The organism is Paraburkholderia sp. A1RI-2L, assembly GCF_048957375.1.
GTDB lineage: Bacteria > Pseudomonadota > Gammaproteobacteria > Burkholderiales > Burkholderiaceae > Paraburkholderia.
In genome coordinates this window covers 346,030-574,027 of record NZ_JARBTA010000002.1, presented here as the reverse complement: position 1 = coordinate 574,027, position 227,998 = coordinate 346,030, and the positions used below count along the sequence as shown (strand labels likewise).

205 protein-coding genes, 1 tRNA gene and 6 pseudogenes (2 of these 212 running past the window's edge) are annotated in these 227,998 nt (G+C 65.2%); 115 read left to right on the top strand and 97 right to left on the bottom strand.

Features of this window, described 5'->3' with window-relative positions; all coding sequences use genetic code 11:
- On the top strand, positions 1-810 hold the 3' portion of the coding sequence (locus tag PWP93_RS17495) for a DUF4382 domain-containing protein (protein ID WP_421045300.1). Its footprint begins 357 nt before the window's first position; 810 of the gene's 1,167 nt are visible here — the last part of the coding sequence; its start codon lies beyond the left edge, outside the window; it ends in the stop codon at positions 808-810.
- A gap of 232 nt (positions 811-1,042) precedes the next feature.
- On the opposite strand, the gene PWP93_RS17490 is transcribed toward PWP93_RS17495, so the two are convergent.
- On the bottom strand, positions 1,043-1,516 hold the full coding sequence (locus PWP93_RS17490) for a carboxymuconolactone decarboxylase family protein (protein ID WP_421045299.1): 474 nt from the start codon (positions 1,514-1,516) through the stop codon (positions 1,043-1,045).
- Between the two features lie 66 nt (positions 1,517-1,582).
- On the opposite strand from PWP93_RS17490, the gene PWP93_RS17485 reads away from it, so the two are divergent.
- Positions 1,583-2,086 (top strand): MarR family winged helix-turn-helix transcriptional regulator, encoded by a 504-nt coding sequence (locus PWP93_RS17485; protein WP_421045298.1) that lies wholly within the window; start codon positions 1,583-1,585, stop codon positions 2,084-2,086.
- On the opposite strand, the gene PWP93_RS17480 is transcribed toward PWP93_RS17485, so the two are convergent.
- From PWP93_RS17480 to PWP93_RS17465, 4 genes are all read right to left on the bottom strand, one after another.
- On the bottom strand, positions 2,016-2,804 hold the full coding sequence (locus tag PWP93_RS17480) for a CDP-diacylglycerol diphosphatase (RefSeq protein ID WP_421045297.1): 789 nt from the start codon (positions 2,802-2,804) through the stop codon (positions 2,016-2,018). The two genes, PWP93_RS17485 and PWP93_RS17480, sit on opposite strands and share 71 nt — an antisense overlap.
- Before the next feature lie 178 nt (positions 2,805-2,982).
- Positions 2,983-3,294, bottom strand: a complete 312-nt coding sequence (locus PWP93_RS17475; RefSeq protein ID WP_421045296.1) for a DUF6587 family protein — start codon at positions 3,292-3,294, stop codon at positions 2,983-2,985.
- On the bottom strand, positions 3,291-5,150 hold the full coding sequence (feoB, locus tag PWP93_RS17470) for a ferrous iron transporter B (RefSeq protein WP_421045295.1): 1,860 nt from the start codon (positions 5,148-5,150) through the stop codon (positions 3,291-3,293). The genes PWP93_RS17475 and feoB overlap by 4 nt, the downstream gene beginning before the upstream one ends.
- Positions 5,147-5,428, bottom strand: a complete 282-nt coding sequence (locus PWP93_RS17465) for a FeoA family protein (RefSeq protein WP_421045294.1) — start codon at positions 5,426-5,428, stop codon at positions 5,147-5,149. Before PWP93_RS17465 ends, feoB begins: the two co-directional genes overlap by 4 nt.
- Positions 5,429-5,907: 479 nt before the next feature.
- Between PWP93_RS17465 and PWP93_RS17460 the strand changes: the two genes are divergently transcribed.
- The gene (locus tag PWP93_RS17460) at positions 5,908-6,348 is read left to right on the top strand and encodes a hypothetical protein (RefSeq protein ID WP_421045293.1); all 441 of its coding nucleotides are present in this window, start codon (positions 5,908-5,910) and stop codon (positions 6,346-6,348) included.
- Positions 6,349-6,414: 66 nt separating this feature from the next.
- Here PWP93_RS17460 and PWP93_RS17455 read toward each other — a convergent pair whose 3' ends face one another.
- The 7 genes from PWP93_RS17455 to PWP93_RS17425 form a co-directional block, all read right to left on the bottom strand.
- On the bottom strand, positions 6,415-7,218 hold the full coding sequence (locus PWP93_RS17455) for a transporter substrate-binding domain-containing protein (RefSeq protein ID WP_421026082.1): 804 nt from the start codon (positions 7,216-7,218) through the stop codon (positions 6,415-6,417).
- Between the two features lie 73 nt (positions 7,219-7,291).
- Positions 7,292-8,746 (bottom strand): indoleacetamide hydrolase, encoded by a 1,455-nt coding sequence (iaaH, locus tag PWP93_RS17450; protein ID WP_421045292.1) that lies wholly within the window; start codon positions 8,744-8,746, stop codon positions 7,292-7,294.
- Positions 8,747-8,787: 41 nt separating this feature from the next.
- On the bottom strand, positions 8,788-9,720 hold the full coding sequence (locus PWP93_RS17445; protein ID WP_421045291.1) for a ferritin-like domain-containing protein: 933 nt from the start codon (positions 9,718-9,720) through the stop codon (positions 8,788-8,790).
- Positions 9,721-9,784: 64 nt separating this feature from the next.
- A complete protein-coding gene (locus PWP93_RS17440; RefSeq protein WP_421045290.1) occupies positions 9,785-10,069 on the bottom strand; it encodes a transcriptional regulator in 285 nt (94 codons plus the stop codon).
- 353 nt (positions 10,070-10,422) lie between these two features.
- On the bottom strand, positions 10,423-11,109 hold the full coding sequence (locus PWP93_RS17435) for an NADPH-dependent FMN reductase (RefSeq protein ID WP_421045289.1): 687 nt from the start codon (positions 11,107-11,109) through the stop codon (positions 10,423-10,425).
- A 375-nt stretch (positions 11,110-11,484) separates the two neighbouring features.
- Positions 11,485-11,934: a hypothetical protein gene (locus PWP93_RS17430; protein ID WP_421045288.1), complete on the bottom strand. Its 450-nt coding sequence runs from the start codon at positions 11,932-11,934 to the stop codon at positions 11,485-11,487.
- 241 nt (positions 11,935-12,175) lie between these two features.
- Entirely contained in the window at positions 12,176-13,453 is a 1,278-nt protein-coding gene (locus PWP93_RS17425; RefSeq protein WP_421045287.1) for a cyanate transporter, read from the bottom strand.
- 182 nt (positions 13,454-13,635) lie between these two features.
- Between PWP93_RS17425 and PWP93_RS17420 the strand changes: the two genes are divergently transcribed.
- Positions 13,636-14,418, top strand: a complete 783-nt coding sequence (locus PWP93_RS17420; RefSeq protein ID WP_421045286.1) for a GntR family transcriptional regulator — start codon at positions 13,636-13,638, stop codon at positions 14,416-14,418.
- A gap of 42 nt (positions 14,419-14,460) precedes the next feature.
- Here the strand turns inward: PWP93_RS17420 and PWP93_RS17415 are convergent, their stop codons facing one another.
- Positions 14,461-15,093: a glutathione binding-like protein gene (locus PWP93_RS17415; RefSeq protein WP_421045285.1), complete on the bottom strand. Its 633-nt coding sequence runs from the start codon at positions 15,091-15,093 to the stop codon at positions 14,461-14,463.
- Positions 15,094-15,155: 62 nt separating this feature from the next.
- On the opposite strand from PWP93_RS17415, the gene PWP93_RS17410 reads away from it, so the two are divergent.
- From PWP93_RS17410 to PWP93_RS17395, 4 genes are all read left to right on the top strand, one after another.
- Entirely contained in the window at positions 15,156-15,824 is a 669-nt protein-coding gene (locus tag PWP93_RS17410; protein ID WP_421045284.1) for a TetR/AcrR family transcriptional regulator, read from the top strand.
- A gap of 43 nt (positions 15,825-15,867) precedes the next feature.
- Complete coding sequence (locus PWP93_RS17405; RefSeq protein WP_421045283.1) at positions 15,868-16,062, top strand: DUF1653 domain-containing protein; 195 nt, start codon at positions 15,868-15,870, stop codon at positions 16,060-16,062.
- 29 nt (positions 16,063-16,091) lie between these two features.
- Positions 16,092-16,286 (top strand): YqaE/Pmp3 family membrane protein, encoded by a 195-nt coding sequence (locus PWP93_RS17400; protein ID WP_035527789.1) that lies wholly within the window; start codon positions 16,092-16,094, stop codon positions 16,284-16,286.
- A 140-nt stretch (positions 16,287-16,426) separates the two neighbouring features.
- Positions 16,427-16,969, top strand: coding sequence for a hypothetical protein (locus tag PWP93_RS17395; protein ID WP_421045282.1), 543 nt, complete (start codon positions 16,427-16,429; stop codon positions 16,967-16,969).
- A 140-nt stretch (positions 16,970-17,109) separates the two neighbouring features.
- Here the strand turns inward: PWP93_RS17395 and PWP93_RS17390 are convergent, their stop codons facing one another.
- Positions 17,110-17,373: a DUF4148 domain-containing protein gene (locus PWP93_RS17390; protein ID WP_421046106.1), complete on the bottom strand. Its 264-nt coding sequence runs from the start codon at positions 17,371-17,373 to the stop codon at positions 17,110-17,112.
- A 355-nt stretch (positions 17,374-17,728) separates the two neighbouring features.
- Here PWP93_RS17390 and PWP93_RS17385 point away from each other — a divergent pair, with 355 nt between their 5' ends.
- On the top strand, positions 17,729-18,019 hold the full coding sequence (locus PWP93_RS17385) for a DUF4148 domain-containing protein (RefSeq protein ID WP_421045281.1): 291 nt from the start codon (positions 17,729-17,731) through the stop codon (positions 18,017-18,019).
- Between the two features lie 136 nt (positions 18,020-18,155).
- Here the strand turns inward: PWP93_RS17385 and PWP93_RS17380 are convergent, their stop codons facing one another.
- The 4 genes and pseudogenes from PWP93_RS17380 to PWP93_RS17365 all read right to left on the bottom strand — a co-directional run.
- Positions 18,156-18,470: a 2Fe-2S iron-sulfur cluster-binding protein gene (locus tag PWP93_RS17380; protein ID WP_421045280.1), complete on the bottom strand. Its 315-nt coding sequence runs from the start codon at positions 18,468-18,470 to the stop codon at positions 18,156-18,158.
- Positions 18,467-19,597, bottom strand: a complete 1,131-nt coding sequence (locus PWP93_RS17375; RefSeq protein ID WP_421045279.1) for a VIT1/CCC1 transporter family protein — start codon at positions 19,595-19,597, stop codon at positions 18,467-18,469. Before PWP93_RS17375 ends, PWP93_RS17380 begins: the two co-directional genes overlap by 4 nt.
- A gap of 93 nt (positions 19,598-19,690) precedes the next feature.
- Positions 19,691-19,927, bottom strand: a complete 237-nt coding sequence (locus PWP93_RS17370) for a helix-turn-helix domain-containing protein (RefSeq protein WP_421045278.1) — start codon at positions 19,925-19,927, stop codon at positions 19,691-19,693.
- A pseudogene (locus tag PWP93_RS17365) lies at positions 19,879-20,346 on the bottom strand (GAF domain-containing protein); the annotation flags it as partial. The gene PWP93_RS17370 and the pseudogene PWP93_RS17365, both read right to left, overlap by 49 nt.
- A 355-nt stretch (positions 20,347-20,701) precedes the next feature.
- Between PWP93_RS17365 and PWP93_RS17360 the strand changes: the two are divergent.
- Both PWP93_RS17360 and PWP93_RS17355 read left to right on the top strand, forming a co-directional pair.
- The gene (locus PWP93_RS17360) at positions 20,702-20,920 is read left to right on the top strand and encodes a DUF2964 family protein (RefSeq protein ID WP_421045277.1); all 219 of its coding nucleotides are present in this window, start codon (positions 20,702-20,704) and stop codon (positions 20,918-20,920) included.
- A gap of 300 nt (positions 20,921-21,220) precedes the next feature.
- Positions 21,221-21,514, top strand: a complete 294-nt coding sequence (locus PWP93_RS17355; RefSeq protein WP_421026066.1) for a DUF1488 domain-containing protein — start codon at positions 21,221-21,223, stop codon at positions 21,512-21,514.
- A gap of 94 nt (positions 21,515-21,608) precedes the next feature.
- On the opposite strand, the gene PWP93_RS17350 is transcribed toward PWP93_RS17355, so the two are convergent.
- From PWP93_RS17350 to PWP93_RS17335, 4 genes are all read right to left on the bottom strand, one after another.
- A complete protein-coding gene (locus PWP93_RS17350; protein WP_421026065.1) occupies positions 21,609-22,142 on the bottom strand; it encodes a cytochrome b in 534 nt (177 codons plus the stop codon).
- Between the two features lie 175 nt (positions 22,143-22,317).
- Positions 22,318-23,619, bottom strand: a complete 1,302-nt coding sequence (locus PWP93_RS17345; protein WP_421026064.1) for an NCS2 family permease — start codon at positions 23,617-23,619, stop codon at positions 22,318-22,320.
- Positions 23,620-23,933: 314 nt separating this feature from the next.
- On the bottom strand, positions 23,934-24,188 hold the full coding sequence (locus PWP93_RS17340) for a DUF4148 domain-containing protein (protein WP_421045276.1): 255 nt from the start codon (positions 24,186-24,188) through the stop codon (positions 23,934-23,936).
- A 112-nt stretch (positions 24,189-24,300) separates the two neighbouring features.
- Positions 24,301-25,329 carry an AraC family transcriptional regulator gene (locus tag PWP93_RS17335; protein ID WP_421045275.1) on the bottom strand — a complete coding sequence of 343 codons (1,029 nt, stop codon included), beginning with the start codon at positions 25,327-25,329 and terminating at the stop codon, positions 24,301-24,303.
- A gap of 217 nt (positions 25,330-25,546) precedes the next feature.
- Between PWP93_RS17335 and PWP93_RS17330 the strand changes: the two genes are divergently transcribed.
- The 4 genes from PWP93_RS17330 (at position 25,547) to PWP93_RS17315 (ending at position 30,458) form a co-directional block, all read left to right on the top strand.
- Positions 25,547-26,680 (top strand): acyl-CoA dehydrogenase family protein, encoded by a 1,134-nt coding sequence (locus PWP93_RS17330; RefSeq protein WP_421045274.1) that lies wholly within the window; start codon positions 25,547-25,549, stop codon positions 26,678-26,680.
- A gap of 72 nt (positions 26,681-26,752) precedes the next feature.
- Positions 26,753-28,468: an AMP-binding protein gene (locus PWP93_RS17325; protein ID WP_421045273.1), complete on the top strand. Its 1,716-nt coding sequence runs from the start codon at positions 26,753-26,755 to the stop codon at positions 28,466-28,468.
- Between the two features lie 19 nt (positions 28,469-28,487).
- Positions 28,488-29,273: an enoyl-CoA hydratase gene (locus PWP93_RS17320; RefSeq protein ID WP_421045272.1), complete on the top strand. Its 786-nt coding sequence runs from the start codon at positions 28,488-28,490 to the stop codon at positions 29,271-29,273.
- A gap of 3 nt (positions 29,274-29,276) precedes the next feature.
- The gene (locus tag PWP93_RS17315) at positions 29,277-30,458 is read left to right on the top strand and encodes an enoyl-CoA hydratase/isomerase family protein (protein ID WP_421045271.1); all 1,182 of its coding nucleotides are present in this window, start codon (positions 29,277-29,279) and stop codon (positions 30,456-30,458) included.
- Between the two features lie 140 nt (positions 30,459-30,598).
- Here the strand turns inward: PWP93_RS17315 and PWP93_RS17310 are convergent, their stop codons facing one another.
- Positions 30,599-30,919 carry a pyrimidine/purine nucleoside phosphorylase gene (locus tag PWP93_RS17310; protein ID WP_421026057.1) on the bottom strand — a complete coding sequence of 107 codons (321 nt, stop codon included), beginning with the start codon at positions 30,917-30,919 and terminating at the stop codon, positions 30,599-30,601.
- Positions 30,920-31,242: 323 nt separating this feature from the next.
- On the opposite strand from PWP93_RS17310, the pseudogene PWP93_RS17305 reads away from it, so the two are divergent.
- Positions 31,243-31,920, top strand: a pseudogene (locus PWP93_RS17305) (TonB-dependent receptor domain-containing protein); the annotation flags it as partial.
- Positions 31,921-32,025: 105 nt separating this feature from the next.
- Here the strand turns inward: PWP93_RS17305 and PWP93_RS17300 are convergent.
- Positions 32,026-32,826 (bottom strand): family 1 encapsulin nanocompartment shell protein, encoded by an 801-nt coding sequence (locus PWP93_RS17300; RefSeq protein WP_421045270.1) that lies wholly within the window; start codon positions 32,824-32,826, stop codon positions 32,026-32,028.
- Positions 32,819-33,898 carry a Dyp-type peroxidase gene (locus PWP93_RS17295; protein ID WP_421045269.1) on the bottom strand — a complete coding sequence of 360 codons (1,080 nt, stop codon included), beginning with the start codon at positions 33,896-33,898 and terminating at the stop codon, positions 32,819-32,821. Before PWP93_RS17295 ends, PWP93_RS17300 begins: the two co-directional genes overlap by 8 nt.
- Positions 33,899-34,102: 204 nt before the next feature.
- On the opposite strand from PWP93_RS17295, the gene PWP93_RS17290 reads away from it, so the two are divergent.
- Complete coding sequence (locus PWP93_RS17290; RefSeq protein ID WP_421026054.1) at positions 34,103-34,372, top strand: hypothetical protein; 270 nt, start codon at positions 34,103-34,105, stop codon at positions 34,370-34,372.
- Between the two features lie 43 nt (positions 34,373-34,415).
- Here PWP93_RS17290 and PWP93_RS17285 read toward each other — a convergent pair whose 3' ends face one another.
- From PWP93_RS17285 to PWP93_RS17255, 7 genes and pseudogenes are all read right to left on the bottom strand, one after another.
- Positions 34,416-36,470: a VTT domain-containing protein gene (locus PWP93_RS17285; RefSeq protein ID WP_421045268.1), complete on the bottom strand. Its 2,055-nt coding sequence runs from the start codon at positions 36,468-36,470 to the stop codon at positions 34,416-34,418.
- 251 nt (positions 36,471-36,721) lie between these two features.
- Positions 36,722-38,489: pseudogene (locus tag PWP93_RS17280) on the bottom strand (cation acetate symporter).
- Entirely contained in the window at positions 38,410-38,733 is a 324-nt protein-coding gene (locus PWP93_RS17275) for a DUF485 domain-containing protein (protein ID WP_421045267.1), read from the bottom strand. The pseudogene PWP93_RS17280 and the gene PWP93_RS17275 overlap by 80 nt, the downstream one beginning before the upstream one ends.
- A 43-nt stretch (positions 38,734-38,776) precedes the next feature.
- Complete coding sequence (locus PWP93_RS17270; protein WP_421045266.1) at positions 38,777-39,991, bottom strand: CaiB/BaiF CoA transferase family protein; 1,215 nt, start codon at positions 39,989-39,991, stop codon at positions 38,777-38,779.
- A gap of 85 nt (positions 39,992-40,076) precedes the next feature.
- Positions 40,077-41,213 carry an acyl-CoA dehydrogenase family protein gene (locus PWP93_RS17265; RefSeq protein WP_421045265.1) on the bottom strand — a complete coding sequence of 379 codons (1,137 nt, stop codon included), beginning with the start codon at positions 41,211-41,213 and terminating at the stop codon, positions 40,077-40,079.
- Positions 41,214-41,234: 21 nt separating this feature from the next.
- The gene (locus tag PWP93_RS17260) at positions 41,235-42,443 is read right to left on the bottom strand and encodes an acyl-CoA dehydrogenase family protein (protein WP_421045264.1); all 1,209 of its coding nucleotides are present in this window, start codon (positions 42,441-42,443) and stop codon (positions 41,235-41,237) included.
- Between the two features lie 41 nt (positions 42,444-42,484).
- Complete coding sequence (locus tag PWP93_RS17255; RefSeq protein ID WP_421045263.1) at positions 42,485-44,632, bottom strand: 3-hydroxyacyl-CoA dehydrogenase NAD-binding domain-containing protein; 2,148 nt, start codon at positions 44,630-44,632, stop codon at positions 42,485-42,487.
- 169 nt (positions 44,633-44,801) lie between these two features.
- Here PWP93_RS17255 and PWP93_RS17250 point away from each other — a divergent pair, with 169 nt between their 5' ends.
- Positions 44,802-45,725 carry a LysR family transcriptional regulator gene (locus PWP93_RS17250; RefSeq protein WP_421045262.1) on the top strand — a complete coding sequence of 308 codons (924 nt, stop codon included), beginning with the start codon at positions 44,802-44,804 and terminating at the stop codon, positions 45,723-45,725.
- Here the strand turns inward: PWP93_RS17250 and PWP93_RS17245 are convergent.
- From PWP93_RS17245 to PWP93_RS17195, 11 genes are all read right to left on the bottom strand, one after another.
- Positions 45,713-46,150: a Na+/H+ antiporter subunit G gene (locus PWP93_RS17245; protein ID WP_421045261.1), complete on the bottom strand. Its 438-nt coding sequence runs from the start codon at positions 46,148-46,150 to the stop codon at positions 45,713-45,715. The genes PWP93_RS17250 and PWP93_RS17245 overlap by 13 nt on opposite strands.
- A 24-nt stretch (positions 46,151-46,174) precedes the next feature.
- Positions 46,175-46,450 carry a K+/H+ antiporter subunit F gene (locus PWP93_RS17240; protein ID WP_175196984.1) on the bottom strand — a complete coding sequence of 92 codons (276 nt, stop codon included), beginning with the start codon at positions 46,448-46,450 and terminating at the stop codon, positions 46,175-46,177.
- The gene (locus tag PWP93_RS17235; RefSeq protein ID WP_421045260.1) at positions 46,444-46,938 is read right to left on the bottom strand and encodes a Na+/H+ antiporter subunit E; all 495 of its coding nucleotides are present in this window, start codon (positions 46,936-46,938) and stop codon (positions 46,444-46,446) included. The genes PWP93_RS17240 and PWP93_RS17235 overlap by 7 nt, the downstream gene beginning before the upstream one ends.
- 2 nt (positions 46,939-46,940) lie before the next feature.
- Positions 46,941-48,644, bottom strand: coding sequence for a monovalent cation/H+ antiporter subunit D (locus tag PWP93_RS17230; RefSeq protein WP_421045259.1), 1,704 nt, complete (start codon positions 48,642-48,644; stop codon positions 46,941-46,943).
- The gene (locus tag PWP93_RS17225) at positions 48,641-49,018 is read right to left on the bottom strand and encodes a Na+/H+ antiporter subunit C (RefSeq protein ID WP_421026041.1); all 378 of its coding nucleotides are present in this window, start codon (positions 49,016-49,018) and stop codon (positions 48,641-48,643) included. The genes PWP93_RS17230 and PWP93_RS17225 overlap by 4 nt, the downstream gene beginning before the upstream one ends.
- Positions 49,018-51,819 carry a monovalent cation/H+ antiporter subunit A gene (locus PWP93_RS17220; protein WP_421045258.1) on the bottom strand — a complete coding sequence of 934 codons (2,802 nt, stop codon included), beginning with the start codon at positions 51,817-51,819 and terminating at the stop codon, positions 49,018-49,020. Before PWP93_RS17220 ends, PWP93_RS17225 begins: the two co-directional genes overlap by 1 nt.
- 240 nt (positions 51,820-52,059) lie before the next feature.
- Positions 52,060-52,545 (bottom strand): carboxypeptidase regulatory-like domain-containing protein, encoded by a 486-nt coding sequence (locus PWP93_RS17215; protein ID WP_421045257.1) that lies wholly within the window; start codon positions 52,543-52,545, stop codon positions 52,060-52,062.
- A gap of 127 nt (positions 52,546-52,672) precedes the next feature.
- Positions 52,673-54,394 (bottom strand): lactate permease LctP family transporter, encoded by a 1,722-nt coding sequence (locus tag PWP93_RS17210; RefSeq protein ID WP_421045256.1) that lies wholly within the window; start codon positions 54,392-54,394, stop codon positions 52,673-52,675.
- Between the two features lie 78 nt (positions 54,395-54,472).
- Entirely contained in the window at positions 54,473-55,951 is a 1,479-nt protein-coding gene (locus PWP93_RS17205; RefSeq protein ID WP_421045255.1) for a LutB/LldF family L-lactate oxidation iron-sulfur protein, read from the bottom strand.
- Positions 55,948-56,748, bottom strand: a complete 801-nt coding sequence (locus PWP93_RS17200) for a LutC/YkgG family protein (protein ID WP_421045254.1) — start codon at positions 56,746-56,748, stop codon at positions 55,948-55,950. The genes PWP93_RS17205 and PWP93_RS17200 overlap by 4 nt, the downstream gene beginning before the upstream one ends.
- Positions 56,745-57,563 carry a (Fe-S)-binding protein gene (locus PWP93_RS17195; protein WP_421045253.1) on the bottom strand — a complete coding sequence of 273 codons (819 nt, stop codon included), beginning with the start codon at positions 57,561-57,563 and terminating at the stop codon, positions 56,745-56,747. Before PWP93_RS17195 ends, PWP93_RS17200 begins: the two co-directional genes overlap by 4 nt.
- Positions 57,564-57,757: 194 nt before the next feature.
- Here PWP93_RS17195 and PWP93_RS17190 point away from each other — a divergent pair, with 194 nt between their 5' ends.
- The 3 genes from PWP93_RS17190 to ppk2 (PWP93_RS17180) all read left to right on the top strand — a co-directional run bounded on the left by PWP93_RS17190 (position 57,758) and on the right by ppk2 (PWP93_RS17180) (position 60,014).
- On the top strand, positions 57,758-58,543 hold the full coding sequence (locus tag PWP93_RS17190) for a FadR/GntR family transcriptional regulator (RefSeq protein ID WP_421045252.1): 786 nt from the start codon (positions 57,758-57,760) through the stop codon (positions 58,541-58,543).
- Positions 58,544-58,619: 76 nt separating this feature from the next.
- Positions 58,620-59,006 (top strand): VOC family protein, encoded by a 387-nt coding sequence (locus tag PWP93_RS17185; RefSeq protein WP_421045251.1) that lies wholly within the window; start codon positions 58,620-58,622, stop codon positions 59,004-59,006.
- 87 nt (positions 59,007-59,093) lie between these two features.
- Positions 59,094-60,014, top strand: a complete 921-nt coding sequence (gene ppk2 / locus PWP93_RS17180) for a polyphosphate kinase 2 (protein WP_421045250.1) — start codon at positions 59,094-59,096, stop codon at positions 60,012-60,014.
- Between the two features lie 46 nt (positions 60,015-60,060).
- On the opposite strand, the gene PWP93_RS17175 is transcribed toward ppk2 (PWP93_RS17180), so the two are convergent.
- A complete protein-coding gene (locus PWP93_RS17175; protein ID WP_421045249.1) occupies positions 60,061-60,423 on the bottom strand; it encodes a hypothetical protein in 363 nt (120 codons plus the stop codon).
- A 195-nt stretch (positions 60,424-60,618) separates the two neighbouring features.
- Between PWP93_RS17175 and PWP93_RS17170 the strand changes: the two genes are divergently transcribed.
- Entirely contained in the window at positions 60,619-62,154 is a 1,536-nt protein-coding gene (locus PWP93_RS17170; protein WP_421045248.1) for a sensor domain-containing diguanylate cyclase, read from the top strand.
- Between the two features lie 23 nt (positions 62,155-62,177).
- Here the strand turns inward: PWP93_RS17170 and PWP93_RS17165 are convergent, their stop codons facing one another.
- Positions 62,178-62,582 (bottom strand): helix-turn-helix domain-containing protein, encoded by a 405-nt coding sequence (locus PWP93_RS17165; RefSeq protein ID WP_421026031.1) that lies wholly within the window; start codon positions 62,580-62,582, stop codon positions 62,178-62,180.
- Positions 62,583-63,167: 585 nt separating this feature from the next.
- Here PWP93_RS17165 and PWP93_RS17160 point away from each other — a divergent pair.
- The gene (locus PWP93_RS17160) at positions 63,168-63,557 is read left to right on the top strand and encodes a hypothetical protein (RefSeq protein WP_421045247.1); all 390 of its coding nucleotides are present in this window, start codon (positions 63,168-63,170) and stop codon (positions 63,555-63,557) included.
- Positions 63,558-63,567: 10 nt separating this feature from the next.
- Here the strand turns inward: PWP93_RS17160 and PWP93_RS17155 are convergent, their stop codons facing one another.
- From PWP93_RS17155 to PWP93_RS17130, 6 genes are all read right to left on the bottom strand, one after another.
- On the bottom strand, positions 63,568-63,807 hold the full coding sequence (locus PWP93_RS17155) for a DUF2964 family protein (RefSeq protein ID WP_052148373.1): 240 nt from the start codon (positions 63,805-63,807) through the stop codon (positions 63,568-63,570).
- A 161-nt stretch (positions 63,808-63,968) separates the two neighbouring features.
- Positions 63,969-64,151 (bottom strand): hypothetical protein, encoded by a 183-nt coding sequence (locus PWP93_RS17150; RefSeq protein ID WP_421045246.1) that lies wholly within the window; start codon positions 64,149-64,151, stop codon positions 63,969-63,971.
- Positions 64,148-64,741, bottom strand: coding sequence for an IMPACT family protein (locus tag PWP93_RS17145; RefSeq protein ID WP_421045245.1), 594 nt, complete (start codon positions 64,739-64,741; stop codon positions 64,148-64,150). Before PWP93_RS17145 ends, PWP93_RS17150 begins: the two co-directional genes overlap by 4 nt.
- Positions 64,742-65,265: 524 nt before the next feature.
- Positions 65,266-67,983, bottom strand: a complete 2,718-nt coding sequence (gene acnA, locus PWP93_RS17140; RefSeq protein WP_421026027.1) for an aconitate hydratase AcnA — start codon at positions 67,981-67,983, stop codon at positions 65,266-65,268.
- A 69-nt stretch (positions 67,984-68,052) separates the two neighbouring features.
- Complete coding sequence (locus PWP93_RS17135; protein WP_421045244.1) at positions 68,053-69,504, bottom strand: bifunctional 2-methylcitrate dehydratase/aconitate hydratase; 1,452 nt, start codon at positions 69,502-69,504, stop codon at positions 68,053-68,055.
- A gap of 24 nt (positions 69,505-69,528) precedes the next feature.
- Positions 69,529-70,029 carry a hypothetical protein gene (locus tag PWP93_RS17130; RefSeq protein WP_421026025.1) on the bottom strand — a complete coding sequence of 167 codons (501 nt, stop codon included), beginning with the start codon at positions 70,027-70,029 and terminating at the stop codon, positions 69,529-69,531.
- Here PWP93_RS17130 and PWP93_RS17125 point away from each other — a divergent pair.
- Positions 70,028-70,216 carry a hypothetical protein gene (locus PWP93_RS17125; protein WP_421026024.1) on the top strand — a complete coding sequence of 63 codons (189 nt, stop codon included), beginning with the start codon at positions 70,028-70,030 and terminating at the stop codon, positions 70,214-70,216. The two genes, PWP93_RS17130 and PWP93_RS17125, sit on opposite strands and share 2 nt — an antisense overlap.
- Here PWP93_RS17125 and PWP93_RS17120 read toward each other — a convergent pair.
- Together PWP93_RS17120 and PWP93_RS17115 are read right to left on the bottom strand one after the other, a co-directional pair.
- Positions 70,194-71,225 carry an HpcH/HpaI aldolase/citrate lyase family protein gene (locus PWP93_RS17120; RefSeq protein WP_421045243.1) on the bottom strand — a complete coding sequence of 344 codons (1,032 nt, stop codon included), beginning with the start codon at positions 71,223-71,225 and terminating at the stop codon, positions 70,194-70,196. The genes PWP93_RS17125 and PWP93_RS17120 overlap by 23 nt on opposite strands.
- A gap of 97 nt (positions 71,226-71,322) precedes the next feature.
- On the bottom strand, positions 71,323-72,309 hold the full coding sequence (locus PWP93_RS17115; protein WP_035531254.1) for a malate dehydrogenase: 987 nt from the start codon (positions 72,307-72,309) through the stop codon (positions 71,323-71,325).
- Between the two features lie 373 nt (positions 72,310-72,682).
- On the opposite strand from PWP93_RS17115, the gene PWP93_RS17110 reads away from it, so the two are divergent.
- The 7 genes from PWP93_RS17110 (at position 72,683) to gltA (ending at position 78,629) form a co-directional block, all read left to right on the top strand.
- Positions 72,683-73,495, top strand: a complete 813-nt coding sequence (locus PWP93_RS17110) for a GntR family transcriptional regulator (protein ID WP_421026022.1) — start codon at positions 72,683-72,685, stop codon at positions 73,493-73,495.
- 154 nt (positions 73,496-73,649) lie between these two features.
- Entirely contained in the window at positions 73,650-74,066 is a 417-nt protein-coding gene (sdhC, locus tag PWP93_RS17105) for a succinate dehydrogenase, cytochrome b556 subunit (RefSeq protein WP_421045242.1), read from the top strand.
- A 2-nt stretch (positions 74,067-74,068) separates the two neighbouring features.
- The gene (gene sdhD / locus PWP93_RS17100) at positions 74,069-74,437 is read left to right on the top strand and encodes a succinate dehydrogenase, hydrophobic membrane anchor protein (RefSeq protein ID WP_035531259.1); all 369 of its coding nucleotides are present in this window, start codon (positions 74,069-74,071) and stop codon (positions 74,435-74,437) included.
- A 4-nt stretch (positions 74,438-74,441) separates the two neighbouring features.
- Positions 74,442-76,217: a succinate dehydrogenase flavoprotein subunit gene (gene sdhA, locus PWP93_RS17095; RefSeq protein WP_421045241.1), complete on the top strand. Its 1,776-nt coding sequence runs from the start codon at positions 74,442-74,444 to the stop codon at positions 76,215-76,217.
- 29 nt (positions 76,218-76,246) lie between these two features.
- Positions 76,247-76,948 (top strand): succinate dehydrogenase iron-sulfur subunit, encoded by a 702-nt coding sequence (locus tag PWP93_RS17090; RefSeq protein WP_035531265.1) that lies wholly within the window; start codon positions 76,247-76,249, stop codon positions 76,946-76,948.
- Between the two features lie 24 nt (positions 76,949-76,972).
- Positions 76,973-77,239: a succinate dehydrogenase assembly factor 2 gene (locus PWP93_RS17085; protein ID WP_027797784.1), complete on the top strand. Its 267-nt coding sequence runs from the start codon at positions 76,973-76,975 to the stop codon at positions 77,237-77,239.
- An 88-nt stretch (positions 77,240-77,327) separates the two neighbouring features.
- A complete protein-coding gene (gene gltA, locus PWP93_RS17080) occupies positions 77,328-78,629 on the top strand; it encodes a citrate synthase (protein ID WP_421026020.1) in 1,302 nt (433 codons plus the stop codon).
- A 107-nt stretch (positions 78,630-78,736) separates the two neighbouring features.
- Here gltA and PWP93_RS17075 read toward each other — a convergent pair whose 3' ends face one another.
- A complete protein-coding gene (locus PWP93_RS17075) occupies positions 78,737-79,201 on the bottom strand; it encodes a VOC family protein (RefSeq protein WP_421045240.1) in 465 nt (154 codons plus the stop codon).
- 281 nt (positions 79,202-79,482) lie between these two features.
- On the opposite strand from PWP93_RS17075, the gene PWP93_RS17070 reads away from it, so the two are divergent.
- From PWP93_RS17070 to PWP93_RS17060, 3 genes are all read left to right on the top strand, one after another.
- A complete protein-coding gene (locus PWP93_RS17070) occupies positions 79,483-80,331 on the top strand; it encodes an alpha/beta fold hydrolase (protein WP_421045239.1) in 849 nt (282 codons plus the stop codon).
- A 105-nt stretch (positions 80,332-80,436) separates the two neighbouring features.
- On the top strand, positions 80,437-81,810 hold the full coding sequence (locus tag PWP93_RS17065; protein WP_421045238.1) for a sensor histidine kinase: 1,374 nt from the start codon (positions 80,437-80,439) through the stop codon (positions 81,808-81,810).
- A 3-nt stretch (positions 81,811-81,813) separates the two neighbouring features.
- Complete coding sequence (locus tag PWP93_RS17060) at positions 81,814-82,470, top strand: response regulator transcription factor (protein WP_421026016.1); 657 nt, start codon at positions 81,814-81,816, stop codon at positions 82,468-82,470.
- A 152-nt stretch (positions 82,471-82,622) separates the two neighbouring features.
- Here PWP93_RS17060 and PWP93_RS17055 read toward each other — a convergent pair whose 3' ends face one another.
- From PWP93_RS17055 to PWP93_RS17045, 3 genes are all read right to left on the bottom strand, one after another.
- Positions 82,623-83,033, bottom strand: a complete 411-nt coding sequence (locus tag PWP93_RS17055) for a TerB family tellurite resistance protein (RefSeq protein WP_421045237.1) — start codon at positions 83,031-83,033, stop codon at positions 82,623-82,625.
- 41 nt (positions 83,034-83,074) lie between these two features.
- Positions 83,075-83,374, bottom strand: a complete 300-nt coding sequence (locus tag PWP93_RS17050; RefSeq protein ID WP_421045236.1) for a zf-TFIIB domain-containing protein — start codon at positions 83,372-83,374, stop codon at positions 83,075-83,077.
- 139 nt (positions 83,375-83,513) lie between these two features.
- Positions 83,514-84,533 (bottom strand): TerC family protein, encoded by a 1,020-nt coding sequence (locus PWP93_RS17045; protein WP_421045235.1) that lies wholly within the window; start codon positions 84,531-84,533, stop codon positions 83,514-83,516.
- 245 nt (positions 84,534-84,778) lie between these two features.
- Here PWP93_RS17045 and PWP93_RS17040 point away from each other — a divergent pair, with 245 nt between their 5' ends.
- Positions 84,779-85,543 carry a M48 family metalloprotease gene (locus PWP93_RS17040; RefSeq protein ID WP_421045234.1) on the top strand — a complete coding sequence of 255 codons (765 nt, stop codon included), beginning with the start codon at positions 84,779-84,781 and terminating at the stop codon, positions 85,541-85,543.
- A 99-nt stretch (positions 85,544-85,642) separates the two neighbouring features.
- On the top strand, positions 85,643-85,999 hold the full coding sequence (locus PWP93_RS17035) for a hypothetical protein (RefSeq protein WP_421045233.1): 357 nt from the start codon (positions 85,643-85,645) through the stop codon (positions 85,997-85,999).
- A 9-nt stretch (positions 86,000-86,008) separates the two neighbouring features.
- Here PWP93_RS17035 and PWP93_RS17030 read toward each other — a convergent pair whose 3' ends face one another.
- On the bottom strand, positions 86,009-86,815 hold the full coding sequence (locus tag PWP93_RS17030) for a MipA/OmpV family protein (RefSeq protein ID WP_421045232.1): 807 nt from the start codon (positions 86,813-86,815) through the stop codon (positions 86,009-86,011).
- A 481-nt stretch (positions 86,816-87,296) separates the two neighbouring features.
- Here PWP93_RS17030 and leuC point away from each other — a divergent pair, with 481 nt between their 5' ends.
- From leuC to PWP93_RS16940, 18 genes are all read left to right on the top strand, one after another.
- Complete coding sequence (gene leuC / locus PWP93_RS17025; protein WP_421026009.1) at positions 87,297-88,706, top strand: 3-isopropylmalate dehydratase large subunit; 1,410 nt, start codon at positions 87,297-87,299, stop codon at positions 88,704-88,706.
- 29 nt (positions 88,707-88,735) lie between these two features.
- Positions 88,736-88,876: an entericidin gene (locus PWP93_RS17020; protein ID WP_421026008.1), complete on the top strand. Its 141-nt coding sequence runs from the start codon at positions 88,736-88,738 to the stop codon at positions 88,874-88,876.
- 80 nt (positions 88,877-88,956) lie between these two features.
- The gene (gene leuD, locus PWP93_RS17015) at positions 88,957-89,607 is read left to right on the top strand and encodes a 3-isopropylmalate dehydratase small subunit (protein WP_421045231.1); all 651 of its coding nucleotides are present in this window, start codon (positions 88,957-88,959) and stop codon (positions 89,605-89,607) included.
- A 35-nt stretch (positions 89,608-89,642) separates the two neighbouring features.
- The gene (gene leuB / locus PWP93_RS17010; RefSeq protein WP_421026006.1) at positions 89,643-90,710 is read left to right on the top strand and encodes a 3-isopropylmalate dehydrogenase; all 1,068 of its coding nucleotides are present in this window, start codon (positions 89,643-89,645) and stop codon (positions 90,708-90,710) included.
- Between the two features lie 104 nt (positions 90,711-90,814).
- Positions 90,815-90,988, top strand: coding sequence for a hypothetical protein (locus PWP93_RS17005; RefSeq protein ID WP_421045230.1), 174 nt, complete (start codon positions 90,815-90,817; stop codon positions 90,986-90,988).
- A gap of 82 nt (positions 90,989-91,070) precedes the next feature.
- On the top strand, positions 91,071-92,192 hold the full coding sequence (gene asd, locus PWP93_RS17000; protein WP_421045229.1) for an aspartate-semialdehyde dehydrogenase: 1,122 nt from the start codon (positions 91,071-91,073) through the stop codon (positions 92,190-92,192).
- Positions 92,193-92,431: 239 nt separating this feature from the next.
- Positions 92,432-94,486, top strand: coding sequence for a FimV/HubP family polar landmark protein (locus tag PWP93_RS16995; RefSeq protein WP_421045228.1), 2,055 nt, complete (start codon positions 92,432-92,434; stop codon positions 94,484-94,486).
- Between the two features lie 10 nt (positions 94,487-94,496).
- On the top strand, positions 94,497-95,306 hold the full coding sequence (gene truA, locus PWP93_RS16990) for a tRNA pseudouridine(38-40) synthase TruA (RefSeq protein ID WP_421026002.1): 810 nt from the start codon (positions 94,497-94,499) through the stop codon (positions 95,304-95,306).
- 46 nt (positions 95,307-95,352) lie between these two features.
- Entirely contained in the window at positions 95,353-96,039 is a 687-nt protein-coding gene (locus PWP93_RS16985; RefSeq protein WP_421045227.1) for a phosphoribosylanthranilate isomerase, read from the top strand.
- Positions 96,040-96,100: 61 nt separating this feature from the next.
- On the top strand, positions 96,101-97,294 hold the full coding sequence (gene trpB / locus PWP93_RS16980; RefSeq protein ID WP_421045226.1) for a tryptophan synthase subunit beta: 1,194 nt from the start codon (positions 96,101-96,103) through the stop codon (positions 97,292-97,294).
- Between the two features lie 21 nt (positions 97,295-97,315).
- On the top strand, positions 97,316-98,242 hold the full coding sequence (locus PWP93_RS16975) for a DNA-methyltransferase (RefSeq protein ID WP_421045225.1): 927 nt from the start codon (positions 97,316-97,318) through the stop codon (positions 98,240-98,242).
- Positions 98,243-98,301: 59 nt separating this feature from the next.
- Positions 98,302-99,117 carry a tryptophan synthase subunit alpha gene (trpA, locus tag PWP93_RS16970; RefSeq protein ID WP_421025998.1) on the top strand — a complete coding sequence of 272 codons (816 nt, stop codon included), beginning with the start codon at positions 98,302-98,304 and terminating at the stop codon, positions 99,115-99,117.
- A gap of 115 nt (positions 99,118-99,232) precedes the next feature.
- Positions 99,233-100,105: an acetyl-CoA carboxylase, carboxyltransferase subunit beta gene (accD, locus tag PWP93_RS16965; protein WP_421025997.1), complete on the top strand. Its 873-nt coding sequence runs from the start codon at positions 99,233-99,235 to the stop codon at positions 100,103-100,105.
- 188 nt (positions 100,106-100,293) lie between these two features.
- Positions 100,294-101,604, top strand: a complete 1,311-nt coding sequence (gene folC / locus PWP93_RS16960) for a bifunctional tetrahydrofolate synthase/dihydrofolate synthase (RefSeq protein ID WP_421045224.1) — start codon at positions 100,294-100,296, stop codon at positions 101,602-101,604.
- Between the two features lie 48 nt (positions 101,605-101,652).
- Positions 101,653-102,570 carry an SPOR domain-containing protein gene (locus PWP93_RS16955; RefSeq protein ID WP_421045223.1) on the top strand — a complete coding sequence of 306 codons (918 nt, stop codon included), beginning with the start codon at positions 101,653-101,655 and terminating at the stop codon, positions 102,568-102,570.
- A 6-nt stretch (positions 102,571-102,576) separates the two neighbouring features.
- A complete protein-coding gene (locus tag PWP93_RS16950) occupies positions 102,577-103,071 on the top strand; it encodes a CvpA family protein (RefSeq protein ID WP_421025994.1) in 495 nt (164 codons plus the stop codon).
- Positions 103,072-103,143: 72 nt separating this feature from the next.
- The gene (gene purF / locus PWP93_RS16945) at positions 103,144-104,688 is read left to right on the top strand and encodes an amidophosphoribosyltransferase (protein ID WP_421025993.1); all 1,545 of its coding nucleotides are present in this window, start codon (positions 103,144-103,146) and stop codon (positions 104,686-104,688) included.
- Positions 104,689-104,887: 199 nt separating this feature from the next.
- Positions 104,888-105,748: an MOSC domain-containing protein gene (locus PWP93_RS16940; RefSeq protein ID WP_421045222.1), complete on the top strand. Its 861-nt coding sequence runs from the start codon at positions 104,888-104,890 to the stop codon at positions 105,746-105,748.
- A gap of 49 nt (positions 105,749-105,797) precedes the next feature.
- Here PWP93_RS16940 and PWP93_RS16935 read toward each other — a convergent pair whose 3' ends face one another.
- Both PWP93_RS16935 and PWP93_RS16930 read right to left on the bottom strand, forming a co-directional pair.
- Positions 105,798-106,595 carry a helix-turn-helix domain-containing protein gene (locus PWP93_RS16935; RefSeq protein ID WP_421045221.1) on the bottom strand — a complete coding sequence of 266 codons (798 nt, stop codon included), beginning with the start codon at positions 106,593-106,595 and terminating at the stop codon, positions 105,798-105,800.
- 26 nt (positions 106,596-106,621) lie between these two features.
- Positions 106,622-106,963, bottom strand: a complete 342-nt coding sequence (locus PWP93_RS16930) for an FKBP-type peptidyl-prolyl cis-trans isomerase (RefSeq protein ID WP_035531324.1) — start codon at positions 106,961-106,963, stop codon at positions 106,622-106,624.
- Positions 106,964-107,216: 253 nt separating this feature from the next.
- On the opposite strand from PWP93_RS16930, the gene PWP93_RS16925 reads away from it, so the two are divergent.
- Both PWP93_RS16925 and PWP93_RS16920 read left to right on the top strand, forming a co-directional pair.
- Positions 107,217-107,978, top strand: a complete 762-nt coding sequence (locus tag PWP93_RS16925; protein ID WP_421045220.1) for a sensor histidine kinase — start codon at positions 107,217-107,219, stop codon at positions 107,976-107,978.
- A 268-nt stretch (positions 107,979-108,246) separates the two neighbouring features.
- The gene (locus PWP93_RS16920) at positions 108,247-109,686 is read left to right on the top strand and encodes a hemolysin family protein (protein WP_421045219.1); all 1,440 of its coding nucleotides are present in this window, start codon (positions 108,247-108,249) and stop codon (positions 109,684-109,686) included.
- A gap of 18 nt (positions 109,687-109,704) precedes the next feature.
- Here the strand turns inward: PWP93_RS16920 and treY are convergent, their stop codons facing one another.
- The 7 genes from treY to PWP93_RS16885 all read right to left on the bottom strand — a co-directional run bounded on the left by treY (position 109,705) and on the right by PWP93_RS16885 (position 128,279).
- A complete protein-coding gene (gene treY, locus PWP93_RS16915) occupies positions 109,705-112,581 on the bottom strand; it encodes a malto-oligosyltrehalose synthase (protein WP_421045218.1) in 2,877 nt (958 codons plus the stop codon).
- Positions 112,578-114,818: a 4-alpha-glucanotransferase gene (gene malQ, locus PWP93_RS16910; RefSeq protein ID WP_421045217.1), complete on the bottom strand. Its 2,241-nt coding sequence runs from the start codon at positions 114,816-114,818 to the stop codon at positions 112,578-112,580. The genes treY and malQ overlap by 4 nt, the downstream gene beginning before the upstream one ends.
- Complete coding sequence (treZ, locus tag PWP93_RS16905) at positions 114,815-116,713, bottom strand: malto-oligosyltrehalose trehalohydrolase (protein ID WP_421045216.1); 1,899 nt, start codon at positions 116,711-116,713, stop codon at positions 114,815-114,817. The genes malQ and treZ overlap by 4 nt, the downstream gene beginning before the upstream one ends.
- A gap of 13 nt (positions 116,714-116,726) precedes the next feature.
- A complete protein-coding gene (gene glgX / locus PWP93_RS16900) occupies positions 116,727-118,985 on the bottom strand; it encodes a glycogen debranching protein GlgX (RefSeq protein WP_421045215.1) in 2,259 nt (752 codons plus the stop codon).
- Between the two features lie 78 nt (positions 118,986-119,063).
- Positions 119,064-121,286 (bottom strand): 1,4-alpha-glucan branching protein GlgB, encoded by a 2,223-nt coding sequence (glgB, locus tag PWP93_RS16895; protein ID WP_421045214.1) that lies wholly within the window; start codon positions 121,284-121,286, stop codon positions 119,064-119,066.
- Positions 121,279-124,755, bottom strand: a complete 3,477-nt coding sequence (treS, locus tag PWP93_RS16890) for a maltose alpha-D-glucosyltransferase (protein WP_421045213.1) — start codon at positions 124,753-124,755, stop codon at positions 121,279-121,281. Before treS ends, glgB begins: the two co-directional genes overlap by 8 nt.
- Positions 124,752-128,279, bottom strand: a complete 3,528-nt coding sequence (locus tag PWP93_RS16885; protein WP_421045212.1) for a maltotransferase domain-containing protein — start codon at positions 128,277-128,279, stop codon at positions 124,752-124,754. Before PWP93_RS16885 ends, treS begins: the two co-directional genes overlap by 4 nt.
- A 482-nt stretch (positions 128,280-128,761) precedes the next feature.
- Between PWP93_RS16885 and PWP93_RS16880 the strand changes: the two genes are divergently transcribed.
- The 4 genes from PWP93_RS16880 to PWP93_RS16865 all read left to right on the top strand — a co-directional run bounded on the left by PWP93_RS16880 (position 128,762) and on the right by PWP93_RS16865 (position 133,319).
- The gene (locus PWP93_RS16880) at positions 128,762-129,433 is read left to right on the top strand and encodes a sugar dehydrogenase complex small subunit (protein ID WP_421045211.1); all 672 of its coding nucleotides are present in this window, start codon (positions 128,762-128,764) and stop codon (positions 129,431-129,433) included.
- A gap of 16 nt (positions 129,434-129,449) precedes the next feature.
- Positions 129,450-131,054: a GMC family oxidoreductase gene (locus PWP93_RS16875; RefSeq protein WP_421045210.1), complete on the top strand. Its 1,605-nt coding sequence runs from the start codon at positions 129,450-129,452 to the stop codon at positions 131,052-131,054.
- Between the two features lie 17 nt (positions 131,055-131,071).
- Positions 131,072-132,493, top strand: coding sequence for a c-type cytochrome (locus tag PWP93_RS16870; protein WP_421045209.1), 1,422 nt, complete (start codon positions 131,072-131,074; stop codon positions 132,491-132,493).
- An 82-nt stretch (positions 132,494-132,575) separates the two neighbouring features.
- Entirely contained in the window at positions 132,576-133,319 is a 744-nt protein-coding gene (locus PWP93_RS16865) for a metallophosphoesterase (RefSeq protein WP_421025979.1), read from the top strand.
- 667 nt (positions 133,320-133,986) lie between these two features.
- Here the strand turns inward: PWP93_RS16865 and PWP93_RS16860 are convergent.
- Positions 133,987-134,850: a LysR substrate-binding domain-containing protein gene (locus tag PWP93_RS16860; RefSeq protein WP_421045208.1), complete on the bottom strand. Its 864-nt coding sequence runs from the start codon at positions 134,848-134,850 to the stop codon at positions 133,987-133,989.
- Between the two features lie 117 nt (positions 134,851-134,967).
- Between PWP93_RS16860 and PWP93_RS16855 the strand changes: the two genes are divergently transcribed.
- Entirely contained in the window at positions 134,968-135,351 is a 384-nt protein-coding gene (locus PWP93_RS16855; protein WP_421045207.1) for a tautomerase family protein, read from the top strand.
- 4 nt (positions 135,352-135,355) lie between these two features.
- On the opposite strand, the gene ppk2 (PWP93_RS16850) is transcribed toward PWP93_RS16855, so the two are convergent.
- Both ppk2 (PWP93_RS16850) and PWP93_RS16845 read right to left on the bottom strand, forming a co-directional pair.
- On the bottom strand, positions 135,356-136,483 hold the full coding sequence (gene ppk2 / locus PWP93_RS16850) for a polyphosphate kinase 2 (RefSeq protein ID WP_421045206.1): 1,128 nt from the start codon (positions 136,481-136,483) through the stop codon (positions 135,356-135,358).
- Positions 136,484-136,596: 113 nt separating this feature from the next.
- Positions 136,597-136,815 carry a YdcH family protein gene (locus PWP93_RS16845; RefSeq protein WP_175194480.1) on the bottom strand — a complete coding sequence of 73 codons (219 nt, stop codon included), beginning with the start codon at positions 136,813-136,815 and terminating at the stop codon, positions 136,597-136,599.
- 288 nt (positions 136,816-137,103) lie between these two features.
- On the opposite strand from PWP93_RS16845, the gene PWP93_RS16840 reads away from it, so the two are divergent.
- Entirely contained in the window at positions 137,104-138,705 is a 1,602-nt protein-coding gene (locus tag PWP93_RS16840) for a CHAD domain-containing protein (RefSeq protein ID WP_421045205.1), read from the top strand.
- Positions 138,706-138,788: 83 nt separating this feature from the next.
- Positions 138,789-139,733 (top strand): TOBE domain-containing protein, encoded by a 945-nt coding sequence (locus PWP93_RS16835; protein WP_421045204.1) that lies wholly within the window; start codon positions 138,789-138,791, stop codon positions 139,731-139,733.
- Positions 139,734-139,795: 62 nt separating this feature from the next.
- Here the strand turns inward: PWP93_RS16835 and PWP93_RS16830 are convergent, their stop codons facing one another.
- Positions 139,796-140,506 carry a phosphatase PAP2 family protein gene (locus tag PWP93_RS16830; RefSeq protein WP_421045203.1) on the bottom strand — a complete coding sequence of 237 codons (711 nt, stop codon included), beginning with the start codon at positions 140,504-140,506 and terminating at the stop codon, positions 139,796-139,798.
- A gap of 275 nt (positions 140,507-140,781) precedes the next feature.
- Here PWP93_RS16830 and PWP93_RS16825 point away from each other — a divergent pair, with 275 nt between their 5' ends.
- Both PWP93_RS16825 and PWP93_RS16820 read left to right on the top strand, forming a co-directional pair.
- Positions 140,782-141,996 carry an alpha/beta hydrolase family esterase gene (locus PWP93_RS16825; RefSeq protein ID WP_421045202.1) on the top strand — a complete coding sequence of 405 codons (1,215 nt, stop codon included), beginning with the start codon at positions 140,782-140,784 and terminating at the stop codon, positions 141,994-141,996.
- A gap of 104 nt (positions 141,997-142,100) precedes the next feature.
- Positions 142,101-142,280, top strand: a complete 180-nt coding sequence (locus tag PWP93_RS16820; protein WP_035531350.1) for a DUF3563 family protein — start codon at positions 142,101-142,103, stop codon at positions 142,278-142,280.
- A 104-nt stretch (positions 142,281-142,384) separates the two neighbouring features.
- Here PWP93_RS16820 and PWP93_RS16815 read toward each other — a convergent pair whose 3' ends face one another.
- The 3 genes from PWP93_RS16815 to PWP93_RS16805 form a co-directional block, all read right to left on the bottom strand.
- Entirely contained in the window at positions 142,385-143,188 is an 804-nt protein-coding gene (locus PWP93_RS16815) for a BPSS1780 family membrane protein (RefSeq protein WP_421045201.1), read from the bottom strand.
- Complete coding sequence (locus PWP93_RS16810; RefSeq protein WP_421045200.1) at positions 143,179-144,201, bottom strand: homoserine kinase; 1,023 nt, start codon at positions 144,199-144,201, stop codon at positions 143,179-143,181. The genes PWP93_RS16815 and PWP93_RS16810 overlap by 10 nt, the downstream gene beginning before the upstream one ends.
- A 147-nt stretch (positions 144,202-144,348) precedes the next feature.
- The gene (locus PWP93_RS16805; RefSeq protein WP_421025968.1) at positions 144,349-144,756 is read right to left on the bottom strand and encodes a hypothetical protein; all 408 of its coding nucleotides are present in this window, start codon (positions 144,754-144,756) and stop codon (positions 144,349-144,351) included.
- A 182-nt stretch (positions 144,757-144,938) separates the two neighbouring features.
- Between PWP93_RS16805 and PWP93_RS16800 the strand changes: the two genes are divergently transcribed.
- Positions 144,939-146,465 (top strand): AMP nucleosidase, encoded by a 1,527-nt coding sequence (locus tag PWP93_RS16800; protein ID WP_421045199.1) that lies wholly within the window; start codon positions 144,939-144,941, stop codon positions 146,463-146,465.
- Between the two features lie 39 nt (positions 146,466-146,504).
- Here PWP93_RS16800 and PWP93_RS16795 read toward each other — a convergent pair whose 3' ends face one another.
- Both PWP93_RS16795 and PWP93_RS16790 read right to left on the bottom strand, forming a co-directional pair.
- Entirely contained in the window at positions 146,505-147,032 is a 528-nt protein-coding gene (locus tag PWP93_RS16795) for a chromate transporter (RefSeq protein ID WP_421045198.1), read from the bottom strand.
- A complete protein-coding gene (locus PWP93_RS16790) occupies positions 147,029-147,640 on the bottom strand; it encodes a chromate transporter (protein ID WP_421025965.1) in 612 nt (203 codons plus the stop codon). Before PWP93_RS16790 ends, PWP93_RS16795 begins: the two co-directional genes overlap by 4 nt.
- Before the next feature lie 95 nt (positions 147,641-147,735).
- On the opposite strand from PWP93_RS16790, the gene PWP93_RS16785 reads away from it, so the two are divergent.
- A complete protein-coding gene (locus PWP93_RS16785; RefSeq protein ID WP_421045197.1) occupies positions 147,736-148,668 on the top strand; it encodes a transcriptional regulator GcvA in 933 nt (310 codons plus the stop codon).
- On the opposite strand, the gene PWP93_RS16780 is transcribed toward PWP93_RS16785, so the two are convergent.
- The gene (locus tag PWP93_RS16780; protein WP_421045196.1) at positions 148,659-149,414 is read right to left on the bottom strand and encodes a TIGR00730 family Rossman fold protein; all 756 of its coding nucleotides are present in this window, start codon (positions 149,412-149,414) and stop codon (positions 148,659-148,661) included. The genes PWP93_RS16785 and PWP93_RS16780 overlap by 10 nt on opposite strands.
- 1 nt (position 149,415) lies before the next feature.
- On the opposite strand from PWP93_RS16780, the gene polA reads away from it, so the two are divergent.
- The 3 genes from polA to PWP93_RS16765 all read left to right on the top strand — a co-directional run bounded on the left by polA (position 149,416) and on the right by PWP93_RS16765 (position 154,770).
- Entirely contained in the window at positions 149,416-152,208 is a 2,793-nt protein-coding gene (gene polA / locus PWP93_RS16775; protein WP_421045195.1) for a DNA polymerase I, read from the top strand.
- 267 nt (positions 152,209-152,475) lie between these two features.
- A complete protein-coding gene (locus PWP93_RS16770) occupies positions 152,476-153,822 on the top strand; it encodes an NAD(P)/FAD-dependent oxidoreductase (RefSeq protein ID WP_421045194.1) in 1,347 nt (448 codons plus the stop codon).
- Positions 153,823-153,897: 75 nt separating this feature from the next.
- Entirely contained in the window at positions 153,898-154,770 is an 873-nt protein-coding gene (locus PWP93_RS16765; protein ID WP_421025961.1) for a dienelactone hydrolase family protein, read from the top strand.
- A gap of 24 nt (positions 154,771-154,794) precedes the next feature.
- On the opposite strand, the gene PWP93_RS16760 is transcribed toward PWP93_RS16765, so the two are convergent.
- A complete protein-coding gene (locus PWP93_RS16760) occupies positions 154,795-155,664 on the bottom strand; it encodes a sulfurtransferase (RefSeq protein WP_421025960.1) in 870 nt (289 codons plus the stop codon).
- 171 nt (positions 155,665-155,835) lie between these two features.
- Positions 155,836-156,942, bottom strand: coding sequence for an aromatic ring-hydroxylating oxygenase subunit alpha (locus tag PWP93_RS16755; protein ID WP_421045193.1), 1,107 nt, complete (start codon positions 156,940-156,942; stop codon positions 155,836-155,838).
- Positions 156,943-157,251: 309 nt separating this feature from the next.
- Here PWP93_RS16755 and PWP93_RS16750 point away from each other — a divergent pair, with 309 nt between their 5' ends.
- The 5 genes from PWP93_RS16750 (at position 157,252) to PWP93_RS16730 (ending at position 162,865) form a co-directional block, all read left to right on the top strand.
- Positions 157,252-157,590, top strand: coding sequence for an exodeoxyribonuclease VII small subunit (locus PWP93_RS16750; protein WP_421025958.1), 339 nt, complete (start codon positions 157,252-157,254; stop codon positions 157,588-157,590).
- Entirely contained in the window at positions 157,587-158,468 is an 882-nt protein-coding gene (locus tag PWP93_RS16745) for a polyprenyl synthetase family protein (RefSeq protein WP_421045192.1), read from the top strand. The genes PWP93_RS16750 and PWP93_RS16745 overlap by 4 nt, the downstream gene beginning before the upstream one ends.
- Before the next feature lie 86 nt (positions 158,469-158,554).
- Positions 158,555-160,462, top strand: coding sequence for a 1-deoxy-D-xylulose-5-phosphate synthase (gene dxs / locus PWP93_RS16740; protein ID WP_421045191.1), 1,908 nt, complete (start codon positions 158,555-158,557; stop codon positions 160,460-160,462).
- 187 nt (positions 160,463-160,649) lie between these two features.
- Positions 160,650-161,450, top strand: a complete 801-nt coding sequence (gene folE2, locus PWP93_RS16735) for a GTP cyclohydrolase FolE2 (RefSeq protein ID WP_421025955.1) — start codon at positions 160,650-160,652, stop codon at positions 161,448-161,450.
- A 299-nt stretch (positions 161,451-161,749) separates the two neighbouring features.
- Complete coding sequence (locus PWP93_RS16730) at positions 161,750-162,865, top strand: porin (protein WP_421045190.1); 1,116 nt, start codon at positions 161,750-161,752, stop codon at positions 162,863-162,865.
- 15 nt (positions 162,866-162,880) lie between these two features.
- Here the strand turns inward: PWP93_RS16730 and tsaD are convergent, their stop codons facing one another.
- Positions 162,881-163,909, bottom strand: coding sequence for a tRNA (adenosine(37)-N6)-threonylcarbamoyltransferase complex transferase subunit TsaD (gene tsaD, locus PWP93_RS16725; RefSeq protein WP_421045189.1), 1,029 nt, complete (start codon positions 163,907-163,909; stop codon positions 162,881-162,883).
- 202 nt (positions 163,910-164,111) lie between these two features.
- Between tsaD and PWP93_RS16720 the strand changes: the two genes are divergently transcribed.
- The 5 genes from PWP93_RS16720 (at position 164,112) to dnaG (ending at position 169,627) form a co-directional block, all read left to right on the top strand.
- Complete coding sequence (locus PWP93_RS16720) at positions 164,112-165,338, top strand: NAD(P)/FAD-dependent oxidoreductase (protein ID WP_421045188.1); 1,227 nt, start codon at positions 164,112-164,114, stop codon at positions 165,336-165,338.
- Between the two features lie 136 nt (positions 165,339-165,474).
- Positions 165,475-166,458 carry a universal stress protein gene (locus tag PWP93_RS16715; protein ID WP_421045187.1) on the top strand — a complete coding sequence of 328 codons (984 nt, stop codon included), beginning with the start codon at positions 165,475-165,477 and terminating at the stop codon, positions 166,456-166,458.
- A gap of 216 nt (positions 166,459-166,674) precedes the next feature.
- Positions 166,675-166,887 carry a 30S ribosomal protein S21 gene (gene rpsU, locus PWP93_RS16710; RefSeq protein WP_035531398.1) on the top strand — a complete coding sequence of 71 codons (213 nt, stop codon included), beginning with the start codon at positions 166,675-166,677 and terminating at the stop codon, positions 166,885-166,887.
- A 285-nt stretch (positions 166,888-167,172) separates the two neighbouring features.
- Complete coding sequence (locus tag PWP93_RS16705; protein ID WP_413188047.1) at positions 167,173-167,619, top strand: GatB/YqeY domain-containing protein; 447 nt, start codon at positions 167,173-167,175, stop codon at positions 167,617-167,619.
- A gap of 109 nt (positions 167,620-167,728) precedes the next feature.
- Positions 167,729-169,627, top strand: a complete 1,899-nt coding sequence (gene dnaG / locus PWP93_RS16700) for a DNA primase (RefSeq protein WP_421045186.1) — start codon at positions 167,729-167,731, stop codon at positions 169,625-169,627.
- Positions 169,628-169,663: 36 nt separating this feature from the next.
- Here the strand turns inward: dnaG and PWP93_RS16695 are convergent, their stop codons facing one another.
- A complete protein-coding gene (locus PWP93_RS16695; RefSeq protein WP_421025949.1) occupies positions 169,664-169,852 on the bottom strand; it encodes a hypothetical protein in 189 nt (62 codons plus the stop codon).
- Positions 169,853-169,898: 46 nt separating this feature from the next.
- Between PWP93_RS16695 and rpoD the strand changes: the two genes are divergently transcribed.
- From rpoD to PWP93_RS16680, 3 genes are all read left to right on the top strand, one after another.
- On the top strand, positions 169,899-172,157 hold the full coding sequence (gene rpoD, locus PWP93_RS16690; RefSeq protein WP_421025948.1) for an RNA polymerase sigma factor RpoD: 2,259 nt from the start codon (positions 169,899-169,901) through the stop codon (positions 172,155-172,157).
- Positions 172,158-172,283: 126 nt separating this feature from the next.
- Positions 172,284-172,371: transfer RNA gene (locus PWP93_RS16685), tRNA-Ile, on the top strand.
- A 173-nt stretch (positions 172,372-172,544) separates the two neighbouring features.
- Positions 172,545-173,765, top strand: a complete 1,221-nt coding sequence (locus PWP93_RS16680) for a tyrosine-type recombinase/integrase (protein ID WP_421045185.1) — start codon at positions 172,545-172,547, stop codon at positions 173,763-173,765.
- A 103-nt stretch (positions 173,766-173,868) separates the two neighbouring features.
- On the opposite strand, the gene PWP93_RS16675 is transcribed toward PWP93_RS16680, so the two are convergent.
- The gene (locus PWP93_RS16675; RefSeq protein ID WP_421045184.1) at positions 173,869-174,384 is read right to left on the bottom strand and encodes a hypothetical protein; all 516 of its coding nucleotides are present in this window, start codon (positions 174,382-174,384) and stop codon (positions 173,869-173,871) included.
- A 240-nt stretch (positions 174,385-174,624) separates the two neighbouring features.
- Between PWP93_RS16675 and PWP93_RS16670 the strand changes: the two genes are divergently transcribed.
- From PWP93_RS16670 to PWP93_RS16660, 3 genes and pseudogenes are all read left to right on the top strand, one after another.
- Positions 174,625-174,795: a hypothetical protein gene (locus PWP93_RS16670; protein ID WP_421045183.1), complete on the top strand. Its 171-nt coding sequence runs from the start codon at positions 174,625-174,627 to the stop codon at positions 174,793-174,795.
- A 74-nt stretch (positions 174,796-174,869) separates the two neighbouring features.
- Positions 174,870-175,334, top strand: coding sequence for a hypothetical protein (locus PWP93_RS16665; RefSeq protein ID WP_421045182.1), 465 nt, complete (start codon positions 174,870-174,872; stop codon positions 175,332-175,334).
- 8 nt (positions 175,335-175,342) lie between these two features.
- Positions 175,343-175,666: pseudogene (locus tag PWP93_RS16660) on the top strand (P-loop NTPase); the annotation flags it as partial.
- On the opposite strand, the pseudogene PWP93_RS16655 reads toward PWP93_RS16660, so the two are convergent.
- Positions 175,659-176,000 (bottom strand): annotated as a pseudogene (locus PWP93_RS16655) (DUF932 domain-containing protein); the annotation flags it as partial. The pseudogenes PWP93_RS16660 and PWP93_RS16655 sit on opposite strands and share 8 nt — an antisense overlap.
- Before the next feature lie 845 nt (positions 176,001-176,845).
- Here PWP93_RS16655 and PWP93_RS16650 point away from each other — a divergent pair.
- Both PWP93_RS16650 and PWP93_RS16645 read left to right on the top strand, forming a co-directional pair.
- A complete protein-coding gene (locus PWP93_RS16650; protein ID WP_421045181.1) occupies positions 176,846-178,288 on the top strand; it encodes an aldehyde dehydrogenase family protein in 1,443 nt (480 codons plus the stop codon).
- 52 nt (positions 178,289-178,340) lie between these two features.
- The gene (locus tag PWP93_RS16645) at positions 178,341-178,820 is read left to right on the top strand and encodes a hypothetical protein (RefSeq protein ID WP_395068973.1); all 480 of its coding nucleotides are present in this window, start codon (positions 178,341-178,343) and stop codon (positions 178,818-178,820) included.
- 131 nt (positions 178,821-178,951) lie between these two features.
- On the opposite strand, the gene PWP93_RS16640 is transcribed toward PWP93_RS16645, so the two are convergent.
- Entirely contained in the window at positions 178,952-180,442 is a 1,491-nt protein-coding gene (locus tag PWP93_RS16640; RefSeq protein ID WP_421045180.1) for an ISNCY family transposase, read from the bottom strand.
- Between the two features lie 127 nt (positions 180,443-180,569).
- Here PWP93_RS16640 and PWP93_RS16635 point away from each other — a divergent pair, with 127 nt between their 5' ends.
- The gene (locus tag PWP93_RS16635) at positions 180,570-181,931 is read left to right on the top strand and encodes an NAD(P)/FAD-dependent oxidoreductase (protein ID WP_421045179.1); all 1,362 of its coding nucleotides are present in this window, start codon (positions 180,570-180,572) and stop codon (positions 181,929-181,931) included.
- Between the two features lie 104 nt (positions 181,932-182,035).
- Here PWP93_RS16635 and PWP93_RS16630 read toward each other — a convergent pair whose 3' ends face one another.
- Positions 182,036-182,740: a TetR/AcrR family transcriptional regulator gene (locus tag PWP93_RS16630; protein ID WP_421045178.1), complete on the bottom strand. Its 705-nt coding sequence runs from the start codon at positions 182,738-182,740 to the stop codon at positions 182,036-182,038.
- A gap of 581 nt (positions 182,741-183,321) precedes the next feature.
- On the opposite strand from PWP93_RS16630, the gene PWP93_RS16625 reads away from it, so the two are divergent.
- The 11 genes from PWP93_RS16625 to PWP93_RS16575 all read left to right on the top strand — a co-directional run bounded on the left by PWP93_RS16625 (position 183,322) and on the right by PWP93_RS16575 (position 194,848).
- Positions 183,322-184,686 carry a DUF1329 domain-containing protein gene (locus PWP93_RS16625; protein ID WP_421046105.1) on the top strand — a complete coding sequence of 455 codons (1,365 nt, stop codon included), beginning with the start codon at positions 183,322-183,324 and terminating at the stop codon, positions 184,684-184,686.
- Between the two features lie 80 nt (positions 184,687-184,766).
- Complete coding sequence (locus tag PWP93_RS16620; RefSeq protein WP_421045177.1) at positions 184,767-186,599, top strand: DUF1302 domain-containing protein; 1,833 nt, start codon at positions 184,767-184,769, stop codon at positions 186,597-186,599.
- A gap of 34 nt (positions 186,600-186,633) precedes the next feature.
- Positions 186,634-188,994, top strand: coding sequence for an efflux RND transporter permease subunit (locus PWP93_RS16615; protein WP_421045176.1), 2,361 nt, complete (start codon positions 186,634-186,636; stop codon positions 188,992-188,994).
- 17 nt (positions 188,995-189,011) lie between these two features.
- Positions 189,012-189,977: a YCF48-related protein gene (locus tag PWP93_RS16610; protein ID WP_421045175.1), complete on the top strand. Its 966-nt coding sequence runs from the start codon at positions 189,012-189,014 to the stop codon at positions 189,975-189,977.
- 108 nt (positions 189,978-190,085) lie between these two features.
- Positions 190,086-190,838, top strand: a complete 753-nt coding sequence (locus PWP93_RS16605; protein WP_421045174.1) for an NAD(P)H-dependent oxidoreductase — start codon at positions 190,086-190,088, stop codon at positions 190,836-190,838.
- Positions 190,839-190,868: 30 nt separating this feature from the next.
- Complete coding sequence (locus PWP93_RS16600; RefSeq protein WP_421045173.1) at positions 190,869-192,026, top strand: amine dehydrogenase large subunit; 1,158 nt, start codon at positions 190,869-190,871, stop codon at positions 192,024-192,026.
- 7 nt (positions 192,027-192,033) lie between these two features.
- On the top strand, positions 192,034-192,588 hold the full coding sequence (locus PWP93_RS16595; protein WP_421045172.1) for a MauE/DoxX family redox-associated membrane protein: 555 nt from the start codon (positions 192,034-192,036) through the stop codon (positions 192,586-192,588).
- Complete coding sequence (gene mauD, locus PWP93_RS16590) at positions 192,585-193,211, top strand: methylamine dehydrogenase accessory protein MauD (RefSeq protein WP_421045171.1); 627 nt, start codon at positions 192,585-192,587, stop codon at positions 193,209-193,211. Before PWP93_RS16595 ends, mauD begins: the two co-directional genes overlap by 4 nt.
- A gap of 38 nt (positions 193,212-193,249) precedes the next feature.
- Positions 193,250-193,798, top strand: coding sequence for a methylamine dehydrogenase light chain (locus PWP93_RS16585; protein WP_421045170.1), 549 nt, complete (start codon positions 193,250-193,252; stop codon positions 193,796-193,798).
- Entirely contained in the window at positions 193,795-194,295 is a 501-nt protein-coding gene (locus PWP93_RS16580) for a c-type cytochrome (protein ID WP_421045169.1), read from the top strand. Before PWP93_RS16585 ends, PWP93_RS16580 begins: the two co-directional genes overlap by 4 nt.
- Positions 194,296-194,362: 67 nt before the next feature.
- Positions 194,363-194,848: a c-type cytochrome gene (locus PWP93_RS16575; protein ID WP_421045168.1), complete on the top strand. Its 486-nt coding sequence runs from the start codon at positions 194,363-194,365 to the stop codon at positions 194,846-194,848.
- A 191-nt stretch (positions 194,849-195,039) separates the two neighbouring features.
- Here the strand turns inward: PWP93_RS16575 and PWP93_RS16570 are convergent, their stop codons facing one another.
- Together PWP93_RS16570 and PWP93_RS16565 are read right to left on the bottom strand one after the other, a co-directional pair.
- Positions 195,040-196,026, bottom strand: a complete 987-nt coding sequence (locus PWP93_RS16570; protein WP_421045167.1) for a YhdH/YhfP family quinone oxidoreductase — start codon at positions 196,024-196,026, stop codon at positions 195,040-195,042.
- Positions 196,023-196,535, bottom strand: a pseudogene (locus PWP93_RS16565) (acyl-CoA dehydrogenase family protein); the annotation flags it as partial. The gene PWP93_RS16570 and the pseudogene PWP93_RS16565, both read right to left, overlap by 4 nt.
- Before the next feature lie 25 nt (positions 196,536-196,560).
- Here PWP93_RS16565 and PWP93_RS16560 point away from each other — a divergent pair.
- Together PWP93_RS16560 and PWP93_RS16555 are read left to right on the top strand one after the other, a co-directional pair.
- Positions 196,561-197,200 (top strand): IS6 family transposase gene (locus PWP93_RS16560; RefSeq protein ID WP_421046104.1). Its coding sequence is split into 2 segments (ribosomal slippage): positions 196,561-196,710 and positions 196,712-197,200, totalling 639 coding nucleotides; the frame shifts between segments, so codons are not numbered across the junction.
- A gap of 60 nt (positions 197,201-197,260) precedes the next feature.
- A complete protein-coding gene (locus tag PWP93_RS16555; RefSeq protein ID WP_421046103.1) occupies positions 197,261-197,818 on the top strand; it encodes a methyl-accepting chemotaxis protein in 558 nt (185 codons plus the stop codon).
- Between the two features lie 792 nt (positions 197,819-198,610).
- On the opposite strand, the gene PWP93_RS16550 is transcribed toward PWP93_RS16555, so the two are convergent.
- On the bottom strand, positions 198,611-199,501 hold the full coding sequence (locus PWP93_RS16550; RefSeq protein WP_421045166.1) for a LysR family transcriptional regulator: 891 nt from the start codon (positions 199,499-199,501) through the stop codon (positions 198,611-198,613).
- 253 nt (positions 199,502-199,754) lie between these two features.
- Here PWP93_RS16550 and PWP93_RS16545 point away from each other — a divergent pair, with 253 nt between their 5' ends.
- From PWP93_RS16545 to PWP93_RS16520, 6 genes are all read left to right on the top strand, one after another.
- Positions 199,755-201,689, top strand: coding sequence for an alkyl/aryl-sulfatase (locus PWP93_RS16545; RefSeq protein WP_421045165.1), 1,935 nt, complete (start codon positions 199,755-199,757; stop codon positions 201,687-201,689).
- Between the two features lie 58 nt (positions 201,690-201,747).
- Positions 201,748-205,596: a LuxR C-terminal-related transcriptional regulator gene (locus tag PWP93_RS16540; RefSeq protein WP_421045164.1), complete on the top strand. Its 3,849-nt coding sequence runs from the start codon at positions 201,748-201,750 to the stop codon at positions 205,594-205,596.
- Positions 205,597-205,737: 141 nt separating this feature from the next.
- Positions 205,738-207,447, top strand: coding sequence for a long-chain-fatty-acid--CoA ligase (locus tag PWP93_RS16535; RefSeq protein WP_421045163.1), 1,710 nt, complete (start codon positions 205,738-205,740; stop codon positions 207,445-207,447).
- A 59-nt stretch (positions 207,448-207,506) separates the two neighbouring features.
- Positions 207,507-208,934, top strand: a complete 1,428-nt coding sequence (locus PWP93_RS16530) for an aldehyde dehydrogenase family protein (protein WP_421045162.1) — start codon at positions 207,507-207,509, stop codon at positions 208,932-208,934.
- Positions 208,935-208,986: 52 nt separating this feature from the next.
- On the top strand, positions 208,987-210,672 hold the full coding sequence (locus PWP93_RS16525; protein ID WP_421045161.1) for a GMC family oxidoreductase: 1,686 nt from the start codon (positions 208,987-208,989) through the stop codon (positions 210,670-210,672).
- A 91-nt stretch (positions 210,673-210,763) separates the two neighbouring features.
- Positions 210,764-212,086, top strand: coding sequence for an MFS transporter (locus PWP93_RS16520; RefSeq protein ID WP_421045160.1), 1,323 nt, complete (start codon positions 210,764-210,766; stop codon positions 212,084-212,086).
- Positions 212,087-212,248: 162 nt separating this feature from the next.
- Here PWP93_RS16520 and PWP93_RS16515 read toward each other — a convergent pair whose 3' ends face one another.
- Positions 212,249-213,379 (bottom strand): porin, encoded by a 1,131-nt coding sequence (locus PWP93_RS16515; protein ID WP_035532814.1) that lies wholly within the window; start codon positions 213,377-213,379, stop codon positions 212,249-212,251.
- A gap of 356 nt (positions 213,380-213,735) precedes the next feature.
- Between PWP93_RS16515 and PWP93_RS16510 the strand changes: the two genes are divergently transcribed.
- From PWP93_RS16510 to PWP93_RS16495, 4 genes are all read left to right on the top strand, one after another.
- A complete protein-coding gene (locus PWP93_RS16510) occupies positions 213,736-214,938 on the top strand; it encodes an acyl-CoA dehydrogenase (protein ID WP_421045159.1) in 1,203 nt (400 codons plus the stop codon).
- Positions 214,939-214,952: 14 nt separating this feature from the next.
- On the top strand, positions 214,953-216,119 hold the full coding sequence (locus PWP93_RS16505) for an acyl-CoA dehydrogenase family protein (RefSeq protein WP_421045158.1): 1,167 nt from the start codon (positions 214,953-214,955) through the stop codon (positions 216,117-216,119).
- Positions 216,120-216,195: 76 nt separating this feature from the next.
- Entirely contained in the window at positions 216,196-216,945 is a 750-nt protein-coding gene (locus PWP93_RS16500; RefSeq protein WP_421045157.1) for an electron transfer flavoprotein subunit beta/FixA family protein, read from the top strand.
- A 10-nt stretch (positions 216,946-216,955) separates the two neighbouring features.
- Positions 216,956-217,900 (top strand): electron transfer flavoprotein subunit alpha/FixB family protein, encoded by a 945-nt coding sequence (locus PWP93_RS16495; RefSeq protein WP_421045156.1) that lies wholly within the window; start codon positions 216,956-216,958, stop codon positions 217,898-217,900.
- 203 nt (positions 217,901-218,103) lie between these two features.
- On the opposite strand, the gene PWP93_RS16490 is transcribed toward PWP93_RS16495, so the two are convergent.
- The gene (locus tag PWP93_RS16490) at positions 218,104-219,345 is read right to left on the bottom strand and encodes a CaiB/BaiF CoA transferase family protein (protein ID WP_421045155.1); all 1,242 of its coding nucleotides are present in this window, start codon (positions 219,343-219,345) and stop codon (positions 218,104-218,106) included.
- Positions 219,346-219,380: 35 nt separating this feature from the next.
- On the bottom strand, positions 219,381-220,547 hold the full coding sequence (locus PWP93_RS16485; protein WP_421045154.1) for an acyl-CoA dehydrogenase family protein: 1,167 nt from the start codon (positions 220,545-220,547) through the stop codon (positions 219,381-219,383).
- 252 nt (positions 220,548-220,799) lie between these two features.
- Between PWP93_RS16485 and PWP93_RS16480 the strand changes: the two genes are divergently transcribed.
- The 3 genes from PWP93_RS16480 to PWP93_RS16470 all read left to right on the top strand — a co-directional run bounded on the left by PWP93_RS16480 (position 220,800) and on the right by PWP93_RS16470 (position 223,780).
- Positions 220,800-221,873, top strand: coding sequence for a MaoC family dehydratase (locus PWP93_RS16480; protein WP_421045153.1), 1,074 nt, complete (start codon positions 220,800-220,802; stop codon positions 221,871-221,873).
- Positions 221,873-222,868: an HpcH/HpaI aldolase/citrate lyase family protein gene (locus PWP93_RS16475; protein WP_421046102.1), complete on the top strand. Its 996-nt coding sequence runs from the start codon at positions 221,873-221,875 to the stop codon at positions 222,866-222,868. The genes PWP93_RS16480 and PWP93_RS16475 overlap by 1 nt, the downstream gene beginning before the upstream one ends.
- 135 nt (positions 222,869-223,003) lie before the next feature.
- Complete coding sequence (locus PWP93_RS16470; RefSeq protein WP_421045152.1) at positions 223,004-223,780, top strand: GntR family transcriptional regulator; 777 nt, start codon at positions 223,004-223,006, stop codon at positions 223,778-223,780.
- A gap of 16 nt (positions 223,781-223,796) precedes the next feature.
- Here PWP93_RS16470 and PWP93_RS16465 read toward each other — a convergent pair whose 3' ends face one another.
- From PWP93_RS16465 to PWP93_RS16440, 6 genes are all read right to left on the bottom strand, one after another.
- Positions 223,797-224,369 (bottom strand): DUF2889 domain-containing protein, encoded by a 573-nt coding sequence (locus PWP93_RS16465; RefSeq protein ID WP_421045151.1) that lies wholly within the window; start codon positions 224,367-224,369, stop codon positions 223,797-223,799.
- Between the two features lie 73 nt (positions 224,370-224,442).
- On the bottom strand, positions 224,443-225,213 hold the full coding sequence (locus PWP93_RS16460) for a citryl-CoA lyase (RefSeq protein WP_421045150.1): 771 nt from the start codon (positions 225,211-225,213) through the stop codon (positions 224,443-224,445).
- Between the two features lie 16 nt (positions 225,214-225,229).
- Positions 225,230-225,727, bottom strand: a complete 498-nt coding sequence (locus tag PWP93_RS16455) for a MaoC family dehydratase (RefSeq protein ID WP_035532790.1) — start codon at positions 225,725-225,727, stop codon at positions 225,230-225,232.
- Between the two features lie 11 nt (positions 225,728-225,738).
- Positions 225,739-226,902 (bottom strand): acyl-CoA dehydrogenase family protein, encoded by a 1,164-nt coding sequence (locus PWP93_RS16450; RefSeq protein ID WP_421045149.1) that lies wholly within the window; start codon positions 226,900-226,902, stop codon positions 225,739-225,741.
- Entirely contained in the window at positions 226,895-227,644 is a 750-nt protein-coding gene (locus PWP93_RS16445) for an SDR family NAD(P)-dependent oxidoreductase (protein WP_421045148.1), read from the bottom strand. Before PWP93_RS16445 ends, PWP93_RS16450 begins: the two co-directional genes overlap by 8 nt.
- 66 nt (positions 227,645-227,710) lie before the next feature.
- A protein-coding gene (locus PWP93_RS16440; protein WP_421045147.1) for a MaoC family dehydratase crosses the window boundary here: on the bottom strand, positions 227,711-227,998 show its 3' portion. 168 nt of this gene lie beyond the right edge of the window; only the last 288 of its 456 coding nucleotides appear in the window; its start codon lies off the right edge, out of view — the gene reads right to left on this strand; its stop codon occupies positions 227,711-227,713.

Below are 227,998 nucleotides of genomic sequence, written 5' to 3'. Positions count from 1 at the left end.
ACAGGCAATACGCTATCGAACTCGGTCGTGCCCACGGGCGGCGCCGAACAGCCGCTCGCGACGCCGAGCGCGACCCAAAGCGGCTACAAGATCATCACGCCGTTCACGGTGCAGCCGAACACACTCGTCGATCTCATCCTCGACTTCAACGCGTGCAAGTCGATCGTGCAGAAGGGCAATGGCGGCTATCAGATGAAGCCGGTCGTGACCGCGACGCCCACCGTCGTGAGCGGTTCGATCTCGGGCTACGTCGCGCAAGCCGAGGCGGGCGCAACCGTGTATGCGGAGCAGAACGGCAAGGTCGTCAAGGGGACGATTGCCGACAGCACCGGCAAGTTCGTGCTGTCGCCGCTCGTCCAGAGCTCGACGCAGGGCAACTACGACGTCGTGATCGTGGAGAACGATTTTGCGTCGGGTATCGTCCGCTCGGTGCCCGTGGTGGTGAACGCGGACACGCCGGTGTCGACCTCGGCCGCGCCCATCACGCTGCCGGCATCGCCGATGGGCAGCGTGAGCGGCAACGCGACGTCCTCCGCGCAGGCACTCGTGCGCGCCCTGCAGGTGATCGGCGGGAGTCCGTATGAGATCTCGGCTATCAATGCGAATGCGGATACCGGCAACTACGCGCTGTCGCTGCCGACGGGCGCGCCGTTCGCCGGGACCTACTCGAATGCACTGCCGATCTCGCTCACGGCGGCGTCGACCGTTGCGGGGCAATACACGATCGAGGCCGATGCAGAGTCTGGCGCGGTGCAGTCGGCGAACGTGAACGCGGCGACCAACCCGACGGGTGTCAACTTCGCGTTTTGAATGATGATTCAGGCAGTATGATTGGAAAGGGTCGCTTGCGGCCCTTTCCTTTTGTTGCGGAGAACGAGATGAAAAAAATCGCGATTGGGCTTCTGGCTGCGGCAGGGCTGGGATTGAGCGGGTGCGCGGTATACGTGCCGCCGCCGGCGGGCGTCGTGGTCGCGCCCCAAGGCGGTCCGGGCAATGGCTTCTGCCCGCCTGGTCAGGCGAAAAAAGGCAACTGCTAGGACCTTTACGTCCCCTCATTCACCGGTGGCGCAAACCGCAGCGCCACCGCAATCCGGTTCCACGCATTGATATTGGCGATGGCGGCCGTCAAGAACGCCAACTGCTCCCCGGGAAACTGCTCCGCCACCTTCCGGTACAGCGCATCGCTCACTCCTTCGTGCACCTTCGAGGTGAGCGCTTCCGTATAGGCCAGCGCGGCTTGCTCGCGCTCGCTATAAAGCGTGGGCGCCTCATGCCACGCAGCCACCAGATCGAGCTTCGCGCGCGCCACGTTCTTTTCGCGCGCGATATTCAAATGAAATTGAATGCAGAACGCGCAGCCATTGATTTGCGACGCGCGGATCTTCAGCAACTCGGTGAGGTTTTTTTCCAGGCCTGAATCGTCGACGGCCTTGCTCATGGTCGAAAGCGCGCTGGCCACCTGGGCGGCTTCGCGCCGGAAGTCTTCGTAGCTGATGCGGGAGGATGGGCTGGACATGACTGGACCTCGCGTCGGTTGCCGGATAACATCAGAGCACGAACATCATATTCGAACTCTGACATCATGCGCAAGACCGCGAAATCCGCGACAAAAACCCAGGGCGAGCGCAGCGCGCCCATTCCCGCCCCCGGCGAAGGCAAGCGTGGCGAGTCCGGCCACATGGGCTATCTGCTACGCCAGGCGGGCGCGGCGCAGCGCTTGCGCATGGAGCGCGCGCTGGCCGATCTCGGCATCACGCCGCCGCAATTCGTGGTGCTGACGATGCTCGCCGCCTATCCCGGCGTGTCCGGCGCCGATCTTGCGCGGCTCGCGGTGCTGACCCCGCAGACGGTTAGCGTGATCGTCGCGAATCTCGAACGCAGCGGCGCGATCGAGCGCCGGCCGCATCCGGTGCACGGCCGCATTCAGCAGATCGAGGTGACGAGTGGGGGCGAGATCTTGCTCAAGCAGTGCCGCGCGCGCGTGAAGAAACTCGAGGCACAGATGACCGAAGGCTTCACCCAGAACGAAGAGCAGGTGATACGCCGCTGGCTCGCGCGTCTGGCGCGCGAAGACGAAGCGGTGTGAGCGTCGTGCCCGGCGCGCGAGCGAGTGCGCACGAATGATCGAGCAGCCCTTCGGCGGTGCCGGTGCCGCCTTCCACGTCCAGCCCGCTATTGACGACGAGCCAGCCGTCGCGCGCGGTGTCGGGGCCGGCGCCGGTCACGAGAATCGTCTGCACGGCCATGCTTTGCTTCGGCCCCAGACCGCGCTCGACGATGCGGAACGGATTGCTCTGATCGGAGAGGCTCATCACGCGCGTGACGCGATAGCGCTTGCCGTCCAGCCTCGTCCAGCGCCACGTGCCGGGCGCGTCGTGGCGATATGGCGCGAGTGCGTCGGCAATATCGTTGCGCATGCAATCGACATGGATGTGCAACTGGTTTTGCGAGCGCCGCTGTGAAGCATTGATTTCGAGGCCGAGTTGTGTGGGCGCGAGTGTCATCTTTAGTTTTGCGTCCACGTAACGGCCCGCGGCCCACGCACCAACCCAGTATTCGGGCGATCCGCCATAGAGAATCTCGGGGCTTTCGATGCCGGGCACGCGGTCGGTCGGGATCAGCAGATATTGCGCGCGCCCGTTGATGTCCTTGAGCACCGCATAGCGCTTCTGGAAATCGACGCTCGTGCAAGGGCCGGGATCGCCTTTGTCGCGCGCGTTCGGCACGCATTGTTCGCCAACGACCTTCCAGAGCCCGTTTGAGTCGAGCGCGGAAAGACGCACGCAACTGGTGGTGAGCAACACGGTGGCCAACGCTGCAGCGAACGAAGCGAAACGCGCGGCACGGAGGGAGGATGCAGCAAAGGAAACTTGAGGCATCGGCGCTATACGGACGTATGAGGCAATTCGGAAATGGGCCGCGCGATGCGCTCGCGCGGGCTCGCCTTGCTGCCGCGAGTGTAGCCGATGCAGTGTGGCGGGTTTATTTACGGCGCGGGTGAAACGTGACGGGTTGTTCGCGCGATGCTGCGCCGGCGTGCGAAGTTGGGTCGGCGGGCCCGCACGTTCCGCAGGTGTCGCAGCCGTCGCCGCAATGGCCGGTGGCGCCTTTGGGCTGCACGAAGCGCCCCATGCGCTGCGCGAATGCACCGCGTTGAGGGCGCAGCAGCGCCGCCGCGGCGGCGGCTTGCCAGCGCGTGGTCGTCTTCGGCGCGAGCTTGCGCAGCGCGGTCCAGAGACTCGCTGCCACCAGCAGCGCGATAACCGCATATTGAAGAACGAGACTCGTGCTCACAGGAAACGGCTCGCGATCTGGTAGGTGATGAACGAGGCTATATAAGCCACCACGAACATATAGCTGAACGAGATCGCCACCGCGCGCCACGAACGCGTTTCGCGGCGGATCACGGCGAGCGTCGACATGCACTGCGGCGCGAACGCGAACCACACCATCAGCGAAAGCGCGCTGGCCACCGAAAAGTTTTGCGCGAGCGTATGGCCGAGCGCGGCAATGTCGCCGTCGCCGCTCGCCACTGAATAGACTGTCGCGAGGGCGGCCACCGCCGTTTCGCGTGCGGCGAACGCGGGAATGAGCGCGAGGCTCATCTGCCAGTTGAAGCCGAGCGGTGCGAACGGCCATTGCAGCGCGTGGCCCAGATAGCCGGCGATCGTGTAGTCGATGGCGGGCAGCGTCGCGCCTTCGGGCGGCGAGGGGAACGTGGAAATGAACCACATCAGCACGGTCAGCGCGAGGATGATGCCGGTCAGCCGCTTCAGAAAGATCGCACCGCGTTCCCACAAGCCGATGGCGATGTCGCGTGCGCGCGGCAGGCGGTACGAAGGCAACTCCATCAGCAGCGCGTGCTCGCCATGGTCGCGGCGCAGCTTCTTCATGACCCAGCCCACCGCCATCGCGCCCACGATGCCGGCCGCGTACAGCGCGAACAGCACGAGCCCCTGCAGGTTGAATACGCCGAGTATCAGCCGGTGCGGAATGAACGCGCCGATAAGCAGCGCGTAGACGGGCAGCCGCGCCGAGCATGTCATGAGCGGCGCGACGAGTATTGTGGCGAACCGGTCGCGGGGATCGGAGATGCTGCGCGTGCCCATCACGCCAGGAATCGCGCACGCGAAGCTCGATAGCAAGGGAATGAACGAGCGGCCCGTCAAGCCCACGCAGACCATCAGGCGATCGAGCAGGAAGGCCGCGCGCGGCAGGTAGCCCGATTCCTCCAGCACGAGGATGAAGAAGAACAGCACCAGAATTTCGGGCAAAAAGCCGAGCACGGTGCCCACTCCGCCGAACAGCGCATCGGTGACGAGGCTGCGCAGCGGGCCGTCGGGCAGCGCCGCGCCTGCGGCGGCGCCCAGCCAGCCGAAGCCGTCGCCGATGGCGTCGGTGAGCGGCTTGCCCAGCGAATACACGGCCTGAAACACGAGGAACATCACCACCGCGAGAATCAGCGGGCCCAGCACGGGATGCAGGGCGAAGCGGTCGATGGCGTCGTCGCGCGCATCGGTGGCGCGCGGCATGGTCACGGTCGCGGCGAGAATGCGCCGGACCGTGGTGTGCACATCGGCGCGCGCATCGACGTTGTCGTTCGTGCTGTGTTCGGGTGAAGCGGGCGTCGCATCGTTGCCCACGCGTTCGATCAGCTCGATGAGCCCGTGCGCCCCGCCGCGCCGCACGGCCACGGTTTCGACCACGGGCATGCCGAGTTCGCGCGAGAGCGCGGCGACATCGACTACCACGCCACGGCGTCGCGCAGCGTCCATCATGTTGAGCGCCAGCACGACCGGACGGTCCATGCGTTTGACTTCGAGCACGAAGCGCAAATGCAGGCGCAGGTTGGTGGCGTCGGCCACGCAGACGATCAGGTCGGGCGCGGCCTCGCCCGGATAGCGGCCGAGCAGCACGTCGCGGGTGACGCGCTCGTCGGGGCTGGTCGATTCGAAACTATAGGCGCCGGGCAAGTCGAGCACCTGGATATGGCGGCCGCCCGGCGTGGCAAAGCGGCCTTCCTTGCGCTCGACGGTCACGCCCGCGTAGTTCGCCACCTTCTGGCGCGCGCCCGTGAGCAGATTGAAAAGCGCGGTCTTGCCGCAATTGGGATTGCCGACGAGGGCGATGCGCAACGGTGCCTGGCTCATGCGGCGGCTCCGTGAGCGCCGTCAGCGGCTGCTCCCGCGCTGGCGTTCAGGTTCACGCTCACGCGTTGCGCCTCCGCACGGCGCAGTGCGAAGCGCGTCGAGCCGATCTGCACGAGTAACGGGTCGGCGCCCCACGGCGCGCGCGCCACCACGCGCACGGGCTCGCCGGCCACGAAGCCGAGGTCGCGCAGGCGCTGGGCGATCGGGTCGCGTGCCGAGACATCCTCGACGCACTCGACGCATGCAGCGGCGTTCTTGGGCAGGTCGGTCAACCGCATGGAGAATTCTGTCGTATTGAAATGAGAACGGTTCTCATTGTAACGGCGATGCGGCTGCTTGGGGGCGCAGCCGGGCAGGCTGCTATCGGCGCGAAAGCCGCGCGGAGCGGGGGACCCGGCGCCGGGGCGGGAGCCGGGCGGTTTAGTGTGCCGATTTGCCGCATCGAAGCCCCCCAGCCCTCGGTGCGTCTTCAGTGCCTCTTTAGCGCGTTCAGAGTTTCGAGCCGGTCATCCGGTCCATGCGGACCTTGGGCCTACTGTTGGGCGGATTCAAGTGCAGTGCCGGTGATTTCCTTGTCGCCGACGAACGCGTCGTGGAACTGCGCGCCGTTCGGGACTTGCAACGCCAGCATCCTGAACCCGCAGCGTCCGGCACATTCGGGTGAGTCGACGTAATGCCTGAAATTGGCGAGAATGCTGCGCGGGAATATTCATGAGTGGCTCCATCGCTGGCGCCGCTGCTCGATCTGGAAAGCACAATGAAACGACTGTTACTCGCCGCGCTCGCGGCCGCTCTCGCCACCGCCTCGCTCGTCACTGGCGCGCACGCGCAAAGCACTGCGTCCGGGCCATTCGCCACACCGTCGGGCGAGCTGCAATTCGTGCGCGACGATCGCGATTTCGTGTCGATGCTCAACAGGGAAAAATTCGATCGCTTCGACGCGAAGACGCTTACGCACTTCGACGAGGTCGGTGCGAACGGCACGATCACGCGCACGCTCGTGCAGACGGCTTACGGCCCGGTGGTGTACGACCTGCGCCGCAATCCGCCGCTCGTGCAGCGCGCGAACGTGCGCATGACGGTCAAGCGCGTGTTCTGGCAGCCCGACGAAGCGGTGATGCAGAGCCCGGAAGGCTGGTTCCGGCTCAAGAATGGCACGCTGACGAAGCTGCAAGCGACGAAGACGACCTACCACTGATCACGCGCGCGCCGCCATCGTTGTCTTTCGGTTTGGTTGCGGCGCGCGCAACCGCCGCTCAGGCGATTACTGTGCGACCGGCACGGTGACATCGGAACCGAACCAGTGCTCCGAGATCTTCTTGAGCGTGCCGTCCTGCTTCAGCGAAGTGAGCGCATCGTTGAGCGCTTTCTCGAACTTGGGATTGCCCTTGCGGAACGGGATGCCCATCTCCTGATTGGCGCCCTTGAGCACTGCGCCCGGACGTAGCGGCAACTGCGAAGTCTTGATGATGTACGGCAGCATCAAGCGATCGTCGATGGTGGCGTCGATGCGCTTGGCGGCCAGATCGCGGAGCTTTTCCGGCGCGCCCGGATAGGTTTGCACATTGATGCCCTGCACGGCGCGCGCCATCTGGTCATAGTTCGTGCCGAGCGTGACGCCGAGTTTCTTGTCGCCCTTGAACTCGTCGAGCGACTTGAATTCGCGCTTGTCGTCGGCGCGCTGGATCAACTGGGCCGCGGAATAGGTATAGGGCTGGCTGAAATCGAGCGCCTGCTGGCGCTGCGGCGTGATGGTCACCTGATTGACGATCACGTCGAATTTTCCGGCTTGCAGCGCCGCGATAATGCCGCTCCATTCGGTCGGAATGAATTCCGGCTTCACGCCGAGCTTGGCCGCCACCGCCTTCGCGACGTCGACGTCGAAGCCCACCAGCTCGCCCTTGCTGTCGCGCGAGTCGAACGGGGGATACGTGCCTTCGAGGCCGATCTTGAGCACGCCGGCTTGTTTCACGCTGTCCAGCAGGTCTTCCGCATGAGCGGCAACGGCGGTGAGGCCGAGAGCCGATGCAGCAAGCACGCTGGTAAGAAGGAGCTTCGATAGCTTCATGGCACGTCTCCTGTTTTTTCGAATTGAGGACTGCAGTGGAGTGCGCGATGCCGCGCGAAGGCATATTACCGCGTCAAATTTCCGGTGCCGGCAGCGTCCCCAAAATCTCTTCGAAGGCGAGCCCGATCGCGAGCAGCCGGCGGTCGCTGCCGGTTGGGCCGTCGAGCTCGAGGCCGACTGGCAGGCGCGCATCGGTGAGCCCCGCAGGCAGCGCCAGACCGGGAATGCCCGCGTTGCTCGCGGGATCGGTATTGCGCAGATATGCCTCCAGTTCGTCGATGGGCGCGCCGCCGTCGATCGACACGCTCGACGATCCGTTCATCTCGTCGATCTGCACGGCCGCGAGCCGCGTCGTTGGAAACAGCAGCGCATCGAGGCCGCTGGCGGCGAAGGTCTGCGCATAGAGCTGCTGCAGCCGCGGACGCCAGAGCGTCATCGCCGTGGGGTAGTCGCTGCCGCGCGTGTCGGCGAGGATGGCGTCGTAGGCCGCGCGCACGTCCGGGCTCGCGATGCGCGCCGCTACGTCCGCGACGGTCCGCGCGCCCGGGTGGTTTGCGTCGAGCCACGCTTGCAGGTCTTCAATCGGTTCATGCAGCGCGATGGCCATGCTCACGCGGTCGTTGAGCGCGAAAATTTCGCTCATTTCCACGGGCACGAGCGTTACGCCAGCCGCTTCGAGTTTCGCGAGCGCCGCGCGCGCGACGCGCTCGGTCGCGGCTTCCAGGCCCGACCAGAACGGCGCGGGCAAGCCCACGCGCAGGTTCGTCACGGCGGCTCGGGCGAGCGGGCCGTGCCCGGTGATCACGCCGTCGATGAGCGCGACGTCGGCGACGGTGCGCGCCATCGGCCCGACCGTGTCACGCGTGCGGCTGATCGGCACGACGGCATGCGGGTCGTGGTAGCGGCGCTGCGTGCCGCCGTCGCCCACGCTCGGACGCAAGCCGACGATGCCGCACAGCGCGGCGGGGATGCGCGTGGAGCCGCCGGTGTCGGTGCCGAGCCCGGCCGGCACGATGCGCGCCGCGATGGCGGCGGCCGTGCCGCCCGACGAGCCGCCGGGGATTCGTTCGGGATCCCAGGGATTGCGCACGGGGCCCGCATGCGGTGCGAGATTGGTGCTGGTGATGCCGAACGCGAGCTCGTGCATGTTGGCCTTGCCGAGCACGATCGCGCCCGCATCCACGAGCCGCTGCACCGAGGGCGCGTGGCGCGCGGGCAGGAAGCCTTCGAGCGCGGGCGTGCCCGCGGAGGTTTGCAGGCCGCGCGTATTGATGTTGTCCTTCACGACCACGGGCAGCCCGGCCAGCGGCAGGTGCGCGCGTTCATTCGGGCCGAGCCCGTCGATGCGCTGCGCGGCGGCGAGCGCGCCTTCCACGTCGAGCGTCGTGAGCGCGTTGAGGTTTTCCAGCGCCTGTGCGCGCGCGAGCAAGGTTGCGGCGTAGTCGGTCGCTTTGATCCGCCCTTCGCGAATGGCCGCGACGGCTTGCGTCGCGCTCAGTTCCAGTTGCTGGTCGACAGTCCAGGTCATGCGGTTTCCTCCGCGTGCGGCCGTGCAGGTGGCGGCGCCCGCTATGGCTTCATGAAGCGCAGCGCGAGGCGGGCGAGCGCGGGAACGAGCGTCGGGCGCAAGAGGCGCGAATCGTAGCCGCTCATGCGCTGCTGGTCTTCACGCAGACACAGTTCGATCATCTCGCGCGGCTTGAGCGAGTCGCCCAGCACCTCGCGGTTGGCGGGCAGGAAGTTCGAGTCGTGCGCAACGCCTTCGGCATCGATGCCCCGCGCAATCGCCACACGATCCCATACCAGTTTGACCCAGATTGCCCCGACTTTCAGCGAGTGCCAGGGCCGGCGCCACCATGGCAAATTCTTGCGATACCACGTCACCCAGTTCACGAAAAAAAGAATATGGCGCGCTTCTTCCTGGATCACGGGCTCGAAGGTTTCGACTAGCGCAGCAGGGAAAAATCCCGAGCGCTGCGCGGAGCGGAACAGGCCGAACGCGAAGAAGCTGTCGATGCATTCGCTGTAGCCCGTGAACATCCACGCCCACTCGGGGTCTTGCGGCGGCGGATAGCCCGGTTCGGGCGCGAGGGCGATGCCATAGGCCTCGACGAGATGCGAGAGCACGACTTTGTGGCGCGCTTCCTCGTCGCCGTCCATCTCGATGGCCGCGCGCAGGAGCGGATCGCTCACGGTGGCCGCATAGGTTTTCACGCGGATCGACGCGCGTCCTTCGGTCTGCACCGCAATGTCCCAGATCGGCAGCGAAGTCAGGCGCCGCAGCGCGTCAGGCTCGAGCGTCGGCCAGTCGAGCACGGCCGGGCGATAGGAATCGTGCGTGTCCAGCAGCATCCGGCAGAACATCGTCCGGTGCTCATCCGATCCGATCCGGATCGGCCCTGGCGCGGCATGAGTCCAGTGCCGCAGCGCGGCGTCCTGGACGGCGAGGGCGCTGTCTTCGTCGCTAGCGCCTTCGGCTGCATGCGTCAGGGTGTCGGACATTGAGCGTAATGGATGGCGGTGATTTGGCTCCTATTCTGTCATATCTGTAAGGGATGGGGAGACCTCACGCGCAGCGTCGCTGCTCGTCGATCCACATGCGTGCCCAGCGGCATGCGTAGGCGAGTGCGTGGCGTTCGTCGAAAAAGTAGTCGAGCGCGTCGAACGAAACGAGTGCGCTGCGCAGCGTTTCCGATGGACTTGCCTCGGTGCCGGATGCCGTCGCGGTGTGCGATGGCGTTTGGGTGGCTGCAAGCGGGCCGATCGTGAGATTGGCGGCGTACAGGCCGTTGGGAAGCCGCTGGGCGCTCGGCGCGACTTCGTAGCCCTTGTAACGGATAGGTGCGTTCATGGCTTCTGGATCCTGCGGGTACTCCTGCCTGGGTGCGTGTTACGCATGGGCGCCTCGTTGCTCGTATGCCGGTACGGGGGAAGCGTAGGGGCTACGGTGCGCACCTGGAACCACTCATTCGTCGCAAGCTAATCACGGGTGGCCGGGAACGGTCAGCAGGTTGATCCGGATGAGGCGAGATTACGGGATGCATTCAATGTGGCCCGTGCAGCGCGGGGCGTCTGTGGTCTGGATGACGCAACGCGCATGCCTGTGTGCGCTAGCGCGCAAAGCGCGCAGCGTGGTGAAACACGGGGGGGATCGGGACGCGTGCGGAAGGCGCGGCGGCGCGCGCATGGCACGCCGGAAACGCATCAAACGGCGACGCTCAGGCGGTCTTCATTGCGCGCCGCGCCGGCACCCGCTGCGATCGCGCGTGTGGCGCCGGCCTGCGAGGCCGCGCGCTGCGTGTCGGACGCAATCCCGAATGCGAGCGCGAACTGTGCGGCTTGCTGGCCGACCATGAAAAGCTGATCGACGACTTTCTCGTCTGAGCATTGATGGGCGCTGTCGAAGCGCGTCTCCAGCGTGTTGATGCCGGCGCCGAATGGCGTCGGCCAGCCGCGCAGCGCATGCACGATCGAGCGCAGCGAGGTGAGCACCGAGCCCGCGGCTTGCCAGCCATAGGCGGTCACGATGCAGCCCACGGCGCGGCCGTCGAGATAGGGGCGGGCGTCGGCGCGCAGCTCCTCGAGCGTGTCGAGCGCGTTCTTCACGAGGCCCGAAACGCCGCCGTGATAGCCGGGCGTGCCGATGATGACGGCGTCCGCCGCGCGCACGGCGTCGATCAGTTCGCGCTGGGCGTCGGTGAGCGTGGCGTTTTCGGGGGCGTAATGAGGCAGGCTATGCAAGAAGGTGCCGCCGAACAGCCGCGTGCGCACGCCGGCCTGCTCCGCGCCGCGCAGCGCGAAGGCGAGCGCGCGCTCGGTCGACGACGCTTCGCGCGTCGTGCCGCCAATGCCAACGACGAGCGGGCGGTGTCTGGAATCGGGGATGCTCAAGGGGTGCTCCTGGGATTCATGGCCGGGGTCGATGCCCAAAGCGCCATCTTAGTGAGCACGCCGCGTGGCGCGAAACGACTTTTTTTTCTAAGGATATGCCCACGAGGCGGGTTGGCTGTGCATGCCACTCGCGATATGCATAGCTGAAAGCATTGGTTGGTGCGCTTCAGGAGAACTGCGAGGATAGAACGGTCTCCTGTCGATGGAACTTGGCGCTTTGGCACTTACTCTGGTCCCATGCAAAGCGCTGGTCCCATCCCATGCGGAGCACATGAGCATCTCCTTGACATGGGATTCGGCCCCGCACCGCAAGGTGACGGGGCTCTTTTTTTATCTGCGGATTTACCCGGCGAGCAGGCTCTGGGACGGCGGCGCTCAGCGCGCGCCAGCGGCGGACGGCGCGGCGGACGGAGCGATGGACAAGGGCGCGAGCGGGCTTTGTGCACGGCGCGCGGGGGCGGCATAGCTCACTTGCAGAACGTTGCCGTCGGGACCGATCTGGGGTGGGATGAAGGGCACGCGGTCGCGGTTCGACTTCGAGCCGTTGGGCGCAGCGTTGTTGGGCAGCATCGGCACGGTAGCCGCCGAAGCGCGCACTGAGGGCTCGGCGATCTTGCGCGTATCGAGCCTGCCGGTGCTGGCGAGCTTGTGCTTCGTGCCGTGGTGCGCGTGCGCCTTCTTGTCGGGCGTGGACGGATGCGTGCCGGGCAGGCGTGCCTCGGGCTGACGCGCCTCGGGCGGATTCCAGACCTCGGTGTAATGTTCCCCAGCGAGCGCGGTGGATGCGAGGACGCACAGCAAGGTCCCCGTCAAGATGAATCGCACGTCGTGATCTCCGTATCGGTGAGCCGGCCCGCCTTGCCACATCGGCCTCGCGTGATGCGAGACTGGAGCGCCCGCCCGAGGGGAGGCCGCGGCGCGGAAGGTCGGCTGCACGCACTGTACATTCGTACAGAGGTGAATGCAAACGTTTGACGGAGCATCCCACACCAATGTTGCGTGGATGTTGCGTCGGGATTGCGTCCGGGTGGCGTCGATGCGGTAACCGATGTGCGAGCGTCTCGGCTCAGGCCTCGGGCGTGGCGCGGCCAGGCCGGCCGAGCCAATGGCCATAGCTGCGCGGCGAGAAAGCGAGCGTGAGCACGATCATCGCGGAGATGGAAATCGCGAGCATGATCCATGCGCCCGTGAAGCCGCCGGTGAGGTCGCGCACGCGGCCGGCCACGACTGGCGCGATCGCCGCGATCACGAAGCCGAGCCCCTGCACGAACGCGACGAGGCTGGCGGCGATGCGGTGGTCGCCCGAGTGGTCGAGCGCGGTCACGAGCGAGACCGAGAAGGTGCCCCCGAGCCCCGCACCCGCGAATGCGACCCACAGGACCGGTGCGGCCTCGGGCCAGGCCGTGAGGCCGATGATGCCGATCAATTGCGCGGCGAGCCCGGCGATGAGCCAGGGGCGGCGGTCCGCGAAGCGGGCTGCCGCAAGCGGCAGCAGCAGCGCGCAGACGGCCTGGAAGACGGTCATGGCGGCGAGCAGCGAGCCGCTGGCCGCCACGCTCGCACCGTGTTGCTGGTAGTAGGCGGGCAGCCAGGCCACGAGGCTCGTATAGCCGCCGTTCACGAGGCCGAAGTGCAGGCCGAGCGTCCACGCGCGGCGCTTGCGCCAGACCGGCACGTGGGCGCTGGCGGCGGCCGCGCTTGTGCCGGGATGGGCTGCCTGCCTGGTGCGGGTTTGCGCGCCGCGGTTGAGCCCGACCCACAGCGCGAGCGCGGCGAGCGCGGGCAGCGCCCAGATGGCGAGCCCCGCGTGCCACGAGCCGCCAAGGTGCATGGCCAGCGGGCTCAGACTCGCGCCAAGGCCGCCGCCGCCCATGATCGATGCCGAAAAGAGCCCCATCGCGAGCGGCACGCGGTGTGCGAAGCGCTGCTTCATCACGGCGGGCAGCAGCGCCTGAATGGCCGCGACACCTGCGCCGGCCGCAGTGGCCGTGAGCATGAGCGTGCCGCCCGTCGAGGCGAACGCGCGCGCGGCACAGGCCGCCGCGATTGCGACGAGGCCGAGCGCCACGCCGCGGGTCTCGCCCAGGCGCCGCGCGAGCATGCCGGTGCCGAATGCGCCCAGTCCCATCGCGACTACGGGCAGGCTCGTGAGCAGCGAGGCGCCGTAGAACGACAGGCCGGTGGCTTCGCGGATGGTCGCCATGAGCGGACTGATCGACGTGAGCAGCGGCCGCAGGTTCAACCCGATGGCGACGATGGCGGCGTACCAGACGAGCGCGCTCGTGCGCGCCGACACGGCCGTGGCGCGCTGGCAAGAGTCAAAAGGGTCTGAAGTCGTGCTCATCGGGTCAACCTTAATTGCAACTTTTGGTTGACCATTATACAGAATGATTGTCAACAATTACGCCGGCTGCTGCTATGCCGGGTATAGCGCGAGAATTCGTGGCGGCGCGCGCACTGCGTATTTCATCGGTGGATGCGCGTCGCTACAATGCCGCCTGATTCCGTTCGCATGCGCGATTTCACATGGCTTCTACAACACAGTCTGCACGATCCATCCGCGCGGGCGAGCCGCCTCACGCTGCTCACCTCGACGAAGCGGCCGGCAAACCTGCCGAGCCCGCTCCAGGCGAAAGTGCCGACGACGTCGAAGCACTCGTCTACGCCTCCATCAACTCGGCGCTGCTGCAAGGCAAGCTCGCGCCGGGCCAGCAGCTCGTGGAGCGCGAGCTCGCGGCGGCGTTCGGCTGCACGCGCGGCGCGCTGCGCAAGGTGCTTGCGCGCCTCGGTTTCGAAGGCAAGCTCGTGCTCGAACCCAATCGCGGCGCATTCGTGCCGTCGCCGTCCGAGGAAGATATCCGCGCCACCTACCGCGCGCGCCAGGTGGTGGAGGCGGGCGTGGCCGTGACGCTGTGCGGCGCGCTCGACGCGGGCATGCGCCGCAAGCTCGCCGCGCACGTGCGCAGCGAGAAGAAGGCGCTGCGCGAGGGCCGCGTGGACGAAGCGGTGCGCCTCGCAGGCCAGTTCCATCTTATCCTGACCGAGCTTGCGGGCGGCGCGTCGCTGGTGGCGGTGCTCGCGCAACTCGTCGCGCGCACGGAGCTCTACAAGGCGCTTTTCGATCCGTCGAAGGCCACCTCATGCGCGCCCGACGAGCACGGGCAGATCATCGCAGCGCTGGAGGCCGGCGACCAGGCGGCGGCGCTCACGACCCTGCGCGAGCACCTTGCCGAAATCGAGGAGCGCGTGGTGCGCCAGGCGCGGGCGCGCCGCGATCTGAAAGCCGTGTTCGCCGATTTCGCAACTTGAGCGCCGGCGCGCACCGGCGAACGCCTTGCCCCTGCTTGCCGGCTACTTCTGCTTTTCGCGTTCGCGCCGGAAAAATTCGAGTTCTTCGGCCATGGCGCGCGCGACCGCCGGGCGCTCGCGCATGCGCCGCGCGTAATCGGCAACGGCGGGCCAGTGCGCGAGATCGATGCCGGCATACGGCGCCCAGTTGAGCACGGTAACGAGATAGGCGTCGGCGACGCTGAACGCATCGAGCAAATACGCGCGCCCCGCCAGATGCGCTTCGAGCCGCGCGAAGCGCCGCTCCACCTTGTCGCGCGCATAGCGCTTCACCGGCTCTTCCACACCTTGCCCCAGCAGCGGCACGAACACGGCCTTGTGCAGCTCCGTACCGATAAAGCCGAGCCATTCCTGCATGCGCGCACGCTCGCGCGTGCCGGCGGGCGGCGCGAGCTGAGCCTGCGGAAAGCGGTCGGCGACCCACGGCAGCACGGCGGTGTTCTCGGTCAGCGTCCAGCCGTCGTCCTCGCGCAGCACCGGCACCTGGCCGAGCGCGGTGACGGCGTAAAAGTCGCCGCCCTCCGCCATGCGTTTGGACTGCGTATCGACTTGGATGAAGCGGGCGGTTGCGTTCGCTTCATAGAGCGCGATGCGCGTGGCGAGCGAGCACGCGAGCGGGGAAAAGTACAGTTCCATCGTCATCCTCCGTGGTAGATTTTTGTACTATAGTGAACAAAAATACCCGTTCCAATATTTCTATGCAATCCAGTACAAAAAAGGATAGCCGCCCGCGCGGGCGGCCTCGTGCCTACGATCCCGAGGAGGCGCTCGCGCATGCGCGCGACACTTTCTGGCATAGCGGCTACGCGGGCACCTCGCTGGACGACCTGAGCGCAGCGACCGGCATGAACCGGCCCAGCCTTTACGCTGCGTTCGGCGACAAGCATGCACTCTACCTGCTGACCGTCGAGCGCTACATCGAAGCGGGCCGCGCGGCGATGGAAGCGGCGCTCGACGACACGCTGCCGCTGGCCGAGGCGCTGCTGCGCGTCTTCGATGGCGCGCTCACGTGGTATTTGCCGCCGCGCGCGGCGCAGCGCGGGTGTTTACTGATCGGCACGGCGGCGGTCGAAGCGGTGGCCGACGAGGCGGTGCGCGAGCGCCTCGCGGCGGGGTTGCGCGCGTTCGACTTCGCTTTCGAGCGGCGTTTGCGTTACGCCGTGCAGCAAGGCGAGCTGCCGGCGGATGCCGACCCGGCGGCGCTCGCGCGTGTGGCGTCGGCGCTGTTGCACAGCACCGCGTTGCGCGCGCGTGCCGGCGAGCCGCATGCAGCGTTGCGCGCGACGGCGGTGGCCGGCGTGGCGCTGATCTGCGGCACGCCGGCGCAAGCCAGCGCGCCCTCGGGGAGCCGTCCGATCCGTTGTTAAACTACGCGTTTGCGCGATCGGCGCGATCGACGAGGAAAAGAAAATGGTGCGTTATCGGCACTACAAGGGTGGCATCTACGAACTGGTTTGCGAGGCGACGCTCGAATCCGATCCTTCGGTCACGATGATCGTGTACCAGGCGGCGAACGGCACGATCTGGACACGGCCCGCCTCCGTTTTCTTCGAACAGGTCGAATTCGAAGGCGCGCTCGTGCCGCGATTCGCCCCTGTCAACTAACGCTTTTTACTTACGAGGCTCGTCTCGCAATGCGTCTATTGATTGCACTCGTTTTGCCCTGGTTGCTGTTCTTCACGATTGGCCGGCCGATCGCCGGCATCATCTGCCTGATCCTGCAATGCACGTTGATCGGCTGGATTCCCGCCGCCATCTGGGCCGTGTACTCGCTCAGCCAATTCAAGACCGATCAGAAGATCGACGCTGCGCTGGGTCGCCGCAATTAAATACAAATCATGAAGTGGATGGATGGTGGATTAGGGGAATGCGGCCGGCCGTGCGGTTACATTCTTAACTCATGCTCACAATTCGGCGAGAACCTAAGACGAGCGCAACTTTCTTACAGACGGAAAGGAGGAGCTTCGTCATGTTCAAGTATGCGCTGATGGCTGGCGCTGTCGCCCTGCTCGCAGGGTGTGTGGCGCCGGGTTACGACTACGGTTACGGTCAACCCGGTTATGACAATTACGGCTACGCGCCGGGCTATGGCCAGCCGGTTTACGGCGGCATGAATGTCGGCATCTGGGGCGGCGGGGATAGTTATCGCGATCGCGATTACGATCGTCGTGGCTGGAACGACAGCGGTCGTGGCGGATGGTGGGGCCGGCCCAGCGGCGATTCGCGCAGCTGGCATGGCGGCGATCGCGGTGGCGATTCGAACGGCTGGCGCGGCGGCGGCAACCGTGGCGGCGATTCGAATGGCTGGCACGGCGGTGGCCGAGGTGGCGATTCGAACGGCTGGTCCGGCAGCGGTCGCGGTGGCGACTCGGGCGGCTGGCGAGGCGGCGGTGGCCGCGGCGGCGACGCGAATAGCTCGCGTGGCGGTGGCGGAGGCCGCGGCGGGTCGTGGAGCAGTGGCCGCACTGGCAACGGTAACGGCGATGGAGAAATCCACGAAAGCCGTCACTGACCGTCACGGCTGATCTGGCAGGAGCATCACGCCGATACGGCAATGGTGAAAACGATCAGGCCCGCCGCTCTCACGAGCGGCGGGCCTGATTCATTTCGGCGCTGCCTGGCGGGGGAAAACGCAGGGCAACCGTGTGGGAATTACTGACCCGATTGCGAAGTGCCGGTCGTCGACGGACCGTAAGCCGTATTGGACTTCTCGGCGGCAATGCGCGCTTCTGCTGCCTGAATGTTTTGCGGATAGTGCATCCAGTCGCTCGGATCGTAGCCTGCTGCGCGCAGCTGGGCGAGTTCGGCGCGGACTTCTGCACGCGTGACGGGTTGCTGTTGCTGCGCTTGAGCGAACGAAAGTGCCGGAACAGCGGCGATGGCGGCAAACACTGCAGCCTTGATAAACGAATTCATAACAATGACCTCCAAGTTCTTTTTTAGTGGCTCGCACGATGGCGTGACCCATGGCAGCACTGTAGGGCTTCTTGGACTAAGGGTAAATACTAATAAAGCGAATTCAGTGTTCTTCCAGATGAAATAATCCGCGCCACGCTTCGTCTGATTATTTCGATCGCGAAGCCGGTCAGAAACTGTCTTTGGAGGCGTATTCAAGCCGCCTTGCGTCCGGATTATTGCGGAATTTGCAACTGGAATTCGCCGTAATCACGCTATATCCCGCACTGGAGCTTGCCTAGAATCCAGTCAACGCCTGCGCTGCACGACACGATCCCGCACCCAGGCGATTCATACAATTTCGGAGGTAATCGTCATGAAGTCGCTCATTCAAGCCGTTGTCATCGCCACTGCCTGCGCTGCGCCGCTGGCCGCTTTCGCCCAGTCCAGCCAGGGTCTCACGCGCGATCAGGTGCGCGCCCAACTCGTCGAGTTCCAGCAGACCCAGCGCAATCAGAATGTGGTTACGGCAGCCGCAGCCACGCCCGTTGCCAAGGGCGACAGCGCGTACGGCGGCGTGAGCAACTCCACGTCGATGGCCGGCGCGCGCTACGTTTCCGAGGCGGCTCGCAAGGGTTCGCAATCGGTGTATTTCGGCGGCCAGTAACGCCGTCCGCCAGGGCGCTATCCACCGGGGCACCCGCCGCCGGGGTGCCGTCCGCCGGCTTCCGCATAAGGCAACCGGCCCGCGATGTAACGTCGCGGGCCGGTTTTGCTTTTTGGGCGGGCGCGGCCTGCAAAAACTACAAAAGTTCGGCGTCGGGCACGTCGAGCACGAGATCCGTGCGCGCCACGGCTACGCAGGTCAGCACGTAGCCCTCGGCTTTTTCTTCGCGTGACAGCCCCGGCCATTCGATCGTGAAGCTCGCCTCGCCGCTCGCGACGCGGCACAGGCAGGTGCGGCACGTGCCATTGCGGCACAGGCGCGGCAGGCGGATGCCGGCGAAGGCGGCGGCCTCGAGCAGCGTCAGTTCGGGCGGCGCCTCGAACGTGCAGCCCAGCGGCTCCACACGCACGAGCGGCACCGCTGGCGTTGCGGGCAAGTCGTGGGCGCTCATGAGACCGATACCCCCAGCAAGTGGCCCGCGCCCGCCGTGAACGCGGCAGCGGCGAGGCCGATGGCGATTTGCCGGAACGCCGAGAATGCCGCGCTGCGTCCATTGAACAGCGACGTGAACACGCCGACGGCAGCGAGGCCGAGCGTGCTCAGCGCGACGCACTGGACGATGGCTGCCGTGCCGTGCGCCCAGAGGAACGCTGCTGTCGGAAACGCCGCGCCCAGCGCGAACAGGCAGAACGACACGGCTGCGGCCGTCCACGGATTGCCGCCCAGCTCTTTCGGATCGATGCCCAGTTCCTCGCGCGCGAGCGTGTCGAGTGCCTCGTCCTTGTCGCGCATGATCTGCGCGGCTACGCGGCGGGCTTCGTCGGCGTCGACGCCCTTGGCCTGATAGATGAGCGCGAGTTCATGGCGCTCGGCGTCGGGGGAGTGCTCGAGCTCGTCGGCTTCCTTGGCGAGCTGGGTGCGCGCGAGTTCGCGCGCGTTGGTCACCGAAAGCCATTCGCCGAGCGCCATCGAGCACGCGCCCGCGACCAGCCCGGCGAGGCCCGTCAGCAGGATCGCCCGGTTGGCGCTGCCCGCGCCGGCCACGCCCATGATCAGGCAGAAGTTCGAAACGAGTCCGTCGTTCGCGCCGAGCACGGCGGCGCGCAGGTCGTTGCCCGAGGTCGCGCCTTTGTGCCACGACTCGGCGCCCGCGATCTGTGCGCCCTTCGACTGGCCGTGCGTGCGCTTGCTCGCGACGATCGACTGGACGATCGCGGCGTGCTGATGTTCCTGTGCCGAGAGCGTTTCCGCGCCGGGCTCGCGCGCGTAGCGGTCGCGGTCGGCGTATTCGGCGGCTGCCACGGTGGGCAGCACGAGCGAGGGGCCGAAGATGCGTGTAAGCGTTTGCAAGAGATGTGTCTTCGCGCTGCGCCGGTGCGAGCGCACGCGTACCCCGTTGGCGGCGAGCTTGTCGTGCCAGACCTGGGCATGCTCGCGTTCCGACGCCGCGAGCTCGGCAAAGATCTGGCGGCGGCCGGCGTCTTTTTCGACGGCGCTGAGCGTGTCGTAGACAGCGGCGCTGTCGAGTTCGTCGGCGAGATTGCGCCGGTAGCGGTGGAGTTCCTGGGGGGAGGCCATGATGCGCGTGGGAAATGCGTTCCAGCGAAGCTTAACCTGGCTCGTTTCGCCGCGCGTGGCACTTGCGTGCTTCCGGCGGACCGCGCGCGTCCCTCAGCGCCGCCGCGGATGCCGATAAGCCGTATTGCGCGCGAGCCCCAAGTCGCGCGCTGCCGCCGAGACGTTGCCGTGGTGGCGCGAGAGCGCATCGTCGATCAGTGCGCCTGCCAGTCCGCGAGGCGCGCGGGCCGCGAGGCATCGACGCTTTCCTTTGGAGCGCAGGCGGCGAAAGGCGCAGGCGCGCCGTGCGATTCCCCGCTCACGTCGAGCGCGCCCAGCGTGCGGCCCCACGGATCGGCGATGGGCGGGCACGAGCAAGTGAGGATGTGATTCGAGTGCAGGAAGTGCTCGCCCGCGTGAATCGTGGTGGGCTGGCCGTCGACGAGCACCGTGCCGATCGCATTGGTGCCGCGGTCGCGCTCGGCCCACGAGACGCCCGGGCTCAACGCCACGCGCCGCGCCTTTTCGACAAAGCCAGTGTCGCCGAGGCTGTGCAGGATCACGCCGTTGCGGTCGGTGAGCAGCACCATGCTTTCGGTATCGACGATCTGCGCGTGCAGCGCATCCATCACGGGCCGCGCCTGGGCGTAGAGCGTGCGCTTCGCGTCGATCAGCTCGCGCAGATCGGTACGGCCGAGCGGCCGGAAATCCGGCGTTTCGGCGACGCGCAGACCGATGGCGCGCGAGCGCGCGTGCGCTTGCGCGATCATGTCCGCGCGGGCCTCTTGGAGGCTGGACGGTGACGGAGGGGTGTCGGGTCACGCGTGTCTCCAAATTTGATTTGACGCTGCACCGGGCATTGCGCCGCAGCATCGCGATGCGCTTCCGCATCGGTCGGGTCATGGCACTGGAAGGCGGGCGTGCGCCCAGGCGATTGCGGGCCAATTCGGCCGCCCGCGGCCAGGTGCGGAGCGGGCGTCGCAACCTCGGCATCACGTGCGGCTTGCCTTTGCGCACACGAGTGCCAGGATGAAGACAAGGGCGTGCGCATGCGCGTCCCGGCGGCGGCGCAGCGGGTATGACGGGGTCTTTGGCGCGGCCGCGGCGCCTTGCGGAGGGGCTGTCATGGTCCAAGGCGAATTGAGGATCCTGGTGGCGGCGCTCGCCGTCTTCGTCGCGCTCGCGGGTCTCGCGGTCGCGATTCACGGCTTGCTCTTCGACGAGCCTCGGGTCGTGCTGTACGGCATGACGATCGTGTCATGCGGCATCGTCGCATTCGTGGCGATGCTCACCGTGCACCCGAAGGACATCGAGATCGAGCATCGACGGCATCGCGAGTCGTGAGCGCGTGTGATGTTGCAGTGCGCCATGCCGCGTGCGGCGGGGAACGTGCTTGCGCGCGCAACGGCCGGTTCGCAAAACGCTGAAGAAACGCCGGAAAAACCCGGCCGCGCGAATCTTTTCGCGCGTGCGACAAAGTCGCCCTTGCGGGTCGCGCGAAGTATCCTAAAGTGAATCCAGACGGCCGCCGCAATCGTGTCGAACGTAGCGACACTTGCGGCGGTCGGCATTTGATCCGCGCGTATGCCGAGGAGGTGCATCGTACAAGCGCGGCCCGCTGACCCTCAACCTAAGGCCATTCCCATGCAGATCCAGTTTCCGAATGAGGCGCCCGAGTACTCGGGACCCGATTTGACCTTGGCGTTTCCGGCAATGATCGATGGAGAGCGGGTGGAATGTACGATCACGGCGGCGGCGCTGGAGGACCACTTCGGCGCGGCGTCCCCGCGCGCGGAAGACATGCTTGACGCTTTCGATCACCATCGCGAGCGCATCGAGGCGGTCGCGCGCCGCCTGCTTTCCGAAACGCGCGCACAATGCCTTACGCTGCGCAGCGGCTACGTGCGCTTCGTGCAGGCGCACGGCGCGGCGTCCTGAATTTTCTGTTGCTGGTGTTTCGAGATTCCCCCGCGACCTGACAGAGGCCGCGGGGCGTTTGCGTTTATTTTCTGCGCGGGCTCGCGCGTGCGCGTCAGATCATGCGACGCAGCGTGTTGTCGCGGAACATCACGTGGTGCGCGATGGCCGCGAGCGCGTGAATGCCGATGATCCAGTAGAACGCGTTGCCGATGAATTCGTGCGCGGCCTTGACGGCCTTGCGCGCGACCGGGTCCGCGCTCACCAGCATGATCTGCAGGTCGATGCCGGCGAGCGTGACGGGCTTGCCGGCCAGATTGATCGTCAGGATGCCGAGCACAGGCTGCACGAAGATGAACACATAAAGCGCCACGTGCACGAGCCGCGAAAGGAACGTGAGCAGGCGGTTCGAATCGATGTCCTGCGGCGCGCCTTCCCACATGCGCCAAAACAGGCGCAGCACGGCGAGCGCGAGCACGAGCGTGCCCGCCCAGTAGTGAACATTGCTCCAGAACACCCGGCTGTCCGAGCCTTTGGGGCCGCGCACTTCGATGGCGAGATAGGCCAGCGCGACGAGCAGGAAGACAGCCCAGTGAAAGAAGATTGCGGGCTTCGAGTAGCGTTCTGCGGAGGCGGGGTAGGTGGCCACGGGGCGGCTCCTTTTGGATGGATCGTTATCGTCGGGATGGTCGAGTATCCGTATGATAAGGATGCCGCCGTGCACCGTGCGGCTGCGTGGCCGGAATCCTTGATATGGCTCCGCCGGATCCGCATCACGGGCGCACGCCGCCGGGGCGTGCGCGAACACCAGAGATCTGAAGGACTTACGCCGAGCCCAGGTAGAAATAGCGGAACAGGAAGACCGCCGCGATGATCCAGACGATCGGGCGCACCTGGCGCATGCGGCCCGTCAGCAGTTTCAGGCCTGCATACGAGATGAAGCCGAAGGCCACGCCGTTCGCGATCGAATACGTGAACGGCATCGCGAGCGCCGTGAGCGCGGCGGGCACGACTTCGGTGGCGTCGTCCCAGGGCAGCTCGGCGAGCTCGCGCAGCATCAGGCACGACACATAGAGCAGCGCCGGCGCCGTGGCGTAGGCGGGCACCACGCCCGCGAGCGGCGCGACGAACAGGCTCGCGAGAAACAGCACGGCCACGGTGAGCGCCGTCACGCCTGTACGCCCGCCCGCCTGCACGCCCGAAGCGCTTTCGATATAGGCCGTGGTCGACGAGGTGCCGAGCACCGAGCCCGCGAGAATCGCGGTGCTGTCCGCGAGCAGCGCGCGGTTCAGACGGTGCATCTTGCCGTGCACGAGCAGGCCGGCGCGGTTGGCCACGCCCATCAGCGTGCCGGTTGCGTCGAACAGCTCCACGAGGAAGAACACGAGCACCACGTTCAGGATGCCGGTCGAGAGCGCGGCCTTGATGTCGAGATGCGCGAAGGTGGGCGCGATCGAGGGCGGCGCCGAAAAGATGCCGTGGAACTGATTGCCGCCGAAGAAGAACGAGAGGATCGTCACGCCCACGATGCCGATCAGGATCGCGCCGCGCACCTTGAGCACGTCGAGCGTGACGATGGCGAAAAAGCCGACGATCGCGAGCAGGGTGTGCGGGTCGTGCAGGTTGCCGAGCTCGACGAGCGTGGCCGGGCTCGCGACGATCACGCCGGACGTCTTGAGCGAGATGATCGCGAGAAAGAGTCCGATGCCGGCCGTGATCGACACGCGGATCGAATGCGGAATCCCGTTGATGATGGCCTCGCGCACGCGCAGCAGCGTGACCACGAAGAACAGGCACCCGGAGATGAACACCGCGCCGAGCGCCGCCTCCCACGTGAAGCCCATGCCCTTGACAACGGCGTACGCGAAGTACGCGTTCAGGCCCATGCCGGGCGCGAGCGCGATCGGGTAGTTCGCATAGAGCCCCATGATGATCGAGGCGAGCGCCGAGACGAGGCAGGTGGCGACGAACACGGCGTCTTTCGGCATGCCGGCATCGCCGAGAATCGCGGGGTTCACGAAAATGATGTACGCCATCGTGAGGAAGGTGGTGAAGCCGGCTAGCACTTCGGTGCGCAGGTTCGTGCCTGCTTCTTCGAATCCGAAATAGCGTTTGATGGCGTCCATGGAGGTTGGGCCTCGAGAGTCGTGCGGGTTGTTCGTTTTGGCGTTCGGCGTGGGCGAGAGACGATGGGACGTCGCCCGCGGGGCCGGCTAACGCGTTGATGGGCGCGATTGTAAACAATTGTTCCGCGAGCGCAGAAAAGCTTGGACGAGCGTGGAAGGGCCGCAACAGTTTGCCGTGCGTCAAGTGAGTCGGCTGTGGGAAGCGGCGCGTGCGGGCTTGTTCAGCCGGCAAAAAAGCGCAAAACGGGAGCATCGGTCCGCGCTTGCTGGCGGATCGGTGCTCCCGCAAAAGGGAGGCCTTCAGCGTGATGCGCTTACTGCGGCGATTGCGGCATCATTCCCGAAGCGCGGCGTTGCGCGACGATTGCCGCGGCGCGCTGGGCGTTTTCGGGGTAGTGAATCCAGTCGAGCGGATCGTAGCCCGCCGCGCGCCAATCAGCGAGGTCTGCGCGTACCTGGGCGCGCGTCATTGGGCCCGACGAATTGTACGGTTGGCTCAGCGCGCTTGCCGACACAACGCAACAAGCCGTTGCCAGCACGCCAAGCGTCACACGCGAAAGAGTGTTCATGGTCATGCCTTTCGTATTAGGGATAACCCTAAAATTATAGGTCTTATCTCGCTAATAGAAAGGTTTGCAATTAGATCGACGCCCTCGCTGCGCGCCCATCCGAGCGTCGTGTTCAGCGCGCCTTCGGCTCCGCCAGTATGTGCAGCTTCCGATATTCGGCAGGGCGTCGCCCGGTCCACTTGCGGAACGCGCGATGGAATGCGCTCGGCTCGGCGAAGCCCACAGCGGCCGCGACGTCGGCGACCGAGCGCGCGGGGTCGCGCAATGCCTCGAGCGCGAGGTCGCGGCGCAGTTCGTCCTTGATCGACTGGCAACTGTGGCCTTCCTGGTGCAGGCGCCGGCGCAAGGTCGCGGGCGCGACGTTCAGGCGCTGTGCGAGGGTGTCGGCGTCGGGCCACGCGTGAGCCGGCAGGGCGCGTAGCGCACGCCGCACACGCGCCGCGAACGAGGCCGGATTGCGGTACTTCACGACGAAATTGCCGGGCGCGTTGCGCAGGAAAGCGCGCGCCGAGGCAGCGCTCTGAATCACGGGCAGGTCGAGGAACGCGGGTGCGAGGTCGAACCACGAATCGGGCTGGCCGAAGGCCATGTCCTCGCAGATCATCAGTTGGTACTCGCGCGCGTCGGGCGGCGCAGCGCAGCGAAAGCGCGCCGCAAGCACCGGAATGCGCCGCCCCACGAGCCAGCACAGCAAGCCGTAGACGAGGATGAACCAGGTGGCGTAGGCGAACATCGCCGGCACGGGCGTGCCCGCGCGCTGGCGGAATGCGATGCGCACGCGCGTGGCGTCGATATCGACTTCGCCGGTCAGGTCGTCGAGCACGAGGCGCATGAAGTGCACGCTGCGCTGCAGCGCCTGGCGGCCCGTCTGCGCGCCCAGCGCCGCGTGCGTCATGGCGATGAAGCTGCCGCTCTTCATGGCGTGCGAGTCCTGGCCGAGGAATTCGTCGTCGAGCGTGCGCGCGATGCCGGACCATAGCGCGCCGTACTGCGCGGCGCTCACGCGCACGTGCGGCGCATCGAGCGCGCTCGCCGCGATGCCTGCCGCCTCGACGACGGGCGCTACGTCGAACCCGCGCACGCGCGCGCGCGCCACCGTCTCACGCACGAGGCTCATCGCGATCGTGCCTTTTTCGCTCATTTTGCTGGTTTGCCCTGGCTGCAAGGATTGGCCTCCGGTGCGGTTATCGGAGACATTATGGCAAATTCGCTCATTGACTTTGATCGTGGCGGGCATCGAATGGGGGCGCGCGGATGCCTAAACTTTTCGTGGGCCTTGCGGCGGCGGCTGCACGGCGCGACAGTGGATGCACCCAACGCGCGTCTCGCGGCGCGAGCGCGCAGCGAAGGAGACAGAGATGGACGAGTTCTATACCGACGACCAGCGCATGATTCGCGACGCCGCGCGCGACTTCGCGAGCGAGCGCCTCGCGCCCAACGCGGCGCAATGGGACCGCGACGGCAAGCTGCCCGACGAGGTCGTCAAGCAACTGGGCGAACTGGGCTTTCTCGGCATGATCGTGCCGCAGGAACAGGGCGGCTCTTATACCGACTACGTGGCTTACGCGCTCGCGATGGAGGAGATTGCCGCGGGCTGTGCGTCGTGCGCGACGCTCGTGAGCGTGCACAACTCGGTGGGCTGCGGGCCGATCCTTCAGTACGGCAATGCGGAGCAGAAGGACCGCTGGCTCACGAAGCTCGCGAGCGGCGAGTTGATCGGCGCGTTCTGCCTGACCGAGCCGCAGGCCGGCTCCGAGGCCAACAATCTGCGCACGCGCGCCGAGCTGCGCGACGGCAAGTGGGTGCTCAACGGCAACAAGCAGTTCGTGACGAACGGTTCGCGCGCGAAGCTGGCGATCGTGTTCGCGGTGACCGATCCCGATGCGGGCAAGCGCGGCATCTCGGCCTTCGTCGTGCCGACCGATACGCCGGGCTTCAACGTGGGGCCGCACGAGAAAAAGATGGGCATTCGCGCCTCGGACACCTGCCCGATTTCGCTCGTCGATTGCGCGGTTCCCGAGGCGAACCTGCTTGGCCAGCGCGGCGAGGGCCTCAAGATCGCGCTGTCGAATCTCGAAGGCGGGCGCATCGGCATTGCGGCGCAGGCGCTCGGCATCGCGCGCGCAGCCTTCGACGCGGCGCGCGCCTATGCGCACGAGCGCGTGCAATTCGGCGAGCCGCTGATCCGGCATCAGAGCGTGGCGAACATGCTCGCCGACATGCAAACGCGCATCAACGCCGCGCGCCATCTCGTGCATCATGCGGCGAAGCTGCGCACGCTCGGCAAGCCCTGTCTTTCCGAGGCCTCGCAGGCCAAGCTCTATGCGTCGGAAATGGCCGAGGAAGTGTGCTCGCACGCGATCCAGATTCACGGCGGGTATGGCTTTCTGAACGATTACCCGGTGGAGCGCCACTACCGCGACGCGCGCATCACGCAGATCTACGAAGGCACGAGCGAGGTGCAGCGCATGGTGATCGCGCGTCAGCTATAAGAAAGGATGGCGAAGTAATTGATGCACCGATAAAAAAGCGCACATGCGCCGCGATTCAATCAGGAGACGACGATGACCGGGTTCACCCCTTCCGCGCAGGCCTTCATCGATGCACGCGAGCTGCTGCTGCGTCACCGCACCGACTACGCGCGTGCGTATGAAGTGTTCGCGTGGCCGCAGCTCGACACCTTCAACTGGGCGCTCGACTACTTCGACGTGATGGCGCGCGGCAACGACAACCCGGCGCTCTGGATCGTCGACGATCTCGCGAAAGGCGGCACGCGCTATTCGTTCGCGCAGATGTCCGAGCGCTCCTCGCGCATGGCGAATTTCCTGCGCGAAAACGGCGTGGGCCGCGGCGATCGACTCCTCTTGATGTTGCCCAACCGTGTCGAGTTGTGGGACGTGATGCTGGCGGCGATGAAGCTGGGCGCGGTAGTGCTGCCCGCCACCACGCAGCTTGCCGCCGACGACGTGCGCGAGCGCGTGGAGGCCGGCGGCGCGCGCTTCGTGGTGGTCGATGCAGCCGAGCTCGCGAAATTCGATGCGCTCGACGCGAGCGTGAAGCGCATCGCGGTGGGCGGGGCGCGAGACGGCTGGATCGATCTCTCGCGCGCCTGTGAAGCGAGCGCCGCGTTCGAGCCCGATGGCCCGACGCGCGCACGCGACCCGATGCTGCTCTATTTCACCTCGGGCACCACCTCGAAGCCGAAACTCGTCGAGCACACGCATCAGAGCTATCCCGTTGGGCACCTCTCCACGATGTACTGGATCGGCCTCATGCCCGGCGACTTGCACTGGAACATCAGCTCGCCAGGTTGGGCCAAGCACGCGTGGAGCTGCTTCTTCGCGCCGTGGAATGCGCAGGCCTGCGTGTTCGTCTACAACTACGCGCGCTTCGTGCCGAAAGACGTACTCGGTGTGCTCGTGCAATGCGGCGTGACCACGCTGTGCGCGCCCCCCACGGTGTGGCGCATGCTCGTGCAGGAACCGCTCGCGAGCTACGCAGTGAAGCTGCGCGAGATCGTGGGTGCGGGCGAGCCGCTCAATCCCGAGATCATCGAGCGCGTGCGCCACGCGTGGGGCATCACGATCCGCGACGGCTATGGCCAGACCGAGACCACCTGCCAGATCGGCAACTCGCCGGGCCAGCCCGTGGTGGCGGGCTCGATGGGCAGGCCGCTGCCGGGCTACCGTGTCGAGCTCGTCGATCCCGACGATCAGCCCGTGAGCGAAGGCGAAATTGCCTTGACGCTCGGGGCCGATCCGGCTCAACGCCCGCTCGGCCTGATGACCGGCTACGCGAACAACGCGAAGGCCACCGAGCAGGCGATGCGCAACGGCTACTACCACACGTCCGACGTGGCGATGCGCCGCGACGACGGCTACTTCGTCTACGTGGGCCGCGCCGACGACGTGTTCAAGTCATCCGATTACCGCCTGAGCCCGTTCGAACTGGAGAGCGTGCTGATCGAGCACGAGGCGATTGCCGAGGCGGCCGTGGTGCCGAGCCCCGACCCGTTGCGGCTTTCGGTGCCCAAGGCGTTCGTGATCGTGCGCCAGGGCTACGAGGCGGGACCCGATCTCGCGCGCGAGGTGTTCCGCTTCTCGCGCGAAAAGCTCGCGCCGTACAAGCGCATTCGCCGGCTTCAGTTCAGCGACTTGCCGAAGACGATCTCGGGCAAGATCCGTCGCGTCGAGCTGCGCCGCCGCGAAATGGAGCGCACGGATGAACCCGCGCGCCAGCCCGATGAATACTGGGAAGAGGATTTCCCCGAGTTGCGATGAAAACAGAGTGGAATCCGAAATGATCGAATTTGAGTACATGTGTGACGACACGGTGGCGCTCATCACGCTGGTGCGAGCGCCCGCGAACGCCTTTACCGTCGATGGCCTGTGCCAGCTTCAAGAGGTGATCGAGGCGTTCAACCGCGAGGCGAAAGTTCGCGCCATCGTCATCACCGGCAACGGCACGAAGTTCTTCAGCGCGGGCGCGGACCTGAACGCGTTCGCCACGGGCGATCGCGAAGTCGCGCGCACGGCGGCCTCGGCATTCGGCGCCGCATTCGAGGCGCTGCAGAACGCACGGCCCGTGGTGATTGCCGCGATCAACGGCTACGCGATGGGCGGGGGGCTCGAATGCGCGCTCGCTTGCGATATCCGCATCGCCGAGGAGCACGCGCAACTCGCGCTGCCCGAACCCGCCGTGGGCCTGCTACCGTGCGGTTGCGGTACGCAGACGCTGCCCTGGCTCGTGGGCGAGGGCTGGGCCAAGCGCATCGTCCTGACCGGCGAGCGCGTGGATGCCGCCACGGCGCTGCGCATCGGCCTCGTGGAGGAAGTGGTGCCGCAGGGCGGTGCGCGCGACGTCGCGCTCGCCATGGCCGCGCGCGTGGCGTCGCTGAGCCCGCAGGCCGTGTCGTTCAGCAAGTCGCTCATTCACCAGGCGCGCAACGGCGTGCCGCGTGGCGCGGCGCTCGCCGTGGAGCGGGAGCGCTTCATCGACCTGTTCGATTCGCCCAACCAGCGCGAAGGTGTTAACGCCTTCCTCGAGAAGCGCAAGCCGCAATGGCAAATTGACACGGAGAATTAAGCAATGAATGCAACACCCGCTTCCGCTCAAACAGCATCGGAGGACGGACCGGACGTGCTGTTCCGCGTGGTCAACCGCGTCGCGATTATCACGCTGAATCGTCCCGCCGCGCTCAACGCGCTCTCGCATGCGATGGTGCGCGAGATTGCGGTGCTGCTCGAACGCGTGCGCCATGACAACTCGATCGTCGCGCTCGTGCTCGAAGGTGCGGGCCCGAAGGGCTTTTGCGCGGGCGGCGACGTGCGCGCGATCGATAGTCTCGCGCGCGCGGGCAAGCGGCTCGGCGACGATGGCTGGCAGCAGTTCTTCGTCGACGAATATCGGCTCGATTTCGCGCTGCATACGTTCGACAAGCCGCTCGTCGCGCTGCTCGACGGCGTGACGATGGGCGGCGGCATGGGCCTCGGCCAGGCGGCGGCACTGCGCGTGGCCACCACGCGCACGAAGATCGCGATGCCGGAAACACGCATCGGCATGTTGCCCGACGTGGGCGCCACGCATTTTCTCGCGAAGATGCCAGTGGAGACCGAGCTGTATGTGGGGCTGACCGGCGTGCTGCTCACGGGCGCCGACGCGCTCCATTGCCACCTCGCCGATATTTGCGTGCCGGGCGAATGGCTCGACGGTTACGAGGCGCGCCTCGCGCAAGCGAGCATGGATGGGGACGTGCTCGCGGCGCTGCGCGCGGTGTTCGACATGCCGTCCGATGCGCCGGGTGCATCAGGGGTATCAAGTGAATCAAGCGCACCGGCAAGCGCATTGGCTGCGCGCGCACCGCTGATCGCGCGGCACTTCGTGCGCCGTGCGCGCGTCGAGCAGATCGTCGATACGTTGCGCGCCGATCTCGAGCACGAGCAGCCCGAGGACGTGCGGGCATGGCTTGCGGCCACGCTCGAAGCGCTCACGCATTACTCGCCGACCATGCTCGAAGTCACGCGCGAGGCGCTGCTGCGCGGCCGCCAGATGACGCTGGCGGAGAGCTTTCGCATGGAGCTCGGGATCGTTGTGCGCGCAATCGAAGAGGGCGACGTCTGCGAAGGCGTGCGCGCGCATCTCGTCGACAAGGACCGCAAGCCGCGCTGGGCGCCCGCGACGCTCGCCGAACTGCGCGACGAGCGAGTGCAGCATTTCCTGTCCTCGCCGTGGCGCGAGGAGACGCATCCGCTCGCCACTCTGGGTGCCTGATGCGCGCCGCGCGATGGATCTGCGCGGCGTCTCCATCGGCCCCATAAGCCCCCCATAGACCCGCACGAAGAAATAAAAATGCCCGCCGTGCGCGAAGCAGGGCGGGCACGGGCTTGCAACTGCAAGCGCGCCGGTGCGCTTTACAGATAGCTGCAGCAGTAGTCGAGCGTCTCGATCACGTCGATGTCGAAGCGGCTCTTGCCCGGCACCGAGAACGACTCGCCTGCGCCGTAGGTCTTCCACTCGTCGCTGCCGTCGAGACGGATGCGGCACTTGCCGCCTTGCACTTCCATGAGTTCGGGGGCGTCGGTGCCGAAGTTCAGCTGGCCCGGCAGGATCACGCCGAGCGTCTTGCGCGTGCCGTCGGCGAACAGCACGGTGTGCGAGACGCACTTGCCGTCGAAATAGACGTTGGCCTTGCGGACCACGGAAACCTGGTCGAATTGTGTTGCAGCCGTCATGGCGGTCTTCCTCTGAGTCTTCGTGAAATGGATGCGTTGGCGCGTGGCGGGCGCGGTTCTGCGCGCACGCAGCGGGACCGATATCATACCGGCACTCGCCGCGCGCATTCAGTGAAATCCCGTGAAATCCCCCGTGAAATGCGCCGCGTGTGTTTCCACCACGTTGACGATTTATTACAATCGATTTGGCAAATGAAAATCATACGCATTCGCAAGTAAGACTCAACACAGGATTCCTTTGACGCGGGCGGCCCGTGACGCCCGGCTCAAGACGTCTCCGCCTTCGATCCACGGGCGGCACGCCGGTGCCCACCGATCGTGGCCAGTTCAGCCACGAGCAGGACCGCTACGAGGGCTATCTCGTGACCGATTTGAAGGGCAACAACATCCGCTCGGGCGGGCCGTGCTCGGTGGCCTGCAACTGCAAGTGCCGCTCGCGTACTGGAACCCGAACAACCCGTGGACCGGCAGCGTGCTGCTCGACGGCGACAAAAGTTTCCCGGGGCCGACCACGAACACGCAGACCAACATCGCTTTGGCCTACCTGTTCGATAGCGTGCGGCTTTCGGAGCGCTGGATCTTCAACGCGGGCCTGCGCTTCGACCGCTATGACGTCACGGCGCAGCAGGCGGGTGTGCCCGATCTGTCGAACACCTCGAATCTCTTCAGCTACCAGTTCGGCCTCGCTCAAGCCGGTGCGCACGGTGAGCCTGTACGCGTCGTACGGCACGTCGGCGAATCCGCCGGGCGCGAATTTGGGCCTCGGCGGCGGCACCGGTTAGATCACGGCGACCAACCAGGACCTCGCGCCCGAGCGCGCGCAATATCGAATTGGGCGCGAAGTGGGATGTGCTCCACGAACGTCTGTGACGAAGTCGGTGGACTTGCAGCTGAACCTGAACAATCTCTTCGACAAGAACTATTACCAGAGCGCGTATCCGATCTACGCAACCTGGGCGCCGGGCCGCTCGGCGATGGTCACGCTGAATTTTTATCAGTGAGGCTTTGAGCCGGGGATGTAAACGAGGCAGGGGGCGCCTGAAGTACAACGGGCGCCCCCTGCGTTTTCTTGCACGCGCGCCATGCAGGCGCGCCCCGATGTTCGCTTACTCTCCCGCAACCGTGACCGAAGCCTCGGACGTGAGCATCATGAACGTGAAACTCTCCTGCAGATAGAGGCGCACGGTGTTCTCGTCGTGCGACGCATAGCCGATCGAAACGTCCTGGCCCAGGTGCAGCGCGAAGTCGCCGCCGCGCGTCGTGAGGATGCTGCCGCCTTCGAGCGCCGGCGCCCAGATGATCTCGCCTTTCACGAGGCGGCGGATGTGCTCGAGAATCGGGTAGCCCGAATCGCTCGCCTCGCTCACGGCCGTGTAGGCGTCGGAGCCGAGCAGCACCGCGTACGGGCCGTCCACGCCTTGCAGGCGCAGCTGCTCGAGCGCTCTCGCGATCACGACCGGATAATCGGCCACGTCGGCCGGCATCTGCAAGATCGGGTTCGAGGTGCCTTCGCGGATGCCCGTGATCTGCGCCGCCTTGTAGCCGTCGAAAATCGCGCGATCTTCGGCGAACGCGAGACGCGTGGCCGCGTCCTTGGCCGGCTGCCAGTCAGAGTCCTGCGCGCCGCGCTCGACATCGTCGATGGCTTCGCGCGACAGTTCGAACGGCACGCGCAGCTCGACCAGAGCCTTCACCTCGCGCTGGCGCGCGCGGATGCCTTCGAGCGGCGATTCGATGCCGCTCTGGTGACCGGTGCCGACGCCAGCGAGATCCACGCCGCCGGGGCCGTTCACGTCGACGACGCGGCGGCCCGCGAGCGAGCGCTTGAAGGTGCGCGCGACTTCTTCTTCGATTTGCGACCATGCGGCCGAGGAAATGGGCGCCAGCTCGCGATGGAGATTATTCATGCCGGGGTGCTCCTTTGAGAGATCCAATGGCGAGCGAGCCTTCCGCGCAGGCCGCGGCGGCGGGCTCGAATGAGGGTTGGTCTTCCAGGCTCGTGCTCACTGCGCCGGCCAGGCTCGGCTCGCGCTCGGCGAGCGCTTCGAGCAGCGGCTGCGAAGGCACGAAGAACAGGCTGCCCGTGACCGCGCGGCTGAAATCGAGCAGACGGTCGTAATTGCCGGGCGGCTTGCCGACGAACATGTTTTCCAGCATCTGCTCGATGGGCGAGGGCGAGCGCGCATAGCCGATGAAGTAGGTGCCGAATTCGCCCGAACCCGGCCGGCCGAACGGCATGTTGTCGCGCACGATCTTGACTTCGTCGCCGTTGGCGTCGGTGAGCGTGGTGAGCGAGCTATGCGAGCAACTCGGCTTCACGTCTGCGTCGAGCTCGATGTCCTGGAGCTTGGTGCGCCCGATGATGCGCTCCTGCGCCTCCACGGTCAGCGCATTCCAGCCTTTCATGTCGTGCAGGTACTTCTGCACCAGCACGTAGCTGCCGCCCGCGAACTCGGCGTCTTCATCCGCGCCGATCACCGTGAAGTGCCCGGCTTCGTTGCCGGTGGGGTTCTCGGTGCCGTCGACGAAGCCGATCATCGCGCGCATGTCGAAATTGCGGAAGCCGTGTACTTCGTCCACCGTCGTGACCGCGCCTTCGAGGCGGTTCATCAGTTGCGTGGCCAGCTCGAAGCACAGGTCGGTCTGGTCCGCGCGGATGTGCAGCAGCAGGTCGCCGGGCGTGGCCGCGGCCACGCGCTCGCCCGAGCCGAATTCGCGGAATGGATGGAGCTCGGCCGGGCGCGGGTTGCCGAACAGGCGATCCCATGCATCAGACGAAAAGCCCACCACGCACGAGAGATTGCCGCCCGGCACGCGCTTGCCGACTGCGCGCGCGAGGTTGGCGACGTCGGCGCACCAGGCGCGCACGGTAGCGCGGCTCGCGGCGTCTTCGTGGACGGTCGCGACGATGAAGATCGCGTTGCGGGTGACGGTGGTGGAGACAGGCTGGGGATCGGGCGTTGAATTGGGCTGCGTCATGGTGTGGGCGGGTCGCTGGACTGGGTTCTGCGTCGGGGGCGGCTTGTGGTTGGTTGGTTGGCTTGCGGCGATTCCGGGCACGGGCGTGGCGCAGGCGCGCCGGCTGCCCGCATAGTGTAGCCAAACTCGCGGAAACGGGCGGTTTGCAGGCGAGTGCCCTGACGTGCGACGATAGGCATCGTCACAGCGTTCGAGAGACAGACCATGTGGGATCACACCGAGCATGAAGGTTTCGAGATCTGGGTGCTGCCGATTCCGGCATTTGGGCCGCGCTCGCCCGAGCCGCTGTTTCACTACAGCGGCTACATCTGCCGCCATGGCGCGGACGCGCATGTGGAAGGGCGCAGCGTCCGCTTCCACGATCTGATGCGCAACCATGTCGGCGCCGACGCCGCGCTCGATGCGGCGTATGCCGATGCGCGTGAGCGCATCGACCGCTTTCACGCGACGGGAAGCTGGGGCGAAAGCCATTAGCCAGGGCGGCTAACGCACGAGCATCGGCGGAGTCAGGACGGGTTCAATGCCCGCCTGAAACGATCAGCATCACGGAGCGGCCCTCGCAGCCCTCGCTGCCGGGCATGGTGATCGCGCGCCAGTTTGTCGGCTGGCCGGGTGCGGCCAGCTCAGGGCCGGCGCTGTCGTGGCTGCCGGCATAAGTCACCAGCATGTTGAACGGCCAGGACGCGCGCCGCAAGCGCTCGTGCACGAGCGAGCCCACCCAGATCGGCGTGGGCGCGGCGCCGTCCGCGGCTTGCGCCGGAGCCAGCGCATAGCCCGTGGGCCAGAAGCGCAGCACGTCGCGGCGGCTGCCGGGACGTGCGGGGTCATTGGGCAGATGCGCGCGCTCGAACACCAGCGGCGAGGGCATGCCGTTGTTCAGCTTCGGCAGCAGCGGCAGCGCAAGCGCGTCCACGTTCGGCGCGACCAGCGAGAGCACGCTCCTCAGCGAGAATTGCGCGCCCTCGCTCCAGCCGGCTTCGTGCAGCGCCAAGCGCAGGTCGGCGGCGCTGGCGGCCCACTGGATCGTCATCGGTTCCCGACGCTCGCCTTTCATGTCGATGCGGTAGCATGCGAAGGTCCTCCAGAGCGAATCGGTCCACACGAGCTGCGTGATGGTTTGCGGCGGCGCTTCGGTACGCGAGGCGTGCGCCTCCGCGCGCTCCGCCGCGCCGCGCTGCAGTGCGAAAGCCAGCGCGAGCACGGCGAACACGACCGATGGCATGAAGTTGCGATTCGCTGGCCGCTGCGGATAGCGCCACAGCGAGAGCAGCACGACCATCCACACCCAGATCGAGGCGAAGGTCGCGCCGCCGATGGCATCGGAGAACAGGAAGCGGTCGAAATAGAGCCCCGCGAACGTCACCGCCACTACGAGCGCATTGCCGAACATCGCGACCATGGCCGCCTGCACCACGTTCACGCGCCGCACGAGCAGGAACATCGCGAAGCCGTAGACGATCACCATCGAGGCCACGCGGTCGCTCGGGAACACATAGGCGCCCACATGCGCGGCGCCGGCCACGTCGTGGTGGATCGCCACGCGCAGCGCGACGATGAGCGCCTGCGAGACGCCCGCGGCGAGCGCCCAGTAGCCGATGGTGCGCCAGCGCCGCTCGAATGCGAGCCAGAGCGTGATGGTGGCCACGAGCGCCGCGAGCGTGTAGTTGCTGCCGAGCGTCTCGACGTGAATGAGGACATCGTCGGCCCAGGTGGTGTGGATCGACTGGAGAAACTGGCGCACTGACTGGTCGATCTGCACGAGCGGGTCGCCGTTCAGCAGATCGCTGAGCACGTAAGAGAACACCGTCGCGCACAGTGGCACCAGCGCCGTGACGGCGATTAACGCGCCGAGCGCCGGCTCCCGTGGATCGAGCACCCGCGCAAGACGGCGCCCGGCCTGGCCCCGGTGGCCCGCCGCCCAGCGCGCCACGGCACGGCGCGACGCGCTGGCCCAGGCGTCCAGATGGCCGAGCGTTATCCGCGTGATGCTCCACACCAGCCAGCCCGCGAATACGATGATCGCGAGCGCGACCACGAGCCGGAACGACACGGCGCCCGCGAGTTGCAGCGATGCGCCGAACACCACGCCCGGCAAGATGTGCGCGGGCGCCCAGACGAGCGCCGAGATCACGTTCATCACGAAGAAGCGCATCGGCGACATCTCCGCCATGCCCGCGACGACCGGCACCACGGCGCGCATCGGCGCGACAAAGCGCGCGAGAATCACGCTGCGCGTGCCGTGGCTCTGGAAGTAGACCTGCGCTTTCTCGAGGATCACGGGGTAGCGGCTGAACGGCCAGACTTGGGCGATCGAGCCGCGATAGCGGCGGCCGAGCCAGAAGCTCAGCGCGTCGCCGGCTACGGCGCCCGCGATGGCCCAGGCGAACAGCCAGCCCAGATTGAGCGCGCCGGTGCCGGCGAAGGCGCCCGCGATGAACATGGCCGTGCTGCCCGGGAAAAACGTGCCGACCAGCGCGAGCGATTCGGCGAAGGCCGCGAAGGCCACGAACGCGAGCGTCCAGCCCGGATAGGCGGCAAGCAGGTGCAGCAACTGGACGTAGGCGTGCTCCATTGGAAAGGCGACTGGGTGCTGGCGGGGCGGCGGTTGATCGGCAACGGGCAAGGGGCAGGGGCTGCACGCGGCGCCCCATGCGCAATATAACCGGCTGCGCAAATGCGCGCGTGGAGCGGGGGCGGCCGGGTGCCGGTTGCCTCGCCAAAAGCACTGCGCCCCGCAGCGTGCTTGACGCTGCGGGGCGCGATGGATGGTATGCAAAGCGGCGCTGATGCTCCGTCGCGGCTTCTCAGTCGCTTCTCAGTGCCTCAATGCTCCACGGCCTCCATCGGCAGAAGCCCGGTCTGCCCATAGAACTCCTGCGCGGCGAACGCCTCGCGCTCCTTGCGCGCGCGTGCGCTGGTGTCGAGCCGGGATACCGCCCAGATGCCGACGAACGCGAGCGGCACGGAGACCAGCGCCGGATTGTCGAGAAACACGGGGGCATGCGCATGATGGAGCACGTCCACCCAGACCGACTTCGAGAACACCGTGAGCAGCACCGAGGAAACGAGCCCGAGCACCCCGCCGGCCACCGCGCCGCGCGTGGTCATGCCGCTCCAGAAGATCGACATCACGAGCACCGGGAAATTGGCGCTGGCCGCCACGGCTGCGACGAGCCCCACGAGAAATGCCACGTTGGCATGCTCGAACAGGATGCCGAGGCCGATCGCCACCGCGCTGAGCACGAGCGTCGCCACGCGCGAGATGCGCATCTCGCGCTGCTCGTTCTTGCGCCCGCGCGCAAGCCAGCTTGCGTAGAGATCGTGCGAGACCGTGGTGGCGCCCGAGAGCGTGAGGCCAGCGACAACGGCGAGGATTGTCGCGAACGTGACCGCCGCGATGAAGCCGTAGAAGAGATTGCCGCCCACCGCCTGGGCGAGCTTCACGGCCACCATGTTCGAACCGCCGAGCAGATCGGTCGTGAGATTGAAGTGGCCTGCCGCGTCGACGCGGAAGAACTCCGGATGCTGCGCGAGCAGCGCGATCGCCGAGAAGCCGATCACGAAGGTGAGCAGATAGAAGTAGCCGATGAACCCCGTCGCGTAGAACACCGACTTGCGCGCTTCCTTGGCGTTGGGCACCGTGAAGAAGCGCATCAGGATGTGCGGAAAGCCGGCCGTGCCGAACATCAGCGCGATGCCGAGCGAGAGGGCGTTGAGCGGGTCGCGGATCAGCTTGCCCGGTGCCATGATGGAGAGCGCGCCCGGGTGCACGTTGACGGCCTCGCGGAACATCTCGTTCGGGCTGAAGCCGAAGTGCGCGAGCGCGAGCACGGCCATGAAGGTCGCGCCGCACAGCAGCAGCCCCGCTTTGATGAGCTGCACCCACGTGGTGGCCTTCATGCCGCCGAAGAACACGTAGATCACCATCAGCGCGCCCACGACGATCTCGGCAATCCAGTACGGCAGGCCGAACAGCAATTCGATCAGCTTGCCCGCGCCCACCATCTGCACAACCAGGTAAAAGATCACGACCATCAGCGCATTGGCCGAGGTCATCAGGCGGATCGGGCCTTGCTCGAAGCGATACGCAATGACATCGGCGAACGTGAACTTGCCGAGGTTGCGCAGCGGCTCGGCGATCAGGAACATCACGAACGGCCAGCCGACCAGAAATCCGATCGAGTAGATGAGGCCGTCGAAGCCGAACATGAACACCATGCCCGAGAGACCGAGGAACGAGGCCGCCGACATGTAGTCGCCCGCAATCGCGAGACCGTTCTGCAAGCCGCTGATGCCGCCGCCGCCCGTGTAGAAGTCGCGCGCGGTGCGCGTGCGGCGCGCGGCCCATTGGGTGATGCCTAGCGTCACGAGCACGAACAGCAGAAACATGCCGATGGCGACGGGGTTGTGCTGCGGCTTGGGCATGGGCGCGGCCGCGCCGCCCGGCATATTGGCAAGAGCGAGGCTGCTGGCGGTGGCGAGTGCGAATGCGCAGAGAAGGCGAAGGGACTTCATGCCTGCACCTCGCCCTGGAACTTCGCGACGAGCGCGCGCATGGCGGGATCGAAGCGGCGGTTGGCGCGCAGCACATAGAGGCCGGTGAGCGTGATGGCGCCGGCGATGATAGCCACGCCCACGACAATGCCGACGCTGATGGTGGCGCCCGCATAGAGCGGCTGCGCGAGCCGGTGCGGCGCGAGCGCGACGATCAGGATGAAGCCGTAGTAGAGGGCGATCATGAGCGCGGTGAGCGTGAAGCTGAAGCGCCGGCGCACGGCAACGAGCTGCCGGTATTCTGGGTGTGCCTTGATCGTGTCGATTGCTGGGGTCGTCATGGTGTCTCCTGTGTCTCTTGTGTTTTTATGTCGAGTGTCTCGATCAAATCACGCCTTTGCTTTTCAGCTCGGCGATTCTTTCCGCTGAATATCCAAGCGTCTCATCCAGCACGTCGCGCGTGCCTTCGCCGAGTTGCGGCGGTGCGCGGCGCACGGGCATGCGTTCGCCGTCGAAGAGCCACGGCGGCGCGAGCACCGGCGTCGTGCCGCTTGCCGTGTGCGGATGCGGCTGCTGCGTGACGAGCCCGCCCTGCATGGCGCGTGGCGAGAGCAGCGCTTCGCGCAGGCCCGCCACCTCGCCGCATGGAATGCCGGCGTTCGCGAGACGCTCGAGCAACAGCTTGCGCGGGCGGCTGCCCAGCTCGCGCGTGAGTTCGGGCACGAGCGTCTCGCGGTTCTGCCCGCGCAGGATGTTGGTCTTGTAGCGCGCGTCGTCGGCGAGGTCGTCGCGCTCGATCACCTCGCGGCAGAAGCGCTCGAACTGCGCGTTGTTGCCCACGGTGATGACGAGCGGACCATCGGCGGCGTCGAACACGCCATAAGGCACGATGGACGGATGCGCGTTACCGTAGCGCGGCGGGTCTTCGCCCAGCAGCAGCGCTTCGAGCCCGTAGTAAGCGGTGATCATGAGGCCGCAGTCGAACAGCGCCATTTCGATGTGGCGCCCGCGCCCGGTGCGCTCGCGCTCGTACAGTGCGGCGAGCATCGCCTGCGCCGAGTACATGCCCGTGAACAGATCGACGGCGGCCACGCCGAACTTGAGCGGCGGCTGATGCGCTTCGCCATTCAGCGCCATCAGGCCCGCTTCGCCCTGCACGACGAGGTCGTAGCCGGGACGCTTCGCCTCGGGCCCGGTGCTGTCGTAGCCGGTGATCGAGCAATAGATGAGGCGCGGGTTCTCCGCGCTCAGCGCCTCATAGCCGAGGCCCAGCTTCGCCGCGCCGCCCGACTTGAAATTCTGGATGAAGATGTCGCTGGTCTTCGCGAGCTCGCGCGCGATCTGCTGGCCCTCCGGCGTTTGCAGATCGAGCGTGATCGAACGCTTGTTGCGGTTCACGCTATTGAAGTAGGCCGTCTCGGTCTTGCCGACGCGCACGCCCCAGTCGCGCGTGTCGTCGCCGCGGTCGGGATGCTCGACCTTGATGACCTCGGCCCCCAGGTCGCCGAGCACCATCGCGCTCCACGGTCCGGCCAGCACGCGCGAAAGATCGAGGACGCGTACGCCTGCGAGCGGCAGGCTTCTGTTGTCGGTCTGCATCAGCAGGCACTCCAGGTTCGTTGTGAATGAAAGGCCGCGCCGCGCATGTCCGCCATGGGAAGGCGGCCGTCGGCCCTCGCAACGGTCATGCCGCGGTGGATTCCAGCGCGATGTAGCGCGCGATATGATGATCCTCGTCGCCGAGCTGATGGTCGATCATCACGAGGCGCTTGGCGTAGTGCGCGAGCGGCAGCTCCCACGTCATGCCGATGCCGCCGTGCAGTTGAATGGCTTCTTCGGCTACGCGCGCGCCAATGCGCCCGATCGAGTACTTCGCCGCCGAAAGCGCGCGCTCGCGCGGCACGCGCGGTGCGTCGATGGCGGCCGCCGCGTTGATCACGGCAGAGCGCGCCTGCTCGATTTCGAGCAGCACGTCGGCCATGCGGTGCTGCAGCGCCTGGAAGCTGCCGATGGGCACGCCGAACTGCTTGCGCGTGCGCAGGTATTCGAGCGTGTGATCGCGCGCGACGTCCATCGCGCCCACGGCTTCCGAAGCGAGCGCGAGCAGGCCGTAGCCGCGCGCGTGCTCGAGCGTCGCGAAGCCCGCGTCTTGCGCGCCCACGAGCGCGTCGGCGCCGAGTGTCACATGATCGAGCGTGACTTCCGCCGCGCGTCCGCCGTCGATCTTGCCATAGCCGCGCACGCTCACGCCCTTCGCGTCGCGCGGCACGAGGAAGAGCGCAATGCCGGCTTCGTCGAATTCGCTTCCTGCGACGCGAGCGGAAACGAGCAGCACGTGCGCATGTTCAGCATGCTGCACGACGCCTTTCGCGCCTTGCAGCACCCAGCCGTCGGCGTGCTTTTCGGCGCGCGTGACGACGCGCGAAGCTTCGTAATGCGAGCCCGGTTCGTCGTGCGCAAGCGCTGCGATCTGCGAGCCGTCGATGAACGACGCGATGCGCGCGCGTTGCGCCTCGCTGCCCGCGTGCGCGAGCGCGCGGCCCACGATCAGCGTATCGAGAAACGGCTCGACCACGAGGCCGCGCCCGAGCGATTCGAACACGACGGCCACATCGAAGCCCTGGCCGCCGAATCCGCCAACGGCTTCGTCGAACAGTGCGCCGATCACGCCGAGCTCGGCGAAGCGCTGCCACATGTCGGGGCTGAAGCCCTCGCTGGAGCGCGCAATCTTGTCGCGCGCGTCGAAACCATATTGCTCCGCGATGAAGCGATTGAGCGTGTCCGCAAGCATGCGGCGGTCTTCGGTGTGCTGGAAGTTCATGACCGGGTCTCTCTTACTTTCTTAAAGACCGAGAATCATCTTGGAGATGATGTTCTTCTGGATCTCGTTGGAGCCGCCGAAGATCGACAGCTTGCGGTTGTTGAAGTAAAGCGCGGCGGCGCTGGCGGCTTCGTCGGGGCCGATGGTCTCGCCTTCGTAGCCTTCCTGCAGCGCTTCTTCAACGAAGGGCGCTGCGTACGGGCCCATCGCGCGGCGCAGCAGCGACGAGATCTCCTGGCGGATCTCGGTGCCGCGAATCTTCAGCATCGAGCTCTCCGCGCCCGGCACGCCGCCGCCCGCCACGGCTGCGATCACGCGCAGGTTCGTGGTCTTCATGTTTTCCAGGTCGATCTCGACCTTGGCCATGCGTGCCGCGAACTGCGGGTCCTGCGCGAGCGGCTTGCCGTTGCGCGTGACCTGTTGCGCGGCGCGCTTCAGGCGCGCGAGCGCGGCCACCGAAAAGCCCACGCCCGCGATGTTGGTGCGCTCGTAGGTCAGCAGGTATTTTGCGTAGGTCCAGCCCTTGTTCTCTTCGCCCACGAGGTTTTCCGCCGGCACGCGCACGTCGGTGAAGAACACTTCGTTTACCTCATGTTCGCCGTCGAGCGTGATGATCGGGCGAACCTCGATGCCGGGAGTGTTCATGTCGATCAGCAGGAAGCTGATGCCTTCCTGCTTGCGCACGTCCGTGGCGGTGCGCACGAGGCAGAAAATCATGTTCGCGTAATGGCCGAGCGTGGTCCACGTCTTCTGGCCGTTCACCACGTAGTAGTCGCCGCTCGCGTCGGTCTTGCGCACGGCGCTCGTGCGCACCGAGGCGAGATCCGAGCCCGCGCCCGGCTCCGAATAGCCCTGGCACCACCAGTCCGAGCCGTCGAGAATACGCGGCAGCCAGTGGCGTTTTTGCGCCTCGTTGCCGTACTTGATGAGCACGGGGCCTAGCATGTTCACGCCGAACGGCACGATGCGCGGTGCACCCGCAATCGCGCATTCGTTCTCGAAGATGAACTTCTGCACGGCGCTCCAGCCCGGGCCGCCATACTCCTTCGGCCAGTGATTCGCGAGCCAGCCCTTTTCGTTGAGCGTGGCGTGCCACGCGGCCATGTCATCGCGCGTGAGGTGCTTGCCGCTGCGCACTTTTTCGGCCACCCGCTGCGGCAGGCGCTCGCGCAGGAAGTCGAGCACTTCGCTGCGGAAGGCTTCTTCTTCGGCGGTGAATTTCAGATCCATGAGTCTTGCTCCTTGCTGCCCCGCATGAGCGCAGGCCGTGTTCAGTCGATGTGATTGAGGCTCGCGAAGTCCGCGCCGCGCTCGACCAGTTCGACGAGCAGCGGCGAAGGACGCCAGAACAGCGGGTCTTCCTTCGCGAATTCGCGGATGTCGGCGAGCACGTTCGCGAGGCCCACGGTGTCGGCATATTTCATCGGGCCGCCGCGATAGCGCGGAAAACCATAGCCGTACAGCAGCGTCACGTCCACGTCGAGCGGGCGCAGCGCGATCTTTTCGTGCACCACGTTCGCGCCTTCGTTGATCATCGCGGCCATGTAGCGGCGCATGATGTCCTCGTTGCTGAACGTGCGCGGCTTGATGCCGGCGCGCTCGCGCTCGGCGGCGATGATGGCTTCCACTTCCGGATCGGGCGTGCCCGCGCGTGCCCCTTCGGGGTACAGGTAGAAGCCACGGCCCGTTTTCTGGCCGAACCAGCCGCGCTCGCACAGGCGGTCGGCGATCTGCACGTAGCGCGCGTTCGGGTCGCGCGTGGCCGCGCGGCGCTTGCGCGTGGCCCAGCCGATGTCGCCGCCCGCGAGATCGACCACCTGGTACGGGCCCATCGGGAAGCCGAATTCGCGCACGGCCCGGTCGATCTGGTACGGCGAGGCGCCGTCTTCCATCAGATGATCGGCGGCCGTGCGGTACACGGCGAGGATGCGGTTGCCGATGAAGCCGTCGCACACGCCCGCGCGCACCGGCACCTTGCGCAGCTTCTTCGCGAGCTCGAACGCGGTGGCCACCACATCGGGGCTGACGGCCTTCGGCACCACGACTTCGAGCAGCTTCATGATGTTCGCGGGCGAGAAGAAGTGCAGGCCCACCACGTCTTGCGGACGCCCGATGCTGGCCGCGATGGCGTCGATGTCGAGATACGAGGTGTTGGTCGCGAGCACCGCGCCCGGCTTGCAGACGCGGTCGAGCCCGGCGAACACGGCCTGCTTCACGGCGATGTCTTCGAACACGGCCTCGATCACGAGGTCGGCATTCGCGAGTGCATCGTACGCGGTGCTGCCGTTCAAACGCGCGAGGATCTGCGCCTTCGCTTCGGGCTTCATGCGGCCCTTGGCGATCAGGCCGTCGTAGACCTTCTCCACATGCGCGCGGCCGCGGGCGAGCGCGGCGTCGTCGCGCTCGATCATCGTCACGGGCAGGCCCGCGTCGAGCACGGCCACGGCGATGCCCGCGCCCATCGTGCCGCCGCCGATCACGCCGACGGTGTCGATCGCGCGCGGCGCGGCGCGCTTCGTTTCAGGCGCTTTCTGTACTTCGCGCTCGGCGAAGAACGCATGGATGAGGCCCGCGCGCTGCGGGCTTTCGAGGCAGGCGAGGAACTGCTTGCGCTCGAAGCGCAGACCTTCCTCGAACGATTCGTCGAGCGCGGCCTGCACGCAATCGACGATCTTCATTGGCGAGAACAGGCCGCGCGACTTCTTCTCGGTGTCGGCGCGCGCGGCGACGATGGCGGCTTGCGCGGCGGCGCGGTCGGCGAGCCCTTGTGCGTCGCGCGTGCGGCGCACAAGGGCATGCGAGTTTGCGTGATTCGCCAGCAGTTCCTGCGCATAGGCGAGGCCTTCGGCGAGGATGTCGTCGCTCGCGCCCACACGGTCGACCAGACCGAGCTTGAGCGCTTCCTGCGCGCCCACGTGGCGGCCGCTCAGCATCAGCGAAAGCGCGGCTTCCGCACCGATCAGGCGTGGCGCGCGCTGCGTGCCGCCCGCGCCGGGCAGGAGGCCGAGCTGGACTTCGGGCAGGCCGAGCTTCGCGCCCGCCACCGCGAGCCGGTAGTGCGCGGCGAGCGCGACTTCGAGTCCGCCGCCGAGCGCCGCGCCGTGAATCGCCACGATCACCGGCTTGTGGCAGCCCTCGATGCGGTTGACCACGTCGGGCAGCGCGGGCGCTTGCGGCGGCTTGCCGAATTCGCGGATGTCCGCGCCGGCGATGAAGTTGCGCCCCGCGCCGACGATCAGCACGGCCTGCACGGCCGCATTCGCCTCGGCGTGCTCGATGGCGGCGGCAAGACCGCGCCGCACGTCCACGCCCAGCGCATTCACGGGCGGATTGTCGACGGTGACGAGCAGCACCTTGCCGCGCAGTTCGTGACTAACCGGGGAAAAAGCGGAGGAGGGAGCTGCCGTGTCGATTGCCATGAGGGATGTCTCCAGAAGAATAGGGTGCCTGATCGGTGGCCGGCCGGCGGCTGGCCGGCCAGGATCGCGGTTCTCCAATGTGGGCTTCATTCTGTGGATGCCAGCGCCAATTGACAATCCCATGGTTGATTGACATGCTGTCAAAGATTATTTGACAATGAGGTCGATCGTGGACGTCAATTCATTGACCTTGCTGGTGGAGATCCTCGACGCCGGCAACCTGAGCGAGGCCGCGCGGCGTCTCAAGATGAGCCGCGCGAATGTGAGCTACCACCTCAACCACCTCGAAAAATCCATCGGCCTGCAACTCGTGCGGCGCACCACGCGCCGCGTGGAGCCCACCGAGATCGGCCTGAAGCTCTACGAACACGGACGCGCGATCCAGAACGCGCTGCTCGCGGCGCACGAGTCGGTTTCCACGCTCGGGCAAAGCCTCCAGGGGCGCGTGCGCTTATCGGTGCCGAGCGGCTATGGGCAGCTCGTGATGTCCGAGTGGCTGATTCGCTTCAAGCGCCTGTATCCGGGCATCGTGCTCGACGTGATGTTCGAGAACCGCGTGGAAGACCTGCTGCGCGACGAAGTGGACATCGCGGTGCGCGTGATGCACGAGCCGCCGCAGAATCTCGTGGCGCGCGACATGGGCGCGGTGCGATATGTCGCGTGCGCGTCGGCGCCTTGGGCCGCGGAGCACGGCATGCCAGAAACGCTGGAAGACCTCGCGCGCGCGCCAGTCATTACCGCGACGGTGGTGGGGCGGCAACTGCGCCTCGCGGGCTACCTCGGCGAGGAACGGCACGAGGTGCTGCTCGAACCGTCGATCATTTCGGAAAATTTTCTGTTTCTGCGCCAGTCGATTCTGGAGGGGCTGGGTGTGGGCATCGTGCCCGACTACGTGGTCCACGACGACCTGCGCAACGGCCTGGTCGTGACCTCGCTCGACGCGTGGCGGCTGAGCATCTTCGGCACGCATATGTACCTGCTCTACATGCCCAACCGCCACCATACGCGCGCGGCTTCGACCTTCATCGACTACGTGTTGACCGAGGCGCGCAAGAGCGGGCGCGGCGCTGTCGTTGGCGATCAGATGTCCTGAGCGGGTTTGCCTGGCGCGCGCGAGGGTTGCGCGGCTTCATCGTCATCGCTCGCTTCGTGCGTCTCGCGCGTGTCGCCACGTTGCGCGCACGCGCCGGTCGTGGGCGGGCGCCCGCGCGTGGCCGCCGTGACTCGCACGCGCTGCTGGATGCCGGCCTTCGCGAGCATGTGCGCGCTGATGGGCGCGGTGAGGAACAGGAACGCGGGAATCAGCAACTCGTGCAGGCTCGCGAAATTGTTGTGCGTGCTGAAATAGATCACGGAGGCGAGCACGATTCCGCCCACGCCTAGCGTGGTCGACTTCGTCGGCCCGTGCAGGCGCATGAAAAAATCGGGCAGGCGCGCGAGCCCGATCGCGCCGATCAGCGTGAACAGGCTGCCGATCAGCAGCAGCGCGCTCACGATTGCTTCGACAACGGTTTGCATCGGCTGGCCTTTTCGTCAGTTCAGTCAGTTCAGTTCGATGATGTCGCCGCGCTGCAGATACTTCGTGAGCGCGACAGTGCCCACAAACCCCATCAGCGCGATGAGCAGCGCGGCTTCGAAGAACACCGTCGAGCGCAGGCTGATGCCGTACACGACGATCAGCGCGATCGCGTTCACATTGAGTGTGTCGAGCGCGACGATGCGGTCGGGCAGCGAGGGGCCGCGCACGAGGCGCACGAGCGTGAGCAGGAAGGCGATGCCGAGGATCGCGAACGAGACCGGGATCACGATGGCTAGCATGCGAAGATCTCCATCAACGGGGCTTCATAACGGGACTTGATGAGCGCGACCAGCGCCGCTTCGTCGTCGAGGTCTAGCACGTGGACGATGAGGCGCGTGCGGTCGTCGCTGAGTTCGGCGCACAGCGTGCCCGGGCTCAGCGACACGATGCTGATGAGCATGGTGAGCGCGATTTCGTGCGTGCTGTCGAGCGGCACGTCGATGAACGCGGGCCGCAGGCGCCTGGTGGGGCCGAGCACCAGCAGCGCGACTTCCACGTTGGCCACGACGATGTCGATCAGCACGTGCACGAACAGGCGCACGAGCAGCCACGGCTTGCCGAAGCGCACCGGCTGCAGCCACAACCCCCTGGCCACGCAGAACGAGATCACGGTGCCGAGCACCGCGCCCAGCAGCAGATTGCCGGGCGAGACATCGTTCATGAGCAGCACCCAGCAGACGAGCAGCACGACGGTGAGCCACGGGTGCGGAAAGAGCTTTTTTAGCATCGTCAGCTCCCGTTGGTCTGGGTGGGCGCCGGCGCACGTGCGGGCGTGCTCAGGATCGCGCGCACGTAGGCGTCGCGGTCGAACAGTTGTGCGGCGGTGGCGTCGAGATACTTCCGCAGCGGCCCCGCGCCGAGCGTGGCCGCCGCCACGCAGGCGAGCAGCAGCGCGCAGGCCGCGAGCTTGGCCGCGCTGCCCTGGCAGGCGCAAGCGGGCGCGAAGGCGGCGGCGCGCGCGGCGGGCTCGGCCCACAGCAGGCGCGTGCCGGTGCGGCTCAGCGCGACGATCAGCAGCAGGCTCGAGGCCAGCACGGCGGGCCATAGCACGGCCGCCTCGTGCGTGGGCGTGGCCGCGAGCACCATGGCCTTGCCGAGGAAGCCGGAGAGCGGCGGCAGGCCCGCTGCGCCCACTGCAGCGGCGAGATAGAGCAGGGCGGCGGCGTTCGAAGGCCACGGAGCGCGCGCCTGTTCGATGCGTTGCGGCGCGCTCGCCTTTGCCGTAGCGGGTGCTTCGCGGTGCGTCTCGGGCGAGATGGCTGCTGCTGCCGCGTCGTCGAGCGCTTCGAGCGAGCCAGGTTCGACGCTGTTCGTGCCTTCTGTGGCGTTCGCTGCGTGCGCCGGGTGGGACGCCATGGCGGCCTCGGGCTCCAGCGTATCGGCGAGCAGGAACAGCGCGCCCGTGCACAGCGTCGTGCTGATCAGGTAGTAGAGCAGCGCACTCCACGCCAGCGGCGTTTGCTGCGTGACGGCTGCAATCAGGAGTCCGACCGAAACCAGCACGAGATAGCCCGTGGTGGTTTTCAGGCTCGACACGGCGAGCGCGCCCAGCGCGCCGAACGCGATGGTCGCAATGGCGAGCCACCATACCCAGTCGTGCATGAACGCATCGAGCACGCCACCGTTGCCGCTGCCGCCGCCGAACACCAGTACGTCGCAGCGCAGCATCGCGTAGATGCCCACCTTGGTCATGATCGCGAACAGCGCCGCCACCGGGCCAATCGCGCTGCGGTACGCCTGGGGCAGCCAGAACGACATCGGAAACACCGCGGCCTTCAGGCCGAACACGAGCATGAGCGTCGCGCCGGCGAACTGCGCGAGCGGCAGCGATCCGGCGTTCAGGTGCGCGAGGCGCTCGCCCATGTCGGCCATGTTGAGCGTGCCGGTGATGCCGTACAGCACGCCCAGCGCGATCAGGAAGAACGACGAGCCCACGAGGTTCATGATCAGGTAGTGCAGCCCGTTGCGCACGCGCCGCGTGCCGCCGCCATGCAGGAGCAGCGCATACGAGGCGATCAGCAGCAGCTCGAAGAACACGAACAGGTTGAACATGTCGCCCGCGAGGAACGCGCCGTTCAGGCCCATCAGCTCGAACTGGAACAGTGCGCGGAAATAGCGGCCGCGCCGTGCGTCGGCGCTCGACGTGCCCAGCAGGCAGCAGCACGCCAGCACGGCGGTCAGGAGCAGCATGAGCGCGGCAAGGCGGTCGAGCTGCAGCACGATGCCGAATGGCGCGGGCCATGCGCCGAGCGCATAGCTCGCGATCCCGCCTTGCGCCGCGCGCGCGGCCAGCACGCCTGCGACGGGCAGCAGCGCCACGGTTGCGGCCGCATTGAGCGCGCGCTGCAAGCGCTTGGCGCGAAGCGGCAGCGCGACGATGGCGCCCGCCGCGAACAGCGGGATCAGGATAGGGAGCAGAAGGGCGTGGTTCATGCGCCGCGCGTCTCCCCGTCGTTGCCCTGCGGATTGGCCTCGCCACCTTCCCCGTCCACGTGATCGCTGCCGGTGAGCGCCAGCGAGCGCAGCGCGAGCACCACGGTAAACGCCGTCATGGCGAAGCCGATCACGATGGCCGTGAGCACGAGCGCTTGCGGCACCGGGTCCGCGTAGCGGGCCGCGCTATCCGCCGCGCCGGCGATCACGGGCGGCTGGCCCGTGGCGAGCCGCCCCATGCCGAGCAGGAACAGGTTGATCGCATACGAGAACAGCGTGATGCCGAGGATCACGGGCAGCACGCGCGCGCACAGCAACAGGTAGATGCCGCACGCGCAGAGCACGCCGATTGCGGCAGCGAAGGCGGCTTCCATCAGCTTTTCTCCACGGACTGCAGGTCCTTGTCGCGCACGCCCAGGTGCGAAACGATCGTGAGCGTCGTGCCCACCACCGCGCCCAGTACGCCGAGATCGAACAGCATGGCCGTGCTCAGCTCGATTTCGCCGACGAGCGGTAGATGCAGATGTCCAAACGCGCTGGTGAGGAATGGATAGCCGAAGACGAGGCTGCCCAGACCCGTTGCGGCCGCAACGAGAATGCCGAGACCCGCGAGCGCGCGGTAGTTGATGCGGATGCGCGATTCGGTCCATAGCACGCCGCTCGCTACGTATTGGAGCAGCAGTGCGACCGAAAGAATGAGCGAAGCGATGAAGCCGCCGCCGGGCAGATTGTGGCCGCGCAGGAACACGAACACGGCCACCAGCGCGGTGAGCGGCAGCATGAGGCGCGCGAGAATCGCGAGCAGCAGCGGATGCGACTGCGACGACCACGGCAGACCGCCCGGCCCGGTGTCGGGCGCCTTCAGGCGCAGGCCGCGCAAGAGCGCCTTCACGGCGAGGCCGGCGACCACGAGCACGCTGACCTCGACCATGGTGTCGAAGCCGCGGAAGTCCACGAGGATCACGTTCACGACGTTGTGGCCGCCGCTGCCGGGCAGCGCGTTGGCGAGGAAGTACGGCGCGATGCCTTGCGCGGGCGGACGCGTCATGACCTGGTACGCGACGCTGCCTAGCAGCGCGCCGCCCGCGAGTGCGAGCGCACCGTTGCGCATGCGCGCGGGAATCGGCTCGATGGCGGTTTGCAGGTTGGGCAGGAAGTAGATGGCCAGTACCAGCAGCAGCACCGTCACCACCTCCACGGAGACCTGCGTGAGCGCGAGATCGGGCGCGGAAAAGCGCGCGAACGCGAGCGTCACCAGCAGCCCGCAGGTGCTCAGCATCACGAGCGCGTAGAGCGTGTGCGTGCGCACCATCACGACGCCCACGGCGAGCAGCGCCATCAGCACGAGGCCGCACAGCGTGATCGTGTCGACGGGCAGGCGCACGAAGTCGCCGCCCCACGCGCCCAGCGCGACGAACGCGGTGCCGGGCACGATGATCATCGCCGCGATCATCCACGCGAGATAGTCGGGCAGCGAGCGCGTCTCGAACACGCGCACCACCACGCCCGCGCCTTTTTCCAGGCGCTGGATGAGGCGGTCGAAGCCTTCGCTCGCGTTCATGTCCGAGAGCATCGATCGATGATGACGGAACGCGTCGCGGCGCAGCACGAACAGCAGCGCGCCCGCCGCGAACGACACCACGCTCATGACCAACGGCGTATTCACGCCGTGCCACAGGCTCAGGCTGTACGCGGGCAGCTTGCCGCCGAGCGTGAACCACGCCGCCGATTCCAGCATCCTGCCGATGATCCGCTGCGGAAACAGGCCGATCAGCAAACAGACCACCACGAGAATCTCGACCGGTAGCTTCATGAAGCGCGGCGGCTCGTGCGGCGGGTAATGCGGCAGGTCGCGCGGCGCCGCGTGGTCGAAGAACACGCCCCAAACGAAGCGCAGCGAGTATGCCACCGAGAGCGCGGCGGCCACGATCGCGATCACGGGAATCGCCCAGTTGAATGGCCCGAACATGCCTTGCGCGAGCGTCTCGCCGAAGAACATTTCCTTCGAGAGAAAGCCGTTCAGGAGCGGCACGCCCGCCATCGCGAGCGAGGCCACGCCCGCGAGCACGGCGGTGTGCGGCATGTACTTCGCGAGCCCGCGCAGGCGGCCCAGATCGCGCGTGCCGGTTTCATGGTCGATGATGCCGGCGGCCATGAAAAGCGAGGCCTTGAATACCGCATGGTTGACGGTGTGAAAGAGCGCGGCCACGGTGGAAAGCTGCGTATCGAGGCCGAACAGCAGCACGATCAGGCCGAGATGGCTGATGGTCGAGTAGGCGAGCAGCCCCTTGATGTCGCGCTGGAACAGCGCCATCGACGCGCCGCCCACCAGCGTGACGAGCCCGGCGAGCGTGGCCGAATAGGCCCACCAGGCGGTGCCCTCGAACACCGGGTAGAGGCGCGCGAGCAGGAAGATGCCGGCCTTCACCATCGTCGCCGAGTGCAGATACGCGGAGACCGGCGTGGGCGCCGACATCGCGTGCGGTAGCCAGAACTGGAATGGGAACTGCGCGGATTTCGTGAACGCCGCGAACAGCGTGAGCACCAAAATGGCCGGAAAGAGCGGGTCGTGCTGGATCGTGTCTTTTTGCGCGAGCACGTCGTTGAGGTCGAAACTACCGCATACGTGGCCGAGCAGGAGCACCGCCGCGAGCAGCGCGAGCCCGCCCGCGCCCGTGATGGTGAGCGCCATGCGCGCGCCGCGCCGTGCATCGGGCCGCGATGGCCAGAAGCCGATCAGCAGGAACGAGACGAGGCTCGTGAGCTCCCAGAAGATCACGAGCATCAGCAAATTGTTCGAGAGGACCACGCCGAGCATCGCGCCCATGAAGAGCAGGAGCAGCAGGTAGAGGCGCGGGAGCGTGTCGCTGCCGGCCAGGTAATAGCGTGCGTAGATGAACACGAGCAGGCCGATCGCGAGCACCAGCAGCGCGAACATGAACGAGAGGCCGTCGAGGCGCAGCGAAAGCGCGAGGCCGATCTCGGGCACCCACTCGCGGCGCCACTGCAGGACGCCGTAAGTGGGCATGCCCACGCGCTCGCTGAGGACCAGTCCGAGGCCGAGCAGCGCGGTCGCGAACGCGATCCACGTGGCGAGCGCGCGGGCGTGCCGGGCCGCGAATGCGACGAGCGCCGCCCCAACGAACGGAAGTACGACGAGCCACTCCAATGCCATCCGGCTTCCTCCGGGAAATTCGCTGCGTGCGGGTTGAGGACGTGGACTGCCCGCGTGGCGCGGGTGAGGCTGGGCAGGCGTGCGCGAGGCGCGCCTGTGGGCCGCAGATCACGATCATAGCCGCAAACGGGGCCGGAGTTGATGTGGATGGCATCGATGTACGCGGCGCGTCACAGTCACATCATGACAGGGAAGCGTGCGCTGCTGGACCGTGCGCCAGTGGCGCACGATCGTGCCGGATTACATCGGCCAGACGAAGGCTTCGTGCGCGTGCGAGGTCTTGCCGATATCCACGGGACGCTGGACCGTCTTGCCGTTGTGGCTTGCCGTGATCACGTAGTGGCCGTTGGGCAGCGTCACGAGCATGAACGGGCCGTTGGTGCGGGTGGAGACGAGCGGCTGGCCGTGCGAGTCGGCGATCTTTACGGGCACGTTAGCGAGGTACTCGTTGCCGTTCGCCGACTGGCGCGCGAATTCGAGCGAGAGCGGGTAGCGCGACATCGCGGCCTTGAACGCCGCCGACTGGTCGCTGCCGATGCCGCCGGACAGGTACGAGACGTTGCCGGCATGATGCGCCGGCGGCAGGGCGCTGGCAGCGGCCGGGGCGGCCGGGGTGTTCGTGGCGCTCGCGGTCGCGGCGAAAGCGCCTTGTGTGCCGAACGCTAGCGCGAGTGCGGCCGCGAGCGAGATGGCCGCGCCGTTCCACGGAGTCGAGCGTGCTTTCATTTGTACCTCCTATGTCGGATACGCCGGCGCGTGTGACGCGCCGGACGAATCCAGCCTAGGCAGCGCGGCTTAAAAGTCCCTTAAAACACAGGGCGAGCGCGTTTTCGGCGGTTGCCGGCGCGCTTGCTCACCGCACGATCATGCCGGTGAGCACATAAGCCTGGATCAGCGTCATGACGCCGACTACCGCCGCGAAAAAGAGGCTATGACGCACCGTGAAGCGGAACAGCGCCGCTTCCTTGCCGACGAGGCCCGTGGCCGCGCAGGCCACCGCGATCGATTGCGGCGAGATCATCTTGCCGCTCACGCCGCCCGAGGTATTGGCGGCGACGAGCAACGTGTCCGACACGCCGATCTGGTGCGCCGTGGTGTGCTGCAGCGAGCAGAAGAGGGCATTCGACGAGGTGTCCGAGCCGGTCAGGAACACGCCGAGCCAGCCGAGGAACGGCGAGAAAAACGGGAACGCGGCGCCGGTGCCGGCCAGCGCGAGCGCCAGCGTCGACGACATGCCCGAGTAGTTCGCGACGAACGCGAAGGCCAGCACGAGGCCGATCGAGAGCACCGGGCGGCGCAATTCGCCGAGGGTTTCGAAAAATGCTGCAACGGCGGCGCGCGGCTTCATCTTCAGCACGATCGTGGAGACGATGGCGGTGAGCATGATCGCGGTGCCCACGGCGGAGAGCCAGTCGATTTTCAGCACGGCTTCATAGGGCTTGGCCGAAGCCACGATGGGCGCGGTGCGCACCACCAGCTGATCGAGTCCCGGCACATGAAAGCTCAGCACGGTGCCGGCGAGCGCGCCCTTCGCGGCGAACAGCGCCTTGAACGGCTTGATGCTCCACACCGTGACGATGGCGGTCAGCAGGAAGAACGGCGACCAGGCGCGCACGGTCTGGCCGATGCTGTAAGGCGATGCCTGGCGGCTCGACAATGTGTTAGCCGCCGCGTTGCCGAAGCCGCCATCGAAGCCGCCCAGCGCCGCCGCGCCGCCGCTCACGCGCAGGCTCGCGGCCGGCGCTGCCTGCGCCGCGCGACGCGGCTGCCACACCTTGAGGAAGGCGGCGAGCGAGACGAGGCTCACGAGCGCCGAAGTGATGTCCGGCAGCTCGGGCCCGATGTGATTCGAGGTGAAGTATTGCGTCACGGCAAAGCTGGCGCCGGCCACGAGCGCCGCGGGCCAGGTCTCCTTGATGCCGCGCTTGCCGTCCATGATGAAGACGAGCCAGAACGGTACGAACAGCGAGAGCAGCGGCAACTGGCGGCCCGCCATCGCGCCGATCAGGAACGGGTCGATGCCGGTCACCTGGCCTGCGACGATGATGGGAATGCCCATCGCGCCGAACGCCACGGGCGCGGTGTTGGCGATGAGGCACAGGCCCGCCGCATAGAGCGGCTCGAAGCCGAGGCCAACCAGCAGCGCCGAGGTGATCGCGACCGGCGCGCCGAAGCCCGCCGCGCCTTCGAGGAACGCGCCGAACGAAAAACCGATCAGCAGCACTTGCAGGCGCTGATCGTCGGTGATCGAGAGCACGGAGGCGCGAATGATCTCGAACTGCCCGGTCTTCACGACGATCTTGTAGAGGAACACTGCGGTCACGATGATCCACGCGATCGGCCACAAGCCATAGGCGAAGCCGAAGCCCGCCGAAACGAGCGCCTGGCGCACCGGCATGCCGTATTCGAAGATGGCCACGGCCAGCGCTAGCGCGAGCGTGATGGCCGCGGCGACGTGGCCTTTGAGCCGCAGGCCAGCGAGCGCGACGAAGAAGAACACGATGGGCACGACGGCCACGAGCGCGGATAGCCAGAGGCTGCCGAGCGGGGTATAGATCTGATGCCAGGGTTGCATTACGGTCTCCTCCGTGGATGCGGGTCGAATTTGCGATTTAATTTCGCATGCCTGATGAAATATGTTCTGGTATTCGGCCTACTGCGGTTGATCGCGCTCGCGAAGCAAATCGTGCAGGCTGCGCGGCGCGGGCTTGAGCGGCGTGCGATGCTGCGTCCAGCCCATCTGCTGCGAAGGCGCGAGCGCGCGCAGGCGCGTCGCGGCCCAGCGCAGCGCGCGATAGGCGCGCGGATGTGCGAAAGCGCCGCTCCAGAAGCGCCAGACGAACTGCTCGCTCCTGCTGTGATTCGCGCCCTGGCCGCGCAGCGGATGCGCGACGGCCTCGTCGGGCGAGCGGTTCGCCTCGGTGCGCAGACGCACCAGCAAGTCCGGAATCGGGATGCGCACCGGGCAGACTTCGCCGCACGCGCCGCACAGGCTCGATGCGGTCGGCAGGTCGGCGGTTGCGTCGAGCCCGAGCAGATGCGGCGAGATGATCTTGCCGATCGGGCCGGGGTAGGTCGTGCCATAAGCGTGCCCGCCGATGCGCGCATACACCGGACAGTGATTCATGCACGCGCCGCAGCGGATGCATTGCAGCGTGGCGCGCAACTGCGCGTCGGCGTAGGCCTGGGTCCGGCCGTTGTCGAGCAGCACGAGATGCACCTCGCGCGGCCCGTCCATTTCGCCTGCGCGGCGCGGGCTGCTGACCAGATTGAAATATGTGGTGATCGGCTGGCCCGTGGCCGAGCGCGTGAGCAGGCTCGAAAGCGGCACGATATGCGCGAGCTTCGCGACCACCTTTTCCATGCCCATGATCGCGATATGCACGTCGGGCACCGTGGTCGAGAGGCGGCCGTTGCCCTCGTTCTCGACGAGCCACAGCGTGCCCGTGTCGGCCGCGGCGAAGTTCACGCCCGATAGACCGATCTGCGCATCCACGAATGCGCGGCGCAGCGCGCGGCGGCCCGTCTGGATGAGCGTGTCGACGTCCTCCGTGTAGGGCGTATCGGGAAGGTGTGCTTCGAACAAATGCCCGATATCGCCCTTCGTTTTGTGGATCGCCGGCATCACGATATGCGAGGGCTTTTCGCCCGCGAGCTGCACGATGTACTCGCCCATGTCCGACTCGATGCAGTCGATGCCGCGCCCTGCGAGGTAATGGTTCAGCTCGATCTCCTCGCTCGCCATCGACTTGCCCTTGATGACGCGCGTGGCCTCGTGCCGCTGCGCAATGCCGTGGACGATGCGGTTGGCGTCGTCCGCGGTCTCGGCCCAGTGCACGTGGATGCCGTTTTCCTTCAGCTTCGCTTCGAGTTGCTCCAGTAACTCGGGCAGACGCGCGAGCGCGTGCTGGCGCACCGCTTCGCCGAGGTCGCGTAGTTGCTCGAGTTCGTCGACATCGGGGAATTGCGCGGTGCGCTTGCCTTGCAGAAAATCCATCGCGCCGCGGAAGCTCTTGCGCAACTTCGGGTCGTGGAGCGCCGCGCGGGCGCGCTCGCGGAACTCGGCCGTGGGCACGAAATGCAGTGGGTTTTCGTGGTGCGCGGCTTGCGCCGGGCTGGCGGTCTTGCTCATTGCGCGGCTCCGTGCTGGGGAAAATTCGCGGGCGAGCCGGTCTCGTCGGCGGGTTCGTCGGCATTGTCATCGGTGACGACGATTACCCACAGCGCGCGCGGCCCGTGCGCGCCGTAAGCCGTGGTCTGCTGGATGTCCGAGGTCTTGGAGGGGCCCGAGATCATCACGAGGTTGGTGGGCATGCCGTCGCGCCAGCGCTCGGCGGCAACGGCCGCATGCAGGTCCGCGTGCAGCGTGCGCGCGTGGATCAGCGCGACGTGCAGCGGCGGCACCAGCGAGACGGTGCGCGGCGCGTGGGCGTCGGGTACGACCACGAGCGTGCCGGTGGCCGCGAGGCCCGAGCGCGCAACGGTGAAGCCCGCGTCGATGCGGTCGAACAGTTCGGACTTCCAGGCTTCGATCGGCTCTGTGTAGCCGTGTGCTTCGATGCCCGTTGCGGTGGACTGCAGTGCATTGGCGAGTGCCGCGCCTTCCGCGCTCGACGTGTCGAGCAGCAGCCGCTTCACGCCCGCGGCCGCGAGGCGCTGCGCGAGGTCGGCGGGCCACGCCTCTACGCTCGTGCGGATCACCTGGGCATGCGCGGCCTCCAGCATGCGTTGGAATTGCGCGACGCGGGCCGACCGGGTGGCGAGCGCGCCGGCGGCTTGCGCGCGTTGCGCCGCGTAGTGCGCGTCGATGCGCTGGTCGAGCGCGTCCACTGGCATCGGCGCGGCGCCTTCATTCGCGTTCCCGCTGGCGCGCAGCCGGCCGAGCATGCGCGCGCGGGCGCCCAGGGTGTCGATCATGGCGGCGCTCATGCGGCCTCCCCGCCGGTGCGGCGCCAGAGGAACGAAGCGAGGTGCTCGACGGCGAGCGGCGCGCCCTTGTGCTCGGCGGCATGGCCGATATTGAGCAGGCACCCGCAGTCGGCGGACACCAGCCGGTTGCAGCCGGTCGCGCACGCGGAGGCGATCTTGTCGGCGACCATCGCGCCCGAGATGTCGGGGTGCTTCAGCGAGAACGTGCCGCCGAAGCCGCAGCATTCCGATTCGCGCTCGTGGTCGATGCGCGTGACGCCGGGCAAAGCGTCGACGGCTTCCACGCCGTGCACGCGCGTGCCCATCTCGCGGCGCGCGCCACACGAGGTATGGAGCACGACGCGTTCGGCGGGCTGCTTCAGCGCGGCGTCGCCATAGGCGCCGGCGATGCCGAGGTCTACTTTCAGCACGCGCACGAGGAATTCGGTGAGTTCGTAGATGCGTCCCGAGAGCGCCCGAGCCCGTGCCGCATCCGCCGCGTCGGTTTCATCGCCCGTATCGCTTTCGAAGAGGGCGGGCCAGTGGTGCCGCATCATGCCCGCGCACGAGCCGGAGGGCACGATCACGGGCCACGGTTGATCGAACAGGCCGAGCTGCGCACGGGCCACCTCGCGCGCTTCGCGCGGGTTGCCGCTGCTGTAGGCGGGCTGCCCGCAGCAGCTCTGGGTGCGCGGGAAGTGGACCGTGAGCCCTTCGCGTTCCAGCAGCTTGACCGCGTCGAGCCCGGCCTGCGGCACGAACAGGTCGACGAGGCAGGTCGCGAACAGGTAGACGTCGGTCGGGCGTGGACCGGTGGGGTATTGCCGTGGCTTCATGTCTCGCTCGTATTGCTCTCGGTATGGTTCGGTGCCTGATTCGGTGCCGAATGGCGCGCCTCGCCGCGATGGCGACAGCAGGTGTGTGAGCGCATAATCCCCGCTTCGGGTGGCGTACTCAAACTGGTTGGACCAGTAACTGAACAGCGGACAGGCGCGCCACCGCCGAAGCACACGAGGGGCGGGGGCGATCAATGAGGGACAGGGCCGGCGCGCGTGGACGCGTGGAAACGGTGATGCGGCAAATGGAGACGTCGTTGCTCGATGGCTCGTGGCGCGCGGGGACCAAGCTGCCCTCCGAGCGCGTGCTCGCGCAGGAGTACGGCGTGGCGCGCAACACGGTGCGCGAGGCGATCCAGCGGCTCGCCGCGCGCGGGCTGGTGGCGAGTCGCGCGGGCGCGGGTGTGTTCGTGACCGACCAGTTGCGGACCGGCGTTGCCTCGCCGTGGGGGCAGCTGGTGGCCGATCATCCGGCGCTGCGCGACGACATCCTCGAATTTCGCCGTGTGCTGGAGGGCGCGACCGCGTATTTCGCGGCGATGCGCGCGAGCGACGACGAGCTCGCGCGCATTCGCGCGCTGGTGCAGGAACTGGAGCGCACGCGCGCCTGCGACGACAAGATCGCCGAAGCGGCCGTCGACGCGAAGCTGCACGAGGTCATCGCACAGGCTTCGCACAACGCGATGTTCCTGCATCTGCACACGAGCGTGCTGGGCATGCTGCGCGAGCACATCACGATCAACGGCACGGGCTTGCGCGAGCAGAACGCGGATGCCTCGGATCATCTGCTGTTGCAGCACCGCACGCTGTGCGAAGCGATTCTCGCGCGGCGTCCGGAAGAGGCGCGCACGGCGATGCAAACCCATATCGACTTCGTGCGCACGCGCGTGAGCGAGGAGCACGGGGCGCCCGCAACTGGCCCAACCAGTGCGAAGAAACGCCGGGCACGCAAGAAGCTTGCCGCGCCTGAAGACTGCTAAAGTTGGCGCTCGGGTTGGCGCAGCGCGTGGACGTTCGCGCGGCGCCCGCAGGAACTCGATGAGAAGGAGCCAAGCCATGAACCCGCCCGTCGCGCGTCTCGAGTCCCTTAGCGCCATCACGTTCACCGTGAGCGATATCGTGCGTTCCGTGCGCTTTTACGAGGCGCTCGGCTTCGTGCACCGGCCCGGTGGAGCGATTGCCGGGTTCGCGTCGTTCGTGCTCGGCGGTGGAGGCGGGGGCGGCGCGTGCTATCTGAATCTGCTCGAAGGGCCGCATGACCGGGTCGAAGGTTGGGGCCGCGCGATCTTCCACGTCTCGGACGTGGACGCCTTTTACGCGCAGGTGCTGGCCGCGGGCCTCACGCCCGCCTTCGCGCCGCAGGACGCGCCGTGGGGCGAGCGCTATTTTCATCTCGTCGATCCGGATGGCCATGAGTTGAGCTTCGCGAAGCCGCTGGCCTGAGGCGCGTCGATGCATTTGAAATACGCATGACACCCGTAGCGCCGATAGTGGCGCGGGTTGCCATCCACTGCATGAGGAGCAGTCGCCATGAACGAACGGGAGCGTGAAGCGAGCGCGGAGCGGCAACGCCGCCGACGTCTGGACGAAGAACTGATCGACGCTTACGACGAAGAGCTCGAAATGGAAGTCGACGATCGCCTCCAGGAAATCGGCCTCGAGATCAGCGACGAGGCGCGCGCGCTGCGCCGCGTGTATTTCCGCGAGCTGATCCGGCTGCAGGGCGAACTCGTCAAGATGCAGGACTGGGTCGTGAGCACGGGCCACCGGCTCGTGGTGATCTTCGAAGGCCGCGACGCGGCGGGCAAGGGCGGGGTCATCAAGCGCATCACGCAGCGCCTGAATCCGCGCATGTGCCGCGTGGCCGCGCTGCCCGCGCCGAACAATCGCGAGCGCACGCAATGGTATTTTCAGCGCTATGTGCAGCATCTGCCGGCGGGCGGCGAGATGGTGCTGTTCGATCGCAGCTGGTACAACCGTGCGGGCGTCGAGCGAGTCATGAACTTTTGCACCGACGAGGAATACGAAGAGTTTTTCCGCTCGGTGCCGGAGTTCGAAAAAATGCTCGTGAGGAGCGGCATCCAGATCATCAAGTACTGGTTCTCGATCACGGACGACGAACAGGAAGTGCGCTTCCGGAGCCGCATCGACGATCCGCTCAAGCAGTGGAAGCTCTCGCCGATGGACCTCGAGAGCCGCCGCCGCTGGGAGCAGTACACGCATGCGAAGGAAGTCATGCTGCAGCGCTCGCATATTCCCGAGGCGCCGTGGTGGGTCGTGCAGGGCGTCGACAAGAAGCGCGCGCGCCTGAACTGCATCCATCATCTGCTCGCCCAGGTGCCGTATCAGGAGATCGAGCACGCGAGCGTGACGCTGCCCGCGCGCGTGCATCACCCCGATTACATTCGCCAGCCGGTACCCGAGAACATGATCGTGCCGGACGTCTATTGACGGTGTTGGCCGGGCATGCCGCGCTGCGTGCCCGCAACCCGGAAATTCAGAGTCTCAGAAGGTATGGCGGAACACCCAATAGAGGATGCCCGCCGGTATCGTTTAAGCCGTTCACGAATTCGAAGCCCAGCGCGATGAAAAGCGCGATCACGAGCAGGATCCACGGCAGCGCGGAGTGCTCGCGCACGGTCGAGAGGTCGTCGGCGAGATGCATGCCCACATAGACGGCGCCCGCGGCAACGATGGGCAGAAACACCAGCAGGCTCGTGCTGCGCCCGCGCGTGGAGGCGGCGCCGGACTGCGGTACAAGGAAAGATCCGGCATGACGAGCGGGCTCCTCAAACGGGGCACGGAGCGTCGCGCAGGCAGGGAGGCGCAAGGCGACGGCGAAGGCAACGCCTTCGATCATGCAAAGCGCCCATGACGCATTGATGACGTTTTTGCGCAAGGCATGCAGCAGCGCCGCGAGGGGCGAGTGCTGCGCGGTCCTCGCGCGAATCGATTCACGGAGATTGCGCACGTGCCGGACCACGTTCGGAAATCTGCAGGAGAGCCATCCGCCAGGTCTGCACCCGCACCCGCGCAGGCCGTATTTGTTCCGCAGTTGCGACTACGCGCGCGCATCTGGATCTTCGCGCGCGGCAAGTGGGCCACGCGGCTGATCGGCCGCAATCCGTTCTTCGGAGGTCTGTCGGGCACGCTGGTCGCCACGGTGATGGCGGCCTTGACCTACATGGCGCTTTACTCCGGGCGCGCCGAAGAGCTGCGCCACGCGGTCGAGAACTCGAACAACATCGTGCGTCTCGCGAGCAGCGACATCGCGCGCAATGTCGAGCTCTACGATCTCTCGTTGCACGCCGTGGTGGCGGGCGCGCAGCAGCCCGAGACATGGACGCTGCCGCCGGCGCTGCGCCAGCGCGTGCTGTTCGATCGTGCGACGGCGGCATCGTTTCTGGGCGGCGCCTATGTGCTGGATGCGCAAGGGCGCGTGAAGGCTGCGCAGAGGGCCGACGATACGCTGGGCGTATCGCTCGCGGATCGCGACTATTTTCGCGGCCAGCAGCGCAATCCCGATGTGGGCCTCTTCATCTCGAAGCCCTTTGCGTCACGCCTGCGTCACGGCGTGCTCTCGGTTGCGCTGTCGCGGCGCATTAATGCGCCCGATGGCGAGTTCGCGGGCGTCGCGCTGATCGTCGTGAGGCTCGAATACTTTCAGCGGCTCGTCGACCGCGTCGATATCGGGCGTGATGGCGGCGTCTTCATCATGATGCAGGACGGCACGCTCGTTGCGAGCAAGCCGCCCATGCCGCTCGGTGTGGGCGCGGATTATTCATTCTGGCGCAACTACAAAATCATTTCGCGGCACGACGCGGGCACCTTCACGGCGCACGCGGAAGCGGACGGCGTGGAGCGTCTCTATACCTACGCGCACGTGGGCAGCACGCCCATTATCGTGGGCGTTGCGCCCGCCATCGACGACATTCTCGCGGGCTGGCGAAGCCGCGCTTATCTGGCCGTTGCGATGACGACGGTCTTCGGCGCGGCCTGGGTGGTGGTGTCCTGGGTGCTCGCGTTCGCGCTGCGCGACAAGGTGATCGCCGAAGCCGAATTGCAGCGCCTCGCGGTGACCGACCCGCTCACGGGTCTCGCGAATCGCCGCGCGCTCGATCAGCGGCTCCAGGCCGAATGGAACCGCGCGTCGCGCGAACGGACGCCGCTATCGGTGCTGTTCTTCGACGTCGATCACTTCAAGCTGTTCAACGACGCTTACGGCCATGCGGCCGGAGACGAAGTGCTCAAACTCGTGGCCGAGCGTATCGCCTCGGGCACGCAGCGCACCTCGGACATGGCGGCACGCTTCGGCGGCGAGGAGTTCGCGGTATTGTTGCCTGGCACGGCGCTCGAGGGCGCGCGCAAGATCGCGGACAAGATCCGGCGGCGCATCGAGACGGCCAACCTCGCGCATCGCGGCTCGCACTACGGCCGTGTCACCGTGAGCGTGGGCTGCGCGAGCTGCGAGCCGCCCGCAGGCGAAAGCGGCGCGAAGCTGCTCGCCGCCGCTGACGCCCTGCTCTACGAAGCCAAGGCCGCGGGCCGCAACCAGGTCTGCGCGAAGCAGTGGAGCGGCGCGGCGGCGTAGCGTGATGGTCGTGTGCCGGCTGCTCAGCGCGCCGATTTCGACAGGCGATGGCCGAGGCCGAGATTCGAGACGATCTGCCAGGTGTAGACGCGCGAATAGTGCACGCCGAACTGGCGGCCGATCAACTCGCGCACGCGGCTGTTGGTCCACGCATCGCTCGGAAAGCCATGCTCGCGCGCGGAGCCGTGTAGCGCGCTCGCGATCCAGCCCATTGCGGCCTTGTCGAGCACGGAGGGCCGGCCGCCCACGCTCATCTGCTGAAGCGCGGCGAGGCCGCCGTCTTCGACAATCGACTTGTAGCGGCGCACCGTCTGGGCGGAGAGGTGCAAGGAGTCGGCTACGGCGTGCACGGTCGCGCCTTCCACCAACATCTGGCCGGCGGCCATCCTGCGCGCGACGCTCGGCAAATTCTCGGTTCGGGTAAGCATGTGATCACTCGTCAACGAAAGATTCCGGACATGCGGCTTGCGGATGCCGCTCCTGTCAACCCTTTCAGTGCGTGCGGGTCTTCTCGCTTGCCACGGCCTCGCATGGCTCTTGCTCTATGCCGGGCCGTCGCGGACGGCGAAACAATGCGCCTCTCAGGGCGCGTGCGGACCGCATTGGCGTTCCGCAGGAGATATTAATAATTGTTTTTGTAGGGAATGTGTATAGCTAGCGGAAAAATAGTCTGCTTGACTTACGGATTGTCCTGGACTATCGGAAAAAATGAACCTATCCAAATCGCTTAACTATGCTGTGAATGTTGTTCATTCATGACATGATGCACCGCCATCCGGGCAATTGAAATGTTTGTAATCATTGTTTTTAGCCCCTTGCCACGGCACCTGGCGAGAGCGAATCGGTAATTTTGGGCAGAATGCGCTTTTAGGATTTGCATGAATTTTTATGGGAATTCGATTCGATTCAGACCGAATGAGCCTTCTGGTTTTGCTTCACCGTGTGTTTCGAAGCGAACGGGTTCATGGGCACTTGAAGATCCAATTGACGATTCGCTTGATGATCTAAAAGGCATGAGCAAAGAACTGGACGAAAAGGTTGAACGTCTGCTGCTGCGCGCGGCGAGCCGACGTGGCCTCGTATCCTATGGCACATTTCATGCACTATTCGCGCCGAGCGTGCCGCTGCACGAGCGTTACGAAAAACTGGAAGCTGCGGCGGCGGCCTTGTGCGAGCCGCGCGTGGCCGACTACGCGTCGCTGCTCGCGACGGCTTCGGGCCTGCCGGGACCGGACTTCTATCAGCGCTTCCGGCGCCTGCACGCGGAGCGCTATTACGCGCCGCTCGGCGCCGACCGCAATCGCATGCTCAAGCTGGTGGAGAAGCGTCAGTTCGCGAGCGAGGAGCGCGAGCGCGTCTACGATCACTATCGCAGCAACGCCCACGTTGCGCTACCCGCGTAACGGCGTGAATTTAGTCGACGCGATTGCGATCGCGCACGAGGATCGTGACGTACACCGCCGTGCAGACGAGGATCACGGCAACGCCGGCGACCACCTTGGTGTGATTGAACTGCACGAGCCCGGTTACGGCGATGGCAATGCCGGTGGCGGAGCCGAGTGTGCCGAGCGCGGCAACGAAGATGCGCAGCTTGCTCCAGATGCGATGGCGCCGTTCGGGGCCTGCGCCTTCCCTCAAGCGTTCGAAAGTCATGCCGGTATTCCCCGTTGATGGCGGGCGGATTGCACGATGCAATACGGCCTTCGCCCAGATGAAACGATTATAGCGATCGGGCGATTTCGCGCTTGCGGCGCGCCTCCGTTATGTCGCGCGGCGCAAGTTTCACGCGCTGGGGTGCGCACTTTGTGGGGCGTTTAAGTTTGCCTTAATGTTGTCTCGCCATCATGAACACGTCGGGTCGATTCGATAGTCGATTCGCGGTTGTTCTTCACGTTTCCTTGTTTTTCACGTCCCCTGTTAACCGCCGATGCCATACGGCGGTTTTTTTTGCCCATCGCTTTTTCCCATTTGCCCATTTGCACGCCGGGCAGGCTCACTCGTGTTCGGGAAAGCCCGCGCGTCCTTGCGTGAGATCGCGCAGCGCCTCGCGTGCGGCATCGAGGGCGGTGGCGGGAAGCTGGATCGTGAGCCGCACGGTCATCGTGTAGCGGCTGTCGACGAGCGTGTGCTGCTCCTGCTCGATCCAGTGCCGCACGCGCGTTTCGTCGGCGTAGCTCACCTCCACGATCAGACGCGCCTGGGCGATGCGCTCCACTCGCTGCGCGTTTTGCAGCGCGCTTGCGATGGCGTCGGTATAGGCGCGCACGAGCCCGCCCGCGCCGAGCTTCACGCCGCCGTAATAGCGCACCACTGCGGCGAGCACACCATCGAGATCGTGATGGCGCAGCACTTCGAGAATGGGGCGGCCCGCGGTGCCAGAGGGCTCGCCATCGTCGGACATGCCGGATTGGCCGCCCGCGAGCAGCGCCCAGCAGACATGCGTGGCAGTGGGGTGTTCGTCGCGCAGGCGGCGCAGCTCGGCCATGGCCGCTTCGCGGCCATCGACCGGAATCGCGAGGCCGATGAAGCGGCTTTTGCGGATCTCGAGTTCCGCGCTGACGGTTGAGGCAAGGGTATAAGTGGGCAAAGCGGGCAGTGCGGCGTAAGCAAAAACGTGATGTTAGCGGATGCGGGCAGCCATTCGGCTGCGCGGCCGGAATGGGGCGCATGCGTTTGCGCGGGGTTCGCCGCCTTGGGCACGCGCCTTGGATATGATTCGTCCCGCAATCTTTCAGATTACGTAAGGGTTTCTTGCGCCTGAGCTAATGACGTATCGGTCACCAGGGCCGATAATACGCTGCATGACGGATCTAGCTCTGGCTGGAGCGACGCCGAACTCCTCATTCGGTGATCCGTCATATTTCGAATTCGTCGCGGCGCCGCAGGTCTTGCGCCGCGTTTCTCCCAAGATCACGCACAGAAAAAACCCCGGTCGGGACAGTGTCCATCGGCCGGGGTCGTAAGGCTCGCCTGTTCTCAAGAGGCGATGTCACGTTACGCCTGTCAAAAATCCACGGCAATAAAAAAAAGCCCGGCTTGCACCGGGCTTCCAAGTGTGACCGCATCCGTTGCCGGATGCGGCACCTGCAAAACTGCCTGCGCTGTTGACGCTTACGCCGCGAGCAGCGAACGCAGCACGAACGGCAGGATGCCGCCGTGCTTGTAGTAGTCGACCTCGATCGGCGTGTCGATGCGCAGCAGCACCTGGACGCGCTCGTCCTTGCCGTCCTTGCGGTGGATCACGAGCGTCAGGTCCTGTTGCGGCTTGAAGTTGTCGGTCAGGCCTTCGATGTCGAAAGTTTCATCGCCGGTCAGGCCGAGCGACTGCACGCTGTCCGAACCCTTGAACTGCAGCGGCAGCACGCCCATGCCCACGAGGTTCGAGCGGTGGATGCGCTCGAAGCTGCGCGCCACCACGGCCTTCACGCCCAGCAGCTGCGTGCCCTTGGCCGCCCAGTCGCGCGACGAACCCGTGCCGTACTCTTCGCCCGCGAACACCATGGTGGGCGTGCCGGCGTCGATGTACTTCATCGCGGCGTCGTAAATCGACAACTGCTCGCCGCTCGGCTGATGGATCGTCAGGCCGCCTTCGACGCGCGTGCCGTCGGCCTTCGCCGGGATCATCAGGTTCTTGATGCGCACGTTCGCGAACGTGCCGCGCATCATGACGTCGTGGTTGCCGCGGCGCGAGCCGTAGCTGTTGAAGTCGGCCTTCTGCACGCCGTTCTCCTTGAGCCACTTGCCCGCGGGCGAGTCTTCCTTGATCGAGCCGGCCGGGCTGATGTGGTCGGTCGTGACCGAGTCGCCGAAGATGCCCAGTGCCCGCGCGCCCTTGACCTCGGCCACCGACGACGACGGCGTCATCGAGAAGTCGTTGCCGAAAAACGGCGGTTCGGCGATGTAGGTCGACTTCGGCCAGTCGTAGACCTGGCCTTCCTCGCCCTCGATCTTGCTCCACAGGTCGCCCTTCTTCGTGAGCTGGCTGTAGTTCTTCTGGTAGACGTCGGCATCCATCGCGAACTTGAGCAGCGCGTTGATTTCCTCGCTGGTCGGCCAGATGTCGCCGATGTAGATGTCGCGGCCGCCACGGCCCTTGCCGACCGGCTCGGTCATCAGGTCGCGCGTGATGTTGCCCGCGATCGCGTAAGCGACCACCAGCGGCGGCGAAGCGAGGAAGTTCGCGCGGATGTTCGGGTGGATGCGCGCCTCGAAGTTGCGGTTGCCCGAGAGCACCGCCGCCGCGACCACGTCGTTCTTCGTGATGGATTCGTTCAGCTCGGGCGTGAGGTCGCCCGCGTTGCCGATACAGGTTGTGCAGCCGTATGCCGCCAGTTCGAAGCCGAGCTTCGAGAGATAGGGCAAGAGGCCCGTCTTCGTCAGGTATTCCGTGACGATGCGCGATCCCGGCGCGAGCGAGGTCTTGATGTGTGGCGCGACCGTGAGGCCGGCTTCCACGGCCTTCTTCGCCAGCAGGCCAGCGGCCAGCAGCACGCTCGGGTTCGAGGTGTTCGTGCACGAGGTGATCGCGGCGATCAGCACGTCGCCGTTATGCAGCTTGACCTTGTCGCCCGCCGCGTATTCGGCCGTGAGGTCGGCGGCCTTCTTGGCGAAGCCGTTTTCCGCGACCGGCTTCGAGAACAGGTCGATGAAGGTCGACTTCACGTGGCCGATTTCGATGCGGTCTTGCGGGCGCTTCGGACCGGCCAGCGACGGCGCAACGGTGCCGAGGTCGAGCGTGAGCGTCTTCGTGTAGTCGATGTCGCCGGCCTTCGGAATGCCGTAGAGCTCCTGCGCCTTGAAGTAGTTCTCGAATGCCGAGATCTCTGCTTGCGTGCGGCCCGTGCCCTTGAAGTAATCGATGGTCTTGTCGTCGACCGGGAAGAAGCCCATGGTGGCGCCATACTCGGGCGCCATGTTGCCGATGGTCGCGCGGTCCGGCAGCGAGAGCGAGGCCGTGCCTTCGCCGAAGAACTCGACGAACTTGCCGACCACTTTCTCCTTGCGCAGCATTTCCGTGATCGTGAGCACGAGGTCGGTGGCCGTGCAGCCTTCGCGCAGCTTGCCCTTGAGCTCCACGCCCACCACGTCCGGCGTGAGGAAGTACACCGGCTGGCCGAGCATGCCGGCTTCGGCTTCGATGCCGCCCACGCCCCAGCCCACCACGCCGATGCCGTTGATCATCGTGGTGTGCGAGTCGGTGCCGACCAGCGTGTCCGGGTAGTACACCGTATCCGCACCCTCGGTCTTCTTGTGCACGCCGCGCGCGAGGTACTCGAGGTTCACCTGGTGGACGATGCCGATGCCCGGCGGCACGACCTTGAACGTGTCGAAGGCCTGCATGCCCCATTTCATGAACTGGTAGCGCTCGTTGTTGCGCTGGAATTCCAGCTTCATGTTCAGGTCGAGCGCGTCCTTCTGGCGGAAGTAGTCGATCTGCACCGAGTGGTCGACCACGAGGTCCACCGGCACGAGCGGCTCGATGACCTTCGGGTCCTTGCCAACCTGCTTCGCGACGCCACGCATGGCCGCGATGTCGGCGAGCAGCGGCACGCCGGTGAAGTCTTGCAGCACGACGCGCGAGACGACGAACGGGATTTCATCGACGCGGGCAGCGGTGGGCTTCCAGTTCGCGAGCTGCTCGATGTGCTCTTCCGCGATCTTCTTGCCGTCGTAGTTGCGCAGCACGGACTCGAGCACGATACGGATCGAGACCGGCAGGCGATTGATCTTCACGCCGAGCTGCTTGCCGAGTTGCGGCAGCGAGTAGAACTTGCCTTTGCCGGAACCGCTGTCGAATTCCTTTAGCGTTTTGTGGAGGTTGTGGGCCATGGTGTTTTCCTTCGTTTAATCGCGGAAATAACGCTTTGCTACACGTTTGCTGCCAGTCTGCCTGCTTGCTCAGATTACGTACAAGTCGACGTATTCGTTCACCGGCATGGCTTCGAGCCGTGCCGCATCGAGCGAAACATCGAGTATCGCCTGCTGCTGCTTCGCGGGGAAGCGGCGCGCGAGGTGGGTCCTGAATTTATCGATCAACAGCGGGATGCCTTCGTCGCGGCGCCGCCTGTGACCGATCGGGTACTCCACCACGACCTCTTCGAGCGTTGTGCCGTCGTTGAGTTCGACGGTGAGCGCATTCGCGATCGAACGCTTGACCGGGTCGTGATAGTCCTTCGTGAACTGGGGATCTTCGACGCAGACCGTCTTCGCGCGCAAGGCGTCGATGCGCGGGTCCTGCGCGACGTCGTCTTCGTAATCGGCGGCGGTGAGACGCCCGAATATGAGCGGCACGGCCACCATGTACTGGATGCAATGGTCGCGGTCGGCCGGATTCGCGAGCGGCCCGCTCTTGTCGATGATGCGGATCGCCGCTTCGTGCGAGCGAATGGTGATCCGCTTGATGTCCTGGGCGCTCTTGCCTTGCTGCGCGAGCACGCCGTGCAGCGTCATCGCCGCTTCGGCGGCAGTCTGCGCGTGGAATTCAGCGGGAAACGCAATCTTGAACAGCACGTTCTCCATCACGTACGAGCCGTACGGACGCTGGAACCGGAACGGCTGGCCCTTGAACGAGACGTCGTAGAAGCCCCACGTCTTTGCCGTGAGCGCGGACGGATAGCCCATCTCGCCGGTCTTCGCGATCAGCGCGAGGCGCACCGCGCGCGAGGTGGCGTCGCCGGCGGCCCACGACTTGCGCGAGCCGGTATTGGGCGCGTGGCGGTAGGTGCGCAGCGCCTGGCCGTCGACCATCGCGAGCGAAACGGCGTTGATCAGTTCGTCGCGCGTGAGCCCGAGCATCTGCCCGACTACCGCGGTCGAGGCGAGCTTCACCAGCAGCACGTGGTCGAGACCGACCTTGTTGAACGAGTTTTCCAGCGCGATGCAGCCCTGGATCTCGTGCGCCTTCACCATGGCTTCGAGCACATGCCGCATGGTGAGCGGCGGTTTGCCCTGAGCGATGGCCGTGCGCGAGAGCCAGTCGGCGGTCGCGAGGATGCCGCCCAGGTTGTCCGACGGATGGCCCCATTCGGCGGCCAGCCAGGTGTCGTTGAAGTCGAGCCAGCGGATCATCGCGCCGATGTTGAACGCGGCCTGAACCGGGTCGAGCTGGAACGAGGTGCCCGGCACCTTCGCGCCGTGCGGGACGATCGTGCCTGGCACGATGGGCCCCAGCAGCTTGGTGCAGGCAGGGTAGGAGAGCGCCTCGAGTCCGCAGCCGAGCGTGTCCAGCAGGCAGTAGCGGGCGGTCGACAGGGCGAGTGCGCTGTCGATCTCGAAATCGAGCACGTAGTCGACGATGTCGACCAGTACCCGATCCGGCTGCGGCCTGACGTTGGAGACGTGTGCGGACATCGAGGCGTTCCCGATGTGCCGTGCTTACTGGCTGGCGCCCGCTGCCGGCGCGCGCAGCGCGTTGGCCTGGGTCGGCGCCATCGCGCCTTGCTGCATTGCAACGGTCTTGCACTCGTCGGCCAGACGCGAGCTGTCCTTGTCGGAGAACAGCATGGCCTTGGTCGGGATCACGACCAGGTCGAGGCCGGTGGCGGCGTCGTGGAAGCGGTCGGCGCCCGTCGTCGTGGTCTGGCGCGGCAGGTTGTAGTTCTTGTTCGCCCAGTGAACGGTGACGATCTGGTCACGCGCCATGTCGCCCTTCAGGTCGAAGGCCAGGCCTTCGTTGCACGACCAGTGTTCCGAGCCTGCCGGAATCGGATCGACCTTCGCTTCCTTGGCCGGGTTGGCCTTGCGCTTGATGATCTTGTGCTTCGGTGCCGGCTTCTTGGGGGTGGCCGTCGTGGGTTGCGCGGCGGCTTCGGTGGCCGCCAGCATCATCGTGGTGGACAGCGCGCCGATAACGGTGGCGATCAGCAGTTTTTTCATGGAGTCGGACCTTTATCTCTTTAAATCGGTTGATCAGGCGAGGCTGCGTGGCGCAGCCGCCGGTTGCATTGCGCGCGCGCCGAAAGCGCGCAGCGGACGCTATTTTCACCTATTTGCCGATATGAGCCAGGACTTTTGCGATTTGAAAAAATTTAGCCCGTCCTTCATGAATCCGCTTCGTGTATAGCAGGGCCCGGCGTAGCGTCGCACCGATCGAACAGCGGCGCAGCTTCGGCTGGCACGGCGCGCCCCGTTGTGCGCGCGCGGCGCAGCACGGACCAGTAGTAGCGGTAGCTCGCGCGGTCGTGCAGCGTGTCGCCATGGCGAATCGGACCCCATTTTGCAGCTTGCGCGGCCAGCAGGATTTCGGCGGCGGTAGCGATTTCCTCGTCGCGCGGCGCAAAGGCGGCGATGATTACCGGAATCTGCGCCGGATGGATGCTCCACATGCGCGTGTAGCCGAATTCGTTGCGGGCGCGGCGTGCATCGTTCGCCACGACGTCCATGGCGCGCACTTCGGTGCTGACATTGTGTGACGGAACCTTGCCGAACGCGTGGCAGGCCGCCGCGATCTCCAGCTTGGCGCGGCGCACGAGCGGGTGGTCGAACTGGCCCGGCGAGCGCATGGCGGTGTCGGGAATCGCGCCGTCGTGCGCGGAGACGAAGTCCATCAGTCCAAAACTGAGCGCTTGCACGCCGCGCAGTGCGGCGAGGTCCAGCACGCGCGCGAGCGCGCCGTGGGTTTCGACGAGCAGCTGAACGGGAATCGGCTTGTCGATGCCCATTTCGGTGCGCGTGGCTTCGACGAACGCTGTCATTTCCGCGGCGTCGGCCACGGTGCGGATCTTCGGCAGCGTGATGTAGGCGGGCGCACGCTTTGCGGCGCGCAGAATCAGGCGCACGTCGTCGCGCCAGTGCGGATGATGAAAGTCGTGGATGCGCACACCCACGCGCCCGAAGCGGTCGTGTTCGCCGCCGATCAGCGACGCGACGAGTTCCGCGTGCTCGGCTTCGCGGCCGACCTGGGCGCCATCTTCGCAATCGAGCGTGATGTCGAATACCGGGCCAAGCTCCTGTTGCAGCGCGAGCGATTTCAGCATCAGCTTCTCGCTGCCGGCGTAGTGGTCGCACACGGGCAGGAGGACAGGCGGCGCTTCGCCGTCAAACAGCACTTCGGCGGGGGAGAGGGCGCGCATCTTAAGCGTCAGGAGACGAGTGTTGGGTCAGGAGCCTGAACGAAAAAAAACCGGAACCCGCTGTGCCGCCGCGGACTCCGGTTTTGCTTGCAACGGCTTACTTGCCGAGCAGGTGAGCGACGCCTTCGCGCTCTTCAAGCAGCTCGTTGAGCGTGCCGTTCATTTTCTCGCGCGAAAATGCATCAATTTCGAGGCCTTCGACGCGCTTGTACTCGCCGTTTTCGCAGGTCACCGGCACGCCGTAGATGATGTCTTCGGGGATCTCGTACGAGCCGTCCGACGGAATGCCCATCGTGACCCACTTGCCGTTCGTGCCGAGCACCCAGTCACGCACGTGGTCGATCGCTGCATTGGCCGCCGAAGCCGCCGACGACAGGCCGCGCGCTTCGATGATCGCCGCGCCGCGCTTGCCGACCGTTGGGATGAAGGTGTTGCGGTTCCATTCGTCGTCGTTGATCAGCGCGTTGAGCGACTGGCCGTCGACCGTGGCGAAACGGTAGTCGGGGTACATCGTGGGCGAGTGGTTGCCCCACACGGCGAGCTTCTCGATCGATGCGACCGGCTTGCCCGACTTGGCGGCCAGTTGCGAGAGCGCGCGATTGTGGTCCAGACGCAGCATGGCGGTGAAGTTCTTCTTCGGCAGATCCGGAGCCGACTTCATGGCGATGTAGGCGTTCGTGTTGGCCGGGTTGCCGACCACCAGCACCTTCACGTCGCGGCTGGCGACGTCGTTGAGCGCCTTGCCCTGAACCGTGAAGATTTCGGCGTTGGCCGACAGCAGGTCCTTGCGCTCCATGCCCTTCGAGCGGGGGCGTGCGCCCACCAGCAGGGCGACGTCGGCGTCCTTGAACGCGACCTTGGGGTCGTCGGTGATGACCACGCCTTGGAGCAGCGGGAATGCGCAGTCGTCCAGTTCCATGACGACGCCCTTGACGGCAGCTTGCGCTTGCGGCAGGTCGAGCAGTTGCAGGATGACGGGCTGATCCTTGCCGAGCAGGTCGCCGTTCGCGATGCGGAACAGCAGGGAGTAAGCGATCTGACCTGCGGCGCCGGTGACGGCAACGCGCTTTGCGGACTTAGCCATTGAAAATCTCCAGGAAGATGCGTTAGACGCCAGGGTAAAACGCCATTCTATATGCGCGCTACACCAGGCGTTCATGAATCCGGCGAACCTCCTTCCGGGCGGCGTGCGAGGCTTTCGCGCATCGCGCCGCGGCCCGGAGGCGGGCTGCCATATAACCCGTGAGCACGGAGGAACAGCGTGTGCGGGGCGATCCTGCGACGCATTTCGCTACGAGGTATATGCTGCCTGCCAGCCCTCGCGGAGTCGCCCGCAAACCCTTGCTCGACCGGCAGTTTAGGAGCCGGGATGGGTAAAGTCAACAGTATCTTATGTCTTATATAAGACATATCTATTGCGTCCAAAAGGGTAGATTTCCGGGGGGCTTTATGTTGAAATGCGCGCCATGAGTGCGAACCCGGTCAGCAACGCGAATTCATCCGCTCCCGAGAGTGGCGCCAACGCGTCTGCGTCCGCTTCAGCAGCGGCAACGTCTCCCACCTTCAGTCCGCTCTATCAGCAGATCAAGGGGCTCATTACACAGAGCCTCGTGTCCGGCGAATGGAAGCCCGGCGAGATCATCCCCAGCGAAGTCGAACTGGCCGCCCGTTACAAGGTGAGCCAGGGGACCGTGCGCAAGGCGATTGATGAACTCGCGGCCGATAACCTGCTGGTGCGCCGTCAGGGCAAGGGCACGTTTGTTGCAACGCACAATGAAGAGCGCGCGCAGTTTCGCTTCCTGCGATTGCTGGCCGACGACGGCGCGGAGCACCCGCACGTGAGCAAGCTGCTCGAGTGCCGGCGCATGCGCGCGTCCTCCGACATCGCGCGTCAACTGGAACTCAAGCCCGCCGATCCGGTAGTGCTGATCCGACGCCTGCTGGAATTCGACGGCGAGAGCACCGTGCTCGATGAAATCTGGTTGCCCGGCGGCGTGTTCCGCGGCCTGACGGCCGAGCGTCTCGCCGAATACAAAGGACCGCTCTACGCCATGTTCGAAGCGGATTTCGGCACGCGCATGATTCGTGCGAGCGAGAAGATTCGCGCCGTGGCCGCCGAGCCCATGGTTGCAGACCTGCTCAACATTCCGGCCGGTTTTCCTTTGCTATCTGTCGAGCGGGTGTCCTATACCTATGGAGATCGTCCGGTCGAGGTCCGCCGCGGTTGGTATGTCACAACTGGGTACTACTATCAGAATGACTTGAGTTGATGAGGGAAGCGCCCGCGCAGGAAGGGGCGGACGCACCTCATGCGCTGACATCTCGCACGCGCACGCGCGGTTCCAGAGTGGGGATTTCGCTGCAGCGCGATATGAAAAGGCGCTAAAATTGCGTATTAGTGTTAACACATAGTAGGGGTCTAGCATGGCTGAAGCCACAAAAAAACCGAGGCCGGAATTCCGGAACATCGGGCTTGGGCAAATATTGTTCGCATACCGCCTGCCACTCGCGGGGCGCGTGTCGATCGGCCACCGCGTGAGCGGTGCGCTGCTGTTCCTGTTCTTGCCTTTCCTGCTGTTCCTGTTTGACCAGAGCCTCACTTCGGAGCTCAGCTTCGAGGTCTTCAAGGGCTTCCTCTCCAACATCGTCGTCAAGCTCATCGTGCTGCTCCTCGGATGGGCGTTCCTGTTTCACTTCTGCGCCGGCGTACGCCATCTGTCCATGGACTTCAGCCATGACCTCGTGAGCAAGGAAAAGGGCAAGTCGACCTCGCTCGTGGTCGTTGTCATCTCCACGGTTCTCACGATCGCCTTCGCGGCCAAACTCTTCGGAGCGTTCTAATAATGTCGGCTAAAAACGGTATCGGTCCGAAGCGTCTCGTCGTGGGCGCTCACTACGGCCTGCGCGACTGGATTGCCCAGCGCGCCACCGCCGTGATCATGGCGATCTACACGGTCGTGCTGCTCGCGCTGTTCTTCGGTGCACACGATTTTTCGTACGACGGCTGGGCCTCGATCTTCTCCGCGCAGTGGATGAAGCTCGCCACGTTCGTCACGCTGCTCGCACTGTTCTATCACGCCTGGGTTGGCGTGCGCGACATCTGGATGGACTACATCAAGCCGGTCGGCCTGCGCATCACGCTGGACGTCCTCACGATCGCATGGCTGCTGGGCAGCCTCGGCTACGCCGCTCAGATTCTCTGGAGAGTGTAAAAGAATGGCTGCAATCAAGAATTCTCTGCCGCGTCGCAAATTCGACGTGGTCATCGTCGGCGCGGGCGGTTCGGGGATGCGCGCTTCGCTGCAACTGGCGCGTGCTGGCCTCTCGGTCTGCGTGCTCTCGAAGGTGTTCCCGACGCGTTCGCACACGGTTGCGGCGCAAGGCGGCATCGGCGCTTCGCTCGGCAACATGAGCGAAGACAACTGGCACTATCACTTCTACGACACGATCAAGGGTTCCGACTGGCTCGGCGACCAGGACGCGATCGAGTTCATGTGCCGTGAAGCACCGAACGCCGTCTACGAACTCGAACACATGGGCATGCCGTTCGACCGCAATGCGGACGGCACGATCTACCAGCGCCCGTTCGGCGGCCACACGGCCAACTACGGAGAGAAGCCGGTGCAACGCGCTTGCGCGGCGGCTGACCGTACCGGTCACGCGCTGCTGCACACGCTGTACCAGCAGAACGTTGCAGCGAAGACCACGTTCTTCGTCGAATGGATGGCGCTGGATCTGATCCGCGACGCCGAAGGCGACGTGCTCGGCGTGACCGCGCTCGAAATGGAAACGGGCGACGTCTACATCCTCGAAGGCAAGACCACGCTGTTCGCCACGGGCGGTGCGGGCCGTATCTTCGCGGCGTCCACCAACGCGTTCATCAATACCGGTGACGGCCTCGGCATGGCGGCTCGTGCGGGCATCGCGCTGCAGGACATGGAGTTCTGGCAGTTCCACCCGACCGGCGTGGCCGGCGCGGGCGTGCTGATCACCGAGGGCGTGCGCGGCGAAGGCGGCATTCTGCGCAACTCGAACGGCGAGCGCTTCATGGAGCGCTATGCGCCCACGCTCAAGGACCTCGCGCCGCGTGATTTCGTCTCGCGCTCGATGGACCAGGAAATCAAGGAAGGCCGCGGTGTCGGCGCGCACAAGGACCACGTGCTGCTCGACCTCTCGCACATCGGCGCCGAGACGATCATGAAGCGTCTGCCGTCGATCCGCGAAATCGCGCTCAAGTTCGCGAACGTGGACTGCATCAAGGAACCGATCCCGGTCGTTCCGACGATTCACTACCAGATGGGCGGCATCCCGACCAACATCAATGGTCAGGTCGTCGGCACGCCGAAGGGCCACGAAGAAGTCGTCAACGGCTTCTACGCCGTGGGCGAATGCTCGTGCGTCTCGGTGCACGGTGCAAACCGTCTGGGCACGAACTCGCTGCTCGACCTCGTGGTGTTCGGCCGCGCTGCCGGCAACCACATCGTCAAGCACGTGAAGGAGCTCAAGGAGCACAAGCCGCTGCCGGCAGATGCCGCCGACTTCTCGCTCGCGCGCCTCGCGAAGCTCGACAACTCGACCTCGGGCGAGTACGCGCAGTCCGTCGCGAACCAGATCCGCGGCTCGATGCAGAAGCACGCTGGCGTGTTCCGTACCTCGGCGCTGCTTGCGGAAGGTGTCAAGGACATCGCGCAGGTTACCGAGCAGGCGAAGCATATCCACCTGAAGGACAAGTCGAAGGTGTTCAACACCGCGCGCGTCGAAGCGCTCGAAGTGGCGAACCTCGTAGAAGTTGCGCAAGCAACGATGGTGTCGGCGGAAGCCCGCAAGGAAAGCCGCGGCGCGCATGCACAAAGCGACTACGAACACCGCGACGACGAAAACTGGCTGCGCCATACGCTGTGGTTCAGCGAAGGCAACCGTCTTGAATACAAGCCGGTTCACATGAAGCCGCTGACCGTCGAGTCCGTGCCGCCGAAGGCGCGTACGTTCTAAGGCACACGCCAGTCAAAAGGAATTTGGAAATGGCCAAACGTATTTTTGAAGTCTACCGCTACGACCCGGACAAGGACGCGGCGCCGCGCATGCAGTCGTACGAGCTGGAAATCACGCACGAGCGCATGCTGCTCGACGCGCTGGTCAAGCTCAAGGAACTGGACGAGACGCTGTCGTTCCGCCGCTCGTGCCGCGAAGGCGTGTGCGGTTCGGACGCCATGAACATCAACGGCAAGAACGGTCTGGCGTGCCTCACGAACCTGAACGAACTGCCGCAGAAGATCGTGCTGCGTCCGCTGCCGGGCCTGCCCGTCGTGCGCGACCTGATCGTCGACATGACGCACTTCTTCAACCAGTACCACTCGATCAAGCCGTACCTGATCAACGACACGCCGCCGCCCGAGAAGGAGCGTCTGCAGTCGCCCGAACAGCGCGACGAGCTCGACGGCGTGTACGAGTGTATTCTGTGTGCGAGCTGCTCGACGTCGTGCCCCAGCTTCTGGTGGAATCCGGACAAGTTCGTCGGCCCGGCAGGTCTGCTGCAGGCTTACCGCTTCATCGCGGACAGCCGCGACGAAGCCACTGGCGAGCGTCTCGACAACCTCGAAGACCCGTACCGCCTGTTCCGTTGCCACACGATCATGAACTGCGTCGACGTTTGCCCGAAGGGGCTGAACCCGACGAAGGCGATCGGCAAGATCAAGGAACTGATGGTTCGCCGCGCGGTTTGACGCTGCGTACCTGAAATAAGCGAAATGGAATCGCATCAGTCTGACCCCCATCGCCGCGCGCGCCTTCGCTGGCGCGCACGGCGCGGTCTGCTCGAAAACGATCTGATTTTCGAGCGTTTTTTCGACCGCTACGAGCATGACCTCAGCGACGCCGACGTGGGTGCTCTCACACGCCTGCTCGAGCTGAGCGATAACGACCTGATGGACTTGCTGCTTGCGCGCAAGGAACCAGAAGGCGACCTTGCCGACCCGGACGTGAAGCGGGTGCTGGAGCTGCTTCGCAACGTTTGAGATGCTGCGGCGTTTGCAGGCGTGCCTGCGAGCGCCGCGCCGAACGACACTATCGAATCCCGTGTTTACCTTCGATTGAGGATGTGCTATGACCCCGTCTGATGTAAAAGCCACGCTATCGTTCAGCGATAATTCGCCGAGCGTCGAACTGCCGATCTACAAGGGCTCGATGGGCCCGGACGTGATCGACATCCGCAAACTGTACGGTCAGACCGGCAAGTTCACGTATGACCCGGGCTTCATGTCGACGGCGGCGTGCAACTCGGCCATCACGTACATCGACGGCGACAAGGGCGAGCTGCTTTATCGCGGCTACCCGATCGACAACCTCGCGCAGAACGCCGATTTCCTCGAAACCTGCTACCTGCTCCTGAAGGGCGAGCTGCCGAACCTCGCGCAAAAGACCGAGTTCGTGAAGACCGTCACGCAGCACACGATGGTGCACGAGCAGATGCATTTCTTCTTCCGTGGCTTCCGCCGCGACGCACACCCGATGGCGATTCTGGTCGCTGCGGTGGGCGCGCTTTCGGCGTTCTACCACGACTCGCTCGACATCAATAACCCGCGTCACCGCGACATCTCGGCCATCCGCATGATCGCCAAGCTGCCGACGCTGGTGGCGATGGCGTACAAGTACTCGATCGGCCAGCCGTTCGTGTACCCGCGCAACGAACTTTCGTACAGCGCGAACTTCATGCACATGATGTTCTCGAACCCGTGCGAAGAGTACAAGATCAATGACGTGCTCGTGCGCGCGCTCGACCGCATCCTGATCCTGCACGCCGACCACGAGCAGAACGCTTCGACTTCGACGGTGCGTCTGTCGGGTTCGTCGGGCGCGAATCCGTTCGCGTGTATCGCTGCCGGTATCGCGTGTCTGTGGGGCCCGGCGCACGGCGGTGCGAACGAAGCCGCGCTGAACATGCTCGAAGAGATCGGCTCGGTCGACAACATCCCCGAGTTCATCAAGCAGGTCAAGGACAAGAACTCGGGCGTGAAGCTGATGGGCTTCGGTCACCGCGTCTACAAGAACTACGATCCGCGCGCGAAGCTCATGCGCGAAACGTGCCACGAAGTGCTCAACGAGCTCGGCCTGCACGACGATCCGCTGTTCAAGCTCGCCATGGCGCTCGAAAAGATCGCTCTGGAAGACGAATACTTCGTGTCGCGCAAGCTGTACCCGAACGTCGACTTCTACTCGGGTATCGTGCAGCGCGCACTGGGCATCCCCACGTCGATGTTCACCTGCATCTTCGCGATGGCGCGCACGGTGGGCTGGATCGCGCAGTGGAACGAAATGATCGCCGACCCCGAGCAGAAGATCGGCCGTCCGCGTCAGCTCTTCATCGGCAGTACGCCGCGCGAAGCGAAGCCGATCGCGCAACGGTAAGCCGAGTGGTGTTCACGCGGCGCGCTGTGTGAGACCAAGCTGAGCGAAACGAAAATGCCCCGACCGGGTTTGCCTGGTCGGGGCGTTTCTCTTTCAACGTTTCTCTTTCAAATCCACCCATCGATCTTCAGCCCACTCGCTTTCTCGGCCTCTTCGCGCGAGACTTCGCGCACGGTCTGGCCGAAGCTCCACACATGGCCTTCCGGGTCGCACGCCACGTAGACGCGGTCGCCGTAGAACTGGTCGTCGGGCTCGCGCAAGATCTTCGCGCCCGCCGTGCGTGCACGTTCGCAGTGCGTATCGATTTCGCTCTTCAGCTGCACGTGCACCGACTGCGTGTTCTTGCCCTCGAGCGCGGCGGGGCTCGTGGCAGGCATGCCGGGCCACTCGCCGCAAATCATCACGTAGCCGTCTTCGAAGCGCATCTCCGAGTGGCAGAGCTTGCCGTCAGGCGAGGTCACGACGAACTGGCGTGTGAAGCCGAACGCCTTTTCGAGCCAGTCGAGCGCTGCGAACGGATCGCGGTAGTAGAGGGCTGCTCCGAAAGCCGGACGTTTAGAGGTGCTGTTCATGATCGTCTCCTTGAGTTGTGACCGGACCTGACGCTTGAGTGCCGGGTCCGGTCCCATGCAAAGCGGTGGGCGAGGACCGCGTGGGTACACGAGCCGCGAATCCGGCAGCAGCGCAATTTGTGTGCGTGGTAGCCTCGTTCTGCCGCTGTGCTGCGGATATCCGAGCATCCGTGGAGCGCGCACCCGTCATTACCTGCGGGGTAATCGCCGGCGCTCGTGCGCTCGTCGACTATGAGGTCATCTGCCACGCAGCAATCTCATCAACGAAAGGAGCGACGACCATGAACCACGATGCGCGTCTTGCGACCCTGCCTGGCTTTATCCGCGTGAACGACCATACTGCGCTGCACTATCGCGACTGGGGCACGGGCGCGCCGCTCGTTTTCCTTTCGGGCTGGACGCTCAACGCCGACATGTGGCAGTACCAGAGCGTGCCGCTCGCGAAAGACGGTTTTCGCTGCGTGGCGTACGACCGTCGCGGGCACGGACGTTCGAACGATCCCGGGCAAGGCTACGACTACGATACGCTCGCCGACGATCTGGAGGGCGTGCTCGACGCGCTCGATCTCTCGGGCGTGACGCTCGTGGGACACTCGTTCGCGAGCGGCGAAATCGTGCGCTATTTGAGCCGTCACGGCGCGCGGCGCGTGGCGGGCATCGTGCTGCTCGCGCCGGCCTCGACGCCTTATCTGCTCAAGACCGCCGACAACCCCAACGGCCTCGACGCAAGCCTGTTCGCGGCCTCGCTCGACGAGATCCTGACTTCGTTTCCCGACTGGATCGAGCGGCGCGCGCTGGAGTATTTCGCGCCAGGCACATCGCGCGCCGCGATCCAGTGGACCGCCGACATGATGCTGCGCGCCTCGCTCCACGCGGCGGTGCAGTTGAACCGGATTCAGACCTCGACGGACTTTCGCCGCGAGCTTGCGCGCATCGACGTGCCCGCGCTCGTGCTGCACGGCGATAGCGATGCATCGGCGCCGCTCGAGTTGACCGGCAGGCCCACTGCGGCGCTGCTCGTGCGTGCCGCGCTCAAGGTCTACGAAGGCGGCACGCACGGCATGTACCTGAACCAGGCTGCGCGTGTGAACGCGGATATCGCTGCCTTCGCGCGCCTTTGCGCGGCGTGAATTGTCGATGCCGGGCGAGCGGCCGCCGGGTTGGCCGCCGTTCGTCCACAGCCGCCCACGGCGAATCCTTTATGATGGAGCGCGCCCCAATTCCTGAGCCGCTCCATGTTTTTTGCCGCGAACTCCCTGCACCGCCGCCTGAGCATCGCCATCGGTACGCTGGCGATTTTCGTCGGCCTGCTGGGCTCGCTCGGCACTTTCCTGGTGGTGCGCAGCCTCGCGAGCGAATTCAGCGCGAGCCTGCGCGATGCCGCCGCGCACGTGCAGTCCGGCGTGCCGCACCGTCATGCCGGGCCGAGCAGCGAGCCGAACGGCGTGCGTCTTCCCTCCGACGACCTCGTCGTGCAGATCTGGTCCGCCCACGACACTACCGCGCCCAGCCGCACCAGCGACCCCGACATCGCGCTGCCGCGCGCGCCGAAGGGCTACTCCTCGCTCCAATACGATGGCGAGGCCTGGGACGTCTTCGCGCTCGCCACCGGCGACGAGCAGATCCAGGTCGCGGAGTCGCGCAGCATGCGCAACCGCAATGCGCTACGCGTGGCGTTCTGGAGCCTGCTGCCGGTGCTCGCGCTGCTGCCGCTGCTCGCGTTGACGATCGCCGTGACTGTGCGGCTTTCGCTGCGGCCGCTGGAGCGCGTCGGGAGGCGCGCGGCGAAAGTCGATCTGCACGAGCTCAAGCCGCTCGATGCGCGGAAGGCGCCTGTGGAACTGCGACCCTTCGTCGAGTCGATCAACCGCATGATCGAGCGCCTTTCGGTGCTCCTGAACGCCGAGCGCAAGTTCATCGCCGATGCTGCGCACGAACTGCGTTCGCCCATTTCGGCGATGCAGTTGCAGATCGACAACCTGCGCGCCGCGCCGCCCGATCAGTACCACGAACGCTTCGAAGAACTGCGGCGCGGCGTGGCGCGCACGGGTTCGCTGGTGTCGCAATTGCTCGGCCTTGCGCGCGCCGAGATCGGCGGCGCGCAGCGCGCGGTCGCCGACATCGCATTGCCGCAACTCGTGACCGACGTGCTGGCCGATCTGCTGCCGCTCGCCGATGCGCGCAGCGTGGATCTGGGCGTCGAGCGTCTGGACGACGCGAGCGTGCGGGCGACCGAGGCGGATATGCGCATGCTGGTGCGCAATCTGGTCGACAACGCGGTTCGTTACGGGCGCGAGGGCGGGCGCGTCGACGTGACGGTGCGCCGCGATGCGCAAACGGCCACGATCGAAGTGACCGACGACGGCCCCGGCATTGCCGTGGAAGACCTGCCGCATGTGTTCGACCGCTTCTTTCGCGCGCGCGGCAACGACGCCGAAGGCAGCGGCCTTGGGCTCGCGATCGCGCAGGCGCTGGCGCAGCGTTACGGCGCTCGCGTGACGCTGGAAAATCGCAGTGACGGGCAGTCCGGCATCGTCGCGCGCATCGAGCTGCCGCTGACCGGAGGCGAACCACACTCACCGACGCAACCAGATACTGAGGAAAACTGAGCAATGCGGATTCTCCTGATCGAAGACGATCTGCTGATCGGGCCGGCGCTGTTGCGGGCATTGAAGGACGCCACATATAGCGTCGACTGGGTGCGCACGGGCGAGAGCGGCCGCGCGGCCATCCGCGACGGCTCGTACACGACCGTGCTGCTCGACCTGGGCCTGGGCGACATGAACGGCCTCGACGTGCTGCGCGGCCTGCGCGAAGCCAACGACGCCACGCCGGTCATCATCATCACCGCGCGCGACGATGTGGATACGCGCGTCGAAGGCCTCGACCTCGGCGCCGACGACTACCTCGTCAAGCCGTTCGAGAGCAAGGAGCTGCTCGCGCGCATTCGCGCGGTGGTGCGGCGCAAGTCGGGCTTCGCTTCGTCGACGATGGGCAGTGCGCGCGTGACGCTCGACATGAATGCGCGGTGTCTCGCCTTCGACGGTCGGACCGACGATCTTTCGGCGCGCGAGTACGCGCTCATGCTCGCGCTGCTGGAGCGGCCCGGGGCGATTCTCTCGCGCCAGCAACTCGAAGAGCGACTCTACGGCTGGGGCGAGGAGGTGGAGAGCAACGCCGTCGACGCCGTGATCTACAGCGTGCGGCGCAAGTTCGGTCACGCGGTTATTCGCAATGTGCGCGGGCTGGGCTGGGCCGTGTGCGTTTGATCGTCGACGTTTGACGTCCGCCGTAAAGAGAAAAAACGGCGAGCGTGGTGCTCGCCGAATGGCATGCGAAGCGGGGGAGGCGCCTGGGCGCACGCCGAAACCGGAGGCTATGAAGGTGAAGTGCGGGCGGCGCTATCGTAGCGATGAGGCGCTCATGAGGCCAGCAGCCGCTGCCACGGATGCGCGCGCCACGCGGTCGCGAGCGCGCCGACCCAGTCGGCTTCGTTCTGCGCGAGATGGCGGTCCGCATGGATCGCGACGAGGCACAGGCTCAGCACCTCGGCGCGCAGCGCCGGATCTTCGAGTTCGCGCATGACTTGCTGCATCACGCCGGAGTCGAGCTTGCAGGCGTCGCTCCAGTTCAGGTGCGCGTTCGTGAGCAGATCTTCGCAAAGGTCTTGCAGGATCGTGCCGAATTCACCGGGCGCGAGGCCGAGCCGGTCCGCGATGCGCGCGTGATGCACGGCCGCGAGTTCGTCGGCGCTGAGATGGCCATTGGCAAGCAGGGCGATGGCGACGATCCGGCCCGCAGCCTGCGGGCTGTTGCTGGTGTAGGTTCGCATGGTCGGGTGTCCCGGAGGTGGAAGCATCGAGGCGCGGCCGTTCAGTCGAACAGGTCGCCGAACCACGATTTGCGGCGGCGTCCATGGCCGCCTTGACGTTCGTGCGCGCGGCGCTGCCCGTGATCGTCGAGGCGTTTGCCGTGATGCGAGCCTTGCTGCGCACTGTAGCCGTCGTCGAGATATTGCTGCGAGACGGCGCGCGATGCCGCTGCGCGGTCAATCAGCTTGTCGAGCTTGCCGCGATCGAGCCAGACGCCGCGGCATTGCGGGCAGTAGTCGAGTTCGACGCCTTGACGTTCCGAGATCGCGAGCGTGGTGTCAGGGCAGTTCGGGCATTTCATGATGCGCTCCAAAGAGATTGACAGTCGCAGCCGGTGGACCCGGCGCTGCGGGCCGGCGCGGCTGCGATGGAATTCATCCTCGCAGAGAAAAATGAGCGAAAAATGAGGACGGCGCCTTTGCCTTCGATCCGCGATCCGCTTACCGTGCTTCCAGACTGCCGCCCTCGTGGTCATGCGGCCGGGTCTTGATGAGCGACACCACCACGCCGCCCGCGAGCAGCGCCGCCGTCACGCCGAGGCTCAGCAGCGCGGGAATCTTGCCCACGATGCCCACCAGAAAGATCTTCGCGCCGATGAAAACCAGCACGAGCGCGAGCGCATGCTTGAGGTAGTAAAAGCGGTGCGCCATGGCCGCGAGCGCGAAGAACAGCGCGCGCAGGCCGAGCACGGCGAAGATGTTGCTCGTGTAGACGATGAACGGATCGGTGGTGATCGAAAAGATCGCCGGGATCGAATCGACGGCGAAGATCAGATCGGCGAACTCGACCATCAGCAGCGCCACCAGCAGCGGCGTGGCGAAACGCTTGAGCTTGCCGGTCGACGGATGCGCGCGCCGCACGATGAACGCGCCGCCTTCGAGCTGCGGCGTGACGGGCAGTACGCGGCGGATCAGGCGCAGGATCTTGCTGTCTTCCACGCCGGTTTTTTCGCTGGCCTTCCCGCTTGCCTCTTCCTTCGAGCCGAGCAGCATCTTCACGCCGGTCACGGCGAGAAAGAGGCCGAACACGAACAGCATCCACTCGAACCGCGCGACCAGCGCCGCGCCGAGCCCGACCATGATCGCACGCAGCACCAGCACGCCGACGATGCCCCAGAACAGCACGCGATGCTGATACACGCGCGGCACCGCGAGCGCGCCGAAGATCGACGCGATCACGAACACGTTGTCGAGCGAGAGCGATTTTTCGATGAGGTAGCCGGTGAGGTACTCGGTGGCCGGCGCGGCGCCAAGCTGCCACCAGATGAAGCCGCCGAACAGCACGCCCACTGCGATATAGCCGAGCGAGAGCCACAGGCTTTCGCGGATGCCGATCTCGCGGTCGTCGCGATGGAGCACGCCCAGATCGAGCGCCAGCAACACGATCACCACCGCGAGGAAGGCGGCCCAGAGCCAGGCAGGCTGTCCGAGGAAGCTGGCAGTGAAAAGCGGCGGGAGCATGGGGCGGTCCTTATCGTGACGTTGTGATGCCGTGCTGCATGGGGCGCGTTCGGGCCTCGGCCCAAACGTCAGCGTAACGACGAAGAATGAGGCGTGAATGAGGGAGGCGAATGCGAGCGCTTTGGCATAGGAGGCTCGATGTTTGACATGGATCCAGCGAAGAGACTTATGTTTCGCGCTTCGCTTATCCCCGAAAAATGCGGTGCTAAATTTGTCGGCTTTGAAAACAACGAGGAATGACAAGAATGACGCCAATCAGAGCGGGCATGGTCTGCGGTCTTGCGGTGGCATTGAGTGCCTGCGCCGGTCTTCAGAATATCGACCCCAATGCCGCGGTTTCGGCCGGATCGACGCTGCTCAAAGCCGCGACCCTTTCGGATAACGACGTGATAACCGTCTCGGTCGAGGCGTGCCAGGCGAGCGATGCTAAGTCTCCGGTCGCGGCGCCCGGCAGCGCCTATGCGAAGCGGCTCGCGAGCGTGATGAGCGGCTTCGGCGACATGGCCTTGAACGGGCAGAAGATCGACTACAAGGTCTACATGCAGAAGGATGTCAACGCATGGGCCATGGCGAACGGCTGCGTGCGTGTCTATAGCGGCCTGATGGAGATGATGAGCGACGACGAACTGCGCGGCGTAATCGGGCACGAGATGGGGCACGTCGCGCTGGGCCATTCGAAGAAGGCGATGCAGACGGCCTGGGCCGTGAGCGCGGCCAGAACAGCCGTGGGCGCCACCGGCATCTCGGGCGCGGCGGCGTTGAGCTCGTCACAGCTCGGCGACCTGACCGAGAAGTTCATCAACGCGCAGTTCTCGCAGTCCCAGGAGCGCGCGGCGGACGACTATTCCTTCGATCTGCTGAAGAAGAAGGGCATGAATGAGCGCGGACTGGTCACGGCGTTCCAGAAGCTGGCGACGCTCGACGGCGGCCAGAATTCGATGATGAGTTCGCATCCGTCCTCGCCAAGCCGTGCCGAGCACATTCAGAACCGGATCAATAAGGAAGGGTGATGGGGGCAGACATGCATCGAACGGAGTTTGATGCGTGTCAGGTGTGCGTCCGGACTTCATCGCTACGATGCCTGCTTTCACTTTGCTCCGGCGCCACACATGATTGCCCGCTTTCTCTTCGTCCCGCTGTGGGTTGCCGCATTGACGGGCAGTGTTCATGCTCAGGCCGGTGGGCCCCCGATTCCGCTCGATACGCCAGTCCGGCAATACGGCGGCCCACTCCAGCAGAACCTCAACACTGCGATCGCACCGGCTGCAACGAACCCGTCGAGGTTCGACAAGCGCTGCCGGGATCTTGCCGATTCCTATAGCGAGTCGTTCAGGTCGCCGGGTCCGGCCCAGTCAAACGCGGTTGTTCCGAACTACGGCGAGAGCGGCGAGCAGGTCAATACCATGCAGGCATACCACCAGCGACAGGATGCCGAGAAGGCGTTTCGCGACGCCGGTTGCCGATAAAAGCCGGCCTCAGAACTGATAGTTAATCGAAATATCGCAGACCCCATCGGTTTTGCTCTGGATGATCGGGCTGTCTGCGGCGCTGCCTAGCAGGCGCCGCAGGGCGCCATCGGCGCTGACGAACCAGTGCTTGTTCACGAAATACACCATCGTGATGCCGAAACCCGCTGACTTCAGGCCCGCGCTGGCACTGTACTGCCGGTAGCCGGAAGCGGCAGCTTGCTGCGGCGTCACGCCGAACCAGCTTTGCATGTAGTTCGAGTCGGCGAAGGTCACTGAGGGGCCGGCGAACCAGTAAAACGTCTCGTTGCTGCCAGGCAGCGGCATATAGGCGCCCAGGTCGGCGGTCCAGCCGTTCGAGCCGCCGAAGCTGCGCGTGAACGCCGCGCGAAATACCAGCGGAAATTCCTTCGACACGACATATTCCGCAGCCAGTTTCACTTCGGGCGCCGGGTTGATGTTGCCGAGACCGTTCAGGTGCTCGGGGTCGTCGTGGCCGCGCCGCCCGAGATCGTAGGCGGCGGCCACGCTCATGCGCCAGTTTTGGCCCTGCAGAACGTTTACGCCGAAGCCTTCGCCGGTGGAGCCGAACAGGAGGTCCTTGTAGCGGATGTCGATGCTCGGCCCGACGAGCATGTGATAGCGCTCCGAGCCGTCGTAGCGCGGCTGGAAGGTTGCGCCGACGCCAAGGCGCGCTTCCAGGGGCGGCCGGTCGGGCTCGAACAGCTTTTCCAGCGGGATGCCGGCGGAATACTGCCACTCGCCGAGCGGCGAAGGCGTTTGTGCCATGACGTGCGGCGCGAAGGCAGCGAGCATGCAGGCCGCGGCGGCGAGCGGCGCCCTCTGCAGAGCGCAAGGGGACTTCCTTCGGGGCATGCGAGGTGCGAAAAGCATTGGGCCTCCGTGATTGCCTGATGGGACCTGTTCCTGGAGTGAGCAGACCACAGGCGCGCGGTGTCTGTTCATTCAGTGTGATGGAACCATATTCTCGCCGTCCGTGCGGCGTCGCGCGTCACGCAATCGGCGTGCCGGCTCGCACAGCCTTCGGAAAAACAACCGGAAAAACAAGGGTTTCCCGGCGCGCGTGCGCAACGGCGCAGCCGTGAACGGCTGGCGCCGCTCGCCGGGTAACATCGATACAGGTATCGTCACTACCACCCAACTCACTGTTTTTTATCGCTTTTTTTCGCCCGAGGCGATGCGGGCGGCGCGTTTCGCGTGGCATAATCGGTTCACAACATCGATTCATAACGCACCATCCCCGCGGTCACTCGCAGTCATTCAATCCCCGCATATCATGGCAAAGACGCTCTACGACAAGTTGTGGGACTCCCATGTGGTCCACACGGAAGACGACGGCACGACGCTCCTCTATATCGACCGTCAGCTGCTGCACGAAGTCACCAGTCCGCAGGCATTCGAAGGACTGAAGATGCACGAGCGCCCGGTGTGGCGCATCAGCGCGAACCTGGCCGTTTCCGACCATAACGTGCCCACCACGGACCGCAGCCACGGCATCGCCGACCCGGTCTCGAAGCTCCAGGTCGACACGCTCGACGCGAACTGCGACGCCTTCGGCATCACGCAGTTCAAGATGAACGACCAGCGCCAGGGCATCGTCCACATCGTCGGTCCGGAGCAGGGCGCGACGCTGCCGGGCATGACCATCGTTTGCGGCGACTCGCATACTTCCACGCACGGCGCGTTCGGCGCGCTTGCACATGGCATCGGCACTTCGGAAGTCGAGCACGTGCTGGCCACGCAAACGCTCCTGCAGAAGAAGAGCAAGAACCTGCTCGTGAAGGTCGAGGGCCAGCTGCCGCGCGGCTGCACCGCGAAGGACATCGTGCTCGCCATCATCGGCAAGATCGGCACGGCGGGCGGCACGGGCTACGCCATGGAGTTCGGCGGCTCGATGATCCGCGGTCTCTCCATGGAAGGCCGCATGACCGTGTGCAACATGGCGATCGAAGCCGGCGCGCGCGCGGGCATGGTCGCCGTGGACGACACCACGATCGACTACCTGAAGGGCCGCCCGTTCTCGCCGCAAGGCGTGGAGTGGGATCAGGCCGTCGAGTACTGGAAAACCTTCAGTAGCGACGACGGCGCGCAGTTCGACCGCGTGGTCGAGCTCACTGCCGCCGACATCGTGCCGCAGGTTACCTGGGGCACGTCGCCGGAGATGGTCACCTCGATTGACGGCCGCGTGCCCGATCCCGAGCGCGAAAAGGACCCGGTCAAGCGCGACGCGATGGAACGCGCGCTCCAGTACATGGCGCTCGAGCCGAACACGCCGATCGAGTCGATCAAGCCCGACAAGATCTTCATCGGCTCGTGCACCAACGCGCGCATCGAAGACCTGCGCTCGGCCGCTTACGTCGTGAAGAAGCTCGGCCGCCGCGTGGCGTCGAACATTCGTCTCGCGATGGTCGTGCCGGGCTCGGGCCTCGTGAAGGCGCAGGCCGAGCGCGAAGGCCTCGACAAGGTGTTCACGGAAGCGGGCTTCGAATGGCGCGAGCCGGGCTGCTCGATGTGCCTCGCGATGAACGCCGACCGCCTGGAGCCGGGCGAGCGTTGCGCGTCCACCTCGAACCGCAACTTCGAGGGCCGTCAGGGCGCGGGCGGGCGCACGCATCTCGTGAGCCCGGCCATGGCCGCCGCAGCGGCAATCGAAGGGCATTTCGTCGACATTCGCAAGCTGGCTTGAGCACTGAACCAGGAACAAGGAAAAGAGCGATGAAGGTCTCTGCACTCGCGCGTCGCGCGGCGTTATTCGCCATGGCGGGGTGGCTCCTCGCGCTGGCCGGCTGCAACACCGTGGCCGGCGTGGGCGAGGACATCAGCGGCGCGTCGCGCGCAGTGCAGAAAAAGCTCTAACCCGCCTGGCTTGCTGCCGGCGCTTTCGGCTTCGTCCTGAAAGCGCCTGGCGCGATCAGCATCCATCAGGATCACGGATCATGGAAAAATTCATCGTACACACCGGCGTCGTGGCGCCGCTCGATCGCGAAAACGTGGACACCGACGCGATCATCCCGAAGCAGTTCCTCAAGTCGATCAAGCGCACCGGCTTCGGCCCGAATGCCTTCGATGAATGGCGTTACCTCGACCACGGCGAGCCGGGTCAGGACAACTCGAAGCGCCCGCTCAACCCGGACTTCGTGCTGAACCAGCCGCGCTATCAGGGCGCATCCATTCTGCTCACGCGCAAGAACTTCGGCTGCGGCAGCTCGCGCGAGCACGCACCGTGGGCGCTCGATCAGTACGGTTTCCGCGCGATCATCGCGCCGAGCTTCGCCGACATTTTCTATAACAACTGCTTCAAGAACGGCCTGCTGCCGATCGTGCTCTCCGAGTCGGACGTCGATCATCTGTTCAACGAAACGAATGCGTTCAACGGCTTCCAGCTCACCGTCGATCTGGACAGGCAGGTCGTGCGCACGGTGGACGGCGCGAAGGAATACCCGTTCGAAGTGGCCGCGTTCCGCCGCTACTGCCTCCTGAACGGCTTCGACGACATCGGCCTCACGCTGCGCCACGCCGACAAGATCCGCCAGTTCGAAGCCGAGCGCCTCGCGCGCCAGCCGTGGCTGAAGAACCGCGTCATCTGATCAACGCAGAACGACATACAACGAGGAATCACAGGATGAAGATTGCAGTGTTGCCGGGCGACGGCATTGGTCCCGAGATCGTCAAGGAAGCCGTCAAGGTGCTGGGCGCTCTGGGCGAGAAGTTCGAGCTCGAAGAAGCGCCCGTTGGCGGCGCGGGCTACGAGGCGAGCGGCCATCCGCTGCCCGAGGCTACGCTCGCGCTGGCGAAGGCCGCCGACGCGATCCTGTTCGGTGCCGTGGGCGACTGGAAGTACGACAAGCTCGAGCGCGCGCTGCGTCCCGAGCAGGCCATTCTGGGCCTGCGCAAGCATCTGGAGCTGTTCGCAAACTTCCGTCCGGCGATCTGCTATCCGCAATTGACGGGCGCTTCGTCGCTCAAGCCGGAAATCGTTTCGGGCCTCGACATCCTGATCGTGCGCGAACTGAATGGCGACATCTACTTCGGCCAGCCGCGCGGCACGCGCGAAGCGCCGGACGGCAATTTCAAGGGTGCGCGCGAAGGCTTCGACACGATGCGCTACGCCGAGCCCGAAGTACGCCGCATCGCGCACGTGGCCTTCCAGGCCGCGCAAAAGCGCCAGAAGAAGCTCACCTCGGTCGACAAGGCCAACGTGCTCGAGACCTCGCAGTTCTGGAAGGACATCATGATCGATGTCTCGAAGGAATACCCGGACGTCGAGCTCTCGCACATGTACGTCGATAACGCCGCCATGCAGCTCGTGAAGGCGCCCAAGGCGTTCGATGTGGTGGTCACCGGCAACATGTTCGGCGACATCCTCTCGGATGAAGCCGCGATGCTCACGGGCTCGATCGGCATGCTGCCCTCGGCCTCGCTCGACAAGAACAACAAGGGCCTGTACGAGCCTTCGCACGGCTCGGCGCCGGACATCGCGGGCAAGGGCATTGCCAATCCGCTCGCGACCATTCTGTCGGCCGCGATGATGCTGCGCTACTCGCTGGGCCGCGCCGAACAGGCGGACCGCATCGAGAACGCGGTGAAGAAGGTGCTCGAGCAGGGCTATCGCACCGCCGATATCGTCACGCCGGACTGCAAGCAGGTCGGCACGGCCGCAATGGGAGACGCGGTGGTCGCGGCGCTGTAAAGCCATCGCGAAAGGGCATGCCTCGGTTGAATCAGGCGTGCCCTTTTTTCGAGGCGCGGGTTTAAAACGGCAGCGCCGATAAGGCGTATCGAAAATAGTGGAAAATGCGGGTAGCCCCGCGCGAAATTGCGGTTTTCGTGTATATTGCTCCGATGGCGACGATCTCCCAGATCACCTTTGTTTCGAAAATCCACGGCACGGCCCGTGCGATTTCGCTCGCTATCGCCACGCAAAACACCACGAAAACGATTATTACCAAAACGATCATCACTCGTTGATCGCTCGTCGTGCCCGCTTAATTCCCCGCGCGGCCACGCCGGGCGAGCGAAGCGGGGAAGTTGTCCATTTCAAGGGTTAATCATGAACGTAGGTCTCGTAGGTTGGCGCGGCATGGTCGGGAGCGTGCTGATGCAGCGCATGCAGGAAGAACGCGATTTCGACCTGATCGAACCGGTGTTTTTCAGCACCAGCAACGCAGGCGGCGCAGCGCCGTCGTTCGCCAAAAACGAGACGAAGCTCAAGGACGCGAACAGCGTCGATGAGCTCAAGAAGTGCGACATCATCATCACGTGCCAGGGCGGCGACTACACCAACGAGGTCTATCCGAAGCTGCGCGCAGCGGGCTGGAACGGCTACTGGATCGACGCGGCTTCCTCGCTGCGCATGAAGGATGACGCGGTCATCGTGCTCGACCCGGTCAACCTCGACGTTATCAAAGACGCACTCGTCAAGGGCCAGAAGGATTTCATCGGCGGCAACTGCACGGTCAGCCTGATGCTGATGGCACTGGGCGGCCTGTTCCGCGAAAACCTCGTCGACTGGATGACGGCCATGACGTACCAGGCTGCTTCGGGCGCAGGCGCGCAGAACATGCGCGAACTGCTCTCGCAGATGGGCGCGCTCAACGCCGCCGTGGCCAGCGACCTCGCGAATCCGTCGTCGGCGATTCTCGACATCGACCGCAAGGTGCTCGCCACCATGAACAGCGACGCCATGCCCACGGCGAACTTCGGCGTGCCGCTCGCGGGCTCGCTGATCCCCTGGATCGACAAGGACCTCGGCAACGGCATGTCGAAGGAAGAGTGGAAGGGCGGCGCCGAAACCAACAAGATCCTCGGCAAGCCTGCCATGGGCGAGCCGGGCTCGATTCCGGTCGACGGTCTGTGCGTGCGCATCGGCGCGATGCGCTGCCACTCGCAGGCGCTCACCATCAAGCTCAAGAAGGACGTGCCGCTCGACGAGATCGACGGCATCCTCGCTTCGGCCAACGACTGGGTCAAGGTCGTGCCGAACCAGCGCGAAGCTTCGATGCGCGATCTGTCGCCGGCAGTCGTCACGGGCACGCTTTCGGTGCCGGTCGGCCGTCTGCGCAAGCTCGCGATGGGCGGCGAGTATCTGTCCGCCTTCACGGTCGGCGACCAGCTCCTGTGGGGCGCCGCCGAGCCGCTGCGCCGTATGCTGCGCATTCTGCTCGACAAGTGAATGAATTAAACTACGCGCCTAATGACGCGTAGACAGGGTGATAAAAGCGCCGCGCCAGTCGCGGCGCTTTTTTATTTCCGGAAGGTTTCCGTGCGCCGGGCTTTCGTGCGCCGGGCACAACTGGCCGGTTCACCCACAACAAACCCCGTTTCATCGACTGCCGCGCGAGCGGTGTGCCAGGGCATCTGATGATCGTTCGATTTGAAGCCGTTTCCGATTCAGTCAATCCAGCCATGAAAATGCGGCGGACTGCCGTTGCGGTGTCCGCGGCGCTGCTGGTCGCCATGGCCGGCGCTTCCGGTATGGTTCATGCGCAAAGCGGCGCGGCGGCTGCCGCTGCCACATCGGGTGCTGCGGGGGCATCCGCTCCTGCGGCGGCGCTGCCCATAGTGGGGCAATACACCATCCACCCGGGGCAGTCGCTGCACGATGTGGCGGTCGACGTCACGCAGTCGCACGACAAAGCGGTGATCGCGCGCGCGAGCCAGGCGCTGTTCGACGCGAACCCTTCGGCGTTCATGAAACGCGACCCGAGCCGCCTCAAGGTGGGCGCCGTGCTGAACGTGCCGGGAACGCCCGATATGGCGAGCGCAGCAGCCGGTGCTTCGGCGCCTGCGGTTGCCGGCGCGGCAAGTGCACCCGGTGCTTCGGCTGCCATTGTTGCGGGCGCGAGTTCAGCGGCCGAGGCGGCGGCTCCGGCTTCGACTACGACTGCCGTTGCTACAGGCGCGAGCGCGAGCACCAATGCCGGTGCGATGGCAACGAGTGGCGCGGCTGGCGCATCGGCGCCAGCGGCCAGCGCAAGCGTTGCGAGTGCGCCGGCTGTGTCCGCTGCTTCCGCCGAAGCGAGCGCGAGTGCAGTCCCCGCGCCGGCCAGCGACCCTCATTCGTGGAGCGGCGCAGTCCAGGCGGCACCGCCCGCCGCGGCGGCGTCCGCTATACCGGGTTCGGCGGCGTCGACACCTAAGGTGTCGAGCCTGCAACAACTGCTTGCTCTCAAGAATCGTGTGCTAATGGCCTTGCAACAGCACGGCATCGGCAAGCCCGTGCCGGTGGCTGGCGCACCGGCCGGTACGCAAGGGAACGCCGCTGCCGGAGGTGCGGCGCCGGGCGCGAACGGCGCGCAGCCCGAGGTCTCTCCGATCACGCTTGGCGGCGTGGCCGCGGTAATGCTGGCATTCGTCGCGCTGGTCGTGCGTGTGCTCATGCGCAAACGTCGCAAGCCTGTGCCGGAGGCCCGAGAAAGCGCGGTTGAGCCGCCCGCTGCTACGCGCCCGACCGGGCGCGAGGATGCGCCGGCGGAACCCGCAGCGCCGGTAGCGCCCGCTGCGCCAGCAGCGCCGCTGGCGACCGGCGCAGCCCCTGCTGTCGTGAAGGCGAAAGCCGAAGAGTCGGCGGAAGAGTCGGCGGAAGAGCCGCCGCGCGACGCCGCGCAAGAACACGGCGAGCACGCCGAACCCGGCGACGAGGCGCCGTCGCCGCAAGAGCTGGCAGAGTTGCCCACGCTGGGCGAAACGATTGAGCCGGCCCATCAACCCGAAACGCCGCATCACGCCGAAGCCGACATCGACGAAACGAGCGCCGCCGCGCCCGAGGCAAGCCGTGCCGAGCCGCGTCCGATCGAGCTGACGATGCCGGGCGCGCATCCCGAACCGCATGCGCACACGGCAGAGGCCCAGGCCCCGGCCGCGCCCGCCGAATCCGCCGCGCCGCCTCTGCATGAACTCGCGATGCCGGGCGATCACTCCACACCCGCTGTCCCATCAGAACAACAAGCAGAAGTCGCAATGCCACACGTGGAAGTCCCGCAAGAGTTTCCGAAGTCCGCCGTCGATGCTTTGGGCGGTCTCGACATGCCGCTGCCGCCGCGCGTCGAAACGCCCGAGCCCATGCCGGGCGTCCCGCTCTCGACGGAGCCAGTCGCCACCCCCGAGACGACCGCGCGCCAGGCGCTGCCGTTCGGCCAGCCGCCTGTGCCGCCTGCCGGCGAGGCCATCGAAGTGGGCATTGCGGGCGCGGGCTCGATCGCCGGGCTGGGCGCGCCGCGCTTCGGCCCGCTCACGCTCGATTTCGACCTGAATCTGCCGGCCGATTCCGCCGAGCCGCTGCCGGTCTTCACGCCGGAGCAACTCTCGCGCATCGCCCGCAACAAGCTCGACCTCGCGCACGAATACATCGCGCTCGGCGACCTGGCCGGCGCTCGCTCGCTGATCAACGAGGTGATCGAGTCGAACGACCACGCCACGCGCGCCGATGCGCAGGCGTTGCTGTCGACGCTCTCGCCGCTTTCCTGACGCCCGCCATATGCGTATCGCGCTAGGAATCCAGTACGACGGGGCCGCCTACTGCGGCTGGCAATCGCAGCCGCACGGCAAGACGGTGCAGGACGCGCTCGAGCGCGCGCTGCGCGAGTTCGCCACCGTGCCGCTGCCCACCGTGGTCGCGGGCCGCACCGACACGGGCGTGCACGGCCTCGGCCAGGTCGTGCACTTCGACACCGACCTCGACCGCGCGCCGTTCTCGTGGGTGCGCGGCACCAACGCGTTTCTGCCGCCGACGGTGGCCGTGCAATGGGCGCAGCCGATGCCCGAGGCGTTCCACGCGCGCTTTTCGGCGTTCGAGCGCACGTATTACTACGCGCTCTACGTGAACCCGGTGCGCTCGCCCATGCTGGCGGGGCGGGCCGGCTGGATCCACACGCCGCTCGACGTGGACGCCATGCGCGAAGCGGCCGCCTGCCTGATCGGCGAGCATGATTTTTCGGCGTTCCGCTCGTCGGAGTGTCAATCGAAGACGCCCGTGAAGCACCTGTATCAGATCGATATCCGGCCGCTGGGCGATTTCATCCACTTCCGTTTTCGCGCGAACGCGTTTCTCCACCACATGGTGCGCAACCTGATGGGCTGCCTCGTGGCCGTGGGGCGCGGCCGCTACCCGGCCGCATGGATGGCCGAGGTGCTGGCCGGGCTCGATCGCACCAAGGCTGCGCCGACCTTCATGCCCGATGGCCTGTATCTTGCGCAAGTAGGCTATCCTGAAGAGTTCGCCGTCCCCGCCGCGCATACGGCCAGCGTGCCGTGGAGCACCGTCTGGGCCGACGCCAGCCCGACGTGAGCCCGCAAAACGCGAAACACCCCAACCCGCCATCGAGTCTCGATTCATGACGACAGCAGAACACCCCGCCATCGCTGCCATGCACCGCACGCGCATCAAGCTGTGCGGGCTTTCGACACCCGAGGCGGTCGCGCACGCCATCGACCTGGGCGCCGACGCCATCGGCCTCGTGTTTTATCCGCCGAGCGCGCGCTCGGTGAGCGTGGCGCAGGCGGTCGAGCTCACCCACGACATTCCGCCGTTCGTCTCGGTGGTGGGCCTGTTCGTGAATGCCACGCCGCAATGGGTCGGCGAGGTCGCGAGCAACGTCTCGCTCACGCTGCTGCAGTTTCACGGCGACGAAACCCCCGACCAATGCGAATCGCTGGCCTCGGTTGCCGGTTTGCCCTGGTTGCGCGCATTGCGGGTGGCGGCCGATACTCGCAAAGCCGATTTGATAGAATCGGCAAATCGTTATTCATCAGCCAGCGGCCTGCTGTTCGACACCCATGTCGAAGGTTACGGCGGCGGCGGGAAGGTCTTCGATTGGTCACTTATCCCCGCAGGGCTCGCGCGTCGGGCCGTTTTAAGTGGTGGCTTGAACGCGCAAAACGTCAGTGATGCGATTCGCCAGGTGCGTCCGTTCGCCGTCGATGTCTCCAGTGGCATCGAGGTCCCGGGCGCGAAGGGCGTGAAAGATCACGCCCGTATGGCGGCGTTCGTGCGCGCAGTGCGCGAAGCGGACGCGGGATAATTTCTTGGACCAGCCAGCCCTTGCGCAATGCGGGGCCCCCGGTTGGTCGAGCGAGTGACTTATGTACAATTTGCCCGATGAACGTGGCCATTTCGGCCCTTATGGCGGCGTATTCGCTGCCGAAACCCTGATGCAGGCGATCGACGAGCTGCGCGACGCCTACGCGAAATTCAAGGACGATCCCGACTTCGTCGCCGAATATCAGCGCGAGTTGAAGCATTTTGTCGGCCGTCCGTCGCCGATTTATCATGCGCAGCGCTGGAGCGAGCTGCTGGGCGGCGCGCAGGTATATTTCAAGCGCGAAGACCTGAACCACACCGGCGCGCACAAGGTGAACAACGTGATCGGCCAGGCGCTGCTCGCGAGACGCATGGGCAAGCCGCGCGTGATCGCGGAAACCGGCGCGGGCCAGCACGGCGTGGCGACGGCCACGATCGCGGCGCGCTTCGGCATGGAATGCGTGGTCTACATGGGCGCGGAAGACGTGCGCCGCCAGGCTGCCAACGTCTATCGCATGAAGCTGCTGGGCGCGACCGTGGTGCCGGTGGAATCGGGCTCGCGCACGCTCAAGGACGCGCTCAACGAAGCCATGCGCGACTGGGTCACCAACGTCGAAAACACCTTCTACATCATCGGCACGGTGGCGGGCCCGCACCCGTATCCGATGATGGTGCGCGACTTCCAGCGCGTGATCGGCGACGAATGCCGTGTGCAGATGCCGGAAATGACGGGCCGCCAGCCCGACGCCGTGATCGCGTGCGTGGGCGGCGGATCGAACGCGATGGGCATCTTTTATCCATATATCGATGACACTTCGGTGCAGTTGATCGGCGTCGAGCCCGCCGGCGACGGCATGGAGACGGGCCGCCACGCGGCCTCGCTCGCGGCCGGCACGCCGGGCGTGCTGCACGGCAACCGCACCTACCTGCTGCAGGACGAAAACGGCCAGATCATCGAAACGCATTCGGTTTCGGCGGGTCTCGACTACCCCGGCGTCGGTCCCGAGCACGCCTGGCTCAAGGACAGCGGCCGTGCACAGTACGTGACCATCGACGACGAGGAAGCGCTCAGGGCATTCCACGACTGCTGCCGCATCGAGGGCATCATTCCCGCGCTCGAATCGAGTCACGCGCTTGCGTACGCGGCGAAGCTCGCGCCGACGCTGCCCAAAGACAAGGTTCTGCTGGTGAACCTGTCGGGCCGCGGCGATAAGGACATGCATACGGTCGCCGAGCGATCGGGCATCCAGTTCTGAGCGCCCGGAGCGATACCAGCGATGCGTGACGAGTTCGACGAGCCGCAACTGCCGGTGCCTGAAGGCGAGGCCGGCGCCGAGACGGCTGCTCCCGTGGCAGCCGCCGAAGCGCCCGCCGCCTTGCCCTCGGTGCCCGCAGTGCCCGACAGCATCCGGCTCCTGAACCGCGACTTCCTGACCGATGCAGCGAACCTGCCCGACGCCTCGATCGATCTGATCGTCGCCGATCCGCCTTATGGGCTCGGCAAGGACTACGGCAACGACTCCGACATGCGCTCGGGCGAGGATTTCCTCGCCTGGACGTATGCGTGGCTCGACCTGGCGATTCCCAAGCTCAAAGCCAGCGGTTCGCTTTATGTGTTCTGCACCTGGCAGTACGCGCCCGAGATCTTCGTTTATCTGAAGTCGAAAATGACGATGATTAACGAGATTGTCTGGGATCGTCGCGTGCCCAGCATGGGCGGCACGACCCGCCGCTTCACCTCGGTGCACGACAACATCGGTTTCTTCGCGGTATCGAAAGATTACTACTTCGATCTCGATCCCGTCCGCATCCCCTACGATGCCGTCACGAAAAAGGCGCGTTCACGCAAGTTGTTCGAAGGCAGCAAGTGGCTGGAGCTCGGCTACAACCCCAAGGACGTCTGGTCCGTTTCGCGGCTGCACCGTCAGCACGCGGAGCGCGTGGATCATCCCACCCAGAAGCCTCTTGAGATCGTCGAGCGCATGGTGCTCGCGAGCTGCCCGCCGGGCGGCCGCGTGCTGGACCCGTTCATGGGCAGCGGCACTACGGCAGTCGCCTGCGCGCGTCATCAGCGCGAATTCGTCGGCTATGAAATTAATGAAAGTTACTGCGCGATCGCGCACGAACGCGTCGGCCTGGCTGCAATTGCCGCTTGCGCACGTGCGTCCGCCGCGGTGTCCGCGGCTGTTGCGGCCGGCGCATGATGCGCTTGCGCCGCCGCTGGCTCGCGCCGCGCGGTAACGACCGAATCTGAGGACCTGCTATGTCCCGCATCAAAACCACGTTCGCGGCGCTTGCCGCCGCCAACAAGAAAGGCCTGATCCCGTTCATGACCGCCGGCGACCCCGATCCGGCGCGCACGGTCGAATTCATGCATGCGCTCGTTACTGGCGGCGCGGACGTGATCGAACTCGGCGTGCCGTTCTCGGACCCGATGGCCGACGGCCCGGTGATTCAGCAGTCGTCGGAGCGCGCGCTTGCGAAGGGCGTGACGCTCAAGAGCGTGCTCGCCGACGTCAAGCGCTTCCGCGAATCCGATACGCAAACTCCCGTCGTGCTGATGGGCTACGCGAACCCGATCGAGCGCATGGGCGCCGATGCGTTCGCCGCCGCTGCGAAGGATGCCGGCGTGGACGGCGTGCTGGTAGTCGACTATCCGCCCGAGGAGTCGGTGGTGTTCGCCTCGATGATGAAGGCTGCGGGCATCGACCCGATCTTCCTGCTCGCGCCCACCTCCACCGACGAGCGCATCGCCGCAGTGGGGCGCGCGGCGAGCGGCTATGTTTATTACGTCTCGCTCAAGGGCGTGACGGGTGCGGGGCACCTCGACGTCGGGAGCATCGCGAGCAAGATCCCGGCGATCAAGGCACGCGTGCCGCTGCCGGTCGGCGTGGGCTTCGGCATTCGCGACGCGCAAACGGCCGCCGCCGTGGCGCAAGTCTCCGACGCCGTGGTGATCGGCAGCCGCATCGTGCAGCTGCTCGAGAAGGCGCCGGCCGACACCGCCGCCGAGGCGCTGACGCAATTCGTGTCCGATATTCGGGCAGCGCTGGATGCGGTTGCGGACAACGCAAAATAAGACTGCTGTAAAATCGCTTTTTCGCCATGCGCGGTCGGGGTCGGAACCCGGTCATTGAGACCGGTCGACATCACGCCGTCCGCGCCCGCGCATCACGATCAAGGAAAGAACATCAATGAGCTGGCTCGACAAACTGCTGCCGCCCAAGATCAAGCAAACCGATCCGAAAAGCCGCAAGAGCATTCCGGAAGGTTTGTGGATCAAGTGCCCGTCGTGCGAGGCGGTCCTGTACCGCAACGACGTGGAAGCGAATCTGCACGTCTGCCCGAAGTGCGATCACCACATGCGGATCAACGCGCGCGAGCGCCTCGACGGGCTACTCGATCCGGAAGGCCGCTATGAAATCGGCCAGGAAATCGTTCCGGTCGACGCGCTGAAGTTCAAGGACAGCCGCAAGTACCCCGACCGCATCAAGGAGGCCATGGACGACACCGGCGAAACCGACGCCATGGTCGTCATGGGCGGCGCGATCCACACGCTGCCGTGCGTGGTCGCCTGCTTCGAGTTTGCGTTTATGGGCGGCTCGATGGGCTCGGTGGTGGGCGAGCGCTTCGCGCGCGGCGCGCAGAACGCGCTCGAGCAGCAAGTGCCGTTCATCTGCTTCACGGCCTCCGGCGGCGCGCGCATGCAGGAAAGCCTGCTCTCGCTGATGCAGATGGCCAAGACCACGGCCATGCTCACGAAGCTCTCGGAAGCCAAACTGCCGTTCATCTCGGTGCTGACCGACCCCACCATGGGCGGCGTGTCGGCGAGCTTCGCGTTCCTCGGCGACGTCGTGATCGCGGAGCCGAAGGCGCTGATCGGCTTCGCCGGTCCGCGCGTGATCGAGCAGACGGTGCGCGAGAAGCTGCCCGAAGGCTTCCAGCGCGCGGAGTTCCTGATGCAAAAGGGCGCGATCGACATGATCGTCGACCGCCGCAAGATGCGCGAGGAAATCGCCCAGTTGATGGCGCTGCTGCAGCGCCAGCCCGCCGACGCGGTGGCCTGAGCGCACCGGACCTTGCACGCGCGCGGAACTTGCGGGTTTCGCGCCTTGTCAGACGCGCCGCAAGCGAGAGCAAGCGGCGCGTTGTCATTTCCGCGATAATGCCGTTTTTTTGCAGCGGCTCATGCGCGCCAGATCGACGTCTCGATGCTTGGCCGCCCGCTGTGCATGGAATTCCCTGAATCGTCCCGATGAGTACTTTTCCCTCCCTCGACGCGTGGCTCACGCATCTCGAAACTGCGCATCCGGTCGGCATCGACATGGGCCTCGAGCGCATCCGCAAGGTCAAGGACGCGCTGAACCTGAAGTTCGATTGCCCGATGTTCACGGTCGGCGGCACGAACGGGAAGGGTTCTACCTGCGCGATTCTCGAAACCATCCTGCTCAAGGCCGGCTACCACGTCGGCTGCCACACGTCGCCGCATCTGCTGTCGTTCAACGAGCGCGCGCGCATCGACGGCGTCGAGGCCAGCGACGCTGACCTGCTGCCGCACTTCGAGGCCGTGGAGGCCGCGCGCAACACCTTCGCCACGCCGGTCTCGCTCACGTACTTCGAGTTCACGACGCTTGCGATCATGCATCTGTTCGCGTCGCGCGGGCTCGACGCCGTGATCTTCGAGGTGGGCCTCGGGGGGCGTCTCGATGCCGTGAATGTGCTCGACACCGATTGTGCGATCGTCACGAGCATCGACCTCGACCACACCGAATACCTCGGCGACACGCGCGAAAAGATTGGCTTCGAAAAGGCCGGCATCTTCCGCGCCGGCGCGCCCGCGATCTGCGCGGACCCGCTGCCGCCGCAGTCGCTCATCGACCATGCGCAGGCGATCGGCGCCGATCTGTGGCTGTTCGGCCGCGATTTCCGCTATGAAGGCCAGGCCGGCAGCGAGCGTCAGCAATGGAACTACGCGGGCCGCTCGCTGCGCCGTTCGGCGCTGGCCTATCCGGCGCTGCGCGGCGCGAATCAGCTGATCAATACGTCGGCGGCGCTGGCCGCGCTCGAAGCGCTGCGCGACCGGCTGCCGGTGTCGGCGCAGGACATTCGCCTCGGCCTCGCCAACGTGGAACTGCCGGGTCGCTTCCAGGTGTTGCCGGGCAAGCCGTCGATCATCCTCGACGTGGGCCACAATCCGCACGCCGCAGCGGTCCTCGGGCAAAATTTATCTGGCATGGGGTACTTTCCGTACACCTACGCGGTGTTCGGCGCGATGCGCGACAAGGACCTCGCCGGCGTGATCGCGCACCTGAAGGGCGAGATCGACCACTGGTGCGTGACCGATTTGCCGTTGCCGCGCGCGGCTTCGGCGCTACAGCTTGAAGAAGTGCTGCGCGAGGCCGGAGTGGAAGACGGCCCTGACAGCAGCATTACGCGCTACGAAACGCCCGCCGCGGCGTTTCAAGATGCGCTAAAACGAGCGTCCGAAAATGATAGAATTCTCGTTTTCGGAAGTTTTTTGACGGTTGCCGGCGTCATGGCCTGGCGAAAGTCGCAGCAGCACTGATCGCGCGGTTCATCACAGCCGCTACGCACAGGCCAACAGCAGCCATACATGGGAATTTTCTCGTTCGGCAAGAAAGACGACGCGCCCAGCCGACGCGACTCTGAGGCTGGCTCCCGCCGCCGGAGCAGTCAGAACACGCGCGTGGAGCGGCGCAGCCGCCGGCCGGCCCGCTCCGGCGACGCCGAGGCGATGCTGCTCGATCCCACCCTGCCGGAAAAGCAGCGCGCGCGCCGGCGCCTCGTCGGCGCGATTGCGCTGGTGCTGGCCGCCATCGTGATCCTGCCGATGGTGCTCGACTCGCACCCCAAGCCGGTCACCGACGACATCTCCATCGATATTCCTGGCCGCCCGGCCTCGAAGGCTGAAGCGCGCCACGAGGACCCCCAGGCGGGCGTCGCTCCGGACAATCCCGCTGCGGCGGAAGCCGGGCTGGGCGTAGCGACGCCCGGCGCTTCGGGGCTCTCGGCAGCCTCGGGCGCAGCGCCGACACAGACCGCGCAAGCGAAGCCCGCTGCGCCAGCCAGGTCCGCGCCGGCGGCTCAAGCCCAAACCCAGGCTCAAGCTCAAGCGAATCAATCGGCCGAAGCCGCGCAGGCGCCGCGCACCGCCGCGAAGCCGGCTGCGCCGTCTTCGGGTACGGCTGTCGCGTCGCGCGGCAAGACGGGCAACTCGGCAGCGGCTAATGCCAACGCAGCCGAAGGCGACGGCGCGCCCCCCGCGCCTTTGGGTGCGCGCTTCGCGGTGCAGCTGGGCGCGTTCAGCAGCGAGGCCACCGCGAATAAATGGGTTACGAAGTTGAAAGCCGCAGGCGTGCCTGCATATACCGAGCAACGCAACGAAGCCGACGGCACGACGCGCACGCTGCTGCGCGCGGGCCCGTTCCCCGACCGCGCCTCGGCCACCGAGGCGATCGCGAAGGTGCGCGGCGCGGGCCTGATGACGGGCTCGAACGGCTCTGCACAATAACGCCCGATGTTCACGGCATTCGACTACGCTGTAATGGCGGTGATCGGTTTGTCCGCACTGCGCGGGGCGTGGCGTGGGCTCATCGGCGAAATTTTCGGGCTGATTGGCTGGATCGCGGCGCTCATCGTGGCGTGCCGCTACGTGGATCGCGTGGTGCCCTTCATTCCGGCGAACTGGCCGGGCGGGGCGCTGACCCAGTGGCTGATCGCCTTCGCGCTGATCGTGATCGGCGTGGTGCTCGTGGCCGGCGTGGCGAATGCGCTGCTCGGCCGGCTGGTCCAGGTGAGCGGATTGTCCGGTGTGGACCGCTCGCTTGGCATGATGTTCGGCCTCGTGCGAGGCGTCGTGCTGGTGCTGATTCTTGTCGTCCTCGCGGGACTGACGGAGCTGCCCCAGCAAGACTTCTGGCGCAAGGCGCTGCTGCGGCCCTATGCCGTGCAGGGCGTGCTCGAACTCAAACCGTTTTTGCCCGAGACGCTCGCGGCCTACGTTCACGTCTGACCAGAAACTGGTCGGCTGTCGTTACCGCGCCGTCAATGTCACTGCTGATTTCGCTTTTTTGAAGGACCTGCCATGTGCGGCATCGTAGGCGTAGTTTCCCGCTCCCCCGTCAATCAGCTCCTCTATGACGCGCTGCTGCTTCTGCAGCACCGTGGTCAGGACGCGGCCGGCATTGCCACCGCGAACGGCAACACGTTCCACATGCACAAGGCCAACGGCATGGTGCGTGACGTGTTCCGCACGCGCAACATGCGCAGCCTGCCCGGCACCAGCGGCATCGGCCAGGTGCGCTACCCGACGGCCGGTTCGGCGTCGAGCGAAGAGGAGGCCCAGCCGTTCTACGTGAACGCGCCGTTCGGTATGATCCTCGCGCACAACGGCAATCTCACCAACTGGCAGCAGCTCAAGGAAGAGATGTTCCGCGTGGACCGCCGCCACGTGAACACCAATTCCGATACCGAAGTGCTGCTCAACGTGCTCGCGCACGAAGTGCAGCTCGCGAGTTCGGGCCTCGAACTCGATCCGGCCGCGCTCTTCAAGGCCGTCTCGGGCGTGCACCGCCGCGTGCGCGGTTCGTACGCGATCGTCTCGCTGATCGCCGGCTACGGCCTGCTCGCGTTCCGTGACCCGTTCGGCATTCGTCCGCTGTGCATCGGCAAGATCGAGACGCCGGAAGGCACCGAGTGGATGGTCGCTTCGGAGTCGGTCGCGCTCGAAGGCATCGGCTTCGAGTTCGTGCGCGACGTGCAGCCGGGCGAGGCGGTGTTCATCGACTTCGACGGCAAACTGCACGCGCAGCAATGCGCGGCGGCGCCCAAGCTGAACCCCTGCATTTTCGAGCTCGTGTACCTCGCGCGTCCGGACTCGGTGATCGACGGCGTGCCGGTCTACAACGCGCGCCTGCGCATGGGCGACTACCTCGCCGAGAAGATCAAGCGCGAGCTGCCCGACGTAAAGATCGACGTGGTCATGCCGATTCCCGACTCGTCGCGCCCGGCGGCCATGCAGGTCGCGAACAAGCTCGGCGTGGAATACCGCGAGGGCTTCTTCAAGAACCGCTACGTGGGCCGCACCTTCATCATGCCGGGGCAGGCCATGCGCAAGAAGTCGGTGCGCCAGAAGCTCAACGCCATGGGCATTGAGTTCAAGGGCAAGAACGTGCTGATCATCGACGATTCCATCGTGCGCGGCACCACCTCGCAGGAAATCGTGCAGATGGCGCGCGACGCCGGCGCGACCAAGGTGATCTTCGCCTCGGCGGCGCCGCCCGTGAAGTACCCGAACGTCTACGGCATCGACATGCCCACGCGCGGCGAGCTCGTCGCGCATGGCCGCACCGACGAAGAAGTGGCACGCATCATCGGCGCGGATCATCTCGTGTATCAGGACGTGGAGGCGCTCAAGCAGGCCGTGCGCGACATCAATCCCGAGCTCACGGAGTTCGAAGCTTCGTGCTTCGACGGCGATTACATCACCGGCGACATCACGAGCGCGTATCTGGACAAGATCGAGCTGGCGCGTCTGGCGCCCCAGGCGCAGTCCGACCGCGACGCCGCGAGCGACGCGATGGACGGCGGCACGCGCTCGCAGCTGCATCTGCAGCTCTCGGTGGAGTAAGCGAAGCGAACGGGGCGCGCGTGCATGGCGCGCTCTTGACGTGCTGAATTCCGCGCATGTCGAGAGAGCCCGCTTCTGCCTACGCAGAAGCGGGCTTTTTTGCGCCAGTGCTCCTTGTGTACGGATGAAATGGATACGCGATACGCTGCAGCATTAAGCTTCGCATTCCAACTACGCTTTTCTTGTTCGTGAGTTCGTCATGGCCGTCATTCGTGCGTTGTTCGTTTATCCGGTGAAATCCTGCGGCGCGATCGCGCTCGATCACGCGCAACTCGACGCAAAGGGGCTGCCGTGGGACCGTCACTGGATGGTGGTGGACGAGAACGGCCGCTTCGTCTCGCAGCGCGAAATCGCGGCGATGGCGCGCATCGTGCCCGCGTTCGTCGAGGGCGGCGTGCGTCTCACGATGACGGACCTGGACACGCCGCTGGACCTGCCTTTCACGCCGCACGGCAACGAAGCGCGCGTGCAGGTGACGGTCTGGAAGGACACGTTCGAAGCGCTCGACGAAGGCGATGAAGCCGCGCAGTGGTTTTTGCAGGCGCTGGGCGTGGCGGTGCGCCTCGTGCGTTTCGCGCCGGACGTCACGCGCCTCGCGAGCAAGCAGTGGACGAACGACGAGGACGTGCCCACACAGTTCGCCGATGGCTTTCCGCTGCTCGTCACGAGCGAAGCGTCGCTGGCGGGCCTGAACGCGCGGCTGGCGGCGAAGGGCGCAACGCCGGTGCCGATGAGCCGTTTCCGCCCGAACATCGTCGTGGATGACGTCGATGCGTTCGACGAAGACTTTATCGACACGCTGTCGATCGAGGGCGGCGGCATTGTGCTGCGCTTCGCCAAGCCGTGTGCGCGCTGCCCGATCACGACGATCGATCAGCGCACGGGCGAGCGCGATGGAGCGTGGCCCGCCGAGCCGCTCGACACGCTCGCGGCGTTCCGCGCCGATCCGCGCGTGGACGGCGGGCTCACGTTCGGTCAAAACGCGACGGTGATCGCGGGCGCGGGCGAGCGTCTCGTGGTGGGCGCGCGGGCGCAGTGGGAATACCGCTTCGAGGAGTGATGGCGCAGCGGCGCGCGTGGGTTGATGTCGAGCCGCGTCGAGCCGGCGCTCAGTGCGAAGGCAGCGCGCGCCACTGCCCTGGCGCGAACCCGAAACGCCGCGTGAACGCGTGCGTGAATGCGCTCTGGTCGCCGAAGCCCACTTCCAGCGCAATGTGCGTGAGCGAGAGGCGGGGATCCGCGAGCAGCATGAGCGAGGTGTCCAGACGCAGGCGCTGCAAATAGCGATGCGGCGTCTCGCCGAATGCTTCGATAAAGAGCTGATGAAAGCGCCGCATGCCGAAGCCGCAATGCGCGGCCAGATCGGCGATGCGCAACGGTTCCGCGAGATGCGCGCGCAGCCAGCGGTCGACGCGCGCGAAGTCGAGGCTCGCCGCGGTTTCGAAGGCGTCGCTGCTGGCGATGCCCGTTTGCGCGAGCACGGCCGCGCACAATTGCGCCGAGGCGTCCCAATGAAAGCGGCGGGTACGCGTGCCGGTTACCGGCGTAGCGCTACGTTGTGCTTGCGAGGCGATCTCGCGCACGAGCTGCGTGAGCGCGGGGTCGATGCGCACGGCGCGCGCCGTATCGAAGAGCCGCTCGGGCACCGCCAGTGCGGCGGCGGGCAAGTCCAGCACGAGCTGGCGGTTCTCGCCGATGCCCGCGTAGTCGTGCCGCGCGCCGGCCGGAATCAGCCAGGCCGAGCGCGGGTCGATGCGCTCGCCGACACCGTCCACCGTCATCTCCATCTCGCCGTCGAGCCCCAGCACGATCTGATGGAAATCGTGCACGTCGGTTTCCTCGATTGCGCCGTAGCAGCGCAAGGCGATGCCGGGCGCGGCGGCCGATGAGGCGTGATGCGGATTCATGACGAACGATGCGTGGAGCGCAATGCTCAGACGGCGAGCAGTTCCACTTCGAACACGAGCGTGGCGTTCGGCGGAATCACGCCGCCCGCGCCGCGCACGCCGTAGCCGAGTTGCGGCGGGATCGTGAGCTTGCGCACGCCGCCGACCTTCATGCCCTGCACGCCTTCGTCCCAGCCCTTGATGACCATGCCGCCGCCCAGCACGAAGGCGAACGGGTCGTTGCGGTCCTTGCTCGAATCGAACTTCTGGCCGTCCGTGAGCCAGCCGGTGTAGTGCACGCTGACGGTCTGGCCGGCCTTCGCCTCGGCGCCGCTGCCTTCGGTCAGGTCTTCGTACTTGAGGCCGGATGCGGTGGTCACGATGGACATGGAACACTCCTGAATCGGAAAAAGGGAAAAGCGTTATTGTAGGCGCTTTGCAGGGCGCGCGAGACGCGCCCCCCGCGCGTGCTTCGTCTGCGCGTGCTTCGTCTGCGCGTGCATTTGCAGGCACGTCATGTGCGGCGCGTGGGCGTCCCGGCGGTGCGAGCCGCATGAGACGAAGGCGCAGCGAAGCCAGAGTGTCGCCGCTGCCTATAATTGGGGCCGGCCCGCCCCCGGCGAGCGAAAGAAAAGGAATCCGATGGCGTCCACCACTCACACCCCGAGCGAGCGCACGGCACGTCTGTGCGCCGAAGCCGCGCTGTTCATGCGCGATCACGTGCTCTCGCGCGTGTCGCACGACTTGCGCAGTCCGCTGAACGCAATCCATAGCTGGGCCTATGTGCTCGAGCGCAAGATCGACGGCGCCGATGCCGCCGCGCAGCGCGCGCTCGTGGGCATCCGCACGGGCGTCGAGCAACAGGTGCATCTGCTCGAAACGCTCGTCGATACGACGCGCGCTGAAACGCGCAAGCTGCATATCGAGCGCGCGCCGTTCGTGCTCGACGCGCTGATCGGCGAGACCGTGGACGAGGCGCGCCGCGCGCTCGCCGACGCGCGCGGCGTGAGCCTTGCCGTGCGGGGCGTGCCCACCGGCGCGACGCTCGACGCCGCGTGCGAGCGCATCGGGCAGGCGCTCTGGCTCATGCTGGCCTTCGCGACGGAGGCAAGCACGCCGGGCGCGGCGGTCACGCTGGACGTGAGCATGACGGCCACGGCCGCTCAATTCGAGGCGCATTGGCAGGCGAGCGGCGCGGCGCTCGCCGACGAGGCGCTGCCCCATCTGTTCGAAGCATTCGCCCGTGCTCAGGCGCGCGAGCCGCAGGAGGCGGGCCGCTCTCCGTGGTTGCTAGCGCTGTGCCAGCGCGTGGCTGAGGCGCATGGCGGGCGCTTCGAGGCGCGGCCGCTGGTGGAGGGCGAGGCGGCTTCGCTCATGCTGAACGTGCCGATCGGTGGCGCGTAAAAGCGCGTAAAGGCGCGTAAAAGGGGGGCGGCCTTCGGTGCGCGTTCCCGCGCGGGCGTAAAAACGAACCCGCGCGAACCCGCGCGATTCGTGAGTTCCGTGCGCGGCGTCAGCCCGCATGGGCATCGGCCTCGCGACGCAGGCGGGCGGCAAGCGTGTCGCGCCGGGGGCACAGGCCGTGCCGTGCGAGCCATCCGGCCAGCCGTTCAGGTCTTACAGGGTTCTTTCACCCTTATACTGAGCGATTCGTTTTCCGGAGCCCTTTCTCTTGAGTCAGCTTATCGCTCTCGCCGGCGCGCTGTTGCTTGTTGCCCTCAACGGTTTCTTTGTCGCGGCGGAGTTCGGTCTCGTCAAGCTGCGCGCGACGCGCGTGCAAAGCCTGGCGACCCAGCACGGCCTGCGCGGGCGGCTGCTCGCCAAGGTCCACGGCCAGCTCGACGCTTATCTTTCCGCGTGCCAGCTCGGCATCACGCTCGCTTCGCTCGGCCTTGGCTGGATCGGCGAGCCGGCCTTCGCGCAGTTGCTCGAACCGGTGTTCGATCTCGTGGGCGTGCGCTCGCCGGAACTGATCCACGCCATTTCGCTCGCGTTCGCCTTTACGGTGATTTCGTTCCTTCACATTGTGGTGGGGGAACTCGCACCCAAGTCGCTCGCGATTCGCGAAGCCGAGAAGATCTCGCTATGGGCCGCCGCGCCGCTGTACGGCTTCTACTGGACGATGTATCCGGCCATCTGGGTGCTCAATTCGAGCGCGAATGCAGTGCTGAAACTGGTGGGCCTCTCGGCGGAGCACGGCACCGAGACCCATTACTCGACCGACGAACTCAAGCTGATCCTGCGCAGCCGCCGCTCGGCGGCAGAGGCGCAGGCCGAGGAGCGCGCGCAAGCCGATGCGAGCGCGCGGGTGGACGGCTGCGCCAGCGGTATCGCTCAACGTGCGAGGCGTGCCGGGAACGCGGCAGGCGCAGCGCATACCGCCGACACTTACAGCGCCGACGAATGGAACGCGCTCGCGCATTCGCTGGATTTTTCGCGCCTGACCGTCTCGGACCTCATGCGCCCCGCGCACGAGATGGTCGGCCTGCGCCGCGACCTCTCGCTCGCTGAGAACATGCAGATCGTCGCGCGCCATCGCTTCAGCCGCTATCCGCTCTTCGAGGACGCCTCGGGCGAGCGCGTGGCGGGCCTCATTCACCTGAAGGATCTGCTGCTCGCGCGCGAGGCGGGCCACGCGCTCGATGACCTCGGCAAGTTCGTGCGTCCCGTGCAGTACGTGAAGCCCGAGACGCCCGCGCTCGCGCTGTTCCGGCGCTTTCGCAAGGGCGCGCCGCACTTCGCGCTGGTCGGGCGCAAGGGCATGCGGCCGGGCGGTTTTCTCACGCTCGACAATATGCTGGGCGCGCTGGTGGGCCAGATCCACGACGAATTTCATCAGGCCGACACCGACTGGACCCGCATGGACGACGGCACGCTGATGGGGCGCGGCAGCTTGCCGGTGGTATCGCTGGAGCAGGCGCTCGGCATCGATATCGACGAAGGGCGTGCGGAATCGGTGGGCGGCCTCGTGATTCATGCGCTCAACGATCTGCCCACGGAGGGGCAGCGGGTCGAGTTCGACCGCTTCGACATCGTCGTCAAGAAGATGAAAGGGCCGCGCATCGTGCTCGTGCGCGTGTATCCGAAGGATCTGGAGGACGAGGGCGGCTGAGCTCGCCTTTTCTTGGGCTCAGGCTGGCGCGAGGGTCGACAGCACCGCGACCGGCAGCGCGCTCAACACGTCGCGCAGATACAGCACGTTGTCCTGATCGTGTCGCGTCGCGGCGCGGGTCGCGTCGCTCAGCCAGTCGTGCAGGGCCGTTGCCGGGCACGCCGTGGGTGCTTTAGGCAGCACGACCGCCGTATCGTCCCAGCGCGCGGGTTCGACGAGCGGCAGGTCGCCTTCGAGCAGCGCCGCTGCATGCAGCGTGCCGATCACCACGGCCCACGTCTCGCCGTGCCTGCGCGCGAAGGCAATCGCGTGCGCGGCCTGCGCGCCGCGCACTTCGAGCGGCCAGTACTCGCCCTCGCTCAGCAATGCCGGCGCGCGCTCGCGCAGCGCGAGCAGACGCGCAATGATGGCCTGTTTCACGTGCGCATCGCGCCAGTGCGCCAATTTTGCGGCGGGCGCGCGGCTATCCAGCGCCGCCGCGCGCAACGCAAAATCCACGGGCCGGCGGTTGTCCGGATCGACGAGGCTGAAATCCCATAGCTCGGTGCCCTGATAGAGATCGGGCACGCCGGGCGAACTCAGGCGCAGCACGGTTTGCAGCAGCGTATTGATGGCGCCGGCCGGCGCGATGCGCGCCACGAAGGTGGCGAGTGCATGCAGGAAGCCGTCGCGCCGCTGGGGCGCGAGAATGTCGAAGAGAAATGCTTGGCAGTCCGATTCGTAGGCCTCGTCAGGAACGAGCCAGTTGGTGCGCTGCTTCGCCTCGCGTAGCGCCTTCGTTTGCCATTGCGCGACGCGCTCGGCCAGTTCGCGCACGCGCACTTCGTTGCCGGCGTCGAGATCGGGCGGCCAGCAGCCCACCAGGGTTTGATAGAGCATGGCTTCGGCCGCCGGGCCCGGCGCCCATTCTCCCTCCGTGCCCGACGATGACGATGAAGGCAACGCGTCGCTGCGCCGCTGCGGCTGGTTCAGCGTGGACCACGCGCGCAGCGTCGTGCTCCATTCGGGGGCGATTTCGCTGAGCACCGCGAGCCGCGCGCGCACGTCTTCGCCGCGCTTGTGATCGTGCGTGGCGGTGGCGAGCAAGGCGAACGGGAAGCGGCGCTGGCGCAGCGCATTGGCTGCGTGGAAGTCATCGAGGCTGCGTGAGAAGTCGTCCGGGTCCGCGCCGACTTCGTTGCGCGAGAGCAGTCTGCCGTAGCGGTAGAGCGCGGTGTCCTCGGTTGCTTTCGCCGCGAGCGGCGCGGTGAGTTGGGAGAACAGCGTCAGCGCGGTGCGCTGTGCGATGAGCGCATGACTCAGCGGCGCTGGGCTCTGTGCGGTGTGTCTGGCCGCACCAGCGCCGTTGCTGTTGCCATTCGTCGCAGCCGTAGGCGGCGCATGCGCGCCAAGCCACGCGTCGACCTGATCGAGCGCGGCGAGGCTCGCGCGCGGCAGCGCCTTGCGGGCCGCTTGCAGCGCGAGATCGAAATAGCGGTTGTCCGCGGGGCCGCGCAGGCCATTCACCGGGTAGATGCGATAGACCGGAAAGTGCATCGCCAGCTGCGCGACCACGCGGTGCACGCTCGCGTAAGTGAAGTCGCGCGTGGCGGGCTGCTCGCGTGCGATGCGGTGCAGTGCGCGCGCCGCGTGATCGAGCTCCGCCGCGAGATACGCGGCCAGCACTTCGCGGCGCGCATCGAGCGCGACGCGCGCGAAGGGGACGTCCTGCCCCGAGATCGCGGCCCAGCTTGCGGCGAGCGGCGCAGCGCCCGCCGGGTCGTGGAGCAGCGCGCCCACGTCGTTCATGAAGTCGTAGCCGGTCGTGCCTTGAACGGCCCAGTCTTCGCGCAACGGTTCGCCATGCGCGAGAATCTTCTCGACCACGATATAAGGCGGTTGCGCGCGCAACGAAGAGAGCCGCTGCTGCAGTCGATCGCAATACTCGCGCGGGTCAGCGAGGCCGTCGATATGATCGATGCGCAGGCCGTCGATCACGCCATCGGCGTAAAGGCGCAATACGAGCTTGTGCACGGACTCGAACACGTCGTGGCGCTCCACGCGCACGCCCGCGAGCGCGCTCACGTCGAAGAAGCGCCGCCAGTTCACTTCGTCCGTGGCGGTGCGCCACCACGCCAGCCGGAAGTGCTGGCGCTCCAGCAGCCGGTGCAGGCGCTCGCGCGTGGCGGGGTGGTTGCCCGCGTGCGCCTGCAGCGCAGCGTCGATGGCGGCGCTGCCTTCGCGCTCGACGAAGTCGCGCAGCGCCGCGCGCGCGGTGGCGGCGCGCGCCTGGTCGTCGGGCTGCGTGGTGAGGCCCTGGAACGGCGCGGCGAGCGTCTGCAGCGGATCCGTGTCGCTGGCGGCATGCAGCAGCGTCGCGTAATCGGCGGGGCAGATCGGGCAGACGTGCGGGCCGTATTGCACATAGAAGCGCGCGAGCGCCGCGTCGAACTTCAGCGCGATGCGGCCTGCTGCGAGTTCGTCGCCGTATTGCGCGCCGAGGAACGGCATCAGCACCTTGCCGCGCAGCACCGGGTCGGGCGAATGCCAGTCGACGTCGAAGTAGCGCGCAAAGGCACTGTGGCGTCCCCATTCGAGGATGTCGAGCCACCACGCGTTGTGCGCGCCGCCCACGCCCATGTGGTTGGGCACGAGATCCACAATGAGACCCATGCCGCGCGCGTGCAGCGCATCGGCGAGTCGCCGCAGCGCTGCTTCGCCGCCGCGTTCCTCGCTCACCGTGCCGTAGTCGACCGTGTCGTAGCCGTGCAGCGAGCCGGGCTGCGCGGTCGTGACGGGCGAAAGATAGAGATGGCTCACGCCGAGCGCGGCGAAATAGTCGAGCTGCGCGAGCGCGTCGTCGAACGTGAAGCCCTGATGGAGCTGCATGCGCAGCGTGGCGCGCGGGCGTGTCATGGCACGGAACGCATCGAGGGCGCGGCCGGCGCATTGTCCCGGCTCGCGGAGGTGTCGCCTGCTGCTGCTTCGCTTTCCATGCCTGCGGCCAGCGCACGCGCACGCACGACGGTCCGCACGCGCGCAGCGAACGCGGGATCGTCGAACAGGGCGTCGACGGGCAGCGGCAGACGGCGGCGCCAGTTGGGATGCTCGTCGATCGAGCCCGGCAGGTTCGGTTGATCGGCGAGGCCGAGCAGGTCTTCGAGCGGACAGGTCACGAGGGGGCTCGCGCTCACCGCCACGTAGCCGAGCGCGCCCTCCACGGGCGCATTCTCAGGCGATGCCTCGGGCTCGGCGGCATCGTGCGGCGCAAAGCCGGTGTCCTGCAACGCGCGCCACAGCGCCGCGCGGTCGGCGGCGCGCTGGGTGTGTTCGAGCGCGACGGGGTCGCGCCCGTCCGCGCGCGCGAGTGTCTGGCCGATGCGGTTGCGCCAGTCGATGTCGCTGCCGCTCCACCAGCCCGCGATGGTCGGCAAATCGTGCGTGGTGGGGGTGGCCACGCAGTTCGTGGCGTAGCGTCCTGGCGCGAGAAATGCGCTGCCCTCGCGCTCGAACCACAGCACGCGGATACCGTAGAGCCCATGCGCGGCGAGCCGCTCGCGCAAGCCCGGCGGCACGGTGCCGAGGTCCTCGCCGATCACGATGGCGCGGTGCCGCCACGACTCGAGCGCGATGAGCCGCACGAGGTCGTCGAACGGATAGCGCAGATACGCGCCATGTTGCGCGCTTTCGCCTTCGGGCACGAGCCACAGGCGCCGCAGCCCCAGGATGTGGTCGATGCGCACGCCGCCCGCGTGCGCGAACGCGGCGCGCAGCATGGCGATGAACGCGCGAAAGCCGGTGTTGTGCATCGCGCGCGGCGAAAACGTGGTGAGACCCCAGCTTTGCCCGGCCTGGTTGAAAAGGTCCGGGGGCGCGCCCACGGAAACGCGCTGCAGCATGTCGTCGGGCTGCGCCCATGCCTGCGAGCCCGCGCCATCGCAGCCCACCGCGAGATCCGCGACCAGCCCGACTGCCATGCCGGCTTCGCGCGCCTCGCGTTGCGCGCGCGCGAGGCCTTCTGCCGCGAGCCATTGCAGGAAGCGGTGAAAGTCCACTTCGCGCCGGTGCGCCGCGGCGAAGCGGGCGACGTCTTCACTGCGCGGGTCGCGCAAGGGCGCGGGCCAGTCGCGCCAGTGACGGGCGCCAGCAGGCTCCTTGAGCATCGCGGCATGGAGCGCTTCGAAGCGCGCGTGGTCTTCGAGCGCTTCGCCGCCGCGCGCGCAGAACGCCTCGAATGCCTTGGCGCGCGATGAATCGCTGGCGCGTTCCGTATCGTCGAATCGATCGAAGAGCACGCGCAGCACCGCGAGCTTGAGCGGCAGCGCGCGGGTCCAGTCGATGAGCGGCAGCGCTTCGAATTCGCGCCCTGTGTCGCTGGATTGCGTGGCTTTGCGCATGGCTTCATGCGCGGCCTGCGCGCCGAACACGGTGGCCGGATCGATATGCGCGACATTGAGCCAGAGCCGCGAGGAGGGCGAGTACGGACTGAAGTGGCCCGGCTCGGCGCTGAACATCGCATGCGTGGGGCTGACCGCGAGCGCATGCGCGCCGTGCCGCGCGCTCTGCGTGGCGAGCGTGGCCAGCGCGCTGTAATCACCGATGCCGCCATCGCCATTGCGTCGGAGTCCATATAATTGCACCGCGACACCCCAGAGCGGAGGCACGCGCGCCGTGTCGCCGTGCCGCGCGCGCCAGGCGTCGTCGAGGGTGTGGCAGCGCGGCGGCGCGACGGCGATCGTCAGGCGGTGATCATGGACCGAGAGCGTGTGATAGCCGGGCTCGGAAAGCGGCGCGAGCAACGCGGGCGCGTCGCGCGGCGCGGTGAAGCGGCCTTCGATATGCTCGCCGTTTTCCAGATCGATGCGATAGTAGCTGCCCGTGCGCACCGCCGAAGCGGGCAATTCGATCGCGCTCTCGAATTCGGCGGTGATCAGCGGCGGCAGGCGCCGCGACGACTGCTCCGCGTTCAGCGCGGAAGCGCTGTGACGCATCTGCGTGGCGTTCGCGCAGGGCAGGCCCGCGCATTCGAGCAGCGCGGCGAGCGTGCTGTCGGGCACGCGCTGCGCGATGCCGCGCGCGTCGGTCCACTCGACCGCAAAGCCCGCGCGTTGCGCGAGTTGGGCGAGCGTCTCGCTGCGGCGCGCGGTGCTCATGTGAGCGGTTCCTCGAGCCGCACCACGCGCGGGTCGTGATGGAGCGCGTACTCGGGCACGGCGCCGGTGAGCCATGCCACGCACGAGCTCTCAGGCAGCACGCCACGGTCGGTGATATCGCGCGCGCGCTCAGGCGTCTCGAAGACGACCATGCCGTCGGGCTGTGCGCCGAGCGGCGCGCCTTGCGCGCCGAGGTTCAGCGCGATCGTCCAGGTCTCGCCGTCGGCGAGACGCCAGCGCGCGACGAGCGCATTCAGCGCGTGGCCGGCGTGGTCGGCGAGCACGGTCGCGCCGAGCGGCCGCGCATCGTGCAGACGCGGTATCAGAAGACGCGCGCGCACGGCGAGCGCGGACTTGTAGAAGTGCATCCACGCGCGCCGTTCGTCGTCGAGCGGCGCGTCCGCCGGCGGCGACGAATTCACGAACGTTTGCGGATCGTTCGGATCGGGAATCTGTGCGCGCTGCGCCGCGTCGCTGAATGCGCTGAACGCCGCGAATTCCTTGCGGCGGCCTTCGCGCACCGCTTTGGCGAGCTCGCCTTCGAAGGCGGTGAAGAACTGAAACGGCTGCGTCGAGCCGTATTCCTCCTCCATGAACAGCAGCGGAATCTGCGGCGAGAGCAGCAGCAGCGCCGTGGCCGCGCGCAGCGCGCCGTCGTCGCTGAGCGCGCGCAGGCGTTCGCCCAGCGCGCGGTTGCCGATCTGGTCGTGATTCTGCAGGAACATCACGAACGCGGTGGGCGGCAGGTGCGCGCTAGGCTCGCCGCGCGGCGCGCCGGCATGTATCGGCGACGGGTCGCCCTGGTAGGCAAAGCCTTCGCCGAGCACGCGCGCGAGGTGGCGGATCGGGTGGTCGGCGAAAGCGCGGTAATAGCCCTCCGATTCACCGGTCAGCATTACGTGCAGCGCGTGATGGGCGTCGTCGTTCCACTGCGCGTCGAAATGCGCTTCGAGCAGATTGGCTTCGTTGTGCTCGTTTTCCAGCACGAGATGCACATGGCGGTCGGGCTCCACGCGCGCATGCACATGGTCGGCGAGCTCGCGCAGCCACTCGGGGTCGTCGATGGCGTGCGCGGCATCGATGCGCAGGCCGTCAAAGCGATATTCGGTGAGCCAGTAGAGCGCGTTGTCGCTGTAGAAGTCGCGCACCTCGGGGCGCGCGAAATCGAGCGCGTCGCCCCAGGGCGTGCGCTTGCCCGCCTTGAAGAACGGCTTCGCGTAGTGGCCGAGCCAGTTGCCGTCCGGGCCGAAGTGGTTGTAGACCACGTCGAGGAACACCTGGAGGCCCAGACCGTGCGCCGCGTCCACGAGCGCCTTGAGTTCGTCTGGCGTGCCGTAGGCCGCGTGCGGCGCATAGGGCAGCACCACGTCGTAGCCCCAGCCGCGCTCGCCGGGGTAGTCGTTCAGGGGCATCAGCTCGATGGCGGTGATGCCGATGTCGGCGAGCGCGGGCAGGCGTTTCATGACGCCGCGATAGCCGCCCAGCGCGCCCACGTGCAACTCGTATAGCACCGAGTCTTCCCAGGGGCGTCCGCGCCAGTGCGCGTGCTGCCAGGCGTAGCCGCGCGCGTCGAGCACTTCGCTCGGTCCATGCACGCCCTGGGGCTGGAAGCGCGAAGCGGGGTCGGGTACGAGTTGGCCCTCGCCGATGCGGTAGCGGTACAGCGTGCCGGAGCCGCACGGCGCCTGCGCTTCGTACCAGCCGTTGCCGCTGGGCGTCATGTCGATCGGCGCGCAGGCCCCGTCTTCGAACACCACCTGCACCTTGTCGCACGAGGGCGCCCAGAAGCGAAAGCGCGTGTGCGGTTGCGCGTGCGCGGCGCCCGTCAACTGCGCACCGAACGGCAGGCAGTGCATGTAATGGCGGACGTGCGGATCATGCGATAGCGTGGCCATGGCTGATTCCTGTTCAGCGGTCGTCGTCTGGGCCTGCTTCTGCGTCTTCGTCGGCAGGCGCTGCGCCTGGCTGGCGCGGGTCGGGCGGCGGTGTCCCGCTGCCTTGCGCCGCGCTTCTTTCCTGGCCGTTCGCCTGCGCCTCGATGTCTTGCGCCGCGCCGGGTTCGCCATGACGCGCAGGCCGTGCGCCCAACACCACGAGCGTGTGCGCGGCGACTTCCACGCTCGTGCCTGGCAAGGCGTGCGGCGGTTCCGCGGGGCGCGCGCTGTCGAGCAGCACGGACCATGCGAAAGGCGGCGCGGCGGCCGTGAACGTCACCGCCTGCGCGGAGGCGTTCAGCATCATTAACAATACTTCTATTTCGCCGTCGAGTCCTGGCCCTGCGCGCCGCATCGCGAACGCGCGCGCCTCGGGGTCCTGCCACGCCTCGGGCGAGAGCGGCGCGCCGTGCTCGTCGAACCAGTCCACGTCGTGCACGTCCGGCAGCACGTCGCGGTCGCCGAACAGGAAATGCGTCTGCCGCAGCACTGGATGGTCGCCCCGCAGCGCGATCGCGCGCGCGACGAACGCGCTCATCGCTTCGCCTTGCGGCGTTGCGGCAAGCGTCCAGTCGAGCCAGGACAGCTCGTTGTCCTGGCAGTAGGCATTGTTGTTGCCGAGCTGCGTGCGGCCCGCCTCGTCGCCGGCGAGCAGCATGGGCGTGCCGAGCGCGACGAACAGCGTCGCGAGCATCGAGCGTGCGACGCGTGCGCGCGTGTCGAGAATCGCCGGATCGTCGGTTGGGCCTTCCGCGCCCCAGTTCGCGCTCCAGTTCTCGTTGTGGCCGTCGCGGTTGTCTTCGCCGTTTGCTTCGTTGTGCTTGTGTTCATGTGCGACGAGATCGGCGAGCGTGAAGCCGTCGTGCGAGGTCACGAAATTGAGCGACGCCCAAGGGCGGCGTGTGCGCTTGTCGAAGAGATCGGCGGAACCGGTGAGGCGTGCGGCGAGATCGGCGCGCTGGCCGGGGTCGCCGCGCCAGTAACGCCGAACGCTGTCGCGAAAGCGGTCGTTCCATTCGGCGAAGCCCGGCGGATGATGGCCGAGCTGATAGCCGCCCGGCCCCACGTCCCACGGCTCGGAGATCAGTTTGACGCGCGAGAGCACGGGGTCCTGGCGCAACACGTCGAAAAAACCGCTGGCGGGATCGAAGCCGTGCGCTTCGCGCCCGAGCGTGACGCCGAGGTCGAAGCGAAAGCCATCGATGCCGTACGAGGTGACCCAGTAGCGCAACGAATCGGACACCATCTGCAGCACGCGCGGATGCGTGAGGTTGAGCGTGTTGCCGCAGCCTGTGTCGTTGATGAGATGCCGCTCGTCGCCCGGCACGCAGCGGTAGTAGCTTGCATTGTCGAGGCCGCGCCACGAGACCGTCGGCCCGCCTTCGCTGCCTTCGCAGGTGTGGTTGTAGACCACGTCGAGGATCACTTCGATGCCGGCCGCGTGAAGCTGGCGCACGGCGATGCGCATTTCGTCGGGATCGTGGCCCGAGAGATAAGAGGGCTCGGGCGCGAAGTACGCGGCCGGGTTGTAGCCCCAGTAGTTGCGCAGGCCGCGCTCGAACAGAAAACGCTCGGTGAGCAGGGCCTGCATCGGCAGCAGCTCCACGGCGGTGATGCCCAGCTTGTGCAGGTGCTCGATGAAGCGCGGCGAGGCGAGTCCCGCGAAGGTGCCGCGCGTGTGCGAGCGCAGCTCGTGACGCAGCATCGAGATGCCGCGCAAATGCGTCTCGTAGATCACGGTTTTGCCCCACGGCGTGTTTGGCCGGACGTCGCGCGACCAGTCGAACGCGTCGTGGCTGACCACGGCCTTGGGCATGGCGGGCGCCGAGTCGCGGCGATCGAACGAGAGGTCGGCGCGGTTCGAATGCACGCGGTAGCCAAACAGCGTGTCCGACCAGCGGAACTGGCCGATCAGCCGCTTCGCGTAGGGGTCGAGCAGCAGCTTGTACGGATTGAAGCGGTGGCCCAGATGCGGCTGATAGGGGCCGTGTGCGCGCAATCCATACACCGTGCCGGGATGGGCGCCCGGCAAATAGCCGTGCCAGACTTCGTCGGTGCATTCGGGCAGCGTGTAGCGCGTGCGCTCCTTGCGCCCGGTCGGGTCGAACAGGCATAGCTCGATGCGCCACGCGTGCGCCGAGAACACCGCGAAGTTCGTGCCGAGCCCGTCCCATGTCGCGCCGAGCGGGTAGGGCGCGCCGGGCAGCAGTGGCTCGGGCAGGCCATTAGCCATGTCGATGCTCCTTCTCGTGTTTCTTGTATTGCATCGGATTCCTGATGGTCTTGTGGCGGGCGCGGCGCGTGCAAAGGATTAGCGGCGCAAGCGCAGTATCAGCGTGCCGAGCGGCGGCAGCACGAGGGCCGCCGATTGCGGCTTGCCGTGACTTTGCACGGGCTCCGTGCATACGAGGCCCCCGTTGCCCATGTTCGAGCCGCCGTAGATGCCGGCGTCGGTGTTGAGCGCTTCCTCCCATTCGCCGGGCTGCGGCATGCCGATCCGGTAGCCGTGGCGCGGTACCGGCGTGAAGTTGCAGACCACCACGATCTCGCGGCCCGAGCCGTCCACGCGCCGCCACGCGAGCACGCTGTTTTCGGTGTCGTCGGAGACGAGCCATTCGAAGCCGCCCGGTTCCGCGTCGAGCATGTGGAGCGCAGGCTCGTCTGCGTAGAGCCGGTTGAGGTCGCGCACCAGCGTTTGCACGCCGCGGTGCAGCGGGTCGTCGAGCAGGTCCCAGTGCGGCGTGCCGTCGTGATCGAACTCCGCCATCTGCCCGAACTCGCCGCCCATGAACAGCAGCTTCTTGCCCGGGTGCGCCCACATGAAGCCGAAGTACGCGCGCAGGTTCGCAAAGCGCTGCCAGCGGTCGCCGGGCATCTTGCCGAGCAGCGACCCCTTGCCGTGCACGACTTCGTCGTGCGAGAGCGGCAGCACGAAGCGCTCGGACCATGCATAGACCATCGCAAAGGTCATTTCGTGATGGCGATAGCGCCGATACACCGGATCTTCGTGCATGTAATGGAGCGTGTCGTGCATCCAGCCCATGTTCCACTTGAACTGGAAGCCGAGGCCGCCGTCCTCGGGGCGCGCTGTCACGCCGGGCCAGGCCGTCGATTCCTCTGCGATGGTGATCACGCCGGGGCGCTGCGGCACGTACTGCGTTTCGTGATTGAGGCGCTTGAGGAAGGCGATCGATTCGAGATTCTCGCGGCCGCCATGGATGTTCGGCACCCATTCGCCGGGCGCGCGCGAATAGTCGCGGTAGAGCATCGAAGCGACGGCATCGACGCGCAGGCCGTCGACGTGATAGCGCATCAGCCACGCGAGTCCCGAAGCGATCAGGAACGCGCTCACCTCGCGACGGCCGAGGTTGTAGATCATCGTGTTCCAGTCGGGGTGATAGCCCTCGCGCGGGTCCGCGTGCTCGTAGAGCGCGGTGCCGTCGAAGTCGATCAGGCCGTGCGCATCGTTCGGGAAATGTGCGGGCACCCAGTCGAGGATCACGCCTAGCCCGGCCTCGTGCGCGCGATCCACGAAGGCCGCGAAGTCGAGCGGCGAGCCGAGGCGAGCGGTGGGCGCGAATTGCGACAGCGGCTGATAGCCCCACGAGCCGCCGAACGGGTGCTCGGCGATGGGCAGCAGCTCGAGATGCGTGAAGCCCATGCCTTGCGCGTAGGGAATCAGGCGCTCCGCGAGCGCCTGCCAGTCGGGCGAAAGGGTGGGCGCATCTGCGCCATGCGTGGGGAGCCACGAGGGCGCATGCACTTCATAGATCGACATGGCCGCGCGCGCGCTTTGTTTTTGCGCGCGTGTTTGCAGCCATTCGCCGTCGCGCCACGCGAAACCGTCGAGCGCGTCCACTGGCGCGACCACCGAAGCCGTGGCAGGCGGCGCTTCGGTCTGGAACGCGCACGGATCGGCCTTCAATGGCAGCACCTCGCCGCGCGCGCCGAGGATCTCGTACTTGTAGCGCGCGCCGGCGGCCAAGCGCGGAATGAACAGTTCCCATACGCCGGCCTCGTGGCGCAGCCGCATCGGATGGCGGCGTCCGTCCCACGCGTCGAAGTCGCCCACCACGGAAACGCGCTGTGCATTCGGCGCCCATACCGCGAAGCGCACGCCGGGCACGTCCTCGCAGGTCAGCGGTCGTGCGCCGAGGCATTCGAGCACCGCGTAGGGATCGCCGTCGGCAAGCCGGTGCAGCGCGTCTTGCGCAAGCTGCGGGCCGAATGAGTAGGGATCCTCTGTTTCATGCGTGACGCCGTGCCAGTCGATTTCAAGCCGGTACGGCACAGCCTGCGTGAGCGGCCCGGCGAAGAGTCCTGCGGGATGCACGAGCGCGAGTTCTGCAAGCGTCTGCGCGCGGTCGCGCGCGAGCACGCGTACCTGCGCCGCGTTCGGCAGCCATGCACGCACGTACGGCGCGTCATCGACCCAGTGCAGCCCGAGCAGCGCGAACGGATCGGCGTGGCGGCCCGAGAGGAGCGCGTCGATGTCGTGCTGATACAGGCCGGCGTCGGGTTTGCGTTCAGCCATGTCCGCTTCCTCCCGCGTGCGGGTGCGTGTGGGTTGGCGCTTGCGCGGGCGCGAGGCCGAGCACGCGGTTCGCGATCGCGGCAAGCCCGCGGATCGGCAGCGCGAGCCAGCTGGGCCGGTTGGCCGCCTCATAGCGGATTTCATAGGCGGCCTTCTCGATCAGGAACAGGTCGAGCAGCGCCTGCTCGTGGGTGGCGCTCACGAGCGCGAGCGGGGCTTGCGAGACGGCCGCGCGATATTGGCTCAGGAACGTCTCGGCCGCATGGTTGCGAAAACGTTCGAACAGCGCGTGCTTGCGCTCGGCAATCTGCTGCGGGGCGCTTTCGGTGGTCGACTGGGCCGCCGCGCCCGCATACGAGAGCGAGCGCAGCAGGCCCGCGACGTCGCGCAGCGCGCACTGCTTCGCACGGCGGTATTCGAGCGAGCGCGCGGGCTCGCCTTCGAAGTCGATCAAATAGGCGTCCCCTTGCGAGATCAGCACCTGGCCGAGATGGAAATCGCCGTGAATGCGGATGCGCAGTGTCGACGCGTCGAGCGGCACGAGCTCGTCGATTTTCGCCATCAGTTGCTCGCGGTGTTCGACCAGACTGCGTGCGAGCTCGCGCGCGTCGTCGTCGAGCGTGTGAACTTTCTCGCCAGTATGCTGCGCGACGATGTCGAGCGCCTCGGCCAGCATCTTTTTCGTATCGGCGATCCACTGGCCCACGTCCTCGCGCGTCGCGGCTTCGGGCGTGAACGCCGGGTCGTCATTCGGCGTGGCGAGTATGGCGTGCAGCTCGCCCAGACGCTTGCCGATCGCACCGATCACCGACGCATAGTTCTGCATCACTTCTTCTTCATGCGCCTGGTCGCCGGTGTCGCCGTCGTCGGCGGCGAGCGCGAGGTCGTCGACGGTGCGGCGCAGATAATCGAGCGCCCAGTCCCACGCATTGCCCTGGTTGTCGATATAGCCTTGCAGGATCGCGAGCGTATGCGGCACGCCCTGCGGATCCACGCGCACCACTTCGCCGTAGAGCGGCGCGGTGTTCGCGTAGCCGTGCTGCGTGAGGTAACGGCTCATTTCCGCTTCGGGATGCACGCCGGCGATCAGGCGGCGCACGAGCTTGAGCACGATGGTTTCGGCCACGATCAGCGAGCTGTTGCTCTGCTCGGCGGCGAGCCAGCGGACTTCGGGCGCTTCGCCCAAATCGATCTCGTCGAGCCGGTCGGTGGGCTCGAAGCGGATCGTGCTGCCCTGCACCGTGGGCACGGCTGCGTGCTCGCGCAGCTTGCGCAGCACGCCATGGGCGAACCATGGCAGCGAGAACGCGTCGGTGAGGTAGCCGATCGTGCGCCCGCGCCGCACGCGCGAGAGCGCGAGCTGGATATGCAGCGGCGTGGTGGTGTCCGCGCCCCAGGTGATGGCGATGGGCAGCACGTAGCGCTCGCTCGTGCCGTCGGCGAGTTCGGCCTCGATCTCGGTGAAGGCGAAGCCCGCGCCGTGAATGGTCGTGAGCGCGGCGAGCCGCACGGCGCGCAGCGCCTTGTCCTTCGAGGCGAACCAGCGCCGCCGCGACAGCCATGAGGGCAGCACCTCGGATTCGAGCAGGCGCACGTTCTCGGGCGTGGCCCCGGTCTGGCCTTCGCGAATCACGACGGTCACGAATTCAGGCAACTGCTCGGAAGTCGGCTGGCTCCACGAGGGCCGCTGATCGCCCGGGCACAGCAGGAACCACAGGAAGCCGTAGGGCGGGAACGTGAGCAGATAGGGCAGCTGGCCGACGGGCGGGAACACCGAATCGGCGGTCATCTCCACGGGCGCCGCGCCCGCGAACTCGGAGAGATCGAGCTCGACCGCCTGCGGCGCGCGCGAGAGATTCGCCACGCACAGGATCGCAGGCTCGCCCGGCATCTCGCGCAGGTACGCGAGGATCTTGCGATTGGCGGGGCGCAGGAAGCGGATCGAGCCGCGCCCGAACGCCTGGTTCGCGCGGCGCGTGGCGAGCATGCGGCGCGTCCAGTTGAGCAGCGAATGCGGATCGCGCGTTTGCGCCTCCACGTTGATGGCGTCGTAGCCGTAGAGCGAGCCCATCAGCGGCGGCAGCACCAGTTGCTCGGGGTCGGCGCGCGAGAAGCCGCCGTTGCGGTCGGACGACCACTGCATCGGCGTGCGCACGCCGTCGCGGTCGCCGAGGTGAATGTTGTCGCCCATGCCGAGCTCATCGCCGTAATAGATCACGGGCGTGCCCGGCATCGAGAGGAGCAGCGAGTTGATGAGCTCGATGCGGCGGCGGTCGCGCTCCATGAGCGGCGCGAGGCGCCGCCGGATGCCCAAGTTCAGGCGCGCGCGCCGGTCGCTCGCATAGGTGTTCCAGAGATAGTCCCGTTCGGAGTCCGTAACCATTTCGAGCGTGAGCTCGTCGTGGTTGCGCAGGAACACGGCCCACTGGCAGCTCGGCAGCAGATCCGGGGTCTGCTTCATGATGTCGATGATCGGGAAGCGGTCTTCGCTCGCAATCGCCATATACAGGCGCGGCATCAGCGGGAAGTGGAACGCCATGTGGCATTCGTCTTCCTGGCCGAAGTACTCCTGCACGTCCTCGGGCCACTGGTTCGCCTCGGCCAGCAGCATGCGGTTCGGGTAATGCTCGTCGATGGTCGCGCGAATCTGCTTGAGGACCGAGTGCGTCTCGGGCAGGTTCTCGTTGTTGGTGCCTTCGCGCTCGACGAGGTAGGGCACCGCATCGAGGCGCAGCCCGTCGATGCCCATGTCGAGCCAGAAGCGCATCACGTGCAGCACTTCGCGCAGCACGGCCGGGTTGTCGAAATTGAGGTCGGGCTGGTGGGAGTAGAAGCGGTGCCAGTAGTAGGCGCCCGCGACGGGGTCGTGGGTCCAGTTCGACGGCTCGGTGTCGATGAAGATGATGCGGGTTCCCTGGTACTTCTGATCGGTGTCCGACCACACGTAGTAGTTGCGGTGGTTCGAGCCGGGCTTCGCGCGCCGCGCGCGCTGGAACCACGGGTGCTGGTCCGAGGTGTGATTGATGACGAGCTCGGTAATCACGCGGATGCCGCGCGCGTGCGCTTCCTGAATGAAGCGGCGCACGTCGGCGAGCTGGCCGTAGTCGGGGTGCACGTTGCGGTAGTCGGCGATGTCGTAGCCATCGTCGCGGCGCGGCGAAGGATAGAACGGCAGCAGCCAGATCGCCGTCACGCCCAGGCCAGCGATGTAGTCGAGCTTTGCGAGCAAGCCCGGGAAGTCGCCTACGCCGTCGTTGTTCGAGTCGTAGAACGACTTCACATGCACCTGGTAGATGATCGCGTCCTTGTACCAGAGCGGATCGTCGGAAAGCTGCGAGGGTTTGCCGCGCTTTTGCGTGCCATGGTGCTCGTGCTCCGCATGAGCCTCGGACTCGGTGGAGGTTGGGTCATGCGTGAGCGGCGCTTCTGCGTGCGGCGGCGTCTCGTGGGAGGCGGGATCGCGTTTCATGTCGCTCCTCCGGGCGGGAAGTCCTGGTCCAGTTCGGGGTGACCTTCGATATGCGGCTCGTCTGCCGTCTCCAGGGTTGGGGTTTCGCGCGGCAGTCCGTCGATGGGCGCGATGCGCCAGATCGCGAACGGCCGCGCGTGCGGATCGAGCCGCACATGCTGCCAGCGGCCTTGCCATTCGAAGCGCTCGCCCGTGATTTCGTCGACCACGGCAAGGCGCGCCCGATCGTCGATCTGCCAGTGCTGGAAGGTCGACCACGAAAGCTCGAAGTCGGCGCCTTGCTCGGCGTGGGGGTCGAGGTTGATCGCCACCACGACTACGTTATCGCGCGCGGGCGTGGCTTTCTCGAAGCACAGCATGGCTTCGTTGTGCGCGGGCAGGAACGTGATGCCCAGATGCGTCTGCAGCGCGGGATTTGCGCGGCGGATGCGGTTGAGCGCGGTGATCTCCGGCACGATGTTGCCGGGCCGGTCCCAGTCCCAGGCGCGCAGCTGGTACTTTTCGGAGTCCAGATATTCTTCGCTGTTGGGCAATGCGCGCGCCTCGCAGAGTTCGAAGCCGCTATAGACGCCCCACAGGCCCGAGAGCAGCGAGGCCAGCGCCGCGCGGATCAGATGGCTCGAACGCGCGCCGCTTTGCAGATAGCGCGGATTGATGTCGGGCGTGTTGACGAAGAAGTTGGGCCGGTAGAAGTCGCGCACCGCCGTCTGTGTGAGCTCGGTGAGGTAGTCGATGAAATCGCGCCTGGACTCGCGCCACGTGAAGTACGTGTACGACTGCGAAAAGCCGATCTTGGCGAGCCGGTACATCAGGCGCGGGCGCGTGAAGGCTTCGGAGAGAAAGATCACGTCGGGATGCCGCGCGCGCACGTCGGCGATCATCCATTCCCAGAACGGCAGCGGCTTGGTATGCGGATTGTCCACGCGGAAGATGCGCACGCCGTGGTTCACCCAGAACAGGATCGCATCGCGCAGCGCGAGCCAGAGGTCGGGCTTCGCATCGTGCGCGTAGAACTCGGGGTTCACGATGTCCTGGTACTTCTTCGGCGGATTTTCCGCGTAGCGCAGCGTGCCGTCGGGCCGCCACGCGAACCAGCCCGGATGCGCCTTGAGCCACGGATGATCGGGCGAGCACTGGATCGCGAAATCGAGCGCGATTTCGAGGCCGTTCCGATGCGCGGCGCTTACCATGCGGCGGAAGTCGTCGAGCGTGCCGAGCTGCGGATGCACGGCGGTGTGGCCGCCTTCGGCCGCGCCGATCGCGTAGGGGCTGCCCACGTCGCCGGGCTGCGCGGTGAGCGCGTTGTTGCGGCCCTTGCGGTTCGCGAGCCCGATCGGATGAATGGGCGGGAAGTACAGCACGTCGAAACCCATCTCGCGGATGCGCGGCATCTTGGCGATCACGTCGTCGAAGGTGCCGTGGCGCGTTTCGTCGTCGCTCATCGAGCGCGGAAAGATCTCGTACCAGCTTGCGTAGCGCGCGGCGCCGCGTTCGGCGTCCACGCGTTGCACCTGGGCGTCGCGCGCGAGGAACGGGCGATGACGGGCCGCGCGCACAGCGGCGGCCGTGGCGGGCGCGGCGAGCATCGCGCAACGCGTATCCGTGTCGGCGCTGATAAAGCGCTTCACGAGCGCATCGAGCGCATGCGCGAGGCCGCCTGGTTCGTTCTCGCCCGAGGTTCGCGCCGTCGCGAGCACGAGTGCGAGCAGGCGGCTCGATTCTTCGAGCTCGAGATCCACGGGCTGATGGGCCGCACGCTTTTTCTGCAGATGATCGGCGAGCGAGGCGAAATCGTCGCGCCACGCGATCACGACGAATTCGTAGCGCCCCACGCGTTCGAGCGGAAAGTGGCCGCTCCATAGATCGGTGCCGGCGGGCGGCAGCGGCGTCATTGGGGCTTCGTGCCACGCGGTTTCGTCGGCGGCGCGCCAGAGGACGGCGGCGTCGATGCGGTCGTGGCCTTCGGCGAAGATCGCCGCGCGCACTTCGCAGCGCTCGCCCACCACGCGCTTCGCGACGAAGCGGCCATGATCGACCGAGGGCTGCACGCTCTCGATTGCGATGCGCGGCGCGGCGATCGCTTCGATCACGCTCTTGTGGCCGCTCGTGGGCGACTTCGCGAGATCCTCGGGCGGCGCGAGCGTGACCATCGGGCTCGCGAGCGCGCCGAACATCCAGCAAGCGCCCGCGGGCAGTGCGAAGGTTTCGGGCACGGCGCTCGCGTCGTGAGGCGCGCTCGTGCGCGCGCCGCGCAGCGTCTGCGCGTCGAGCGGCGTGAAACGCGTGAAGTTGCCGGGCACGCCGTCGAGCAGATGCGCCATGTTCACGCGCACGGGCGCATCAAGCGAAGGATTGACGAGCGTGAGCAGCGCTTCGCCGGACTCGCGCAGATCGGCGTGGTCGCCGCGCAGCAGCGCGGCCACGGGCGCGCCGGGGCCGTTGAGCGCACGCAGTTCGCCGTTGGTCTGGAGCGTCCAGGTTTCGCGCTGCATTGCGTTGGCATGCGCGATATCGGCGCTGAGGTCGAACGGCGCGCGCTTTTTCGCGGCTTCCCATGCGTGCGCGTCCAGCGTTTGCGTGTCGTGGCGGATCGCATCGTCGATGCCGTATTCGAAGCCCATCGGCACGAGCCAGCCCGTGCCGAGCGAGGCCGCCGCGCGCAGCATGCGGCTGCAGGCGCGCTCGACGGTGCGCATGTCCAACGCCGCGCCGCCTTCCCGGTCGCGCAGTTCATGAATGAGGCGCGGGCCATACGGCGCCTCGGGAAACGCGATGGGCGAACCCACGCGCCGCATGACCGCGTGCTCCTCGGCGAGCCAGCTCGACGAGAAATCCCACCAGCGCAGCGACGTGAACGCGGCGTCGAAGCCGGCATGCTCGAGTTGCGCGAGTTCGTCGCGCGCGAGGCCTGGCGTGGCCGCGAGCCAGTGTGTTTGCGGATGGCTCGCGCGCACCGCGTCGAAGATCGCGCGCAGCACGTTGGCCGGCACCCGATGCGGCGAATCGATGCGAAAACCGCCGATGCCTGCATCGGCGAGACGGCTCGCGAGTTGCGCCCACCACACCGCGAGCGGCGCACCCGCGCGCGCGAAGTCGGCATAGGCGACGTTGGCGTCGCGATGGCCGTGGCGCGGATCGAGCCGCGCGTCTTCGGGCTCGAAGGGATGGAACCATTCGGGATGCGCGGTGTGGAGCGCGCCATGGGCAGCGGTGCGGTCGAGCGTGAGGTCCGCGAGCAGCGTGATGCCGCGCGAGCGCGCGGTGGACGCGAGCAGGCGCAGCGTCTCGTCCATGCGCTCGTGCGTGCCGAAGGCGGGATGCAAGCGGGTGTGATCGGCGACGATGCGGTCATCGCCCGTGGCGCCCGACGTTGCGACGCCCGGCGCGAACAAGGCGCCGATCAGGACATGGTCGAAGCCTAGCGAGGCGGCGTGCGCGAATTGCGCGGGCCACGCGTCGAGCGCTCCGACCAGGACGGAATGAACGAAATAGATCCGCGGCGCATAGGCGTGGGGAGCTTCCATCGGTCTTATCCAGATTCGTCGGGCGACGTGGATGCAAAGCCGATGTAACACCGGATGCGATCACGTTGCCCGTGGGCTGCCGGAGCGAACCGCACAAGCCATGCGAGCGGCACGCCCTGTTCAGAGTAGTGCAAGAGCCGGCCGGAACCAAACAGGAGCCAGACAGAAATCCGCCGGAACCAGGCACGGGGGAGATCCAGCAAGGCATATGCCCGAGGCCGCCGCTCGACCGGTTGGCCGCCACCACGCAGGCTCGTCGGCCGCGTGTTATGCCGGGCATCGCAACGCACGGTTTGTCGAAACGGGTCAGGAAACGCTATATTGCAGGCGCAGCGCGTCATCCGTACCTTTCATGCATGGATCGGTCCGGTACGCGCATGTTTGGACAAGATTGCAAACTTTTCCCGTATGCATCGTCGCCGGCATTGGCGGCAAGTGTGTAGCCCCGCTCGCGCGGGATAGACCCTTCGTCTGGAGTATCCATGACCGATGTGACGCAGAACGGGACCGTTCATTTGCCCCATGCTCGTGCATCGCGCGATCGGCGCATCGCACGCCCTGGCCGGCGCCGGTTCGTGACCGGCGCGTGCGCTGCCGCCGCGACGCTCGCTTTCGCGCTGGCCGGCCGGCGTGGCGCGCAGTATGCCTTCGGTATTGCCGATGCAGCGGCGGCCGGTTCAGCCAGCGCGCCCGCTGCCGGTACGCCCGCGGACAGTGGCTACCAGGCCTTCATCGCACTCTCCCAGTCCCTTACCGGCCGCATGCGCTTCGACGCCGTGCTCGGCCAGCGCATCCACGCCGCACTTGCGCGCGCGAGCAGCACGTTCGAGCAGAACGTCGGCGCGCTCAACACGTGGATCAAGGGGCACGGCGGCGTGCCCTCGGACACCGTCACGGCCGCGCTCAGGATCGATCGGCCAGAGCTTGCGGCGACCGTCGGCGACATCGTGCGCGCGTGGTATCTCGGGCTCGTGGGCGACATGCCGAAGGTGCAGGTGGTGGCCTACGAGAAAGCCTTGATGTTCGATCCGGTCAGCGACGTGCTGACGATCCCGTCGTATTGCCGCGACGTGCCGTTCTACTGGACAACGAAACCCGCTGACATGCCGGCCGCCACGGTGGCAGCGCTGTCCTCCGCATCGGCCAGGCCGTAGGCAACGAGGGACGACAATGGCGATCAAGCATTCTGCCGACGTGGTCGTGGTCGGCTCCGGTGTGGCGGGCAGTCTGGTTGCGTACCAGATGGCGCAAGCGGGCGCATCGGTAATCCTGCTCGAAGCGGGGCCGCGTCTAGCGCGCTGGCAGATCGTCGAGAACTTCCGCAACTCGCCGGCCAAAGCCGACTTCGCGACGCCGTATCCTTCGATGCCTTATGCGCCGCATCCGCAGTACTCGCCGCCCAACGACTACCTCGTGCAGAAGGGCGACCATCCCTACAACTCGCAATACTTGCGGCTCGTGGGCGGCACCACGTGGCACTGGGCGGCGGCGGCCTGGCGTCTCTTGCCCGCCGATTTCCGCCTGAAGACGCAGTACGGCGTGGGCCGCGACTGGCCGTATCCGTACGAGACGCTCGAGCCCTGGTATCTGGCCGCCGAAATCGAGTTGGGCGTCTCGGGCCCGGACCCGGCGCGGCACGACCTCGGCTCGCCGCGCGCGAAGCCCTATCCGATGGACATGCTGCCGCTCTCGTACATGGATCAGCGCTTCAGCGACGTGCTCAATGCGAACGGCTTTCACGTGGTGCCCGAGCCGGTGGCGCGCAACAGCCGTCCTTACGATGCGCGCCCGACTTGCTGCGGCAACAACAATTGCATGCCGATCTGCCCGATTGCGGCGATGTACGGCGGCATCGTCCACGCCGACAAGGCCGAGCGCGCGGGCGCCCAGCTCATCGCCGAGGCGGTGGTGTATCGCATCGAGGCCGACAACAAAGGCCTCGTCACGGCCGTGCACTACAAGGACCCGCACGGCAACAGCACGCGCGTGACGGGCAAGCTTTTCGTGCTGGCCGCCAACGGCATCGAGACGCCCAAGCTCATGCTGATGTCCACGAGCGACGCGTTCGCGCACGGCATCGGCAATCGCTCGGACCAGGTGGGCCGCAACCTCATGGATCATCCGGGCACAGGCGTCACGTTCCTCGCCAACGAGCCGCTGTGGCCGGGGCGCGGGCCAATGGAGATGACCTCGGTGGTGAACTTCCGCGACGGCGCATTCCGTTCCGAGTACGCCGCCAAGAAGCTGCATCTCTCGAACGGCGTGGCCACGCCGGCCGTGACTGCCGCGCTCATCAAGAACGGCTTGACGGGCGCGGAGCTCGATCGTGAGATCCGTGACCGCGCCGCGCGCACGCTGACCATCAACAGCTTCCACGAGCATTTGCCCGAGCCGCAAAACCGCGTGCTGCCATCGAGTGAGCACAAGGATGCGCTTGGCATCCCGCAGCCCGAGATCCATTACTCGATCAACGACTACGTGAAGAAGAGCGCCGCCAACACGCACGATCTCTACGCGAAGATCGCCGAGCTTTTCGGTGGCACGGAGATCGCCTTCGACGACACTTTCGCGCCCAACAATCACATCATGGGCACGACGATCATGGGCACGAACCCGGCCGATTCGGTGGTCGATGCCGACTGCCGCACGCACGACCATTCGAACCTGTTCGTCGCCGGCAGTGCGGTGATGCCGACGGCTGCCTCGGTGAACTGCACGCTGACCATTGCCGCGCTGGCGCTCAAGCTGGCCGACAAGCTGCGCCGCGAGCTGTGAGGCGACAGAGACCGACGATGAACGCAAGCAAGCCTCCCGCCGATCGCCCCCATCACACTCCGCGCGCCGATCGTGCTCATCGCGCCCAACGTGCGCGCGCCACGCTGGCGGCAATGCTGTTCTGCGGGTTTGCGCTTTACATGGCGTGGCACGCCGCGCATGACGGCGAGACACGCGGCGTCGACGAAATGCTGCTGCCGGCCGCGCGCGGCGAAGGCCCGGCGGCCCCCGACGACGCCGCGGCGCGCCCGGAGCTCGTCAAGCGCGGCGAGTACCTCGCGCGTATGGGCGACTGTGCCGCGTGCCACACCGCCGACGCGAGCCGGCCCTTCGCGGGCGGCCGCGCGATCAGCACGCCGTTCGGCAAGCTCTACACGCCCAACATCACGCCCGATCCCGATACCGGCATCGGCCAATGGACCGACTCCGATTTCATGCGCGCGATGCACGAGGGCGTGGGCAAGGCCGGTGAGCGCCTCTATCCCGCGTTTCCCTACGTGGAGTTCACGCGCCTGACGGAGCAGGATGTGCTCGCGATCCGCGCGTACCTGAACACGCTCGCGCCGATCCGTTACAAGCCGCCCGCCAACGAGCTGGGGTTCCCGTTCAACCAGCGCTGGCTGCTGGTGTTCTGGAATCTGTTCAATTTCGACGAAGGCCGCTTCGTGCCCGATCCGAAAAAGAGCGCCGAATACAACCGGGGCGCTTATCTGGTCGAAGGGCTCGCGCATTGCGAGGAGTGCCACACGCCGCGCAATTTCATGCAGGGCCTGAAAACGGGCGAGCGCTTCTCGGGCGCGACGCAGGCGGGCTGGCAGGCGTACAACATCACGCCGGACCGCGCGGCCGGCATCGGCGGCTGGAGCGACGAGGCGCTCGTGAGCTATCTCGTCACCGGCGTGGCCGCCGGCCACGCGAACGCCGCCGGGCCGATGGCCGAGGTCGTGCAGAACTCCACGCAGTACCTGAGCGCCGAGGACCAGCGCTCGATCACCGCTTATATGCGCGGGCAACGGCCGGTAGCGGGCGGCGTGACGCGCTCGCGCGATTCGTTCGGCAAGCCCGCCAACGACGACGTCACCGCACTGCGTGGCGCCACCATCACGAGCGTGAACGGGGCGCAGCTATTCGTGGCGAACTGTGCGAGCTGCCACAACTGGACCGGCTCGGGCGTGGGCGCGAGCGCGCCGCTCGCCTATCCATCGCTCATCCACAACAGCGTGACGGGCGCGCCGAGCCCGAGCAACCTGACGATGACGATCCTGCACGGCGTGCGACGCCAGACCCGGGGCGCCGACGTGCTGATGCCGGCATTCGGCGACGCGCTGAGCAACGACCAGGTGGTGGCGATTGCGAACTACGTGACGGGGCAGTTCGGCGACCCTCGGGCGAGCATCACGCCGGACGAGGTGGCGGCGCTGCGCGCGCAACCGCAATGACGCGCGGCGGCTGTGCGAAAACCGCTCGCGAAACGATCATTGGCCCGCATACGCTGCGGGCACGCAGCGCTATGATGAAGCGATGACCCCCACTCTTGCTCCTGTCGTCCAGCATCACGCTGCCAATGCGGCCGGTCGCGATTTCGTGATCGGCGACCTGCACGGCTGCGTGGATGCCTTGCGTTATCTGCTCCACCAAGTCGGATTCGACGGCACGCGCGACCGCCTGTTTTCGGTGGGCGATCTCGTCGATCGCGGCGATCAGTGCGAGGAAGCGCTCTCGCTGCTCGACAAGCCCTGGTTCCACGCCGTGCTCGGCAATCACGAAGACATGTTGTGCGCGGTCGCGCAAGGACGGCTCGCGCGGTTCCGCTGGTACGGCATCGGCGGGGGCTGGGCGCAGGGGCTGCCCGACCACGTGCTGGCCGCGCACGCGCGGCGGTTGCGCGAGCTGCCGCTCGTGCGCGTGGTGGGCGAGGGCGCGACGCGCTTTAACGTGCTGCACGCGGAATTCTTCGGCGACGACGCCGCACTCGACGCCGGCCAGTTCGATGCCGAAGTGCGCGAGCGCATGCTGTGGGGGCGCGAGCTGGCGCTGAATACGGCCATGCATCCACCACCCGCGCATGCCGCGCTTTCGCTGACCTATTGCGGGCACACGCCCATGCGCGAGCTGCGCCAGATTGGCTCGCAGATGTTCATCGACACCGGGGCGTTCATTCCCGAGGGGCGTCTCACGATGGTCGAGGCGCTCACGTCCAGGCGCTGGTCGATCTCCGTGCAGGCGGCGCGCGCGATGGGCGCGGCCGCGATGGCGCTGCCTTGAGGGCTGTCCGCTGCCCGGCTTTCCGATCGCGCTTTCCGTTCTCGCTTTCCGTTCTCTTTTCGTGCCGGATTTTTACCAATTTTGGTTCGATATAATCGCGAGCCGATCCAGCGGGACCGGAACGGTTATTCGAGAGAGGGGGCGGCGTGCGGGCAGTGGCGGTGATGGTCGCGGCATGGTGGATATCGACGTCGATGGCATGGGCCGTCGCGCCGGCGGTGACGCAGCACGGCAGACCGGGCGGCGGCACTACGGCGCGCGGGCAGGCCGCGAAGGCGGGGAAGCAGGCCGAGACCGGGGCGCAGCATGGCGCGAAGCACGCGAAGGGTGCCGCAAGTGCATCACACGCGGCACGATCCGGGAATTCCAGGAAGCCAACGAAGACCGCGAAGGCAGCCCATGCCCAGCGTCACGGCAAAACCCCGACTAAGTCGGCGGCGCACCGTGCGTCGGGGGCCTCGCAACAGGCGAATAGCGCTCGCGCGCATCCGTCCAGATCGGCCACACCGGCCAAGCCTGCCGTGGCGCATCCGGCGTCGAATCACAAGCTGATGGTCGATATGCACTCAGCTCAGTCGCGGCGCGCGATTCCGCAGCCGCACGAACTTCCGCCGATCTTGAGCTGATTCACGCAGCCATCCCGGCTTTCATTCCCCCGCAGCACCCTTCAAGCAGCGCCAAGGCTCGAGGCAAGCAACTGCAGCGTTGCTGCCGACCGCGGCTCGCGCACGCGCGAATGCAGCGTCACCCGCGAGGCCGGCAATGGCGGCAGCGCGTGCCTCGCGCCAACGTCGACGAGCCCTCGCGGCGCTACGCGCCGTGCGAGCGCGGATACGGCAAGCCCTGCCTCCAGCGCGGCGCCCACTGCTGCCACGCCGCCGCCCACGAACACCTCCTGCCATGCGATGCCAGCCGCATCGAGTGCGCCGATCGCTGCCGCACGGACCGCGCACGGTCCCGTGAGCAGGGCGAGCGGCAGCGGCGTGCCCGGCTCCCAGCGCCATTCGGGCGCGGCGAGCCAGACCAGCGGCTCGTCGAAGAGCGGGCGTGCGTTGCCGCGCGACGCCGCGTCGGCTTCATAGCCGGCTTCCTGGCGCACGATCACGGCGTCGAGCCGGCGCTCGTCGAACTGCGCGAGCAACTGCGCTGAAAGCCCGAGATGCAGCGCGATCACGAGACCCGGATCGTGATCGCGCAGGAGCGCGAGCTGGCGGGGGAGCTGCGCGTCGGCGACATGCTCGCTCAACCCCAGCGAGAGACGTCGCGAGTCGCCCGCGAGCGTGCCGAGCGCGCGCTCATGCGCGCCGAGCAACTCGCGCGCCGCACCGAGAAATGCGCGTCCTTCCGGCGAGAGCCGCACGACGCGCGGCGTGCGCTCGAGCAATTGCCGGCCGAGATGGGCTTCGAGCCGCTTGAGCTTGAGGCTCACGGCGGATTGGGTGGTGTCGAGCGCATCGGCGGCGCGCGTGAAGCTGTGCAGTTCGGCGACCAGGACGAACGCGCGCACGGCATCGAGATCGAGGGTTTTCATTTCAAATGAAAATGAATGAAATATTCAGAGATATGTTTTCATTATGATACGAGCGGCCTAAGCTGTTGTCATGGCCCATCAATCACGGGTCATCCAACTACGCTGGAGGAGCTCGACATGCCGTTCACCCGAATCGCCGTACGCGCGGGCAAGCCCGCGGCCTATCGAAAGGCGCTCATGCAGGGCGTGCACCTCGCGCTCATGGAAGTGTTCAAGGCGCCGGAGGACGATCAGTTCATGATCGTCACTGAACACGATGCCGACAATTTCGTCTTTGGACGGCACTACCTGGGCATCGAACGCAGCGACGATCTCGTGATCATCCAGATCGCCGTGAGCAATACGCGCGGGCAGGATCAGAAGAAGGCGCTATTCGCGCAGATCGCCGAAAACCTCGCGCGCGACCCGGGCGTGCGGCGCGAGGATGTGTTCGTCAATCTCGTGGATGTCGCGCGCGAGAACTGGTCGTTCGGCAATGGGATCGCCCAGTACGCGACTTGAACGCTCAAAGCGCGCGGCTCACCAGCAGCGGGTCGATCGGACCGATCGCGGCCGTATCGCGGCGCGCATAAGGCAGCTTGTGCAGAACGTAGCGCATGGCGTTCAGTCGTGCGCGCTTCTTGCAATCGGAGCGCACCACGGTCCAGGGGGCGTCGGCGGTGTCGGTCTGGGAAAACATTGCCTCTTTGGCCTGCGTGTATTCGTCCCATTTGTCGAGCGAGGCGAGGTCGACAGGGATCAGCTTCCACTGTTTGAGTGGATGCGCGCTGCGCTCCTTGAAGCGCCGGCGCTGCTCGACGCAGCTCACCGAGAACCAGAATTTGATGAGGTGGATGCCGCTGCGGATCAAGTGGCGCTCGAACTCCGGTGCCTGCTGCATGAATTCCGCGTACTCCTCGGGCGAGCAAAAGCCCATGACGCGCTCGACGCCTGCGCGGTTGTACCAGGAGCGATCGAACAGCACGATCTCGCCCGCCGAAGGCAAGTGCTGCACATAACGCTGGAAGTACCACTGGCCGCGCTCGACCTCGGTGGGCTTCTCCAGCGCCACGACGCGCGCGCCGCGCGGGTTCATGTGCTCCATGAAGCGCTTGATCGTGCCGCCCTTGCCCGCGGCGTCGCGCCCCTCGAAGACGATGACCACCCGCTGCCCGGTCTCGCGCACCCACGCCTGAAGCTTCAGCAACTCGACCTGCAGCCGGTACTTCTGCCGCTCGTACGCACGCCGCGACATCAGGTTGCGGTAGGGATACTCGCCGTCGCGCCAGCCCGGCGCGAGCTCTTCGTCGGGATGGCGTGGGCGCGTCTTGCGCCAGTCCGACGGATTGCCTTCGAGGATGAGGCTGCGCAATTGCGCGGCTTCATCGGGTGACAGGCCTTTCATGAGCGCGGCGACCGAATCGAACAGCGAAGCGGGTGATTCGCCCGGCGCCGCGCCGCTGGCGGCGACGAGGTCATGCATCGCCTCCGCAATGACTTCGGAGGCTGCTTCGACAGCGTCGTTGACGGCGTGCAACTCGGCGCTGCGCGCGGTGAGCTCGGTCTGATAGGCGGACGTGTCGTGCTCGCGAGGCGGGGTTTGAGTGTCGTGCGAGGGACTCGGGGAGGCAGGGGGAGTGACCATCTTGGGCATGGGAGTGGTTTTCGCTACTTTTTTGCTACGGCGGCTGTGCCGTGGCTGAGGGGTGCCACGGCGCCGCATCGCGCGCAGCGCCATGCGGCACGTTCCGGCGTTGGCGCCGATGCTTAGACGCTTTCGGCCTTGCGCAGGATCTGGTAGAGCGAATCCTTGAGCTGCAACTTCTCTTTCTTGAGTTGCTCGATGGCCATGCCGTTCGCGGGGACGATGCCCGCTTCCATGTTCTTGATTTGCTGATCCAGTTCGTTGTGGCGATGGAAAAGCCGTGCGAAATGATCGTCGTCCGTTTTGAGGCGCGAGATCAGGTCTCTGAATTCTGGGAACACTCAACACTCCTTACAGAAGTACGACACACCGGGCCGATGTGTAAGCGTTCATTTTTCCACTTCCGCCAGGCTACGGTTTTGATCGTGGTCATTCGGACCAAGTGGGTGCGGGCAGGCCCATGTCGGGCTGGCTCATATCGGGCTGCTCCCGAGAGCGCCGGTGCGATCGGGCGTGTACTATCGAGCGCAGCGAACCCATTATTGCCAGCGCTGTTTCAGATTGATCTCACCCCAACTCTTTGCCGTTTTCACCGCTTTGTGCCGCCCCACCGACCCCTCGGAGCGTTCATGAGCCGCGTACTGGAAATCGTGCTGGATGTCGTGAGCGTCACGCCGCAAGCCTCGACCGAGGCCGTTGTCCCGCCCGGGCAGACTCCATCCGATTTCGCGGCGGCCATGCGTGCGGTTTTGCCGCAACTCGTGCCGCAGCTCGTGCCTCAAACCGAGGCTGGCGAGCCGGTTGCGACCGTCATGTTCGACGGGGCCGGCGCGCTTGCGCGGGCGGGCTGGCGCGTCGGCGTCGAGACGTGCGGCGGCGCGCATTGTGTCGTCGTTTCCAGCCGGCGCTCCTGGACGCCGGGCATCGTCGTTGTCGAACCGATATTCACGGCGTGCCTCGACACCAACGGTCTTGATGCCGATCTCTTCGATGCCGCGCCCGAGCCATTTCGCGAGGTGCTCGCGGCAGCCGGGCCGCTCCAACCGTCGGCGTCGCTGTCGGCGCTGCGCAGCCGCTGGCACTGGCCGCGCGATGGCGTCGATGTGGAGATCGTGCTCGATGCCGATGCTGGCGCGCCGCAGGATGCGCTCGCAGGCCTGCACGAACTGCGCGTGAGCGTGCCGTGGACCGGGGACGAAGACGCCGCGCCGCTCGTCGATGCGTTGTTCGCCTGCGCGTACGAACTGGCCGGGGCGCTCCCCGCGTTTGTGCGCCTGAGCGATGCGCTCGAACGCGCGGCGGCCGGCAGTATGGCCGGCACCGCTTGTGCGGTGCGCGCGGAGCCGGTCGATCTGGGCGGCGCGTGCACCGCCGGTGAGGCGCTGGTGGCAATCGGCGCCAACATCAGCGCGCACTGGTTCGGCAACGACTGGGGCGTGCGCGATTCGACGAGCAGGGCCAATGCAGTGAGCACCGAGTTCATTCATCAGATGCGGGTGGCGCAGCGGCGCCTGCGCACCGCGATGCGGATCTTTTCGCATTGTCAGGATGAGATGTGGTGTGAGCGCATCAAGCCCGAGCTCGACTGGCTTGGCGGGCTGCTTGGCGAGGCGCGCGACCGCGATGTGTTCGTCGAAGCCACGCTGCCCGCGCTTGCCGCCGCCGACGACGAGCCCGCGCGCTGGCGCGCCGTGCTCGACGAGGCAGAGGCGCAGCGGCTCGTGGCGCGTGCGCGGTTGCGCGAGGCCCTGGCGGCGCCGCGCTATGCGCACGTCGCGCTCGCATGGCTGCAGTGGCTGGAGGCGCTCGCACGCAGGTCGCGCGCCGACGCCGCCGACGCTCGCGCCTTGCATCGGCATGCTAACAAACGTGTGCGCCGCTACTATCAGCAGCTCGCGCACGCGCAAAAGCTCACCGCCATCGACGATGCGGGCCGCCATCGTGTGCGGATCAACGCGAAGCACCTGCGTTACACGCTCGAGTTTTTCACCTCTATCGCCTCGCGCCGCACGCGCGAGGACACGGTGCGCACGCTCACGCGCCTTCAGGGCGTGCTGGGCGACGGCAACGATGCCGCCGTGGCATTGCGCTATCTCGAGCGCATGGATGCAGAACCCTATCAGCTCGGTTTCGCACGCGGATGGTGCGAGGCGATGAAGCGTTATACGGCGAAAGAGGGCGAACGGCTCCTGCGCGAATTGCATCCGCCGAAGATCACGCGCGCCGTTTGAATCGAACTCGAACGCGGCGTATTTCGCGCGTCCCCGTCTCTATAATCGTCGTCATCGTTTGCAATCGATCCAGGCACTGCCCAATGACGACTCTTCCCTCGACTTCTTCCCCGCGCGGCGTGGCCGTTGCCGATCAAAGCGCCGGCGCGGAAGCGGCCGCACTGGGCGTGGGCGGCTCGGTCTGGTTTCAGGCCGGCCCGCAGGTGCTGGGCGGCGCGGCCCGCATTGCACTGTTGGCGGCGATTCGCGAAACCGGCTCGATCACCGGCGCCGCCAAGGCGGTCGGCATGAGCTACAAGGGCGCATGGGATGCCATCGACGCCATGAACAATCTAGCTGGCGAACCGCTCGTGGTGCGCGCGACGGGCGGCAAGGGCGGCGGCGGGACCACGCTCACGCCGCGCGCGCAACGCCTCATCGCCACGTTCGGCGCGATCGAGCGCGAGCATCGGCATTTTCTCGAGCGCGCCGCCCTGGCGGTACGCGCCCTTGGCGGCGAAGCGCACGGGGAAGCCGACGCGAACACGGCGGGCAGCCTCGGCAACGATCTCGCCGTGCTCGGACGCTTTGCGCTGCGCACGAGCGCGCGCAATCAGCTCTATGGCACCATCACGGCGCTGGAGCGCGGGGCCGTCAACGACGAAGTCTCGATCGCGCTGCCGGGCGGACAGCAGCTTGTCGCAGTCGTCACGCGCGAAAGCGCCGAGGCGCTGGGGCTCGCGGTGGGCGGGGCGGTGGTGGCGCTCGTCAAGGCCTCGTCGGTCGTGCTGGTGGCGGGCGGGGCGCTGGCGTCGGAACATTCATCCGATTGCGCGGCGCGGCTTTCGGCGCGCAACCGCTTGAGCGGCGTGGTGAGCAGCGTGCGCCGCGGCGAGGTCAACGCGGAGGTCGTGCTGGAGTTGCCCGGCGGCACGGTGATTGCGGCCGTGGTGACGGATGCGAGCGTCGATGCGCTCGGCCTCGAAGCGGGCGCGAGCACGACGGCGGTGTTCAAGGCGTCGAGCGTGCTGCTTGGGGTAGGCGGCTGACCAACATGTTCAGCCCCGCGGGCGGCCGCAAGCGGCATCGCTGCGCCCGGAACGCGCGGTGTTCAAGCGTGCTGGCGGCGCGTGGGCGCGAGTGTGTTGCGGGTTTGCGAAACCGGCGCGGTGATCGTGCCCGGCTTGCGCACCGGCCGGTTGGCCTTCCACTTGGCGCGGATATAGGGTTGATCGTGCCCCGAAACAGTGAGCGCGAGATTCGTTACCCAACGGTGGGTGGGCACGCGCACGTCGTGCAAGCCAAAAGTGAGCGCCGCGAGGCTGAGTGCGACCACGGCCGCCGAGAGCCGGCCCGATTGCGCTTCCCACCAGTAGCGCACGAACACGAGCGCCGTGAGTGCGCCCACGATGCAGCCCGTGACGGCTTCCGACGGCGAATGTGCCTCGAGCACGACGCGCGAGCATCCGACTGCGATGCCGATGGCCAGCCCGATGACGACGCCTGCGGCGCGGGCTGCAGGCCGCACGCCTTGCAGCATCAGGAAAAACGCCGCCGGATAGACGGCCGTGGACAGCATGGCATGTCCGCTCAGACCCGTGAAATCGTAAGACCGCACGCCGACGCCCCAGCCGAGAAAGGCGATTTTGGTGAGCGTGACGAGACAAATTGCCGCGCCAAGCAGCAGCAGCCAGCTTGCTGCCATGCGCCAGGAATAGCCCGTCACGAGCCATAACGCGATGGCGAGCGCGAGTGGCAGTGTGAGGCCCGCGCTGCCGAGGTTGGTGATCGAATACCAGAGGTGGAGCGGTAAATCAGGCATGACTTGGCGCCGCTGGGGCACGTTCCAAAAGCATCGTTTGATTGGCGCCCGGGCGCCCCGATGGGGCGGCAGGAGCATCGTCGCATCTTCCAGTATAGCGGTGTTCGGGGCCGATTAATGCGATGCGCCATACGCGGCCGGCCCGGTTGAAATTCGTTACAGGAACCGGATCTCGTAACAGCAGCGCTCGATGATTGATGTTATTGTGCGTCGCACAATGAACAGCGCCGTGGCCCGTGTCCCGGTGTATTCGACCCCCTTTCACGAGGCCCCTGATGACGAAAAATCTGACGAAGCTATGGGCGGGTGGCATGCAGCGTCTGCTCTCCATCCAGAATCGCGTTACTCATCTGGCCCTGCGCGAGGCCGGCCGCCGCCCTCCCGAAGCGCAGGCCCAGTGGCGGAACGCCAAGACCGCCGTTGCGCAGGCTGCCGCGGCCACTGCAGCCGCGCCTGCCGCTAGCGAAGTGCATGAGGCGCAAGATGTGCGGACGCCCGCCGCGCGCAGCGGTCCCCCAGTGCGCGAGTCGCGTGTGGGGCCGCGCGCCGCCGCCTGGGCGGCAGGCGAATGGCAGCGCGCCGAGCATCTGGTGCCGGGCGCATCGCGCGCCCTCGCCTATGGGCTCTACATGCCGCCAGGCTGGTCTACTACCGACATGCCGCTGGTCGTGATGCTGCATGGCTGCAAGCAAACGATGGATTCGTTCGCCGAAGGCACCCGCATGAACCTGCTCGCGGACAAGCACGGCTTTGCGGTGGCCTACCCGGAGCAATCGACGCAGGCGCATCCGCACCAGTGCTGGCACTGGTACGACGCCCGCCGGCCAGCGGGCGGCGGTGAGGCTGCGGCGATCGTTTCGCTCGTCGACACGCTCGTGCAGGAGCACGGTTTCGACCGGTCGCGCATTTATCTTGCCGGACTTTCGGCGGGCGCGGGCTTGGCCTCGATGCTGGCGGTGCATGCGCCGGGCCGCTTCGCGGCGGTTGCGCTTCATTCGGGGCCGGCATTTGGCGAGGCACACTCGGGGGTTGCGGCGCTCGACGTCATGCGGCGCGGTCTGCATCATGACGCGGTGGCGCTTGTCGAGCGCGCATTGGCGGGCCGCGCGCATCCCGGCATGCCGGCGCTCATCATGCAGGGCGACGCCGATGCAGTGGTCGCGCCGGTCAACGCGGAGCAGCTCGAGACGCAGTTTCTGCGGCTGAACGGCCTCGCCGATGCTCAGGGCGTGCGCCGGGGCGTGGTTTCGCACGAGCACGACAGCGACGGCTATGCGGTTCGGAATTACGCGCGTGACGGCAGGAGCGTGGTGCGCCTGTGCCGCGTGAGCGCGCTGGACCATGCATGGAGCGGCGGCGACGATGCCGTGCCGTTCCACTCCGCGACTGGGCCGGACGCCAGCGCGATGATTTGGGAATTCTTCGAAAATCAGCAGCGCGAAGCGGTCGACGACGCTTTGGGCGGCGAACTGGCTGTGGGCGCGGGCTGAGCGCGCCTCGGCGGAGCGTGGCTAGGGGTTTACCTTAATAAGGGTTTACCCTATAATGGTTTTATTCATTCCGAGGGCACGCGCCCGCTTACCGGAGTCAGACCATGTACCTGCTCAGCCGACTTTTCCTGTTCCTCACGAAATCGTACGAAACCGCTCAAAAGGAGCGCGAGGAAGCTTATCTGGCCGAATCGGCCGACATCTATGACCTCGAATTCCGCATGCGCAAGCTCGATCGCGAGAAGGCGGGCCGCAACCCGTCGTGGATGAATCACTACAGCTAAGCAGCTGAAGGTTCACGCAGTCTAGACAGACAACGGGGCGCACAGAAGCGCCCGTTGGTGTTTGTGGATATTCGTACGATTTGCTCGCGGGAAATACTGGCGGGTCAGCGCCCCGAGCCCGGCGTGTCGGCGTCGGTCTTTTCCTGCACGCCGTAGCAGCCGCGATACGTCGCGTAGAACGAGCAATAGAGCATCGTCGTCACGAGAATCAGCGCCGGCATCAGGATCGCCAGGGCATACTCGCCCGCACCCATCGCGCGCAACAGGGTCGAAAGTCCCAGCGATACGCCGATCGACACCGCAAACCACAGCGCGCCATACACCACGAACGCGCCCTTGTTGCGCCAGCAGCTCACGATGCTGAAGAACATCGCCTTGACCGGCGGCACCTCGTGCCAGGCGGTCAGCACCGGCGCGAACCAGAACATCATCGAAACCGGCACGTAGCACGCGAGCGACGCGAGCACGGCGAGCGGCACGTTGCCGTCCGCAACGGCCTCCGTATCGAGCGTGCCGCCCAGCGTCATCAGACGCAACAGCGTGCCGCCGTCCACCAGCGCCGACGCCGCGAGCACTATCGTCATCGCCACCACGTAAATCCCGCCCAGCACGAACAGATGCTTCGTGACCGTTTGCCCGTATGAGCGGAAACCGTCGACGAGAATGGTGGGGAATACCGGCTTGCCCGCCACCGTGTCGCGGCACGCGGCCATGAAGCCCACCGCCACGCCGGGCACGAAGATGAGCGGCAGCACGCCGCCGATCACCGGCACGGCGGAGACCAGCGTCATGGCGAGCAGGTACGAGAAAAACAGCGTGAGAAACGCGAGCGGGTTGCGCCGGAACAGCCAGATGCCCTGGCGGAACCAGACGTAGCCCTGCTTCGCGGGAACTTCGATCAGTTGCATGGGCGGTGCAGGTCGGAGAGTGCGTGGAAGGCGCCCGGCGTGCCGGCCGCGCTGCCCGCGCGGCGCGCGCGCAGAATGCGCTCGAAATGGCCGGGGTCGTGCGGTTTGAGCAACTCGGCCGAGCGCGGCAAATAAAAATCGTACAGGCGCGATACCCAGAAGCGGTACGCGCCGGCGCGCAGCATGTCGACCCAGTGCCGGCTCTCGGCGGGGGTGAACGGCCGCACGGTCTGGTAGGCGCGCAACAGCGCCTCGACGCGCGGCGCGTCGAGCTTGCCCGTCGCAAGGTCGACGCACCAGTCGTTGACCGTCACCGCCACGTCGAATACCCACTTGTCGCAGCCGGCGAAATAGAAATCGAAGAAGCCGCCCAGGCGCACCGTATGGCCCGTTTCCGGCCTGACGTGCGCGAACAGCGCGTTGTCGCGGAAGAGGTCGCAGTGGCACGGGCCGCCGGGCAGCGCCGCGTAGTCGTCGCTGGCGAAGAAAGCCTGCTGGTGCGCGAGTTCGGTCGTGAGCAGCTCGCGCTGGGTGTCGACCAGGAACGGCAGCACGGTGGGCACGGTTTCTTCCCACCACGGCAGGCTGCGCAGATTCGGCTGGCCGAGCGTGAAGTCGCGGCCCGCCAGGTGCATGCGCGCGAGCATCTGCCCCACTTCCGTGCAGTGCTCCACGCCCGGAGCGAGTTCCGGCGCGCCGTCGAGCTTCGTGACGACGGCCGCCGGCTTGCCATGCAGCAAGCCGAACAGGGCGCCGTCGGCGCGCGGCATCGGGTCGGGCACCGGCACGCGGTGCGATGCCAGATGGCGCATCAGCTCGAGATAGAACGGCAACTGTTCTGCCGTGAGCTTTTCGAAGATCGTCAGAACGTATTCGCCGCGCGTCGTCGTCAGGAAGAAGTTGCTATTTTCAATGCCCGACTGAATGCCGCGAAAATCGACTACGTCGCCAAGATCGTAGTCGCGCATCCATTGAACGAGATGGGGTTCGGTGACAGCGGTGAAGACGGCCATGCCAGAGAGGTCGTGGGGTTATCGTAATCGGGAGCCTCGCTCGCAGGCGAGGCCGCTTGCGGGAAAGCCGCTTCGGCGCGGCTTCTCACGCTCGTGCAGGAGGCGGCGCGGGACAGCGCACGCCGCCCGCGCGCGAAAAGGGGTGAATCAGTAATGCAGGTTGATCGAAGGCAGGCGCGTGCTGGCCTGGCCGTTCGGGCGCACTTGCGGCGAGGTGTCGGGATTCGAGCTCATCGAGTAGCGCGTGCCGAAGTTCGAATGCACGTTGATCTCGACGGGCTTGCCCTTGTCGCGGTATTCGGTGACTTCGGTGCCGTTCGGGCTCACTTCGTGGAAGCTCGGCGTGCGCGGCACGTCGTTGATATTGACCTTCGAGGTGACGCGCGCAGCAGGCTTGTTGTTGATCGCAGCCAGATCGGGCAAGCCCGCCCGCTCGTTGGCGGACTGGGCCGACTGGGCTTCAACGGCGGTCTTCGCGTCGTCGGCTGGCGTGGCCATGGCGAACCCGCTGAACGCGAGCATTGCGGCGAAGGCGGCTAGAAGGTGCGACTTCATGGTGATTCTCCAATTCGATTGCCTGATTCTAGCAAATCCGCGTCCCGCTCCCCGCAGCGGCGGGAGGTGGCGGGGGCGCGCCGCGGCTGGCGCCGGCCGAATCTCCCGGGCGTGTGAAGGGCGTTGTCAGAATGTCGTTCTTCCGTGCTAATGTGGTTCCAAATGAACCGAGGCGAACGAACATGAACAACGAGATTCACCGGCGCAGCTTCATGATGCCCCCGCACGATTTTCCCGCCGAAGCCTTCGAGGACGCCGCCGACGCCGTCGCGCGCCTTTCCGCCATCTACGAGGCGAACACGGCCTTCCTGCGCGATGCGTTCGCACGCTACCGGCGCGGCGAGGCGTTCGACCACCGCGTGCGCGCCTGTTATCCGTTCGTGCGCGTACACACGGAAGTCAATACGCACATCGATTCGCGGCGTTCGTATGGTTTCGTCGCCGGCCCCGGCGTGTTCGAGACCACCATCACGCGCCCGGACCTGTTCGGCAACTACTATCGCGAGCAATTGCGGCTGCTTGCGAAGAACCATCATGTGTCGATCGAAGTCGGGGTCTCGGAGCAGCCCATTCCGATTCATTTCGCATTCGCCGAGGGCATCCACCTCGAAGGCGACCTGGACCGCGAGCGGCTTTTCGCCATGCGCGACATATTCGATACACCCGACCTGGCCGAACTCGACGATCGCATCGTGAACGGCACGTACGAGCCGGCGCCGGGCGAGCCGCAGCCGCTCGCGCTTTTCACGGCGCCGCGCGTGGACTTCTCGTTGCATCGTCTGAAGCACTACACGGCGACCTCGCCCACGCACGTCCAGAATTACGTGCTCTACACGAACTATCAGTTTTATATCGACGAATTCGTGAAGCTCGGCCGTGCCATGATGGCGCGCACCGACGACGCCGACCTGCGCAATTACCGCAGCGAATACACGTCGTTCGTGGAGCCGGGCGACGTGGTCACCTACAACGCGAATCTCGGCGAGCAGGACGACGAGGGCACGCCGCCCGCGCGCCTGCCGCAGATGCCCGCGTATCACCTCAAGCGCGCGGACGGCAGCGGCATCACGATGGTCAATATCGGCGTGGGGCCGTCCAACGCGAAGACCATCACGGACCACATCGCGGTGCTGCGCCCGCACGCGTGGATCATGCTCGGCCATTGCGCGGGGTTGCGCAACACGCAGCGTCTCGGCGACTATGTGCTGGCGCACGGCTATGTGCGCGAGGATCACGTGCTCGACGCCGACCTGCCGCTGTGGGTGCCGATCCCTGCGCTGGCCGAAGTGCAGGTGGCGCTCGAGCGTGCGGTCGCGCAGATCACGCAGCTCGACGGTGTGGAGCTCAAGCGCGTGATGCGCACGGGCACGGTGGCAAGCGTCGACAATCGCAACTGGGAATTGCGCGAGCATCGCGAGCCGGTGCAGCGTCTTTCGCAGAGCCGTGCGGTTGCGCTCGATATGGAGAGCGCGACGATTGCGGCGAACGGCTTTCGCTTTCGCGTGCCGTACGGCACCTTGCTATGCGTCTCCGACAAGCCGTTGCATGGCGAACTCAAGCTGCCCGGCATGGCCGATTCGTTTTATCGCGCGCAGGTGGATCAGCACTTGCAGATTGGCGTGAAGGCGATGGAAATCTTGCGTACCAACGGCCTGCACAAGCTTCATAGCCGGAAGTTGCGCAGCTTTGCCGAAGTGGCGTTTCAGTGAGGTAAATTTTGTAATCCGAACGAATGGGGCACGGCATGACTACTGCCCCAACCCCGTCAAGCCGATCAGGCTGCCCGCCGCGAGCAGCCACAGCGGATGGATTTTCGTGCGCAACGCGAGTACTGCGCACACGCCCGTGATGGCCCACGCGATCCACGTGTGATCGGACGCCCTCGATATCACCATCGCGCTCGCGGCCAGGAGTCCTGCCGTCACCGGCACGAGCCCGCGCTGCGCGCTGCGTCGCCACGGCCGGTCCTTGAAGCGGTCCCACGCGTGAAGCGCGGCCACCGTCACGAGCGAGGACGGCCCGAACTTCGCCACCGACGTCACCAGCATGCCGGCCCAGCCGGCCACATGCCAGCCCACCAGCGTCACGATCATCATGTTCGGTCCAGGCGCGGCCTGCGCGAGTGCGAAGAGCGAACTGAACTCGCTCGCGGTCATCCAGTGGTGCACGTCCACGACCTGGCGCTGCATCTCCGGCAGGATCGTGTTGCCCCCGCCGAACGCGAGCAGCGAAAGCTGGCTGAAGATTGTGGCGAGCGCAAGCAGGGTGGAGCTCATTGCGCGTCTCCCGAGCGGCGGGCGGCGCGGATCGCAACCGCGATGCCGATCGGCGTGAGCACGAGCATGGTGGGCAGCAGCGGCAGGCGCAGCAGGGCAATGGCGATGAAGCCAAGCAGCGCGATTGCGGCGGCGGCCGGGTCGCGGCGCAATGGCAGGATGATCTTCGCGGCCATGGCGATCAGCATTCCCGCCGCAGCGGCGGCGAGGCCGACGAACAGATGCCGGACGTGCGGGTCGTTTTGCGTGCGCTCGTAGAGCACGCCCAACCCGATCACGACGAGCGACGGCCCCGCGATCAGCCCGAGCAGTCCGGCCAGCGCACCGCGCCAGCCGTGAAAGCGCATGCCGAGCGCCACCGAAAGATTGATGACGTTGCCGCCGGGCAGGAATTGGCACAGTCCGAGCAGGTCGGTGAATTCCGCAGCCGAAAGCCAGCGGCGCTGCTCGACGATGGCGCGGCGCGCAAGCGGCAGTGCGCCGCCGAAGGAGGTGAGGCCAAGGCCGAGAAAACCGAGGAACAGATCGCGCACGCTGGGTGCGCCGGATGCTTCGTGGTCGGGTACGAGGTTCGCTTCGGACGGGGAAGAGGCGGGATTTCGTTTCATGCGAAGACCTGGCTGGCAAGGTCAAAGCGTAGCGCCGAACCCCTCCCGCACCAAACGATTTCTCGGCCGGGTTCTTGTGATCTAGAATCACAAGCATGGCTCGCTTCCTTCCTCCCTTCCCCGCGCTGCGTGCGTTCGAAGCCGCGGCGCGGCACAACAGTTTCACTGCCGCGGCGGCGGAGCTCCATGTGACTCATGGTGCAATCAGTCGCCAGGTGGCGGCGCTGGAGGCATGGGTGGGGGTGCAGGTGTTTCATCGGCACGGCAAGCGGGTTGCCTTGACCGAGGACGGGCGGCGCTATCTCGGGGCCGTGCAGGGCGCGTTCGAGAGCATTGCGCGCGCCACGGCGGAGCTGCGCGACACAGGCGTCGTTCACGTGCTGCGCGTGAATGCGCTGCCCACGTTTGCCATGAAGTGGCTGCTGCCGCGTCTTTCTCAGTTCCAGCGTCTGGCGCCTAACGTCGAGTTGCGCCTCGCCACATCGAACGTGCCTGTCGAGACGCTCGATGCGTTCGACGTTGCGGTGCGGCGCGGGCCGGCGAATTGGCCCGATTGCGCGAGCGGCTATTTTCTCGATGAAACGGAGTTGCCGGTGTGCAGTCCGGCGCTATTGAAGCGCTCGCCGATTCATTGCGCCGACGATCTCGCGCGCCATGTGCTGCTGCACTCGGATACGCGTCCCGATGCGTGGCGCACGTGGCTGGCCGCTGCGGGCGTGAAGGCCAAGTGCAGGAAGAAGCAGTCGTTCGACCATTTTTATCTGGCCTTGCAGGCCGCCGAGGACGGGCTTGGCGTGGCGCTCGGGCCGCTGCCACTGCTCGACGACGAGCTGGCTTCGGGGCGCCTAGTCGCGCCGCTCGCCGGCCCGCACCTCGATGCGCGCGGCTACTGGTGGGTCGCGCGGCGCGAGGTGGCGGACGTGCCCGTCGTCGCGCAGTTTTGCCGCTGGCTAGAGGAACAGGCGGAACAGGCGGAACAGGCCGAGCAGGCCAGCGTGCCGACGGGCTACATCGAACCTCAAAGGTAGAACATGCGGTCGTCGTCGGATTCCGGGCGGGCCGGATGTTCCTGCTCGGGTTCTTCGCCGCTGTCCTCGTAGAACTTCAGCACCGCTTCGAGCACCTGGTCCGGATCGTCGATCACCTGCATCAGGTCCATGTCTTCCGGATTGATGAGGCCCATCGGCACGAGCGCGGCACGGAACCACTCGAGCAGACCCTTCCAGAACTCCGCGCCCACCAGAACGATGGGCACGTGACGCGACTTCTTGGTCTGGATGAGCGTGAGCACCTCGGCCAGTTCGTCGAGTGTGCCGAAGCCGCCCGGCATTACGATCACGGCGTCCGAGTTCTTGACGAAGGTGACCTTGCGCGTGAAGAAATGGCGAAAGCGCAGCGAGATGTCCTGCCACTGGTTTCCCGATTGCTCGTGCGGCAACTCGATGTTCAGGCCCACCGAAGGCGACTTGCCGGCGTGCGCGCCCTGGTTGGCGGCTTCCATGATGCCGGGGCCGCCGCCGGAGATCACGGCGAAGCCCGCGTCCGATACTTTGCGCGCGATGGTTTTGGCGAGCTGGTAGTACGGCGAGTCCGGTTTGAGGCGGGCAGAACCGTAGATGCTGACCGCTGGCCGGATCTCGGACAGGTATTCGGTCGCCTCGATAAACTCTGCCATAATCGTGAACATTTGCCACGATGCGCGCGCCTTCTTGGCCGTTGCGCGCTCTTGATCTGCGAGTGAACGCAGACTCGGAATCACTTTTCTCTTGTCCATAATGCCTGAAGAACTTCGCGTGGAAACCAAGCTACAAACTGAGCTGGAAGGAAAGACCTTGCTGCTGGTCGATGGTTCTAGCTATCTCTATCGTGCCTTCCATGCGATGCCTGATTTGCGCGGCCCCGACGGCGAACCGACGGGCGCGCTATACGGCATCATCAACATGCTGCGTCGCATGCGCAAGGACGTTACGGCAGAGTATAGCGCGTGCGTGTTCGATGCAAAGGGCAAGACGTTTCGTGACGACTGGTATCCCGAGTACAAGGCCAACCGGCCGTCGATGCCCGAGCCGCTCGCGGCGCAAGTCGAGCCCATTCACGAAGCCGTGCGCGCGCTGGGCTGGCCGCTCCTGATGATCGAAGGCGTGGAGGCCGACGACGTGATCGGCACGCTCGCACGCGAGGCGGAACAACACGGCATGAAGGTGATTGTGTCCACCGGCGACAAGGACCTCGCGCAGCTCGTGACCGATCACGTCACGCTCATCAATACGATGACCAACGAGATGCTCGATCGCGAAGGCGTGATCGCGAAGTTTGGTGTGCCGCCGGAGCGCATCGTCGACTATCTCTCGCTGATCGGCGACACCGTGGACAATGTGCCGGGCGTGAACAAGTGCGGCCCGAAGACGGCAGTAAAGTGGCTCACGCAATATGGTTCGCTCGATGGCATCGTCGAGCATGCCGATGAAGTCAAAGGCGCCGTTGGCGGCTATCTGCGCGATGCACTCGGCTTCCTGCCGATGGCAAAAAAGCTCGTCACCGTCGAAACGTCGTGCGATCTTTCCCCGCACCTGGAGTCGATCGCGGGCTCGCTCGCCACGCGAGGCGAGGCTCGCGAGGAACTGCGCGATATCTTCGCGCGTCACGGCTTCAAGACCTGGCTGCGTGAAATCAACGAAGCCGATCAGACCGTGCCGGCTGCAACGACCGGCGACGCACCCGCGCAAGACGCGAACGTGCAGCCCGCGTTGCTCATCGACGCGCCGCGCCACTACGAAACCATCCAGACGTGGGAGCAGTTCGATGCATGGCGCGCGAAGATCGAGGCCGCGCAACTCACCGCGTTCGACACCGAGACCACCGCGCTCGATCCGATGGTTGCAAAGCTCGTCGGCATGTCGTTCTCGACCGAAGCGGGCAGCGGCGCGTACTTGCCGCTCACGCATCGCGGGCCCGACGCGCCTGAACAGTTGCCGCTCGACGAAGTGCTTGCGCGCCTGAAGCCGTGGCTCGAAAGCGTGCAGCACAAGAAGGTCGGTCAGCACATGAAGTACGACGAGCAGGTGCTCGCGAATTACGGCATAGAGCTGAACGGCGTCGAACACGACACGCTGCTCGAATCGTACGTGCTCGAATCGCATCGCACGCATGACATGGACAGCCTCGCGCTGCGCCATCTCGGCATCAAGACGATCAAGTACGAGGAGGTCGCGGGCAAGGGCGCGCAGCAGATCGGCTTCGACGAAGTGCCGCTCGAAACGGCCGCCGAATACGCGGCCGAAGACGCCGACGTCACGCTGCAACTGCACCTCGCGCTCTATCCGCAGATTGCGCCCGAGAAGGGTCTCGACTACGTGTATCGCGAGATCGAGATGCCCACCTCGCGCGTGCTGCGCAAGATGGAGCGCAATGGCGTGCTGATCGACACGGAGCGTCTGGAAAAGCAGAGCGCCGAGATTGCGGTGCGGCTCGTCGAACTCGAACAGCAGGCCTATGCGCTCGCGGGCGGCGAATTCAATCTCGGCTCGCCCAAGCAGATCGGCCAGATCTTCTTCGAGAAGCTGCAACTGCCGGTCGTGAAGAAGACGCCGAGCGGCGCGCCGTCCACCGATGAAGAAGTGCTGCAAAAGCTCGCGGAAGACTACCCGCTGCCCAAGCTGCTGCTCGAACATCGTGGCCTTGCCAAGCTCAAGTCCACGTACACTGACAAGCTGCCGCGCATGGTCAACGCGCAAACGGGCCGCGTGCACACGAACTATGCGCAGGCCGTGGCCGTGACGGGCCGGCTCGCGTCGAACGATCCAAATCTGCAGAACATTCCGGTGCGCACGGGCGAAGGCCGGCGCATTCGCGAGGCGTTCATCGCGCCGCCGGGCTGCAAAATCGTGTCCGCCGATTATTCGCAAATCGAATTGCGCATCATGGCGCATATCTCGGGCGACGAATCGCTGCTCGCGGCGTTCAAGCGCGGCGACGACATTCACCGCGCCACGGCGGCCGAAGTGTTCGGCATCACGCCGCTCGAGGTGAGCAACGATCAGCGGCGCATCGCGAAGGTCATCAATTTCGGGCTGATTTATGGCATGAGCGCGTTCGGGCTCGCGTCGAATCTCGGCATCACGCGCGACGCGGCCACGCTCTATATCGACCGCTATTTCGCGCGCTATCCGGGCGTCAAGCGCTACATGGACGAGACGCGCATGGACGCGAAATCGCGCGGCTATGTGGAGACCGTGTTCGGCCGCCGTCTGTGGCTGCCCGAGATCAACGGCGGCAACGGTCCGCGCCGCCAGGCCGCCGAGCGCGCCGCCATCAATGCGCCGATGCAGGGCACGGCCGCCGATCTCATCAAGCTCTCGATGATCGCCGTGCAGAAGTGGCTCGATCAACGCAAGATTGGCACGAAGATGATCATGCAGGTTCACGACGAACTGGTGCTCGAAGTGCCTGACGAAGAGCTCGCCGAAGTGCGCAAGTGTTTGCCGGAACTGATGTGCTCGGTAGCGAAGCTGAAGGTGCCGCTCGTGGCCGAAGTGGGTGTGGGCGCGAACTGGGAAGAAGCGCATTGAAGTACTGACTGAAGACGCGCGAGTACGCCGCTTGCGCGTCGCGTCGAACGATCGTGCGCGTCGCAGGCAGCCTGTAACTGCAGCCGAGCCGTTACGCAAGCGGTCGGTGCAGATGTCGTTAATGCGCACCGTGCGTCTTGCCGTGCTGCGCCGCATCAGCCGACAATGAGCCGACGACCGACGCCGCGCCGCAGCGAATGCGCGCCGATATCAAGTATCGGATAAGCGTCGGAGGATCTATTGCCTGACGACATGCACGGAGAGTCTATGCACCGCTTTATCGTTGTGGGAGGGGGCGCCGGAGGCCTCGAGCTGGCAACCCGGCTAGGCGACCGATACGGCGAAACGCGTGCGAAGCGCGGCAAGCCGAGAGCCTCGGTCACCCTGGTCGATCGCAATCCGACGCATATCTGGAAGCCGCTCCTGCACGAAGTGGCGGCGGGCAGCATGGATCCTTTCACGCAGGAGCTCGAGTATGCAGCGCAAGCGCGCTGGCATGGCTTCGAGTTCCAGCAGGGCGAACTGGTCGGGCTCGACCGCGCGGCGAGGCGCATTACGCTCGGCGCGGTGCAGGATGAAGACGGCGGTGAAATGCTGCCCGAGCGCGTGCTCGAATACGACACGCTCGTGCTCGCGATCGGCAGCACGACGCACTTTTTCGGCGTGCAGGGCGCGGCGGAAAACTCCATCGCGCTCGATACCGTCGCGCAGGCCGAGCGTTTTCGCAAGCGCCTCATCGCGGCGTGCATGCGCGCCGAGCATCAGGAGCCGGAGCCCGTCACGCGCGACCATGAAGGCAACGAAGTGCCGCGCGTGCAGGTTGCGATCGTCGGCGCGGGGGCGACGGGCGTCGAGCTTTCCGCCGAGTTGCGCAACACCGCTCAGGTGCTTTCGGCTTATGGCTTGCACAAGCTCGATCCGAGTCACGACGTGGGCATCGTGCTGATCGAATCGGGGCCGCGCATTCTGCCCGCTCTGGCCGAGCGCGTTTCGTCGGCTACTGCCGAACTGCTGCGCAAGCTCGGCGTGCGGATCATGACAGCCGAGCGCGTGACCGAGGTGGCGCCCGGGGTGATACGGACCGCGAGCGGCAAATCCGTGCGCGCCGACCTCACCGTCTGGGCGGCGGGCATCAAGGCGCCGGCGGTGCTTGCGCAGCTCGACGGCCTGCCCGTCAACAAGCTTGGCCAGCTGAGCGTGCGGCGCACGCTGCAAACGGAAGTCGACGACAACGTCTTCGCGCTCGGCGATTGTGCCGCATGCGAGTGGCCCGGCAACGAGCGGGGCGTGCCGCCGCGCGCGCAGGCCGCACACCAGCAGGCATCGTTCCTGTTCAAGTCGATGGGCGAGCGGCTTGCGGGGAAGCCGCTGCCCGAGTTCACCTATCGCGACTTCGGCTCGCTCGTCTCGCTCGGCCACTTCAGCGCGGTCGGCAATCTGATGGGCGGATTGATCGGCGGGAGCATGCTGATCGAAGGGCTGTTCGCCCGGTTCATGTACATGTCGTTGTACCGGCTGCATATCGCGGCGTTGCATGGCTATGCACGCATGGTGCTCGACACCCTCGCGCACTGGCTGCGGCGCACGACGCTGCCGCGCGTGAAGCTGCACTGAAGCGTTTCCCCGGGGCGTCGTGCGGGCTCGTGAGAGTGCAGCCTCTTGCGTCGTTCTTTTCGGAAGGAGCGTTGCATGCTTAAACCTGAAATCGACAGCCTCGTCCCGCACGTGCCGTTCGATCGGCGCACCTTCATCAAGGCAGCACTGGGCAGCGGCTTTGCCGCTGCGGTGCTGCCGGTCTCCGCGCAAACCATCCATACCGGCAGCGAAGGCCTCGAAGCCGGCGAAATCGCGTTCCAGTCGAACGGGACGCTGATTCCGGCGTATCGCGCTCAGCCGAAAGGCAGGACGCATCTGCCGGTGATCATCGTGATTCACGAGATTTTCGGCGTGCACGAGCATATCGCCGATGTGTGCCGGCGTTTCGCCAAGCTCGGCTATCTGGCCATTGCCCCGGATCTGTTCGAGCGCGAGGGCGATGCGTCCGTGTATCCGACCGTTCAGCAGATCGACCAGGACATTGTGAGCAAGATTGCCGATGCGCAGGTGCTCGGCGATATCGATGCGGCGCTCGTCTGGGCTGGCCAGCACGGCGGCGATCTCGAGCGCGCGGGGATCAACGGGTTCTGCTGGGGCGGCCGGTACGCGTGGCTCTATGCGGAGCACAATCCACGCGTGAAGGCGGCGGTGGCGTGGTATGGGCGCGTGGCTGGCGCGCACACCGAAAACACGCCGCAAAATCCGCTCGATCTCGCGGGCACGCTGCAGGTGCCGGTGCTCGGGCTGTACGGTCGCGAGGACAACAGCATTCCGCAGGACACGCTCGAGCAGATGAAGGCCGCGATCGCGCAGGGGCCGCAGGGCGGGCGCGGCTCGCAGTTCGTCGTGTACGACGATGCGGGCCATGCGTTCTTCGCCGATTATCGGCCGAGCTATCGCAAGGCCGATGCGGAGGACGGCTGGAAGCGCGCGCTTGCCTGGTTCAAGGATCACGGCGTCGGCTGAGGCCGGCGCCGCGGTGGGACAGGCTCAGGGGTTCGCGCCCGTGGCCACGGGCCGCGACGGATCCGAGCACCACTCGCTCCACGACCCCGCATAAAGCGCAGCGCCATGCATGCCGGCGATCTCCATCGCCAGCGCGTTATGGCAGGCGGTCACGCCCGAGCCGCATTGCAGCACCACGTGCTCGGGTGTCTTGCCCGGCAGCAGCGCGCCGAATTCGTCGCGCAGCGTATGCGCGGACTTGAAGCGGCCGTCGTCGGCGAGGTTGTCCTTGAAGAAGCGGTTGAGCGCGCCGGGGATATGGCCGCTCACCGGATCGATCGTCTCGTTCTCGCCGCGGTAGCGGTCGGCGGCGCGTGCGTCGACGACGGTGAGTTCGTGGGTGGACAGATTGCGCTCGAGGGCTTGCGCATCCACGGTCACCTGGAGGGGCGCGCCGGCTTTGAACGTGCCTTGCGCGGCGGCGGGGACGTCCTTCGAGAGCGGAAAGCCGGCAGTCTCCCAGGCTTGCAGGCCGCCATCGAGCACGGCGACCGAGTCGTGGCCGAGCCAGCGCAGCAGCCACCACAGACGCGCGGCATACATGCCGCCCTGAGCGTCATAGGCGACCACCTGTTGTCCCGCGTTGAGCCCCCAGCTCATGAGCGTCGCGACCAGCGAGGCGCGGTCGGGCAGCGGGTGGCGGCCATTCTTGCCGGTTTTCGGGCCCGAGAGGTCGCGCTCGAGGTGGAGGTAGCGCGCGCCCGGCAGATGGCCGGCGGCGTAGGCGGTTTCGCCCGCGGCGGGATTCGCGAGGTCGAAGCGGCAGTCGAAGACAAGCACGCTGCCTGGCGCTGCGGTGAGGCGCTCGTGCAGGTTGCCGGCCGAGATCAGTGTGGTGTAGTGCGTGTGGGGCATGACGGCTCCTTGAATCGTGCGTGGCCGGTGTCGCGCGAGTGCACCTGCACAGCGCGCGCAAAGTGCTGGCCCGATGCCGTCAGTCTAAACAAAAAGACGGGCCTAAGCCCGTCTTTCCGTGAAGCGTCGAATCTGCGTAGAGGGATCTGCGTGGATCTGCAAAGGCCGCAGTCAGATCGTGCCGAGCTCGCGCCGCAGGAACTCGTGGAAGTGCTGCATGCCGTCTTCCATCGGGCTCTGGTACGGGCCGACTTCCGAGACGCCGCGCTCGAACAGCGCGCGGCGGCCGGCATCCATGCGCTCGGCGATCTCGTCGTCTTCGATGGCCGTTTCCATATAGGCGGCGCGTTCGGCCTCGACGAACTCGCGCTCGAACAGCACGATTTCCTCGGGGTAATAGAACTCGACGATGTTCGTGGTCTTCTGCGTGCCCTGCGGAATGAGCCAGGAGCAGACGAGCACGTGCGGATACCACTCGATCATGAGACCCGGGTAGTACACCATCCAGATCGCGCCGAACTCGGGCGGCACGCCATTACGGAAGCGCAGGACCTCGTCGTGCCACTTGCGATAGATCGGGCTGCCCGGCTTGCCGAGATGGTTGTGCACGCCCACCGTCTGGACGCTGTACCACTCGCCGAATTCCCACTGCAGGTCGTCGCACGACACGAAGTTGCCGAGGCCCGGGTGGAACGGCACGACGTGGTAGTCCTCCAGATAGACCTCTATGAAGGTCTTCCAGTTGTAGTTGCACTCGTGGACCTCGACGTGATCGAACATGTAGTCCGTGAAGTCGAGATGTTTTGCCGGCCCAAGGCGTGAAAGGTCGCGCGCGACGTCGCGCCCGGCCGACTCGAACAGCAGGCCGTTCCACTTTTGCAGCGGTGTGCTGCTCAGGTTCAGGCAGGGTTTGTCCGCGAAATGCGGTGCGCCGAGCAGTTCGCCCTTGAGGTCGTAGGTCCAGCGATGCAGCGGACATACAATGTTGTCTGCCGTGCCGCGACCGTTTAGCATGATGGCCTGACGGTGGCGGCAGACGTTCGATAGCAGCTCGATCTCGTTGCTCTGGTTGCGAACGAGCACGCGACCCTCTTTCTCGCTGGGCAGCGCAAAATAATTCCCCGCCTCGGGCACCATCAATTCGTGGCCGACGTAGCGAGGACCTTTCTGGAAAAGCGTTTCGATCTCGCGCTTGAGAAGCGCTTCGTCAAAGTAAGCCGTGACTGGCAACTGACTGTGAACGGACTTCAGCTGCAATGCATTGCTCAGATTGGACATTCCCACTCCCGATGAAGACGTGAAAGCAGTGAACAACCCAACCATCGAAGATTCGATTTAGGGAGCCGGGCATTATATCCTGGTTGCCACTGGTGGGCTAGCTAAGTTGCTGATTTTTGCAGGAATTGCGTCAAGAGGGCGGTTGTTATGCGGTATAAACCGCGACAATGGCGCGTGGGATTTGGCCTTCCGGCACCGATTCAGGCAAGCCCCAGCCATGTGGCCGGGAAGGGACACGAACCCGCGAGCGGGGCGGCGAGGGGGCTTTTGCCGTAGAATGTCCGCCTTGTTTCATTTTGGCGACCATCCATGGCGAAATCCGCATCGAAAGACTGCGCCGCAACGGACAAGGACGCGGCAAAAAGCACGGAGCCAGGCGCGGACGGAACGGCCCAGGCCGATCTGCCGCAGAGCTACGAGGCGGGCCTCGCGGAACTCGACGAACTGGTGGCGCGCATGGAAGGCGGCAGCTTGAGCCTCGAGGAATCGCTGGCCGACTACCGCCGCGGCGCCGTGCTGGTCAGGTTCTGCCAGCAGCAGCTCGAAAAAGTTGAACAACAGGTGCGCGTGCTCGACGGCGAAACGCTGCGGCCCGTGCCCCTCAATACGACAGGCAGTTCCGCCGCTGGCGGAGACGACGATCTATGACATTTGACCAATGGACCCGGCAGGTGCTCGACCGGGTCGAAAGCGCGCTCGATCACTATTTGCCGGCTGCCGATGTGCAGCCCGCGCCGCTGCACGACGCCATGCGCTATGCCGTGCTCGGCGGCGGCAAGCGCGTGCGCCCGCTGCTGTGCCATGCCGCGGGCGAGCTGACGAACGCGGCGCCCGAGGCGCTCGACGCGGCGGCCTGCGCGCTGGAGATGATCCACGTGTATTCGCTCGTGCACGACGACATGCCCTGCATGGACGACGACGACATGCGCCGCGGCAAGCCCACCGTACACGTCAAGTATGACGAACCGACGGCGCTGCTGGTCGGCGACGCACTGCAGTCGCAAGCTTTCGTAACGCTGACGTCGGACGTATCCGACGCACGGCGCCAGGCATCGCTCGTGCGCGAACTCGCGCTGGCGAGTGGTTCGATCGGCATGGCCGGCGGCCAGGCGATCGATCTGGCGAGCGTGGGCCATGCGCTCACGCGTGCCGAACTCGAAACGATGCACCGGCTGAAAACGGGCGCGCTGCTGCGTGCCGCGGTGCGCATGGGCGCGCTGGCGGGCGAAACGCCCTCGGCGGATACGCTCGCTGCGCTCGACAAGTATGCGGCCGCCGTGGGCCTTGCGTTCCAGGTCGTGGACGATATTCTCGACGTCACGGCCGACTCGGCCACGCTGGGCAAGACCGCCGGCAAGGACGCGAAGGACGGCAAGCCGACCTACGTGTCGATCATCGGCCTCGATGCCTCGCGGGCGCTCGCGCAGCAACTGCGCGCCGATGCCCACGCGGCGCTTGAACCGTTCGGCGCGCGCGCGCAGCGCCTCGCCGAACTTGCTGATCTGGTTGTGAACCGGGTGAGCTGATTGCGCCAACCCGCCCGCGCGCATGAACGGGAAGTCATGCGCGGAGAGAAGTGCGGGAGCGCTCGATTTCCTACAATGGAACGACGATGTACGACTTGCTGAAAACCATTGACGACCCGGCGGATTTGCGCCGCCTCGATCGCCGCCAGTTGCAGCCGCTCGCCGACGAACTGCGTGCCTTCGTCCTCGACAGCGTCTCGCAGACGGGCGGCCACTTGTCGTCCAACCTCGGTACGGTCGAATTGACGATCGCGCTGCACTACGTGTTCGACACGCCGCGCGACCGCATCGTCTGGGACGTGGGCCATCAGACTTATCCGCACAAGATCCTGACGGGTCGCCGCGACCAGATGCACACGCTGCGTCAGCTCGGCGGCATCTCGGGCTTTCCGAAGCGCGACGAGTCGCCGTATGACACGTTCGGCACCGCCCACTCGAGCACCTCGATCTCGGCGGCGCTCGGCATGGCCATCGCGAGCAAGCTCAAGGGCGAGAACGCCATGGGCATCGCCGTGATCGGCGACGGTGCGATGACGGCCGGCATGGCCTTCGAGGCGATGAATAACGCGGGCGTCGAAGACGACGTGCCGCTGCTCGTCATCCTCAATGACAACGACATGTCGATTTCGCCGCCGGTGGGCGCGCTCAATCGCCATCTCGCGCGCCTGATGTCGGGCCGCTTCTATGCCGCCGCGCGCGCCGGCGTGGAGCGCGTGCTGCGTCATGCGCCGCCCGTGCTCGATCTCGCGCGCAAGCTCGAAGAGCACGCGAAGGGCATGATCGTGCCGGCCACGCTGTTCGAGGAATTCGGCTTCAACTACATCGGGCCGATCGACGGCCACGATCTCGACTCGCTGATTCCCACGCTGCAGAACATCAAGGAACTGCGCGGCCCGCAATTCCTGCATGTCGTCACGAAGAAAGGTCAGGGCTACAAGCTCGCCGAAGCCGATCCGGTCCTCTACCACGGCCCCGGCAAGTTCAATCCCGCCGAGGGCATCAAGCCGTCGACGACGCCCGCGAAGAAGACCTACACGCAGGTTTTCGGCGAATGGCTGTGCGACGCGGCGGAACTCGACGCGCGCGTGGTGGGCATCACCCCGGCCATGCGTGAAGGCTCGGGCATGGTCGAGTTCGAGAAGCGCTTCCCGGACCGCTACTACGACGTGGGCATTGCCGAGCAGCACGCGGTGACGTTCGCGGGCGGCCTCGCCGCCGAGGGCCTGAAGCCCGTTGTCGCGATCTACTCGACCTTCCTGCAGCGCGCCTACGACCAGCTGATCCACGACGTGGCGCTGCAGAACCTGCCGGTCGTGTTCGCGATCGACCGCGCGGGCCTCGTCGGCGCGGACGGCGCGACGCACGCGGGTGCGTACGACCTCGCGTTCATGCGCTGCATCCCGAACATGATGGTGATGGCCGCATCGGACGAAAACGAATGCCGCCAGATGCTCTACACGGCGCTCCAGCAGGACTGCCCGACGGCGGTGCGCTATCCGCGCGGCGCGGGCACGGGCGTCGCGACCGTCAAGCAGATGGTCGCGCTGCCGGTGGGCAAGGGCGAGATTCGCCGCGAGAGCGCAGCGCCTGCAGGCAAGCGCATCGCGATCCTCGCATTCGGCACGATGGTTGCGCCGGCATTGGCCGCTGCCGAGGAACTGGACGCCACCGTGGCGAACATGCGCTTCGTGAAGCCGCTCGACGCGGAGCTGGTGCGCCAGCTTGCCGAGACGCACGATTACCTCGTGACGGTCGAGGAAGGCTGCATCATGGGTGGCGCGGGCTCGGCCTGCGTGGAAGCCCTGCTTGAAAGTGGGGTTATCAAGCCCGTACTACAATTGGGCCTCCCCGACCGCTTCATCGACCACGGCGATCCGGCCAAGCTGCTGGCCAGCTGCGGCCTCGACGCGGCAGGGATCGCGAAGTCGATTCGCGGGCGTTTCCTCGACAAGGCCGCGAGCGTATCCGGCAAGTCGGTGATGCGCGTCGCCTGACCCGGTTTCGCGCCTCGCGGCGCGGCTGGCCTCGTAAGCACCAGGCCGGCCAGCAAGCCGCGGCAATCCACTTCAAAATTGAACCGGCGGCTGGGTGTACACCCGGCATCGCCAGCAAGCGCCGGCTCTTGCCGGCGCTTGCCATTTGCGTGCCGCAAGTTTGCCGGCGCGGCCTGAGGACAAGAACATGAATCAGATGAACCCGGCTTTCGTGATGCCGGACGTCCAGAGCTCCGTCGATACCCGTCAGATTCCGATCCAGCGCGTGGGCGTGAAGGGCGTGCGCCATCCGTTGACGGTCAAGACCGGCGCTGGCGACGTCCAGCCGAGCGTCGGCACGTGGAATCTCGATGTTCATCTGCCGGCGGACCAGAAGGGCACGCACATGTCGCGTTTCGTGGCGCTGCTCGAAGAGAACAAGGCGCCGCTCGAAGCGGCGACGTTCCGCGCGATGCTGGCCGCGATGCTCGAAAAGCTCGAATCGCAGGCCGGTCGCATCGAGGTCTCGTTCCCGTATTTCGTGAAGAAGGTTGCGCCGGTGTCGGGCGTGGAAAGTCTGCTGGACTACGAAGTGACGCTCGCCGGCGAGGTGCGCAACGGCGAGACGCGTCTCTTCCTGAAGGTGCTCGTGCCGGTGACGAGCCTGTGCCCATGCTCGAAGAAGATCTCGCAGTACGGTGCGCACAATCAGCGCTCGCATGTGACGATCGATGCCGAGCTCGCTGGCGACCTGCCGGTGGAAGATCTCATTCGCATTGCCGAAGAAGAGGCGTCGTGCGAACTCTGGGGCCTGCTCAAACGTCCGGACGAGAAGTTCGTGACGGAGCGTGCATACGAGAATCCGAAGTTCGTTGAGGATCTGGTGCGCGACGTGGCGGTGCGCCTGAACGCGGACGCGCGCGTGATGGCCTATACGCTCGAAGCCGAGAATTTCGAGTCGATTCACAATCACAGCGCGTATGCCGTGATCGAGCACGACAAGCGTTGATGCGGTAATTGAGCAAGGCAGATTGGGGCCGCTCAAGAAGCGGCCCTTATCATTTCGTTTCTGAATACGCGGTGCTGGAAAAACGGCTTGGGGTATACCCGTTTTGCCTGGTAATCCTGATGTTATTTCCTTCCGCTCTCCATCGGACAAGCCGCGATATCGCCGTTATTTGAGGTGTGGCAATACTGCAGTCTACCTTCGCCGTTATAAGTAAAACGTAACACAACGTCATAACGAGTCGGCGCGTTCCCTGCGGACGACGAGCGATCCATCCGTAAAAAGATGACGAAGGAGACATAATGCGCTTTTGCAGAAAGGGCATCTGCAGCACGGCATTGATGCTGGCTGCGGGTGGTGCGAATGCTCAATCGAGCATTGCGCTGTATGGCATCGCAGATACGTTTGTTCAGTTCCTCAATAGCGGCGGCAAGCAATCCTGGTCGCAGCGCAGTGGCGGAAGCGCGCCGTCGCGCTTTGGCCTGAAAGGCACCGAGAATCTCGGCGGCGGCCTGAAGGCCGCATTCACGCTAGAAAACGGTTTCAACGTCAACAATGGCACCGGCTTTGGCGATGCGAGCGCCATGTTCTATCGCCAGGCATGGGTGGGACTTTCGCACGAGAAATACGGTACGTTCACGCTAGGCCGCCAGTATCAGCCGACTTTCTGGGTGCTCTACCCGGGCGATCCCTTCTTCGCGAATGAAGTGCTTTCGCCGCTAGCCGCGGCGGGCAATGTCGTCGATCGCAATACGATCGGCATGCAGACCAGCGGCGGGCGGTCGAACAATTCGCTCGTGTACAGGTCACCGAAGCTCAAGGGGCTGCAACTGATGACCATGTACGCGTTTCAGTCCAGTGTGACGCAGCCGGTGCCGCAAACGAACGGCAATATTCTCGATATTGCTGCAACCTGGTCGGGCTACGGTCTTTATGCAGGACTCGCGTACCAGTACCAGCATCCGGGCACGAAGACCCTGGCCAGCTTGCCGTCCGTTCTCAATACGGTTGGAACCGAGCACTTCAATAGCGCGCTCGCTTATCAGATCGGGATCGTCAATCTTCAGTTCATCTACGGATATCACCGTCCGAAGCACGACGATTCGAGTCCACTAGCATCGAGGCTCTCGGCCGTGCACGCCTATAGCTTGATGCAGGCAGGCGCCACGATTCAGGCAACGGTCGCGGACACGATCGAGATCGTGGCTCTGCAACGCGCCGTGCGTGGCGTGCATGACAACATGTGGGCGGTGCAACTGGGCGTCGACCACAGCCTTTCGAAGCGGACCGCCGTTTATGCGCGCGCGGGCTATATGAAGAACAACGGTTCGTCCACGATGAGCTGGTCTGGCGTTCCTGTGACGGCCCCGGGCACGGTGCAAACGCTCGGGGCCGTTGGCATCACGCAGCGTTTCTGATGCGCAAGCGTTCCGCTATTGCTGCGCGAGCGACGCGAGGTCCCAGCGCGGCTTCACCGTGAACGCGTAGTCCCGCGTGGCTTGCTCGGGCCAGCGCGCGAGGCGCAGCGCACCCGCAAGCGCGATCATCGCGCCGTTGTCGGTGCACAGTGAAAGATCGGGGTAATGGACTTCGAAGCCGCGCTTTTGCGCCGCGGCCGAAAGCGTTTCGCGCAGTTGCTTGTTCGCGCCCACACCGCCTGCGACCACGAGGCGCTTCATTTTCGTGCGCTTGAGCGCGGCGATCGATTTGGCGGCGAGCACCTCGACGGCAGCATCGACGAAACCGCGCGCGATGTCGGCCTTGCCTTGCTCGCAGATGTTCGTGCCGAGCTTCTTCACCTGCGTAAGCACGGCGGTCTTCAGGCCGCTGAAGCTGAAATCGAGGTCGCCCGAATGCAGCATCGGACGCGGCAGCTCGACGGCGCCTGGTGTGCCGAACTCGGCGAGGCGCGAGACTTCCGGCCCGCCCGGATAGCCGAGGCCGAGCAGCTTGGCGGTCTTGTCGAAGGCTTCGCCCGCGGCGTCGTCGAGCGTTTCGCCGAGCGTCTCGTAGACGCCCACGTCGGTCACGCGCATGAGCTGCGTGTGGCCGCCCGAGACGAGCAGCGCGACGAAGGGGAAGGGCGGCGGCGCGTTGACGAGCAGCGGCGAGAGCAGATGCCCTTCGAGATGGTGGATGCCGACGGTCGGTCGGTTCCACGCCATGGCGAGCGCGTTGGCGATGCTCGCGCCTACCAGCAGCGCGCCGGCGAGCCCCGGCCCCTGGGTGAACGCGATGGCGTCGATGTCGCTGCGCGCCGCACCGCTTTTCGCGAGCACTTCCTCGAGCAGCGGCAGCGCGCGGCGGATATGGTCGCGCGACGCGAGCTCGGGCACGACGCCGCCGTACTCGCGGTGCATGGCGATCTGCGAATGCAGCGCGTGGGCGAGCAGGCCGCGCTCGCTGTCGTAGAGCGCGAGGCCGGTTTCGTCGCAGGAGCTTTCGATGCCGAGAACAAGCATGGTATGGCGGGCGGCGGCCCTGCCGGGACACAGCTGTCCGGGCGAAAACCGTCGCTAGATCAAAGTGATAGGCAAGTCTGAAAGTATAGCAGTGCGGGCACGACCCGTTTGACGGCATCCGGCGCGCGGGCGCACTCTCTTGCCGCCGCTTCGGCGCCGCCGGGGCGCCATCGCAGCGTCCGGCGCGGGTAGAATGCGCGCCATGGAATCTTTCGACATCGCCGTGATCGGCGCAGGCGCGGCCGGCATGATGTGCGCGGCGGTAGCCGGCCAACAGGGCCGCCGCGTGGCGCTGATCGATCACGCCCCGCGCCTTGCGGAAAAAATCCGCATCTCGGGCGGCGGACGCTGCAACTTCACGAATCTGCATGCGAGCCCCGCTAACTATCTCTCGAACAACCCGAATTTTTGCCGCTCGGCGCTTGCGCGCTATACGCCGCGCGACTTCCTCGCGCTGCTGCGCCAGCATCGTGTGACGTGGCACGAGAAGCACAAGGGCCAGCTCTTTTGCGACCAGTCGAGCGAGGCGATCATCGACGTGCTGCGCGCCGAATGCGATGCCGGTAGTGTGGCGTGGCGGCGTCCGCTGCCCGTCGAGGCGGTGAGCCATGCCGACGGCGCGGGCTTCACGCTCGGCACGCCGCGGGGCGAGATTCGCGCGAAAGCGCTGGTGATTGCCACGGGCGGGTTGTCGATTCCGAAGATCGGCGCCACCGATTTCGCCTACCGCGTTGCGAAGCAGTTCGGTCACAAGCTCGTCGATATGCGCCCCGCGCTGGTGCCGCTCACGTTCGCGCCGCAGGACTGGGCGCCCTACGTGTCGCTCGCGGGCGTCTCGCTCGAAGTGCACGTGGCAACCGGCGAGCGCAAGAGCGCCGGGGCTTTCGACGAGGATCTGCTGTTCACGCACCGGGGTCTTTCCGGCCCCGGCGTGCTGCAGATTTCGAGCTACTGGCAGCCAGGGCAGCCCATTCGCGTGAATCTGCTACCCGAGCGATCCGCAAGCGATGCGCTGATCGAGGCGAAGGGCGCGACGAAGCGCCAGATCGGCAATCTGCTGGCCGAGTGGGTGCCGACGCGTCTCGCGCATGCCTGGCTCGAGGCGCATCAGGTGCCGCACGAGGCGCGGCTTGCCGATCTGCCCGACAAGACGCTGCGCCGCATCGGCGAGGGACTTGCGCAATGGTCACTCACACCAACCGGCACCGAGGGTTACAAGAAGGCCGAGGTGACGCGCGGCGGCGTGGACACGCGCGAGCTCTCCTCCGCGACGATGATGAGCCAGCGCGTGCTGGGCCTGTATTTCGTGGGCGAAGCGGTGGACGTGACGGGTTGGCTCGGCGGCTACAACTTCCAGTGGGCATGGGCTTCGGGGGTCGCCGCCGGCGAGGCTGCGGCGGAGTTCACGGCGGTGGCGGCCAGGGCCTGAAGCCCAATCGTATCGATCGGTTGCGATTTTGGGCTGGCCCGTCGCATCGAGTCTCGACGAGTTGATGCTCGTCATTGTTAGGCCGGCTGAGGAGGTTCACGCTCGAACATTGATCCATTGTGGAGAGGTGTGAAACGTGAATCAGCAAGCAGAGCAGGTGAAACAGGAGCCGGCGCAGCACGGTGTGCCGCTACGGCGGATCATGATTGCCGTCGACGACTCGAATGCGTCGAAGCAGGCGGTGCGGTTCGCTGCGCGCGTAGCGCCACGCGACGCCGATGTGCGCATCGTCTGCGCCGCCGGGCAGCCGCGCTCCTGGCAGGCCGGCGGCGCCTACACCGCGGGCGATGCCTGGTTGAGGGAGTCGCTTGCCGCCGCGCGCCGAGAGTTGCGGCAGGAGGCCGAGAACACGCTCGAGCAGGCGGTGGCGGCGTTCGACGGACAAGTTGCCTCGGTTTCGGGGCATGTGCTCAATCTGACCGGCGAGTCCGGCGCGGTCGTGCACGCGCTGAGCGCGGCGGCCAGCGAATGGCGCGCCGACCTGCTGGTGGTCGGCGCCCGTCATCAAGGGCGCGTGAAACGCTGGGTCGACGGCTCGGTGTCGGCCGCGCTGGCCGTGTCGGCGCCTTGCCCGCTGCTGGTGGTGCCCGCGGAGTACGAGGCATGCGACGAGCCGCGCTTTACACGCATGCTGCTGGCGACGGACGGCAGCGAGGCTTCCACGCAGGCGATCGAGGCGGCCATGCGGCTCGTCGAGCCGCAGATTGCCTTGCGCGCGATCTACGTGGTTGACCGCGGCAGCGTGACTGGCGGCCCGGTGGCCGCTCCGGGGCTGGAAGAGGCGCTCACCGGGCTCGGACGCAGGGCGCTCGCGGCAGCGCAAGAGCAACTCGAGCCGACGGGCTGCACCTGCGAAACGGCGCTCGTGGCGACCGGCCTCATGCGCGACGACATCGCCCACACGGTCCTGCGCGATGCGAACGAGTGGAACGCCGATCTCGTCGTCCTGGGCACGCACGGCCGCCGGGGCGTTGCGCGCTGGCTGCTCGGCAGCGTGGCCCAGCGCGCCGTCGAGGTCACGCATTTGCCGCTGTTGCTGGTCGGGCCTTGCGAAGGCTGATTCGCCGGGGCTGGCCACACTCGCCGCCCGTATCCGGATCTTGGGGCACACTGGGATTTCGCTTCACCAGAGGCTGCTTGACGGGCCATAAACGAAGCGGCGAGTGCGGGTGGAACAGGCCGCAAGGGTTCGGGTTTTCCTCCGAGGCGGCCTGCGATCCCCCGACATGGAACTGCTATACTTGATTCTCTTTACCTCACGATCCGTTATTGGAAAATGACGACCATCCGCGTAAAAGAAAACGAACCCTTTGAAGTGGCCATGCGCCGCTTCAAGCGCACGATCGAGAAGAATGGTCTCCTGACTGAGCTTCGTGCGCGCGAGTTTTACGAAAAGCCGACGGCTGAACGCAAGCGCAAGAAGGCTGCGGCGGTAAAGCGCCACTTCAAGCGCATACGCAGCCAGATGCTGCCGAAGAAAATGTACTGATTCCGACGTGCCATGGTGCAACCCCGTGGCACGCGAGCAGCCGGAACTGCCGCCGGCCAGTTCCGGGGTAACCCGGGCCGGACCGGCAACAAAGCCTGCGCTGTCTATTTGGTGTGGCCGCAGCCGTATCGAACCCGCACCTGCCCGCCTGGAAACGTTTCCAGGCGGGTTTTTGCATTCTTGTGATGTTTTGTGCGAGGGTTTGGCGTATAGGTGAGCGCGGTGGCCGCGCTGCCCGGGGGTTCTCCCGGGGATTGTGCAACCCCAACGCATTTCAGGTGAGTAATGAGTCTCAAAGACCGGATCAACGACGACATGAAGGCTGCGATGCGCGCGCGCGAAAGCGAACGCCTCGCCACGATTCGTCTGCTGCTCGCCGCCATCAAGCAACGCGAAGTCGACGAGCGCGTGACGCTCGACGACGCCGGCATCACGGCGGTCGTCGACAAGATGATCAAGCAGCGCAAGGACTCGATCAGCCAGTTCGACGCGGCAGGCCGTGCGGACCTCGTCGAGAAGGAAAACGCCGAGCTGCAAATCCTGTCCGCCTATATGCCGGAGCAGTTGTCGGAGGCGGAAATCGCCGCCGAGGTGCAGGCGGCGGTCGCCCAGGTGGGCGCGAGCGGTCCGCAGGACATGGGCAAGGTGATGGGCGTGCTCAAGCCCAAGCTGGCGGGACGTGCCGACATGACGGCGGTGTCCGGGCTCGTCAAGGCCGCGCTCGCGAAGTGAGGGCCGCGCCTCGCGCGGCGCCGGCTGTTGCCGTGCGTCGTTGCGAGGTTTGCCGCAGGCCGCGCGAATGCGCGCGCTCAGCCCCTGTTACCCGAGCGACCGAGCCCTGATGATTCCGCATTCGTTCCTGCAGGATCTGCTCAACCGCGTCGATATCGTCGACGTGGTGGGGCGCTACGTGCAGCTCAAGAAGGGCGGCGCGAATTTCATGGGCCTTTGCCCGTTTCACAACGAAAAGAGCCCTTCCTTTACCGTTAGTCCAACGAAGCAGTTCTATCACTGCTTCGGCTGTGGCGCGCATGGCACGGCCATCGGCTTTCTGATGGAGCATGCGGGCCTCACGTTTCCCGAGGCCGTCAACGAGCTCGCGCAGTCGGTCGGCCTCAGCGTGCCCCAGGAACCGTCGCCAATGCGTGGCGGCGCCTATGGCGGCAGTGGAGGGGGCGCGAGCGGCGGGGCAGGCGGCTACGCGCCAGGTGTCTCGAAGGCCGTCTCCAATGCGCTCTCGGACCTCATGCAGACGGCTTGCGACTATTACCGCAAGCAGCTGCGCAGCGCACCGAACGCCATCCAGTACCTGAAAAAGCGCGGCCTCACCGGCGAAGTCGCGGCCCGTTTCGGCCTCGGTTACGCGCCCGATGGATGGCAGAACCTCGAATCCGCGTTTACCGATTATCGCGACGACGCGCTGGTCGAAGCCGGCCTCGTTATCGTCAGTGAAAAGCAGGATGCGCAGGGCCAGGCGCGCCGCTACGACCGTTTCCGCGACCGCGTCATGTTCCCCATCCGCAACGTGAAGGGGCAGGTAATCGGCTTTGGCGGGCGCGTGCTCGACGGCGGCGAGCCCAAGTATTTGAATTCCCCGGAAACGCCGCTATTTAACAAGGGTAGCGAACTGTACGGGCTGTTCGAGGCGCGTCTGGCGATTCGCGAACAGCACTACGTGCTGGTGGTCGAGGGGTATATGGACGTGGTGGCGCTCGCGCAACTCGGATTCCAGAACGCGGTGGCGACGCTGGGCACCGCGTGCACGCCCATCCACGTGCAAAAGCTGATGCGCCAGACCGACACGGTGATCTTCAGCTTCGACGGCGACGCGGCGGGCCGTCGCGCGGCGCGGCGTGCGCTAGATGCGTGCCTGCCCCATGCGGCGGACAACCGCACGATCCGCTTCCTGTTCCTGCCCTCGGAGCACGACCCGGACAGCTATGTGCGCGAGTACGGCGCCGAGGCGTTCAAGGAGCAGGTCGACCGGGCCATGCCGCTCTCGCAGTTCATGCTGAACGAAGTGCTGGTGGGCAAGGAGCTCGACCAGCCCGAAGGGCGCGCCCGCGCGCTGTTCGATGCGAAGCCGCTGTTGCAGGCGCTACCGGCGAATGCGCTGCGCGCGCAGATCATGCACATGTTCGCCGACCGCCTCGACGTGCCGTTCGAGGAAGTCGCGGCGCTCTGCGAGGTCGACGCCCGCATTGCCCAGGCGGCGCGCCAGGCGCCCGCGCGCAAGGACCGGCACCTCGTGACCGGAATCGAGCGCAAGGCGCTGCGCAACCTGGTGATGCATCCGCGCATCGTGGCGCAACTCGACGAAGAGGCCGAGCAGGCGCTCATCGGGCTCACGCGGCACGGCGAGCTGTTCGAGGAGGTGACCACGCACGCGCGTGCACTGGGAGACGCGGCCGAATTCCAGCTGCTTTCGGACCTGTTGCGAAACGGTGCGAACGCCCCCACCTTCGAGGAGATTTTTCGCGAAATTCTGGACTATGATGAAAACGTCCGGGATTTGCTGATGAAAAATCCAGAAGATGGCGCCGTGCTGGAGGAGCACCGCGAGCAGGAGCGGCTCGTGGGCGAGGAGATGGCGGCGGCGATCCTGAAAATGCGCTTCGACGCCTGCAGCGAGCGGCTGGACGTGCTTTCGCGGCAGTCGCGCCACACGCCCGAGGAGCTAGCCGAATATGTGAAACTGAATCAGACGCGGGCTGACATGAAACGTCAGCTCGGGCTGTAGAGGAGGAACGCGCGCGGGCGATTGTTACTCTGCGTGCTACAATAAAAGGTTTTCAGCGGTTTGTTTTTGTTGTTTGTTTTGTTTTTTCCGGACGGTTTCCAGCAAGGGCGGAATGGCAATGGCAAAGACTACAGGCGGAAAAAAGGCGACAGGCAAGGGTTCGACGGATTCGACCAGCAAGGTCACAAAGACCCAAGATGCACCATCCGCCAGTTCGCGCCGCAAGGCGGCGAGCGCCAGTCATGAAGTTCCCGCAGTCCGGAAGAAAGCAATGGCTGCTTCGGCCGCGCGAGCGGCGCCAGCACGCGCGGCGAAAGCCTCTACGCATCCGGCAACGAAGCGGTCCGGTGGTCCGAGTAGTGCAAGGCAAGTGCCTGCCGTTGCGGACGATGCGGCAGAGCGCGAGGCTCCAGTATCCACGGTTCAAGAGGCTGATGTCCAACAGCCGCGAGTCGAGACTACAGCCGGTACGGCGAACTCCATGACGAAAAAGCTGAATGAAGTGTCCGTCGATGACGACGCAAACCAGAGCGAGGAAAGCACGCCCACCGCGGGCAAGGGTGAGAAAACCACCCGTGCGCGCGACCGGCGAGCGAAGGAAAAGGCGCTGCTGAAAGACGCATTCGCGTCATCGCAGCCCGGCACCGTCGAGGAACTCGAAGAGCGGCGCAACAAGCTGCGCGCGCTCATCAAGCTTGGCAAGGAGCGCGGCTACCTCACCTACGCCGAAATCAACGATCACCTCCCCGACAACTTCACCGAGACCGAGGCGATCGAAGGCATCATCAGCACGTTCAACGACATGGGCGTGGCCGTCTACGAGCAGGCCCCCGATGCCGAAACGCTGCTTCTGAACGACAACGCGCCCAATGCTTCTTCGGATGACGAAGTAGAGGAAGAAGCCGAGGTCGCGCTCTCCACCGTCGACTCCGAATTCGGCCGCACGACCGACCCGGTGCGCATGTACATGCGTGAAATGGGCACGGTCGAGCTGCTCACGCGCGAAGGCGAAATCGAAATCGCCAAGCGCATCGAAGACGGCCTCATGCACATGGTGATGGCAATTTCCGCTTGCCCGACCACCATCGCCGACATTCTCTCCATGGCCGAGCGCGTCGCGAACGACGAGAGCCGCGTGGACGAGCTCGTCGACGGCCTGATCGATCCGAACGCCGAGGACACCGACGGCTTCAATGCGAAGGAAGCCGAAGAGATCGAGAACGAGACGGAAGACGACGAAGAAGAGGAAGAGGAAGAAGAGGAAGAAGAAGAGGACGACGGCACGGCTCAGGCCACAGCCAACGCGGCACAGCTCGAAGCGCTCAAGCGGGCCTCGCTCGAGAAGTTTTCGCTCATCAGCGAGTGGTTCGACAAGATGCGCCGTGCGTTCGAGAAGGAGGGTTACAAGTCGAAGTCCTACCTCAAGGCGCAGGAAACGATCCAGAACGAGCTGATGTCGATCCGCTTCACCGCGCGTACCGTCGAGCGGCTGTGCGACACGTTGCGCGCGCAAGTGGATGAAGTGCGTCAGGTCGAGCGCCAGATCCTCCACACGGTCGTGGACAAGTGCGGCATGCCGCGCTCGGAGTTCATCGCGCGCTTCCCGGGCAATGAAACCGACCTCGAATGGGCCGACAAGATCGTGGCCGAGAATCACGCGTACAGCGCGATCCTCTCGCGCAACATTCCGGCCATCCGCGAGCAGCAGCAGCGCCTGCTGGATTTGCAGGCGCGCGTAGTGCTGCCGCTGAAGGACCTGAAGGAAACCAACCGCCAGATGGCGGCGGGCGAGTTGAAGGCGCGTCAGGCCAAGCGTGAGATGACCGAGGCGAACCTGCGTCTGGTGATCTCGATTGCGAAGAAGTACACGAATCGCGGTTTGCAGTTCCTCGACCTCATCCAGGAAGGCAACATCGGCCTGATGAAGGCGGTGGACAAGTTCGAATATCGGCGTGGCTACAAGTTCTCGACCTACGCAACGTGGTGGATTCGCCAGGCCATCACGCGCTCGATTGCGGACCAGGCGCGCACGATCCGCATTCCGGTTCACATGATCGAGACGATCAACAAGATGAACCGTATTTCGCGGCAGATCCTGCAGGAAACCGGCCTCGAACCGGATCCGGCCACGCTCGCCGAGAAGATGGAAATGCCGGAGGACAAGATCCGCAAGATCATGAAGATCGCGAAGGAGCCGATCTCCATGGAAACGCCGATCGGCGACGATGACGATTCGCATCTGGGCGACTTCATCGAGGACAACAACACGGTCGCGCCCGCGGACGCTGCGTTGCATGCCTCGATGCGCGACGTGGTGAAGGACGTGCTCGACTCGCTCACGCCGCGCGAGGCGAAGGTGCTGCGCATGCGCTTCGGCATCGAGATGAGCACGGACCACACGCTCGAAGAGGTCGGCAAGCAGTTCGACGTCACGCGCGAGCGGATTCGTCAGATCGAGGCGAAGGCGCTGCGCAAGCTGCGTCACCCGAGCCGCTCGGACAAGCTCAAGTCGTTCCTGGAAGGGAACTGATGCTTGTTTGAGAGGTGAGGATGGTCAGGCCGGAGCGGTTCGTGTAGTATGTCGGCCTGCCGTCGAAAAGCCCGGCCTCTGTGTAGACCGGGCTTTTTTGTTGACTTCCCCTCGTTGTAGCTTCGTGGGCCGGACGCCGTGTTGGTTGCAGGCAGCGGACTCATAATCCGCCGGAGAAATCCCGTCGTCGGTTCGAACCCGACCCGGCCCACCATTTACTGTTCCATAGAGTTCCAGCGTATTCCGTTGGACTCGCCAAAACCCTTGCTGGGTGGGCTTCTCGGCCCACGTCCTGTTCCCTGAGTTGCCGGCTTGGTCCGTTGACTTCCCGCATTTTTTGGGGGTAAGTTTGGGGGTAACTCTAAGCGGAAAACAGGAGTTACCCCCATGCCCCTTTCCGATACCACAATCCGTAGTACAAAGGCTGGGCTTCGCCCTAAGAAACTGTCCGATGGCGGGGGGCTCTTCCTGCTCCTAAATCCAAACGGCTCACGGTGGTGGCGATTGAAGTATCGCTTCCGCGGCAAGGAGAAGCTGATCTCGCTTGGGACCTATCCGGACGTTTCGCTGAAGGACGCTCGAGACCGCCGAGACGAGGCGCGGAAGAAACTCGCTGCAGGATACGATCCGAGCGAGGCGAGGAAGGGGCAAAAGACCGCGGAACAGAATCGGGCGACGAACAGCTTTGAAGTCGTAGCGCGCGAGTGGTTCCAGTTGACGAAAGGGAAATGGGAAGCGGAATACGCAAAGCTGATCATGCATCGGCTAGAGCGGGACATCTTTCCTTCCCTCGCAAAACGCCCGATCAACGAGATTACCGCAGTCGAACTGCTGACTGTGTTGAGGAAAATTGAGAAGCGCGGCGCCGTCGACACTGCACATCGTTCTTTGCAGAAGTGCGGACAGATCTTCCGCTACGCAGTTGTGACGGGTCGGGCAGACCGTGATCCTGCGACAGACCTTCGCGAGGCGCTCAAACCCGCGCCAAAGCAGCATTACGCTTCTATCAAGGATCCCAAGGAAGTCGGTGCGCTTGTGCGCGCAATGCGGGACTATAAGGGCGCTTTCGAAACGAAATGTGCGCTTCTTCTTGGAATCCTGACTTTCGTCCGCCCTGGCGAGCTGCGCAAGGCTGAATGGACCGAATTCGATCTCGATCAGGGCGAATGGCGCATACCGGCAGCACGTATGAAGATGAAGGAACAGCATCTTGTGCCGCTTTCAAAGCAAGCCGTCGCGATCCTCGAAGATCTTCACGCAGTGAATGGCCACGGACGTTATCTTTTTCCCAGCGTCCGGACCAGCGAACGACCGATGAGCGAAAACACAGTGAATGCCGCTCTGCGCCGTCTGGGATACACCCGTGAAGAAATGACTGGCCATGGATTTCGCAGTACGGCGTCGACGTTGCTCAACGAACTCGGTTGGCCGGGCGACGCTATAGAACGGCAGCTATCGCACGGGGAGCGCGACGAGGTACGCGGTGCCTATAATTTCGCCGAATACTTGCCCGTGCGCCGGAACATGATGCAGGCGTGGGCCGATCACCTCGATCAACTCGAACACGGTGCGAGAATCCTAAAAATGCGTTTGCCGAAGGCTGGTTGATGCACAGCCCCTTTCCGTCGGGCCTGTAGCCGCACGACCATTCTTAGCTGCGACATCCATAAAATTCCGGGCCTCAACCGCCCGGTGTTCAAGGACGCGCTGGTCAACCACGATCCGCGAAGTGTTCATTCGCAAGCTGATGCTGAATGTGCTGTAGCAGCCGTACTGCGATGGTGAATATGATGGTGCCGAGCTTGAGGAGGTCGCTTTCATGATCTTCCTGTACGCGTGCATGCTCGGTTGCGCGGCCGAGGTCGACCACCACATGAATCGCGATCGGGACATGGATACGCGTACGCTGGCAACCGAATGCCGGTTTGTCGCTTGCCTCGGCCGGATTAGCGGGCCGCACCGTGCGAAGAAAGCGACACGTTTGTATCGCAAATGGCGCCCAAAACCGGCGGTAGCCTATCCTGCCATCCCTCGCATTTATGTTCTTGAATTTGCCGTTCGCAAATCCCGTGAGCGGGGTTGGTCGTGGCTGCGCGGATAGATGAACTCCTGCCGCAAGAAAGCGTGTTTGCTTGCGCAGGAAAACGAAGTACCGTGCGCAGCAAGTTGAACCAGCCGGGTAGGAAGAAACGGCGCATTGTGCGAGCGGGTCTTCGTGTTTGCGCAAATAGTTGACCTACCAGAAATGTGCTGGTGGACGTTCCGGCGCAGCATACGAAAGCTGGCTATCGGACATCGCGCAGAAAGATTTTAGATACTGTGCCGATTCCCCATGCGAGAGTAACGCCGCTCGCGCAAGTTGAGTGGGATGACTCCGACAGGTCGCATGGTAAAAGTCGTATCGTCACGAGAGGTTGCGTCAAATCTCGCGTTTGTCCGGCGCAGCATGAAGCGCGAAGGATTTCAGATGCAGTCCGATGCCGGCGCAGAAACCCGTCGATCACTCGACCGGAAAGCTGATCTTGTCGCGACTTTCGTGCGAGCAAACTCCTGCACGTTGCCGCCGTGCTACAACGAAAAAAAGTTTTCATTCCAGCAAATTCCCGACCGTTCCGGCACGTTCCAATGCTTCGATTAGTGCCTGTTTTCATGGGTTGACGAGCGGTATTCCCCTTAGCAAGATGGCACGAAGGCAGCGCGCAGGAGCGAATCATGCCAATCGTGAAAAGCTTTACCCAGGCGCAGTGGGACGCTGCCGCGCGGCGTCTCGATGCGCTGCCGGAAAAGCCCGCGCACGAGCATCGCATCAATGTTCGCGATGCAATGAAATCCATCCGGTCTCAAATCATTGGCGCGCAGAGGAAGGGTTATACGCAGGAAGAAATCGTCCAACAGATCGCGCAGGACGGTGTGGAAATCAGTGCGGGCACGCTGCGATATGCGATGCAGCGTGCGGCGAAAGAGGGCAGTTCTGCAAAGACAGAAAGGCATGTCACAACAAATAACGACGCGGCATTGCCTCGCGTGAAGAAAGCCGGTCAGGCGAAGTCATCGCATACAGGCAATACGCGCACCGAGTCACAGAGAAAAAGGGATGGGGGAACAACCAGGCCGGAATCCACGCCGGTAAAGGGCTTCCTCGGATTTCCGATCAGACCGGATACCGAAAACTTATGAGGTATGAAATGGCAACGGAAAACCACCCCATCTATATGGTCGGCGGCAGCAAGGGCGGTGTCGGCAAGAGTTTCGTTACGCTGGCGCTGGTCGATTATCTGCGTCGTTCGGACGTTCACGTCGTACTGGTGGAGACGGATACATCCAATCCCGATGTCATGAAAGCTGTCCATGACGAGGTCGAATGCGCATCGTGCGATCTGGACGAGGCGGGCGGCTGGATCGATTTCGTCAACTTCTGCGATACGCACCGTGATGCGACTGTCATCGTCAACACGGCGGCGCGTAGCCAGACAGGTGTTGCGCAATATGGCGGAACACTCGCCGGTAGCTGCTCGTGCCATCGTGCGAGTTCAGCAGCACGATTTCGTTGGCCTCGTCGCCGATGATCTGGTCAGCGTGGCGAAGCCGGAGCATGTGCTTCGTGTACTCGCGCTTGCTTTCGTCACGCACGCGCGTCTGGCAGACCATGAACGGCTGGAAACCTTCATTGCGCAGGCCGCGCAGCACGTCGATGGTCGGAATGTAGGTGTAGCGTTCCGAGCGGCTTTCGTGCTTGCCGTCTGCGAAGATAGACGGGGCAACACGATGGATCTGGTCGTCCGACAGGGGCGAGTCGGCGCGGAGCATCGGGGAGCCGTAACGGAAAGAGGAAGCGAGTTGCATGACAATCTCCACAGCGAGAGGGTTGAAGGACGGGCTGTGGGGGGGCTTGCCGCTTGCGTGCGAAACCTTCCCGGTGGAACTCGGGGTTGGCTTCTGCTTTTGCGTGGCACCCGGGTTCCTGCCCGTGCGACTCAAGGAGTCGAAGGCGGGGCGGTGTCAAGGAAAGAGGCGAGGGATGGTGCGGGCAACACGGTCCCTCGCCCCTTGACGCCGCCCCGCCTTCGACTACGGTCGCGGGACAGGGCAGGACCCCGGATGCCGGGCAGATGCCTCGGCACGAGTTCGACCGGGAGGAACAGCGAAGTCTCGGTTATTCACAGTTTTTGGGGGGTAGCTTTGTTCCCAGGACTGACTTTGTTGGTGCTGACATCAGTTGTGCCGCGTGATGATAAATATAGGTTGAGTGACCAACTATAGGTTGTTCTCATCATGTACGCGGATGCTGAATTAGTGGCACATCTCGCCACGTCCTCTGGAATTCTCTCCTCCATACCGCCGCCTGGCAGCATCTAATAAACTGAACAAAATCTAAAGATATCGTCAATTTCCTAACAATTTTTTCGGCTAAGCTGGTGATTTCCACCTGAGCGTCTGCCTGTGGGGTTGATGAAGGATCACCGCACGAGGACTCGCGCCGCGGTGCAGCGGCGCCTAGACGTTGCACCTTCCATGATTGTGCTGTATAACGCAAACTAGGTCGTATGACATAGTTTGCGCGGAAGGTACTCGGCATTACATCTAACGCCGGGAAGCACCGTCTCCGACCGTGCGTAGCCCTCCCACTGGAACCGTGAGCGGGTAGTCATGGGTGCAGCATCTGGCGCCTTATTCTGAAAGGAAAAGCAATGAATGACAAAAGTGCAGAGCTGGAGCGCATTCTCAACCTTCAGCGCGCGGCATTTCTTGCCGAGGGTGGGGCTTCCGTTGAGGTGCGAAAGTCGCGTGTTGGCCGCTTGGCAATCGCAATTCTTTCCAACTTTGATGCAATTGCCGAGGCACTTAACGCGGACTACGGAAACCGTCCACCGGCACTGACCAAAGCACTTGAAGCGTTGCCCTGGTCACAGGACATCCTTCATACGCTCGACAACCTCGAGAAGTGGATGGAGCCCGAAGAAATTTCCGGCGGCTTTATTCAACAAAAGCCCAAGGGGGTTGTCGGCGTGATGGGCGCGTGGAATTTTCCTGTGACGCTCACATTCGAGCCAGCGCTCAGCGCACTTGCGGCTGGAAATCGGGTGATGATGAACTTCCCGGAATATCAGGTTAGAACCGGGCAGCTGTTGCAAAAAATCATCTCCGACGCGTTTGACGTGACCGAGGTGGCCTTCGTTCATGGTGATCTGTCGGCGGCCCAGTCTTTCTCGGAGTTGCGCTTCGATCACCTGTTCTTTACCGGCTCTCCCAAGGTCGGTTCGATCGTCGCCCAGACGGCCGCAAGGAAACTGGTTCCCGTCACCACCGAGCTCGGTGGAAAAAATCCGGTTGTGGTTGCTGCGGATGCCGATTTGAATCTGGCCGTTAGCAGGATTGCCGCAACGCGTGTCGTCAACGGCGGGCAGGTGTGCCTTTGTCCGGATTATGTCTGGGTGCCCCGGCGGGCGATGGATGAGTTCATCGACAAGCTGATCGCTCAATACCGCGTTACGTTTGCCACCTATCTGAACAACCCGGCGGTCGTTTCCATTGCTAACGAGCGAAATTTCGATCGTATCGTTGGCCTCGTCGATGATGCTGTTGCGAAGGGCGCAAAGAAATACGTGGTGGCGCCGCCGAGTGAGGAAGAAGAACTACCTGATCGGGGGTCGCGAAGAATTCCGCCGACTATCCTGGTTGATGTCCCCGCATCGGCTGAGATATCGGAAGAGGAAGTATTCGGTCCGGTACTCGTGGTGTACGGTTACGACGATCTGCAGGAAGCCATCGAGTACATCACCGCGCGTCCCGCACCTCTTGCGGCGTATTGGTACGGCGATGACAGCCCGGAGTTCCGTCGCTTCCTGGATCAAACGACGAGCGGCGGTGTCACACGTAACGACGGCCTGTTACATGCGCTTTTGCCGGGAGCGCCGTTTGGTGGAATCGGGAACTCGGGCTCCGGTGCCTATCACGGCAAGACGGGATTCGACACCTTCACGCATCGTCGTCCGATTGCAACGATCAGTAATCCTGATGGGGTTGCCAATCCGTTGGTGGGTGATTTATTGGTGTCCGCACCGATGCGGGGCTATCTCGACGGCGCGATTGCGGCTGTGATCAAAGAGTTTGAGGCCAGACTGCCAGTCTGATACGGCGTAGTGTCGTGCAGCGGAATATGCGCTACGTGAGGTAACAATCTCGATGTCTACCAGTAGATTTTTAAAAGGCTTTAAGAGCGAGATCCAGAACAGGGCCTTCGCTCTTCACGCCATCCGACGGTTGGTCCGGCGGCTTGACGGCGATTCGCGGCAGTTACTTTGGGCCGCCTATCTAAAGCTGGAAGTTTTCAATGACCCGATATATCGACGGGCTGCGAGCCGGTGGGGGATCGATGTCACGCCAACAGCCGCGACGCTGGCAAAAGCCTGGCTAACGGGATCGGTTCCGAAATGCATTCTAAGACCCTTTCTGAAATATGTTCACTCGAAAACCGTAGTTTATTGTGATGAATTGCGAAAACTCAGAAGCATCGGCCCATCGGATTCGCGGGATTTTCTGGACTACATGGTCGCTCAGGAAGACCTGCAGATCGAACTGATGCGTCTTTCTCTCGAAGGGCAAGACGCAGTCCTGGATCGGAAGCTTGATTACTTCATGAGGAAATTCGCCGGAAAATTTTAGCCGGTTAATCCGGATATAAATGTTTGCGTGTGCAAGCTAACGTGTCAAAGCCGGATTCAAATGTCCGCCTTGTGGCTAAGTTGAAATGTCCGGTTTTGCGGGTTCAGGGTTTGTGTCTCATGGGTTAAAGCTCATACCTTGTCGAAGAGCTGGTCTTGAACGGGCAGAGCGCTTACGTCAGTTCCACCGGCCGTTGCCGACCGACGGCCAGGTTTGCGGGGTTGCGGTTGCGGTTGCGCCTGTCTACGCTGCGCCAGATCCACAATCACCTGTTCGATATCGGCTTGCGTGAACTCCCGTTGCTTCTTGGTGCCGGCTGGGCGATCTGGAGTACGAACGGCCTGACCTTGATTCGTACGCGACGGCGAACCTGAAATCCGCCGGTTGTCGCGCTGCGCCTGAATCGCTTGCGAAACTTGCAGCACGTGACTCAGGCGTTTTTGTTCAATCACGGCGCCTTGGTCCACCTCCGCCAGCTTGTCGTAAAGGCGGCACGACAACACGTTGCCATCGGCTCGAATCTCGATGCGTCCGTCCGGGTACTCCCACACGTCGATGTAGCGGTGAATCAGCCTCCGGTGCTCCGGCGTGTCGTCCAGCAAGTACAGCACCCGGTCGTACAGCACCGTCAGCGACTTCGATACCCGACGCGTTTCACGCCACGTCAATAGCAAGTCCAGATCCTCATCGTCCCGCAGCGGCCGGTGCGCATTGAAGTCGCTCCTGGGCGGTTTCGCGAACCGCGCGTTATAGGCCGCCATGAAGGAGGGCGCATACGCGTTCGCTTCGGCCACCGTGCTGATCCCGCGCAGTCGCAGTTCCTTCACCAGCCGGTCCTGCAATGTGAGATGCGCGCGCTCGACACGCCCCTTGGCCGGGCTGCTGTTCGCGCAGAACGTGTCGATGTTCAGCTCGTACATCGCCCGGCCGAAGTGCGTCACGCTGCGGCCGGTCTTGCCGGCACTGACGCTACGGAACACGCTGGCCTTGTCGCTGTACAACGCGCCCGGCTTGCCGTGGCGCTCGATATACGCGCGCGTCGCCTCGAAATAGCTGAACGTCGATTCGGTCGCCGTGAAGTGCAGGTGCATCAGCCGGCTCGTCGCATCGTCCACGTACACCAGCAACGTGCACTGCGGCGCCCGGTCCTCGAACCACCGATGCTCGCTGCCGTCGATCTGCACCAGCTCGCCCAGGCACGCGCGCCGCGCGCGCGGCTGGTAGACCTTGGGCGGGCGCTGCCGGCGCGGCACCCACAAGCCGGCGTCCGTCATCAGCCGGCGCACCGTCTCCTTGGCGAGGCGAATGCCGTGGCATTCCCAGAGCTTCTCGCAGGCCAGCGTCGGCCCGAAATCGGCGTAGCGATCACGGATGATCGAGAGCGCCCGATCGGTCGTCACCGGGTCCAATCGATTGTTGCTGGGCTTCGCGCGCCGACGCGATACGAGACCTTGTGGCCCGTGTTCCCGCAGTCGGCCGACCAGCCGGCGAATCTGCCGCGTCGTCAGCCCGAGTCGCTCGGCCGCACGCCACGGCTTGAGCTTGCCGTCCGCAACGTCCTGAATGACCTTGAATCTGTCCAGTTCTCGCATCGTCATCGTGATCCGTTCTGTCGCAGCCATCGAAGCTCCCGGCGCCGGACAACCGGCGGCTGGATAGCTTACGCGGCGCGAAAGCGGACATTTGAACTTGGCTAGAAGCGGACATTACAACTTAGCCGCTACATAACGGGCTATGGTAGACGTCATTATGTCAATTGATCAAACATCGCTTATTGAAAGCAAGTCCTTCTGGCAGCATGCCTATGGTGCATACTCGCCCAATCCACCGCTGATGGAGGATCTGAAGGTTGACGTCGCGATTGTGGGCGGTGGATTCACAGGTTTGAACACCGCATGGCAGTTCAAGAAGGACAACCCGAATGCGCGCGTTGTCGTACTGGAAGCCGCGATTGTTGGCTTTGGCGCCAGTGGTCGCAACGCGGGTTTCAGCACGAAGATGTTCGGGCTGGAGCCTGAGGTGGTACTGCTGCGCTGGGGCAAACAGAAAATGATTGATGCTCATCACTATTTGAAGCTCGCGGTGGCGCACACCAGGAGCCTGATTGAGCAAAACAATTTTCAGTCTGACTATCAACATAGCGGACTGGTTCGCGCCAGCTATTCGAAACAACAACTAGGTCGAATGAAAAAGACCTATGAAATGTTTCAGAAACTGGGCATCGATGGAGATATGCGCTGGCGAAACGCGGTAGAGTTCCAGCAGGATTTCCATTCGGAGCGTTTCGCCGGCGGGATCTATGAGTCCGACACCGGATACCTTAACCCTTGCAAGCAGGTGCGGGCATTGAAGTCGCTCGCTGAGTCTGCGAATGTCTCCGTTTATGAACTGACTCCTGTCACGAGCGTAGAGGCGACATCATCCGCCGTCCTGGTCACGACGCCGCACGGAAAAATCACCGCGGAGAAGTTGGTTGTCGCGACAAATGCCTACTCCCGTCAGGTTCCTGGCCCGGCGAGGCTACGCTCCCGCCAGTATCCGCTGTGGACGTATCAAATCGTTACCGAGCCGCTCAGCAATGGTCAATGGGCAAGCATCGGCTGGAAGGACAGGCAATCGTTTGGGGATAATCGACAGATGCTGCACTACTTCAGGCCGACTGCCGATGGCCGGATCATCATGGGCGGGGGAGATGCGATCACGTATCGAACCGAGCCCATGGAAGAGGTCTCTGCGCCAGCGGCCTGGCAGCATTGCGAAGATCATCTCAAATGGATCTATCCCCAACTGAAGAACGTTCGCGTAGATTACCGCTGGGGTGGTCCTGTGTCTGTAACGATGGACAGTGCGCCAGAGATCAGCTTTATTGATGGCGAACGCATCATTTACTCAGGTGGATGCTTCGGTCACGGTGTGGCATTGACACATCTCAATGGCCGGACCATCGCTGATCTGCTGGAGGGGAAGAAGTCCGAATTGACGGAATTCTGGATCGTGAACAGAAAATCGCTGTCAATGTCGAGCGACACACTTTCTTTTCTCGCAGGCAGAGCCGCTCGTCAGGCGCTGAAGTCATGGGATTGGTGGGAGGAGAGAAGTTTGAAAAAGTGACTGCACGTGGGATTCTCCCCGCCCGTGATTGTGACTACGACGACCTGGAGCCCTGGCGCCATGGTGCGTGTGCCCAGTCCAGCGTGATGAAGCTGCACCGTGCCTCATTGCATGGCCGCGATTGCGAGGACCGCTTTAACGGCCTCGTCTTCGAGTCCCTTGATGTCCGACGGGAAGCGATTGCGCTGAGGGATCAATACGAATAGTCCTTCGATCTGGGCGGTGATGAGCGCTGCGCGGCGGGCGAGGGCTATCGGTGGCAAGCCGGGGTTCACGGCCGCCACGAATTCACTGATCATATGACGCTGGAACAGATAGGCCTCTTCCATACTCTTGCGCGCGAATTCCTGCATTTGAGCGAGCGCCCAGAAGTTGGCAAAGAGGCTCTGGGTCCGCGGCTGTTTGCCATCTTCAATCAGCAATCGCACAAGCTTCGCCAGCCGCTCCTGCGGAGTCAGCGACGCGTCGGTGCGAATGTTGTCGTAATTCCTCGAATACTGGGCGATGCTTTCCGTAATGATCGCGGCAAACAGGTCTTCGCGCGTAGGGAAGTAGTGCTGCAAATTCGACAACGCCAGCCCGGCCCTGGTGGCCACTTTCCGCATGCTTAGACCGCCATAACCCTCCGCGGCAAAAATCTCGAATGCGCTCTCGAGGATACGCGCTACGGCGTTGCGCCCTCGATCAGTCCGCGCGCGTGTGAGCTCTCCGGCTTGCAACTCCAAAGACGCCCCCATGCGCGGTTCGGTTTGTGACTCCTGCTGACCACGCTTTTTGCCAATACTGTCTGCTGTTGGTTTTACAGCCATGTCTAAGCTTCCTGGATCGGGTGGCGAACATCAATCTCGCGTTTGTCGCGCTTCATTGTTGGTCGAATGACCTTATTCTGGCAAGCGGCTACTTTACCAGCCTGCAAGTGGCCGAGGCACGACGCCCAAGTGTAACCGGAAACCCCTTCGCACCCTCTGGGGACTCTCGCTATTTTGCGGGCACCCGAAAAATTCAACCATTCCGTTCTGTCGGTCAGGCAGGGGTCGACTGCGCGCACCCGTTGCCGTTCACCACCATGTTTAAGGTCGATCGACCGGAAATCAGTAGCGTTGCGATTTCTCATAGGTCCGATGAACCTGACGTTAATAGTCAACACAAGGATCGCACCTTCGCCCAACAGTAGGCCGAATAAAATCCAATAAAAACAAGAGATTTATGTGATTTTTCAGGGTGATGCGCCGCGTCCTGACTGGCGGATGAGGGTTTCGCCCCGGTTGCAGAAAAAAATCCGGGTGTGTATAACGGATAGTAGGTCACGTGACATAGTTTGTGGGTCGTTACGAAGAAGGCTGGATAGTTGGGAACCGTGCATCGGGCCGGGGACAGGAGGAGAGTGATGATGATCGGATGGAAAATTGCGGGCACGTCGTGTGTGGCTGCTGCACTGTTGCTTGCCAGTGCGGCAGCCGTCGCGGAGGGCGACCTCACGCCCACAGGCGCGGAAAGTGCAGCCAGCAAGGATGGTCTTGTGCCGGCGTTCGCAGGACGGCAAGCACCCGCGTCTGGTTGGGAATGGGGCAAATTTCGGGGTGAATTCTGGAAGCATCGCGCAGAGAAGCCGCTCTATTCGATCGACGCCTCGAACGTCGACAAGTACGCGGACAAACTTTCTCCCGGTGAGATTCAGTTGGTCAAGCAGCTGAAGGGATATCGCATGGACGTGTATCCGTCGCACCGCGAGTGTCAGCTACCGGACTTCGCCGAGCAGAACTCGAAGTCGAATCTGACGACGGCGAAGCTCGACGCATCTGGCGAAATGATCCAGACCGCCGTGTTTCCCGGTGTGGCGTTTCCACAGCCCAGGACCGGAGCCGAAGCGATCCTCAACTACGAAACGCGGTACCGGGGCGTAGGAGTCGAATGGGCGCCGATCATCACTTCGATTTCGCCGCGTCCGGGCAGTAGCGACTGGATCGATGCGATCGGCCCGCAAGTCTTTTACTTCCCGTACGGAAAAAATGGCAAGGCGACGCCGCAGGACGTTGATCAGCTCAGTCTGGCCGCTTATTTCTCGGCAGCATCTCCTGCCGCATTGGCGGGGCAAGCGTTCGTCCAGCGTCAGTATTTCAACCGGGATTCGGAAACGTACTATTACTTCCCGGGCCAGCGTCGCGTGAGACGCATGCCGGCCTACACCCACGATGCGCCGCTGATCGGCTTCGAGAACCAGTATCTGATCGACGAAGCCAACATGTTCAACGGCTCCATCGACCGCTTCAACTGGAAGCTCGTGGGCAAGAAGGAAATGATCGTTCCGTACAACGACTTCGGCATGTACGCGTTCAAGGACAAGTTGCACGACGTGGCGACGCCTGGCGGTATCTCGCCGGACCACCGTCGTTATGAGGTGCACCGCGTCTGGGTCGTCGAGGCGACGGTCAAGCCCACCGCGCGGCATGTCGCGTCGAAGAAGGTGTTCTATCTGGACGAGGATAGCTGGCTCGCGCTCGTGGGCGAGGACTATGACGCGCAGGGCAAGCTCTGGAAAGTGCGCGAGAGCTATCCGATTCCGGTGTGGGAGCTGGGCGGCGCCTGCGACAACGAGCCGTTCGTCCAGTACGACCTGATCGATGGTCGCTATGTATTCGACGGATCGTCGATCGGTCAGGGCAAGGACCTTCGCTGGTACGAGCACACCGACGATCCGCGCTTCAAGTCCGACTTCTTCACGTCTGAATCGCTGCGATCGGTCAGCGAGCGTTAAGGGGCGGCGGGAGAACGACAGGGGACCGGCACGCACAACGATGCGTGCCGGCATCGGGCAGGATGGTTGGGGGGCGACTCATGAAAGCGAAAACGATAGGAAGGACTGCTACTGTTTCACTGGCGATGGTTGGCGCGGCGGCGACGTCGAGTGCCCACGCCTACGAATTCACGACGGGTCTGGGCGACCTCACGGGTTCGTGGGTGACGAATCTCACAGCGGGCGCGGGCATCCGCACGAAAAACCCGAGTTGCTCACTGACGGGCGACCCCGATGCCTTCGGCTGCGGCGCGGCGGCCAACGTCAACCAGTGGGGTGTGGGCGACGACGGCGACCTCAATTACCGCAAGGGGCAGCCGTTCAGCACCTACATCAGCGCGACCAGCGAGTTGCTGCTGAAGATGCCGAGCAATGGCCTCAAGTTCATGGTGCGCGGCACCGGCATGTACGACTTCCTGGCCGGCGACACGAACCGCACGCCGCTGTCGAGCACCGCCTCCGCGCAGGTCGTCTACAACTTTCAACTGCTCGATCTGTGGGGCGAGAAGGATTTCACGATCAACGGGCAAACCGCTCACGTGCGTATCGGCAACCAGGTGATCAACTGGGGCGAGAGCATGTTCGCGCAGGGCGGCGTCAACGCCACCAACTCGCTCGACGTCCAGAAACTGCTGATTCCCGGTTCGCAACTGAAGCAGGCGCTGCTGCCCGCGCCGATGATCAGCTTCGCCGCCGATCTTTCTCATGGTTTCAGCACTGAGGATTACTATCAAATTCAGTGGAACGGAAACCGCTATCCGCCGGTGGGTTCGTACTGGTCTGTGTCCAACAGCCTCGGGCGCGGAACCGGTCCGTATACGGTGAGCACGACCAATTTCAACGCAGCGGGCCCCAGCGCGGGCACGATCGCGGGATCGGCTAGCGGCAACCAGGACGTGCTTAACGGTATCAATACGGGGCTCGTCAATGGCGCCTATGCCGGGCCGCCCTTCAACGATATCGGCCTGCCCGTTTCGTGGCAGGCACCGTCGAAGTACCACCCGCAGTTCGGCATGAAGATCAACTTTTCGCCGCGCTCCTTTGATGCGAACTTCGCGCTCTATTACGAGAACTACACCGACAAGTCGCAGGTGCTCACGTCGGCGGCCAACGGGACGCTGAACTGGTCGTATCTACAGAACCGTCAGTTGTTTGGCGCGAGTGCGAATTTCGGCATCGGCAGCTGGGCGATCGGCACCGAACTGTCGTACCGCCCGCGCGATGCCGTGGCGCTGTCGAGTTGTTATGGAGCAGGCGGCCCTCTCGATCTGAACACCAACGGCGTGGCCGGCGTGAATTGCCAGCAGTGGGCCGACGAGAAGAAATTCCAGTACGACATCAACGGCCTGCTCGCGCTCACGAAAAGCGAGTATCCGTTTCTCAAGCTGCTGGCGGCTGACTCGGCGACGCTCACCTGGGAACTCACGTGGATTTACTACCCCGGCCTGAGTTCGCACGGCGTCACGCGCACGGTCGACGGCCAGACGGTCACGCAGGTGCCGCAGGCGGGCTACCTGCCGTGGCTGAACTACAACTCGGGCACGGGCTACCCGATCGGCATGGCGCAGGGCAGTTCGAGTTCGGTTGGCGCGACGATCGACTTCAACTGGACCTATGACGGCACGCTGATCCATGGCTGGCAGGTAACGCCAGGCGTGACCTTCTCCGATGCGCTCTACGGCTATACGCCAACGCTCACTGCGAATTACATGCAGGGCGCGAAGTCGATGAACCTCTACGTGCTGTTCAACCAGAACCCGACCGTCTGGCAGGCGGGCATCAATTACACGATGTTCTGGGGCGGGCACAACACGGTGGGTAATCCCTACGCGGACCGCAACTTCGTCGGGATGTTCGTGACCCGGAACTTCTGACCGGCAACGTCGAGAGACTTGAAGAGGTGATGTCGTGTTGCAACGTTTAGTCAAGACGCTGGAAAAATTCTTCTTCGGCCACCGTGCGCTCGTGCTTGGCGTGATTGTCGTGTTTACCGCCGTGATGGCGGTATTCGCCGTGCAGTTGCGCATGGACGCGGGCTTCGAGAAGCAGATGCCGATCGGCCACGAATACATCCGGACCTTCCAGAAGTACCGCTCCGACCTGCTCGGCGCGAACCGGATCACGGTGGTCGTGCGCGCCCGCAAGGGCCCGATCTGGACGAAGGAAGGGCTCACGCGGCTGTACAAGGTGACCCAGGCGGTCACGTACCTGCCGAACGTGGACCGCATTGGCGTGCAGTCGCTATGGACGCCGAACGCCTACGTCAACGAGATCACCGACGAGGGCTTTCGCGCCGAGCCGATCATCTCCGGCACGATCACTCCCGACCAGCTTACGCCTGATGTTGTCGCGAAGATCCACCGGGCGACCACGCTTGGCGGCAACATTGGCACGCTCGTTTCGCATAACGAAGACAGCGCCATGATCACGGCCGAACTCAACGAGCGCGACCGTAACGGCAAGGTGCTCGATTACGTGGCGTTCAACCACCTGCTCGAAGCGCAGATCCGCAAGCCGTTCGAGGATGCGGGCTATGAAATCCAGATCATCGGATTTGCCAAGCAGATTGGTGATATCGCCGATGGCGCGACGGCCGTGCTCGGCTTCTGCGCCATTGCACTGCTGCTCACGGCGCTCGCGGTCTACTGGTACTGCCATTCGGTGCGCTTCACGGTGCTGCTGATTTCGTGCTCGCTAACATCGCTGGTCTGGCAGTTCGGCACGTTGAAGCTGCTGGGTTTCGGTCTGGACCCGCTCGCGGTGCTGGTGCCATTCCTCGTGTTTGCGATTGGCGTTTCGCACGGCGTGCAGCAGGTCAACTTCATTGTGCGCGAGATTGCGCACGGCAACAGTTCGTTCGATGCGGCGCGCCACAGCTTTAGCGGTCTGCTGATTCCAGGCGTGCTGGCGCTCGTAACGGCATTCGTATCGTTCATCACGCTGCTGCTGATTCCGATTCCGATGGTGCACGAACTGGCCATTACGGCATCGCTTGGGGTGGCCTACAAGATCGTGACGAACCTCGTGCTACTGCCGGTTGCGGCTTCGTCCTTCAACTTCAGCAAGGCTTATGCGGACAGTGCGCTCAAGCGCAGCGAGCGGCGCTCGGCATGGCTGCGCGGCCTCGCGCGCATCGCGCAGCCGAAGTATGCAGGTGTCACCGTCGCGCTCACGCTGGTGGTGTTCGCACTGGCCGCGTGGCAAAGCCGCGACCGCGTGATCGGCACGCTCCAGCCGGGCGCGCCCGAACTGCGAGCGGACGCGCGCTTCAACCGCGACGCCACGTCGATCGCATCGAGCTACGACATCGGGCTCGACTGGCTCACGGTCGCGATCGAGTCTGCACAGAAGGGCTGCAATAACCCGGCAGTCGGCCTCTACGAAGATGATCTCACGAGTGCGATGCGTACCGAGCCGGGCGTGGTGTCGGTCCAGTCGTACTCGGCGATGCTGCGCCGCTACAACCAGGGCTACAACGAGGACTATCCGAAGATGAATGTCGTGCCGATCGATCCCGAGAACTACGGCGCGGTGTCGGTGGACGTGGGCCGCGTGAAGGGCTTCATGAAGGCAGACTGCAGCATGACGGCAGTGCACCTGTTCCTCACCGACCACAAAGCCACGACGATCAACCGGATTCTGGACGACGTGAAGACGTATCGCGCGACGCATTCGTTCCCGGGCATTACGGTGCGGCTCGCAGCGGGTAATGCGGGCGTGCTCGCTGCAACCAACGAGGAAGTGGCCGCAAGCGAGCTGCCGATGATGCTCTATGTCTACGCGGCGATCCTGGTCCTTGTGTTCCTCGCCTACCGCGACTGGCGCGCGATGCTGGCGTGCTGTCTGCCGCTCTCGGTGGCGACCTTCATCGGCTACTGGTTCATGAGGGAGCTGCAGATCGGGCTCACGGTGGCCACGCTACCTGTCATGGTGCTGGCCGTGGGCATCGGTGTGGATTACGCGTTCTACATCTACAACCGGCTGCAGGTGCATCTCGCGGGCGGCCAGAACATCGTGAAGGCGGTACAGCACGCGATGCTCGAAGTGGGCGTGGCGACGATATTCACGGCGATCACGCTCGCGATCGGCGTGGCAACGTGGAGCTTCTCGGCACTGAAGTTTCAGGCCGATATGGGCAAGCTGCTGGCGTTCATGTTCCTCGTGAACCTGCTGATGGCGATGACGGCACTCCCGGCGCTGGCCTCTGTGCTGGAACGGTGGTTCCCGCGCCGCAAGCCGGCGCGCGCGCCGGGACTCTTCAGTCACTGAACATGGGAGACGCAGTCATGATCAAGATGTTTGTCGTTTGTGCCGCGCTGTGCGCGAGCGCGGCAGTCTGGGCTCTGCCGCCGGGCACCGTGGCGGACTGTGCGGCAAAGCCCGCCCACGCGTGGGCGGAGCCGGCCCACATGATGTTGCTGGACGCCACGCGTGCGGGCAAGCGCATCGTCGCGGTGGGCGAGCACGGAGTCATCATACTTTCGGATGCCGAAGGAAAGACGTGGCGTCAGGCGCGCGAAGTGCCGGTTTCGGCAACGCTCTCGGCGGTGACGTTTGCCGACGCGCAGCACGGCTGGGCAGTCGGCCAATGGGGTGTGATTCTCGCGACCACTGACGGTGGCGAGACGTGGCAGAAGCAGCGCATGGACATTTCCGTGGACCAGCCATTGTTCTCGGTGCTCTTCACGAGCGAGAAAGACGGCATTGCGGTGGGCTTGTGGTCGCTGATGCTCGCAACACACAACGGCGGCAAGACGTGGACGAAAGTGACGGTGTCCAAGCCGCCCGGTAGCACGCGGGCGGACCGCAACCTGTATCACATTTTTGCGGATCAAAAGGGTGCGCTCTATATCGACTCGGAACAGGGCATGGTGCTCAAATCCGCGGACGGGGGCGCGAACTGGAGCTATCTGTCGACGGGCGGCAAAGGCACGCTATGGACGGGCGTGGCGCTGCCCGATGGACGCATCGTGGTAGGTGGTTTGCTGGGCAGCCTGTACCAGAGCGTCGACGGCGGGGCGACGTGGACGGCGCTGAACGCGGGCACGAAGAGCTCGATCACCGATCTCGTTGCAAACGGAAACAGCCTCGTTGGCGTGGGTCTGGACGGCCTCGTGTTGAAGCAGGGTGCGAGCGGGAAATTGTTCGAAGTCCAGCAGCGCGAGGACCGCTCGGCATTGACCGCAGCGACTGTGGACAAAATGGGCAATCCGGTTCTCTTCTCTAAGGACGGCGTGTTGGCCGGGCCATAGGCACATTCATCGCAACCGTCTTTCTACCAAGAAGGCACGAACGGCATCGCCATTTCAGGCTTTCAATTCGTTATCAAAAGTTAATTGTTGATGGAGAAAATCATGTCCTTGCTGGAAAACGGCACGCGGTACCGGGTGCTCGTGGTGCATGCGCATCCGGAGCCTCAGTCGTTCACTTCGTCGATGTTTCATGCAGCGCAGAAGGTACTGATCGACGCGGGCCACGAGGTCCGCACGTCCGATCTTTACGCGAAGGGATTTAACCCCGTAGCGAGCTCGGCGGACTTTGGCGCGCGCGAGGATCCGGAGTATCTGGTGTACGCAAAAGAGCAGCGGGCCGGCCGCGTCGGCGGAACGTTGTCGCCCGACATCACCGAGGAGGTGGAGAACGTCCTGTGGGCGGATCTCGTCATCCTTAATTTTCCGATCTTTTGGTTTTCGACGCCCGCGATCCTGAAGGGCTGGATCGACCGCGTGTTTCTTTCGGGCCAGTTTTACGGCGGCATGCGCTTTTACGATCGCGGTGGGTTGAAGGGCAAGCGCGCGTGGGTGACCGCGACGCTCGGAGGGAGACCGCATATGTTCGGCAAGGAGGCCGTACACGACGAAATCGACATCATGCTGACGCACCTTCTTCGCGGCACGTTGGCTTATGTGGGATTCGATGTGCTCGAGCCGTTCTTCGGTTACCACGTCCCCTATATCAGCGAACAAGAACGGGCCGATGTTCTGGCGCGATTCGAGCAGGACGTGAAGAACTGGCAAGCGCGCCGGACGCTTTCGTTCCGTTCGCTCGACGAATTCGACGACCATCTCTACCCGCTCGCTCCGGCCGTGGCGGCGCGAGACAGGTCTATCTGACGCAAACCCAGAGAATTGATGCGAGGCGATATGAGAGCAAGAAAACGAATGTTGACTGTCGCCGCGACGCTATCGTTCGCGGCGGCCTGTACGGGTAGTGCAAGTGCGGTTGAAAAGCCCGAGGAACTCGTGGTGCAGAAAATGCCGCCGTGGCACCCGCACGAGATTTTCGTCGTCGATGTTTCCATGCCGTCGATGACGGATGGACGCGTGTATCTGTACGATGCCGACGTGAAAAGGCTGCTCGGCCAGATCGATGCCGGGTCCGGCGCCGGCTTCGCTATTTCTCCGGATCACAAGGCGAGCTATGCAGCTACAACCTATTACGCGCGCGGGTCGCACGGTGCCCGCACAGATGTCGTCGAAATCACAGACAACACGACGCTCGATCACGCGGGCGAGATCGTGATTCCGCCAAAGCACGCCCAGCACGTTCCGTCGCCCTACAACACGATCTTCAGTGCCGACGGCAAGCGTCTGTACGTGGCCAACATCACGCCCGCGACATCGGTAACGGTGATTGACGTGGCTTCGAAGAAAGTCTTGTCGGAAGTCGATACCGACGGTTGCGTGCTGGGCTATCCGTCCGGCAACGATCGCTTCACCGCACTCTGCGAAAGCGGCAAGGGACTCACGATCACGCTCGGCGCAAACGGCAAGGAGGTGAAGCGATCGATGTCCGACGCGTTTATCGACGTCGACAAGGATCCTGCGTTCGTCAACGCATCGCCGTATCAGGGCGGCTATCTGTTCACGACGTTCCTGGGCCGGGTGCGCAGCGCGAATTTCGCAGGTGACAAGCCGGTGTTCGGCAAACCCTGGTCGTTGCTGAGCGATGCCGAGCGCGCCGAGGGCTGGCGTCCGGGCGGCATGCAGCAAACCGCCGTGCAGGCGAAACAGCATCTTTACTACGTCGCGATGCACAAGAGCGCCGGGGATATGCACAAGAATCCGGGCACCGAGATCTGGGTATTCGATCTGGACACGAAGAAGCGGATCGCGCGCTGGGATCTCGCGCAACAGAAGATCGATCCGCTGGTATCGATACAGGTCAGTCAGGATGACAAGCCGCTGTTTTATGGGCTCACGGCCACGTCCGACCTCGTGGTCATGGATGCGCGCACCGGCAAGTTGCAAACGGTCGAGAAGCAGCTTGGCAATTCGTCAACGCTGCTCGTCAATCCGTGAGGCCGCAATGATGACCGATCCTGTACTCGCAACGGGGATGCAGGCCGGGACGGCCGTCGTGGTGCTGCTCGGCGCCTTCGCGAAGTGGCGCGGGCTCGCCGTGTTCCGCCGTGCGCTTGGCGGCTACGGGTTGCTGCCCGACCTGCTGATTGCACCCGTGGCGTTCGCGATTCCGGCTGCGGAAACACTTGGCGCAACAGCACTGCTGTTTCCCGCCACGCGGACCATCGGCGCGGCCGTGCTCGTTGCGCTGCTGCTCGCCTTCGCGGTCGCACTGGCGTTGAACATTGTGCGCGGCCATACCGATATCGATTGCGGCTGTTCGGGCTTTGGCGCATCGCAGGCGAGCGCGCCGCGCGGCATCGGCTGGCCCCACGTCGCGCGCGCGCTGCTGCTCGCGGCGCTGGTTGCCACCGCTTTCATCGCATCGTCCGCACGACAGATCGTGTGGTTCGACTACCTGACGCTTTTCTTTGCCGTGCTGCTGATGGTCTGCGCACTGTTTATCGTCGACGCGCTGATCGCCAATGCGCCGCGGCTTTCTCACCTGAGGAATTCATGATGCAAACCGCTCTTACTGTTTCCACTGCGCTGCTGTGGCTCGCCGTGCTCGCGCTCGGCGCGATTTGTCTCGCGCTCGTTCGCCAGGTCGGCATCTTGTGTGAACGCATCATGCCCGCGGGCGCGCTGATGATCGACAAGGGGCCGGCGGTGGGCTCAATCGCGCCGACGTTCGAGTTGTCCGATATTCGTGGCGCGAACCTGAAGGTTGGCGGGATCGATCCGTCCGGCAAGGCGACGCTGCTGTTCTTCCTCTCGCCGACGTGTCCGGTCTGCAAGAAATTGCTGCCGCTGCTGCCGTCGCTGCAAGCGAGCGAGTCGACACCCGTCAACGTCGTGCTCGCGAGTGACGGCGATTTCGACGAGCACACGCGCTTCGCCCGGAAGCACCACCTCGAACGCTTCCCGTACGTGCTGTCGCAAGAGCTCGGCCTCGCGTACCAGATCGGCAAGCTGCCATACGCCGTGCTGCTCGACGAGACCGGCAAGGTGCGTGCGAAGGGCCTCGTCAATACGCGCGAGCATCTGGAGAGCCTCTTTGAAGCGAAGGAGCGCGGCGTCGGCTCGCTTCAGGAGTTCGTGCACGGCAGCGCCCATCACGATCAACATGCGCAGCACGTGTGACGTGCAGACCTCTTTCAACTTCAGCGGAGAACAATGATATGGGCATGTTTGATTCATGGTTCGAGCGATCGGCCCGCACGGTCGCGCAGCGCAGCTCGCGGCGCAGCGCAATGGCGAAGCTCGGCAAGGCATTGGTGGGCTCGGCGATGCTGCCACTGCTTCCGGTCGACCGCACCGCCTATGCGGCGGACGCGGCGTCTGCGAAAGCAGGGGCGTCGGGCGCTGCGGCGTTGCCGGCGGCAATCGACGATCCGGAAAGCTGCGACTACTGGAAATACTGCGCGATCGATGGCTGGCTTTGCAGTTGCTGCGGCGGCACTTCGAGCAGTTGCCCGCCCGGTACGACGCCTTCGCCGATCACGTGGATCGGCACCTGCCGCAATCCGCACGACGGCTCCGACTACATCGTTTCGTACAACGATTGTTGTGGAAAGACCTCGTGCGGACGATGCTTCTGCAATCGCAACGAACGTGAGAAGCCGTTGTACAAGCTCTCGCTCAACAACGATATCAACTGGTGCATGGCAAGCGGCAACGCGAACTATCACTGCTCGGTCTCGGTTCTTCTTGGAGCCGCAAAGCAATGAAACGAAAGAACGATTGGAAGATCTTCGCCGCCTGCATGGCGGCTGCCGGCTCGATCGCCATGGCGAATATCGCCCACGCACAGCAGGCGGCACACTTTCCCGCAGGCGAGAGCCTGTTCGGGGCGCATTGCGCCGTGTGCCATCAGGCGGGTGGCAAAGGACAGGACGGCCTCGCACCGCCGCTCACGGAATATCCGGGCAAATACTCGACGGTTGCGCAAGGACGTGCCCAGTTGACGGCGACGGTCGTGCACGGGATGTTCGGCGAGATCAAGGTGCATGACAAGAGCTACAACTTCAAGATGCCGAGCTTCGCGACGCTGAGCGATGAGGACCTCGCGCAGGTGCTGAACTACGTCGTGTTCGACCTGAACCCGTCGCATGGCGGCACGAAGCCGTTCACGGCCGCCGAGATTCACACAGCCCGCGCGCAAAGCCTGGATGCAGCGGCAGTGCATACGCAACGTGCGTCGGTCACAAAGGGATTGGGACTATGAACTCGATACATGGAGCGCACGCTGGCACCGACGTTTGTGTGCCGGCCGTCGCGAGATCGACGGGGCCATGATGCGCGCGCGGGTCAGAGGTGCAAGGCAGATAGCATGGCATGTACTCGCATGCCTCTGCTTCGTTCAAGTCCCGGTTATCGCGGGCGCGCAGTCGCTTTCCGGCGGCGCGCTTGCACAACAGAACTGGGTGCTGAACTGCATGGGCTGCCATACGCGAGGCGCGGTGGGCGTTGCCGGGAAAATTCCTCCGCTCGCCAACTCGCTTGGGTACTTCGAGCATTTGCCGCAGGGACGCGAGTACGTCATGCGCGTCCCGGGGGCATCCAATTCGGCGTTGTCGGACCAGGAGCTTGCGGATGTACTGAACTGGCTGCTCGTTACGATGAACCCCGCTGCGTTGCCGAAGGACTTCAAGCCCTATACGGCGGAGGAGATCGCAGCGCATCGCCGCCCGGCCTTGACGAACGTCGCAAGGGAGCGCTCGACACTGATTCGTGCGCTACGCGAGCGTGGCATTACCGGCATTCGCGACCCTTATTAGATAGTGATGTGAGCAATAGGAAAGCGTGTGTTCAAATGGAGTTGCATGCGATGAACCAGAGCGTTGTTTTACTCGATTGTGATCAGACACCTGAAGCGGCACCTCGAACATCTCTGCTTTCCCTCCTTTGGGTCGAGTTTATACGCGACCCAAAGGAAGGCGAAATTTCAGGGGAAGCTCACTCACCTCGTTCATCTATGCATTTGAATGACGGTTCGCCCCCGCAATTTTCCCTCCAGCATCATGTCGAGATGCTCCGGCAGCTGCTCGAGCGCTATGCGGTGCGCGATTCGATCTAACCTGGCGGGACGGTAAATGCTTGCGATCTTGGCCCAGACTTCATGCCGTAGCGGCATAGGGCTGTGGGCGTTGATGCCGATCAGTCGGACGCCGCGCAAGATGAACGGCAACACCGTCGTATCGAAATCCGTGCCGCCGGCGTTGCCGAAGGCGGTGATGATGCCTTCCGGCTGCATCGTGCGGGGCAGCCAGGCGAGGGTCTTACCGCCCACCGAATCCACCGCGCCAGCCCAGCGCCCCTTTTCGAGCGGCTTCGGACTTGACTGGCATTCGGACCGGTCAATGATCTCGTTGGCGCCGAGCGCTCTCAATTCGTCGTGCGCATCGGCCATTCCGCTCATGGCTATCACCTGATAACCCCGTTGAGCCAGCATGTCGATGGCAATACTGGCGACGCCGCCCGTGGCGCCTGTGACCAGCACTGGGCCGCGTTCCGGACACAATCCGTTGTGTTCCATCCAGTGCAGCGCCAAACCGGCGGTGTAGCCGGCTGCTCCCAGCACTGCCGCCTCAAAGAGCGAGAGGCCCTCGGGCAGGCGCATTACCCAATCGCCTGAAACGCGCGCAAACGCTGCGTGACCGCCGTCATGGTCCACGCCAATACCGAAGCCATGCACGATCACTTCATCGCCTCGCCTGAACCGATCGTCATCGGAATGTGCAACGCGTCCGGTCAAGTCGATGCCGCCGATGCGTGGATATTCCCGGATGATGCCGTTTTTTCCGCGCGAGGCGAGGGCATCCTTGTAATTGATGCTGGAGTAGGCAACTTCGATCAACACGTTGCCAGGGCTGAGCTGGTCGATCTGCAAGCACTCGATGCGGCGCACAGGTTCGGATTCGCCCGCATGGAGGCGTAGAGCTTGAAAGGAAGTCATGACGAAGATTTCTCGCTTAATTGCAAAATGCGTCTCGCGAGCGCGGCGCGGTGAACTTCGGAAGCGCCGTCGTAAATGCGGAAGGGCCGTAGCTCGCGAAGGATCCACGAGACTGGGGTGTCTTCCGACATACCCAGTGCTCCCATCATCTGCGCTGCCCGGTCAGCAACCCGGTTGACCGCTTCGGATACGAAGACCTTGGTCATAGCGGACTCCTGCTTGACAGGCTGACTCGCATCCATCAATGCTGCGACGTGCCAGGTCATGAGGCGGCTTGCGTGAAGGTCAATGTGCGAGTCGGCAATCATGGCTTGCACCTGCTGTAACGCCGCAAGTGGTTTGCCGAACGACTGGCGCGTTTTCACGTACTCCTGTGCAATCTCCACGGCGCGCGCAGCGCGGCCGATGAAGCGCATGCAGTGCGAAATGCATGCGGGTTCGAGGCGTGCCTGCGCATACGCAAAACCTTGACCGACTTCACCCAGCACTGCGTCCTGTGCCACGACGCAGCCGTTGCACTATCCGCTCGAGATAATGTTGGAGTGCGTGCGTTGGTACGTCGCCTACCCGCTCAGCTTGCGCAATCTCGAGGAGATGATGGCCGAACGCGGAATCGCGGTCGATCATTCGACCGTGCACCGGTGGGCGATCAAGCTTCTGCCGGTGCTTGAAACGGCGTTCCGCCGCTGCAAAGCGCCCGGTCGGCACGAGCTGGCGTGTCGACGAGACCTATGTGAAGGTCCGGGGCACATGGAAATATCTCTACCGCGCCGTCGACAAGGCCGGCAACACGGTTGACTTCCTGCTGCGAGCCAAGCGGGACAAGGACGCGGCCCGACGGTACTTCGAGAAGGCCATCAATCAGAATGGCGCACCCGAAACCGTAACCATCGACAGGAGTGGTGCCAATCTGGCCGGGCTGCACTCCGTGAACGCCGCGCGTGAGACGCCCATCAAGATCCGTCAGGCCAAGTATCTCAACAATATCGTGGAACAAGACCATCGGGCGATCAAGCGCCGTAGCCGACCCATGTTGGGATTCAAGGATTTTCGCTGTGCTTGCATCTTGTTGAGTGGCATTGAAATCATGCATATGATCGCCAAGGGGCAGATGATAGACGCAGGCAAACTCAAGCCATCGGCCGCCCGGCAATTCTACTCGCTGGCGATTTAAGCAATCCTCATCATATCGCTATCGTTCGCCAAAATCGCCTACCGCGACAGAACCAGCGTGATGGCCGTCGAGCGGATGCGCGGCACGATGAGCGTGATTTCCGCCAGTTCGGCGAAGATCGTGGAAATCACGGCGGTGATCGAAGGGATCGCGTTTCAGACCAAAATCCTCGCGCTGAATGCCGCTGTCGAGGCAGTGCGTGCCGGCGAGCACGGCCGCGGGTTCGCCGTCGTCGCCGGGGAGGTGCGCAGTCTCGCGCAGCGAGCGGCGAGCGCAGCGAAAGAAATCAAGGTGCTGGTGCGCAACTCGGTTGAGTCCATCTCGGGTGGCGCCGCACATGCGGATCAGGTGGCGCAAGCCATGGGCGACGTGCGGCGTGCGGTTCAGCGCGTGGTCGAGATCAACGACAGCATCTTCGAAGCTTCGCAAGCGCAGCGCAGCGGGATCGGGCAGGTCAACGAGGCAGTGAGCCGCATGGATCAGGTGATCCGCAACAATGCCGCCGTGGTCGAGCAGGCAGCGCAAGCGGCGTTCTCGCTGGAGGAGCAGGTTGCCGCCCAGCGGCACGCGATTGCGGTCTTCGAGGTCCATTCGCGGGCAAGGGCGATAGAGAACTGACGGCGATGGTTACCGTTTGCACCACTCGAAACGCGGGCTTATCGCGAGAACAGACCGGAACTGATGCACGCACGTGAACAGCCCGCCACGCGTGCCTTTTCGTTGTCCGAGATGACATGGTGTGCCGGTGAAAGCGTGCTCACAGAGCGCGGGCCCAAGTGCGAAATGCGCGGCGGTCGCTCATGAAGAAAAACGCGTCGCGCGGAAGCAATTCATCCCGCGTCGCGGTGCTGAGAGAGTTGTAATATGACGACATCGCCGTCCGGTTAACGCTACTGAGGTGCCGACGGCAGGCTTGGCGCTTTCAGCGGCCCAGTTCCATTTTGTTCCGCCACTCAGCAGGGGTAGATCTGGGGGTAACCGCGTGTCGCCACATTGCCAATCCCTTACGGGACGGGCCGGAGCGCCTACAATGAGAGTCCGACCCGGCCCACCATTCCAAAGCGTTCCAGGGTGTTCCTGGACGTTCTGTTTTTCTTACCCTCAGTGCAGTTTGGATAGCGGCGCCGGTCTTCCCGGACGTCCTTGGGTAGCCGCTTCATTCCGTTGACTGCCACCGATTCGTGGGGGTAGTTTTGGGGGTACGTCGCAGGCTATGAAGCGAGATACCCCAAGGTCCCCGCCGAGACCGCAATCCGCAAAGCCATGTCAAGCATGAAGCCTGTCGTGCGGTAATGATAGGCACGCAAAGAATTGAAAGGTAATCCGAAATTTGTGTGCAGCCAATCGCAATGGCGCACACTGCGACGCCGCAGCGTCAGGCATCTGCGGTACATCGCCTTTTCAGGACCTTCAGCCCACCGCCTCTATTGTGGCAATCGCTTTCTCGGCGGCAGGCGAGAGGGTCCGTTGCGCAAGATAAGCAATCGAATATTGCACCTTCAGATCCTGCATATCTTCGATCAGCAACTGAACGAGCTCGCCCGAAACGAGCTCATCTTCCACAGCGCGGTTCGGCGCGATCAAAACCACATCCTCATGGCAGGCGAGCTGTGTCAACGCGCGAAAATCGGTGCTTTCTACGCGCGTCGCCACGTCTTCGCCCGGGCGGCATCGAAGCATCGTTCGCCAGAGTTCGTGTACGGAGACCGGGAGCGGCACCGAAGCCAGCCTGGCTTCGCGGATCTGTGCCAGCTCAATCGGACCGGCGCAAAGTGGATGAAGCGGCCGCGCGAAAAATCCGATCGGTTCGGGCATCAGCGGACGCACTTCCAGTTCGACGGTGAGCGGCATCAGGCGGTTTGCGGTCAGCACGAAATCCAGCTGCTCCGACTGCAGTGCCGCGAACAAGGCTTCGCTGCTATTCACTTCTGCGTTGACGCGCAGATTGGGCCAGTCGCGCTGCATGACCCTTAGCACCCGGGACAGCAGAATCGCCGCTGGAAACGGGCCGAGCCCGAATCGCACGACGCCCATTTCGTGCTGTTGCACGAGCTGGAGGTCCCGCTCCAGGCAGCTCGCCTCGAACAGAATGCGCCTTGCGCGCTCGAGCACCATGCGCCCCGTCGATGTCAAGGTCACGCCGCGCGCACCACGATCGAGGAGCGCCATGCCAGCCTCGTCCTCCAGAGCCTGGATGCTGCGCGTCAATGCCGGTTGAGTGAGATTGACTCGCCGCGCCGCCGCCGCGAGTGTGCCTTCCTCAACTACCGCCACCAAATGTTCCAGTCGCTTCAGGTTCACGGATTAACCTTTTTTGCATGGCTCGAATAAAAAACTTTCATTTGAATTATATGCCGCCAGGCGATCAAATATCGCCTGTGGCCTTCGGATTTATCTGACTCCCGGCTTTTCCGTTGCATTGCTCATACGAAACGCCTTCGTGCGGTGCGGCCGAGGATGCCGCTTTCCCGGGGGCATCGATCGAACATCGACCGAAAGTTCGCCATATGGGTAGCACAACGAAACATCAAGACGATAGCCGGAGACCCTGAACATGTCGTTTGCCCCTTCCATCTCACCGTCCGAAAACGAGCATGCAGCGCGCTTCGCCACGCCGTCGACCGTAGCGGCCCACCAGCAGGCCATCCGCGAACTGCCCCCCGAAGACCATATGGACGAGGAGGAGGCAAGACGCGGGTTCATCGGCACGGTGCCCGATGCCGAAGTGCGCGACGCCTGCGGCAAGCTGGTATGGAGCGTGGCCGACTACGGCTTCCTGAACGATCCGGTGGCTCCGGCAACCGCTCACCCGTCATTGTGGCGTCAGGCGCGGCTCAACCTCATTCACGGTCTCTTCAAGGTCACCGAACGCATCTATCAGGTGCGAGGTTTCGATCTGTCGAACATGACGATCATCGAGGGCGATGCGGGGCTCATCATCATCGATCCGCTGACCTGTCGCGAGACGGCTCATGCGGCGCTCGACCTGTACCTGAGTCACCGGCCCGCGAAACCCGTCGTCGCCGTGATCTACAGCCACAGCCACGCCGATCATTTCGGCGGCGTGAAGGGCGTGACGACCGAGGCCGACGTGCGCGCCGGCAAGGTGGCCGTGATCGCGCCGTTCGGCTTCATGGAAGAGGCCGTGTCCGAAAACGTCATGGCGGGAACCGTCATGTGGCGCCGCGCGCAGTTCCAGGGCGGCTCCACCCTCGCGCGCAACGCCTGTTGCCAGATCGATGCAGGGCTCGGCAAGACCGGGCCGAGAGGCACCGTCACGCTGATCGAGCCCACGCTGCTGATTCGCGAGCTGACCGAGACGCACGTGATCGACGGCATCGAGATCGTGTTTCAGCTGACGCCGGAGAGCGAGGCACCCGCTGAAATGCACTTCTTCTTTCCGCAATTGCGTGCGCTGAACCTGGCCGAGAATGGCACGCGCACGCTGCACAATCTCTGTCCGCTGCGCGGCGCGCAGGTCCGCAATGCGAGATTGTGGTCGAACTATCTGAACGAGTCGCTCGAGCGCTATGCGCCTCATGCCGACGTCGTGTTTGCCCAGCACCATTGGCCCACGTGGGGCAATGCGCGCATCACCGCCTTCATCGAGCAGCAACGCGATCTCTACAAGTTCCTGCACGATCAGACCGTGCGCATGATGAATCACGGCCTCACCGGCATCGAGATTGCGGAACAGATGCGCCTGCCCGATAGTCTCGCTTCGCAATGGCACGCGCGCGGCTACTACGGAACCGTTTCGCACAACGTCAAGGCGATTTACCAGTTTTACCTCAGCTGGTACGACGGCAACCCGAGCAACCTGCATGCGTTGCCGCCCGAGATGTCGGGTCCGCGCTATGTCGAGTACATGGGGGGCGCGCAGGCCATGATCGAACGCGCGCATCGCGACTTCGAGCGTGGCGAATACCGCTGGGTCGCGCAGGTCATGAATCATCTGGTATTCGCCGAACCCGGCAACCGCGAGGCACGCGAACTGTGCGCGGCGGCGCTCGAACAGATGGGCTTCCAGGCCGAATCGGCGACGTGGCGCAACGCGTTCCTGCTCGGCGCCCGCGAACTGCGCGAGGGCCGCGCGAGCACCGCGGCGGTCAACCCGCGCAGCGCCGACATGGTGTGCGCGATCAGCGACACGCTGTTCTTCGACTACCTCGCGATACGGGTGGATGGTCTCAAGGCCCAGCACATGCACAGCCGTTTCGCGTGGCATTTCACCGATACGGGCAAGCGCTATGCGCTCAATCTGCAGCACGGCGCGCTGACCCACTCGGAAACGCCGCATGTCATGCCTGCGCATGTGACGGTGTCGCTGTCCCGCGCAACGCTGAACCGGATCCTTCTGGTGCAGACCACGTTCCCGGACGCCATCGCGCAAGGGCATATCGTGCTCGACGGCGAGGCGGATCGCTTTACGGCATTGCTGGCCACGCTGGACCGTTTCAGCGGAGATTTCAATGTCGTGGAGCCGTGAGCGGTAACGATCACGGCACGTTTCGCGATCCTCAACAGTCATTTCATCCCGTACGATCATGCGTGTCGCTCCTCCTGTTGTTCTCACCGCCGCCGAGCGCGACGAACTCGTTGCACTGGTTGCTTCGTCCAATGGCAATGCGAAACTCGCCCAGCGAGCGCGAATCGTGCTGATGGCAGCTGACGGCGCCCAGAACAAATCTATCGCTCACGACCTCGGCATTGGCCGCGTGCAGGTGGCGCGTTGGCGCGAGCGGTATGTCCGCTCGCGTATCGCCGGCATCAAGGAGGAACTGCCGCGCGGGGCGCCGCCCATCAAGCTCGATGTCGCGCGGCTCGTCTCGCTCACGACCGAGGCGCCGGGCAACGGCGAAAAGGCCTGGAGCACGCGCAAGCTCGCGGCGGAACTGGGCGTGAGCGCGGCAAGCGTATCGCGGCACTGGAGGGCGACTGGCATCGCGCCACAGGCGGGCAGCACGCAGCGGGGCGACGGACTGCCGGAGTTGTACGGCCGGCAGGCGGCGATCGTCGGGCTTTATATCGCGCCACCAGAGCACGCGCTCGTCTTCGCGCTGGATGAACGGATCGAAGCTTCTCCCGCAGACGACCACCTGGCGCGAGCGCCTGAGGTTGCGCGTCCGGTTCACGCCTGGCAGCGTCACCTGGCGACATCGCTGATTACGTCCCTGCGGGCGTTGATGAGCGGCAGCGGCGGGACTCATGTCAACGTGCAGCGTCATGTGTCGTGGCTCGGCTTCCTCGGCCAACTCGAGACGCGGCTGGAGCCGGGCAAGCGTTTGCTTGTCGTCGCGGACAATCATCTATCTCATCATCATCCGGCGGTTCAGCAGTGGCTCTGCGGCCGCGAGCATTTTCAGGTTCGGCTCGCGCCGAACGGCAGCGCCTGGCTGCGTCTGCTGCAGGGCTACCTGCGCGACGCGCAGGCCGGACTGTGCGCAGGGGGCTTGCCCGAGCATATCGCTGAAGTCCTCTCGTTCATCGAGAAGCAGCGCGTCTCGCATGGGGCGCGTGCGTTTCACTGGTTCATGAACGCATATGGGGCGCAGGCGCTTCCTTTGGCGGGTTTCGGAAACGGCGGCGCGCTGGACGCGGAAGTCCGGCATGCCGAGCCGATGGAGGCTGCCGCGCCGGCCACGGGCTACCCGATGAGCGAGGAGGCGCAGCCCGATCGCGCCGTGCGGCCCGTCGCCAGCACCAAGCTGCTGCCTCCGCGCAGCACGCGGCGCATGATGGCGCGCGATGCCCTCATGACGCGCCTGCTCGAGGCGCGGCGCCACCGTTGCGTCGTGATCCAGGGGCAGGCCGGCAGCGGCAAGACCAGTACGATGATCGAGTGGCGCAAGTCGCTCATCTCGATGGGCTTCGACGTGAGCTGGCTGTCGCTTTCGAGCGAGGACAACGAGCCCGCGAGGTTCTTCGACTGCCTCCTCGCGAGCATCGCGGAGGCCGACCCGGCCGTGGTGCGGGATGCCGCGCTGCTGGTCGCGCAGGGAAGCGACGATACGGCGATCGAGCACTGGGTCATCACGCTCGTGCAGGCGCTCGGCAAGCGTCAGCGCCATATCATGCTGATGATCGACGATCTGCATCACGTCAGCGATCCGCGTATTTTCGAGGCGCTCCAATGGCTGCTCGACTACGCGCCGCCCCAGTTGCATCTCGCGCTGTGCTCGCGCAGTGCGCTTGCGCTTTCGCTGGACCGGCTGCGATCGCAGGGCGCCGTGAGCGAGTTCGACATGCGCGACCTGCGCTTTAGCGAAGCGGAATCGGAACGTTATCTGCGCGAGCAGCTCGGCTCGATCGAAGCGCGCGACGCGGCTGCGCTACATGCGCTGACCGACGGCTGGGTGGCCGGCCTGCAGTTGTTCGCGGTCGATCTGCGCACCCGCCAGGGAAGCGACTACCCGGTCGTGAAGGTGCACGATCCGCGCACCTTCGCCAATTATTTCGAATGCGAAGTCCTGTTGCGGCTCGCCGCGGACGATCTGGACATGCTGACTCGCGTGGCCGTGTGTCATCGCTTCAGCGCGCCGCTCTGTGCGAGCGTCGTCGGGCGCGAAGAAGCGCTGGCCCATATCCGGGCGCGGCTCGCGCAGCTGGAAGCCGACAATCTCTTCATCACGCAGGTGGGCAGCCACGACCGCGAGATCTGGTATCGCATTCATCCGCTGCTGCGCGAAACGTTGCTGACCCGTCTGGCGGAACGCGACGCCGAGGCGTTGCGTTGCGCGCACGCCGTGGCGTGGCGCTGGTTCGAGGCGCACGGTCAGATCGACGATGCGGTGTTCCATGCCGTCAAGGCGGGCGATCCCTCCGCCGCGGCCAGCATGGTCGAGCGGTGCGCGCAGGCGCTGCTGGCCCAAGGCGAGCTGAACCAGTTGTCGGGACTCCTGCGGATGTTGCCGCTCGAACTGGTCCAGAAACGCTTTGCATTGCATATCGTGATGGCGTATGTCCATCTCTACTCGCGCAACTTCCAGGCGCTCGGGCGCAGCCTCGATCAGCTCGAAGCCTCTTCGGATGCGCTCGACGAGCATCAGCGCTACGCGCTGCGCTTGCTGCGGGCCGCCCTCGCGCTTCAGCAGGACGACACCGACGCAATTGTCGCCATGCTGCCCGAGCTGCGCGCGATACCGGACGATGCCGACGACTTCGCCTGGAATGGCCGCAGCAACGTGCTTTCCTGGTTGCACATGTCGCGCGGCGAATACGACGAAGCGCGGGCCGTGCTCGACAACATGGCGCGCCGCGCCGGGGCGCCGCGCAGCAACCTGCTGGGCCGCTGCATGAGTGCGCTGAGTCTCTCGATGGAAGGGCGCATCAAGGAGGCGGAGAAGATCATTCGCGAAGTGCTCGACGAGGCCGAGCGCCAGGGGCCGCCATATGTGGGCGTCGCGTGCATGGCGGCGAGTCTGCTGGCCGATACGCTCTACGAAACCAACGACATCGAGGCGGCCTGCCAGCTGCTCGAGCCGCGAATCGGCATGCTCGAACGAGTGTCGCTGCCCGAGATCGTGATGCGCGCGTTCGCCGTGCTCTCCAACGCCCACTGGGCGGCGGGGCGGCGAGCCCAGGCTTGCGCCTGGCTGGACCGTCTCGAATCGTATGCCGGGCGCTACGGCCTCGACCGCGTGCTGGCGGAGGCGCTCGTGCTCCGGTTGCGCAGACATCTGGAGCAGGTGGAGACGGAGCGGGCCAATACCGTAGTCGAACGCCTCGCCACGCTTGAAATGCGATATGCGGGCGCGGGGCCGGACATGGCGGCGCGCATTCGCTTTGCCGCCGCCCGCGCGTGCGTGGAAATGTGCCTGCACACCGGCGACTACGCGGGTCTGGTTGGTCGTCTCGAAGCCCTGGTTGCCACCTCGGAGCAGAACGGGCGACGCCGACTCTCGACGACGCTGCGGCTGCAACTGGCCATGGCGCATCACGGCGTGGGCAATCTGCCTGCTGCGGGCAAAGCGTTCGTTCAGGCATTGCAGCAGGGGCACGCGCTTGGCCTGATGCGCACGCTGCTCGATGTCGCGGCAAGCGCGCCGGGCATGTTTGCCGCACTGGCCAGCCAGACAGTAGCCGATCCCGTGCTCGCGTTTTATGGCGAACGCCTGCGTGCTGCGCAGGCGTGCGCGGCGGCGCTGCCGGTGCCGCGGGTGTCGGCTGCCGTCGTGCCTGTCGATGCCTTGAGCGAGCGCGAACGCGAGATTCTTGCGTTGCTGGCGCAGGCCATGTCGAACAAGAAGATCGCCACGGTGCTCAACGTGTCGGCCGAGACGGTGAAATGGCACCTGAAGAACATTTACCTGAAGCTGGGAGTCGGCGGGCGGGGCGGCGCCGCGGCGCGTTTTCGCGATCTCAGCGCGAGCGAGGCCGAGACGCACGGGGTCTAGCGTCTCGCCGCGGGTGCGGCGAGACATATGCATAAGCACCGCCACCCTTGCCCCCCGCGTCGGGGAGTGAAGCGCCGCAGCCGGCCAGCGATGATGCGGACAACCGGGACGCCGTCCCGCCCAACCTTGTGACCCACCGCCATGGCGCGACTGACACGACACTACGCACACTGGCCCGAGGGCGTGCCCCATACGCTGCGGGCGCCCGAGTCCAACCTGTTCAGCTTCCTGGCAGCCAGCGCGGCGCGCTGCCCGGAGAAAACCGCGATCGATTACTACGGCGCGCAGATGAGCTACCGCACGCTGCACGAAGCCGTGCTCAAGCTCGCCGGCTACATGCAGCAGCGTCTTTCCGTGCGCGGCGGCGATCGCGTGCTGCTGCTCATGCAGAACTGCCCGCATTTCGCCATCGCGTATTACGCGGTGCTGCGCTGCGGCGCGGTCGTCGTGCCCGCCAATCCCATGAGCACGGCCGCCGAGGTCGCCTACTACGCGGCCGACTCCGGTGCGCGCGTGGCCATCACCACCCAGGATATGCTGCCGCGCCTCGCGCCGCTCCTCGAGAGCGGCGCGCTCGCCGGATGTGTGGTCGGCGCGTGCTCCGAGTTCGCCGGCGAGCCGCGCGACGTGCCGTTCATGGAGATTCCCCCCTTCGTGCGCGAGCCGCGTCAGCGCCTCACGCAAGCGGGCGTGCACGAATTTGCCGGCGCGCTCGCCGCCGGCATCGCGCCCACGCCGCTTGCCGGCAGCGCGGACCTGGCCGTGATCGGCTACACCTCGGGCACCACCGGCGAACCCAAGGGCGCGATGCTCAGCCACCGCGCGTTTTCGTACGTGGTCAACCAGCGCGTGCTGTGGTTTTCCGACGACCCCGATAGCAGCGACCTGATCACCCTGCCGGTGAGTCACGTGGCGGGCATGTGCGCGCTCAACCAGGCGCTGGTCCAGGGCCGCACCATGGTGTTGCTCGCGCGCTGGGACGCGGCCGCCGTGCCGCGCCTCATCGAGCACCACCGCATCGGATGCTGGGCCGCGGTTACGCCCATGCTCGTCGAACTGCTCGGGCGCCCGGAACTGGCGCAGCACGACCTTTCCTCGCTGCGCCGTCTATACGGCGGCGCCACCGCGATGCCGGAGGCGGTCGCGCGCCAGATCGAGCAGCGTCTGGGCGTGCCGTACATCGAGTGCTACGGCATGACCGAGACCTGCGGCAGCACGCACATGAACCCGCCGCAGGCATCGCGCCAGCAATGTGCGGGCATTCCCCAGATCAATGTCGATGCGCGGGTGATCGACCCGGACGGCGGCACCGAACTCGGACCGAACCAGCCCGGCGAACTGGTGATGCATAGCCCGACGCAATTCGACGGCTACTGGGGGCGGCCCGACGCGAGCGAGGCGGCGTTCGTCGAGATCGACGGCAAGCGTTTCGTGCGCAGCGGCGATATCGGCCACTACGACGAGGATGGCTACTTCTACATCACGGACCGGCTCAAGCGGATGATCAACGCATCAGGCCTGAAGGTGTGGCCGGCGGAGATCGAGTCGCGCCTGCATGGGCACCCGGCGGTGCGGGAAGCATGCGTGATCTCGGCGCACGACGCGCATCGCGGCGAGACGGTCAAGGCGCTGGTGGTGCTGCGCGACACAGCGCGCGACACGCTCACGCCTGAGGCGCTGATGGAGTGGGCGCGCAGCTGCATGGCGGCCTACAAGGTGCCGCGCCAGATCGAATTCGTGGAGAGCCTGCCGCGCTCGGCTGCCGGCAAGCTGCTCTGGCGCATCGTTCAGGACAATCAGAACCAGCTGGACAGCAAGGCGAATCTCGCATCACCGGCAGAGCGCGGTTAACGCGCCAACGCGCCAACGCGGGCCGGCGGCGTGCCGGGCCCCATGGACAGGAGACGACATTGAAGCAATTGAAGCAGTTTTACATCGACGGCGCGTGGGTCGAAGCGTCGTCGCCCGCGACGTACGTGGATATCGTCGATCCCGCCACTGAAGCCGTGATCGGCACGCTCGCGATGGGCGGCCCCGAAGATGTCGAGCGCGCAGTCGCTGCGGCGCGCGCGGCATTTCCCGCATGGTCGCGCACCAGCCGCGAAACCCGGCTCGCGTTGCTGGAACGCGTCGCGCAATGCTACAAGGCGCGCATGGCGGATCTCGCCGAGGCGGTCACCGCGGAAATGGGCGCGCCGTCATGGCTCAGCCGCGAATTGCACGCGCCCGCCGGACTCGGGCAGATCGCGACCACCATCGCTGCGCTCAAGGACTTTCCGTTCGAGACCCGCCGGGGCTCGACCTCCATCGTGCGCGAGCCGGTGGGCGTCTCGGCGCTGATCACGCCCTGGAACTGGCCGCTCAACCAGATCGCCGCCAAGGTGGCGCCCGCGCTGGCCGCGGGTTGTACGGTCGTCCTGAAGCCCTCGGAAGCCGCGCCGCTCGATGCGTACCTCTTCGCCGAAATTCTGCACGAGGCGGGTGTGCCGCGCGGCGTGTTCAACATGATCTATGGCGACGGTGAACGCGTGGGCGCAGCGTTGTCGAGCCATCGCCACGTCGACATGGTTTCGATCACTGGCTCGACGCGCGCTGGTGTGGCCGTGGCCATCAATGCAGCGCCGACCGTCAAGCGTGTGGCGCAGGAGCTGGGCGGCAAATCTCCGAACCTCATTCTCGACGACGCGGATCTGACTGCCGCTGTCTCTGCTGGCGTGGCGAGTTGCATGATGAACTCGGGGCAGACGTGCATCGCGCCCACGCGCATGCTGGTGCCGCGTCAACACTATGCGGCGGCGGTCGACATCGCGGCCGCCACCGCGCGTGCGCTGAGCGTCGGCGACCCGCGCGAAGCGGCGCACAAGTTGGGGCCGATGGCGAACCGTGCCCAGTTCGAACGGGTCCAGCAGATGATCGCAATTGGCGTGAGCGAGGGCGCGCGACTCGTCGCGGGCGGCCCGGGGCGGCCCGATGGCCTCGCACGCGGCTTCTACGTCAAGCCTACGGTATTCGCGGACGTGCACCCGGACATGACGATCGCGCGCGAAGAAATCTTCGGTCCCGTTCTCGTGATGCTTCCGTATGAGGATGAGGCGCACGGCATTGCCCTGGCGAACGACACTGATTACGGCCTTGCCGCCTATGTGTGGTCTGCCGATCCCGCGCGTGCAAAACGCGTGGCGGGCGAGTTGCGCGCGGGCGCCGTGCTGATCAACGGCGCGCGCATGGACCTGAGCGCGCCGTTCGGCGGCTACAAGGCGTCGGGCAACGGGCGCGAGTTCGGCGAATACGGCATTGCGGAATTCCTCGAGTTCAAGTCGGTGGTCGGAGCCGCATAGCGACCAGCGCCGTAAATGCATACGGCGCCCGCACAACGATAGGGAATGCGAAATGACACATAACGGGCGGAAGATACCTTCCCCGTCGAGCGCCGGCGAATTCGACTATATCGTCGTCGGCGCGGGTTCGGCGGGATGCGCCGTGGCGAGCCGGCTTGCCGGGGATGAGGGTGTGACGGTGGCGTTGCTGGAAGCGGGGCCGCACGATCACCACTACACCGTCTGGACACCCATCGGCATCGCGAAGACGGCGGGCCATCGGGGGGTGCGCAACTACGGCTACTACTCGGAGCCCCAGAGCGCGATGGGCGGGCGTCGCTCCTGGCAGCCGCGCGGCCGGGGTCTTGGCGGTTCGTCGTCGATCAATGCGATGGTGTACATCCGCGGCCACCGCCGCGATTACGATCACTGGGCGGAGCTGGGCTGCAATGGCTGGAGCTATGAGGACGTGCTGCCGTATTTCCGCCGCAGCGAGTGCAACGAGCGATACGCAGGCCGTGACGACGATCCGTGGCACGGCGGTAGCGGGCCGCTATACGTCAGCGATCTGCGTACGCCGAACCCGTTTTCGCGGCGTTTTCTGGAGGCTGCGCAGCAGGCGGGCGTGCGTCTGAACCCGGACTTCAACGGCGAGACGCAGGAAGGCGCCGGTCTCTTTCAGGTCACACAGCACAACGGCGAACGCTGGAATGCCGCGCGCGCCTATCTCCATCGGGCAGACGCCAGCAACGCCGGTTTGAACGGCGGCCGCAAGGGTCTTGCCGTGCTGACCGACACGCAGGCGTTGCGCATCTGCTTCGAAGGCCGTCGGGCCGTTGGCGTGACGGTCGTGCGCGACGGCGTGGAGCAAACCCTGCGGGCACGGCGCGAAGTGATCGTAAGCGGCGGGGCCTATAACTCGCCGCAGTTGCTGATGGCTTCGGGTATCGGGCCTGCTTCCCATCTGCGCGGTCTTGGCATCGGCATCGTTCACGATTTGCCCGGCGTGGGCGAAAACCTGCACGATCATCCGGACATCGTCATCAACAAGCAGGTCGATTCGACCGATCTGTTCGGCTACTCGATGCGAGGCTTCGCGCGAATGTTCGGCGAAGTGTTGCGCTATCGCCGGCACCGCACGGGCATGGTGGCGTCCAATATCGCGGAGGCGGGCGCATTCGTGAAGAGCCGCCCCGATCTCGCCGAGCCCGATCTGCAACTCCACTTCACAGCGGCGATGGTGGGCGAGCGCGGCGAAGGCAAGACGAAGCCGCCGCACGGCTATTCATGCCACGCCTGCGTACTGCGGCCCCATAGCCGGGGGCACGTAAGACTGAGCTCCGGCGACATGCGCGATGCGCCCATCATCGACGCGCGCCTGTTGTCCGACGCGCGCGACATGGAAGGGCTGGTCGCCGGCGTGAAGCTGATCCGCAGGATCTTCGCGCAGCCTGCGCTCGCCCGCGAGGGCGGACGCGAGATCGCGACGGAAGCATTCGGCGACGACAACAGGAACGACGACGCGATCCGCGCCTTCGTTCGAACGAGAGCCGAGACCGTGTTCCACCCGGTCGGCACTTGCCGGATGGGCGTGGACGAGAGGGCCGTGGTCGACCCGCAACTTCGGGTGCGCGGCGTGGAAGGCCTGCGCGTGGTGGATGCTTCGATCATGCCCACGGTGCCGGCCGGCAACACGAACGCGCCGGCCATCATGGTGGGCGAAAAAGCGGCGGACATGATCCGGAACGACGCAAGATAAAAAGGGCGCTTGCACGGCGGCTTTCGGTGCCCGGCGCCACGAGGCGCTTGCAGCGAAGCGCCGTGCGCGACGTCCCCACAAAGGAGACGATATGAGCACGGAATACGAGCCGTTCAAGGCATGGCGCATCGCGCTGCTGATGCTGGCCTTTCTGATGGTCAACTTTTTCGACAAGGTGGTCATCGGCATGCTGGCCGTGCCCATCATGAACGAGCTTGCAATCAGTCCCTTGCAGTTCGGCATCGTGAGCAGCAGTTTCTTCTGGCTGTTCGCCGTGGGCGGCATTGCGGGCGGCTTTCTCGCCAACCGCATTTCCACCCGTGTCATCGCGCTCGCCCTTGCGCTTTCCTGGTCGCTGTTCCAGTTGCCGCTGCTCGTCTCCTCGTCGATGCTGGTGTTCATGGCGTCACGCGTCGCGCTCGGCTTCACGGAGGGGCCCGCCTATCCGGTCGCCGTGCATGCGGTCTACAAATGGTTTCCGCCCAGCAAGCGGATCCTGCCCGTTTCGCTATACGTGGCGGGCGGCAGCATCGGCTTGCTGGCCGCCGGCGTGGCTGTGCCGCTCGTGACGCGGCATTGGGGCTGGCGGGCGAATTTCGTCATGCTGTGCGGCATCGGCGTGATCTGGTCGGCGCTATGGCTGGCTTTCGGCAGGGAAGGCCGCCTCGACGATCACCCTGCTTCGGCCGCGCCGCAGGCACGCGTCGCTTATCGCCGTTTGCTCGCCGATCGCACGGTGCTCGGCAGCATGTTGCTGCAGTTCGTGTCGTATTGGGGCGTGGCGCTCGGCTTTACGTGGTTGCCCGTCTATTTCCAGAAGGGTTTGTCATACGACGCGGTTGCTTCGGGACGCTACTACGCGCTCGTGATGGCCGCGGCCGTGCCGGTGTCGCTGGGCCTGTCGTTCATCGCCCAGCGGCTGATCGCACGCGGCGTGCGCTCGCGGATCGCGCGCGGCTGGTACACGTCCGGCTGCCAGCTTGCTGCCGGTCTCGGCTACATGAGCCTGCTCGACGGTCAAATGCCGCTGGCGCTGCGCCTCGCGATTCTGATCCTGACGTTCGGTTGCACGCCGATCGCCTATGGGCTCTGTCCGGCGTTGCTGGCCGAGGTCACACCCGCGCCGCAACGAGGCGCGATTCTGGCAATCGGCAATTCGGTGGCGTCGCTCGCTGGCATGATCGCGCCCGTGGTGATGGGGCGGCTCGTGCAAGGCATGCCGGGGGCGCATGGCTACGAGGCCGGATTCGCGCTGTGCGGCGCACTGTCGGTCGTGGGCAGCCTGATCGGCGCGGCGCTCGTTCATCCGGCGCGAACGATGGAGCGCCTGCGAATCGCGGTACCCGCAGTGCCTGCTGCGCCGAACTTGCCTGGCGAGTCGGCGGAAACGATCGCCTCTGCCGGGCAGGGCTGACTACCTGACTATCCGCCGCGCGCCGCGCGCCGCGGTTCGAACCTTCTGCAGGCTCAGCAATGAAACATGAAAAGGGCCTTGCCTGGTCTCCCAGGCAAGGCCCTTTCTTCGTCAGGCATGGTGTTGCCGCAGCGTGGGCCGCACTCTCGTGCGGCCCGATGATCAGAACGTATGCCGTATGCCGAGCAGAACCGCCACCGTGCCTTGACCCGGGGCGACCAGTTGACCGTAAGTCACCGGCACCCGCATGGTGCCCATGTTGTTGACGCCGCCTACGTCCGCATAGAGAACGGTGCGCTTCGAGACGCTGTAGTCGGCCGTGACCGCCCACGTGATGGCCTTGTTCGAAGAATTGTTCTTGTCGCGCAGATAGTAGACGCCGCTCGTGACGTTGAAGGCCGGCGTGAACTGATATCCCGCGCCGAGCGACCAGAGGTCGTAGTTCACGAGATTCGAGTGAGCGGGATTTTTGCCGTTGCTATAAGAACCCGATACGAAGAAGTTGCTGATCGTGTATTTCGCACCGAAGTACAACTGCCGGTTGTTGTTGATGCCGGTGGGCGCGGCGGGGGCAACCGGCGACGGGTTGGTGTCATGCGCGTCGTACCAGGCCGCTGCGAGATCGAGGCTGCCGTTCTGGTACGAGAGCACGGCGGACTCGCGCGAGCCTGCCGTCAGGCTGCCCGGGACGCCGCCTGGCGCATATTCGAGCGCCAGCTGCGCGCCCAACAGGCGGGGCGTGCGGTAGACGAGCGCATTGCTGTCGAAGAGCGCGCCGATGGGCACGTTCGTGCTCGCGCCCGACCATCCCGCCTGGAAGTTCATCCCGGCCCACGCGGTCAGGATGCTGCCGAAATATTGCGCGCCGCGGGCGTCGGTCTCGACCATGGCGATCGCGATGGGCGCGATCTGCCGGCCGACGTCGAACGAGCCGAACGGTCCTGACACGCCCACGCGTGCGATCTGGTTGAACAGCGCCACGGTGCCCGCCGTGTCCGGAAGGCCCAGCGCGCCGGTCCCGGTGTTGAACGCGCTTTGCAGCTTGAAGTTGACGCGATAGCCTCCGCCGAGATCTTCGGTCCCGAGCAGGCCCCAGAAACTCGAATAAATGCCGCCGTCCTTATAACGGAACACCGACCCCGTATTGGCAGCGGTTGGACTTAAGGTTGCGGCCGATGTGTTCTGGTACATCAAACCCGCGTCGAGTGCGCCGAACAGCGTCACCGAGCTTTGCGCGTGCGCTCCTGCTGCCATGACGGCCAATGTGGCGGCAGCAACTGACTTCAACTTCATAGCGTCTCCTGATTGTATTTCCGGCCATCTTTCGGGCGGCCCTTATGTTGGCGTCCGCCGGCTGCGCGCGAGATGCGCGGTTCGGCCTGGACACGGGTAAGGTGACGCGAAACGCGCGCATCGCGGCCCCCCAACGCGGGGGGCAAATTTGCCGCGCGATTAAGGCCTGTTCAGCATGCACGGAAACCTTTCGCCGATCGGGCCATGGGTGGCGAGACATAACGCTGTTGCCTACCTGCGCATGCTTAAGAACCCCCAGCGGCGGGGGGCGTCGTCGGTCCGGGTGCTCTCCTACCATGCGTTCAATCTGGCAGACGCGTATGCGCCGCGTTTGCCCTCATTCTGGAGAGCTACGCATGGACTTTCGATCGGACCCGGGCCTCAGCGCGTTTCGCGAAGAGGTGCGCGATTTTCTGCGCAAGCATTTGCCGCCGGACCTGCCGCGCCGCACCGACGGCGTGCGTTCGCCGCGCGCGCAACTGGCGCAATGGCAACGCATTCTGAACCAGCACGGCTGGGGTGCGCCCTATTGGGCCAAAGAGCACGGCGGTACGGGCTGGAGCGTCGCGCAGCGGCTCATATTCGACGAGGAATGCTCGACAGCGGGCTCCCCTTCGCAGGACACGTTCGCGCAACGGCTCGTCGGTCCGGTGCTCAATCATTTCGCCACTCCCGAGCAGAAAGCGGAGCACGTGCAGGCCATCCTTCGCGGCGAGCGGATCTGGTGCCAGGGATTTTCCGAGCCGGGCTCCGGTTCCGATCTCGCGTCGCTGCGCACGCAGGCAGTGCGCGAAGGCGACCACTACGTCGTGAACGGGCAAAAGATCTGGACGAGCTACGGTCACGAAGCCGACTGGATCTTTCTGCTCGTGCGCACGGATACGACCGTCAAGAAGCAGGCCGGCATCAGCTTCCTGCTCGTCGACATGAAATCGCCGGGCATCACGGTGCGGCCGATCATCAGCATCGACGGCTGCCACCACCTGAACGAAACGTTCTTCGACAACGTTCGTGTGCCGGCGGGCAACCTGATCGGCGCGGAAGGCGACGGATGGAAGCTCACGAAATTCCTGCTCAACAACGAACATGCCTCGACGGCCGATTTGCCGTCGCTGATGCGGTTCCAGCGCAAGCTGCGCAAGCTCGCACGCGAAACGCATTTTGCCGGCGCGCCGCTGATCGAGCGCGGCGACGTGGCCTTGCGGCTCGCTGCGCTCGAAGCCGAACTGCAGGCGATCACGGTGCTGGTGCAGCGCGTGGCCGCGCTGGAAGAGGACCATAGCCCCGCCGCGCATGCGATCGGGTCGATCCTCAAAGTCCGCGGCACGGAACTGCAGCAGAAGATGAGCGCGTTTCTCGTCGAGTGCCTCGGCGACTACGGCGCGGTCGCATGGGCCGGCCCGAGAGGCGAAGGCGCAGGCGCGCAGACGATCCACGCGCTTCAGTTCGAGGCGCGAAGCATTGCGGCGGAAATGTTCTTCCGCCGCGCCACCACGATCTACGGCGGCACGAGCGAAGTCCAGCGCGGCATTGTCGCGAAGATGATGTTTCAGTTCTGAGGGATGGGCCCGAGATGAATTTCAATCTGAATGACGAGCAGCAGATGCTCGAAGACAGCGTGCGCCGTTTTGTCGATAAGGCCTACGCATTCGAAACACGCAGCGCCATCGTCAAGGCGGCGCAGGGCGGCAGCGCGGAAAACTGGCGCACATTCGCCGAGAACGGCTGGCTCGCGGCCGCGCTGCCCGAGGAGCATGGCGGACTTGGGGGCAGCGTGCTCGACACGGCGCTGATCGCCCAGCAATTCGGGCGAGCGCTCGTGGTCGAGCCTTATCTGGGCTGCGCGGTGCTGGCGGCTCAGACGCTCGTCGCCGCCGCAGCGCCTGGGCTCAAGGACACGCTCTTGCCGGCGCTTGCCGACGGCGCCCAACGCGTCGCGCTCGCATACAGCGAAGCGTCGTCACGCGGCGATCCCGCCATCGTGCAGACGCTGGCGAGGCAGGGCAAGGACGGCTATCGCATCGAAGGCGCCAAGACGCTCGTGCTCGGCGCGGGGCATGCCGACTGGTTCATCGTCTCGGCGCGAGTCGCGGATGCCGGGCGCGAAGACGAAGGCATTTCGCTCTTTCTCGTGCCTGCCGGCGCTGCGGGACTGAAGCAGCAGGCCCTGCCGCTGCACGACGGCACGCAAGCCGCCGAGCTGACTTTCGCGCAGCTCGCCGTGCCCGCGAGTGCATTGCTCGGCGAGCGAGGGACCGGCCTCGAGGCGCTGCGTTCCGGTTTGTCGCATGGCATTACGGCGTTGTGCGCCGAGCTTGTCGGCGCGATGGAACGTGCGATCGAAATCACGGCGGAATACCTCAAGGTGCGCAAGCAGTTCGGCGTGCCGATCGCGAGCTTCCAGGCGCTCCAGCATCGCATGGCCGATATGGCGGCAGAACTGGAGCTTTCCCGCTCGATGCTGTACGCGATGCTCGCGGCGCTCGAATGCGAATCCGGCAAGACGCAGCAACTGGCGCTCTCGCAAGGCAAGGCATTCATCGGGCGCGCGGCGAAGTGGGTCTGCGGTCAGGCCATCCAGCTGCATGGCGGCATCGGCATGACGGAGGAATACGCCGTCGGGCACTACTTCAAGCGCGCCGTCGTGGCCGACATTCTGTTCGGCACCAGCGACCAGCACGAGGCAGCGAACGCGGCTGCGCTTCAGGAAGCGCTGCGCGCAGAGACCGAAACGGTTTGAACCGGCGCGCGGGTGCGCGCACGAGGGGGCCGTCGCGTCACGTCACGGCGGCCTCGACGGCTAAAGGAGCAGAGAAATGAAAGTATTGGTTGCGGTAAAACGCGTGGTGGACTTCAACGTGAAAGTGCGGGTCAAGCCGGACGGCTCTGGCGTCGATCTCGCCAACGTGAAGATGAGCATCAATCCGTTCGACGAGATTGCCGTCGAGGAAGCGGTGCGGCTGAGGGAGAAGGGCGCGGCGAGCGAGGTGGTCGCCGTTTCGTGCGGCGTGGCGGCGTGCCAGGAAACGCTGCGCACGGCCATGGCGATCGGCGCGGACCGGGGCATCCTGGTTCAGACCGACGAAGAGCTGCAGCCGCTCGCGGTCGCGCGCCTGTTGAAGGCAATCATCGAGAAGGAACAGCCGCAGCTCGTGATCCTCGGCAAGCAGGCCATCGACAACGACTGCAACCAGACCGGCCAGATGGTCGCCGCGCTGGCGGGTCTCGCGCAGTCGACGTTCGCCAGCAAGGTCGATATCGTGGAGGGTCATGCGATCGTGACGCGCGAGATCGACGGCGGCCTCGAAACGCTGAAGCTCGCGCTGCCCGCGGTGATCACCACCGATCTGCGGCTGAACGAGCCGCGCTACGCCACGCTGCCGAACATCATGAAGGCGAAGAAGAAGCCGCTCGATACGGTGACGCCGCAGGAGCTTGGGGTCGACGTGACGCCAAGGCTCAGGACGCTGAAGACGGTCGAGCCCGCCGGGCGCAGCGCCGGCGTGAAAGTCCCCGATGTCGCGACGCTGGTTGCGAAGCTCAAGAACGAAGCAAAGGTTATCTGAGGAAAAATCCATGACTGAACGGATCAATGTGCTGGTCGTGGCCGAACACGACCATGTCTCGATCAAGGGCGCGACGCTCAGCGCGGTCGCAGCCGCGCGTCAGTGCGGCGGTGAGGTTCATGTGCTGGTGGCGGGCCATGCATCGTCGTCGGCGGCCGCTGCGGCCGCGCGAATCGAAGGCGTCGCGCGCGTGCTGCATGCCGATGCGCCGCAGCTTGCCGAAGGCCTCGCGGAGAATCTGGCGGCTCAGGTCGTCGCGCTTGCGCCTGCGTATGCGGCCATCTTTTTCGCGGCCACGAGCAGCGGCAAGAACGTCGCGCCACGCGTGGCTGCGCTGCTCGACGTCGCGCAGGTTTCGGACATCACGCGCGTGGTCGGCGCCGACACGTTCGAGCGGCCCATCTATGCCGGCAACGCGATAGTGACCGTGCAGAGCAGCGATGCCGTCAAGGTGGTCACCGTGCGCGCCACGGCGTTCGATGGGGTGGCGGCGCAAGGCGGCGCGGCAGAGGTCGTCGGGATCGACGCGGTGCCGGATAGTGGCCTCTCCGCTTTCGTCGAGCGCGTCGTGGCGAAGAGCGACCGGCCGGAGCTTGCCGATGCGCAAATCGTCGTGAGCGGCGGCCGCGCGCTCGGCAGCAGCGAGCGCTTTGCCGAAGTCCTGACGCCGCTCGCCGACAAGCTGGGTGCGGCGCTCGGCGCCTCGCGCGCCGCCGTCGATGCAGGCTTCGCACCGAATGACTGGCAGGTCGGCCAGACGGGCAAGATCGTCGCGCCGCAACTCTATGTGGCCTGCGGCATCTCGGGGGCCATCCAGCATCTGGCGGGGATGAAGGACTCCAAAGTGATCGTGGCGATCAATAAGGATCCCGAAGCGCCGATCTTCGGTGTAGCCGACTATGGCCTCGAGGCAGACCTCTTCGAGGCCGTGCCGGAGCTGACTGCCGCACTCTGACGTTACGTGTGGCTAGACGCGCATGGATATGACGTATCCATGCGCGTTTTGTTTTTTGCGGAACGCGAATCTGCCCTGGAGCTGGGGTGAGGCCGGTATGCGGTATTGGCGGAAAGGGAAGGGACGACGCAGGCACGCGTTGCCGTGAACGGGAATGGGGTGAAACGGAACGGCGGGCGCCGGCTCGGCGCCCGCCGGGGTGGTCATCGAATCGCGCCCGACTCGCGCAAGCGGGCAACGGCGCCGGCATCGTAGCCAGCCGCAAACAGCACTTCGTCCGTATGTTCGCCGAGCATCGGCGCGCGGTGATGCACGCCGCCGGGCGTGCTGCCCATCTTGATCGGCACGCCGGCGATCTTGACCCGGGTGTCCGATCCGGGCTGCTCGACATCCACGAGCATATTGCGCACGCGGTAGTGCGGATCGTCGAAGATTTCCGCTGACGTGTAGACCGGTCCGAACGGAACACGACCGCCGAAGCATTCGGCCAGTTCGGCCTTGGTTCGCACCGACGTGAAGGCCTCGATGATCTCCACCACCTGCTGCGTGTGCTTCACGCGCGCGGCGTTGGTGGCGAACCGGGCGTCGGCAATCAATTCGGGCTGGCCGATTGCATGGGCGAGCTTTTCCCAGAAGCCGTCGTGCGCGACCGCGATCGACACCCAGCCGTCGCGTGCCCGAAACAGCCCGAACGGGCAAAGCAGCGGGTGACGGTTGCCTTCCGGCGTCGGCACGACGCCCGTATACGAGGTTTGATAGACGATGCGCTCGCACATGGCCAGCACGCAGTCGGTCATGGCGACGTCGACGAATTGCCCCTCGCCGGTCTCGCGGGCCCGCAGCACGGCGGCCAGCAAGCCGATGCAGAGCATGAGCGCCGGCACGGTGTCGCCCACGCCTGGGCCGATCTTCATGGGCGTCTCGCGGTCGGGCCCGGTGATGCCCATCATGCCGCCCATCGCCTGGGAGACGACGTCGTAGGCGGGCCACTCGGCATAAGGGCTCGCGCCGCTGCGCGGATCGCCGAAGCCGCGCACCGCGCCGTAGACGAGCCGGGGATTGAGTTCGCGCAGGTCTTCCCACGCGAGACCGAGCCGCTCCATCACGCCGGAGCGGAAGTTCTCGACGACGATATCGGCCTGCGCGATCAACTTGCGCACGACGTCGAGACCCTGAGCCGTTTTCAGATCGACGGCGATCGAGCGCTTGTTGCGGTTCACGCTCTGGAAATAGCCGCCGAAATCGCGCAGCGCGTCGTCTTCGCAGTAAGGGCCGTTGGCGCGCGTGCCGTCGCCGCTCAGGCCTTCGATCTTGATGACATCCGCGCCATGATCCGCGAGGATCTGCGTGCAGAACGGCCCGGCCAGCATTTGCGTGAGATCGATGACGCGTATCCCGCTGAGCGCCCCGCGGGAATGGTCCGCCGTGGCGGTCGAAGTCTCCATGTGGTTCTCCTGTGTCTCGTGAAAGCCGGCTATGGCTACGCAGCGGCCTTGCCGAGCAGGGCGTCGGAAATGATGCGCATCTGGATCTCGGACGTCCCCTCGAAGATCTTCGTGAGGCGGGCGTCGCGCCAGTAACGCTCCGCGGCGAAATGGGTCGTGTAGCCCGCGCCGCCGTGAATCTGCAGCCCTTCGCTGGTCACGCGCTCGGACATCTCGCTGGCGAACAGCTTCACCATCGCGGCTTCCGTGTCGCAGCGCTTGCCCGCGTCGATCTGTTCGCACACCGAATACAGCAGCGCGCGGGACGCCTCGATTTGCGTGGCCATGTCGGCGATCTTGAAGCGGATGGCCTGGAAATGCCCGATGGGCGAGCCGAACTGCGCGCGGTCGCGGGCATACGTCATCGAGTCTTCTAGACTGCCTTGAGCGAGCCCGATGGAGCGCGCGGCCGTGTGCGCGCGAGCCGTTTCGAGACCGGCCGTGGCGAGATAGAACGCCTTGCCTTCCTCTCCGACCATGCTCGATGCGGGAACGCGGCAGCCGTCGAACGCGAGTTCCCACGTGGTCCAGCCGTGATACCCGATCTTCGGAATCGGACTGCCGGCGACGTTGGCGGGCAGCTCGCCTCTCGGCTTTTCGACCATGAAGGCGGAGAGCCCGCGGTGACGCGCCTTGGGATCGACCTCGGGGTCGGTGCGGGCAATCACGAGGATGAAGTCGGCTTCGTCGGCGAACGTGCACCAGTACTTGCTGCCGGTGATGACCCAATCGTCGCCGTCGCGCACCGCGCGGCACGAAATGTTGGCGACGTCCGAGCCCGCGTTCGGTTCGGAAAGCGAGAAAGCGCCGAGGAATTCGCCGCGCGCCATGCGCGGCAGATAGTCCGCCTTCTTCTCGGGGCTGAGGCTCTTGAGCGCGCCGATCAGGCCGTTGCCGCGAGCGATCAGGCTGGCCACGCTCATCCAGCCGCGCGAGAGCTGCTCGGCAACGAGACAGTACTCGTATGCGCCGAGGCCGAGGCCGCCGTATTCCTCGGGAATCAGGATGCCGAAATAACCGAGTTCGGCCATTTCGTCGATGAGTTCGCGCGGAATCTTGCCCTTTTCGGGGTCGAGCTTGTTGGCGAGAGGAAGCACGCGCTCCATCGTGAACTGGCGCGCAGATTCCTGAATCATGCGGCGCTCGTCGGTGAGTCTTTGCATTGTGGGCTCCTTGAAGACCGGTCCATGTTCCTTAGGTGCGCAGGGGCGCAACTATGTACGGACATATTAGCAGCGCGATCGATCTCGGAGCGCACGGTTTCGGGGGGTGTTAAGTTCAAATATGCACTTAAAAATACAGAAAAACGCGCAAAAATCCAGCATCTTCGAAAACGGTTGACGGCATGCTTTGTTTTCGTGAATATGTACGTACATAGTGCCGCCCTGCGGGAGGCCTGACGAACCGGAGGATGAATGAGCAAGAACCGAAGCGGCAATTTTTTCGAGGATTTCCGCGTGGGCATGAAGCTGCGCCATGCCACGCCGCGCACGCTTACCGAAGGAGACCGCAGTCTCTATATCGGCTTGACGGGAAGCCGCTCCGTGCTCGGCACCGCCACGACGAACGCGCGTCAGTTGGGATTCGACGCGCGGCCGCTGGAGGACCTGCTGGTGTTCAACACGGCGTTCGGCAAGACTGTGCCGGACATCTCGCTGAACGCCGTTGCGAATCTCGGCTATGCCGACGTGCGCTTCCTCGCGCCTGTTTTTCCCGGCGACACGCTCGCCGTGGAAACCGAGGTGATCGGCTTGAAGGAGAACACGAGCCGCAGGAGCGGGATCGTATATGTGCGCTCCACGGCGAAGAATCAGCGTGATGAAGCGGTGCTCACGTGGGTCCGCTGGGTGATGGTCCACAAGCGCGACGTGCAGGCCGATTGCCCGCAGGCCCATGTGCCGACGCTTCCGGAGTTGGTGAGGGTCGGGAGCCTGCCGCGCCATCCGTTCGGCCCGCAAGTCGCGCAGATCACCGCGCTCACGGGAGTCGCCGATTTGTGGGACGACTACGCCGTGGGCGAACGCATCGATCACCCGGGCGCGATGGCGGTCAACGACAGCGATCACAGCATCGCCACGCGGCTGTATCAGAACACCGCGAAGGCGCACTTCGACGCGCGCGCCGCATCGGCCAACGAAGGGCGTCGCCTGGTCTATGGCGGCCACGTGATGTCGATCTGCAAGGCGCTCGCGTACGACGGGATCGAAAATGCGCTGACGATGCTCGCCATCAACGCGGGCAGCCACGTCAACCCCACCCTGGCCGGCGACACCCTCGTTTGCGCCACCACCGTGACCGACAAGTTCGACCTCGGCGACGACCACGTTGGCGCCCTGCGCCTGCGCATGATCGCGGCGAAGAACGTGGAGGCCGCCTCGATCGTCTTTCCCGACACCGGCGCTGGCCGTCCCGCTCATTCGACCAATATCGTGCTCGATCTCGACTACACGATCGCCATGCCCAAAAAATCTGCAACACGGAGCCAATGATGACTGTCCACACGCATCCCAAAGACGCCCTTTTTTCGGGCGAAAAGCCGTTTCCCGCGTTGCCTGCCTGCGAGCACTTCGCCGGCAGCGAAAAGCTGATTGCCAAGGCGTTCGGCTTGCAAGCCGAATACGGCCCGGTTTTCGATATCACCTGCGACTGCGAAGACGGCGCGGCTGCCGGCCAGGAGCGCGAGCACGCGCAGATGGTGGCCCGCATGCTCAACTCGGAACTCAACCGTTTTGGCCGCGCGGGCGCGCGCATTCACGATCCGTCGCACCCTGCATGGCGTCAGGACGTGGAGATCATCGTCGGTGAGGCAGGGCAGCGCGTCGCCTACATCACGATTCCGAAAGCGACCACGGTAGCGCAGGTTGCGGAGGTGATCGACCAGATTCAGTCAGTTGCCCGAAAGAACGGCGTCGATCGCGCCGTTCCGGTTCACGTCCTGATCGAAACGCATGGCGCGCTGCGCGAAGTCTTTTCGATCGCGGCGTTGCCGCACATCGAAGTGCTCGACTTCGGCCTCATGGATTTCGTGAGCGGCCATCATGGCGCGATTCCGGCGGCTGCGATGCGCAGCCCGGGGCAGTTCGAGCACGCGCTGCTGGCGCGCGCCAAGGCCGATGTGGTAGCGGCGGCGCTCGCCAACGGCATCGTGCCGGCGCACAACGTCTGCCTGAACCTCAAGGACGCCGCCGTGATCGCCGCCGACGCGGGCCGGGCGCGCAACGAGTTTGGCTTTCTGCGTATGTGGAGCATCTATCCGGCGCAGATCCAGCCGATCGTCAACGCCATGCGGCCGGATTTCGAAGAAGTGGTGGACGCTGCCGCAATTCTCGTCGCGGCGCAGGATGCCGCCTGGGGGCCGATCCAGTACGAGGGCGAATTGCACGACCGCGCCACTTACCGGTACTTCTGGAGCGTGCTGGAAAAGGCGAGGGTGACGGGCATGCCGTTGCCTTCCGCGGCCGAGCAGCGCTTTTTCGCGGGCTAGTCGAGCGCCGGCTGCGCACGTCATCGGGCGCGGCCGGCCGGCAAGCGGCGCTCCCGTTGCGCGTACAATCGGTAACTCCTTGAACAGCGCTACGTGCGCTGTGGCAATGACAACCCAGCGACAACCCAGCAGGACATGAGCGCGAAACCCAGGACCCCTCCGGTCAATCCATCCCTGCCGGTCACCCGTTACGCCGAACTCGCGCAAACGCTCATCAAGGCCATTAGCGCCGGCCGCTATGCGGTAGGCGGTCTTCTGCCCACGGAGCCCGAACTGGCCGAACTGCATGGCGTGAGCCGGCACACCGTGCGGGCATCGCTCAAGATGCTTCAGGATCTCGGCTACATTTCGCGCAAGAAGTCGGTCGGTACGATCGTCGAGAGCGCGAATCCGCGCACGGCCTTCACTCAATCGTTCGAAACACCGGAAGACCTGATGAGGGTCGCGGCGACCGAGGTGCGCTCGATCGAGACGGTCACGCCGGTCAAGCTCGATCGCACGCTGGCGCGCAGCCTCGAGGCGCCGCCGGGAAGTCAGTGGATTAGGCTTTCGGGGCTGCGCGTCGAGGCGGGAAAGCGGGGAGCGCCGCTCGCATGGGCGGACATTTATATCGATGCCGCGTTTGCGCATTTGATCGATGAGATCCGCAGCCGCCCGGGGGAACTCGTGAGCGCGATGATCGAGCGCGAAAGCGGGCAGCCGTTCGACGAGATCAGGCAGATCGTGCGGGGCGTACTGATCGACGCCGCGCTCGCGAAGCGGCTGAAGGTGGAACCCGCGTCGGCGGGACTGCGGCTCGTGCGGCATTACCGCCGCCAGGACGGCCGCATCCTGGAGATCTCCGATACGCGCTATCCGGCCGACCGCGTGTCCGTATCGTTTCAGCTGAAGCGCGGCCGGCTGCCGGGCTGATTCCCGGCCTCATGCATCAAGTCGCCGGCCGTCTGTGCAGCGGCCACAGCACCTTCATGGCCTCGCCGTCGGCGCGATTGGTGTAGCAGCTGTTGATGACTGCGGGCGGGGCCATCGTCCCGGACTCGTCGGCGGGCAGCCGCCCATTGCGCTCGACGCGGCCCACCGCGAAGCGCGTCTGCATCGCCGTATTCGCGAGCAGGCCCAGCAGTTCGGTCAGGTGGGTGCAGCCATTCACCCCGCCAACGACCGCCTTGATCTGTTTGCGAAAGCCCGCGCCGATCTGCATGCCTTTCAGTCCTGCATAAGCCGACTCGATGTCCGTGCAGTAAACGGTCGGCCCCGCCTCGATATGCGCCGTCACGTTCTGGATCACCATCGCTGTATCCAGCGTCATCACGATGCGCATGTGATGAATCGGCTCGCCTTTGGGCACGCGCTTGAAGAGGAGATCGGTGTCGATCGGGGTGATGTCGCGCAGTTCGCCTTCGATGTCGAAGAGGCCGTCGCTGCGCAGATAGCCGTTGCAGCTCATCGTGCGCGTATGCATGAGCTGCCGCGAAACTGCTGAAGCAGGGGAGGTGTTCATGGAGAGCATCCTTTTTCCACGAATGAGAAGATGGCGCCCCGCAAGGTGACGCGGGGCGCACAGAGGGTGGCGATCAGGGCAGGACGTTGCGCGGGTCGTCCTTCAGCACGAGCTGCCAGGCTTCACGGGCCATCGGCGCGCTCTTCTCTTCCATGATGTGGGCGAGGAGGCCCGCGGATCTGCCGACCAGCGAAAGGCCGCGAGCGATCAGCGGATCGAGGCCCATCGCGGCGACGATGGCCGCGATCGCGCCCACCGCATTCAGCGGCAGCGGCTTCTTCATCTCCTGAGTGAGCACGTCGCCGATCGCGTCCATCAGCCGCCAGTGCACGTGGTAGTAGCCGTTCTCGCGGGCCAGTTCGCGCAGCGTGGGAACGCGCGGATCGCCGTCGATATGGATAGGGTGCCCCACGCCGTAAATCGCGCGGCGTTGCTCCTTGTGCTGGCGAATCACCGCGCGGGCGGCTTCACGGATTTGTTCGTCGCTGGCGTTCTCCGGCAAGTCCTTCGCGCCTTCGAGCAGCATTTCGGCCGCGTTCTGCATCGTGCCGAGAAACACGCTGCCCGCGCCCAGCAAGCCGGCCGCGACCGCGCCCTGGAGCGCTTCGGGAGCGCCGATATAGGTCAGGCGGCCGGCAAGCGAGCTGGGCGTGATGCCGTGGTCGGCCGTGGTGACCAGCAACGCGTTGACCATGACCTTCTCGCGCGGCTCGGGCTTGCGGCCGAGCGTCGTGAAAAAGATCATGTCGATGAAATCGAACTTGCCGATGATCTCGGTCGACAGGTTCAGACCACGGACCATGATGGTATCGGTCGTGGTGTAGCCAATTTCGGTCTTTACCATGAGTCTGTCTCCGCACTCACTGCGCCGCAGGGTGGCGTCGCTTGAACAGGCACGTCGCGGCCATCTCGGCGACGACTTCGTCGCGCTGGTTGATGCCGCGGCGCATGAAGGCGATGATGCCGCGCTCCGGCCGGCTCGTTTCGCGTTGCTCGAGCACTTCGATCTCGACGCGCAGCGTGTCGCCGATGAACGTGGGCTTCGGGAATTTCAGCCGGTTTTCCAGCACGCTGAAGAGCGCGCCTTCCATCAGCTGGTTGGGGATCGAGCGCGAGGTCAGGCCGGCCATGAACGAAGCGACCAGCATGCCGTGCGCGATGCGCTGGCCGAAGATCGTGCCCTTCGCGTATTCGGCGTCCACGTGCACCTTGTTGAAGTCGCCGGTGAGGGCGGCGAACGCCGCCACGTCGCCTTCCGTGATCGTGCGCGAGGAGGTGGTGTAGGTCGTGCCGGGCGTGAGGTCTTCCCAGTAGATCGACGCCTTGGCGATCTCGTCGAGGACGCTGGTTTCAGTCATGTTGTGTCTCCTTAGGTGAGCGCGGAAATGCCGAGGATCTCGCGCCCGATGATGAGTGTCTGGATTTCGGTCGTCCCTTCGGGGATCATGCCGCCGCGCGTATCGCGGAAGATGCGCTCGATGGGGTACTCGCTCGCATAGCCCATGCCGCCGTGCACCTGCAGCGCGTGGTTCGCGACATCGAAGGCGGCTTCGGTCGCGTACAGCTTGGCAATCGAGCATTCCGTGCGCGCCGTGCCGTTCTGCATCGCGCGCGCGGCGCGATAGCCGAGCGCGCGGGCGGCCAGCGTTTTCGCGGTCATGTCGACGATATGCTTCTGCACCAGCTGGAACGAACCGATCGCGCGGCCGAACTGCTTGCGCTGCTTCGCGTACTCGACGGAAAGATCGAGCGCGCTTTGCGCCGCGCCGACCGCGCCCATCGCAACGTTCAGGCGTCCGAAGTTCAGGCCGATCAGGATCTGCCGCAGCCCTTCGCCTTCCACGCCGATGAGGTTCGCAGCGGGAATCTCGGCATTCTCGAATGTAAACGCGGCGGTGCCAGTGCTGCGCGCGAACATCGTCTCGACCGGACTCACGTCGAATTTCGTTTCGCCGACCTCGACGAGGAAGAGCGACAGCTTGCCGTCGCACTGCTCGCTGTAGGTGCGCGCGACAACGATGCCGAAGTCGGCGAACAGGCCATTGGTGATCCACAGCTTGCTGCCGTTGAGCACGTAGCGGTCGCCGCGCTTGTCGGCGCGAGTCTTGATTTCGGCGACGTTCGAGCCGACGTCAGGCTCGGAGATCGAGACGAACGTCTTGCGCTCGTTGCGCAGCAACGGCCGCATGAAGCGCTCTTTCTGGTCTTCCGTGCCGTACGCGTTGATGATGCCGGAGACGATATTGAGGCCGTTGAGCAGGATGCGCAGCGAGAGCCAGCAATAGCCGGCTTCTTCCATCATCACGGCCCACGTCAGGTAGTCGATGCCGAGGCCGCCGTCCGCTTCGCTCAAATAGCCGCCGAGATAACCGAAGTCGCCAAGGCCGGTGAGCACTTCGTGCGGAAAGCGCTTGTCGCGCTCCGCCTGCTGGATGCGCGGCGCAACGTGTTGCTTCAGGTAGCGGCGGATGTTGTCGCGCAGCAGCTGCTGGCTGCTGTCGAGGCCATCGACATCGCAATCGAGATCAGCCATAACGTCCTCCGGTCACGAACAGCGTGGTGCCGGTGATGTAACGGGCCTGCTCGGAGGCCATGAATGCGACGGCGCCCGCGATGTCGCTGGTCTTCCCGGCGAACGTCACGGCGTTCTTGGCAAGCGCGTTCTCGCGAATCGTGTCGTAGTTGGGCAGGCTCTGGATATATTCCGTTTCGATGAAGCCCGGCGCGATGGCGTTGACCGTGACGCCCTTGCGCGCCTGTTCCAGCGAGAGCGCGCGCGTGAACCCGACGAGCCCTGCCTTGGCGCTCGAGTAGTTGGCTTGGCCCGCGTTGCCGAACATCGCGCGCGAGCTGATGTTGATGATGCGGCCCCAGCCGCGCTCGTGCATGTGGGGCAGCACAGCGCGGCAGCAGTGGAATGCGCCCTTGAGCGTGACGTTGAGGACGAGGTCGAAGTCCGCTTCCTCCATCTTGAGGAGCGTGCGGTCCTTTACGAGGCCCGCGTTGTTCACCAGCACGTCGATCCGGCCGAATGCCTCGACACCGGCGCCGACCATCTTGCGGACCTGCTCCTCGCTGCGCACGTCGCATTGCACGGCGATCGCCTTGCCGCCGTTCGCCTCGATATGACGCGCGTTTTCTTGCGCCGCGTCCGCGTCGAGGTCGGTGACCACCACGGCCATGCCCTCGGTGGCCAGCATGCGCGCCGTCTCCGCACCAATGCCGCGGGCGGAGCCCGTCACGATCGCCACGCGATCTTTCAGTCCCAGATCCATCTTTGTTCCTCCATTCCTGATTGGATTAGATTGCGGCCGCCTGGCCGTTGCGCCTTGCCCCGGGTCTCAGGGATAGCGCCGTAAAATCGATTCGGCGATGCAGACCGGCTTGGCCGAGCCTTCGCGCTCCACCGTCATTTCGACTTTTATCTGTGCGCCGCCGTTGTCCAGGGGCTCCCAGGCCAACAGGCGGAAATGCGCGCGCACGAGGCTGCCCACCGGCACCGGGGCGGGGAAGCGCACCTTGTCGAGCCCGTAGTTCACGCCCATGCGGCTTTGCTCGATGCGATACGCCGTCGAGGAGAAAACCGGCAGCAGGCTCAGCGTGAGAAAGCCATGCGCGATCGCGCCGCC

Coding starts and splice junctions, on each gene's coding strand:
- sdhA (WP_421045241.1), top strand. CDS start 74,442: ATGGCTGCAATCAAGAATTCTCTGCCGCGTCGCAAATTCGACGTGGTC.
- PWP93_RS16705 (WP_413188047.1), top strand. CDS start 167,173: ATGAGTCTCAAAGACCGGATCAACGACGACATGAAGGCTGCGATGCGC.
- dxs (WP_421045191.1), top strand. CDS start 158,555: ATGTACGACTTGCTGAAAACCATTGACGACCCGGCGGATTTGCGCCGC.
- PWP93_RS17190 (WP_421045252.1), top strand. CDS start 57,758: ATGAGGGACAGGGCCGGCGCGCGTGGACGCGTGGAAACGGTGATGCGG.
- glgX (WP_421045215.1), bottom strand. CDS start 118,985: ATGGCTAATGGCCTGCCCGAGCCACTGCTGCCCGGCGCGCCCTACCCG.
- PWP93_RS16785 (WP_421045197.1), top strand. CDS start 147,736: ATGGCTCGCTTCCTTCCTCCCTTCCCCGCGCTGCGTGCGTTCGAAGCC.
- PWP93_RS17255 (WP_421045263.1), bottom strand. CDS start 44,632: ATGGCAATCGACACGGCAGCTCCCTCCTCCGCTTTTTCCCCGGTTAGT.
- PWP93_RS17425 (WP_421045287.1), bottom strand. CDS start 13,453: ATGAGCACGACTTCAGACCCTTTTGACTCTTGCCAGCGCGCCACGGCC.
- PWP93_RS16645 (WP_395068973.1), top strand. CDS start 178,341: ATGTCTACCAGTAGATTTTTAAAAGGCTTTAAGAGCGAGATCCAGAAC.
- PWP93_RS16835 (WP_421045204.1), top strand. CDS start 138,789: ATGACGACTCTTCCCTCGACTTCTTCCCCGCGCGGCGTGGCCGTTGCC.
- PWP93_RS16640 (WP_421045180.1), bottom strand. CDS start 180,442: ATGGCTGCGACAGAACGGATCACGATGACGATGCGAGAACTGGACAGA.
- PWP93_RS17220 (WP_421045258.1), bottom strand. CDS start 51,819: ATGGCATTGGAGTGGCTCGTCGTACTTCCGTTCGTTGGGGCGGCGCTC.
- PWP93_RS16995 (WP_421045228.1), top strand. CDS start 92,432: ATGCGGCGGACTGCCGTTGCGGTGTCCGCGGCGCTGCTGGTCGCCATG.
- PWP93_RS16600 (WP_421045173.1), top strand. CDS start 190,869: ATGAGAGCAAGAAAACGAATGTTGACTGTCGCCGCGACGCTATCGTTC.
- PWP93_RS16830 (WP_421045203.1), bottom strand. CDS start 140,506: ATGCCTGATTTACCGCTCCACCTCTGGTATTCGATCACCAACCTCGGC.
- PWP93_RS17400 (WP_035527789.1), top strand. CDS start 16,092: ATGCGTCTATTGATTGCACTCGTTTTGCCCTGGTTGCTGTTCTTCACG.
- PWP93_RS16635 (WP_421045179.1), top strand. CDS start 180,570: ATGTCAATTGATCAAACATCGCTTATTGAAAGCAAGTCCTTCTGGCAG.
- PWP93_RS16730 (WP_421045190.1), top strand. CDS start 161,750: ATGCGCTTTTGCAGAAAGGGCATCTGCAGCACGGCATTGATGCTGGCT.
- PWP93_RS17030 (WP_421045232.1), bottom strand. CDS start 86,815: ATGCTCGCTGCCTTCGCGCCGCACGTCATGGCACAAACGCCTTCGCCG.
- leuB (WP_421026006.1), top strand. CDS start 89,643: ATGAAGATTGCAGTGTTGCCGGGCGACGGCATTGGTCCCGAGATCGTC.
- PWP93_RS17070 (WP_421045239.1), top strand. CDS start 79,483: ATGAACCACGATGCGCGTCTTGCGACCCTGCCTGGCTTTATCCGCGTG.
- PWP93_RS16855 (WP_421045207.1), top strand. CDS start 134,968: ATGCCGTTCACCCGAATCGCCGTACGCGCGGGCAAGCCCGCGGCCTAT.
- PWP93_RS16450 (WP_421045149.1), bottom strand. CDS start 226,902: ATGGCTGATCTCGATTGCGATGTCGATGGCCTCGACAGCAGCCAGCAG.
- PWP93_RS17445 (WP_421045291.1), bottom strand. CDS start 9,720: ATGTCCGACACCCTGACGCATGCAGCCGAAGGCGCTAGCGACGAAGAC.
- PWP93_RS16930 (WP_035531324.1), bottom strand. CDS start 106,963: ATGTCCATCGTGACCACCGCATCCGGCCTCAAGTACGAAGACCTGACC.
- rpoD (WP_421025948.1), top strand. CDS start 169,899: ATGGCTGCTTCGGCCGCGCGAGCGGCGCCAGCACGCGCGGCGAAAGCC.
- PWP93_RS16575 (WP_421045168.1), top strand. CDS start 194,363: ATGATGCGCGCGCGGGTCAGAGGTGCAAGGCAGATAGCATGGCATGTA.
- PWP93_RS17205 (WP_421045255.1), bottom strand. CDS start 55,951: ATGAGCAAGACCGCCAGCCCGGCGCAAGCCGCGCACCACGAAAACCCA.
- PWP93_RS16800 (WP_421045199.1), top strand. CDS start 144,939: ATGAACAACGAGATTCACCGGCGCAGCTTCATGATGCCCCCGCACGAT.
- PWP93_RS16480 (WP_421045153.1), top strand. CDS start 220,800: ATGAGCAAGAACCGAAGCGGCAATTTTTTCGAGGATTTCCGCGTGGGC.
- PWP93_RS16580 (WP_421045169.1), top strand. CDS start 193,795: ATGAAACGAAAGAACGATTGGAAGATCTTCGCCGCCTGCATGGCGGCT.
- PWP93_RS16745 (WP_421045192.1), top strand. CDS start 157,587: ATGACATTTGACCAATGGACCCGGCAGGTGCTCGACCGGGTCGAAAGC.
- asd (WP_421045229.1), top strand. CDS start 91,071: ATGAACGTAGGTCTCGTAGGTTGGCGCGGCATGGTCGGGAGCGTGCTG.
- trpB (WP_421045226.1), top strand. CDS start 96,101: ATGTACAATTTGCCCGATGAACGTGGCCATTTCGGCCCTTATGGCGGC.
- PWP93_RS16500 (WP_421045157.1), top strand. CDS start 216,196: ATGAAAGTATTGGTTGCGGTAAAACGCGTGGTGGACTTCAACGTGAAA.
- tsaD (WP_421045189.1), bottom strand. CDS start 163,909: ATGCTTGTTCTCGGCATCGAAAGCTCCTGCGACGAAACCGGCCTCGCG.
- PWP93_RS16985 (WP_421045227.1), top strand. CDS start 95,353: ATGACGACAGCAGAACACCCCGCCATCGCTGCCATGCACCGCACGCGC.
- PWP93_RS17410 (WP_421045284.1), top strand. CDS start 15,156: ATGCAATCCAGTACAAAAAAGGATAGCCGCCCGCGCGGGCGGCCTCGT.
- PWP93_RS17265 (WP_421045265.1), bottom strand. CDS start 41,213: ATGAACTTCCAGCACACCGAAGACCGCCGCATGCTTGCGGACACGCTC.
- PWP93_RS17065 (WP_421045238.1), top strand. CDS start 80,437: ATGTTTTTTGCCGCGAACTCCCTGCACCGCCGCCTGAGCATCGCCATC.
- PWP93_RS17360 (WP_421045277.1), top strand. CDS start 20,702: ATGGTCCAAGGCGAATTGAGGATCCTGGTGGCGGCGCTCGCCGTCTTC.
- PWP93_RS16935 (WP_421045221.1), bottom strand. CDS start 106,595: ATGAATCCGCATCACGCCTCATCGGCCGCCGCGCCCGGCATCGCCTTG.
- accD (WP_421025997.1), top strand. CDS start 99,233: ATGAGCTGGCTCGACAAACTGCTGCCGCCCAAGATCAAGCAAACCGAT.
- PWP93_RS17270 (WP_421045266.1), bottom strand. CDS start 39,991: ATGCAGACCGACAACAGAAGCCTGCCGCTCGCAGGCGTACGCGTCCTC.
- PWP93_RS17175 (WP_421045249.1), bottom strand. CDS start 60,423: ATGATCGAAGGCGTTGCCTTCGCCGTCGCCTTGCGCCTCCCTGCCTGC.
- PWP93_RS17135 (WP_421045244.1), bottom strand. CDS start 69,504: ATGTCCGCACACGTCTCCAACGTCAGGCCGCAGCCGGATCGGGTACTG.
- PWP93_RS17230 (WP_421045259.1), bottom strand. CDS start 48,644: ATGAACCACGCCCTTCTGCTCCCTATCCTGATCCCGCTGTTCGCGGCG.
- PWP93_RS16475 (WP_421046102.1), top strand. CDS start 221,873: ATGACTGTCCACACGCATCCCAAAGACGCCCTTTTTTCGGGCGAAAAG.
- PWP93_RS17060 (WP_421026016.1), top strand. CDS start 81,814: ATGCGGATTCTCCTGATCGAAGACGATCTGCTGATCGGGCCGGCGCTG.
- PWP93_RS16680 (WP_421045185.1), top strand. CDS start 172,545: ATGCCCCTTTCCGATACCACAATCCGTAGTACAAAGGCTGGGCTTCGC.
- PWP93_RS16460 (WP_421045150.1), bottom strand. CDS start 225,213: ATGGTAAAGACCGAAATTGGCTACACCACGACCGATACCATCATGGTC.
- PWP93_RS17335 (WP_421045275.1), bottom strand. CDS start 25,329: ATGAGCGAAAAAGGCACGATCGCGATGAGCCTCGTGCGTGAGACGGTG.
- PWP93_RS16570 (WP_421045167.1), bottom strand. CDS start 196,026: ATGACTTCCTTTCAAGCTCTACGCCTCCATGCGGGCGAATCCGAACCT.
- iaaH (WP_421045292.1), bottom strand. CDS start 8,746: ATGACCTGGACTGTCGACCAGCAACTGGAACTGAGCGCGACGCAAGCC.
- PWP93_RS17355 (WP_421026066.1), top strand. CDS start 21,221: ATGCAGATCCAGTTTCCGAATGAGGCGCCCGAGTACTCGGGACCCGAT.
- PWP93_RS17465 (WP_421045294.1), bottom strand. CDS start 5,428: ATGCGGTTGACCGACCTGCCCAAGAACGCCGCTGCATGCGTCGAGTGC.
- PWP93_RS16525 (WP_421045161.1), top strand. CDS start 208,987: ATGACACATAACGGGCGGAAGATACCTTCCCCGTCGAGCGCCGGCGAA.
- PWP93_RS17420 (WP_421045286.1), top strand. CDS start 13,636: ATGGCTTCTACAACACAGTCTGCACGATCCATCCGCGCGGGCGAGCCG.
- PWP93_RS17390 (WP_421046106.1), bottom strand. CDS start 17,373: ATGAATTCGTTTATCAAGGCTGCAGTGTTTGCCGCCATCGCCGCTGTT.
- PWP93_RS17385 (WP_421045281.1), top strand. CDS start 17,729: ATGAAGTCGCTCATTCAAGCCGTTGTCATCGCCACTGCCTGCGCTGCG.
- PWP93_RS17165 (WP_421026031.1), bottom strand. CDS start 62,582: ATGCTTACCCGAACCGAGAATTTGCCGAGCGTCGCGCGCAGGATGGCC.
- PWP93_RS17300 (WP_421045270.1), bottom strand. CDS start 32,826: ATGAATAATCTCCATCGCGAGCTGGCGCCCATTTCCTCGGCCGCATGG.
- PWP93_RS17320 (WP_421045272.1), top strand. CDS start 28,488: ATGATCGAATTTGAGTACATGTGTGACGACACGGTGGCGCTCATCACG.
- PWP93_RS17325 (WP_421045273.1), top strand. CDS start 26,753: ATGACCGGGTTCACCCCTTCCGCGCAGGCCTTCATCGATGCACGCGAG.
- PWP93_RS16805 (WP_421025968.1), bottom strand. CDS start 144,756: ATGAAGTCGCACCTTCTAGCCGCCTTCGCCGCAATGCTCGCGTTCAGC.
- PWP93_RS16865 (WP_421025979.1), top strand. CDS start 132,576: ATGACCCCCACTCTTGCTCCTGTCGTCCAGCATCACGCTGCCAATGCG.
- PWP93_RS16755 (WP_421045193.1), bottom strand. CDS start 156,942: ATGTCCAATCTGAGCAATGCATTGCAGCTGAAGTCCGTTCACAGTCAG.
- gltA (WP_421026020.1), top strand. CDS start 77,328: ATGACCCCGTCTGATGTAAAAGCCACGCTATCGTTCAGCGATAATTCG.
- PWP93_RS16540 (WP_421045164.1), top strand. CDS start 201,748: ATGCGTGTCGCTCCTCCTGTTGTTCTCACCGCCGCCGAGCGCGACGAA.
- folC (WP_421045224.1), top strand. CDS start 100,294: ATGAGTACTTTTCCCTCCCTCGACGCGTGGCTCACGCATCTCGAAACT.
- PWP93_RS17215 (WP_421045257.1), bottom strand. CDS start 52,545: ATGAAAGCACGCTCGACTCCGTGGAACGGCGCGGCCATCTCGCTCGCG.
- PWP93_RS16650 (WP_421045181.1), top strand. CDS start 176,846: ATGAATGACAAAAGTGCAGAGCTGGAGCGCATTCTCAACCTTCAGCGC.
- PWP93_RS17285 (WP_421045268.1), bottom strand. CDS start 36,470: ATGGAGCACGCCTACGTCCAGTTGCTGCACCTGCTTGCCGCCTATCCG.
- PWP93_RS16535 (WP_421045163.1), top strand. CDS start 205,738: ATGGCGCGACTGACACGACACTACGCACACTGGCCCGAGGGCGTGCCC.
- PWP93_RS16870 (WP_421045209.1), top strand. CDS start 131,072: ATGAACGCAAGCAAGCCTCCCGCCGATCGCCCCCATCACACTCCGCGC.
- PWP93_RS17245 (WP_421045261.1), bottom strand. CDS start 46,150: ATGCAAACCGTTGTCGAAGCAATCGTGAGCGCGCTGCTGCTGATCGGC.
- PWP93_RS16610 (WP_421045175.1), top strand. CDS start 189,012: ATGATCAAGATGTTTGTCGTTTGTGCCGCGCTGTGCGCGAGCGCGGCA.
- PWP93_RS16470 (WP_421045152.1), top strand. CDS start 223,004: ATGAGCGCGAAACCCAGGACCCCTCCGGTCAATCCATCCCTGCCGGTC.
- malQ (WP_421045217.1), bottom strand. CDS start 114,818: ATGAGCACCGCGCGCCGCAGCGAGACGCTCGCCCAACTCGCGCAACGC.
- sdhC (WP_421045242.1), top strand. CDS start 73,650: ATGGCTGAAGCCACAAAAAAACCGAGGCCGGAATTCCGGAACATCGGG.
- treS (WP_421045213.1), bottom strand. CDS start 124,755: ATGAAACGCGATCCCGCCTCCCACGAGACGCCGCCGCACGCAGAAGCG.
- PWP93_RS16505 (WP_421045158.1), top strand. CDS start 214,953: ATGAATTTCAATCTGAATGACGAGCAGCAGATGCTCGAAGACAGCGTG.
- PWP93_RS17005 (WP_421045230.1), top strand. CDS start 90,815: ATGCGGGTAGCCCCGCGCGAAATTGCGGTTTTCGTGTATATTGCTCCG.
- PWP93_RS17200 (WP_421045254.1), bottom strand. CDS start 56,748: ATGAGCGCCGCCATGATCGACACCCTGGGCGCCCGCGCGCGCATGCTC.
- PWP93_RS16750 (WP_421025958.1), top strand. CDS start 157,252: ATGGCGAAATCCGCATCGAAAGACTGCGCCGCAACGGACAAGGACGCG.
- polA (WP_421045195.1), top strand. CDS start 149,416: ATGCCTGAAGAACTTCGCGTGGAAACCAAGCTACAAACTGAGCTGGAA.
- PWP93_RS16665 (WP_421045182.1), top strand. CDS start 174,870: ATGCCAATCGTGAAAAGCTTTACCCAGGCGCAGTGGGACGCTGCCGCG.
- PWP93_RS16630 (WP_421045178.1), bottom strand. CDS start 182,740: ATGGCTGTAAAACCAACAGCAGACAGTATTGGCAAAAAGCGTGGTCAG.
- PWP93_RS17115 (WP_035531254.1), bottom strand. CDS start 72,309: ATGGCTAAGTCCGCAAAGCGCGTTGCCGTCACCGGCGCCGCAGGTCAG.
- PWP93_RS16670 (WP_421045183.1), top strand. CDS start 174,625: ATGCAGTCCGATGCCGGCGCAGAAACCCGTCGATCACTCGACCGGAAA.
- PWP93_RS16620 (WP_421045177.1), top strand. CDS start 184,767: ATGAAAGCGAAAACGATAGGAAGGACTGCTACTGTTTCACTGGCGATG.
- PWP93_RS17395 (WP_421045282.1), top strand. CDS start 16,427: ATGTTCAAGTATGCGCTGATGGCTGGCGCTGTCGCCCTGCTCGCAGGG.
- PWP93_RS17210 (WP_421045256.1), bottom strand. CDS start 54,394: ATGCAACCCTGGCATCAGATCTATACCCCGCTCGGCAGCCTCTGGCTA.
- PWP93_RS17290 (WP_421026054.1), top strand. CDS start 34,103: ATGTGGGATCACACCGAGCATGAAGGTTTCGAGATCTGGGTGCTGCCG.
- PWP93_RS17045 (WP_421045235.1), bottom strand. CDS start 84,533: ATGCTCCCGCCGCTTTTCACTGCCAGCTTCCTCGGACAGCCTGCCTGG.
- PWP93_RS17405 (WP_421045283.1), top strand. CDS start 15,868: ATGGTGCGTTATCGGCACTACAAGGGTGGCATCTACGAACTGGTTTGC.
- PWP93_RS17085 (WP_027797784.1), top strand. CDS start 76,973: ATGGAATCGCATCAGTCTGACCCCCATCGCCGCGCGCGCCTTCGCTGG.
- PWP93_RS16810 (WP_421045200.1), bottom strand. CDS start 144,201: ATGGCCGTCTTCACCGCTGTCACCGAACCCCATCTCGTTCAATGGATG.
- PWP93_RS17040 (WP_421045234.1), top strand. CDS start 84,779: ATGACGCCAATCAGAGCGGGCATGGTCTGCGGTCTTGCGGTGGCATTG.
- PWP93_RS16925 (WP_421045220.1), top strand. CDS start 107,217: ATGGCGTCCACCACTCACACCCCGAGCGAGCGCACGGCACGTCTGTGC.
- PWP93_RS16885 (WP_421045212.1), bottom strand. CDS start 128,279: ATGGAAGCTCCCCACGCCTATGCGCCGCGGATCTATTTCGTTCATTCC.
- sdhD (WP_035531259.1), top strand. CDS start 74,069: ATGTCGGCTAAAAACGGTATCGGTCCGAAGCGTCTCGTCGTGGGCGCT.
- PWP93_RS16790 (WP_421025965.1), bottom strand. CDS start 147,640: ATGAAACGAAATCCCGCCTCTTCCCCGTCCGAAGCGAACCTCGTACCC.
- PWP93_RS17020 (WP_421026008.1), top strand. CDS start 88,736: ATGAAGGTCTCTGCACTCGCGCGTCGCGCGGCGTTATTCGCCATGGCG.
- PWP93_RS17275 (WP_421045267.1), bottom strand. CDS start 38,733: ATGACGACCCCAGCAATCGACACGATCAAGGCACACCCAGAATACCGG.
- ppk2 (WP_421045250.1), top strand. CDS start 59,094: ATGAACGAACGGGAGCGTGAAGCGAGCGCGGAGCGGCAACGCCGCCGA.
- PWP93_RS17225 (WP_421026041.1), bottom strand. CDS start 49,018: ATGGAAGCCGCCTTCGCTGCCGCAATCGGCGTGCTCTGCGCGTGCGGC.
- PWP93_RS17050 (WP_421045236.1), bottom strand. CDS start 83,374: ATGAAATGCCCGAACTGCCCTGACACCACGCTCGCGATCTCGGAACGT.
- PWP93_RS17055 (WP_421045237.1), bottom strand. CDS start 83,033: ATGCGAACCTACACCAGCAACAGCCCGCAGGCTGCGGGCCGGATCGTC.
- PWP93_RS17460 (WP_421045293.1), top strand. CDS start 5,908: ATGAAACGACTGTTACTCGCCGCGCTCGCGGCCGCTCTCGCCACCGCC.
- rpsU (WP_035531398.1), top strand. CDS start 166,675: ATGACGACCATCCGCGTAAAAGAAAACGAACCCTTTGAAGTGGCCATG.
- PWP93_RS17125 (WP_421026024.1), top strand. CDS start 70,028: ATGGAGTCGGACCTTTATCTCTTTAAATCGGTTGATCAGGCGAGGCTG.
- PWP93_RS17415 (WP_421045285.1), bottom strand. CDS start 15,093: ATGGAACTGTACTTTTCCCCGCTCGCGTGCTCGCTCGCCACGCGCATC.
- PWP93_RS16795 (WP_421045198.1), bottom strand. CDS start 147,032: ATGAGCTCCACCCTGCTTGCGCTCGCCACAATCTTCAGCCAGCTTTCG.
- PWP93_RS17310 (WP_421026057.1), bottom strand. CDS start 30,919: ATGACGGCTGCAACACAATTCGACCAGGTTTCCGTGGTCCGCAAGGCC.
- PWP93_RS17035 (WP_421045233.1), top strand. CDS start 85,643: ATGATTGCCCGCTTTCTCTTCGTCCCGCTGTGGGTTGCCGCATTGACG.
- leuC (WP_421026009.1), top strand. CDS start 87,297: ATGGCAAAGACGCTCTACGACAAGTTGTGGGACTCCCATGTGGTCCAC.
- PWP93_RS17440 (WP_421045290.1), bottom strand. CDS start 10,069: ATGAACGCACCTATCCGTTACAAGGGCTACGAAGTCGCGCCGAGCGCC.
- PWP93_RS16445 (WP_421045148.1), bottom strand. CDS start 227,644: ATGGATCTGGGACTGAAAGATCGCGTGGCGATCGTGACGGGCTCCGCC.
- PWP93_RS16455 (WP_035532790.1), bottom strand. CDS start 225,727: ATGACTGAAACCAGCGTCCTCGACGAGATCGCCAAGGCGTCGATCTAC.
- PWP93_RS16765 (WP_421025961.1), top strand. CDS start 153,898: ATGCTTAAACCTGAAATCGACAGCCTCGTCCCGCACGTGCCGTTCGAT.
- PWP93_RS16515 (WP_035532814.1), bottom strand. CDS start 213,379: ATGAAGTTGAAGTCAGTTGCTGCCGCCACATTGGCCGTCATGGCAGCA.
- PWP93_RS17375 (WP_421045279.1), bottom strand. CDS start 19,597: ATGGCCTCCCCCCAGGAACTCCACCGCTACCGGCGCAATCTCGCCGAC.
- glgB (WP_421045214.1), bottom strand. CDS start 121,286: ATGGCTGAACGCAAACCCGACGCCGGCCTGTATCAGCACGACATCGAC.
- PWP93_RS17315 (WP_421045271.1), top strand. CDS start 29,277: ATGAATGCAACACCCGCTTCCGCTCAAACAGCATCGGAGGACGGACCG.
- PWP93_RS16780 (WP_421045196.1), bottom strand. CDS start 149,414: ATGGACAAGAGAAAAGTGATTCCGAGTCTGCGTTCACTCGCAGATCAA.
- PWP93_RS16510 (WP_421045159.1), top strand. CDS start 213,736: ATGGACTTTCGATCGGACCCGGGCCTCAGCGCGTTTCGCGAAGAGGTG.
- PWP93_RS17295 (WP_421045269.1), bottom strand. CDS start 33,898: ATGACGCAGCCCAATTCAACGCCCGATCCCCAGCCTGTCTCCACCACC.
- leuD (WP_421045231.1), top strand. CDS start 88,957: ATGGAAAAATTCATCGTACACACCGGCGTCGTGGCGCCGCTCGATCGC.
- PWP93_RS17195 (WP_421045253.1), bottom strand. CDS start 57,563: ATGAAGCCACGGCAATACCCCACCGGTCCACGCCCGACCGACGTCTAC.
- PWP93_RS16545 (WP_421045165.1), top strand. CDS start 199,755: ATGTCGTTTGCCCCTTCCATCTCACCGTCCGAAAACGAGCATGCAGCG.
- PWP93_RS17455 (WP_421026082.1), bottom strand. CDS start 7,218: ATGAAGCTATCGAAGCTCCTTCTTACCAGCGTGCTTGCTGCATCGGCT.
- PWP93_RS17120 (WP_421045243.1), bottom strand. CDS start 71,225: ATGCGCGCCCTCTCCCCCGCCGAAGTGCTGTTTGACGGCGAAGCGCCG.
- PWP93_RS17185 (WP_421045251.1), top strand. CDS start 58,620: ATGAACCCGCCCGTCGCGCGTCTCGAGTCCCTTAGCGCCATCACGTTC.
- PWP93_RS16820 (WP_035531350.1), top strand. CDS start 142,101: ATGTACCTGCTCAGCCGACTTTTCCTGTTCCTCACGAAATCGTACGAA.
- PWP93_RS17130 (WP_421026025.1), bottom strand. CDS start 70,029: ATGAAAAAACTGCTGATCGCCACCGTTATCGGCGCGCTGTCCACCACG.
- PWP93_RS17090 (WP_035531265.1), top strand. CDS start 76,247: ATGGCCAAACGTATTTTTGAAGTCTACCGCTACGACCCGGACAAGGAC.
- PWP93_RS16955 (WP_421045223.1), top strand. CDS start 101,653: ATGGGAATTTTCTCGTTCGGCAAGAAAGACGACGCGCCCAGCCGACGC.
- PWP93_RS16520 (WP_421045160.1), top strand. CDS start 210,764: ATGAGCACGGAATACGAGCCGTTCAAGGCATGGCGCATCGCGCTGCTG.
- PWP93_RS16465 (WP_421045151.1), bottom strand. CDS start 224,369: ATGAACACCTCCCCTGCTTCAGCAGTTTCGCGGCAGCTCATGCATACG.
- PWP93_RS16555 (WP_421046103.1), top strand. CDS start 197,261: ATGGCCGTCGAGCGGATGCGCGGCACGATGAGCGTGATTTCCGCCAGT.
- PWP93_RS16860 (WP_421045208.1), bottom strand. CDS start 134,850: ATGAAAACCCTCGATCTCGATGCCGTGCGCGCGTTCGTCCTGGTCGCC.
- treY (WP_421045218.1), bottom strand. CDS start 112,581: ATGACACGCCCGCGCGCCACGCTGCGCATGCAGCTCCATCAGGGCTTC.
- PWP93_RS16840 (WP_421045205.1), top strand. CDS start 137,104: ATGAGCCGCGTACTGGAAATCGTGCTGGATGTCGTGAGCGTCACGCCG.
- PWP93_RS16495 (WP_421045156.1), top strand. CDS start 216,956: ATGACTGAACGGATCAATGTGCTGGTCGTGGCCGAACACGACCATGTC.
- PWP93_RS17160 (WP_421045247.1), top strand. CDS start 63,168: ATGAGCAAAGAACTGGACGAAAAGGTTGAACGTCTGCTGCTGCGCGCG.
- treZ (WP_421045216.1), bottom strand. CDS start 116,713: ATGGCCACGCTATCGCATGATCCGCACGTCCGCCATTACATGCACTGC.
- truA (WP_421026002.1), top strand. CDS start 94,497: ATGCGTATCGCGCTAGGAATCCAGTACGACGGGGCCGCCTACTGCGGC.
- purF (WP_421025993.1), top strand. CDS start 103,144: ATGTGCGGCATCGTAGGCGTAGTTTCCCGCTCCCCCGTCAATCAGCTC.
- PWP93_RS16950 (WP_421025994.1), top strand. CDS start 102,577: ATGTTCACGGCATTCGACTACGCTGTAATGGCGGTGATCGGTTTGTCC.
- PWP93_RS17260 (WP_421045264.1), bottom strand. CDS start 42,443: ATGGATCTGAAATTCACCGCCGAAGAAGAAGCCTTCCGCAGCGAAGTG.
- trpA (WP_421025998.1), top strand. CDS start 98,302: ATGTCCCGCATCAAAACCACGTTCGCGGCGCTTGCCGCCGCCAACAAG.
- ppk2 (WP_421045206.1), bottom strand. CDS start 136,483: ATGCCCAAGATGGTCACTCCCCCTGCCTCCCCGAGTCCCTCGCACGAC.
- feoB (WP_421045295.1), bottom strand. CDS start 5,150: ATGAGCCAGGCACCGTTGCGCATCGCCCTCGTCGGCAATCCCAATTGC.
- PWP93_RS17155 (WP_052148373.1), bottom strand. CDS start 63,807: ATGACTTTCGAACGCTTGAGGGAAGGCGCAGGCCCCGAACGGCGCCAT.
- PWP93_RS17240 (WP_175196984.1), bottom strand. CDS start 46,450: ATGCTAGCCATCGTGATCCCGGTCTCGTTCGCGATCCTCGGCATCGCC.
- PWP93_RS16585 (WP_421045170.1), top strand. CDS start 193,250: ATGGGCATGTTTGATTCATGGTTCGAGCGATCGGCCCGCACGGTCGCG.
- PWP93_RS16760 (WP_421025960.1), bottom strand. CDS start 155,664: ATGCCCCACACGCACTACACCACACTGATCTCGGCCGGCAACCTGCAC.
- PWP93_RS16825 (WP_421045202.1), top strand. CDS start 140,782: ATGACGAAAAATCTGACGAAGCTATGGGCGGGTGGCATGCAGCGTCTG.
- dnaG (WP_421045186.1), top strand. CDS start 167,729: ATGATTCCGCATTCGTTCCTGCAGGATCTGCTCAACCGCGTCGATATC.
- PWP93_RS17345 (WP_421026064.1), bottom strand. CDS start 23,619: ATGGACGCCATCAAACGCTATTTCGGATTCGAAGAAGCAGGCACGAAC.
- mauD (WP_421045171.1), top strand. CDS start 192,585: ATGATGCAAACCGCTCTTACTGTTTCCACTGCGCTGCTGTGGCTCGCC.
- PWP93_RS17075 (WP_421045240.1), bottom strand. CDS start 79,201: ATGAACAGCACCTCTAAACGTCCGGCTTTCGGAGCAGCCCTCTACTAC.
- PWP93_RS17340 (WP_421045276.1), bottom strand. CDS start 24,188: ATGAACACTCTTTCGCGTGTGACGCTTGGCGTGCTGGCAACGGCTTGT.
- PWP93_RS17485 (WP_421045298.1), top strand. CDS start 1,583: ATGCGCAAGACCGCGAAATCCGCGACAAAAACCCAGGGCGAGCGCAGC.
- PWP93_RS17330 (WP_421045274.1), top strand. CDS start 25,547: ATGGACGAGTTCTATACCGACGACCAGCGCATGATTCGCGACGCCGCG.
- PWP93_RS16485 (WP_421045154.1), bottom strand. CDS start 220,547: ATGCAAAGACTCACCGACGAGCGCCGCATGATTCAGGAATCTGCGCGC.
- PWP93_RS17490 (WP_421045299.1), bottom strand. CDS start 1,516: ATGTCCAGCCCATCCTCCCGCATCAGCTACGAAGACTTCCGGCGCGAA.
- PWP93_RS16595 (WP_421045172.1), top strand. CDS start 192,034: ATGATGACCGATCCTGTACTCGCAACGGGGATGCAGGCCGGGACGGCC.
- PWP93_RS16880 (WP_421045211.1), top strand. CDS start 128,762: ATGACCGATGTGACGCAGAACGGGACCGTTCATTTGCCCCATGCTCGT.
- PWP93_RS16875 (WP_421045210.1), top strand. CDS start 129,450: ATGGCGATCAAGCATTCTGCCGACGTGGTCGTGGTCGGCTCCGGTGTG.
- PWP93_RS17380 (WP_421045280.1), bottom strand. CDS start 18,470: ATGAGCGCCCACGACTTGCCCGCAACGCCAGCGGTGCCGCTCGTGCGT.
- PWP93_RS16975 (WP_421045225.1), top strand. CDS start 97,316: ATGCGTGACGAGTTCGACGAGCCGCAACTGCCGGTGCCTGAAGGCGAG.
- PWP93_RS16720 (WP_421045188.1), top strand. CDS start 164,112: ATGGAATCTTTCGACATCGCCGTGATCGGCGCAGGCGCGGCCGGCATG.
- PWP93_RS17235 (WP_421045260.1), bottom strand. CDS start 46,938: ATGCTAAAAAAGCTCTTTCCGCACCCGTGGCTCACCGTCGTGCTGCTC.
- PWP93_RS17110 (WP_421026022.1), top strand. CDS start 72,683: ATGCGCGCCATGAGTGCGAACCCGGTCAGCAACGCGAATTCATCCGCT.
- acnA (WP_421026027.1), bottom strand. CDS start 67,983: ATGGCCCACAACCTCCACAAAACGCTAAAGGAATTCGACAGCGGTTCC.
- folE2 (WP_421025955.1), top strand. CDS start 160,650: ATGAATCAGATGAACCCGGCTTTCGTGATGCCGGACGTCCAGAGCTCC.
- PWP93_RS16625 (WP_421046105.1), top strand. CDS start 183,322: ATGATCGGATGGAAAATTGCGGGCACGTCGTGTGTGGCTGCTGCACTG.
- PWP93_RS16770 (WP_421045194.1), top strand. CDS start 152,476: ATGCACCGCTTTATCGTTGTGGGAGGGGGCGCCGGAGGCCTCGAGCTG.
- PWP93_RS16815 (WP_421045201.1), bottom strand. CDS start 143,188: ATGCAACTGATCGAAGTTCCCGCGAAGCAGGGCTACGTCTGGTTCCGC.
- PWP93_RS16490 (WP_421045155.1), bottom strand. CDS start 219,345: ATGGAGACTTCGACCGCCACGGCGGACCATTCCCGCGGGGCGCTCAGC.
- PWP93_RS16940 (WP_421045222.1), top strand. CDS start 104,888: ATGGCCGTCATTCGTGCGTTGTTCGTTTATCCGGTGAAATCCTGCGGC.